Source organism: Pseudomonas sp. B21-017 (genome assembly GCF_024749245.1).
In the GTDB taxonomy this organism is placed as follows: Bacteria; Pseudomonadota; Gammaproteobacteria; order Pseudomonadales; family Pseudomonadaceae; genus Aquipseudomonas.
Map to the genome: position 1 here is coordinate 880,344 of NZ_CP087194.1, position 230,686 is coordinate 1,111,029.

Annotated in this window: 198 protein-coding genes, 2 tRNA genes, 1 other RNA gene, 7 pseudogenes and 1 riboswitch (2 of these 209 only partly in view); of the genes and pseudogenes, 111 read left to right on the plus strand and 97 right to left on the minus strand. The window is 59.6% G+C overall.

The window, feature by feature from the left end; genetic code table 11:
• A protein-coding gene (locus LOY28_RS03830; protein ID WP_018929491.1) for a DUF6388 family protein crosses the window boundary here: on the plus strand, positions 1-135 show its end. Its footprint begins 171 nt before the window's first position; only the last 135 of its 306 coding nucleotides appear in the window; its start codon lies beyond the left edge, outside the window; it ends in the stop codon at positions 133-135.
• Positions 136-186: 51 nt separating this feature from the next.
• Here LOY28_RS03830 and nadC read toward each other — a convergent pair whose 3' ends face one another.
• Positions 187-1,035: a carboxylating nicotinate-nucleotide diphosphorylase gene (gene nadC / locus LOY28_RS03835; RefSeq protein ID WP_019582448.1), complete on the minus strand. Its 849-nt coding sequence runs from the start codon at positions 1,033-1,035 to the stop codon at positions 187-189.
• Between the two features lie 360 nt (positions 1,036-1,395).
• On the opposite strand from nadC, the gene LOY28_RS03840 reads away from it, so the two are divergent.
• The 4 genes from LOY28_RS03840 to LOY28_RS30020 all read left to right on the plus strand — a co-directional run bounded on the left by LOY28_RS03840 (position 1,396) and on the right by LOY28_RS30020 (position 7,419).
• Positions 1,396-3,603 (plus strand): DUF1631 domain-containing protein, encoded by a 2,208-nt coding sequence (locus tag LOY28_RS03840; RefSeq protein ID WP_258613103.1) that lies wholly within the window; start codon positions 1,396-1,398, stop codon positions 3,601-3,603.
• A 64-nt stretch (positions 3,604-3,667) separates the two neighbouring features.
• Positions 3,668-4,243 carry a 1,6-anhydro-N-acetylmuramyl-L-alanine amidase AmpD gene (gene ampD, locus LOY28_RS03845; RefSeq protein WP_018929494.1) on the plus strand — a complete coding sequence of 192 codons (576 nt, stop codon included), beginning with the start codon at positions 3,668-3,670 and terminating at the stop codon, positions 4,241-4,243.
• Positions 4,240-5,076, plus strand: a complete 837-nt coding sequence (gene ampE / locus LOY28_RS03850; RefSeq protein ID WP_258613104.1) for a regulatory signaling modulator protein AmpE — start codon at positions 4,240-4,242, stop codon at positions 5,074-5,076. Before ampD ends, ampE begins: the two co-directional genes overlap by 4 nt.
• A gap of 1,638 nt (positions 5,077-6,714) precedes the next feature.
• Positions 6,715-7,419, plus strand: a complete 705-nt coding sequence (locus LOY28_RS30020) for a methyl-accepting chemotaxis protein (protein ID WP_408981045.1) — start codon at positions 6,715-6,717, stop codon at positions 7,417-7,419.
• A 35-nt stretch (positions 7,420-7,454) separates the two neighbouring features.
• On the opposite strand, the gene LOY28_RS03860 is transcribed toward LOY28_RS30020, so the two are convergent.
• Together LOY28_RS03860 and cra are read right to left on the minus strand one after the other, a co-directional pair.
• Complete coding sequence (locus tag LOY28_RS03860) at positions 7,455-8,231, minus strand: TatD family hydrolase (protein WP_258613106.1); 777 nt, start codon at positions 8,229-8,231, stop codon at positions 7,455-7,457.
• Between the two features lie 3 nt (positions 8,232-8,234).
• On the minus strand, positions 8,235-9,230 hold the full coding sequence (gene cra, locus LOY28_RS03865; protein WP_018929498.1) for a catabolite repressor/activator: 996 nt from the start codon (positions 9,228-9,230) through the stop codon (positions 8,235-8,237).
• Between the two features lie 301 nt (positions 9,231-9,531).
• Here cra and ptsP point away from each other — a divergent pair, with 301 nt between their 5' ends.
• From ptsP to LOY28_RS03890, 5 genes are all read left to right on the plus strand, one after another.
• Entirely contained in the window at positions 9,532-12,399 is a 2,868-nt protein-coding gene (ptsP, locus tag LOY28_RS03870) for a phosphoenolpyruvate--protein phosphotransferase (RefSeq protein WP_019582441.1), read from the plus strand.
• Positions 12,399-13,340, plus strand: a complete 942-nt coding sequence (pfkB, locus tag LOY28_RS03875) for a 1-phosphofructokinase (RefSeq protein WP_018929500.1) — start codon at positions 12,399-12,401, stop codon at positions 13,338-13,340. Before ptsP ends, pfkB begins: the two co-directional genes overlap by 1 nt.
• An 11-nt stretch (positions 13,341-13,351) precedes the next feature.
• Positions 13,352-15,091: a PTS fructose-like transporter subunit IIB gene (locus tag LOY28_RS03880; RefSeq protein WP_018929501.1), complete on the plus strand. Its 1,740-nt coding sequence runs from the start codon at positions 13,352-13,354 to the stop codon at positions 15,089-15,091.
• A gap of 162 nt (positions 15,092-15,253) precedes the next feature.
• Positions 15,254-16,804: an alkaline phosphatase gene (locus LOY28_RS03885; protein WP_258613107.1), complete on the plus strand. Its 1,551-nt coding sequence runs from the start codon at positions 15,254-15,256 to the stop codon at positions 16,802-16,804.
• A gap of 120 nt (positions 16,805-16,924) precedes the next feature.
• A complete protein-coding gene (locus tag LOY28_RS03890) occupies positions 16,925-17,341 on the plus strand; it encodes a hypothetical protein (RefSeq protein WP_258613108.1) in 417 nt (138 codons plus the stop codon).
• A gap of 75 nt (positions 17,342-17,416) precedes the next feature.
• On the opposite strand, the gene LOY28_RS03895 is transcribed toward LOY28_RS03890, so the two are convergent.
• Both LOY28_RS03895 and LOY28_RS03900 read right to left on the minus strand, forming a co-directional pair.
• Positions 17,417-19,945 (minus strand): sulfite reductase flavoprotein subunit alpha, encoded by a 2,529-nt coding sequence (locus LOY28_RS03895; protein ID WP_258613109.1) that lies wholly within the window; start codon positions 19,943-19,945, stop codon positions 17,417-17,419.
• Positions 19,946-20,094: 149 nt separating this feature from the next.
• A complete protein-coding gene (locus LOY28_RS03900) occupies positions 20,095-22,353 on the minus strand; it encodes a TonB-dependent siderophore receptor (RefSeq protein ID WP_258613110.1) in 2,259 nt (752 codons plus the stop codon).
• Positions 22,354-22,559: 206 nt separating this feature from the next.
• On the opposite strand from LOY28_RS03900, the gene LOY28_RS03905 reads away from it, so the two are divergent.
• Both LOY28_RS03905 and LOY28_RS03910 read left to right on the plus strand, forming a co-directional pair.
• Positions 22,560-23,240 (plus strand): Fe2+-dependent dioxygenase, encoded by a 681-nt coding sequence (locus tag LOY28_RS03905; RefSeq protein WP_018929505.1) that lies wholly within the window; start codon positions 22,560-22,562, stop codon positions 23,238-23,240.
• The gene (locus tag LOY28_RS03910) at positions 23,237-23,992 is read left to right on the plus strand and encodes a tetratricopeptide repeat protein (RefSeq protein WP_258613111.1); all 756 of its coding nucleotides are present in this window, start codon (positions 23,237-23,239) and stop codon (positions 23,990-23,992) included. Before LOY28_RS03905 ends, LOY28_RS03910 begins: the two co-directional genes overlap by 4 nt.
• 91 nt (positions 23,993-24,083) lie before the next feature.
• Here LOY28_RS03910 and LOY28_RS03915 read toward each other — a convergent pair whose 3' ends face one another.
• The 5 genes from LOY28_RS03915 to LOY28_RS03935 all read right to left on the minus strand — a co-directional run bounded on the left by LOY28_RS03915 (position 24,084) and on the right by LOY28_RS03935 (position 29,224).
• Positions 24,084-25,247, minus strand: coding sequence for a type III PLP-dependent enzyme (locus tag LOY28_RS03915; protein ID WP_018929507.1), 1,164 nt, complete (start codon positions 25,245-25,247; stop codon positions 24,084-24,086).
• Between the two features lie 511 nt (positions 25,248-25,758).
• The gene (locus LOY28_RS03920; protein ID WP_258613112.1) at positions 25,759-26,916 is read right to left on the minus strand and encodes a betaine/proline/choline family ABC transporter ATP-binding protein; all 1,158 of its coding nucleotides are present in this window, start codon (positions 26,914-26,916) and stop codon (positions 25,759-25,761) included.
• Entirely contained in the window at positions 26,913-27,566 is a 654-nt protein-coding gene (locus LOY28_RS03925; protein WP_018929509.1) for an ABC transporter permease, read from the minus strand. The genes LOY28_RS03920 and LOY28_RS03925 overlap by 4 nt, the downstream gene beginning before the upstream one ends.
• Before the next feature lie 18 nt (positions 27,567-27,584).
• On the minus strand, positions 27,585-28,487 hold the full coding sequence (locus LOY28_RS03930; protein ID WP_258613113.1) for a glycine betaine ABC transporter substrate-binding protein: 903 nt from the start codon (positions 28,485-28,487) through the stop codon (positions 27,585-27,587).
• Between the two features lie 20 nt (positions 28,488-28,507).
• Complete coding sequence (locus LOY28_RS03935) at positions 28,508-29,224, minus strand: ABC transporter permease (protein WP_018929511.1); 717 nt, start codon at positions 29,222-29,224, stop codon at positions 28,508-28,510.
• A 360-nt stretch (positions 29,225-29,584) separates the two neighbouring features.
• On the opposite strand from LOY28_RS03935, the gene LOY28_RS03940 reads away from it, so the two are divergent.
• Both LOY28_RS03940 and LOY28_RS03945 read left to right on the plus strand, forming a co-directional pair.
• Positions 29,585-31,168, plus strand: coding sequence for a peptide chain release factor 3 (locus LOY28_RS03940; RefSeq protein WP_064616153.1), 1,584 nt, complete (start codon positions 29,585-29,587; stop codon positions 31,166-31,168).
• A gap of 293 nt (positions 31,169-31,461) precedes the next feature.
• Complete coding sequence (locus tag LOY28_RS03945; RefSeq protein WP_018929513.1) at positions 31,462-31,677, plus strand: hypothetical protein; 216 nt, start codon at positions 31,462-31,464, stop codon at positions 31,675-31,677.
• Positions 31,678-31,789: 112 nt separating this feature from the next.
• Here LOY28_RS03945 and LOY28_RS03950 read toward each other — a convergent pair whose 3' ends face one another.
• From LOY28_RS03950 to LOY28_RS04005, 12 genes and pseudogenes are all read right to left on the minus strand, one after another.
• On the minus strand, positions 31,790-32,770 hold the full coding sequence (locus tag LOY28_RS03950; RefSeq protein ID WP_018929514.1) for a peptide ABC transporter ATP-binding protein: 981 nt from the start codon (positions 32,768-32,770) through the stop codon (positions 31,790-31,792).
• The gene (locus LOY28_RS03955; protein WP_064616156.1) at positions 32,770-33,738 is read right to left on the minus strand and encodes an ABC transporter ATP-binding protein; all 969 of its coding nucleotides are present in this window, start codon (positions 33,736-33,738) and stop codon (positions 32,770-32,772) included. Before LOY28_RS03955 ends, LOY28_RS03950 begins: the two co-directional genes overlap by 1 nt.
• A 10-nt stretch (positions 33,739-33,748) precedes the next feature.
• The gene (locus LOY28_RS03960; protein ID WP_028939886.1) at positions 33,749-34,660 is read right to left on the minus strand and encodes an ABC transporter permease subunit; all 912 of its coding nucleotides are present in this window, start codon (positions 34,658-34,660) and stop codon (positions 33,749-33,751) included.
• An 11-nt stretch (positions 34,661-34,671) separates the two neighbouring features.
• A complete protein-coding gene (locus LOY28_RS03965; RefSeq protein WP_018929516.1) occupies positions 34,672-35,682 on the minus strand; it encodes an ABC transporter permease subunit in 1,011 nt (336 codons plus the stop codon).
• A 73-nt stretch (positions 35,683-35,755) separates the two neighbouring features.
• Positions 35,756-37,351, minus strand: a complete 1,596-nt coding sequence (locus LOY28_RS03970; protein ID WP_018929517.1) for an ABC transporter substrate-binding protein — start codon at positions 37,349-37,351, stop codon at positions 35,756-35,758.
• A 77-nt stretch (positions 37,352-37,428) separates the two neighbouring features.
• On the minus strand, positions 37,429-38,862 hold the full coding sequence (locus LOY28_RS03975; protein ID WP_018929518.1) for an OprD family porin: 1,434 nt from the start codon (positions 38,860-38,862) through the stop codon (positions 37,429-37,431).
• Between the two features lie 172 nt (positions 38,863-39,034).
• Positions 39,035-40,636, minus strand: coding sequence for an ABC transporter substrate-binding protein (locus tag LOY28_RS03980; protein ID WP_258613114.1), 1,602 nt, complete (start codon positions 40,634-40,636; stop codon positions 39,035-39,037).
• A gap of 302 nt (positions 40,637-40,938) precedes the next feature.
• Positions 40,939-42,564 (minus strand): ABC transporter substrate-binding protein, encoded by a 1,626-nt coding sequence (locus LOY28_RS03985; RefSeq protein ID WP_018929520.1) that lies wholly within the window; start codon positions 42,562-42,564, stop codon positions 40,939-40,941.
• A gap of 257 nt (positions 42,565-42,821) precedes the next feature.
• Positions 42,822-44,432 (minus strand): annotated as a pseudogene (locus LOY28_RS03990) (ABC transporter substrate-binding protein).
• Between the two features lie 280 nt (positions 44,433-44,712).
• Positions 44,713-44,946, minus strand: coding sequence for a hypothetical protein (locus LOY28_RS03995; protein ID WP_018929522.1), 234 nt, complete (start codon positions 44,944-44,946; stop codon positions 44,713-44,715).
• 4 nt (positions 44,947-44,950) lie between these two features.
• Entirely contained in the window at positions 44,951-45,433 is a 483-nt protein-coding gene (locus LOY28_RS04000; RefSeq protein ID WP_019582420.1) for a hypothetical protein, read from the minus strand.
• 143 nt (positions 45,434-45,576) lie between these two features.
• A complete protein-coding gene (locus LOY28_RS04005) occupies positions 45,577-46,293 on the minus strand; it encodes an SIMPL domain-containing protein (protein WP_258613115.1) in 717 nt (238 codons plus the stop codon).
• Between the two features lie 392 nt (positions 46,294-46,685).
• Between LOY28_RS04005 and LOY28_RS04010 the strand changes: the two genes are divergently transcribed.
• The 4 genes from LOY28_RS04010 to LOY28_RS04025 all read left to right on the plus strand — a co-directional run bounded on the left by LOY28_RS04010 (position 46,686) and on the right by LOY28_RS04025 (position 51,237).
• Positions 46,686-47,948 (plus strand): ATP-binding protein, encoded by a 1,263-nt coding sequence (locus tag LOY28_RS04010; protein ID WP_018929525.1) that lies wholly within the window; start codon positions 46,686-46,688, stop codon positions 47,946-47,948.
• A complete protein-coding gene (locus LOY28_RS04015; RefSeq protein WP_018929526.1) occupies positions 47,941-48,501 on the plus strand; it encodes a response regulator transcription factor in 561 nt (186 codons plus the stop codon). Before LOY28_RS04010 ends, LOY28_RS04015 begins: the two co-directional genes overlap by 8 nt.
• A 96-nt stretch (positions 48,502-48,597) precedes the next feature.
• Positions 48,598-50,325, plus strand: a complete 1,728-nt coding sequence (locus LOY28_RS04020) for an ABC transporter ATP-binding protein/permease (RefSeq protein ID WP_258613116.1) — start codon at positions 48,598-48,600, stop codon at positions 50,323-50,325.
• A 165-nt stretch (positions 50,326-50,490) separates the two neighbouring features.
• Positions 50,491-51,237: a FadR/GntR family transcriptional regulator gene (locus tag LOY28_RS04025; RefSeq protein WP_018929528.1), complete on the plus strand. Its 747-nt coding sequence runs from the start codon at positions 50,491-50,493 to the stop codon at positions 51,235-51,237.
• A gap of 70 nt (positions 51,238-51,307) precedes the next feature.
• Here the strand turns inward: LOY28_RS04025 and LOY28_RS04030 are convergent, their stop codons facing one another.
• Positions 51,308-51,682 (minus strand): hypothetical protein, encoded by a 375-nt coding sequence (locus LOY28_RS04030; protein WP_018929529.1) that lies wholly within the window; start codon positions 51,680-51,682, stop codon positions 51,308-51,310.
• A 367-nt stretch (positions 51,683-52,049) separates the two neighbouring features.
• Between LOY28_RS04030 and kdgD the strand changes: the two genes are divergently transcribed.
• The 4 genes from kdgD to garD all read left to right on the plus strand — a co-directional run bounded on the left by kdgD (position 52,050) and on the right by garD (position 57,499).
• The gene (kdgD, locus tag LOY28_RS04035) at positions 52,050-52,961 is read left to right on the plus strand and encodes a 5-dehydro-4-deoxyglucarate dehydratase (protein WP_007939720.1); all 912 of its coding nucleotides are present in this window, start codon (positions 52,050-52,052) and stop codon (positions 52,959-52,961) included.
• Between the two features lie 59 nt (positions 52,962-53,020).
• Positions 53,021-54,466 (plus strand): aldehyde dehydrogenase family protein, encoded by a 1,446-nt coding sequence (locus LOY28_RS04040; RefSeq protein ID WP_018929530.1) that lies wholly within the window; start codon positions 53,021-53,023, stop codon positions 54,464-54,466.
• A gap of 100 nt (positions 54,467-54,566) precedes the next feature.
• A complete protein-coding gene (locus tag LOY28_RS04045; protein ID WP_018929531.1) occupies positions 54,567-55,934 on the plus strand; it encodes an MFS transporter in 1,368 nt (455 codons plus the stop codon).
• 11 nt (positions 55,935-55,945) lie between these two features.
• A complete protein-coding gene (garD, locus tag LOY28_RS04050) occupies positions 55,946-57,499 on the plus strand; it encodes a galactarate dehydratase (RefSeq protein ID WP_018929532.1) in 1,554 nt (517 codons plus the stop codon).
• Between the two features lie 137 nt (positions 57,500-57,636).
• Here garD and mksF read toward each other — a convergent pair whose 3' ends face one another.
• Genes mksF through mksB form a run of 3 tightly spaced genes read right to left on the minus strand, consistent with a single transcriptional unit; the run spans position 57,637 to position 62,442 of the window.
• Positions 57,637-60,477, minus strand: a complete 2,841-nt coding sequence (gene mksF, locus LOY28_RS04055; protein ID WP_018929533.1) for an Mks condensin complex protein MksF — start codon at positions 60,475-60,477, stop codon at positions 57,637-57,639.
• Positions 60,474-61,175: an Mks condensin complex protein MksE gene (mksE, locus tag LOY28_RS04060; protein ID WP_019651131.1), complete on the minus strand. Its 702-nt coding sequence runs from the start codon at positions 61,173-61,175 to the stop codon at positions 60,474-60,476. The genes mksF and mksE overlap by 4 nt, the downstream gene beginning before the upstream one ends.
• The gene (gene mksB / locus LOY28_RS04065; RefSeq protein ID WP_258613117.1) at positions 61,165-62,442 is read right to left on the minus strand and encodes an Mks condensin complex protein MksB; all 1,278 of its coding nucleotides are present in this window, start codon (positions 62,440-62,442) and stop codon (positions 61,165-61,167) included. The genes mksE and mksB overlap by 11 nt, the downstream gene beginning before the upstream one ends.
• A 220-nt stretch (positions 62,443-62,662) precedes the next feature.
• Here mksB and LOY28_RS04070 point away from each other — a divergent pair, with 220 nt between their 5' ends.
• Positions 62,663-63,409, plus strand: a complete 747-nt coding sequence (locus tag LOY28_RS04070) for an energy transducer TonB (protein ID WP_258614410.1) — start codon at positions 62,663-62,665, stop codon at positions 63,407-63,409.
• Entirely contained in the window at positions 63,402-63,854 is a 453-nt protein-coding gene (gene rimI / locus LOY28_RS04075) for a ribosomal protein S18-alanine N-acetyltransferase (protein WP_018929537.1), read from the plus strand. Before LOY28_RS04070 ends, rimI begins: the two co-directional genes overlap by 8 nt.
• A gap of 62 nt (positions 63,855-63,916) precedes the next feature.
• On the opposite strand, the gene LOY28_RS04080 is transcribed toward rimI, so the two are convergent.
• Entirely contained in the window at positions 63,917-64,318 is a 402-nt protein-coding gene (locus LOY28_RS04080; RefSeq protein ID WP_018929538.1) for a hypothetical protein, read from the minus strand.
• Between the two features lie 183 nt (positions 64,319-64,501).
• Here LOY28_RS04080 and can point away from each other — a divergent pair, with 183 nt between their 5' ends.
• Positions 64,502-65,146 carry a carbonate dehydratase gene (gene can / locus LOY28_RS04085; RefSeq protein WP_007939732.1) on the plus strand — a complete coding sequence of 215 codons (645 nt, stop codon included), beginning with the start codon at positions 64,502-64,504 and terminating at the stop codon, positions 65,144-65,146.
• 7 nt (positions 65,147-65,153) lie between these two features.
• Here the strand turns inward: can and LOY28_RS04090 are convergent, their stop codons facing one another.
• The 4 genes from LOY28_RS04090 to LOY28_RS04105 all read right to left on the minus strand — a co-directional run bounded on the left by LOY28_RS04090 (position 65,154) and on the right by LOY28_RS04105 (position 70,418).
• Positions 65,154-65,678 (minus strand): SET domain-containing protein-lysine N-methyltransferase, encoded by a 525-nt coding sequence (locus LOY28_RS04090; protein ID WP_026286676.1) that lies wholly within the window; start codon positions 65,676-65,678, stop codon positions 65,154-65,156.
• Between the two features lie 181 nt (positions 65,679-65,859).
• Positions 65,860-67,032 (minus strand): hypothetical protein, encoded by a 1,173-nt coding sequence (locus LOY28_RS04095; RefSeq protein ID WP_258613118.1) that lies wholly within the window; start codon positions 67,030-67,032, stop codon positions 65,860-65,862.
• 116 nt (positions 67,033-67,148) lie between these two features.
• Positions 67,149-68,846 carry an acid phosphatase gene (locus tag LOY28_RS04100; RefSeq protein ID WP_258613119.1) on the minus strand — a complete coding sequence of 566 codons (1,698 nt, stop codon included), beginning with the start codon at positions 68,844-68,846 and terminating at the stop codon, positions 67,149-67,151.
• A 153-nt stretch (positions 68,847-68,999) separates the two neighbouring features.
• Positions 69,000-70,418 carry a short-chain fatty acid transporter gene (locus LOY28_RS04105; RefSeq protein ID WP_018929542.1) on the minus strand — a complete coding sequence of 473 codons (1,419 nt, stop codon included), beginning with the start codon at positions 70,416-70,418 and terminating at the stop codon, positions 69,000-69,002.
• A 196-nt stretch (positions 70,419-70,614) separates the two neighbouring features.
• On the opposite strand from LOY28_RS04105, the pseudogene LOY28_RS04110 reads away from it, so the two are divergent.
• The 3 pseudogenes from LOY28_RS04110 to LOY28_RS30030 form a co-directional block, all read left to right on the plus strand.
• A pseudogene (locus LOY28_RS04110) lies at positions 70,615-71,530 on the plus strand (MFS transporter).
• Positions 71,531-71,738: 208 nt separating this feature from the next.
• A pseudogene (locus tag LOY28_RS30025) lies at positions 71,739-72,425 on the plus strand (PAS domain-containing protein); the annotation flags it as partial.
• A gap of 102 nt (positions 72,426-72,527) precedes the next feature.
• Positions 72,528-72,965: pseudogene (locus LOY28_RS30030) on the plus strand (methyl-accepting chemotaxis protein); the annotation flags it as partial.
• Positions 72,966-73,040: 75 nt separating this feature from the next.
• On the opposite strand, the gene ggt reads toward LOY28_RS30030, so the two are convergent.
• From ggt to LOY28_RS04130, 3 genes are all read right to left on the minus strand, one after another.
• Positions 73,041-74,885, minus strand: coding sequence for a gamma-glutamyltransferase (gene ggt, locus LOY28_RS04120; protein WP_258613120.1), 1,845 nt, complete (start codon positions 74,883-74,885; stop codon positions 73,041-73,043).
• 138 nt (positions 74,886-75,023) lie between these two features.
• Positions 75,024-75,100, minus strand: a tRNA-Met gene (locus LOY28_RS04125).
• A 116-nt stretch (positions 75,101-75,216) separates the two neighbouring features.
• The gene (locus LOY28_RS04130; protein WP_258613121.1) at positions 75,217-77,274 is read right to left on the minus strand and encodes a methyl-accepting chemotaxis protein; all 2,058 of its coding nucleotides are present in this window, start codon (positions 77,272-77,274) and stop codon (positions 75,217-75,219) included.
• Positions 77,275-77,594: 320 nt separating this feature from the next.
• On the opposite strand from LOY28_RS04130, the gene LOY28_RS04135 reads away from it, so the two are divergent.
• The gene (locus LOY28_RS04135) at positions 77,595-78,812 is read left to right on the plus strand and encodes an MFS transporter (protein ID WP_064616169.1); all 1,218 of its coding nucleotides are present in this window, start codon (positions 77,595-77,597) and stop codon (positions 78,810-78,812) included.
• A 98-nt stretch (positions 78,813-78,910) separates the two neighbouring features.
• Here LOY28_RS04135 and LOY28_RS04140 read toward each other — a convergent pair whose 3' ends face one another.
• From LOY28_RS04140 to LOY28_RS04150, 3 genes are all read right to left on the minus strand, one after another.
• Positions 78,911-80,248 (minus strand): OprD family outer membrane porin, encoded by a 1,338-nt coding sequence (locus LOY28_RS04140; RefSeq protein WP_408981046.1) that lies wholly within the window; start codon positions 80,246-80,248, stop codon positions 78,911-78,913.
• A 148-nt stretch (positions 80,249-80,396) separates the two neighbouring features.
• Positions 80,397-81,839: an amidase gene (locus tag LOY28_RS04145; RefSeq protein WP_086946014.1), complete on the minus strand. Its 1,443-nt coding sequence runs from the start codon at positions 81,837-81,839 to the stop codon at positions 80,397-80,399.
• 64 nt (positions 81,840-81,903) lie between these two features.
• On the minus strand, positions 81,904-83,217 hold the full coding sequence (locus LOY28_RS04150) for an MFS transporter (RefSeq protein ID WP_258613123.1): 1,314 nt from the start codon (positions 83,215-83,217) through the stop codon (positions 81,904-81,906).
• A 246-nt stretch (positions 83,218-83,463) separates the two neighbouring features.
• On the opposite strand from LOY28_RS04150, the gene LOY28_RS04155 reads away from it, so the two are divergent.
• The 9 genes from LOY28_RS04155 to panB all read left to right on the plus strand — a co-directional run bounded on the left by LOY28_RS04155 (position 83,464) and on the right by panB (position 93,320).
• Complete coding sequence (locus tag LOY28_RS04155; RefSeq protein WP_258613124.1) at positions 83,464-84,393, plus strand: asparagine synthetase A; 930 nt, start codon at positions 83,464-83,466, stop codon at positions 84,391-84,393.
• 64 nt (positions 84,394-84,457) lie between these two features.
• Positions 84,458-85,528, plus strand: coding sequence for an LLM class flavin-dependent oxidoreductase (locus LOY28_RS04160; RefSeq protein WP_018929551.1), 1,071 nt, complete (start codon positions 84,458-84,460; stop codon positions 85,526-85,528).
• Positions 85,521-86,744, plus strand: a complete 1,224-nt coding sequence (locus tag LOY28_RS04165; protein WP_064616173.1) for an MFS transporter — start codon at positions 85,521-85,523, stop codon at positions 86,742-86,744. The genes LOY28_RS04160 and LOY28_RS04165 overlap by 8 nt, the downstream gene beginning before the upstream one ends.
• On the plus strand, positions 86,741-87,196 hold the full coding sequence (locus tag LOY28_RS04170) for a cobalamin B12-binding domain-containing protein (RefSeq protein WP_018929553.1): 456 nt from the start codon (positions 86,741-86,743) through the stop codon (positions 87,194-87,196). Before LOY28_RS04165 ends, LOY28_RS04170 begins: the two co-directional genes overlap by 4 nt.
• A gap of 33 nt (positions 87,197-87,229) precedes the next feature.
• The gene (locus LOY28_RS04175) at positions 87,230-88,468 is read left to right on the plus strand and encodes an acetyl-CoA carboxylase biotin carboxylase subunit family protein (RefSeq protein WP_064616174.1); all 1,239 of its coding nucleotides are present in this window, start codon (positions 87,230-87,232) and stop codon (positions 88,466-88,468) included.
• Positions 88,465-89,961 carry a hypothetical protein gene (locus LOY28_RS04180; protein ID WP_064616175.1) on the plus strand — a complete coding sequence of 499 codons (1,497 nt, stop codon included), beginning with the start codon at positions 88,465-88,467 and terminating at the stop codon, positions 89,959-89,961. The genes LOY28_RS04175 and LOY28_RS04180 overlap by 4 nt, the downstream gene beginning before the upstream one ends.
• Before the next feature lie 3 nt (positions 89,962-89,964).
• Positions 89,965-91,221, plus strand: coding sequence for a hypothetical protein (locus LOY28_RS04185; protein ID WP_018929556.1), 1,257 nt, complete (start codon positions 89,965-89,967; stop codon positions 91,219-91,221).
• Positions 91,202-92,455, plus strand: coding sequence for an ATP-grasp domain-containing protein (locus LOY28_RS04190; protein ID WP_258613125.1), 1,254 nt, complete (start codon positions 91,202-91,204; stop codon positions 92,453-92,455). The genes LOY28_RS04185 and LOY28_RS04190 overlap by 20 nt, the downstream gene beginning before the upstream one ends.
• 49 nt (positions 92,456-92,504) lie before the next feature.
• Positions 92,505-93,320 (plus strand): 3-methyl-2-oxobutanoate hydroxymethyltransferase, encoded by an 816-nt coding sequence (gene panB / locus LOY28_RS04195; RefSeq protein WP_018929558.1) that lies wholly within the window; start codon positions 92,505-92,507, stop codon positions 93,318-93,320.
• Between the two features lie 6 nt (positions 93,321-93,326).
• Here panB and LOY28_RS04200 read toward each other — a convergent pair whose 3' ends face one another.
• Together LOY28_RS04200 and LOY28_RS04205 are read right to left on the minus strand one after the other, a co-directional pair.
• The gene (locus tag LOY28_RS04200) at positions 93,327-94,727 is read right to left on the minus strand and encodes a PLP-dependent aminotransferase family protein (protein ID WP_408981029.1); all 1,401 of its coding nucleotides are present in this window, start codon (positions 94,725-94,727) and stop codon (positions 93,327-93,329) included.
• Positions 94,724-94,885, minus strand: coding sequence for a hypothetical protein (locus LOY28_RS04205; RefSeq protein ID WP_018929560.1), 162 nt, complete (start codon positions 94,883-94,885; stop codon positions 94,724-94,726). The genes LOY28_RS04200 and LOY28_RS04205 overlap by 4 nt, the downstream gene beginning before the upstream one ends.
• Positions 94,886-95,426: 541 nt before the next feature.
• Between LOY28_RS04205 and LOY28_RS04210 the strand changes: the two genes are divergently transcribed.
• The 5 genes and pseudogenes from LOY28_RS04210 to LOY28_RS04230 all read left to right on the plus strand — a co-directional run bounded on the left by LOY28_RS04210 (position 95,427) and on the right by LOY28_RS04230 (position 98,430).
• A complete protein-coding gene (locus LOY28_RS04210; RefSeq protein WP_258613126.1) occupies positions 95,427-95,591 on the plus strand; it encodes a hypothetical protein in 165 nt (54 codons plus the stop codon).
• A gap of 103 nt (positions 95,592-95,694) precedes the next feature.
• On the plus strand, positions 95,695-95,982 hold the full coding sequence (locus tag LOY28_RS04215) for a putative quinol monooxygenase (protein WP_018929562.1): 288 nt from the start codon (positions 95,695-95,697) through the stop codon (positions 95,980-95,982).
• Positions 95,983-96,200: 218 nt separating this feature from the next.
• Entirely contained in the window at positions 96,201-97,088 is an 888-nt protein-coding gene (locus tag LOY28_RS04220; protein WP_258613127.1) for an AraC family transcriptional regulator, read from the plus strand.
• 258 nt (positions 97,089-97,346) lie between these two features.
• Positions 97,347-97,655 (plus strand): annotated as a pseudogene (locus LOY28_RS04225) (LysE family translocator); the annotation flags it as partial.
• A 151-nt stretch (positions 97,656-97,806) separates the two neighbouring features.
• Positions 97,807-98,430: a glutathione S-transferase family protein gene (locus tag LOY28_RS04230; RefSeq protein ID WP_086946018.1), complete on the plus strand. Its 624-nt coding sequence runs from the start codon at positions 97,807-97,809 to the stop codon at positions 98,428-98,430.
• A gap of 231 nt (positions 98,431-98,661) precedes the next feature.
• Here the strand turns inward: LOY28_RS04230 and LOY28_RS04235 are convergent.
• The 9 genes and pseudogenes from LOY28_RS04235 to LOY28_RS04275 all read right to left on the minus strand — a co-directional run bounded on the left by LOY28_RS04235 (position 98,662) and on the right by LOY28_RS04275 (position 106,906).
• A protein-coding gene (locus LOY28_RS04235) for an IS3 family transposase (protein ID WP_258612894.1) occupies positions 98,662-99,884 on the minus strand; the annotation gives its coding sequence in 2 pieces (ribosomal slippage) (positions 98,662-99,533 and positions 99,533-99,884; 1,224 coding nt in all).
• Positions 99,885-99,988: 104 nt separating this feature from the next.
• Positions 99,989-101,089 carry a redox-regulated ATPase YchF gene (gene ychF, locus LOY28_RS04240; RefSeq protein WP_018929566.1) on the minus strand — a complete coding sequence of 367 codons (1,101 nt, stop codon included), beginning with the start codon at positions 101,087-101,089 and terminating at the stop codon, positions 99,989-99,991.
• A 22-nt stretch (positions 101,090-101,111) separates the two neighbouring features.
• On the minus strand, positions 101,112-101,696 hold the full coding sequence (pth, locus tag LOY28_RS04245; protein WP_008074178.1) for an aminoacyl-tRNA hydrolase: 585 nt from the start codon (positions 101,694-101,696) through the stop codon (positions 101,112-101,114).
• A 169-nt stretch (positions 101,697-101,865) separates the two neighbouring features.
• Positions 101,866-102,465: a 50S ribosomal protein L25/general stress protein Ctc gene (locus tag LOY28_RS04250; protein WP_018929567.1), complete on the minus strand. Its 600-nt coding sequence runs from the start codon at positions 102,463-102,465 to the stop codon at positions 101,866-101,868.
• Between the two features lie 142 nt (positions 102,466-102,607).
• Positions 102,608-103,549 carry a ribose-phosphate pyrophosphokinase gene (locus LOY28_RS04255; protein WP_003171603.1) on the minus strand — a complete coding sequence of 314 codons (942 nt, stop codon included), beginning with the start codon at positions 103,547-103,549 and terminating at the stop codon, positions 102,608-102,610.
• 46 nt (positions 103,550-103,595) lie between these two features.
• Positions 103,596-103,670: transfer RNA gene (locus LOY28_RS04260), tRNA-Gln, on the minus strand.
• A gap of 37 nt (positions 103,671-103,707) precedes the next feature.
• The gene (ispE, locus tag LOY28_RS04265) at positions 103,708-104,559 is read right to left on the minus strand and encodes a 4-(cytidine 5'-diphospho)-2-C-methyl-D-erythritol kinase (protein WP_258613128.1); all 852 of its coding nucleotides are present in this window, start codon (positions 104,557-104,559) and stop codon (positions 103,708-103,710) included.
• Between the two features lie 2 nt (positions 104,560-104,561).
• Positions 104,562-105,179, minus strand: a complete 618-nt coding sequence (gene lolB / locus LOY28_RS04270; protein ID WP_018929569.1) for a lipoprotein insertase outer membrane protein LolB — start codon at positions 105,177-105,179, stop codon at positions 104,562-104,564.
• A 4-nt stretch (positions 105,180-105,183) separates the two neighbouring features.
• Positions 105,184-106,906: pseudogene (locus LOY28_RS04275) on the minus strand (tetratricopeptide repeat protein).
• Positions 106,907-107,140: 234 nt separating this feature from the next.
• Here LOY28_RS04275 and hemA point away from each other — a divergent pair.
• The 6 genes from hemA (at position 107,141) to LOY28_RS04305 (ending at position 112,508) form a co-directional block, all read left to right on the plus strand.
• On the plus strand, positions 107,141-108,430 hold the full coding sequence (gene hemA / locus LOY28_RS04280) for a glutamyl-tRNA reductase (protein WP_007939757.1): 1,290 nt from the start codon (positions 107,141-107,143) through the stop codon (positions 108,428-108,430).
• The gene (prfA, locus tag LOY28_RS04285; protein WP_007939759.1) at positions 108,427-109,509 is read left to right on the plus strand and encodes a peptide chain release factor 1; all 1,083 of its coding nucleotides are present in this window, start codon (positions 108,427-108,429) and stop codon (positions 109,507-109,509) included. Before hemA ends, prfA begins: the two co-directional genes overlap by 4 nt.
• Positions 109,510-110,340, plus strand: a complete 831-nt coding sequence (gene prmC, locus LOY28_RS04290; protein WP_018929573.1) for a peptide chain release factor N(5)-glutamine methyltransferase — start codon at positions 109,510-109,512, stop codon at positions 110,338-110,340. It begins immediately after the preceding gene.
• Positions 110,334-111,089 carry a molybdopterin-synthase adenylyltransferase MoeB gene (locus tag LOY28_RS04295; RefSeq protein WP_018929574.1) on the plus strand — a complete coding sequence of 252 codons (756 nt, stop codon included), beginning with the start codon at positions 110,334-110,336 and terminating at the stop codon, positions 111,087-111,089. Before prmC ends, LOY28_RS04295 begins: the two co-directional genes overlap by 7 nt.
• Positions 111,082-111,873, plus strand: coding sequence for a glutamate racemase (gene murI, locus LOY28_RS04300; protein ID WP_018929575.1), 792 nt, complete (start codon positions 111,082-111,084; stop codon positions 111,871-111,873). The genes LOY28_RS04295 and murI overlap by 8 nt, the downstream gene beginning before the upstream one ends.
• Positions 111,874-111,989: 116 nt before the next feature.
• On the plus strand, positions 111,990-112,508 hold the full coding sequence (locus tag LOY28_RS04305) for an acyloxyacyl hydrolase (RefSeq protein ID WP_018929576.1): 519 nt from the start codon (positions 111,990-111,992) through the stop codon (positions 112,506-112,508).
• Positions 112,509-112,578: 70 nt separating this feature from the next.
• Here LOY28_RS04305 and LOY28_RS04310 read toward each other — a convergent pair whose 3' ends face one another.
• The 6 genes from LOY28_RS04310 to LOY28_RS04335 form a co-directional block, all read right to left on the minus strand.
• The gene (locus tag LOY28_RS04310; protein WP_018929577.1) at positions 112,579-112,884 is read right to left on the minus strand and encodes a YkgJ family cysteine cluster protein; all 306 of its coding nucleotides are present in this window, start codon (positions 112,882-112,884) and stop codon (positions 112,579-112,581) included.
• A gap of 60 nt (positions 112,885-112,944) precedes the next feature.
• Positions 112,945-113,718: an SDR family oxidoreductase gene (locus LOY28_RS04315; RefSeq protein ID WP_026286680.1), complete on the minus strand. Its 774-nt coding sequence runs from the start codon at positions 113,716-113,718 to the stop codon at positions 112,945-112,947.
• 67 nt (positions 113,719-113,785) lie between these two features.
• Positions 113,786-115,234 (minus strand): deoxyribodipyrimidine photo-lyase, encoded by a 1,449-nt coding sequence (gene phrB / locus LOY28_RS04320; protein ID WP_064616182.1) that lies wholly within the window; start codon positions 115,232-115,234, stop codon positions 113,786-113,788.
• 34 nt (positions 115,235-115,268) lie between these two features.
• Complete coding sequence (locus LOY28_RS04325; protein ID WP_258613129.1) at positions 115,269-116,210, minus strand: MerR family transcriptional regulator; 942 nt, start codon at positions 116,208-116,210, stop codon at positions 115,269-115,271.
• Positions 116,210-117,172, minus strand: coding sequence for a DUF523 and DUF1722 domain-containing protein (locus tag LOY28_RS04330; protein WP_018929581.1), 963 nt, complete (start codon positions 117,170-117,172; stop codon positions 116,210-116,212). Before LOY28_RS04330 ends, LOY28_RS04325 begins: the two co-directional genes overlap by 1 nt.
• A gap of 154 nt (positions 117,173-117,326) precedes the next feature.
• Positions 117,327-118,313 (minus strand): NAD(P)/FAD-dependent oxidoreductase, encoded by a 987-nt coding sequence (locus LOY28_RS04335; RefSeq protein ID WP_018929582.1) that lies wholly within the window; start codon positions 118,311-118,313, stop codon positions 117,327-117,329.
• A 196-nt stretch (positions 118,314-118,509) separates the two neighbouring features.
• On the opposite strand from LOY28_RS04335, the gene LOY28_RS04340 reads away from it, so the two are divergent.
• Positions 118,510-119,412, plus strand: a complete 903-nt coding sequence (locus tag LOY28_RS04340; RefSeq protein ID WP_026286681.1) for a TIGR01777 family oxidoreductase — start codon at positions 118,510-118,512, stop codon at positions 119,410-119,412.
• A gap of 13 nt (positions 119,413-119,425) precedes the next feature.
• Positions 119,426-120,448, plus strand: coding sequence for a ferrochelatase (gene hemH / locus LOY28_RS04345; protein ID WP_258613130.1), 1,023 nt, complete (start codon positions 119,426-119,428; stop codon positions 120,446-120,448).
• Between the two features lie 177 nt (positions 120,449-120,625).
• On the opposite strand, the gene LOY28_RS04350 is transcribed toward hemH, so the two are convergent.
• Positions 120,626-121,900 (minus strand): uracil-xanthine permease family protein, encoded by a 1,275-nt coding sequence (locus LOY28_RS04350; protein ID WP_018929585.1) that lies wholly within the window; start codon positions 121,898-121,900, stop codon positions 120,626-120,628.
• A gap of 2 nt (positions 121,901-121,902) precedes the next feature.
• Positions 121,903-122,541, minus strand: coding sequence for a uracil phosphoribosyltransferase (gene upp, locus LOY28_RS04355; protein WP_007939777.1), 639 nt, complete (start codon positions 122,539-122,541; stop codon positions 121,903-121,905).
• A 176-nt stretch (positions 122,542-122,717) separates the two neighbouring features.
• Between upp and LOY28_RS04360 the strand changes: the two genes are divergently transcribed.
• Positions 122,718-123,275, plus strand: coding sequence for a hypoxanthine-guanine phosphoribosyltransferase (locus LOY28_RS04360; protein ID WP_007939779.1), 558 nt, complete (start codon positions 122,718-122,720; stop codon positions 123,273-123,275).
• A gap of 101 nt (positions 123,276-123,376) precedes the next feature.
• Here the strand turns inward: LOY28_RS04360 and dauA are convergent, their stop codons facing one another.
• Entirely contained in the window at positions 123,377-125,098 is a 1,722-nt protein-coding gene (gene dauA, locus LOY28_RS04365) for a C4-dicarboxylic acid transporter DauA (protein WP_018929586.1), read from the minus strand.
• A 151-nt stretch (positions 125,099-125,249) separates the two neighbouring features.
• Between dauA and LOY28_RS04370 the strand changes: the two genes are divergently transcribed.
• Together LOY28_RS04370 and LOY28_RS04375 are read left to right on the plus strand one after the other, a co-directional pair.
• Entirely contained in the window at positions 125,250-125,735 is a 486-nt protein-coding gene (locus LOY28_RS04370; RefSeq protein WP_019651163.1) for a hypothetical protein, read from the plus strand.
• Between the two features lie 63 nt (positions 125,736-125,798).
• Complete coding sequence (locus tag LOY28_RS04375) at positions 125,799-126,086, plus strand: PA4642 family protein (protein WP_018929588.1); 288 nt, start codon at positions 125,799-125,801, stop codon at positions 126,084-126,086.
• Between the two features lie 218 nt (positions 126,087-126,304).
• Here the strand turns inward: LOY28_RS04375 and mqo are convergent, their stop codons facing one another.
• On the minus strand, positions 126,305-127,813 hold the full coding sequence (mqo, locus tag LOY28_RS04380; protein WP_018929589.1) for a malate dehydrogenase (quinone): 1,509 nt from the start codon (positions 127,811-127,813) through the stop codon (positions 126,305-126,307).
• A gap of 741 nt (positions 127,814-128,554) precedes the next feature.
• Positions 128,555-128,788, minus strand: a complete 234-nt coding sequence (locus tag LOY28_RS04385) for a hypothetical protein (RefSeq protein ID WP_018929590.1) — start codon at positions 128,786-128,788, stop codon at positions 128,555-128,557.
• A gap of 186 nt (positions 128,789-128,974) precedes the next feature.
• Here LOY28_RS04385 and LOY28_RS04390 point away from each other — a divergent pair, with 186 nt between their 5' ends.
• Positions 128,975-129,559, plus strand: a complete 585-nt coding sequence (locus tag LOY28_RS04390; protein ID WP_018929591.1) for a YajG family lipoprotein — start codon at positions 128,975-128,977, stop codon at positions 129,557-129,559.
• A 79-nt stretch (positions 129,560-129,638) separates the two neighbouring features.
• On the opposite strand, the gene LOY28_RS04395 is transcribed toward LOY28_RS04390, so the two are convergent.
• Complete coding sequence (locus tag LOY28_RS04395) at positions 129,639-129,845, minus strand: hypothetical protein (protein ID WP_018929592.1); 207 nt, start codon at positions 129,843-129,845, stop codon at positions 129,639-129,641.
• Positions 129,846-130,039: 194 nt separating this feature from the next.
• On the opposite strand from LOY28_RS04395, the gene LOY28_RS04400 reads away from it, so the two are divergent.
• Entirely contained in the window at positions 130,040-130,318 is a 279-nt protein-coding gene (locus tag LOY28_RS04400; RefSeq protein ID WP_007939791.1) for a hypothetical protein, read from the plus strand.
• Positions 130,319-130,412: 94 nt separating this feature from the next.
• On the opposite strand, the gene LOY28_RS04405 is transcribed toward LOY28_RS04400, so the two are convergent.
• Positions 130,413-131,579: a 1-acyl-sn-glycerol-3-phosphate acyltransferase gene (locus LOY28_RS04405; RefSeq protein ID WP_258613131.1), complete on the minus strand. Its 1,167-nt coding sequence runs from the start codon at positions 131,577-131,579 to the stop codon at positions 130,413-130,415.
• A gap of 138 nt (positions 131,580-131,717) precedes the next feature.
• On the opposite strand from LOY28_RS04405, the gene LOY28_RS04410 reads away from it, so the two are divergent.
• From LOY28_RS04410 to LOY28_RS04420, 3 genes are read left to right on the plus strand one after another with little or no spacing between them, the layout of a single operon-like run.
• On the plus strand, positions 131,718-131,900 hold the full coding sequence (locus tag LOY28_RS04410) for a CPXCG motif-containing cysteine-rich protein (protein ID WP_018929594.1): 183 nt from the start codon (positions 131,718-131,720) through the stop codon (positions 131,898-131,900).
• 12 nt (positions 131,901-131,912) lie between these two features.
• Positions 131,913-132,173: a putative signal transducing protein gene (locus LOY28_RS04415; protein ID WP_007939795.1), complete on the plus strand. Its 261-nt coding sequence runs from the start codon at positions 131,913-131,915 to the stop codon at positions 132,171-132,173.
• Between the two features lie 35 nt (positions 132,174-132,208).
• Positions 132,209-132,832, plus strand: a complete 624-nt coding sequence (locus LOY28_RS04420; protein WP_007939796.1) for an SOS response-associated peptidase — start codon at positions 132,209-132,211, stop codon at positions 132,830-132,832.
• Positions 132,833-132,898: 66 nt separating this feature from the next.
• On the opposite strand, the gene LOY28_RS30035 is transcribed toward LOY28_RS04420, so the two are convergent.
• Entirely contained in the window at positions 132,899-133,741 is an 843-nt protein-coding gene (locus LOY28_RS30035; RefSeq protein WP_370695251.1) for a methyl-accepting chemotaxis protein, read from the minus strand.
• A 12-nt stretch (positions 133,742-133,753) separates the two neighbouring features.
• Positions 133,754-135,040: pseudogene (locus LOY28_RS30040) on the minus strand (HAMP domain-containing protein); the annotation flags it as partial.
• A 274-nt stretch (positions 135,041-135,314) separates the two neighbouring features.
• Here LOY28_RS30040 and LOY28_RS04430 point away from each other — a divergent pair.
• Positions 135,315-136,133 (plus strand): M48 family metallopeptidase, encoded by an 819-nt coding sequence (locus tag LOY28_RS04430; RefSeq protein ID WP_018929596.1) that lies wholly within the window; start codon positions 135,315-135,317, stop codon positions 136,131-136,133.
• Positions 136,134-136,213: 80 nt separating this feature from the next.
• On the opposite strand, the gene LOY28_RS04435 is transcribed toward LOY28_RS04430, so the two are convergent.
• The 3 genes from LOY28_RS04435 to LOY28_RS04445 form a co-directional block, all read right to left on the minus strand.
• On the minus strand, positions 136,214-136,798 hold the full coding sequence (locus LOY28_RS04435; protein ID WP_026286682.1) for a TMEM165/GDT1 family protein: 585 nt from the start codon (positions 136,796-136,798) through the stop codon (positions 136,214-136,216).
• A gap of 92 nt (positions 136,799-136,890) precedes the next feature.
• Positions 136,891-137,013, minus strand: a riboswitch (yybP-ykoY riboswitch).
• 52 nt (positions 137,014-137,065) lie between these two features.
• Positions 137,066-138,064: a class I SAM-dependent methyltransferase gene (locus tag LOY28_RS04440; RefSeq protein WP_064616188.1), complete on the minus strand. Its 999-nt coding sequence runs from the start codon at positions 138,062-138,064 to the stop codon at positions 137,066-137,068.
• Positions 138,065-138,097: 33 nt separating this feature from the next.
• The gene (locus tag LOY28_RS04445) at positions 138,098-139,063 is read right to left on the minus strand and encodes a 2-hydroxyacid dehydrogenase (protein WP_258613132.1); all 966 of its coding nucleotides are present in this window, start codon (positions 139,061-139,063) and stop codon (positions 138,098-138,100) included.
• Between the two features lie 91 nt (positions 139,064-139,154).
• Between LOY28_RS04445 and LOY28_RS04450 the strand changes: the two genes are divergently transcribed.
• Entirely contained in the window at positions 139,155-139,784 is a 630-nt protein-coding gene (locus LOY28_RS04450) for a LysE family translocator (protein ID WP_019582369.1), read from the plus strand.
• Positions 139,785-139,797: 13 nt separating this feature from the next.
• Here LOY28_RS04450 and LOY28_RS04455 read toward each other — a convergent pair whose 3' ends face one another.
• Positions 139,798-140,568 (minus strand): helix-turn-helix domain-containing protein, encoded by a 771-nt coding sequence (locus LOY28_RS04455; RefSeq protein WP_111454523.1) that lies wholly within the window; start codon positions 140,566-140,568, stop codon positions 139,798-139,800.
• 84 nt (positions 140,569-140,652) lie between these two features.
• Here LOY28_RS04455 and LOY28_RS04460 point away from each other — a divergent pair, with 84 nt between their 5' ends.
• The 5 genes from LOY28_RS04460 (at position 140,653) to LOY28_RS04480 (ending at position 150,251) form a co-directional block, all read left to right on the plus strand.
• A complete protein-coding gene (locus LOY28_RS04460) occupies positions 140,653-141,837 on the plus strand; it encodes an MFS transporter (RefSeq protein WP_064616191.1) in 1,185 nt (394 codons plus the stop codon).
• 147 nt (positions 141,838-141,984) lie between these two features.
• On the plus strand, positions 141,985-143,667 hold the full coding sequence (locus LOY28_RS04465) for a fatty acid--CoA ligase (protein WP_018929602.1): 1,683 nt from the start codon (positions 141,985-141,987) through the stop codon (positions 143,665-143,667).
• A 333-nt stretch (positions 143,668-144,000) separates the two neighbouring features.
• Positions 144,001-145,890, plus strand: coding sequence for a DUF1302 domain-containing protein (locus LOY28_RS04470; RefSeq protein WP_018929603.1), 1,890 nt, complete (start codon positions 144,001-144,003; stop codon positions 145,888-145,890).
• A gap of 28 nt (positions 145,891-145,918) precedes the next feature.
• Positions 145,919-147,283 carry a DUF1329 domain-containing protein gene (locus tag LOY28_RS04475; protein ID WP_018929604.1) on the plus strand — a complete coding sequence of 455 codons (1,365 nt, stop codon included), beginning with the start codon at positions 145,919-145,921 and terminating at the stop codon, positions 147,281-147,283.
• A gap of 229 nt (positions 147,284-147,512) precedes the next feature.
• On the plus strand, positions 147,513-150,251 hold the full coding sequence (locus LOY28_RS04480; protein WP_018929605.1) for a LuxR C-terminal-related transcriptional regulator: 2,739 nt from the start codon (positions 147,513-147,515) through the stop codon (positions 150,249-150,251).
• 113 nt (positions 150,252-150,364) lie between these two features.
• Here the strand turns inward: LOY28_RS04480 and LOY28_RS04485 are convergent, their stop codons facing one another.
• Positions 150,365-156,631, minus strand: a complete 6,267-nt coding sequence (locus tag LOY28_RS04485) for a M10 family metallopeptidase C-terminal domain-containing protein (protein ID WP_258613133.1) — start codon at positions 156,629-156,631, stop codon at positions 150,365-150,367.
• Between the two features lie 202 nt (positions 156,632-156,833).
• Between LOY28_RS04485 and LOY28_RS04490 the strand changes: the two genes are divergently transcribed.
• Both LOY28_RS04490 and LOY28_RS04495 read left to right on the plus strand, forming a co-directional pair.
• A complete protein-coding gene (locus LOY28_RS04490) occupies positions 156,834-157,478 on the plus strand; it encodes an MBL fold metallo-hydrolase (protein WP_258613134.1) in 645 nt (214 codons plus the stop codon).
• A gap of 104 nt (positions 157,479-157,582) precedes the next feature.
• Positions 157,583-158,314: an OmpA family lipoprotein gene (locus tag LOY28_RS04495; RefSeq protein ID WP_018930113.1), complete on the plus strand. Its 732-nt coding sequence runs from the start codon at positions 157,583-157,585 to the stop codon at positions 158,312-158,314.
• Positions 158,315-158,464: 150 nt separating this feature from the next.
• Here the strand turns inward: LOY28_RS04495 and LOY28_RS04500 are convergent, their stop codons facing one another.
• Positions 158,465-158,899 (minus strand): YhcB family protein, encoded by a 435-nt coding sequence (locus LOY28_RS04500; protein ID WP_018930114.1) that lies wholly within the window; start codon positions 158,897-158,899, stop codon positions 158,465-158,467.
• A 144-nt stretch (positions 158,900-159,043) separates the two neighbouring features.
• On the opposite strand from LOY28_RS04500, the gene LOY28_RS04505 reads away from it, so the two are divergent.
• The 3 genes from LOY28_RS04505 to zapE all read left to right on the plus strand — a co-directional run bounded on the left by LOY28_RS04505 (position 159,044) and on the right by zapE (position 162,253).
• A complete protein-coding gene (locus LOY28_RS04505) occupies positions 159,044-159,688 on the plus strand; it encodes an alpha/beta hydrolase (protein ID WP_019582363.1) in 645 nt (214 codons plus the stop codon).
• 24 nt (positions 159,689-159,712) lie between these two features.
• The gene (locus tag LOY28_RS04510; protein ID WP_111455294.1) at positions 159,713-161,068 is read left to right on the plus strand and encodes a tryptophan--tRNA ligase; all 1,356 of its coding nucleotides are present in this window, start codon (positions 159,713-159,715) and stop codon (positions 161,066-161,068) included.
• 90 nt (positions 161,069-161,158) lie between these two features.
• Positions 161,159-162,253 carry a cell division protein ZapE gene (zapE, locus tag LOY28_RS04515; protein WP_019582361.1) on the plus strand — a complete coding sequence of 365 codons (1,095 nt, stop codon included), beginning with the start codon at positions 161,159-161,161 and terminating at the stop codon, positions 162,251-162,253.
• Positions 162,254-162,338: 85 nt separating this feature from the next.
• Here the strand turns inward: zapE and LOY28_RS04520 are convergent, their stop codons facing one another.
• The gene (locus LOY28_RS04520) at positions 162,339-163,235 is read right to left on the minus strand and encodes a GlxA family transcriptional regulator (RefSeq protein ID WP_172901249.1); all 897 of its coding nucleotides are present in this window, start codon (positions 163,233-163,235) and stop codon (positions 162,339-162,341) included.
• A 244-nt stretch (positions 163,236-163,479) separates the two neighbouring features.
• Between LOY28_RS04520 and LOY28_RS04525 the strand changes: the two genes are divergently transcribed.
• A complete protein-coding gene (locus LOY28_RS04525; protein WP_018930117.1) occupies positions 163,480-164,616 on the plus strand; it encodes an acyl-CoA dehydrogenase family protein in 1,137 nt (378 codons plus the stop codon).
• A 129-nt stretch (positions 164,617-164,745) separates the two neighbouring features.
• Here LOY28_RS04525 and LOY28_RS04530 read toward each other — a convergent pair whose 3' ends face one another.
• Complete coding sequence (locus LOY28_RS04530; protein WP_258613135.1) at positions 164,746-165,786, minus strand: NADP(H)-dependent aldo-keto reductase; 1,041 nt, start codon at positions 165,784-165,786, stop codon at positions 164,746-164,748.
• A 245-nt stretch (positions 165,787-166,031) separates the two neighbouring features.
• On the opposite strand from LOY28_RS04530, the gene rplM reads away from it, so the two are divergent.
• The 7 genes from rplM (at position 166,032) to LOY28_RS04565 (ending at position 170,919) form a co-directional block, all read left to right on the plus strand.
• Positions 166,032-166,460 carry a 50S ribosomal protein L13 gene (gene rplM, locus LOY28_RS04535; RefSeq protein ID WP_007939824.1) on the plus strand — a complete coding sequence of 143 codons (429 nt, stop codon included), beginning with the start codon at positions 166,032-166,034 and terminating at the stop codon, positions 166,458-166,460.
• 14 nt (positions 166,461-166,474) lie between these two features.
• Positions 166,475-166,867, plus strand: a complete 393-nt coding sequence (gene rpsI / locus LOY28_RS04540; RefSeq protein WP_003228056.1) for a 30S ribosomal protein S9 — start codon at positions 166,475-166,477, stop codon at positions 166,865-166,867.
• A 267-nt stretch (positions 166,868-167,134) separates the two neighbouring features.
• Complete coding sequence (petA, locus tag LOY28_RS04545) at positions 167,135-167,728, plus strand: ubiquinol-cytochrome c reductase iron-sulfur subunit (RefSeq protein ID WP_007939825.1); 594 nt, start codon at positions 167,135-167,137, stop codon at positions 167,726-167,728.
• The gene (locus LOY28_RS04550) at positions 167,728-168,939 is read left to right on the plus strand and encodes a cytochrome bc complex cytochrome b subunit (protein WP_018930119.1); all 1,212 of its coding nucleotides are present in this window, start codon (positions 167,728-167,730) and stop codon (positions 168,937-168,939) included. The genes petA and LOY28_RS04550 overlap by 1 nt, the downstream gene beginning before the upstream one ends.
• Positions 168,939-169,721 carry a cytochrome c1 gene (locus tag LOY28_RS04555; RefSeq protein WP_018930120.1) on the plus strand — a complete coding sequence of 261 codons (783 nt, stop codon included), beginning with the start codon at positions 168,939-168,941 and terminating at the stop codon, positions 169,719-169,721. Before LOY28_RS04550 ends, LOY28_RS04555 begins: the two co-directional genes overlap by 1 nt.
• A gap of 150 nt (positions 169,722-169,871) precedes the next feature.
• On the plus strand, positions 169,872-170,489 hold the full coding sequence (locus LOY28_RS04560) for a glutathione S-transferase N-terminal domain-containing protein (RefSeq protein ID WP_007939828.1): 618 nt from the start codon (positions 169,872-169,874) through the stop codon (positions 170,487-170,489).
• Positions 170,490-170,505: 16 nt separating this feature from the next.
• A complete protein-coding gene (locus tag LOY28_RS04565; protein WP_064616201.1) occupies positions 170,506-170,919 on the plus strand; it encodes a ClpXP protease specificity-enhancing factor in 414 nt (137 codons plus the stop codon).
• Between the two features lie 97 nt (positions 170,920-171,016).
• Here LOY28_RS04565 and LOY28_RS04570 read toward each other — a convergent pair whose 3' ends face one another.
• The 4 genes from LOY28_RS04570 to LOY28_RS04585 form a co-directional block, all read right to left on the minus strand.
• Positions 171,017-171,595: a BON domain-containing protein gene (locus LOY28_RS04570; RefSeq protein WP_018930122.1), complete on the minus strand. Its 579-nt coding sequence runs from the start codon at positions 171,593-171,595 to the stop codon at positions 171,017-171,019.
• On the minus strand, positions 171,592-172,185 hold the full coding sequence (locus LOY28_RS04575; protein ID WP_008025961.1) for a phosphoheptose isomerase: 594 nt from the start codon (positions 172,183-172,185) through the stop codon (positions 171,592-171,594). Before LOY28_RS04575 ends, LOY28_RS04570 begins: the two co-directional genes overlap by 4 nt.
• A gap of 104 nt (positions 172,186-172,289) precedes the next feature.
• A complete protein-coding gene (locus LOY28_RS04580; protein ID WP_018930123.1) occupies positions 172,290-172,652 on the minus strand; it encodes a YraN family protein in 363 nt (120 codons plus the stop codon).
• Positions 172,652-174,463, minus strand: coding sequence for a penicillin-binding protein activator (locus LOY28_RS04585; protein ID WP_018930124.1), 1,812 nt, complete (start codon positions 174,461-174,463; stop codon positions 172,652-172,654). Before LOY28_RS04585 ends, LOY28_RS04580 begins: the two co-directional genes overlap by 1 nt.
• 177 nt (positions 174,464-174,640) lie before the next feature.
• Here LOY28_RS04585 and rsmI point away from each other — a divergent pair, with 177 nt between their 5' ends.
• The 18 genes from rsmI to lpxC all read left to right on the plus strand — a co-directional run bounded on the left by rsmI (position 174,641) and on the right by lpxC (position 194,129).
• Positions 174,641-175,546: a 16S rRNA (cytidine(1402)-2'-O)-methyltransferase gene (gene rsmI, locus LOY28_RS04590; protein ID WP_018930125.1), complete on the plus strand. Its 906-nt coding sequence runs from the start codon at positions 174,641-174,643 to the stop codon at positions 175,544-175,546.
• Between the two features lie 76 nt (positions 175,547-175,622).
• Positions 175,623-175,976, plus strand: an RNA gene (rnpB, locus tag LOY28_RS04595) — RNase P RNA component class A.
• 354 nt (positions 175,977-176,330) lie between these two features.
• On the plus strand, positions 176,331-176,786 hold the full coding sequence (mraZ, locus tag LOY28_RS04600; protein WP_003205355.1) for a division/cell wall cluster transcriptional repressor MraZ: 456 nt from the start codon (positions 176,331-176,333) through the stop codon (positions 176,784-176,786).
• The gene (gene rsmH / locus LOY28_RS04605) at positions 176,783-177,730 is read left to right on the plus strand and encodes a 16S rRNA (cytosine(1402)-N(4))-methyltransferase RsmH (RefSeq protein WP_370741162.1); all 948 of its coding nucleotides are present in this window, start codon (positions 176,783-176,785) and stop codon (positions 177,728-177,730) included. The genes mraZ and rsmH overlap by 4 nt, the downstream gene beginning before the upstream one ends.
• Positions 177,727-178,020, plus strand: a complete 294-nt coding sequence (ftsL, locus tag LOY28_RS04610; RefSeq protein ID WP_003205353.1) for a cell division protein FtsL — start codon at positions 177,727-177,729, stop codon at positions 178,018-178,020. The genes rsmH and ftsL overlap by 4 nt, the downstream gene beginning before the upstream one ends.
• Positions 178,020-179,759, plus strand: a complete 1,740-nt coding sequence (locus LOY28_RS04615) for a penicillin-binding protein 2 (RefSeq protein WP_018930129.1) — start codon at positions 178,020-178,022, stop codon at positions 179,757-179,759. The genes ftsL and LOY28_RS04615 overlap by 1 nt, the downstream gene beginning before the upstream one ends.
• A complete protein-coding gene (locus LOY28_RS04620; protein WP_018930130.1) occupies positions 179,759-181,222 on the plus strand; it encodes a UDP-N-acetylmuramoyl-L-alanyl-D-glutamate--2,6-diaminopimelate ligase in 1,464 nt (487 codons plus the stop codon). The genes LOY28_RS04615 and LOY28_RS04620 overlap by 1 nt, the downstream gene beginning before the upstream one ends.
• A complete protein-coding gene (gene murF, locus LOY28_RS04625; RefSeq protein ID WP_258613136.1) occupies positions 181,215-182,582 on the plus strand; it encodes a UDP-N-acetylmuramoyl-tripeptide--D-alanyl-D-alanine ligase in 1,368 nt (455 codons plus the stop codon). Before LOY28_RS04620 ends, murF begins: the two co-directional genes overlap by 8 nt.
• Complete coding sequence (gene mraY / locus LOY28_RS04630; protein WP_008016698.1) at positions 182,582-183,664, plus strand: phospho-N-acetylmuramoyl-pentapeptide-transferase; 1,083 nt, start codon at positions 182,582-182,584, stop codon at positions 183,662-183,664. Before murF ends, mraY begins: the two co-directional genes overlap by 1 nt.
• A gap of 5 nt (positions 183,665-183,669) precedes the next feature.
• Complete coding sequence (gene murD / locus LOY28_RS04635) at positions 183,670-185,016, plus strand: UDP-N-acetylmuramoyl-L-alanine--D-glutamate ligase (protein WP_064616203.1); 1,347 nt, start codon at positions 183,670-183,672, stop codon at positions 185,014-185,016.
• On the plus strand, positions 185,013-186,230 hold the full coding sequence (gene ftsW, locus LOY28_RS04640; RefSeq protein WP_408981030.1) for a putative lipid II flippase FtsW: 1,218 nt from the start codon (positions 185,013-185,015) through the stop codon (positions 186,228-186,230). Before murD ends, ftsW begins: the two co-directional genes overlap by 4 nt.
• Positions 186,220-187,290 carry an undecaprenyldiphospho-muramoylpentapeptide beta-N-acetylglucosaminyltransferase gene (murG, locus tag LOY28_RS04645; RefSeq protein ID WP_018930134.1) on the plus strand — a complete coding sequence of 357 codons (1,071 nt, stop codon included), beginning with the start codon at positions 186,220-186,222 and terminating at the stop codon, positions 187,288-187,290. The genes ftsW and murG overlap by 11 nt, the downstream gene beginning before the upstream one ends.
• Positions 187,283-188,743 carry a UDP-N-acetylmuramate--L-alanine ligase gene (gene murC / locus LOY28_RS04650; RefSeq protein ID WP_018930135.1) on the plus strand — a complete coding sequence of 487 codons (1,461 nt, stop codon included), beginning with the start codon at positions 187,283-187,285 and terminating at the stop codon, positions 188,741-188,743. The genes murG and murC overlap by 8 nt, the downstream gene beginning before the upstream one ends.
• The gene (locus tag LOY28_RS04655) at positions 188,740-189,696 is read left to right on the plus strand and encodes a D-alanine--D-alanine ligase (RefSeq protein WP_086946156.1); all 957 of its coding nucleotides are present in this window, start codon (positions 188,740-188,742) and stop codon (positions 189,694-189,696) included. Before murC ends, LOY28_RS04655 begins: the two co-directional genes overlap by 4 nt.
• Positions 189,697-189,700: 4 nt before the next feature.
• Positions 189,701-190,570 (plus strand): cell division protein FtsQ/DivIB, encoded by an 870-nt coding sequence (locus LOY28_RS04660; protein WP_007939848.1) that lies wholly within the window; start codon positions 189,701-189,703, stop codon positions 190,568-190,570.
• A gap of 15 nt (positions 190,571-190,585) precedes the next feature.
• The gene (gene ftsA / locus LOY28_RS04665; protein ID WP_007939849.1) at positions 190,586-191,845 is read left to right on the plus strand and encodes a cell division protein FtsA; all 1,260 of its coding nucleotides are present in this window, start codon (positions 190,586-190,588) and stop codon (positions 191,843-191,845) included.
• A gap of 66 nt (positions 191,846-191,911) precedes the next feature.
• Positions 191,912-193,105 (plus strand): cell division protein FtsZ, encoded by a 1,194-nt coding sequence (ftsZ, locus tag LOY28_RS04670; protein ID WP_007939850.1) that lies wholly within the window; start codon positions 191,912-191,914, stop codon positions 193,103-193,105.
• A 112-nt stretch (positions 193,106-193,217) separates the two neighbouring features.
• Positions 193,218-194,129, plus strand: a complete 912-nt coding sequence (lpxC, locus tag LOY28_RS04675) for a UDP-3-O-acyl-N-acetylglucosamine deacetylase (protein WP_007939852.1) — start codon at positions 193,218-193,220, stop codon at positions 194,127-194,129.
• A gap of 67 nt (positions 194,130-194,196) precedes the next feature.
• On the opposite strand, the gene LOY28_RS04680 is transcribed toward lpxC, so the two are convergent.
• The 7 genes from LOY28_RS04680 to LOY28_RS04710 all read right to left on the minus strand — a co-directional run bounded on the left by LOY28_RS04680 (position 194,197) and on the right by LOY28_RS04710 (position 204,166).
• The gene (locus LOY28_RS04680) at positions 194,197-195,693 is read right to left on the minus strand and encodes a sensor domain-containing diguanylate cyclase (protein ID WP_258613137.1); all 1,497 of its coding nucleotides are present in this window, start codon (positions 195,691-195,693) and stop codon (positions 194,197-194,199) included.
• A 148-nt stretch (positions 195,694-195,841) separates the two neighbouring features.
• Complete coding sequence (locus tag LOY28_RS04685; protein ID WP_018930138.1) at positions 195,842-197,161, minus strand: OprD family porin; 1,320 nt, start codon at positions 197,159-197,161, stop codon at positions 195,842-195,844.
• 194 nt (positions 197,162-197,355) lie between these two features.
• A complete protein-coding gene (locus tag LOY28_RS04690; protein WP_019020950.1) occupies positions 197,356-197,580 on the minus strand; it encodes a hypothetical protein in 225 nt (74 codons plus the stop codon).
• A gap of 286 nt (positions 197,581-197,866) precedes the next feature.
• Positions 197,867-199,231, minus strand: a complete 1,365-nt coding sequence (locus LOY28_RS04695; RefSeq protein ID WP_018930140.1) for a heavy metal sensor histidine kinase — start codon at positions 199,229-199,231, stop codon at positions 197,867-197,869.
• Complete coding sequence (locus LOY28_RS04700) at positions 199,221-199,898, minus strand: heavy metal response regulator transcription factor (RefSeq protein WP_018930141.1); 678 nt, start codon at positions 199,896-199,898, stop codon at positions 199,221-199,223. Before LOY28_RS04700 ends, LOY28_RS04695 begins: the two co-directional genes overlap by 11 nt.
• 9 nt (positions 199,899-199,907) lie before the next feature.
• Positions 199,908-203,009: a multidrug efflux RND transporter permease subunit gene (locus tag LOY28_RS04705; RefSeq protein ID WP_018930142.1), complete on the minus strand. Its 3,102-nt coding sequence runs from the start codon at positions 203,007-203,009 to the stop codon at positions 199,908-199,910.
• The gene (locus LOY28_RS04710) at positions 203,006-204,166 is read right to left on the minus strand and encodes an efflux RND transporter periplasmic adaptor subunit (protein ID WP_258613138.1); all 1,161 of its coding nucleotides are present in this window, start codon (positions 204,164-204,166) and stop codon (positions 203,006-203,008) included. Before LOY28_RS04710 ends, LOY28_RS04705 begins: the two co-directional genes overlap by 4 nt.
• A gap of 988 nt (positions 204,167-205,154) precedes the next feature.
• Between LOY28_RS04710 and LOY28_RS04715 the strand changes: the two genes are divergently transcribed.
• Entirely contained in the window at positions 205,155-205,529 is a 375-nt protein-coding gene (locus LOY28_RS04715) for a DUF6124 family protein (protein WP_258613139.1), read from the plus strand.
• A gap of 245 nt (positions 205,530-205,774) precedes the next feature.
• Positions 205,775-206,032 carry a hypothetical protein gene (locus tag LOY28_RS04720; protein ID WP_019582340.1) on the plus strand — a complete coding sequence of 86 codons (258 nt, stop codon included), beginning with the start codon at positions 205,775-205,777 and terminating at the stop codon, positions 206,030-206,032.
• A gap of 82 nt (positions 206,033-206,114) precedes the next feature.
• On the opposite strand, the gene LOY28_RS04725 is transcribed toward LOY28_RS04720, so the two are convergent.
• The 5 genes from LOY28_RS04725 to norR all read right to left on the minus strand — a co-directional run bounded on the left by LOY28_RS04725 (position 206,115) and on the right by norR (position 210,574).
• Positions 206,115-206,864, minus strand: coding sequence for a YkgJ family cysteine cluster protein (locus tag LOY28_RS04725; protein WP_258613140.1), 750 nt, complete (start codon positions 206,862-206,864; stop codon positions 206,115-206,117).
• An 83-nt stretch (positions 206,865-206,947) separates the two neighbouring features.
• On the minus strand, positions 206,948-207,274 hold the full coding sequence (locus LOY28_RS04730; protein WP_258613141.1) for a hypothetical protein: 327 nt from the start codon (positions 207,272-207,274) through the stop codon (positions 206,948-206,950).
• 71 nt (positions 207,275-207,345) lie between these two features.
• The gene (locus tag LOY28_RS04735; RefSeq protein WP_258613142.1) at positions 207,346-207,804 is read right to left on the minus strand and encodes a GNAT family N-acetyltransferase; all 459 of its coding nucleotides are present in this window, start codon (positions 207,802-207,804) and stop codon (positions 207,346-207,348) included.
• A 26-nt stretch (positions 207,805-207,830) separates the two neighbouring features.
• Positions 207,831-208,733, minus strand: coding sequence for a chemotaxis protein CheV (locus LOY28_RS04740; protein WP_018930150.1), 903 nt, complete (start codon positions 208,731-208,733; stop codon positions 207,831-207,833).
• Between the two features lie 287 nt (positions 208,734-209,020).
• Complete coding sequence (gene norR, locus LOY28_RS04745) at positions 209,021-210,574, minus strand: nitric oxide reductase transcriptional regulator NorR (RefSeq protein WP_086946442.1); 1,554 nt, start codon at positions 210,572-210,574, stop codon at positions 209,021-209,023.
• A 147-nt stretch (positions 210,575-210,721) separates the two neighbouring features.
• On the opposite strand from norR, the gene hmpA reads away from it, so the two are divergent.
• From hmpA to cyoE, 8 genes are all read left to right on the plus strand, one after another.
• Positions 210,722-211,903 carry an NO-inducible flavohemoprotein gene (hmpA, locus tag LOY28_RS04750; protein WP_018930152.1) on the plus strand — a complete coding sequence of 394 codons (1,182 nt, stop codon included), beginning with the start codon at positions 210,722-210,724 and terminating at the stop codon, positions 211,901-211,903.
• 168 nt (positions 211,904-212,071) lie between these two features.
• Positions 212,072-212,632, plus strand: coding sequence for an ester cyclase (locus LOY28_RS04755; RefSeq protein WP_018930153.1), 561 nt, complete (start codon positions 212,072-212,074; stop codon positions 212,630-212,632).
• A 25-nt stretch (positions 212,633-212,657) separates the two neighbouring features.
• Positions 212,658-213,167: a disulfide bond formation protein B gene (locus LOY28_RS04760; RefSeq protein ID WP_019582334.1), complete on the plus strand. Its 510-nt coding sequence runs from the start codon at positions 212,658-212,660 to the stop codon at positions 213,165-213,167.
• An 827-nt stretch (positions 213,168-213,994) separates the two neighbouring features.
• Entirely contained in the window at positions 213,995-214,939 is a 945-nt protein-coding gene (cyoA, locus tag LOY28_RS04765; RefSeq protein WP_026286728.1) for a ubiquinol oxidase subunit II, read from the plus strand.
• Between the two features lie 3 nt (positions 214,940-214,942).
• Positions 214,943-216,973: a cytochrome o ubiquinol oxidase subunit I gene (gene cyoB / locus LOY28_RS04770; protein WP_018930157.1), complete on the plus strand. Its 2,031-nt coding sequence runs from the start codon at positions 214,943-214,945 to the stop codon at positions 216,971-216,973.
• A 3-nt stretch (positions 216,974-216,976) separates the two neighbouring features.
• A complete protein-coding gene (locus tag LOY28_RS04775; protein ID WP_026286729.1) occupies positions 216,977-217,603 on the plus strand; it encodes a cytochrome o ubiquinol oxidase subunit III in 627 nt (208 codons plus the stop codon).
• Positions 217,604-217,933, plus strand: coding sequence for a cytochrome o ubiquinol oxidase subunit IV (gene cyoD / locus LOY28_RS04780; protein WP_007941629.1), 330 nt, complete (start codon positions 217,604-217,606; stop codon positions 217,931-217,933).
• An 11-nt stretch (positions 217,934-217,944) separates the two neighbouring features.
• Entirely contained in the window at positions 217,945-218,832 is an 888-nt protein-coding gene (cyoE, locus tag LOY28_RS04785) for a heme o synthase (RefSeq protein WP_018930159.1), read from the plus strand.
• Positions 218,833-218,963: 131 nt separating this feature from the next.
• Here cyoE and LOY28_RS04790 read toward each other — a convergent pair whose 3' ends face one another.
• From LOY28_RS04790 to LOY28_RS04805, 4 genes are all read right to left on the minus strand, one after another.
• A complete protein-coding gene (locus LOY28_RS04790; protein ID WP_018930160.1) occupies positions 218,964-219,668 on the minus strand; it encodes a hypothetical protein in 705 nt (234 codons plus the stop codon).
• A 136-nt stretch (positions 219,669-219,804) separates the two neighbouring features.
• The gene (locus tag LOY28_RS04795; RefSeq protein WP_258613143.1) at positions 219,805-220,320 is read right to left on the minus strand and encodes a hypothetical protein; all 516 of its coding nucleotides are present in this window, start codon (positions 220,318-220,320) and stop codon (positions 219,805-219,807) included.
• 66 nt (positions 220,321-220,386) lie between these two features.
• A complete protein-coding gene (locus tag LOY28_RS04800) occupies positions 220,387-221,910 on the minus strand; it encodes a HAMP domain-containing sensor histidine kinase (RefSeq protein ID WP_258613144.1) in 1,524 nt (507 codons plus the stop codon).
• The gene (locus tag LOY28_RS04805) at positions 221,907-222,623 is read right to left on the minus strand and encodes a response regulator transcription factor (protein WP_018930163.1); all 717 of its coding nucleotides are present in this window, start codon (positions 222,621-222,623) and stop codon (positions 221,907-221,909) included. Before LOY28_RS04805 ends, LOY28_RS04800 begins: the two co-directional genes overlap by 4 nt.
• 152 nt (positions 222,624-222,775) lie before the next feature.
• Here LOY28_RS04805 and msrB point away from each other — a divergent pair, with 152 nt between their 5' ends.
• From msrB to msrA, 3 genes are read left to right on the plus strand one after another with little or no spacing between them, the layout of a single operon-like run.
• Positions 222,776-223,291 (plus strand): peptide-methionine (R)-S-oxide reductase MsrB, encoded by a 516-nt coding sequence (msrB, locus tag LOY28_RS04810; RefSeq protein ID WP_258613145.1) that lies wholly within the window; start codon positions 222,776-222,778, stop codon positions 223,289-223,291.
• Between the two features lie 43 nt (positions 223,292-223,334).
• Positions 223,335-225,143 (plus strand): cytochrome c biogenesis protein DipZ, encoded by a 1,809-nt coding sequence (locus LOY28_RS04815; protein ID WP_258613146.1) that lies wholly within the window; start codon positions 223,335-223,337, stop codon positions 225,141-225,143.
• Between the two features lie 28 nt (positions 225,144-225,171).
• Positions 225,172-225,888, plus strand: a complete 717-nt coding sequence (gene msrA, locus LOY28_RS04820; RefSeq protein ID WP_064616221.1) for a peptide-methionine (S)-S-oxide reductase MsrA — start codon at positions 225,172-225,174, stop codon at positions 225,886-225,888.
• Positions 225,889-225,903: 15 nt separating this feature from the next.
• Here the strand turns inward: msrA and LOY28_RS04825 are convergent, their stop codons facing one another.
• Both LOY28_RS04825 and LOY28_RS04830 read right to left on the minus strand, forming a co-directional pair.
• Complete coding sequence (locus tag LOY28_RS04825) at positions 225,904-226,917, minus strand: sensor domain-containing diguanylate cyclase (protein WP_018930167.1); 1,014 nt, start codon at positions 226,915-226,917, stop codon at positions 225,904-225,906.
• Positions 226,918-226,992: 75 nt separating this feature from the next.
• A complete protein-coding gene (locus tag LOY28_RS04830) occupies positions 226,993-227,898 on the minus strand; it encodes a LysR family transcriptional regulator (RefSeq protein ID WP_258613147.1) in 906 nt (301 codons plus the stop codon).
• A 102-nt stretch (positions 227,899-228,000) separates the two neighbouring features.
• Between LOY28_RS04830 and LOY28_RS04835 the strand changes: the two genes are divergently transcribed.
• Positions 228,001-229,176, plus strand: a complete 1,176-nt coding sequence (locus tag LOY28_RS04835) for an aspartate aminotransferase family protein (protein WP_258613148.1) — start codon at positions 228,001-228,003, stop codon at positions 229,174-229,176.
• 6 nt (positions 229,177-229,182) lie between these two features.
• Here LOY28_RS04835 and LOY28_RS04840 read toward each other — a convergent pair whose 3' ends face one another.
• The 4 genes from LOY28_RS04840 to LOY28_RS04855 all read right to left on the minus strand — a co-directional run.
• A complete protein-coding gene (locus tag LOY28_RS04840; RefSeq protein WP_007940443.1) occupies positions 229,183-229,437 on the minus strand; it encodes a Txe/YoeB family addiction module toxin in 255 nt (84 codons plus the stop codon).
• Complete coding sequence (locus tag LOY28_RS04845) at positions 229,434-229,688, minus strand: type II toxin-antitoxin system prevent-host-death family antitoxin (RefSeq protein ID WP_007940444.1); 255 nt, start codon at positions 229,686-229,688, stop codon at positions 229,434-229,436. Before LOY28_RS04845 ends, LOY28_RS04840 begins: the two co-directional genes overlap by 4 nt.
• A 227-nt stretch (positions 229,689-229,915) precedes the next feature.
• On the minus strand, positions 229,916-230,443 hold the full coding sequence (locus LOY28_RS04850) for an adenylate kinase (protein ID WP_018930170.1): 528 nt from the start codon (positions 230,441-230,443) through the stop codon (positions 229,916-229,918).
• A 16-nt stretch (positions 230,444-230,459) separates the two neighbouring features.
• A protein-coding gene (locus LOY28_RS04855) for an alkaline phosphatase D family protein (RefSeq protein ID WP_258613149.1) crosses the window boundary here: on the minus strand, positions 230,460-230,686 show its final stretch. The gene runs 1,711 nt beyond the window's last position; the window shows 227 of its 1,938 coding nt (coding positions 1,712-1,938); the start codon falls outside the window, past its right edge — the gene reads right to left on this strand; the stop codon is at positions 230,460-230,462.

Genomic DNA, 230,686 nt, shown 5'->3' on the forward strand with positions numbered 1-230,686 from the left:
TGGGAGCTGACGCTCAAGTACACCTCAACCCCGGAAGAGTTCGAGGCTGCGCGCCTGGCGCTGCACAAGGAAGCGGCCGAGGTATTGGGTGTCGAGTGGGAAGAGTACTGCGAGATGAACAATCTGGTGGTCTGATACAAAAACGCCAGCCTCATCGGGGCTGGCGTTTTTCTTTATGCGAAGAACTCAGAGGCTCAGTCGCATCGACAGATCCACCGCCTTCACATCCTTGGTCATCGCACCAATCGAAATGTAATCCACCCCGGTTTGCGCAATCGGCAGCAACGTACTTTCGTTGATGCCGCCACTGGCCTCCAGTTTTGCCTTGCCGGCATTCAGGCGCACGGCTTCACGCATGTCATCCAGGCTCAGTTCATCGAGCATGATGATGTCGGCCCCCGCCGCCAGGGCTTCTTTGAGCTCCGTCAGGTTCTCCACTTCGATCTCCACCGGTTTGCCCGGAGCGATCTTGTGCGCGGCAGCAATAGCCTCAGGGATGCCACCGCAGGCGGCGATATGGTTTTCCTTGATCAGGAAGGCGTCATACAGGCCTATGCGGTGGTTGTAGCAACCGCCGCAGGTCACGGCGTATTTCTGGGCTAGACGCAGCCCCGGCAGGGTTTTGCGGGTATCGAGCAACTTCACTTGGGTCTGGGCGACGAAATCCGCCAGGTACTGCGCGCGCGTGGCCACGCCCGAAAGCAGCTGCAGGAAGTTCAGCGCGCTGCGTTCGCCGGTGAGCAGCGAGCGTGCCGGGCCTTCGAGGTGGAACAGCGCCTGATTGGGTTTCACCCGCTCGCCATCGCTCACCTGCCAGTGCACGGCGACCCGCGGATCCAGCTGCCGAAACACGGCATCGACCCATGCAGTGCCGCTGATGACGGCCGCGTCGCGGGTGATGATGGTGGCTTTGGCCAGACGTTCGGCCGGGATCAGTTGCGCGGTGATGTCGCCGCTGCCGATGTCCTCGAGCAACGCACGGCGCACGTTGGCTTCGATTTCGGCGGTCAAATCGGCGAGACGTAGATTCGGCATAACGGGCTCCACAAACAAAGTGGCCCGATTATAGGGCCATGGCGCGAGGCAACCCAAGGCATCAACAACCATCCCGTCGTTCGCAAACCTGCATTTGGTCGATTCGCGTGAGCAATTGACTCTAAGCAAGGGTCTTTCATAAACGTCTGTTTCTTTGGGAGCGCAGAGTCTGCTGGCACAAGAGAGGTCTTTTGCAGATAATTCTGCCTTGCATTTGACGTCATAGCTTTGACGTACCTTTGGATTCCCGATTATTGAATGACAGCGGGTGTGCAATGTTCTCCGCTGAACGCCGGCTGTGTGGCCGGCGTGCTCGATCTTTCTTACCGAACCGAAGAATCACCGTTTCAGGAGGCTTGGATGCACAACGACGGGAATGTAGTGCCTTTGCACAAGGCGACTACCGATCAGGCGACTCATTCGCTGCTCGCCCGCCTGCCTGTGATTCTGCTTCAGGTTCGCGACAAAGCTGCCCAACAGCTCAAGCAGGGTTTGCAGGAGCTGTTCGATAACGCCGACGACACCTTGTTCGAAATGGCCGACCGGGCCCGAAACGATGTCGAGCAAAACATTTTCTTCGAAGCCATGCGCGATTTGCGCCTCAAGCGCAAAAGTATCGAGCGCGGTTTTCTCGAGCAGTTCCTCGAGGCTTTCCTCAGACTCACGCAGTGCGACACCTCACAGGCTGCCTTGCCCCGGGCATTGGCTTTCGATACCTCGGCGTCGCTATCCCATGACGACATGGAGCGTAATGTGGCGGTGGAGATCATGGTCGGCAAAGTGCTGAACCGCGATGGCTTCGCCCTCGACCAACTCACCGCCCGACTGAGCACCCTGTTGGGCAAGAAACTGGTCGAACAGCACAACCCTCTGGGGCCGACGCTGCTCTGCGAGTATTTCCTGCAGGCGGGTCGCAACCTGGGGATGGAGATCAAGGTCAAGCTGATCATCCTCAAGCTGTTTGAGCGCTATGTGCTCAGCAACGCCGATCAGCTCTACGCCGAAGCCAATCAATTGCTGATCGCCACCGGTGTGCTGCCGGACCTCAAGCCCGCCCCGGCGCGGCGTGCCACTGATCGAGCGGCTGCCAGTGCTCACGCCGACCCTGTCGAGGCAGGGAGTCGCAGCAGCAATCCACAGATTGACGAGGGGGTGCAGGAAGTTTTCGCCGCCTTGCAGGAGTTGCTGCTCCATGTGCGCGGCAGCGTTGCGCCGACCCTGGAGGTCAGTGCCCAGACCCAGCCCATTTCCACCCGCGACCTGCTGCGACTGCTCTCGCACTTGCAGCAATATGTGCCGGCGCTGGCGGTTCAGGACGACTTCGACCTGCGTAACCAGCTCGAACTGCTGCTGACCCGGGTCAGCGTCAAAAGTGGCAGGTCGCGGGTGGTCGGGGTGGCTGATGAAGACGTGATCAACCTGATCGCCATGCTCTTCGAATGCATTCTCGATGACCGCAACCTGCCGGACTCCCTCAAGGCGCTGATTGGCCGCTTGCAGATTCCGATGCTGAAAGTCGCAGTGCTCGACAAGAGTTTTTTCAGCCGCAGCAGCCATCCCGCCCGGCGCTTGCTCAACGAAATCGCCGCGGCGGCCATGGGCTGGGGCGAGTGCGATGACCATCAGCGCGACAGTCTGTACCTGCGCATTGAGCAGGTGGTGCAGCGCTTGTTGAACGACTTTGTCGATGACCCGGCGATCTTTTCCGAACTGCTGGCGGATTTCCTCGCCTTCACCCATGACGAGCGTCGTCGCAGTGAATTGCTGGAGCAGCGCACCCGAGACGCCGAAGAAGGCCGCGCCAGGACCGAACTGGCCCGTCAGCGCGTCGAGCAGGCGTTGAATCAGGTGTTGGTGGGCAAGGTTTTGCCGCACAGCGTGGTGGTGTTTGTTCAGGAGGCCTGGAGCAAAGTGCTGTTGCTGACCGGCCTCAAGCACGGTGATCAGTCCGCCGAATGGCACGCCGATGTGCAGACCATGGAGCAGTTGATCTGGAGCGTGCAGCGCCATGACGAACCCGATGCGAGCCTGCGCTTGTTGGCGCTGGTGCCAGGGTTGCTCAAGTCATTGCGCGATGGGCTGAACAGCTCGGCATTCGACCCGTTCGCTACCAGCGAGTTTTTCAGCGAGCTGGAAGCCCTGCACGTTCAACTGTTTGAACGTCCGAGCCAGAACAGCACGCCTGTCGAGGGGCCGATAATGGTCGAAGTGCAGGAGGAAATCGTGCTTCGCACTGCTGACGAAGGCCCGGTCGAAATGGCCTCAATGCGTTTGCCGGAGGATGATGCCGCGCTACTGCAAGTCGATCAACTGCGCCCGGGGGGCTGGGTCGAGTTTCAGGAAGACGAGGAAAACACCCTGCGTTGTAAATTGACGGCAATCATTGAATCCACCGGCAAGTACATCTTTGTCGACCGTACCGGAATGAAAGTGCTGGAGCGCAACCGTACCGGCCTGGCCCTGGAGTTTCGGCGTGGCGCGGTGCGCACGCTGGACGACACCTTGCTGTTCGATCGGGCGCTGGAATCGGTGCTGGGCAACCTGCGGCGTCTCAATCGCGGCAAGTGATCGCGCGCCGAGGGTCTATCGCGGCATACTGGGCGCCAACACAGTCGTCGTTGAAGGAGCCTGTATGCAGTTGGACCCCGCGAGTGGTTGGTGTCAGGGTGTGCGTTTATGCCCTTCGCCCAACTTCAATGCGCGCCCCGAGGGCGAGATTTCCCTGCTGGTGATCCACAACATCAGTCTGCCGCCCGCGCAGTTTCTGACCGGCAAGGTGCAGGAATTTTTCCAGAATCGTCTGGATGTCACGGAACATCCCTACTTTGCAGGGATCGCCGACCTGCGGGTGTCTGCGCACTTTCTGATTGAACGTGACGGCACCGTCACTCAGTTTGTCTCTTGTCTTGAGCGCGCCTGGCACGCCGGCGTTTCGTGTTTTGAGGGACGGGAAACCTGTAATGATTTTTCCGTGGGCATCGAGCTTGAAGGCACGGATGATCTACCGTTTACCGATGCGCAGTATCAGGCGTTGACGACTCTGACCCGACAGCTGCAAAGCGCCTTCACGGGCATCACCGCGCAACGTATCTGTGGGCATAGCGACATTGCACCCGGGCGCAAGACTGATCCGGGACCGGCGTTTGACTGGGCGCGCTATCGTGCGGACCTGGCAAAAGCCGCTCAGGAAGAAGAGGAGCAACAATGAGTTTTCTGGTGCTGCTGTTAGCGGTCTGGATCGAGAAATTCTCGGCCCTGCGCCATCGGGTTCAACGTGATGCGGGTTGGGTGCGTGAGCTGAACAAGCTTGAAGTGAGCCCACGCATGACCAACCGTCCGTGGCTGATACTGGTGGTGCTGGTGTTGTTGCCGGTGGCGCTGCTGGGGTTGCTGTTGGTGGTGCTGGACCCGGTGGCCTATGGCTTGCTGGCGTTGCCCGTGCACCTGTTGGTGGTGATTTACAGTCTGGGGCGTGGCGATCTGCTGGCCGGCCTGGGGCCGTTTCGCGATGCCTGGCGCCGGGAAGACCTGCAGGCTGCCGCCCATGTGGCCAAACGCGACCTGGATATCTGCGCCGACAGTGGCGAGCAACTGCTGGAACGGGTGCAGGGGCATCTGTTGTGGGAGGCCTATCAGAGCTTTTTCGCGGTGATCTTCTGGTACTTCCTGTTGGGCCCGGTCGCGGCCCTGAGCTATCGGCTGCTGGCGCTGGTCGAAGAGCATGGGCAGAACCCGGCCGTGGTCGAGCGCGCGACACAACTGCGCCACGCGTTCGATTGGGTGCCGGTGCGGTTGCTGGCGGCGAGCTTCGCGCTGGTCGGCAACTTTGTCGCGGTCAGCCGGGTGATGCTGCATGAGCTGCTGAACTGGAACATCAGCGCCGCCCAACTGATCGAGAAGGTCGGACTGGTTGCCGGTGAAATTCCGGCGCCGGTGGTCGGCCCGGACGGCATCAACAGCCTGGACCGGATCTGGGAACTGCTGCTGCGCGCGGCAGTGCTTTGGTATGCCGGTTTTGCGTTGTGGACTGTTTTGTCGTAATCCAAACACATCTGAAGCGAACTTCATTGTGGCGAGGGAGCTTGCTCCCGTTGGGTCGCGAAGCGGCCCCTGGCCCCCCGGCGCCCGTCCAGACAGACCGACTTGTCTGGATTTACGACTGCTTCGCAGCCGAACGGGAGCAAGCTCCCTCGCCACAGGGGCTCATCCGCTCCAACAACGGCGACCTGTCGTTAACCTTAAGTTACAAAACCTCCCTCCGATTTAGGCTATACAGAGGCAGCGCCAATAGTGGCTATCTGCTGTCTCTGCGCGCCTGCCAATAAAAATAAGAAATTAAAGGGAGACTTCACAGTGAAGAGCTTGCTCTATCCCGCCGTCGCGCTGATGAACCGCCTGAGCTTCGGCATGAAGTTCAGCCTGATCAGCGTGCTGTTCCTCGTACCGATGCTGGTGACCAACTTCTATCTGGTGCGCGACTCCTATCGCGAATTCCAGGGCACCCGGATCGAGTTGCAGAGCCTCGACCTGTTGGGCAGCGGCCTGAGCCTGCGTCGGGACCTGGAGACCCTGAACAACCTGGTACAGATCAACGTCACTCTGGGCCAGTCCGGCAAGGCCAATCATGTCGAATCGACGATAAGTGCCCTGGAGCAAAGCGTCCTGAGCCGTTTGCAGGGGCTGGCGGCGATGACCACTGACCCGGAGCAAATCACGTTTTTCGATGGTAAACGCGATGAAATGATCGCCGCGTTCAAGGCCCAGCAAGCGGAAAACTCCCTGCAAAGCAAAAGTGCGCTGATCGGCAAGTTGCTCGGCAGCGCGCAGATTTTCAGCCAGATCATCGCCAGTCAGGCCGGCCTGAGCCGCGACAGCCAGAGCGACATGCGTCAGCTGAGCGAACTCATTACCAACGTCACGCCGGCCGTCACCCAGACACTCGGCGAGGGCCGGGCGATGGGGGCCTACTCGCTGGGGCAGGGTTTTCTCAATTCGGCCTCGAGTACCCGATTTGATGAGTTGCTGGCGCAGATCGAGAAACTTCAGGCCGAATACGGCCTGAAGTTGAAGGACGCTCTGGGCTCCAGTAAAGCCGCGCACGAAACCCTGGCGGCTCAGGCAGAAAGCAGCAAGGCCTCCCTGAAAAAGGCCAGTGAACTGTTCGAAGAACAGGTGGTGATGGCCGACACCCTCGATGCGCCGTGGCAGGCCTTTTTCGATCAGATCACGGGCCTGATGGACCAGACCTATCAACTCAACGAAGCCACCCTGAAGTTTCTCGGCACCCAGTTGCAGCAGCGGCTGGAGCAGCACCGTACCCACATGGTGTTGCAGGCGGTGGCGCTGGCGCTGGTGTTTGTGTTGATTTTTTACCTCTATGGCGGGTTCTACGCTTCGACTCGCACCACCCTCAAGCGTCTGGGCGCGGTGATGGACAAGGTGGCGGCCGGTGACATGACCGTGACCTTCAGCGCCAACAGCCGCGACGAGCTGGGCGAGTTGGGTGAGGTGTTCACCGGTACCGTGAAGAAAATCCATGACCTGATCGAGCGAGTGGGGCAGACCGTCAGCGAGGTCGAGCGCCAGGCCGGGCAGGTCGAAAGCGTGTCCGCCCAGAGCAACCAGGCGGTAGCGGGGCAGCGTACGCAGATCGAACAGGTCGCCACCGCGATGAACCAGATGTCGGCCACTTCCCAGGAGGTGGCGCGCAGTGCCTCTGCGGCCGTCAGCAGTGCCCACAGCGTCAATGACGAGACCATCAGCGGTCGCGGATTGGTGGAGTCCCAGCAGGGCAGCATCGCTGCACTGGCCAGCGAAATCGATCAGTCGGTGCGGGTGATCAATCAACTGGCCAGCGACAGTCAGTCCATCAGTCGTGTGCTGGAGGTGATCAAAAGCATTGCCGAACAGACCAACCTGCTGGCCCTCAACGCCGCCATTGAAGCCGCCCGCGCGGGCGAGCAGGGCCGGGGTTTTGCGGTGGTGGCGGATGAGGTGCGGACCCTGGCCAAGCGCACCCAGCAATCGACCGAAGAAATCGAGCAGATGATCGCCAAGTTGCACAGTGGTGTCGGTGCGGCGGTCAAGGCAATGGGCACCAGCCATCAGATGGCCAATGGCACCGTCGGGCAGTCGGAAAAGGTCCAGCAGGCGCTGGAAAACATCCTCGGCGCCGTCGGCATGATCGTCGACCAGAACCAGCAGATTGCCGCTGCGGTAGAGCAGCAGACCGCTGTGGCTCACGACATCGACCAGAACATCGTCGAGATCAACCGCGCCGGCGAGCGCACCGCCGAAGGCGCGCACCAGACCGAGAATGCGAGCCGAGCGCTGTCGGCGCAGGTGGTGGAGCTCAAGCAGTTGATCAGTGCGTTCCGGGTTTGATGCTACGAAGCAGATCAAATGTGGGAATCAACGGATTACCAGTTGAACAGCTCACAGGCGTTGGCCGTGCTGGCAGCGGCCAGTTGTTCGGGGCTGATCGTCATGAGGGTGGCCAGTGCCTCGCAGATCGCCGGCAAATGGGCCGGGCTGTTGCGTTGGCCGGGGAACATGGCGGGGGTCATGTCCGGTGAGTCGGTTTCCAGTACCACCGATTCAAGGGGCAAACCGGCAATCACCCGGTGCATGCGCAAGGCTTGTGGCCAGGTCGCGGCGCCGCCGAGGCCGAGTTTGAAACCGAGCTTGATGTATTCGCGAGCCTCTTCCTGGCTGCCGGCGAAGGCATGAATGATCCCCGCCCGTTTCAAGCGAAACCGTTTGAGTGTGGCGATCACCGCTGCGTGGCTGCGTCGCACATGAATCAATGCTGGAAGATTGAAGTCCGCCGCCAGTTGCAGTTGGGCGTCGAACAGCGTTTGCTGACGTTCACGATCCAGAGTTTCGATGAAGTAATCCAGACCGATCTCGCCCACCGCGCATAGCTGGCGATGGCCTGCTAACCGCGTCAGCCAGTCACCGAGTTCGGTCAAATCTTCAGGGCGATGGTCATCCAGATACACCGGGTGCAAACCAAACGCCGCGTGCAGATCGGGATCGCTTTGCACCAGCTCCCAGACCCGCTGCCAATTGGCCTGATACACCCCCAGCACCACCATCCGCCGCACGCCGAGGGCGCGGCTCTCGGCCAGCAGCGCCTGACGATCCGGGTCGAAGTCCGGAAAGTCCAGGTGAGTGTGGGTGTCGATCAGTTCCACGGTTCAGTCCTGAAGAATACGCTGCTTGAACGTCCGCGCGATTGCCTGCACGCCGGGCTGGTAATCGGCCTGTTCGATGGCGGTCACTGCCAGTTCCAAGGCTTTGTCGGCGATCAGTTGATGCTGCTGGGCCATGGCGTTGACCGGCAGCGGCAGGAAGTCCAGCAACTGCGTATCACCAAAGGTGCCCAGGCGCAGCGGGCGGCTTTTCAGCGGGAAATCGTGCAAGGCATCGAACACGCCCTGAAGCAGCACGTAGGAGGTGGTCACCAGCGCATCCGGCAAATGGCCCAGGCGTTGGATCAATTCTTCCATCAGTTGTTTGCCGCACTCACGGCTGAACGACTCGCCGTGCTCGATCAGCGCCTCGCCTTTGAAACCGTTCAGCGCTTCCTTGAAGCCCGCTGCCCGCTCCTGGCTGATACTCAATTCAGGGCGTGCGCCGAGCAGCGCGATCTGTTTTGGCAGCGGGGTCAGCAGGCTGCGGGTCAGGTGCAGGCTGGCTTCGCGATCATCGCTGATCACCGAGCAGAAATGCTCGGGCTCCATCACCCGGTCGATGGCGATGATCGGAATGCCTTTGGCCTGCAACTGGCGATAACTGTCGTCACCGGCCGGCAGGCAACTGGCGACGATCAGCGCATCGCAGCGGCGGGCGCGGAACAGTTGCAGCAATTGCCGTTCGCTGTCCGGCGCATCGTCGGAGCTGGCGATCAGCAGCTGATAGCCGCGCGCCCGGGCGCCTTGTTCCAGCAGTTTGGCGATTCGCGCGTAACTGGGGTTTTCCAGGTCCGGCAGAATGAAGCCCAGGGTGCGGGTGTGCCGACTGCGCAGCCCGGCGGCCTGCGGGTTGGGCGTGAAGCCATGTTGTTCGACCACTGCCCGCACGCGCTCGACAGTGGCGCTGCTGATGCGTTGCTGTTCGGCCTTGCCATTGATGACGTAACTGGCGGTGGTCACGGAGACACCAGCCAATTGTGCAATATCACTGAGTTTCAACCCGGTATTCCTTGTTTTTAGAGCGTGCCCCGACATTTTCGCCAATCCTACCCGATTGAGGCAGGCGACCATTGTCGCAGCACATCCGATAATTGGACTTCAAGGATGAGACATTATCGAGTAACGTGCCTAAGATTCTAGATTAAACGTTTCAGCAGGCGTATTTTCTACGTTATAGGTCGCTTTGGCCGGTTCTGCCGCGAAACCGCCAAAACTGCGTCTGAAAAGGTGTTCTCAAAACGCCTAAGCTGAATCAATCAAAACAATACCTGGCGTCACACGGCGCCAAAAAGGAGAAAGCATGCTCGAGCTCACCATAGAGCAGATATCCATGGGCCAGTCGGCTGTGGATAAAGCCACCGCCTTGCAATTGCTCGCTGACCGACTCGTGACCGATGGCCTGGTGGCCGACGGTTACCTCGCAGGCTTGCAGGCCCGGGAAGCCCAGGGCTCGACCTTTCTCGGCCAAGGTATTGCCATCCCCCATGGCACTCCCGAAACCCGCGATCAGGTATTCGCCACTGGCGTGCGGCTGATGCAGTTTCCTGACGGAGTGGACTGGGGCAATGGCCAGATCGTTTATCTGGCCATCGGTATCGCCGCCAAATCCGATGAACACCTGCGCCTGCTGCAACTGCTGACCCGTGCCCTCGGTGAAACCGACCTCGGCCAGGCCCTGCGCCGCGCCAGTTCCGCCGAAGCCTTGCTGAAGCTGCTGCAAGGCGCGCCACAAGAGCTGGCACTGGACGCACAGATGATCGGCCTCGGTGTGTCCGCCGATGACTTCGAAGAGCTGGTTTGGCGCGGTGCCCGTTTGCTGCGTCAGGCCGATTGCGTGAGCAACGGTTTTGCCGGCGTCTTGCAGCAGGTCGAAGCGCTGCCGCTGGGCGATGGCCTGTGGTGGCTGCACAGCGAACAAACGGTGAAACGTCCCGGCCTGGCGTTCGTTACCCCGGACAAACCCATCCGCTACCTCGGTCAGCCGCTGAGCGGGCTGTTCTGCCTGGCCAGCCTCGGTGAAGCCCATCAGGCGCTGCTCGAACGTCTTTGCGCGTTGCTGATTGAAGGTCGCGGCCATGAATTGGGCCGTGCCACCAGTAGCCGCGCGGTGCTGGAGGTCCTTGGCGGTGAAGTGCCGGCGGACTGGCCGAGCGCACGCATTGCCCTGGCCAACGCCCACGGTTTGCATGCGCGCCCGGCGAAGATCCTCGCGCAACTGGCGAAAAGTTTTGAAGGCGAGATCCGTATACGCATCGTCGATGGTCACGACAGCGCGGTGTCGGTGAAGAGTTTGAGCAAACTGCTCAGCCTTGGCGCCCGTCGCGGTCAGGTGCTGGAACTCATCGCCGAACCGGTCATCGCCGCCGACGCCTTGCCGGCCTTGCTGGCGGCCATCGAAGAAGGCCTCGGTGAAGAAGTCGAGCCGCTGCCCGTGGTAAGCCAGCAGCGCGAAGTGCTCGTGGAGGTGGAGGTCGCCGAAACACTGCTCGCGCCAGCGTCCGGCAGCCTGATTCAGGCGATTGCCGCGGCACCGGGGATCGCCATCGGCCCGGCGCATATTCAAGTGCTGCAAGTCATCGATTACCCGCTGCGCGGTGAGTCCGCGGCCATCGAGCGCGAGCGTCTCAAGCAAGCGCTGGCCGATGTGCGTCGTGACATCGAAGGCCTGATCGAGCGCAGCAAGGCCAAAGCGATTCGCGAGATTTTCATCACCCATCAGGAAATGCTCGACGACCCGGAATTGACCGACGAAGTCGAAACCCGCCTCAAGCAAGGTGAAAGCGCCGAAGCGGCGTGGATGACGGTGATCGAAGCCGCCGCCAAACAACAGGAAGCGCTGCAGGACGCGTTGCTCGCCGAACGTGCCGCCGACTTGCGCGACATTGGCCGTCGGGTGCTGGCGCATTTGTGTGGCGTCGAAACGCCTGCGGAGCCTGCGCAACCGTACATTCTGGTGATGGACGAAGTCGGTCCGTCGGATGTGGCGCGTCTTGATCCGACGCGCGTCGCCGGCATTCTCACCGCTCGCGGTGGTGCCACGGCCCACAGTGCGATTGTCGCCCGGGCCCTGGGTATTCCAGCACTGGTGGGCGCCGGCGCCGCCGTGTTGCTGCTGAAACCGGGCACGCCGCTGTTGATCGATGGCCAACGCGGTCGCCTGCACGTGGACGCCGATGCCGCGACCTTGCAGCGCGCCACCGAAGAGCGCGACACCCGCGAACTGCGCCTCAAAGCCGCCGCCGAACAACGTCATCAACCGGCGCTGACCACCGACGGCCACCCCGTGGAAGTGTTCGCCAATATCGGTGAAAGCGCTGGCGTCACCAGCGCGGTGGAGCAGGGCGCCGAAGGCATTGGCCTGTTGCGCACCGAACTGATTTTCATGGCTCATTCACAAGCACCGGACGAGGCCACCCAGGAAGTCGAATACCGTCGCGTACTCGATGGCCTGGCCGGGCGACCGCTGGTGGTGCGCACGCTCGACGTCGGTGGCGACAAACCGCTGCCGTACTGGCCGATCGCCAAAGAAGAGAACCCGTTCCTCGGTGTGCGTGGCATTCGCCTGACCCTGCAACGTCCGCAGGTCATGGAAGCGCAATTGCGCGCCTTGCTGCGTGCGGCGGATAACCGTCCCTTGCGGATCATGTTCCCGATGGTCGGCAGCGTCGATGAGTGGCGCCAGGCTCGGGACATGACCGAACGTCTGCGTCTGGAAATCCCGGTCGCCGATCTGCAACTGGGGATCATGATCGAAGTGCCGTCGGCCGCCTTGCTGGCGCCGGTATTGGCCAAGGAAGTGGACTTCTTCAGCGTCGGCACCAACGACCTGACCCAGTACACCCTGGCCATCGACCGTGGTCATCCCACTTTGTCGGCCCAGGCTGACGGCTTGCACCCGGCGGTGCTGCAACTGATCGACATCACCGTGCGTGCGGCTCATGCTCATGGCAAGTGGGTCGGCGTGTGCGGTGAACTGGCGGCCGATCCGCTGGCGGTGCCGGTGCTGGTGGGCCTGGGTGTGGATGAGTTGAGCGTGTCGGGCCGCAGCATTGCCGAGGTCAAGGCGCGCATTCGCGAACTCAGCCTGACCCAGACTCAAACCCTTGCCCAACAGGCCCTGGCCGTAGGCAGCGCGAACGAAGTCCGCGCATTAGTGGAGGCGCTGTAATGGCCAAGATCTTAACCCTGACCCTCAACCCGGCGCTGGACCTTACCGTTCAATTGCCGATGCTTGTGCCCGGTCAGGTCAATCGCAGCGACGAAATGCACACCCATGCCGCCGGCAAAGGGGTGAACGTGGCGCAGGTGCTGGCCGACCTCGGGCATCAGCTGACTGTCAGCGGGTTTCTCGGGGAAGACAACCTTCAGGCGTTCGAAACCCTGTTCGCCAAACGCGGCTTCACCGACGCGTTTATCCGCGTCCCCGGCGAGACCCGCAGCAATATCAAACTGGCGGAAAACGATGGGCGCATCACCGATATCAACGGCCCGGGGCCGCGGGTCAGTGAAGCGGCGCAGCAGGCTTTGCTCGATCGGCTCGACCAGATTGCACCAGGGCATGACGCCGTCGTGGTGGCCGGCAGTTTGCCCCGTGGCGTGAGTGCTCAATGGTTGCGGGAGTTGATCCTGCGCTTGAAAAAACGCGGCTTGAACGTTGCGCTCGACACCAGCGGTGAAGCCTTGCGCGCCGGCCTGTCGGCTGGCCCGTGGCTGATCAAGCCCAACACTGAAGAGCTGGCTGAAGCACTGGATTGCGAAGTGGTTTCCGTGGGCGCCCAAGCCGAGGCCGCGAGCCGTTTGCACGCTCATGGCATCGAGCACGTGGTGATTTCCCACGGTGCCGACGGGGTGAACTGGTTCAGTGTCGGCTCGGCGATGCATGCCACACCGCCCAAGGTCAGCGTGGTCAGCACCGTCGGTGCGGGGGATTCGTTGCTGGCGGGCATGTTGCACGGCTTGCTCAGTGCCGATACGCCTGAACAGACCTTGCGCACCGCCACTGCGATTGCAGCCATGGCCGTCACCCAGATCGGTTTTGGCATCGGCGACGCCGCGCAACTGGCGCAGCTCGAACAGGGCGTGCGCGTGCGCCCCCTGACAGAACAATAAGAGGGTTTGCAATGAAATTAGCCATTGTTACGGCCTGCCCGAACGGCATGGTCACCAGTGTGCTGTGTGCTCGTCTGCTCGATGCAGCGGCCCAGCGTCAGGGCTGGAGCACCAGTGTCGAAGTCGTGGATGCAGCCCATCCGGAACGTCAATTGTCGGCGGCGATCATCGAGGCCGCCGAGTGGGTGTTGCTGGTCACCAGCGCACCGGTGGATATGTCACGGTTTATCGGCAAACGGGTGTTCCAGAGCACCCCGGCCCAGGCTCTGCAAGATGTCGAAGCGGTGCTGCGCCGTGGGGTAGAGGAAGCCGAGGTTTACGTCGCGCCCGCAGCCACCGCTGAACCTGCCGCGGTTGCTAAACAGGCGCCACGCCTGGTGGCCGTCACCGCGTGCCCGACCGGTGTCGCCCACACCTTCATGGCCGCCGAAGCCTTGCAGCAAGCGGCCAAGCGTCTGGGTTACGACCTGCAAGTGGAAACCCAGGGCTCGGTCGGCGCACGCAATCCGCTTAGTGCAGAGGCGATTGCCAATGCCGACGTGGTGCTGCTGGCGGCAGACATCGAAGTTGCCACCGAGCGTTTCGCCGGCAAGAAAATCTACCGCTGCGGCACAGGCATCGCCCTGAAACAGGCCGAAGCGACGCTGAACAAAGCCCTGGCCGAAGGCAAGCAGGAAAGCGCTGCGACCGGCGCCAAAGGCCCGGCCAAGCAAGAGAAGACCGGTATCTACAAACACCTGCTGACCGGTGTCTCGTACATGTTGCCGATGGTGGTGGCGGGCGGTCTGATGATTGCCTTGTCCTTCGTGTTCGGCATCACCGCGTTCAAGGAGCAAGGCACGCTCGCGGCGGCGCTGATGCAGATCGGCGGCGAGAGCGCGTTCAAACTGATGGTGCCGCTGCTGGCGGGTTATATCGCCTACTCGATCGCTGACCGTCCGGGCCTGGCGCCGGGGATGATCGGTGGTTTGCTGGCGAGCACGCTCGGTGCCGGTTTCATCGGTGGGATCATTGCCGGTTTCATTGCTGGCTATGCGGCTCAGGCGATCAATCGCTATGCGCGCTTGCCGCAAAGTCTTGAGGCGCTGAAACCGATCCTGATCATTCCGTTGCTGGCGAGCCTGTTTACCGGTCTGGTGATGATCTACGTGGTTGGCAAACCGGTGGCCGGGATGCTTGCGGGGCTTACCCATTTCCTCGACAGCATGGGCACCACCAACGCAATTCTGCTCGGTGTGCTGCTGGGCGGCATGATGTGCGTCGACCTTGGTGGGCCGATCAACAAGGCGGCTTACGCGTTTTCGGTGGGGCTGCTGGCATCGCAGAGTTATGCACCGATGGCCGCGACCATGGCCGCCGGCATGGTGCCGCCGATTGGCCTGGGCATCGCCACGTTGATTGCCCGGCGTAAGTTCGCCCAGACGGAACGCGAGGCCGGTAAAGCGGCGCTGGTGCTGGGGCTGTGCTTTATCTCCGAAGGGGCGATTCCGTTCGCGGCCAAAGACCCGCTGCGGGTGATTCCGGCGAGCATCGCCGGCGGTGCGCTGACCGGCGCGTTGTCGATGTACTTCGGCTGCAAACTCATGGCGCCGCACGGTGGATTGTTTGTGATGCTGATTCCGAATGCGATCAACCATGCGCTGTTGTATCTGCTGGCGATCGTGGCCGGGAGTCTGCTGACGGCGGTGGTGTATTCGGTGCTCAAGCGACCGGAAACAGTGGAACTGGCGCTGGAGCCGGCTAACGCTTAACAGCCAAAGATCGCAGCCTTTGGCAGCTCCCGGCCAGAACAGTGTTCGACCGCGATATGGCGGCGTACATCGAGCCTGGAGCTGCTGGAGGGTGCGATCTTTTTTGTGTCATACCTGATTCATGCGGCCATGCTTTAGTTTTCCTTTTTCAGGGAGAGCACCATGAGCGAATTCGACCTCGGCCGCCGTCGTGTCATACAAGCTGTCGGAGCCGGGCTGTTGCTGCCCGGCCTGGCGCCGGCGGTGATTGCATCGGTCAAGGATCGGCCGCAACTCACCGATGGTGTGCAGTCCGGCGACCTGTTGGGCGACCGGGCGATGATCTGGAGCCGTAGCGATCGTGCGGCGCGGATGGTGGTGGAATGGGACACGCGCAGCCTGTTCAGCAACCCTCGTCGATTCGTCTCGCCATTGGCCGATGCCGGCACCGATTTCACCGCTCGGGTCGAACTCACCGGCCTGCCTGCCGATCAGGCAATTTTCTACCGCGTGACGTTCGAAGACGCCCAGAGCGGTGTCGCCAGCGAACCGTGGTTCGGCCATCTGCGCAGTGTGCCCAGCGCTCGGCGGAATATTCGCTTCGTCTGGAGTGGCGACACGGTTGGCCAAGGCTTCGGCATCAACCCGGACATCGGCGGTATGCGCATCTACGAAGCCATGCGTCTGCGCCTGCCGGACTTTTTTATCCACAGCGGTGACACCATCTACGCCGACGGCCCTGTGCCGGCGCAACTGACCACCGAAAGCGGCCGGGTGTGGCGCAACGTCACCAGCGAAGCCAAGAGCAAAGTCGCCGAAACCCTCGACGAGTATCGCGGCAATTACCGCTATAACCTGATGGACGAAAACGTCCGTCGCTTCAACGCCGAAGTGCCGCAGATCTGGCAGTGGGACGACCACGAAGTGGTGAACAACTGGTCGCCGGGCAAGCAACTGGATGATCGCTACAAGAGCAAAGATATCCACAGCCTGGTGGGCCGCGCACGGCAGGCCTGGCTGGAATATGCGCCGATGCGTTTGCAGAGCGCCGACGGTGGCGGGCGGATTTATCGCAAGCTGAGTTACGGGCCGATGCTCGATGTGTTCGTGCTCGACATGCGCAGCTACCGAGGTGCCAACGACGACAACCTCGGTGCCGCCAAGCCGTTTCTCGGTCGCGAACAATTGGACTGGCTCAAACGTGAATTGAAAGGCTCCCAGGCTCAATGGAAAGTCATCGCCGCCGACATGCCCATCGGCCTCGGCGTCCCGGACGGCGAAGTCAGCCCCGGTGTGGCGCGTTGGGAAGCGGTGGCCAACGGTGATCCAGGCCCGGCTCAGGGCCGTGAACTGGAGATCGCTGAATTACTGGGCTTTCTGCGAGCGCAGCAGGTGCGCAATTTCGTTTGGCTGACGGCGGATGTGCATTATTGCGCGGCGCACCATTACCATCCTGATCGCGCGGCGTTCCAGGACTTCGAGCCGTTCTGGGAATTTGTCGCGGGGCCGCTGAATGCGGGGAGCTTCGGGCCGAATGCGCTGGATAAAACCTTCGGCCCCGAGGTGGTGTTCCAGAAGGCGCCAGCGGCGCAGAACACCTCGCCGTTTGCCGGGTTTCAGTTTTTTGGCGAGGTGAATATTGACGGGCAGACCGGGGACATGAGTGTGGTGTTGCGGGATTTGGATGGGGTGTCGGTATTCGAGCAGAAGTTGCAACCGGTCCAAGCGGGGTGAGAGTTGCAGGCTAAGAACCCTGTCGGATTATAGCCAATGAATATAATTTACTGTTATTTCTAACAGGTGTTATTTGGTTGGTTTTATTTAGACTGAAATCTAAAACCAACCGAGGCGCTAATGATGAGGCTGTTTAATGGGCAACAAAGATTGTCATGGAAGATCGTTGTATCCTTGATCTTTTGTACGATTTTTCTTACTGCATGCAAAAATACTAATGAAACCAATGCAGGTATATGTAATGGAGAATGGGCATTAGTCGGTGGTTATCTCTGCTGGGGCGGTATGCCAGGTGATGCTTATTGCATTTTGTTCGGGAGAGATAATGATCGTGACGGTGCTTTTCGGAGTGGAACCAGCGACACCTGCATTATTGATGAGCTGGGAAATGTAAAGTCTTATGATTGTGACAAGATGTGCCGCGAGTTCGACTGTTCTAAAGCTCAATGCCCTGCTCCACGTGAAATTAAAAATCTCGATCTATATTTGAACACTAAAAAACGAGTGATAAACAACGATCCTTTAAAGGCTCCTTGAGTTTTGTTTTTAGTGATTCGGCTAATCCTGACGCTATGTTCTTAACGTAACGTCAGGATTAATTTCTTCATGCTCTCAGTAAACGTCGCGGCGGTAGCGGCCCTGTTCGATCAGGCGCTCGACTTCATCCGCACCCAGCACGTCGTTAAGCACTTGGTCCACCCCTGACGCCATCCCCTGCAAACTGCCGCAGATGTAAATCACGGCGCCATCGGCCAGCCATTTCTTCAGCTCGCCGGCAGACTCGCGCAGGCGATCCTGCACATAGATTTTCTCGGCCTGATCGCGGGAAAACGCCAGGTCCAGACGTGCCAAATCACCGTTGATCAACCACTCTTCCAGCTCCGCACGGCACAGAAAATCGTGCTCGCGATTACGCTCGCCAAACAGCAACCAGTGACGCTGTTGCCCGTCGGCAATCCGTGCCTTGAGCAAACTGCGCAACCCGGCCAGGCCGGTGCCGTTGCCCAGCAGGATCATCGGTACCGGTTCGTTCGGCAGATGGAAACCACTGTTGCGCCGCACCCGCAGGCTGATGTGGTTACCCACAGGGACATGTTCGGTCAACCAACCGGAGCCGATGCCCAGGCTGCCGTCTGGGTGCCGCTCCTGACGCACGATCAATTCCAGCACGCCGTCGGCGGCGATCGAGGCGATGGAGTATTCACGCAGGGCCAGTGGCACCAACGCATTCACCAGCGCTTGCGCGTGCAGGCCGACCAGATGAGCGCGGTTCTCGGGCAGTTGGCGGCTGGCCAGGGCTTGTTCCAGAGGCTGCGACAGGCCATCGAGTTCAACCGTGGCTCGACCGTCAATTCCCAGGCCTTCGAGGAAATGCTCGATCGCCCACGCACCATTGCGCGGCTGCACTTCCACCAGATCACCGGCCAGCCAACTGCTGGTGCTGGGAGCGGTGAGGCCGAGCAAGTACACGGGAGCACCGCTGCTGTCCGGGTTCATCAGCTCACGGCGGGTCAGGGTCCAATTGTCGTAGCTGGGCGCTTGCCAGGTGTCGACCGGTGCCTGACCCGTCAGCAGACCGAGTTGCTGTTGCCAGTGACGCAGGGCGTAAGGGTCGCCACCGTCGACTTCAACCGGGGCGAACAAGGTCTTGCCGCCGTGCTCGCCCAGCCAGGTGTGCAAGCGACGGGCGAAGCCGCAGAAGTGTTGATACTGGCGGTCACCGAGGCCGAGCACGGCATAGTTCAGGCGTTTAAGACTCGGTGCACGCCCCAGCACTTTACGTTCGAAACCGCGGGCGCTGTCCGGCGCTTCGCCGTCGCCGAAGGTGCTGACCACAAACAGCGCGTTGCTGGAATCTCGCAGGTCCTGTTCGCTGACATCGGCCAACGGTTGAACTTTCACCGGTAATCCGGCGGCCTGCAATTGCCCGGCAGTCTGCCAGGCGAGCTGCTCGGCAAACCCGCTCTGGCTGGCGAAGCCGATCAGCCATGCCGGTGCGTCGCTACCCGGTTGCTCAAGGCCTTTACGGGCATCCTTGATCTGACGTTTCTTGCGTCGGCGGTCCAGGTACAGCAACCAGCCCGTGACGAAAAACAGCGGCATGCTCAGCGCGGTGATGGTCAGGATGATCCGCCCGACCAGCCCGAAATAACTGCCGACGTGCAGTGCATAAATACTGGTCAGCAACTGCGCCTTGAGGCTCTTGTCGCTGTAGCGGTCATGACGGCTGACGGCGCCGGTCACCGGATCGAGGGTGATCTGGTTCCGTGCCTGGTCGTGGGGTGAATCCTTCAGCAGGTAGAACACGGTTGCCGGTTGCCCGGCCACTGGCGGCATCCGAACGTTGTAGGACGAAAGACCAGGGCCGGCGGCGCTGTAGATGCTGCTCCACATGGCGGCGTAATCGGCGGTGGGGGCCGGGCCGCTTGGCGCAGGGCCGCGACCACTGCGAACCCGCTCGTTTTGCGGCGAGTCGGACAGCAGCCTGGTCAGACCTTTGTTGTACCACTCGTACGACCAGGACAACCCGGTCAGTGCCGCCAAAAGGTAGAACACTAGGCACCAGGTACCGGCCACCGAGTGCAGGTCCCAATTGAAGCTGCGACCCTTTTTCTTCCAGTCCAGCGTCAGCCAGGCGCGCCAGCTTTTCCACTGGCGCGGCCAGCGCAGGTACAGGCCGGACAGGCAGAAGAACACCAGAATCAGCGTGCAGGCGCCGGTGATCTGCCGGCCGGTATCACCCATGGCGAGGAAGCGGTGCAACTGCAGCATCAGGCCGAAGAAGTCCTGGCCGGTGACGTCGCCCATGAACTCGGCGGTGTACGGGTCGAAATAACGCATCTGCCCGCGACGTTCGCCGGGCGGCGCCGTGAAGATCACCCGCGCAGCATTGCCGCTGTCGGTCTCGACCCAGAGCATAGAGACGATCTTGCCCGAAGCGCTTTCGATTTTCTCCACCAGTTCGGCCGGTGGCAGCACGCCGGCGATCTGCTTCTCGACGTGCAGCACGGAGGGGTTCAGCGTTCGCAGGATTTCATCCTGAAACGATACTGCCGCCCCGGTAATGCCCATCAGGGCCAGGACCAGTCCGGCGCTGATGCCGAAAAACCAGTGCAACTGGAACAGGGATTTCTTCAACACGTCGCTCGCCTTGTTCGTTCAAAAGTCATCATCACGGCGCGCATTATGCCGTGAGTTGTCGAGAAGCATTCTTTTTTACACGCAAAAGCCCCGTTCACTTTGATGAACGGGGCTTTTGCCTGAGCGCTTTGGTCTTCACGCTTCTGTTATCAGAAGTGGAAGTTGGCACTCAGCAGAGCAGTGCGGCCCGGCGCCACGTGGGCGTAGTGCGTCTGGAATACCTGGTCGAAGTAACGCTTGTCGGCCAGGTTTTGTACATTGAGTTGCAGGTCGACGTTCTTGGTCAGGCGGTAGCTGGCCATCGCGTCGTAACGCCAGTAGGACGGGATCTCCACCGAGTTGGCGACGTTGCCGAACTGGGAATCGACGAAGGTCGCACCGGCACCGACGGTCAACTTGTCCGGCACCAGGTCGTAGGTCGACCAGAACGTGAAGTTGTTTCGTGGGGTGCTTGGCATGTGGTTGCCTTCATCGGCGGCGAGGGTGGTTTTGACCACTTCGCTGTCCATGTAGGTGTAGCCGCCGAAGACTCGCCAGTTACGGGTCAGCTTGCCGGTGTAGGTCAGTTCCAGGCCATTGACCTGCTGTTCGCCGTCCAGCACTTGGGTGGTGCCGCCGTCCGGATCGTTGATACGCGCGTTGGTTTTCTCGGTGCGGAACAGTGCGGCGGTCAGCGACAGGTCATCACCGAAGAAGTCCCACTTGGTGCCGACCTCGTAGTTGCGGTTCTTTTCCGGGTCCAGACTGCTGTTGTTCGCCGCCAGTTCCAGGCCACCGTTGCCGCTGGTTTCGCCGGCCGGGTTGCTGGACGTCGAGTAGGCGGCATAGATGCTGCCGTTTGGCAGTGGGTTGTAGACCACGCCGATCTGGTAGTTCACCAGGTCGCTGGTGTTCTGACGGGAGAAACTGCCCGCTGGAGCCGTGCTGCTGGCGTTGGCGAAACCGCTGGATTCGACCTGGTAGTTGTCATAACGCAGGCCCAGGTTCAGGGACCATTGCTCGTTGAACTTCAGGGTGTCGAACACGTAGGCCGCGGCGGTCTTGGTGTCGGTGTCGGTGAAGGCGTTGCTGTCGGTGATCGTGCCGTTCCAGTTATCCCCAGGTGTCGGGTTGTACAGGCTGGTGCAGTCGCCGGAGTTGAACAGGGCACGGTTGCACCGGGTGCCGTTGGCGCTGGAGGTCAGGAGGTACGGGCGGTTGTGGGTGTCCTGATAGGAAAACTCCAGACCGGTCACCAGGCTGTGCTCGATGGCGCCGGTGTTGAATTTGGCACTCAGGTCGGTCTGGTTGATCCAGCCGCTGGACGTCGAGTTACGGCTCTTCGCGCCACGGTAGACACTGCCGTTGGCCACGTTGCCCTTGCTGTCGTCAGGGTTGGTGACGATGTAGTCCAGGGTTGAACGGGACATGCGAAAGCTGTTCGACACGGTCAGGCTATCGTTCAGATCGTGCTCGAGCTTGATCGTGCCGCTGTCGTTGCTGGTCTGGCGATAGTCGCGGCCGGTGAGGCCGTAGAAGTTGTCGCGGTTGACGTTGGCCGGCTTGTCGACGTTGTACTTGCTGCGGTTGGGGCTCAGGGTCAACGGGATGCCGTAGTCGGGCATGTCGTCGGTTTCGACGTGGTAGTAGCCGACGGTCAAGCGGGTGTCGGTGCCCAGGCCGAAGGCGAAGGACGGTGCCACGCCCCAGCGACTGACGTCCACGGCATCACGCCCGGCGACGTTGGCTTCGTGCTTCATCAGGTTCAACCGGAACGCCGAGGTGTCGGTCATTTGCTGGTTCAGATCGAGGGTGGTGCGCTTGGTCTGGTCCGAACCCCAGGTGAAGCCGCCGTTGTAGGCATTGCCCAGCTTGGCGGTCTTGCTCACCAGGTTCAGGCTGCCACCGGTGGAACCGGCGCCGGTGAAGGCTGATCCCGGGCCCTTGCTGACTTCGATCGATTCAACGTTGAAGATCTCGCGGCTCTGGGACGCCACGTCGCGCATGCCGTCGATGAACACGTCGCTTTCGGCGTTGAAACCACGAATGATCGGACGATCACCGGCCGGGTTGCCACCCTCGCCGGCACCAAAAGTGATGCCCGGCGTAGTGCGCAGGGCGTCGACTAGGCTGGTGGCGCCGGTGTCGCGAATCACTTGTTGCGGGATCACGGTGACGCTTTTCGGCGTCTCGCGCAGTGGCGCGGTGTACTTCTTGGAGGCCGAGGTATCGGTCTTGTAGGAGGTGTCATCCTGCTCGCCTACAACGCTGGTGGCGTCCAGGGATATGGCATTGCCGGGTGCTTTTTCGTCGGTCTTCTCGGCCGCGAAAACCATGTGGCCCGCAGAGCCGGCGGTGATCGCCACGCCAATTGCAGACGCGAGCAAACGCGGTGAACTGACCGTTGATTGTGGTTGTTGGCGTGACATGTGAATTCCCCTCCCCAAGGATTTGAGGTCGCGGAATGTAGAGTAAATACGTATCTGTATCAATTGCGAAACGTTGCTATTCGCAGCGAATTTACATTCTTTACAATTTGCCTTTACGGTTTTTGCGGTTTCATTCGTCTCTTGGGTTTTACATAAGTAATAAGAATCAATACCATTAACATCCCTTTGCTTTCAGGTGTCTTTCCATGTTGTTGCACATTCCCGGCGTGTTCGCGAAAGAAGAAGTGCAGCGCATTCGCGAGGCCCTGGCGCAGGCGGATTGGGCCGATGGCAAAATTACCGCCGGTTATCAGTCGGCGAAGGCCAAGCACAATCTGCAATTGCCTGAAGGACATCCGTTGACCAAGGAAATCGGTGCGGCGATGCTCGAGCGGTTGTGGAAAAATCCGCAGTTCATGTCAGCGGCATTACCGCACAAGGTCTTCCCTCCGTTGTTGAACTGTTACACCGCCGGTGGCAGTTTCGACTTCCATATCGACAATGCCGTGCGTCAGCCCAAGGGCAGCATCGAGCGGGTGCGCACCGACCTGTCGGCGACGCTGTTCTTCAGTGACCCGGAGGATTACGACGGTGGCGAACTGGAAATCCAGGACACCTTCGGTACTCAGCGCGTGAAATTGCCGGCCGGCGATATGGTCCTGTATCCCGGCACCAGCCTGCACAAGGTCAACGCCGTCACGCGTGGAACCCGCTACGCATCGTTTTTCTGGACGCAAAGCCTGGTGCGTGAAGACAACCAGCGCGCTTTGCTGTTCGAGATGGACGGGGCGATTCAGCAATTGACCCAGGACATGCCCGACCATCCTTCATTGATCCGCCTGACCGGTACTTACCACAACCTGTTGCGTCGCTGGGTCGAGGTATGAGTTATCAATTGCGCCGCGAGGAAGTCCTCGACGGTGATCGCCTCAAGGCCATGCTGGAGGAAAGCCCGGCGCGCGCAGCCCAGGCGATTCTGATCGCCGCCCGTGAAGGTGTGCTGGATGCCCAGGCCTTGCTGGGACAGATTTTGCTGGACGGGCGGGGTATCGAGCGGGATCAGCCGCTGGCGCTGCGCTGGTTCGAGATTGCGGCTCAGCGCGGGCACTTGATGGCGCGCAACATGCTTGGTCGTTGCCATGAACATGGCTGGGGGTGCACCGCCAACGCCACGAGCGCCGCGGGGCATTATCGCCTCGCCGCCGAGGCAGGACTGGATTGGGCGATGTACAACTACGCCAATCTGCTGGCTACCGGGCGCGGGGTGGTCGAGGATCAGGCGCAAGCGCTGAATCTCTATCGGCATGCCGCTGAATTGGGCCACGCAAAGTCGATGAACCTGCTGGGGCGATATCTGGAAGAGGGGCGCTATTGCCCGGCGGATCCGCAAGCTGCCCGTGACTGGTATCGACGCTCGGCTGAAGGAGGGGATTTTCGCGGTCAGTTCAGTTATGCGGCGGTGTTGGCGGATGAAGGTAAGGTCGACGAGGCGTTGGGCTGGTTACGCAAGGCCTTGGATGGCGGGAATTTGAATTTCTTGCGGGTGGCGAGCAAGGCGCTATTGACGTCGACCGATCCAAGAATTCATGGGCTGGCTACCGAGTATCAACAGCGTGCTCGGGAGCTGACGCCAGGATAGATCGTTCCCACGCCCCCGTGTGGGAGCGATCAGCGCAGGCACAAAAAAGCCCATGACACGTCATGGGCTTTTTGATTTCTGCGTGCAGTGCTTACACGTAGAACGATTTCAGCGGCGGGAAGCCATTGAACTCGACGGCGCTGTAGCTGGTGGTGTACGCACCGGTCGACAGCCAGTACAAACGATCACCGATCGCCAGGTTCAGCGGCAAACCGTACTTGTAGTTTTCGTACATGATGTCAGCGCTGTCGCAGGTCGGGCCGGCGATGACCACTTCTTCCATCTCGCCTTTCTTCTCGGTCCAGATCGGGAACTTGATGGCTTCGTCCATGGTTTCGATCAGGCCGGAGAACTTGCCCACATCCGTGTACACCCAACGCTCTACAGCGGTACGGGATTTACGCGCCACCAGCACCACTTCGCTGACCAGAATGCCGGCGTTGGCGATCAGCGAACGGCCCGGCTCCAGGATGATTTCCGGCAGGTCGTCGCCGAAGTCTTCCTTCAGGAAGCGGATGATTTCTTCAGCGTAGGTTTCCAGGCTGTTGGTGCGGGTGATGTAGTTGGCCGGGAAGCCGCCACCCATGTTGATCAGCTTCAGGTGGATGCCGTCTTCTTCTTTCAGGCGTTCGAAGATCACTTTGACCTTGGCGATTGCCGCGTCCCAGACGCTGATGTCGCGCTGCTGCGAACCGACGTGGAACGAGATGCCGTATGGCACCAGGCCCAGGTCACGAGCCAGGATCAGCAGGTCCATGGCCATGTCGGTCTGGCAGCCGAATTTGCGCGACAAAGGCCAGTCGGCAGTGGTCGAGCCTTCAGTCAGGATACGCACGTAGACTTTCGAGCCCGGAGCGGCCTTGGCGATGTTGCGCAGGTCGGCTTCGGAGTCGGTGGCGTACAGGCGCACGCCCTTGTCGTAGAAGTAGCGAATGTCTTTGGATTTCTTGATGGTGTTGCCGTAGCTGATCTGGTCGGCGCTGACGCCACGGCTCAGCACTTTGTCCAGCTCATAGATCGAGGCGATGTCGAAGCTCGAGCCTTTCTCTTTGAGCAGGTCGATGATTTCCACGGCCGGGTTGGCCTTGACCGCGTAGTAGACCTTGGCGAATTCGAAACCTGCACGCAGGTCGTCATAGGCCTGGGCGATCATCGCGGTGTCGATCACCACGAACGGGGTTTCTTGTTTGTCGGCGAAGGCCTTCATTTTCTGGAAGGTTTCGCGCGCGAAATAGTCTTCGACGTTGATCGACATGCTGGGAACTCCTACTGGCAAACTGAAATTATCAATGGGTGCAAATGAACGCCCTCCGTATCCCCACTTTGGTTCGCCTACTTCCCAAGGCATGTCGCCGAAAGCAAAAAGGCCATGGGAGGCGGTGCTTCCCTTGGCCTTGCTGTCTCGTCGTCAGTACTTGAGCCGGATGGATCGTTTCCAGCATGGACGTTCGGCGCGAACTTTAGGGCGTGAGGGGCTTGAGATCAACAAAAAATGTCGCGTTTTTGCACGCTTCCGTCGTGCGGTCCCTGACAGCTACTGATGTAACCGACCTGCGTGACAGTGTGATGTTCCCAAGACAAGGATTTTAGAAGGGAGCTTGGTTGGCTTTTGTGGCGAGGGAGCTTGCTCCCGCTGGGGCGCGTAGCGCCCCCAAAATCAGGCAATGCGGTTCTTCAGAAGGATCGCATCGGCTGACTTCACGACTGCTTCGCGGCCGGACGGGAGCAAGCTCCCTCGCCACAAAAGCACTAGAGCCTCATACAAGTCAGGTCAACGCAGTTTCCGCTGGCGAAACAATGCTGGTCTTGCCCCCACGGGACTTACCGGAGCTCAGGTATTCGGCAATCGATTCCTGAGTCACCTCACCGAGAAACACCCGCTCGGCGTCCATCACCGGCAGCCACGAGCGGTTGAACTCGTACATACGCGACAGCAGGATGCGCAAATGTTCGTCATACGCCGCGGTGGCGTTGAACTCGCGCCGGTATTGCGCGCAGGTGCCTGTCTGGCGGTGCAGGTCGCGACGGCGCACGTAGCCCTGCGCCTTGTTCTCGGCACAGGTCACCACCACGTAGCGCCGGTCCAGTTCGTCCATCAATTCCAGCGCTTCGGCCACCGGGGTTTCCGGGCTCACCGACGGCGCGTTGTCCGCCGCATCTTCAGCCTTCACCAGCAGCAAGCGTTTGAGCGTGCTGTCCTGGCCGACGAAGTTGCTGACAAAATCGTCCGCCGGATGCGCGAGCAAGGTGTCCGGGTGGTCGATCTGCAACAGCTTACCGGCGCGGAAAATCGCGATTTTGTCACCGAGCTTGATGGCTTCGTCGATGTCATGGCTGACCATGATCACGGTCTTGTTCAGCGCCCGTTGCATTTCGAAGAACTCGTTCTGGATCATTTCGCGGTTGATCGGGTCGACCGCGCCGAACGGTTCGTCCATCAACAACAGCGGCGCATCCGCCGCCAGCGCTCGAATCACACCGATCCGCTGTTGTTGGCCGCCGGACAATTCACGGGGGTAGCGAGTCAGGTATTGCTTGGGTTCAAGCTTGATCATGCTCATCAACTCGCGGGCGCGGTCGTGGCATTTCTGTTTGTCCCAGCCGAGCAGGCGCGGAACGATGGTGATGTTTTCCTCGATGGTCATGTTCGGGAACAGACCGATCTGCTGGATCACATAACCGATGTTGCGGCGCAGGGTCACTTCGTCGAGGTCGGTGGTGTCTTCGCCGTTGATCAGGATCTTGCCCGAAGTCGGTTTGATCAACCGGTTGATCATTTTCAGCGTGGTGCTCTTGCCGCAGCCCGATGGCCCGAGGAACACACAGATCTCGCCTTCGTTGACGGTCAGGCTCACCGAGTCCACGGCTTTCACATCTTTGCCGTTGCTTTGGAAGGTCTTGCTGAGGTTTTGAAGTTCGATCATTTGAGCAGTCCTTTTGGAGTCAGCGTGCGTTGCAGCCATTGCAGAAGCAGGTCGGCGAAGATGGCCAGGAGACTGACCAGCACCGCGCCGACGATCAGCATCGACATGTCGCTGCGGCTGATGGAAGCGAGGATGAGTACACCGAGGCCACCGGCGCCGATGGTGGCGGCGATGGTCATCACGCCGATGTTCATCACTACGGCGGTGCGTACACCGGCGAGGATCACCGGCACGGCAATCGGCAGTTCGACCATGCGCAGGCGCTGACCGAAGGTCATGCCGATACCCCGGGCGGCTTCGCGAATGCCGGGTTCCACGCCGGTCAGCGCCAGGTAGGTGTTACGCATGATCGGCAGCAGCGAATAGAGAAACACGGCGGTGATTGCCGGCATCGGGCCCAGGCCCTGGCCGAACCTGGAATAGAACGGCAACAGCAGGCCGAATAGCGCAATCGACGGCACGGTCAGCAAAACCGTGGCGCTGGCTTGCAACGGGCCGGCCAATGTCGGGAAGCGGGTCATCAGGATGCCCAGCGGCACGCCGACCAGAATCGCCAGCGTTACCGCGATGCCAACCAGGGTGATGTGCTGCCAGGTCAGGTGCAGCACTAGCGGCCAATCGAGATGGGAAAAGGCGTTGAGAAATTCCATGTCTTTTTCTCCTCTGCCTTATTGAACAGACAGCAGTGGATGCTGGCGCAGGAAATCGGCGGCAACGGATGAAGGGCTTTCGTGATCGACATCGACCCGTGCGTTGAGCTGGCGCATGGTGGTGTCGTCGAACAGTTCGGCCAGTGGCTTGAGCTCTTCGGCGAGTTTCGGGTGGGCTTCGAGGTAGGCCTGGCGCACCACCGGCGCGGCGGTGTAGTCGGGGAAGTAATGCTTGTCGTCTTCGAGCAGCTTGAGTTTGAAGGCGTTCAAGCGACCGTCGGTGGTGTAGACCAGGCCGGCGAACACCTGGCCATTGCGCAAGGCGGTGTAGACCAGCCCGGCATCCATCTGGCGAATGTTGTTGCGGGTCAGGTTCATGCCGTAGAGATCAACCATGCCGCCCAGGCCGTCGGAACGGTTGGCGAATTCAGTGTCCAGTGCGACGAGGTGATTAGTCTTCGCCTCGGCTTGCAACACCTCGTTCAACTGGCTGATGGTGTTGATCTGCGGGTAAGCCTTCGCGGTTTTTTCCGGCAGGGCCAGGGCGTAGGTGTTGCTGAATTTCGACGGAGTGAGCCAGATCAGGCCTTTTTTCTCGTCGAGTTCTTTCACCCGGGCGTAGGACTGCGCGCTGTCGAGTTTTTCAGTGACATGGTTGTAAGCCACCAGCGAGACGCCGGTGTATTCCCAGAGCATGTCCAGTTGGCCGCTTTCGTGAGCACTGCGGGCCAGATTGCTGCCCAGGCCGCCGGTTACCTGGGTGTCGTAACCCTTGGTGCGCAGGTATTGGGAGGTGATTTCCGCCAGCAGGGTTTGTTCGGTGAACACCCGGGCGCCAATGCGGATCACGGGTTTTTCAGCGGCTTGGGCGATTCCTGCGAACAGCAGAACGCAGCCTAGTAAAAAGCTTGATGTCTTCATGAGAATTCCTTTGCCGAGGCTTAAGACGGGCGCAGGCCGCGTTCGAGCCAGAGGCGGCTGGCGAGTGTCACCAGACCGTCGAGCAGCAAGGCCAGCAGGGCGGTACAGGCCGCGCCGAGCAGCAGTTGCGGCTGATTGTTCAGGGCGATGCCGGGGAAAATCAGGCTGCCCAGACTGTTGGCGCCTATCAGGAACGCCAGCGGTGCGGTCCCGACGTTGATCGCCAGCGCCACACGCACGCCACCGATGATGATCGGCACGGCGTTCGGCAGTTCGACCCGGCATAGCACCTGAGTCGGGGTCATGCCGATGCCGACGGCGGCTTCCTTGAGCGAACCCTGAACGTTTTTCAGCCCTTCATAGGTGTTGCGCACGATCGGCAACAGCGAAGCCAGGAACAGAGCGAAGATTGCCGGACCGCTGCCGATGCCGAGGATGCCCAGGGCGATGGCCAGTACGGCGAGCGGCGGCACGGTATTGCCGATGTTGAAGATCTGCATGAAGCGTTCGGCGCGTCCAACCATGGTCGGGCGACTGAGGAAGATACCGGCGGGTATGCCCACAACAAGGGCGGCCAGCATGGAAGCGAGGACAAGAATCAGATGAGCTTGCAGGTAAAACAACAAATCGTCGCGGTACTGTTCGATCGTGTTGATGCCAATCCAGTGGACCAGCAGGGCCAGAAGAGCGACGACAACCGCACCTCCTGTCAGCCCTTTGCCATAGCGAATAGCCACAGGCAGACTCCTTTTTTCAGTCGGCGAACGCAGTCCCGTGTGGCATGCCATTCCTGGCTGCCGGGAAAACAACGTTCGCGAGAAGCAGCTCTACATGCTGATAAAACCGCATGAAATCGAGCCATAAGCGCAGCCTCGTCAGGCTAACTTGCTGATTTTTCAGCCCCTGACGATGGGTCGTAACAGGGGAGTGGACGTCTCCAGCTTTTAAAAGGTTCCATAATCAGCAGCATTTAGCCACCAAGAAGGAGCTGCCCGCGCTGATTACGGCCATCGGCAGCTCCTGTGTGTGGTGGTCCGTAGATCACTTTTTAAGCTATACTCGCCGCCCTTTTTTGAATCACCGCCAGGCGATTTCCCATGACCAAACAGGCCGCCGAAGTCGCGAAACGCCGCACTTTCGCCATTATTTCCCACCCCGATGCCGGTAAGACCACCATCACCGAGAAGCTCTTGCTGATGGGCAAGGCGATTGCGGTTGCCGGCACGGTGAAATCTCGCAAGTCCGACCGCCATGCCACCTCCGACTGGATGGAAATGGAAAAACAACGGGGTATTTCCATTACCACGTCGGTCATGCAGTTCCCGTATCGCGACCACATGATCAACCTGCTCGACACCCCGGGCCACGAAGACTTCTCCGAAGATACTTACCGCACCCTGACTGCGGTGGACTCGGCATTGATGGTCCTCGACGGCGGTAAGGGTGTAGAACCACGGACCATCGCCCTGATGGACGTCTGCCGTCTGCGTGACACGCCGATCGTCAGCTTCATCAACAAACTCGACCGTGATATCCGCGACCCTATCGAACTGCTCGACGAAATCGAAGCGGTCCTGAAGATCAAGGCCGCGCCGATCACCTGGCCGATCGGTTGCTACCGCGACTTCAAGGGTGTTTATCACCTCGCCGACGACTACATCATCGTCTACACCGCCGGCCACGGTCATGAGCGCACCGAAACCAAAATCATCGAGAAGCTCGATTCCGATGAAGCGCGCGCGCACTTGGGTGACGAGTACGAGCGTTTCATCGAGCAGCTGGAACTGGTGCAGGGCGCCTGCCACGAATTCAATCAACAGGAATTCCTCGACGGCCAACTGACCCCGGTGTTCTTTGGTACCGCGCTGGGCAACTTCGGTGTCGATCACGTGCTCGACGCTGTGGTCGACTGGGCACCGCAACCACTGGCCCGTGTCGCCAACGAGCGCACCGTCGAGCCGGTGGAAGAGAAGTTCAGTGGTTTCGTGTTCAAGATCCAGGCGAACATGGACCCCAAACACCGCGACCGCATCGCCTTCATGCGCATTTGCTCCGGCAAGTACGAAAAAGGCATGAAGATGCGCCATGTGCGCACCGGCAAGGACGTGCGGATCGGCGACGCGCTGACCTTCTTCTCGTCCGAGCGTGAGCAACTGGAAGAAGCGTTCGCCGGCGACATCATCGGCCTGCACAACCACGGCACCATCCAGATCGGCGATACCTTCACCGAAGGCGAAACCCTGGGTTTCACCGGCATCCCGCACTTCGCCCCGGAACTGTTCCGTCGCGTACGCCTGCGCGATCCACTGAAATCCAAGCAACTGCGTCAAGGCTTGCAGCAACTGGCCGAAGAAGGCGCCACCCAGGTGTTCTTCCCCGAGCGCAGCAACGACATCATTCTCGGCGCCGTCGGTGTGCTGCAGTTCGATGTGGTCGCCAGCCGTTTGAAAGAGGAATACAAGGTCGAGTGCTCCTACGAGCCGATCACCGTGTATTCCGCGCGCTGGATCGAGTCCGGCGACAAGAAGAAGCTTGAGGAATTCACCAACAAGGCCGTGGAAAACCTCGCCCTCGACGGCGGCGGTCACCTGACCTACCTGGCCCCGACCCGGGTCAACCTGGCACTGATGGAAGAACGCTGGCCGGACGTGAAATTCCGTGCGACGCGTGAGCATCACTAAGCGCTGAGTTGCAAACCCCAAAGCCCCGATGCGCGAGTCTCGGGGCTTTTTATTGTCTGGGCTGTGTACCGCACCGAAGCGACTCGGTTGTCCGGGCGCAACAGGGTTCTTCCTTCCGTGCTCGGCGAGCCCGCATCACTTAGTTGATCTGGTTATAGGCATTATTCGAAACCAATCTCCCTTCTCACGGCATTTCCCGACCTTCGTTAGCGTCCTATCTGGAGAATCGCGCTAAATTTCTCTCTGCGCCATTCCGGCACCCATGCTTCACCCAAGAAAGGATGGAATCGGCTATGAGCATTATTCAACGCATAGTGTTGCTGCTGAAGGTTTTGGTGATGCTATCCCTCGGCACGTCAGCGGCGTGGGCGGAGTGCACGAACCATGATGAACAGGCCTGGAGCGGGCAAGGCGTGCACAGCGAGCTGATGCTCGCCGCATCGGAATCGGGTAGCTCGAACGATGATGACTCGACCGACGACCCGGACAGCAACGAAGACGACACTTGAGCCTGAATGACAGGCAAAAGAAAACCCCGTCTGCCTGACTGATGCGCAGTCGGGGCAGAAGGGGTTTGGTTAACTCAGCAAAAGCGCGCCCCGGCATCCGGGGCGCGTTTTTTTATGCCGCGCCGTCGAGGAATTGCTCGGCGTAGTGGCAAGCTACCTGGCGGGTGTCGAGCAGGCGCAGGAGCGGTTCTTCGATGGCACAGCGCTCGGTCGCGTACGGGCAACGCTTGTGGAAGGCGCAGCCGGACGGCGGGTTCAACGGGTTTGGCAGTTCGCCGACGATCTTGATTTTCGGCTTGTCCGGATCCGGGTGAATGGTCGGCGTCGCCGACAACAACGCCTGGGTGTACGGGTGCAGGGGACGGGTGTAGATGTCCTCTTTCGGCCCCATTTCCACCGGACGGCCGAGGTACATCACCATCACGTGATCGGCAACGTGGCGTACCACCGCCAGGTTGTGGGAGATGAACACGTAGGCGGTGTTGAACTCTTGCTGCAAATCCATGAACAGGTTGAGTACCTGCGCCTGAATCGACACGTCCAGCGCCGAGGTCGGTTCGTCCGCCACCAGCACTTTCGGCTGCAACATCATCGCGCGGGCCAGGGCGATCCGCTGGCGCTGACCGCCGGAGAACATGTGCGGATAGCGCTGGTAGTGCTCGGGACGCAAGCCCACCTGCTTCATCATCGCCTGGACTTTCTCGCGACGTTCGGCGGCGGAAAGGTTGGTGTTGATCAATAGCGGTTCAGCCAGTTGATCACCGATTTTCTGCCGTGGATTCAACGACGCGTACGGGCTCTGGAACACCATCTGCACATCTTTGCGCAGTTGCTTGCGCTGAGCCTTGTCGGCGCCGGCGACTTCCTGCCCGGCGATTTTCAACGAGCCGGAGGATGGCTCTTCGATCAACGTCAGGGCACGGGCCAGGGTGGATTTGCCGCAACCGGACTCACCCACGACAGCGAGGGTCTTGCCGGCTTCCAGTTCGAACGACACACCGTTGAGGGCGCGTACGGTCGCATGGCCCTTGAACAGGCCACGGGACACTTCGTAGTGACGGGTCAGGTTGCGGGCGGTAAGTACGACGGCCATTACGCCACCTCCTGGTTCAACGGGTAGAAGCAGCGGGCGAGGCTGTTGCTTTTCTGGTCAAGGGCTGGACGCTGGGTGCGGCAATTGTCTTGCACATACGGGCAGCGCGGCGACAGCAGGCAACCTTGCGGACGGTCGTAACGCCCCGGAACGATGCCCGGTAGCGTCGACAGGCGCGCAGCACCCAGGCTGTGTTCTGGAATAGCCTTGAGCAGCGCTTCGCTGTACGGGTGTGCCGGAATGTCGAACAGTTGTGGCACCTGACCGACTTCAACCGCTTGGCCGGCGTACATCACGCACACGCGCTGGGCGGTTTCGGCCACGACCGCGAGGTCGTGGGTAATCAGCACCAGGCCCATGTTCTGCTCTTTCTGCAGGGCCAGCAGCAGGTCCATGATCTGCGCCTGAATCGTTACGTCGAGCGCGGTGGTCGGTTCGTCGGCGATCAGCAGTTTTGGTTCGCCGGCAATCGCCATGGCGATTGCAACACGCTGGCTCATGCCGCCGGAGAGTTGATGCGGGTAGGCATCCATACGGCTGGCGGCGCCGGGGATTTCCACTTTCTCCAGCAGTTCGATGGCGCGCTTGCGAGCGTCCTTCCTGGACATTTTCAGGTGCAGGCGCAGCACTTCTTCGATCTGGAAGCCCACGGTGTAGCTCGGGTTCAGCGCGGTCATCGGGTCCTGGAAGACCATGGCCAGGTCTTTGCCGACGATCTGTCGACGCTGACGGTTGCTGAGCGCGAGCATGTTCTTGCCGTCGAAATTCAGGGCGTCGGCGGTGACGATCCCCGGACGCTCGATCAGGCCCATCAGCGCCATCATGGTCACGGACTTGCCGGAACCCGACTCGCCAACGATGGCCAGCACTTCGCCCTTTTCCACGGATATGTCGAGACCATCGACCACCGGAACGGCGTTGGCGTCGCCGAAGCGAACGTTGAGATTCTTGATTTCTAACAGTGACATTTGAATCTCCTCAGGCGGCGTTCTTGAGTTTCGGGTCCAGCGCATCGCGCAGGCCGTCGCCCATCAAGTTGATTGCCAGCACGCTGAGCAAAATGGTCAAACCAGGCAAGCTCACCACCCACCAGGCGCGTTCGATGTAGTCGCGAGCCGAAGCCAGCATGGTGCCCCACTCAGGGGTTGGCGGTTGTACGCCAAGGCCGAGGAAGCCCAGTGCCGCGGCATCGAGAATCGCCGAGGAGAAACTCAAGGTGGCCTGAACAATCAGCGGCGCCATGCAGTTGGGCAGCACGGTGACGAACATCAGGCGAGGCAGACCGGCACCGGCCAGGCGCGCGGCGGTCACGTAGTCGCGGTTCAATTCGCCCATCACCGCGGCGCGGGTCAGACGAACATAGGACGGCAACGAAACCACGGCGATGGCAATAATGGTGTTGATCAGGCCAGGGCCGAGGATGGCGACAATTGCCACCGCCAGCAGCAGGGACGGCAGGGCCAGCATGATGTCCATCAGACGCATGATGGTCGGGCCGAGCACGCGCGGGAAGAACCCGGCGAACAGTCCCATCAGGATGCCTGGAATCAGCGACATCACCACCGATGACAAGCCGATCAGCAGGGACAGGCGCGAGCCGTGAATCAAACGGGACAGCAGGTCACGACCGAGTTCATCGGTACCCAGCAGGAACTGGATATGCCCGCTTTCCAGCCAGGACGGCGGGGTCAGCAGGAAGTCGCGGTACTGTTCGCTCGGGTTATGCGGTGCGACCCACGGGGCGAAGATCGCGCAGAAAATCACCAGCAGCATGAACAACAGGCCGGCGACGGCCCCTTTGTTCCTGGAAAACGCATGCCAGAATTCTTTGTAGGGCGACGGATACAGCAGGCTTTGATCGACTGCTACCGGTGTAGTGAGAGTGGTCATGGTCATTGATCTCAGCGCTGATGACGGATGCGTGGGTTGGCAAAGCCGTAGAGGATGTCCACTACGAAGTTGACCAGAATCACCAGGCAGGCGATTAACAGGATGCCGTTCTGCACCACGGGATAGTCCCGTGCGCCAATGGCTTCGATCAGCCATTTGCCGATGCCGGGCCAGGAGAAGATGGTTTCGGTCAGGACCGCGCCGGCCAGCAGCGTGCCGACTTGCAGGCCGACCACCGTCAGTACTGGAATCAGCGCATTGCGCAGACCGTGCACGAATACCACGCGCGATGGCGACAGGCCTTTGGCGCGGGCGGTGCGGATGTAGTCTTCACGCAGCACTTCGAGCATCGACGAACGGGTCATCCGCGCAATCACCGCCAGCGGGATGGTGCCGAGCACGATGGCTGGCAGGATCAGGTGATGCAGGGCATCGAAGAACGCTCCGACGTCATCGGCCAGCAACGTATCGATGAGCATGAAGCCGGTGCGTGGCTCGATGTCGTAGAGCAGGTCGATCCGCCCGGATACCGGGGTCCAGCCCAGGCTCACCGAGAAGAACATGATCAGGATCAGGCCCCACCAGAAGATCGGCATCGAGTATCCCGCCAGGGAGACACCCATTACCCCATGGTCGAACAGGGACCCTCGCTTGAGTGCCGCGATCACCCCGGCCAGAAGGCCCAGGATGCCGGCGAACAACATGGCGGCCGAGGCCAGTTCCAGGGTCGCGGGGAATAGAGAGCTGAACTCGGTCCAGACGCTTTCACGGGTACGCAGGGATTCGCCGAGATCGCCGTGGGCCAGTTTGCCAATGTAATCCAGGTATTGGGCATACAGCGGTTTGTTCAGACCTAGGCGTTCCATTGCCTGAGCATGCATTTCGGGGTCGACCCGACGTTCGCCCATCATCACTTCCACGGGGTCGCCAGGAATCATGCGGATCAACGCGAAAGTCAACAAGGTGATGCCGAAGAACGTGGGGATCAGTAACCCCAATCGGCGGGCAATAAAACTAAACATCTTGTGTGGTACCTCATCAGCCGGTTAGGCATGCCCGGCATCGCTGGGGTCAGCGATGCCGGGCGTTTCTTATCTACTTCACCTGGGTGGTGGCGAAGTTGTTAGTGGTGAGGGGGCTAATGTGATAACCCTCTACGTTGGTGCGCATTGCAGTGAACATGCGGGTGTGCGCCATGCTGATCCATGGCTGGTCCTGATTGAAAACGTCCTGGGCCTGTTCGTAGAGCGCCGTGCGTTCAGCCGGGTTCACTTTGGCCCGTGCTTCGTCGATCAGCGCCTGGAACTTTTCATTGCACCAGCGAGCGTAGTTTTCGCCGTTCTTGGCGGCCTCACAACTGAGCATAGGCGTCAGGAAGTTATCCGGGTCGCCGTTATCGCCTGCCCAACCGGCGGACACCATATCGTGTTCGCCGTTCTTCGCGCGCTTGAGCATCTCGCCCCATTCCATGACACGAATATCGACCTTGATGCCGACCTTGGCCAGATCTGCCTGCATCATTTGTGCGCCGAGCATCGGATTAGGGTTGGTCGGGCCGCCGCCGTTACGGGTGAACAGGGTGAACACGGTGCCCTCCGGTACCCCGGCTTCCTTGAGCAGGGCACGAGCCTTGTCGAGGTCGCGAGGCGGGTTGGTCAGTTTATGGTTGTAGCCCAGCAGGGTGTCCGGGTACGGGTTGACCGCCACCGTCGCATTGCCCTTGCCGAACAGCGCGTTGACATAGGCCTCTTTGTCGAACGCGATGTCGATGGCTTTGCGCACCCGCACGTCGCTCATGTACTTGCGGGAGGTATTCATGGCGACATAGGAGACGGTCATCGCGTTCAGCTCATCAACCTTCAGGTTGGTGTCTTTCTTGATGCTCGGGATGTCATCCGGTTTCGGATACAGCGCGATCTGGCACTCGTTGGCCTTGAGCTTTTGCAGGCGCACGTTGTTGTCGGTGGCAATCGCCAGGACCAGCGCATCAGCCGGTGGCTTGCCACGGAAATAGTCCGGGTTGGCCTTGAAGCGTACCTGGGCGTCCTTGGCGTAACGCTGGAAGATGAACGGGCCGGTACCGACCGGTTTGTTGTTCAGGTCGCCGGTCTTGTTGGCCTTGAGCAGTTGATCGGCGTACTCGGCGGAGTAGATCGAAGAGAAGGCCATGGCGATGTCGGCCAGGAACGGCGCTTCGCGGCGGGTCAGGGTGAACTTGACCGTGTTGTCGTCGACTTTCTCTACGCTTTTGAGCAGTTCCTTGAAGCCCATGCTCTCAAAGTACGGGAAGCCCACGCTCGACAGCTTGTGCCATGGGTGATTCGGGTCCAGCTGACGCTGGAAGCTCCAGACCACGTCGTCGGCGTTCATGTCGCGGGTCGGCTTGAAGTAATCGGTGGTGTGAAACTTGACGCCTTTGCGCAGGTGGAACGTGTAGGTCAGGCCGTCTTCGCTGATGTCCCAGGATTCGGCCAGCGCCGGAATCACTTCAGTGGTGCCGGGCTTGAAGTCCGCCAGGCGATTGAAGATGGTTTCGGCCACTGCGTCGGCTGTGACTGCAGTCGTGTACTGGGCCATATCGAAGCCTTCCGGGCTGGCTTCGGTACAGACCACCAAGGGTTTGGCCGAGACGCCAACAGCGACACTCAGCAATGCGGCAGCGATGGCCGCTCGTAGGGGAAGCATTTTCATCAAGAACCCTCTGCAATCGGTTGAACAGGAAAAAACCGAACGGCCGACTCGTCATGAGTCAGCCGCCGGCGTGCGTTTTACAAAATGTTGAACGGGATGGTGGTCACGAGACGGAACTCGTTGATGCTGCCATCCGCCTGGTTTTCGCTGGCACGGTGCGCGGTGTAGGTTGCGCGAACAGTGGTGGCCTTCAGCGGGCCGCTCTGCAGGGCGTAGGTCGCACCGATACCGTATTCGTAATGGGTTTCGCCATCCTGGGCCTGGATACCGTCGTAACCCTTGCCTGCTACGCCTTCATTGCCGGTGTAGTGAGTACCGTCGATGCCCCAGCCACGTGCCTGGTAGATGTTGAACTTCAGACCTGGCACGCCGTATTCGGCCATGTTCAGACCGTAGGCAATCTGGAAGGACTTCTCGTTCGGGCCGTTGAAGTCCGACAGCAGGGAGTTGGCCAGGTAGATGCCGTTGGTTTCGTGCAGGTAGTCGAAGTACTCGTTACCGTTCACTTCCTGGTAGGAGAAGGTCAGGCTGTGGGCCTGGTGGGTCAGGCCGAACGACAGGGAGTAGGTGTCGTTGTCGATTTTGCCTATGAGGGCTTTACCTTCTTCCTGGGTTTTGTAGTAGTTCAGGCCGGTGGTCAGGCTCAGGACCTGGCTGTCGCCCAGCACATGACTGGCGCCGAAGTAGTACTGGTTCCAGATGTCTTCGGCTTGGGTCGCCCAGAGGCTGGTGGTCAGGCTGGCGAATGGGGTGTAGGTGATACCGCCGGTGTAGATGTGATCGGTTTCAACGATGCCGTTGGCGTATTCGGTGCGGAATTTACGCTGGCTTTCTTCGGTACGCGGAGAGTTGCGATCGAAGGTGGCCAGGTCGAAAGCCAGGTTGTTCAGCTCTTCGCTGTGGATGGCCACACCTTCGAAGCTCGAAGGCAGCGCACGGTTACCGATGACATCGACCATCGGGCTGCTGAAGTTCATGCGGCCAGCGGTCAGGGTAGTGTTGGAGACACGGGCCTTGACGTTGGCCAGGCCCAGTTTGCTCCACTGGCCGACGGCGTCGCCACCTTCTTCGGTCAGGGTACGGTTGTTGCCCGCGCCAGGACGGGTTCCCGGTGCGCCGCCGTTGTTGGACGCCAGATCCTTGCGATCACGATCCAGAGCGATGGCGTTGTAGGCCGCCACTTCGGTGCTGAAACCTACGGTGCCTTGAGTGAAGCCGGAGTTGTACTTGAGGATGGTGCCCTGAACCCAGTTGATACGACGATCAGTCGGGGTTGATACACCGTCTTTCTTGTAGCTGAACGTGCCGCCACGTTTCAGTTGCTCGTTGGCATACCAGTTACGCGTGCTACCGGTGATTGACTGCCCTTCGACGAAGCCAGTGGCTTCACTCTGAGCACTTTTCTCATTCACGGTAACCGGGGTGAACGCCTGGCTCTGGGATTCTGCGTAAGCCGTGGCGGTCACGCTGCTGATGGCCAAGGCCAATAACGCGGTGCTGCTCAGTTTCATGTGTGAAGCTCCTTTCTTTCTTTTTTTAATGCCGGTCTTTTTTGGTGATCCGGCTATTTGGTTTAGAACTCATTCTGGCTTCGCAAACGTTTGCTGTAGGCCGATTTGACGAATTACGGCAATACGCTTGCGTGAGGGCGGAATCCGCCCCCCAGCGTTTCTGGCTAATTGGTTATTGGTCGATACTGACGCCCGAGAACACGTTGCGACCGAAGGGGCTGACCTTGAATCCTTCGACTTTGGCGCTCAACGGCTGGTTGACCGTCGAGTGGGCGACCGGCGTGATCGGCACCTGCTGCTTGAGGTACTGCTGCGCCTGTTTGTAGAGCACGGTGCGCTGGTCGCGATCGGTGACGACCTTGGCCTGCTTGATCAGCTTGTCGTAGGTCGGATCACACCACATGGAGTAGTTATTGCCGCCAATGGCGTCGCAGCTGTACAGCGTACCGAGCCAGTTGTCCGGGTCGCCGTTGTCACCGGTCCAGCCGATCAGGCTGATATCGTGCTCGCCGTTCTTGGTGCGCTTGATGTACTCGCCCCATTCGTAGCTGACGATCTTGACCTTGAGGCCGATCTTCGCCCAGTCCGCCTGGAGCATTTCGGCCATCAGCTTGGCGTTGGGGTTGTACGGACGCTGGACCGGCATGGCCCAGAGGGTGATTTCGGTGCCTTCCTTCACGCCGGCGGCCTTGAGCAGTTCCTTGGCTCTTTCCGGGTTGTAGGTGGCGTCTTTTATGGTGTCGTCATAGGACCACTGGGTCGGTGGCATGGCATTGACCGCCAGTTGACCGGCGCCTTGATAGACGGCGTTGAGAATGCCTTGCTTGTTCACCGCCATGTCCAGCGCCTGGCGCACTTCGAGCTGGTCGAAAGGTTTGTGCCGGACGTTATAGGCGATGTAACCAAGGTTGAAGCCGGGTTTCTCGATCAGCTGCAGTTTCGGATCATTCTTCAGTGCGGTTACGTCGGCGGGGCGCGGGTGCAGGGTGATCTGGCATTCATTGGCCTTGAGCTTTTGCACGCGCACCGAGGCGTCGGTATTGATGGCGAAAATCAGGTTGTCGAGCTTGACCCGGCTCGGGTCCCAGTACTGTTTGTTGCCGCTGTAACGGATGTTGGAGTCTTTCTGGTAGCTCTTGAACACGAACGGCCCGGTGCCGATCGGCTTCTGGTTGATCTCGCTCGGCTTGCCGGCCGCCAGCAACTGGTCGGCGTATTCGGCCGAAAGGATGGCGGCGAAGCTCATGGCGATGTTCTGGATGAACGCGGCGTCGACGTTGTTGAGCGTCATCACCACGGTCAGCGGCCCGGTCTTTTCGACCTTGGCAATATTCTTGTTCAGGCTCATCCCGTTGAAATACGGGAACTCGGTCGGATAAGCCTTACGGAACGGGTGCTGCGGATCGAGCATGCGATTAAACGTGAACAGCACGTCGTCGGCGTTGAAATCGCGAGTCGGCGTGAAGTATTTGGTCGTGTGAAACTTCACCCCTTCACGCAGATGAAACGTGTATTTGAGTCCGTCCTCGGAAATATCCCAGCGGGTTGCCAGGCCTGGCACGACATTGGTGGCGCCTTTTTCAAACTCTGCCAAACGGTTGTACAGCGGCTCGGCGGCGTCGTTATCGGTCGCAGTGGTGTACTGCGCGGTGTCGAAACCGGCGGGGCTGCCTTCGGAGCAGAACACCAGGCTGTTATTGGCGGCCTGGCTGATGGAAGTGGCGGCCAGCAGGCCGGTGCCCAGCAATGCGGATAAAACCAAGGAATGGCGCATGACGCTCCCTCTTTTTTTAGTGTTATTCAATGCGCCGCGATCCCGTCCGTGGACGTTGTGGCGGCATTGAGCTCAAACCAATACGGGCAGCAAACCGATAGCCCACACAGTCACTGGTCAGAACCCGACGGTAGGTGCCGTGGGTCTGGCAGTAAATGCGCTGAGTCCTAAAGACTCGTAGGAAAAGGCAACGCGTCCTAACCCCTGGCTGCGTCAGACAGCGGATTTGGATGTAGGCAAATTCCTAACTTCTCGGCAGAAAAAAGCAGCGGCGACACTGAAAACGTCGCCGCTGCCTTTTCTTATTTGCTGACGCTGACGCCGTAGAAGGAGTTCAAGCCAAATGGGCTGATCTTGAAGTCCTGCACGTTGGCGCGCATGGGTTGGAACACCGTCGAGTGAGCGATAGGTGTCATTGGAACAGCATCTTTGAGGACGTGTTGCGCCTGTTTGTACAGTTCGGTGCGCTTGGCCTGATCGGTGGTGCGTTTGGCTTCCTTGACGAGGCCGTCGAATTTCTTGTCGCACCATTTGGAGAAGTTGTTGCCACTCAGCGAGTCGCAGCCGAACAGCACGTTGAGCCAGTTGTCCGGATCACCATTGTCGCCGCTCCAGCCGATGATCATCGCCTGGTTCTCGCCGCCTTTGGAGCGCTTGATGTACTCGCCCCATTCGTAGCTGGTGATCTTCACGTTCAGGCCGATCTTCTTCCAGTCGGACTGCAGCATTTCAGCCATCAGCTTGGCGTTCGGGTTGTACGGACGCTGTACCGGCATCGCCCACAGAACGATTTCGGTGCCTTCCTTGACGCCGGCTTCCTTGAGCAGCTGCTTGGCTTTCTCAGGATCGTACTTGGCATCCTTGATGGTGGTGTCGTAGGACCATTGGGTCGGCGGCATGGCGTTGACGGCCAGTTGGCCTGCGCCCTGATAAACCGAGTCGATGATCTGCGGCTTGTTGACGGCCATGTCCAGCGCCTGCCGAACTCGCAGGTCGGCCAGCGGGTTCGGCTCGTTGCTGCCCTTGACCTTGTCCATCACGTTATAGGCGATGTAGCCCAGGTTGAAACCAGCCTGCTCAGGCATCTTCAAAGTTTTATCTTCTTTGAGCGCCTTCAGGTCGGCTGGACGCGGGAACAGAGTGATCTGGCACTCGTTCTTCTTCAGCTTCTGGATGCGTACCGACGGGTCGGTGGTGATGGCGAAGATCAGGTTGTCGATCTTCACGTCATCAGGCTTCCAGTAGTCCTTGTTCCCGGTGTAGCGGATGTTGGAGTCTTTCTGGTAGCTCTTGAACACGAACGGGCCGGTGCCGATCGGTTTCTGGTTGATGTCGGCAGCCTTGCCTTCCTTGAGCAGCTGGGCAGCGTACTCGGCGGACTGGATCGAGGCGAAGCTCATGGCCATGTTCTGGATGAACGCGGCGTCTACGTCTTTGAGGGTGAACTTGACGGTGTGGTCGTCGACTTTATCGATCTTGGTGATGTTGGTATCCATCCCCATGTCGGTGAAGTACGGGAATTCGGTCGGGTACGCCTTACGGAACGGGTCATCCTTGTTAATCATGCGATTGAAGGTGAACAGCACGTCGTCGGCGTTGAACTCACGCGTCGGCTTGAAATACGGGGTGGTGTGGAACTTGACGCCTTCACGCAGGTGGAAAGTGTAAGTCAGGCCGTCACTGGAAATGTCCCACTTGGTCGCCAGGCCAGGAATCACGGCGGTGCCGCCGCGCTCGAACTGGGTCAGGCGGTTGAACATGGTTTCTGCAGAGGCGTCGAAGTCGGTTCCGGTGGTGTACTGACCTGGGTCGAAACCGGCCGGGCTTCCTTCGGAGCAGAACACCAGGTTAGACGCCGCTTGGGCGAAAGGTGCACTGGCTAACAGGCTTGCGCCGACTAAAAACGGAATGACCGCGTGTTTAAGCATGGTGGCCTCATGATTTGTTGTCATTTTTGGATTAGAGGACGACCTCGTGAGTCGACCTGCGGATACTTATGCAGGGGCCGTACCCAATGCAAGATCCGGAATGGCCACAAGTCCTAAAGAGTGGCACGAACGTACCTTAATGTCGCATATGTGTAAAAACTGATGTATTTGACCGTTTGCGCAGGTTTTTTACGGTGCAAGTCGTGCACCGATAAGGGGCGACCGGGGCGGTTGACGCACCCGGTTGGAGCCTGGTGTTACTTATTTATACCCACGCCATAGAACGGTGTGAGGCCAAACGGACTGATCTTGAAGTCGGTGACTTCCTTGCGCAGTGGCTGGAACACCGTCGAGTTGGCAATGGGTGTGATAGGTACTTGTTGTTTAAGGATTTGCTGGGCCTGTTAGTACAGTTTGACCCGCTGTTGTTTGTCCGTGGACACCTTGGCTTGCTGCACCAGTTTGTCGTAGACCGGGTCACACCATTTGGCGTAGTTGCTACCTTTCACCGCAGCGCAGCTGTAGAGCACGCCGAGCCAGTTATCCGGGTCACCGTTGTCGCCGGTCCAGCCGTAGATCATTGCGTCATGCTCACCGTTCTTGGCGCGCTTGATGTACTCGCCCCATTCATAGCTGACGATGTTGGCCTTGATCCCGACTTTCTCCCAATCCTGCTGGATCATCTGTGCCGACATCCGCGCATTGGGGTTGGAGGCGCGCTGCACGGTCATGGCCCACAGATTAATTGTAGTGCCGGGTGCAACCCCCGCTTCTTTCAGTAGCGCGCGGGCTTTGGTCGGGTCGTGCGGGGCGTCCTTGATGCTCGGGTCATACGACCATTGCGCCGGTGGCAAGGCGTTTTGCGCCAGTTGCCCGGCACTCTGGTAGACAGCCTTGATGATCGCCGGCTTGTCGATGGCCATGTCCAGCGCCTGACGCACCTTGAGCTGGTCCAGCGGTGGGTGGGTCACGTTGTAGGCAAGGAAGCCGAGGTTGAAACCGGCTTGCTTGAGCACCCTCAGATTCGGGTCTTGCTCCATCACTTCGATGTCTGCCGGGCGTGGGTAGCCGCTGACCTGGCACTCGCCGGCCTTGAGTTTTTGCAAGCGCACGGCGGCGTCCGGGGTGATCGAGAAAATCAGGTTGTCGAGTTTCACGTCCTCGGGTTTCCAGTAGGCCTTGTTGGCGGCGTAGCGGATTTGCGAGTCCTTTTGGTAGCGCTTGAACACGAACGGGCCGGTGCCGACGGGTTTCTGATTGAGGTCGGCGGCTTTGCCTTCCTTTAATAGTTGGGCGGCATATTCGGCGGATTGCACCGAGGCGAAGCTCATGGCGAGGTTTTGCACGAATGCGGCGTCGACGTTGTTCAGGCTGAAGCGCACGGTGTGGTCGTCGATCTTGTCGATGCTTTTGATCGTGGTGTTCAGGCCCATGTCGGTGAAGTACGGCGACTCGGCGGGGTAGGCCTTGCGGAAGGCGTTGTCCGGGTCGAGCAGGCGCTGGAAGGTGAACAGCACGTCGTCGGCGTTGAAGTCGCGGGTGGGGGTGAAGTAGTCGGTGGTGTGGAATTTCACGCTGTCGCGCAGGTGGAAGGTGTAGGTGAGGCCGTCCTCGGATACGTCCCATTTTGTTGCCAGGCCGGGTTCGATTTCGGTACCGCCGCGTTTGAATTGGGTGAGGCGGTTGAAGACGGTTTCGGCGGAGGCATCGAAGTCGGTGCCGCTGGTGTATTGGCTGGGGTCGAAGCCGGCGGGGCTGGCTTCGGAGCAGTAGACCAGGGTGGTGGCGGCTTGGGCGGTTTGTGCGAGTGATGCGGTTGTGGCGAGGGCGAGTGCGAGCAGGAGTGGTTTGACGGTGGTTCTTTCCATGGAGTCCCCGGGATTTGAGCAGCGATATTTTCCTGAGAGTAGCGTTGTTGGCGGGGAGGGCGGAAATATCGTTTTTTGAGGGGGACCCCTCTATCCGGGCATAGTCTGCCGGTCTTTGCGTTGATGGCGGACTGTAGGAGCTGCCGAAGGCTGTGATCTTTTGATCTTGAAAATCAACGTCAAAAGATCGCAGCCTTCGGCAGCTCCTACGCAAAGCGGTGTCAGGCGGGCGTTGTGGGTGAAGTTAATCCGTTTCACGTTGCTTGAATGAGCGCGTGGCTCACGCCGTATACCGGGCCCGACTAAAAAACAGCGCAGCCCCGAGGGCGATAGCATTGGTTGAAACGATGCCCAGATCGAAGCCGGCGATGAAAGGCGGCAGCATAAAAATACTCGAAAACCCCAGAGCGAACAGGGTGATGCCCAGCCATTTTCTGAGGCCATAGGATTTCAGATAGAAGAACAACAGCAGGAATACTGCATAAGCCACGGCGTACAGGCCATATTCGTTCATGATCTCACCCGCCTTGAGTCTTGATGATCATGGACGATCCTGAGTGCTGAGGGCCTATGCCACCGCTGACCTGTGCATCCAGGCTGACGATGACATCGCCGGCGTGATAAGTCGGCAATTTGCTCAGCGTGAACTCGCGGACTGCCCATCCCACCGGGATGGCCGCACCGGGCATGAATTTACCTGCCGCTGCCCCGAAAACACCACTGGTGAGGTTGGCGATACTTGTTCGTTGAGCATTGAGTAAATCCCCCTGTTGCCGGGTCAGGGGTTTGGAGATCCCGACCATCATTTGGCAAGGCAAATCCTTGGCGAGCATTTTGTCATAGAGCTCTACCACCAGATTGCTCACTTCATAGTGGGCGGCTTTCGCTTCACCAAAATGCAGTGTTCTGAGGCTACCCCGTTCACCGGCTGACAGGGTGAAGCGCGATACGTTGAAGACAATTCCATGGTTGCCGGAAAACTGATCCCTTTCAAACTTCAATGCTCGCGTCCTTATCGAGTCTGGAAAGGCAGGGAGTTTCTCTTAGCTCCTGGGCTTTCGCAAATGCAAAATCAAAAGCAGCTGAGGCGGCCTGTTTACTCGCGTGTACACCGCCCTGCCGTTTTCGTGTCCGGGTTATCGCATCAAGGCATCAACACTTCAATCGCCCCATCCGCTGTCATGCTGACCTGGCTGGTGCCGGCTTCAACTTCTGGCGTCACCGGTGCCGAATCCATGCCGGCGGCTTTCATCATCATCGGCCCGCGCATGTATGGTTGTGGATAGCCGTTGCTGTTGAGGTTCAGGTTGACGATTTTGTAGCTCTTGCCGCCCAGGGCGTCGGTGGCCAGTTGGGCGCGGGCCTTGAAGGCGGTCACGGCTTCTTTGAGCAGGGCGTCTTCGCTGGCTTTGCGGGTTGGCGTTGCGATGGCGAAGTCCATGCCGCCCATTTTCAGGTCGGTGAGCAATTCGCCGGTGAGTTTGGACAGGGCGGCGAAGTCCGAGCTTTCCAGGCGCAGTTCGGCGCGTTCGCGCCAGCCGGTGATTTTCTGGCCTTTGGTGTCGTAGATCGGGTAGCTGTTGCGGCTGCCCTGGCGCAGGGTGATGTCCTTGACCTGTTTGGCCTGGGTCAGCGCCTTGTTCATGGTAGTGCTGATGTCGGCGGCGAGTTTGGCCGGGTCGGTGTTTTGTTCTTCGGTGTAGAGGGTCACGATCATCAGGTCGCGGGCCACTTCCTGGCTGACTTCGGCGCGCAGGGAGATCTGGTTGTAATGCAACTCGTCGACGGCCAGGGCCGGGAGGCTGGCGGCGGTGCCAACGCTTAGGGCAAGAAGGGCGGCGCTGCGGCGCAATGTGTGCATGAAAAGCTCCTTGGACGATGCGCAGGGGTTAGGGTCCGAACCTGCGTGAAACCATCAGACTCTAGCTTCAATGGTCCGTTTCGCACAGTTACAACTTCTATACAGTCTCAACCGGTGCCGGGCTTTTGTGGCGAGGGAGCTTGCTCCCGCTCGGCTGCGAAGCAGTCGCAAAGTCGGTATGCGTGGTTTGCCAGTTTCACCCGGTTGAATGGTTGGGGTCCGCTTCGCAGGCCGACGTGAGCAAGCTCCCTCGCCACAGGGGCTCATCGGCGAAGCATTCACTTATAAATCCATGAGCCGCAACTGTGGTCGTTTGCCGCACTTTCGCCTCTCAGGCCCGCGGCTTGGTTATACTCCGTGCGATCCGCCTGGAGCGCTCATCAGGAGAGCTCATGCTCGCCCCCGTACAATTGACTTCCGCCACTCGCCAGAACCTCTGGCGGCTGACTTTCATCCGGATTCTGGTGCTCGCCGCCCAGGCCGGCTCCGTAGGCCTGGCCTACTGGCTCCAGCTGCTGCCGTTGCCGTGGGTGCCGCTGGCGATGACCCTGGGCTGTTCGACGCTGTTGTGTGTGTTCACCGCCGTGCGCCTGCGCACTTCGTGGCCGGTTACCGAGCTTGAATACGCCCTGCAACTGGCCTGCGACCTGTTTATCCACAGCGCCTTGTTGTATTTCTCCGGTGGTTCGACCAACCCGTTCGTCTCTTATTACCTGGTGCCGCTGACCATCGCCGCCGTGACGCTGCCGTGGCGCTATTCGGTGATTCTGTCGGGTATCGCCCTGGCGCTGTATACGTTGCTGCTGGCGCGGTTCTACCCGCTGGAAACCTTCCCCATCGCCCGGGAAAACCTGCAGATCTACGGCATGTGGTTGAGTTTTGCCTTGGCCGCCGCCGTCATCACCTTCTTTGCTGCACGCATGGCTGAAGAGCTGCGTCGGCAGGAAGAGCTGCGTGCGATCCGTCGCGAGGAAGGCCTGCGCGATCAGCAATTGCTGGCCGTCGCGACTCAGGCTGCCGGTGCCGCCCATGAACTGGGCACGCCGCTGGCGACCATGAGCGTGTTGCTCAAAGAGATGCAGCAGGATCACCCCGACCCGATGTTGCAGGACGATTTGAAGGTTTTGCAGGATCAGGTCAAGTTGTGCAAGGAAACCTTGCAGCAACTGGTGCGCGCCGCCGAGGCCAACCGTCGTATGGCGGTGGAGATGCAGGATGTCACCGACTGGCTCGACGAAGCGCTCAACCGCTGGCACCTGATGCGTCCTGAGGCCAGTTATCGCTTCCAGCGTCTGGGCCAGGGCACGGTGCCGCGCATGGCGCCGCCGCCGGATTTGACTCAAGCGCTGTTGAACCTGCTGAACAACGCCGCCGATGCCTGCCCTGAAGGCTTGCAAGTGACCCTGGACTGGACCGTCGAAGACTTGACCATCAGCATTCGCGACCATGGTGCCGGTGTACCGCTGGCTATCGCCGAGCAGATCGGCAAACCGTTTTTTACCACCAAGGGCAAAGGTTTCGGCCTGGGCCTGTTTTTGAGCAAGGCCAGCGTGACACGCGCCGGCGGCTCAGTGAAACTCTACAGTCATGAGGAAGGCGGCACGCTCACCGAGCTGCGCCTGCCCCGTGTCGCCCGAGGAGACGAACATGAGTGACGAGATCCAAGTTGAAGGCGAAGAACTGCCGCATTTGCTGCTGGTAGACGACGATGCAACCTTCACCCGCGTGATGGCCCGCGCCATGGCCCGCCGTGGTTTTCGCGTCAGCACTGCAGGTTCCGCCGAAGAGGGCCTGACCATCGCCCAGGCCGATATCCCTGATTACGCCGCGCTGGACCTGAAAATGGACGGCGATTCAGGCCTGGTGTTGCTGCCAAAGCTGCTCGAACTCGACCCGGAGATGCGCGTGGTGATCCTCACCGGTTACTCGAGCATTGCCACCGCCGTCGAGGCAATCAAGCGCGGCGCCTGCAATTACCTGTGCAAACCTGCGGATGCCGATGACGTGCTGGCCGCGCTGCTCTCCGAGCACGCCGACCTCGACAGCCTGGTGCCGGAAAACCCGATGTCCGTGGACCGTCTCCAGTGGGAGCACATCCAGCGCGTCCTGACCGAGCACGAAGGCAACATCTCCGCCACCGCCCGTGCCCTGGGCATGCACCGCCGCACGCTGCAGCGCAAACTGCAGAAGCGTCCGGTCCGTCGCTGAACGAGCGCTGAACGGTTATCGCCAGCTCTCGCGATCACACGAGCCGATCATCTATGATCGGTTCTTGTGTGTTCTTTTCTTTATCGAGCCTTATCCATGAATCAGAACGCTGAATATTCCGCGGTCAACGATGCTGTGCGCGGGCAGTTTTTTCGCAAAGTGTGGGCGATGACCACGCCTTACTGGCGCAGCGAAGAGAAGGGCAAGGCCTGGACGCTGTTGATCGCTGTGATTGCGCTGTCATTGTTCAGCGTGGCGATTTCGGTGTGGATCAACAGTTGGTACAAAGACTTCTATAACGCCCTGCAAAAGAAGGACGAAGCAGCCTTCTGGCAGCTGATTCTGTATTTCTGCGGCATCGCCGCCGTGGCAATTCTTGGTGCGGTGTATCGGCTTTATCTGACTCAGATGCTGACCATTCGCTGGCGAGCCTGGCTCACCGAAAAGCACTTCGCCCGCTGGCTAGGCAGCAAGAATTACTATCAGCTGGAGCAGGGCGGTTACACCGATAACCCGGACCAGCGGATTTCCGAAGACCTCAATAAGTTCACCACCAACACCTTGGGCCTGGGCCTTGGGCTGATACGGAACATCGTCAGCCTGGTGTCGTTTTCGATCATTTTGTGGGGCGTGTCGGGCAGCATCGAAGTGTTTGGCTTCACGATCCCCGGCTACATGTTCTGGTGCGCACTGGTTTACGCCGCCGTCGGCAGCTGGCTGACGCATGTGATCGGTCGTCGCTTGATCAGCCTCAACAACAACCAGCAACGTTTCGAAGCCGACTTGCGTTTCTCCATGGTGCGGGTCCGCGAAAATGCGGAGAGCATTGCGCTGTACAACGGCGAACCCAACGAGAACCGTCGTCTGAGCAGTCGCTTCGGCCTGGTTTGGCACAACTTCTGGGACATCATGAAAGTGTCCAAGCGCCTGACTTTCTTCACCGCCGGTTATGCCCAGATTGCAATCATCTTTCCATTCATGGTCGCTGCGCCGCGTTACTTCGCCGGCAAGATCGAACTTGGTGAGCTGATGCAAATCAACTCCGCGTTCGGCAATGTGCAGGAGAACTTCAGCTGGTTCATCAGCGCGTACCAGGACCTTGCCGAGTGGCGCGCCACCTGTGATCGTCTGCTGAGTTTCCGTCAGGCCATGACCGACAACGAAGAGCGCGCGCCGGCCATCGACGTGCAGAGTCAGGGTTCGGCACTACGGGTGCATAACCTTGGTCTTGACCTCGCTGACGGTCGTCATTTGCTGACCAATGCCGACATGACCGTGGAGGAGGGCGAGCGCGTCATGCTCAGCGGTCGTTCTGGCAGCGGCAAGTCGACCTTGCTGCGAGCGATGGGGCACCTTTGGCCAGCCGGCCACGGCAGCATTCGCCTGCCGACGGCGCGTTATCTGTTCCTGCCGCAAAAACCCTATCTGCCGATTGGCAGCCTGCGTGAGGCGTTGAGTTATCCACAACCGGGCGACACCTACCCGCACGAGCGCTACGTCCACGTGCTGGAAACCAGCCGCTTGCCGCACCTGGTTTCACGTCTGGATGAAGCCAATCACTGGCAGCGCATGCTTTCGCCGGGTGAGCAGCAACGTCTGGCCTTCGCCCGTGCGCTGCTGTATGCGCCGCAATGGCTGTACATGGACGAAGCCACCTCGGCGATGGACGAAGAGGATGAAGCGTCGTTGTATCAGGCGTTGATCGATGAATTGCCGGGGCTGAGCATTGTCAGCGTCGGCCATCGCAGCAGCCTGAAACGTTTCCATCCACGGCATGTGCGCATCGAGAATGGTCACCTGGTGGACCAGGCCGTGACCGCCTGAACCTGTGGGAGTGTGGCATGCCCGCGATGAACGATAACGCGGTTCGTCAGGAAACCGCGTCAAGGCCATCGCGGGCATGCCACGCTCCCACAGGTCAACGGTGATCGTACAACCCGCATGCGCTATGATGCGGTTTCAGCCGTTTTTTCGAGACAGACGTTCACCATGGAAAACCCGATCGACGCACCTCGCCTCCCTCGCAAGCGCCGCAGCCTCGCACAGGAATTGGTGACGGTGTTGTCCGAGCAGATCCGCGACGGTCAGCTCAAGCGTGGCGACAAATTGCCCACCGAGTCGGCGATCATGAATGCCCATGGCGTCAGCCGCACCGTGGTGCGTGAAGCGATCTCCCGTTTGCAGGCCGCAGGGCAAGTGGAAACCCGTCACGGCATCGGCACCTTCGTGCTCGACACCCCGAGCCCGAGCGGTTTTCGCATCGACCCGGCGACCGTGGTGACCTTGCGCGACGTATTGGCGATTCTGGAACTGCGCATCAGCCTGGAAGTGGAGTCCGCCGGCCTTGCCGCGCAACGTCGCAGCCCGGAGCAGTTAGCGGCGATGCGTGAGGCGCTGGACGCCCTCAACGAAAGTGCCGCCCACGCCGGCGATGCCGTGGCGTCGGACTTCCAGTTCCACCTGCAAATCGCCCTGGCCACCGGCAACCGCTACTTCACTGACATCATGACCCACCTTGGCACCAGCATCATTCCGCGCACACGCCTCAACTCCGCGCGCCTGGCCCATGACGACCAGCAGCACTACATGAGTCGCCTGAGCCGTGAACACGAAGAGATTTACGATGCGATTGCCCGGCAGGATTCCGATGCGGCGCGGGCGGCGATGCGCTTGCACCTGACCAATAGCCGTGAGCGGCTGCGCCAGGCGCATGAAGAGGCGCAGGCGCAAGGTTGAACGGTGCGTGGCAGGAATTCGTTCTACTCAAAAAAGCGCCTGACCGGTAAACGATCAGGCACGATGAGGGTCAGGCTTCGATAAACAGTATCAGGGGCTCAGAACACGGCTCCAGACTCGACTCGTCCGCGAGTTTGTAGCGCAATTCCACTTCTGTGTTCAGGTACTTTTCCAGTTCTGTTTTGGGGATTCGCAGTTCAATTCCCGTCAGTTTTACCATGTCGTCGCAGGCGTCGTCCCAGACGCCGGTAGGCTCTGCGAGGCCCTCCCAGTCAGGCTCTTCCGTATTTGTGCCGAGGATCGGGTAGACATCCCAGTTCGGCGGAATATCGTTCGGGTCCGGCACGCGGACGATCAAGTCTTCACTTAGGGGCGATAGCTGGATGGTTGCCCGATCGGCTGAGTGCTCCGGGAACTGCGGAAGGTGTGCAATAGCAAAAGTCATGTTGAATCGCTCTCCTTGAAAGATCTGCCGCGATCCTTCGCGGCAGTCGTCGCACTTTACCGGGCGCATCGGTGATCTGCCGAACCCGATCATGACCAGGCATTTCAAGGTTCAACACTGCGCGCAGGCAATGATCCTGGGGCGTTGAGTGAAAAATCCCCGAGGGTACTCTTCCGACAACGTATCTCCCTCCTAAGCTTGAAAGGCGCCGCTTTCACCCCTTTAAACAACAATGTTGTCTGACAAAAATACCCACCCAGCGATGAAATGCAGTTGACGGTTGTATTTTAAGTTGTACGATGACCTACAACTTCGGCGAAGGCTGAACGGTTTTCTCACACAACGTTGCTACCAGGGTGTTCGAATAATGAATCCACAAGAACTGAAGTCCATCCTCTCTTCCGGCTTGCTGTCGTTCCCGGTCACCGACTTCAATGCCCAGGGCGATTTCCATCGCGCGGGCTACATCAAGCGTCTCGAGTGGCTGGCCCCATACGGCGCCTCGGCGTTGTTCGCCGCAGGCGGTACCGGTGAGTTCTTCTCTCTGGCGGCCAGCGAATATTCGGAAATCATCAAGACTGCGGTCGACACCTGCGCCAGCAGCGTGCCAATCCTCGCCGGTGTCGGTGGTTCGACCCGCCAGGCTATCGAGTACGCTCAGGAAGCCGAGCGCCTGGGCGCCAAAGGCCTGTTGCTGCTGCCGCACTACCTGACCGAAGCCAGCCAGGACGGCGTTGCCGCGCACGTTGAAGCCGTGTGCAAATCGGTAAAAATCGGTGTGGTGGTCTACAACCGCAACGTCTGCCGCCTGACCGCGCCGCTGCTGGAACGACTGGCCGAGCGCTGCCCGAACCTGATCGGCTACAAGGATGGCCTGGGCGATATCGAGCTGATGGTGTCGATCCGTCGCCGCCTCGGCGATCGTTTCAGCTACTTGGGCGGCTTGCCGACTGCTGAAGTCTACGCCGCGGCCTACAAGGCTTTGGGCGTACCGGTTTATTCCTCGGCGGTGTTCAACTTCATCCCGAAAACCGCGATGGATTTCTACCACGCCATTGCTCGCGAAGATCACGCCACCGTCGGCAAGATCATTGATGACTTCTTCCTGCCGTACCTGGATATCCGCAACCGCAAGGCCGGTTACGCGGTGAGCATCGTCAAGGCCGGGGCAAAAATCGCCGGCTATGACGCAGGCCCGGTGCGTGCACCGCTGACCGATCTGACGGGCGAAGAGTACGAAATGCTCGCCGCGCTGATCGACAAGCAGGGCGCGCAGTAACACTCGATAAAACCAGGGCCGCTGAGCAATCAGCGGCTTTTTGCGTGAGGAGATTTGTTGTGGCAGATGCAAAGCGTTTTGATAACTACATCAACGGTGAATGGGTGACGGGCAGTGATTACTGCGCCAACATCAACCCGTCCGAGCTGAGCGATACCCTCGGCGACTATGCCAAGGCTGATCTGGCGCAGGTCCACGCCGCCATCGACGCCGCCCGCGCCGCGTTCCCGGCGTGGTCCACTTCCGGTATTCAGGCTCGGCACGATGCGCTGGATAAAGTCGGCAGCGAGATCCTCGCCCGTCGCGAAGAACTCGGCACGTTGCTGGCCCGGGAAGAGGGCAAGACCCTACCCGAAGCCATCGGCGAAGTGACCCGCGCCGGCAACATCTTCAAGTTCTTCGCCGGTGAATGCCTGCGTCTGTCCGGTGACTACGTGCCGTCGGTGCGTCCGGGCGTCAATGTCGAAGTCACTCGCGAAGCGCTGGGCGTGGTCGGCCTGATCACGCCATGGAACTTTCCGATCGCGATCCCGGCGTGGAAAATCGCTCCGGCTTTGGCTTACGGCAACTGCGTGGTGCTGAAACCTGCCGATCTGGTGCCGGGCTGTGCCTGGGCTCTGGCGGAAATCATCTCCCGCGCCGGTTTCCCGGCCGGCGTGTTCAACCTGGTGATGGGCAGCGGGCGAGTAGTCGGCGAGGCGCTGGTCAACAGCCCGAAAGTCGATGGCATCAGCTTCACCGGTTCGGTCGGCGTGGGCCGGCAGATCGCGGTCAATTGCGTGTCGCGCCAGGCCAAGGTGCAGCTGGAGATGGGCGGCAAGAACCCGCAGATCATTCTCGACGATGCCGACCTCAAGCAAGCGGTCGAACTGTCGGTGCAGAGCGCGTTCTACTCCACCGGCCAGCGTTGCACCGCGTCGAGCCGTCTCATCGTCACCGCCGGGATTCACGACAAATTCGTCGAAGCCATGGCTGAGCGCATGAAGTCGATCAAGGTCGGTCATGCGTTGAAGTCCGGCACCGACATCGGCCCTGTGGTCTCGCAAGCGCAGTTGGAACAGGACCTGAAGTACATCGACATCGGCCAGTCCGAAGGTGCGCGTCTGGTCAGCGGCGGTGGTCTGGTAACGTGCGACACCGAGGGTTACTTCCTCGCCCCGACGCTGTTTGCCGACAGCGAAGCTGCGATGCGCATCAGCCGCGAAGAGATCTTCGGCCCGGTGGCCAACATCGTTCGCGTAGCGGATTACGACGCTGCACTGGAAATGGCCAACGACACCGAGTTCGGCCTGTCGGCGGGTATCGCCACTACGTCGCTGAAGTACGCCAACCACTTCAAGCGCCATTCCCAGGCTGGGATGGTGATGGTCAACCTGCCGACCGCCGGTGTGGATTACCACGTTCCGTTCGGTGGGCGTAAAGGTTCATCCTATGGTTCACGTGAGCAAGGTCGCTATGCGCAAGAGTTCTACACGGTCGTAAAAACTGCCTACATCGGTTCCTGATACACCGCAATACCTGTAGGCGCCGGCTCCCATAAAAGCCGGCGCCTACAAATAAATCGTTATTACCCGCATAAAAATAATCAGTGGGAGTACATCTACAATGCAATCGACCAAGCCGACTCACGTCCGCTATTTGATTTTGCTCATGCTGTTTCTGGTGACCACGATCAACTACGCCGACCGGGCGACCATCGCGATCGCCGGCTCCAGCCTGCAAAAAGACCTCGGCATCGACGCGGTCACTCTCGGTTATATCTTCTCCGCATTCGGTTGGGCCTACGTGGCCGGGCAAATTCCCGGTGGCTGGTTGCTGGACCGGTTCGGTTCGAAAAAAGTCTATGCCCTGAGCATCTTTACCTGGTCGCTGTTCACCGTACTGCAAGGCTATGTCGGTGAGTTCGGGCTTTCCACCGCCGTCGTCGCGCTGTTCATGCTGCGCTTTCTGGTGGGCCTGGCCGAAGCGCCATCCTTCCCCGGCAACGCACGCATCGTAGCGGCGTGGTTCCCGACCGCAGAACGCGGCACCGCCTCGGCGATCTTCAACTCGGCGCAATACTTCGCCACCGTACTGTTTGCGCCGCTGATGGGCTGGATCGTCTACAGCTTCGGCTGGCAGCACGTGTTCATCGTCATGGGCGTGATCGGCATCATCTTCTCGGGGATCTGGCTGAAAGTTATCCACAGTCCGCGCCAGCACCCGATGATCAACGACGCCGAGTTCAAGCACATCGCCGACAACGGCGGCATGGTCGACATGGACCAGGACAAAGGTAAAGGCAAAAAGGTCGACGGTCCGAAGTGGGACTACATCCGCCAGTTGCTGACCAACCGCATGATGCTCGGCGTGTACCTGGGCCAGTACTGCATCAACGGCATCACCTACTTCTTCCTGACCTGGTTCCCGGTGTACCTGGTGCAAGAACGCGGCATGACCATCCTCAAGGCCGGTTTCATTGCCTCGTTGCCGGCAATCTGCGGGTTTATCGGTGGCGTGCTCGGCGGAGTGATTTCTGACTATCTGCTGCGCAAGGGCCACTCGCTGACCTTCGCCCGCAAGGCGCCGATCATCGCCGGTCTGCTGGTTTCCAGCAGCATCGTGGCTTGCAACTATGTCGATATTGAATGGATGGTGGTCGGCTTCATGGCCCTGGCCTTCTTCGGCAAAGGCGTGGGCGCATTGGGCTGGGCGGTAGTGTCCGATACCTCGCCGAAACAGATCGCCGGTTTGAGTGGTGGCCTGTTCAACATGTTCGGCAACATTGCGTCGATCACCACGCCGATTGTCATCGGTTACATCATCAGCTCCACCGGCTCCTTCAAATGGGCGCTGGTGTTCGTCGGTTGCAATGCGCTGGTCGCGGTATTCAGCTACCTGGTGATCGTTGGCCCGATCAAACGTGTGGTACTCAAAGAGCCGCCAGTCAGCGGTCCTGAAACGAACAACAAGTTATCTGAAGCGCATTCCTGAGGAGCGGCGTCATGCAGTTGATTGAACATTCCGACTCGCCGCGCTACATCCGCCTGCACGAGCGGGACAATGTGGTGATCGTGGTCAACGATCAGGGCGTACCGGCCGGCACCGAATTCCCCGATGGCCTGGTCACCGTGGATTTCGTGCCGCAGAGCCACAAGGTCACCCTTGAGGACATTCCCGAGGGCGGCCAGGTGATTCGGTACGGCCAGACGATCGGCTACGCGTTGCAGCCGATTCCTCGCGGCAGTTGGGTCAAGGAAGATCAACTGCGCATGCCCACCGCGCCACCGCTGGACAGCTTGCCGCTATCCACCGAAGTGCCGGCCGCGCAGGCACCGCTGGAAGGCTTCACCTTCGAGGGCTATCGCAACGCCGACGGCACCGTCGGCACGCGCAACATTCTCGGCATCACCACCACCGTGCAGTGCGTCACCGGCGTGCTGGATCACGCGGTAAAACGCATCAAGGACGAGTTGCTGCCCAAGTACCCGAACGTCGATGACGTGGTGGCGCTGACCCACAGTTACGGCTGCGGCGTGGCGATCACCGCCACCGACGCGTACATCCCGATCCGCACCGTGCGCAATCTGGCGCGCAACCCGAACCTGGGGGGCGAGGCGCTGGTAATCAGCCTGGGCTGCGAGAAATTGCAGGCCGGGCAGGTGATGCATGAGAACGATAGCTCGGTAGATTTGAGCGAGCCGTGGTTGTATCGCTTGCAGGATTCCAGTCACGGTTTCACCGAGATGATCGAGCAGATCATGGCGCTGGCCGAAACCCGTTTGAAGAAGCTCGATCAACGCCGCCGGGAAACCGTGCCGGCGTCCGAGCTGATCCTCGGCATGCAGTGCGGCGGCAGCGATGCGTTCTCCGGGATCACCGCCAACCCGGCCCTGGGCTATGCCTCGGACCTGTTGCTGCGGGCTGGTGCGACGGTGATGTTTTCCGAAGTCACCGAAGTACGCGATGCGATTTACCTGCTGACGTCCCGGGCGGAAACCGAAGAAGTCGCTCAGGAGCTGGTGCGGGAAATGGACTGGTACGACCGTTACCTGGCCAAGGGCGAAGCGGATCGCAGCGCCAACACCACGCCGGGGAACAAGAAGGGCGGGTTGTCGAACATTGTCGAGAAGTCCTTGGGCTCGATCGTCAAGTCCGGCAGCAGTGCGATCAACGGGGTGCTTGGCCCTGGGGAACGGTTCAAGCGCAAAGGGCTGATTTTCTGCGCGACCCCGGCCAGTGATTTTGTCTGCGGGACGTTGCAGTTGGCGGCGGGGATGAACCTGCATGTGTTCACCACCGGGCGTGGTACGCCTTATGGATTGGCGATGGCGCCAGTGGTGAAGGTCTCGACTCGCACAGAACTGGCGCAGCGCTGGCCGGACCTGATCGACATCGATGCCGGGCGGATTGCCACCGGGCGGGCGTCGATCGAAGACCTCGGCTGGGAGTTGTTCCACTACTACCTGGACGTGGCCAGCGGCAAGAAACAGACGTGGGCGGAGCAGCACAAGCTGCATAACGACATCACCTTGTTCAACCCGGCGCCGATCACGTAAGACAGCGTTATCGTTCATTGCGGGCTTGTCCGCGAAGGGGCCTTGGAACTGACTGAAGGTTTCAAGAATGTACCCATAAATAAAAAGGCCGCGATCCATATTGGATCGCGGCCTTTTCATTGGCTTCGATTCAGGCGTCAGACCGCATCCAGCTCCGGTTCGTCCGCCTGGATGTTAACGGTTGCTTTCACTTCATCGTGACGACGGATGAACTTCCAGTCCGCCTCGTCGATGTAGATACCGTTCGGGCCGCTGCCGCCTTCCAGGTCGATGGCGACGCTGGCGCAGACTTGCGGCTTCACACTCGCCAGGATCGGCACGAAGCCCAGTTGCAGGCTGGTTTCCAACAGCGCTGCCTGGTTCTTCTCGTCGATGTCCGCTGCCTCGTCGAGGTAGTACGGCAGGCGCACGCGACCAGCCTGGTCGCGGTCCATCAAGTGCAGCAACAAGTACATGTTGGTCAGCGCCTTGATGGTCATGGTGGTGCCGTTGGACGCCGCGCCGTCGATGTCGGTGTGGATCACCGGTTGGCCATTGACCTTGGTGATCTCGAACGCCAGCTCGAACAGATCCTTGAGACCGAGCTGGTTGTGGTTGGCCGCCACCAGCCGTGCCAGGTATTCCTTGGCTTCTTCGTTCTTGTTGTCCTGCTCGGCGCTTTGGCTCAAGTCGAAGACGGAGAGGGTTTCGCCTTCTTCGTACTGACCGGCGCTGTGGATGATCTGGTCAATGTGCTTGAGCGCTTCCTTGTTCGGCGCGAGCACGATACGGAAACTCTGCAGGTTGGAGACCTGACGTTTGTTGATCTCACGGTTGAACAGCGCCAGTTGATGTTCGAGGCTGTCGTAGTCGCTGCGGATGTTGCGCAGGGTCCGGGCGATGTCGGTAACCGCCGCGCGACGCGCCTTGCCGAGGGTCAGGGCTTCATCGGTACGGTGTGCGTACGCGTTGATCAGCAGTTGCAGGCGACGTTCCATATCGTCTTCGCTGTCGAACTTGGCCACGCCCTTGAGGCGAACCTGCGCGTAGAGCGCGTCGATCTGCCCGTCGGCCCGCAGCAGGCCTTGCCAGCTGTCCTGATAGTCATTGAGCAATGGCAGCAGGTTGTCCATGGAATCGTCGACCGGGTCCATGAACGGTGTGCCGAACGGCAGGTCCGCCGGCAACAGCTGACGGCGGCGCAGGGCATCGTCGAGGGTGCGTTGCTTGGCTTCCATGTCACCGATCTGCCGGCCAACCAGTTGCAGCTTGGCCGACAGTTGCTGGACGCGTTCGGTGAAGGCATCGCTGGAGCGTTTCAACTCGTCCTGGGCGGCTTCCATCTGCGCCAATTGCTCAAGCTTGTCGCCTTCTTCGGCGCTCAGGGTTTGCGCGCGGCGGAAGTCTTCCAGGGCTTTCTGCGCATCCAGCACTTGCTGGTACAGCGCTTCGGTCTGGGTCTTGCTGGCCGCACGGTCGGCTGCTACGGCTTGCTGGGTTTTCAGTTGCTTGAGTTCTTTGTCCAGACGCTCTTTCTGATCGCGCAGTGCCGCACGGTCGGCCAAGGCTTGCAGGGCCGGCGGCTCGATGTGCGACAGGTCGATGGACAGGCCCGGCACTTCGAAGCGCTCGCCTTTGAAGCCATCGAGGATCAGCTCCATGGATTTGACCCATTCACCGTCCTCATCCAGCGCAATGCCGTGTTCGCCCAACGGCAGGCTGAACAGCGCGCTGTTGAACAGCCGCATCAGGCGCTCGACGTCCTGCTGCGAGAACTCTTCGCGCAGACGGGCATAGCTGTTGTTGTCGGCGTGATCGAGTTGTTGCTTCACCGATTTCAGGCGTTTTTCCAGATCCCGCAGACGCTCTTCCAGGTCTTCGGCCGAAAACTGCCGCGACTGGGCCAGCGCACCGGCCAGTTCATCGTGCGCGTCCTTGGCGGCGAGCAATTGCTGTTCGAGGACTTTGACGTCATCGACCAGGGCGAAGCGATGCTTGAGCACCGACAGTTCGCCGAGCCAGCGCTGGATGCCGGTGATTTCCCGCTCCAGGCGCATCAGCTCTTGAGTGCCGCCACGCTGATCGTTTTGCAGAGCATCCTGCTCGTTGCGGTAGTGCTCGGCCTGAATCGTCAGTTCTTCCTTGCGAGCACTGGCGTAGTCCGACCAGGTGCCGAGCAGGGAATCGAGCAGCGGCGACAGGCGATGCAGTTTGCCGCGCAGGATATCCCGCTGTTTCACGCCGTTGGCCAAGGCTTCGACCAAGGGACCGGCCGCGACCAGCGAGTTGTAGTCCTGCTCCATGCGGCGGACATCGCGGAACGCTTCTTCGCACGCGGCGATGTAATCGACACTGCCGGAACGCAGGCTGTGTTCGAAGGCATCGAGGAACAGCTGCTTGAGCTTGGCCGCGGTGATTTCACGCATGTGCAGCAGGTTGATGAACAGGGCGCGGAAGGTCTTCAGGCTCTGCTCACTGGTGGAGCGCAGCGGGATCAGCGTCAGGTCGAGCGGAATCGAGGTGTGGCCGCCCACCAGCAAACGACGCAGTTCATCCGGCTTGAGTTCGTAGGCTTTCAGGCCTTCGCGCTCAAGATTGGTGAACAGCTCTTTCTGCCGCAGGCAGGTGTCGTCTTTCTGATAATGAGCCAGGTCGAGTTTGCCGGCGTAGGCAAAGAACTGGTGACCGAAACCACCACCCGGGCCGCGACCGACCACGCCAATCACGTGCGGGCCGTGGGGCAGGGAGACTTCGACGAGGATGTAACTGGTGTCCGAGGCGAAGTAGAAACGCCGCGATTGTTCCAGGCTGTACTTGCCGAAACTCATGTCCGACATGCGCGCCAGGATCGGGAACTGCAAGGCGTTGATCGAGGCGGACTTACCAAGGTTGTTCGCGCCGTAGACCGACAGCGGCTCTTCCAGCGGGAACAGGCCGAGGCTGTAACCGGCGGTGTTCAAAAGGGCAAAGCGGCGAATGCCGTAGCGTTCCTTGCTCATGCGTCGGTCTCCTGTTCTTCGGCAATGGCGCGGGCCAGGGCGTCTTCTTCGCTCTCTTCTTCAAACTCGGTGAGATCGAGCGGGTCGTCGGTCTGCAGCAGTTTTTCATCGCTGTCTTCGTCGATCAGCACCGGCGCCGGCAACGGCAGCACGCTGTGCAGGCTGGCGGCCAGGTCGCGGTCTTGCTGGACCGACAGGCAGACATCGAGGAAGCGGTGCATCGGCGGCAGGAAACGGTAGACACCGTTTTCTTCGCCGGCGAATCCGAGCTGGGTCATGCGGCGCATGATTTTTTCTTCGAGTTCTTCGACGGTCTGCACTTCGGCCTGGATAAACAGGTCGCGGTACTTTTCCAGCAACGATGGCAATTCATCGCGACCGAGGCTGCCACCGTCGAGCACGGCGATCGGGTCGCGGCCCTGGTCGGCCAGGTGTTCGACGAGGATGAAGGTGAACAGCGCCAGACGTTGCGCCGTTTTGTTTACCGCCGCCGCAGCCAGGTCCGGCACGAAGTAGTAGAAACCACGGGTGTCGCACACCAGTTCAAAACCCAACGCCTTGAACAGGGTGCGGTACTGGTCCTGGAAGTTCGACAGTTGGGCGTACAGCTCCGGGTCGCGGCGGCTGACGTGGTAGCCCTTGAACAGCTCGCGAAAGATCGGCGCCAGCTGGGACAGTTCGGATAGATCAAGATGCATTTGGGATGCTCGCAGAATCCTCGGCGGCGGTGTCGCGGGCCGAGAGCAGGGCGAAGGAGCGCAGGCTGACCTGATGCTCGTGAGTATGGTAATCGCGGCGTTCCAGACGCTCGCGCTTGAAGCGTTTTTCCCGCGACAGGCGCGAGAACCAATAGAGCAATTCGTCGGTGGCGCCGTCCGGCTCCTGCTCCAGCAGCCAGCTCATCAGGTCCGGCATCGGCAGGGCATCTTCACAACGTTCGAGCATTTCCCGAACCGTGCGTGGCGCGCGCGGGGCTTCGCCTTTCTGGGTCTTGTGGGCCTTGGGGAAACGCGCCGGTTTCGGCTCGAAACGGGCCAGGGCGTAGACATAGGCTTCGACTTGGCTGGCACTGCCGAGGAAGGTGCTTTGCGGGCGGGTGAACAGCGGCATCGCGGCTTGCGGCACCGCATCGATGCCTTTACGACGAATGGCCGACAACGCCAGGGCTGCGCCACGGGTCACGGCGTTGTGCCGGCGGGCTTCTTCGCGCAGCGGCAGCAGCAGCTCGCGGGCGCGACGCAGGGTCAACTGGGCGCTGGTCTGCATTTCGAGGATGCGCGCGTGGGTGCGCAGCAGCATGTCGTCGTCGACCAGATGGCCGAGGCGCTGCTGTTCGGTGAGCATGCGCAACAACACGTTCTCAACCTTGCGCACGCCTTGTTCGAAGGCGCCGTCGGCATTCACCAGCTGAATCATCGGTTCGACGTATTCGTCCCAGGTCGCCAGCACTTCAGCATAACGCTGACGCAGCGGAATCTGCCGGTCGCTGGTCTTGGCCCGTTCGGCGACGGCCACCAAGGCCTGTTCGTCGTTGGCGAGTTTCTTCAGCACGTCCCGCACGCGCATGTCGAGCAGGCGCAACTGGCGCGCCAGATCGTTGCCGTCGCGAATGTCGAAGGCGTCCTGGATGTAACCGGCCAGGCGTTCGAGGTGGCGCAGATAGGCTTCGATTTCCAGGCACAGGCCCAGACGGTGCTCACGGCGCAGGTAAGCGAGGAAGTCATGGATCTGCGCGTTGAGCTCGAAACGGTTCGGGCTTTTCGCCACGGGAACCAGAATGTCGAGGCGAATCCACACGTCCAGCAGGCTGGTGATGTCCTGCGGTGTGCTGTCCAGTTGCTGGGCGGCCAACTGTGAACGCAGTTCGTTGAGGCTCAGGGTGCCTTGGTCGAAGTGCTCGCACAGTGGCTCCAGAAGTGCCCAGTGTTCAGCGAGGGCGCGCAAGACGCGCTTGGGTTCGATCATCGGAATGGCCGGCTGGTTGGCAATTAAAAGCCGCGATTGTACTTCATCGCAGCCGTGTCGATTCACTCTGGGGATGGGCTGTCGCTTCTTCTATCGGTGAAGTCTATCGATCAAGCGTGGGCGATCTTGAGCGAAGGGCGGTAGAATCACCGCACTTTAGTTATCCACAAGTGGCCGACCTTTGCTTATCGAGTCCCGTCGCCGCGCTTATTTGACCGCCATGCAGGTGGTCAACTGGCTGCCGCGCACCGAATTGCCCTTTGCTGCGCCATCGCGGCCCGAACTGCTGGAGATGCCCGAGCCAGCGGTCGTCGCCCCGGTTGCACCTGCTCCGGTGGCGCAGACGCCCGTGGAACCCGCGGCCAAACCGGCCGAGCGGGTGAAAATCGAGGTGCCACGGCCGACGCCATCGGCTGGAAAACCAGCAAGCAAAGCGACGCAAGAGAGCGAAGAGGTACCGCTCGTCGCCAAGCCTGCGCCAGTGCCGCCGCCGCGTTTCGCTCTGCAATTGCTGCGAGCCGGTCGCTGCCTGTTGCTGGTGGAGTTACCCACAGGCGAAACTTTCCAGACCCGCGACCCCGCTTATCTGTTGCTCAAAGACATGCTGCGCGCCGCCGGCCTGCCGGACAGCCCGCAGATCGTCGGCGAGCCGGTGCGCTGGCCGCTGCTGGCTCGCGGCACAATGGACCAAGGGCCGGAAGCGGCTCGGGATTTCGTACAAGGTTTTCTGTCGGCCCGCCTGGAAGACGCACCGTGCGTCTGTCTGTGGCTGATCGGCCTGCCGGCGGTGCGTTTTGCCGGTGAGGCCAGCGCCGAATCCTTCAACCGTGAACTTCAGGTCGAAGGCCTGGGGTCGGTCTGGGCCTTGCCGGGCCTGGAGTTATTAATGGAAGAGCCACAGCGTAAGGCTGATGTCTGGCAAGCCATGCGTCGGCTGATGGCGCGTTGGAAAGAATCGAATGAGTGACGCTGTATCGTTCCGCCCGATGACCGAGGCGGACCTGGACGCTGTACTGAAAATCGAATACGCAGCCTACAGCCATCCCTGGACCCGCGGGATTTTTCTCGATGGCCTGGGCAAGTACCAGATCTGGCTGATGTTCGAAGGGCAGCAGCAGGTCGGTCATGGCGTAGTGCAGATCATCCTTGATGAGGCGCATCTGCTGAACATCACCGTCAAACCGGAAAATCAGGGCCGCGGCCTGGGCTTGACGCTGCTGGAGCATTTGATGTCGATTGCCTACAAGGCTGAGGCGCGGGAATGTTTTCTGGAAGTGCGTGACAGCAACCGGGCGGCATTTCGGTTGTATGAGCGGTATGGGTTTAACGAGATCGGACGTCGGCGGGATTACTACCCGGCGGTTGGCGGGCGAGAAGATGCCGTGGTGATGGCCTGCACCTTGGTTGATTGATCGTTTCTAAAGGCTTCGCGGGCAAGCTTCGCCCGCGAAGGCGTCTGCACGGACGTCAACGATCAAGGCTTGCCGTCCAATGGATCCTGCCGGGCCAGTTCCGCTTCATCCAGCCCATCGCCCCCGCCGATGTCGTCCCCGTCGACAATGCTCAGATCCCAATCCGCCTGGCCGTCTTCACCCGCTTCGTGGGCATCCCGTGCGCCGTCTTCACGGATCAGGGTTTCCGGGCTCAAATCATCGTCGGTGACGTCATTGTCATTGGTCGCGCCGGTCATACCGGCTTTACGGGCGTGCTGGTCGGGAATCTTCTGCGCAAGTTCGCGTTCGGGGATCAGGTCACCGATTCTGGTGCCGGGCTCTTCCTCGTCGAAATCCAGCTCATGCACCGAGCCCATGCGGTCTTCATCGTCGTCGATGGGCTCGGGTGGCTCCTTATCGAACGGACGTCGTGAATCAGTCATGGCTATTCCTCATACTGTAGGCCCTACTACAATTGACCCACTGGACTGCCGAGAATTCCCGCGGGCAGGGAGCGCCGGCTAGCCGCTACATACATCAGGACATCAGGGGGATCTGCATCTCGTGCGTGACCCCGACGGGCGGTTGTCTGTCAAAGCAGTGCATCATTCTCGAGGCTTCATTGCATGAACGACTTACAAGATCTGATTGATAACAACGAACGCTGGGCTGATGCGATCACCCGCGAAGATCCTGATTTTTTTGCCAAGCTAGCCCGTCAGCAAACCCCAGAATACCTGTGGATCGGCTGTTCAGACGCACGCGTGCCAGCCAACGAAATCGTCGGCATGCTGCCGGGTGATCTGTTCGTGCACCGCAACGTGGCCAACGTGGTGCTGCACACCGACCTCAACTGCCTGTCGGTGATTCAGTATGCGGTGGATGTACTCAAGGTCAAACACATCCTGGTGACCGGCCACTACGGCTGCGGCGGTGTACGCGCCTCGATGCAGGATCGTCAGTTGGGCCTGATCGACGGCTGGTTGCGCTCGATTCGTGATCTCTACTATGAAAAACGCGACGAACTGGCCAAGTTGCCCACCGAAGAAGAGCGGGTCGACCGCCTCTGTGAGCTCAATGTGATCCAGCAGGTGGCCAACGTCGGTCACACCAGCATTGTGCAAAATGCCTGGCACCGCGGGCAGAGCCTGTCGATCCACGGCTGCATCTATGGCATCAAGGACGGTCGCTGGAAGAGCCTGAACGCCACCATCAGTGGTTTCGAGCAGTTGCCGCCGCAGTACCGTTTGCGCCCGGTCGAGGCGTTGTAAAAGCCTTTCAGCCGAGACTTCGCCGACGCCAGTGTTGAAAGAACTGTTCACCATTGGCATTCGGTGACTCGTCGTAGCCGATGATCCAGCCACGGCAGCAAGGACAACCGCAGCGGCAGGCGAACTGCCGCAGCAGCTTGTCTTCTGTCGCGGCGAAATCCATCGTCAGTCGGTCACCCTTTTTGATGTCTTTGAGCGCCCATAACCACAGCTCGCTCATATCGAGAAAGACGTTGGGGTCGCAGGAGTGACTCAGCAGACCACTGAAGCACGGATCGTAGACATGGATTCCCGGCGCCAACTGCCGGGTGTGTCGGCAGCGATAGGGCAATAGATGTCCGGAAACACGGCAGATTCGGCTGATGCGGGGGAACTCGCGCAGTGCCGCGACCGCCATTGCCGAGCCCTGAGCGTTATGGATGATTTCAAAGTCGTCTTTGGAGGGGAATCCAAGGCGAAGGGGCAACTCTACAAACGGATAGATGCCATTTGATGACGGCGGTGGTAGTCCTTGTTCGGCATGGCGTCTCATAACAATCCTTGTCAGTTGGGTGCTACGACCTCCGTCTGCTGACATCCTGTCAGCTCTGCAGCACGTGGATACGACACAAGCCTCTCGCAAATGAGATAACCGGTCTACTGTCAGATATGACAGTCGAGAAAAGCTCTTTCCCGCGTCAGCCATGGCTCACGCGGGAAAGACTTCCTTCGTTTTACAAGTGTGGGGCAGATGCGGAGGTCACAAGGGCCGGGGTCTGCAGCTGTTTCAGCTCGGATTTGACCGGCGCTGTCGAGCATTTGGCCACCGCTTGCTCAGGCGTCAGGTTGCGAATCGAGGTGTAGAACAGTTCGCAGGTTTTTTCTTTCTGGGTCACTTGCCAGGTCTGAGTGCAGCTTTTCAGCTGAGCGGTAGGGTCAGTGCCCGGTTTGCTGCCCATTCCGGCTTGCCAGCACGCGGCACTCAAATCCTGCCCCATGACTTTCAGCCCCGCGGCGTCGGCCTTGGCCTGAGCATCGTCGCCGCTATAGGCTTCGGGGTCGGCGGCGTACCAGATGTAGCTCGGGTGGTTGGAACCCAGTACGGGTACCGTCACCCCCTTGCTCGGGCTGATGGTTGCCAGGCCCAATATTTCTACGGTCTGCCCGTATTGTTGCTTGATCCAGTTACGCACCGGTGAACCAAAGGCGACCATTGGCAATGCTGCACCTTTGGCATTCTGGCTGACTTCCTTGACCATGGTGGTCTGGTAGTCCGTGAAGTAGTTGTAGACGCCTTCCAGATCCTTGCCGGCGGTGGACGGCGCGGCAATCGGCGCGATGTCGATGATGGTCTGATAGGCCGGCGTCTGGTCGGCGGGAATGTTGTTGGCGGTCAGCAGCGCGGCCCAGCGGTCGGTGGTCTTGGACTCCAGATAGTCCTGGGCCTGGGTCAGGGAATAATCTGGCGGGAAGTGCAGCAGTTCGACGCTTTTGCGGTTTTCCAGCGCCATGCCCAGCGGCAGGAACAGGTACCAGTTATAGGTCCATTTGCCATCGGCACTCAGCTTGTTGGCACCGTTGTAGGCCAAATCCCCAGCATTGAGCAGTGCGGTCAGTGGCTTGTCATAGCCTTTGGGCACACCGCTGATATGGGCGTGAAGCTGCTTGTTTTCGGTTTTGACCAGCACTTTTGCGGTCTTGTAGCCATCGCGCTGTACGCTTTGGGTCAGGTAATGCTCGACGGTCTGCTCCAGTGTCCAGTTGCGGAAGCAGATGACATTACAGTTGTTGGGGTAGGCGAACAGCCGGGTAACGCGCTCGGTACTGCCCAGATTCAGATCGACATCGGCGTGAGCGGCGGCGCTCAGGGTGAGCGCGGCGAGGGTGAATCCTGCGAGTTTGAACATGCTCAGATCCTTTTCAGCGTGAGCCCTCGGAGGTGGGGCGGGTACATACTGGAACTAGTTGTGTCGAACGGTCTAGTACACAAGTGAAAAGAGCGCCAGTCAGAGCCCCTTTTTCATCAGGCAAAGTGCAGTGTATTGCTCAAATCGCCCATGGGTTTCTGGCCACGGGCAATCATTGCATCGTCCCGCTGCCTGAGGCCATCGAGCTTTTCAAGCTGAAACACCCGGGTGATCAACCGCAGAATCGAGCCAGTGTCATAGACCGTGTGATCCACCATGCCCTTGCGCGCAAACGGCGAAACTACCAGCGTCGGTACCCGCGAGCCCGGCCCCCAGCGGTCGCCCTTGGGCGGTGCGACGTGATCCCACCAACCGCCGTTCTCATCGACCGTGACCACGACCACCATGTTTTTCCACTGCGGGCTTTCCCGCAGCACTTTCAGGGCGCGGACGATGTGCCGGTCGCCGGACGCTACATCGGCGTAACCGGCGTGCATGTTCAGGTTGCCCTGGGGTTTATAGAAACTCACCGCCGGCAGCTTGCCCGCCTCGGCATCGGCAAAGAACTTGTTGGTATTCGATTCATCGCCCAGCCCCGCATCCCGTAGACGTTTACCGCGCTCCAGCGGGTTTTCCGGCCCCTGCCGCTTGAAGTAGTTGAACGGTTGGTGGTGGTACTGGAAGTTCGGGATTTTCGGGATACCGCCAGAGTCCTTGTACTGATCCAGCGTCGCCTGCCAACCTCCGGCATACCAGGCCCAGTCGATGTTTTTCTTCGAGAGCTTGTCGCCTATGTGCTCGTGGGTCTGGGGGACCATGACGTTCGGCAGGTCTGGTTTGGCGTACGCAGGACGCTCCGGGTCGCGAATCCAGGTCGGCCAGTACGGCGGAGCGAGCGTGTTGACCCCATAGCCGTCCGGCGTCAGCGCGCTGGGGCCGAATTGGGGTGGGCCGGTCATGGCGCTGGCTGGGGATTGTTCCAGGGGCTTGAGGCGTGGATCGGCCGGATCATCGCTTTGCAGCGTGGCGATTTGTGTCTTGGCCACCGAGTTGACGGCGTCCGGATAGAACGGCGCGGTGGCGCTGATCAGGTATTGATGGTTGAGAAACGAGCCGCCGAAAGCCCCCTGGAAAAAGTTATCGCAGAGCACAAATTCTTGGGCAACGTCCCACAACCGCAGGGAATATCGACTCTGGGCGTAATGCCCCATGGGCAGGCCACCGGAGTCGCCCCAGGCGACAAAGCCGTCATTTTTGCCACCGTTGATCTGCATCTGGTTCTGATAGAACGCATGCCACAGGTCGCGCGTCACCAGACCGAACGGCAAGTCTTCTGCGTTCGGACCTTTGAGGGCAAAGGGCGCGTTAGGCAGGTGTTCCTGGAACTGGGTTGCGCTGGGGTAAGTCACGCCATCGAGGGTTTGCGGGCCGATCTGCAGCACGCCGCCCCAGACTGGCGGCAGGGTCTGCAACAGGCTGCCATCGCGATCGCGCTGCTGATATTCGACGGGCTTGAGGCCCGAGAGCGGTTTCTCGACGCCAGGGAAGTCGCCGAACAGGTTATTGAAACTACGGTTCTCGGCGTAGATCACCACTACGGTTTTCACCTGGTCGCGTAGGGCTTTGTCCAATTCGACAGGTGAAAGCAGGCGTTCGAGCGGTTTATCCGACTCATCGCCATGACTGCCACAAGCGCTGAGGGTCGCGCCGACACCGAGTACCGCCACGCCACCCAGGAAGCGGCGGCGACTGGTGTCGGTGGGCGTATCTGTTTGCGGGGAAGAGGCGTCGTTGCGGTTTTCTTCATCGTTCATGGCGAGTTCCGTCTTGCTAAGTTATTTCAATATGTTTCGGCGGGACGCTAGCAGCGAGGTGTGACAGAGGGGTTACGTTTGTGAAAACAATAAGTCGCCAGTGTGGAAGCAGCCCGCTTCCACACTGGATTGGTGGTGGATTGAAGGTCGGCGTCAAGGCATCACCGGCGCCATATACGTAAGCGTCGTCCCTAGCGCCCACAGCAGAAACAGCACCAGTGGCGTGTGCACCAGCAACTGCACGAACGAAAACCCGATCAGATCCCGGGCCTTTAACCCGAGCACGCCCAGTAGCGGCAGCATGTAGAACGGGTTGATCAGGTTCGGCAGGGCTTCGGCGGCGTTGTAGATCTGCACGGCCCAGCCCAGGTGATAGTTCAGGTCGTTGGCCACTTGCATGACATACGGCGCTTCAATGATCCATTTGCCACCACCGGACGGGATGAAGAAACCGAGGATAGCCGAGTACACGCCCATCAACAGGGCGTAGGTGTCGTGGGACGCAATTTGTACGAAAAAGGTCGAGATGTGGTGGGCCAATGATTGTCCGTCGGTGCCCTTGACCACCGTCATCAGGGCGGCGATCGAGCCGTACAGCGGGAACTGGATCAGCACACCGGTGGTGGTCGGCACCGCACGGGCCACCGCATCGAGGAAGCTGCGCGGGCGCCAGTGCAGCAGCGCGCCGAGCATCAGGAACAGGAAGTTGTAGGTGTTCAGTCCGGAAATCGCGCTGATCGCCGGTTTGGTCGCAAACTCATGGAACAGCCATCCGGCCGCCAGCAATGCCAGCAGAATCGTCAGCAGCGGGCTGTATTCCAGCCATTCACCAGGGCGGGTACGCGGTGCTGGCGCCGGCAGACTGAAACCCGGATCGATACCGCAGGCTTTGGCGTCACGGGCTGTCGCGGGGCCGGGCGCGGTGGCGTAGGCAACGATTAGTGAGACCACGGTCAGTGCCAGCAACAGCACACCCGACTGCCAGAGAAAGATCGTTTGAGTGAAGGGAATGACGCCCGTGATCGACAGAATCGATGGCGGCAAACTGGCGGGGTTGGCTTGCAATTGTGCCGCGGACGACGACAGACCCAAGGCCCAGACCGCGCCCAGACCAAGATAGGCGGCGGCACCGGCGGCTCGGTAATCCATTTTCAGATCGGTACGGCGGGCGAGGGCACGTACCAGCAGCCCGCCGAATACCAGTGACAGCCCCCAGTTCAGCAACGACGCGACCATGGAAATCAGCGCCACCCAGGCCACGGCGGAACGGCCGTTTTTCGGGACCCGTGCCAGGCGATCGATCAGTTTCACCGCCGGTGGCGAACTGGCGACCACGTAACCGCCGATCACCACGAATGCCATCTGCATGGTGAACGGAATCAGGCTCCAGAAACCGTCACCGAAGGCCATGGCGGCGTCGGTGGGTTTGGCGCCCATGGCTATGGTCGCCACAGCGACGATGATCACTGCCAGCGCGGCGAATACCCAGGAGTCGGGAAACCAGCGTTCGGCAAAGTTTGAACAATGCAGGGCAAAGCGCGCATAGCGGCTATCTTCGATATCAGCGGCCACGGGAGTACCTCGTTTTTATGTTTATTGTGGGGTTCAGGGCGCAATGGCCCATCCGGTCGGTGCCAACAGTAAATCAATCGGCCCGTTGCGGGGACGCTGTTTGGGGCGTTTGGGACTATGGTCTAACGGGTTGTCCACAAGCGCATTTGCGTAGACCGTGGGCGCCTTGGTTTTTTGCCTGCCAGAGTTCTTTTACATGACTGCCAACATCAATGCGCGCCCGGCGCCCTTCACTTGCTCGGACTACAAGACCCTGGGGCTTGCAGCCTTGGGCGGTGCGCTGGAAATCTACGACTTCATTATTTTCGTATTCTTCGCGCTGACCCTCAGCCAGCTGTTCTTCCCGCCGGAAATGCCCGAGTGGCTGCGTCTGCTGCAAAGCTTCGGGATCTTCGTCACGGGCTACCTCGCGCGTCCGTTGGGCGGGATCCTGATGGCGCATTTCGCTGACCGGTTGGGACGCAAGAAGGTGTTCAGCCTGAGCATTCTGATGATGGCGTTGCCGTGCTTGCTGATCGGGATCATGCCGACCTACGCCCAGATCGGCTATTTCGCACCACTGTTGCTGTTGGCCCTGAAGGTCCTGCAAGGCGCGGCGGTGGGTGGTGAGGTGCCGAGTGCCTGGGTGTTCGTCGCTGAGCACGCGCCGGTCGGACATCGCGGTTATGCCCTCGGTTTCCTGCAAGCGGGGCTGACCTTCGGTTACCTGATCGGCGCCTTGACGGCGACTTTTCTGGCTCAGGCGTTCACCTCGGCGCAAATCCTCGATTACGCCTGGCGTTACCCGTTTCTGCTGGGCGGTGTGTTTGGCGTGATCGGTGTCTGGCTGCGCCGCTGGCTCAGCGAAACCCCGGTGTTCATGGCGATGCAGGCCCAGCGCGAGGCCGCTGTCGAACTGCCGCTGCGCACGGTGGATTTCCTTCACCTACAACATTGCCTACGCCGCCTGGGCGAGTGTCACACCGCTGCTGTTGATCGGTCTGATGCCATGGAGTCCGTGGATTTGTGTGATCTTCTGCGCGGTGATGGGGGCCGTGGGCATCAGCAGCGCGGTGTATTTCGGTGCGCGAATGCCGCGAGTCGGGGGCTGTTCGGTGGCTGGCGCGGCATGAGGCTGTTTGTGCCGCGACTATTTTTGTAGGACAACCCTGCAACACTCTTCAGAAAATACCTGCAAAGCCGATGGCTAGGCTGTAAGCCGCTTTTTATCTCTGTCCATCGGTGCTTCCCATGTTCAATAAACGCTTGAAGCAGGAGCTGTCGGCTCTTCGCGAAGAACTCTCCAGCCTTCTGCAAGTCAAGGAGAGTCTGGAAAGCGAGATGCTGGTCCTGACTCTTGACTCCGATGGGCGAATTCAATCGGTCAACCAAAACTTCGTCAGTGAGATGCTCTACAAAAGCAATGATCTGATCGGCCGGCACATCGAAGACCTTGTTCCGGTCCATGTGAAATCGGATGAATTCCATAACCGTTTCAAGGCCGCGCTGACCCGTGGCGAGCACTTTGCCGGCGCGGTCCGTTTGCTACGCGGCAACGGTGCCGAAGCCTGGTTGCGTTCGATCATGCAGCCGGTGCGCTCCTCGGACGGCCGTATCAAGAACTTCTCGATTTACTCCAGCGACCTGACCCGTACCATCGAGGCGTCCCGTGAGCATGAAAACCTGATTGGCGCGCTGGTGCGTTCGACGGCAGTGATCGAGTTCGACCTCAATGGCAACGTGCTGATGGCCAACGAGCGTTTCCTCAGTGGCATGGGTTACAGTCTGGCGCAGATCCAGGGTAAACATCACCGCATCTTCTGTGAGCCAGAGGAATACAACAGCGCTGAGTATCAGAACTTCTGGCGCCGTCTGAACGCTGGCGAGTTCGTCGCTGATCGTTTCAAGCGTGTCGATAGCCACGGTCGCGTGGTCTGGCTGGAGGCTTCCTACAACCCGGTGCTCGATGCCAACAACAAACTCTACAAAGTGGTGAAGTTCGCCACGGTGATTACCGATCAGGTCAATCAGGAGCAGGCTGTCGCCGAGGCGGCCAACATTGCCTACAGCACTTCTCAGCAAACCGACCAGAGTGCACAGCGCGGAACTGCCGTGGTGACCCAAGCTGTAGACGTGATGCGTGACCTGGCCAAACACATGCAAACCGCTGGCGAAGGTATCGAAGCACTGAACGAGCAATCGCTGGTGATCGGCACCATCGTCAAAACCATCAGCGGCATCGCCGAGCAGACCAACCTGCTGGCGCTCAACGCGGCCATCGAAGCGGCTCGTGCCGGTGAACAGGGACGTGGGTTTGCCGTGGTGGCGGACGAAGTCCGGCAATTAGCCTCGCGCACCAGTCAGGCGACCGATGAAATTGTCGGCGTCGTGCGTCAGAACCAGGACATGGCGCGCAACGCCGTGGCGCTCATGACTGACGGCAAACTGCAGGCTGAACAAGGTCTGGCGCTGGCGGCGGAGGCGGGCACGGTGATCGTCGAGATCCAGGACGGTGCGCAGAAAGTGGTGAACGCAGTCGGGCAGTTTGCCAACCAATTATCGACTTGATGCTATCTATCCGGCGCGGGTATTCCTCAAAAAGGCCTACCTCCCGGTAAGCCTTTCCTCATTCCTGCGTAAGACTCAATCCCCCAACGCTTCCCCCTCACGCCGTGGATCGGCCCCGCCGGCCAACGCGGCTTTCCCCTGCGCATCCTTGACCCGAACAATCGCCTGCGTCCCGCTGGTCATGTCGATCTCGCCCACGCTGTGCCCTTTGTCCTTCAGTGCCTGAATCAGTGCCGGGCTGAACTGATTCTGTTCCAGTTCGGTCGGGCCGTTGCGGCTGCCGAAATTGGGCAGGTTAATGGCGGCCTGTGGGTCGAGGTTCCAGTCGAGCAGGCCAATGGTGGATTTGGCCACGTACTCGATGATCTGCGAGCCGCCAGGGGAGCCGACGGTGGCCAGGAACTCGCCGCTCTGGCGGTCGAAGATCAGCGTTGGTGCCATGGACGAGCGCGGGCGTTTGCCGGGTTCGACGCGGTTGGCGACTTTTTGCCCTTGCTCTTCGGGGATGAACGAAAAGTCGGTCATCTGGTTGTTGAGCAGAAAACCCTGGACCATCAAGTGTGAGCCGAATGCCGCTTCCACGGTGGTGGTCATGGACACGGCATCGCCCTCGTCATCGACTGCCACCACCTGCGAGGTGGAGATGCGCAGCGGCGAGCGGTCCGGCGCGTAGGCGACCTGAATGCCCGGCGGGGTGCCGGGTTTGGCCTGGCCCATGCTGCGATCACCTATCAAGGCGGCGCGGCTGGCCAGGTAAGTCGGGTCGACCAGCCCTTTGACCGGTACGGGTACGAAGTCGGTGTCGGCAACGTACTGCGCACGATCGGCATAAGCCAGGCGTTCGGCTTCGGCGATCAGGTGCACGGCTTCAGGGGCTGGCTCTATGCCCGCTGGTTTGCTGGTCTTGACCGGTTTGAGTGGTGCCAGGGCAAAGCGTGGGTCGCGGGTTTCCAGGGCCTGCAAGGTGCCGAGGATTTGCGCCACGGCGATTCCGCCCGATGACGGCGGCGGCATGCCGCACACTTTCCAGCGTTTGTAGTCGGTGCACAGCGGCGCGCGTTCCTTGGCCTTGTAGCCCTGGAGATCGCTCAGCGACAGGCTGCCGGGGTTGGTATGGCCCTGAACCTTGGCGACGATCTCTTTTGCGATCGGCCCTGTGTACAGCGCGTCGGGACCTTCCTTGGCGATGCGCTTGAACACTGCGGCGAGTGCCGGGTTTTTCAGCTGTGTACCGACGGCTTTCGGGTGACCATCGGCAGTCAGAAAGTAGGCGGCCATGTCCGGTGAGCGCTGGATAAACGCGTCGGCCGCGATCAACTGATGCAGTCGTGGCGAGATGGCGAAACCTTGCTCGGCGAGTTTGATGGCGGGCTCGAACAGCCTCGCCCACGGCAGGCGACCGTGCTTTTGATGGGCCAGCTCCAGCGCCCGCAACACGCCCGGTGTACCCACCGAGCGCCCGCCGATCTGCGCCTGAGTGAAAGGCATCGGTTTGCCGTCGGCTTGCAGGAACAGTTTCTCGGTGGCGCCAGCCGGTGCGGTTTCGCGACCGTCGTAGGTGCGTACGGCCTTGCCATCCCACAGCACAATCAACGCACCACCGCCGATACCCGACGATTGCGGCTCGACCAGCGTCAACACCGCCTGCATGGCAATGGCCGCATCAATCGCCGAGCCACCCTCGCGTAGCATCTCCCGTCCGGCTTCGGCCGCCAACGGGTTGGCGGCCGCGGCCATGTGCCTGGAGGCGTGCCGCGTCTGCAGGTCGGTGCGATAACCAGAGGTGATTTCCGGCGCGGCCGGCAAGGTCGAGATCGAAGGCGAAGAGGGCGGGGCGTTACACGCGGCGAGGGTTAAAGCGGTGGCGATCAGCGAAAAGGCTGACAGGCGATAGCGGTTCAAGTGGAAGGCTGAGAACACGCGAGGCACTCCGTCCATGGGATAAAAGGTCCAGGGACTTTATCGGTCGAAGGAGTGCTACGCAAATCAGGGGGCGCCCGCCACTTTTCTCGAGGCATAAAAAAACGGCCTACCTTTCGGTAAGCCGTTTTTAGTACTTGGTGGCTACACAGGGACTTGAACCCCGGACCCCAGCATTATGAATGCTATGCTCTAACCAACTGAGCTATGTAGCCAAGTGGCGCGCATTATTCACCTGGAACGACGATGCGTCAAGCGTAAATCTAAAATATTTCTCCACACTTTCAACCGCTTATCCCGCTGACCCGAAAAAACGGGTCAGGGGAGGGCATCAACCGAGCTGAAATCTCCCGGTATTCGCACTCAAGGCCTTGCTGCCCTGACTCAAGGTGTCCGCGGCGAGGTTCACCGCCCGCGCACCTTCGAGCAAGCGTACCGCCGCCTGATCGACTTGCTGGATGTTGCCGCTGACTTCATCGGCGGTGCTCGCTTGCTCTTCGACGGCGGTGGCGATTTGCGCCAGGGTGTCGGTGACGCTTTGCACCGCGCTGGCGATTTCCCCCAGGCGTTCGCCGAGACCGGTGACGGCTTGCGCATCCGATTGCGCCTGGTCGCAGGCGGCTTCCATCAGGCTTACCGCTTCGTTCACGGTGCTGCGCAGGCTGTCGACGGTGCCGGCGATCTGCGCGGTGGAGGACTGGGTGCGTTGCGACAGGCTGCGCACTTCATCGGCCACCACGGCAAAGCCGCGACCTTGCTCGCCAGCCCGTGCGGCCTCGATGGCGGCGTTGAGGGCCAGCAGGTTGGTCTGCTCGGCCACGCCGCGAATGGTATCGACCACCAATTGAATCTGCTGCCCTTGCTCGCTGACCCGACCCAGTGCCGCCGCCGTGTCATTCAACCGCTGATTGAGTTGCTGAATACTCGCTGTCGTACGCTGGCTGTCACGGCTGCTATCGGCGGCGATGCGCTGGGTATGCTGAGCGCTGCCAGACGCCTGTTCGCAACTCTGGGCGACCCCTTGGGAGGTCGCGGCCAATTGCGTGGCCGCTGCGGCGATCTGGCTGATCTGCAACTGCTGGGCTTCGACTTCGCCAAGGGCACCCCTGGAGTGATCGTTGAGGGTGCGCACCGCGTTGCTTAACTGCAGGGTTTCGTGATCGACCCCCAGCAAACTGTTGCGCAGTTGTACCACCGCGACGTTAAGCGAGGTGCTGATCGCCGCCAGTTCGTCGCGGCCATGTACCGGCACTTGCAGGCTCAGGTTTCCGTCGCGCAGTGCTTCGGCCAGCAGTGTGATGCCGCTGGCGCTGCGACGGATCGAGGCCTGTAGACAGATGAACAGGTACAGCGCGGCCAGCAGCAGGCAGCCAAAAATTGTCGCCACCAGGATGAACTGGCGGATGGCCGAGCCGTGGTAATAATCCAGCCGTTGATCCAGAGAAACCAACGATTGCTGGCGCAGCGAGGCAAGGTTACCGAGGAGGGCGTCGAGACTGCGTTCGAAGTCTTCGGGCTTGAGGTTGATGCTGCCACCGAAGACGCCGTCGTCCAGCACTTTCAAGCCGGCATCCAGCTGCTTGAGGCTGTCATGGTACTGCCCGGCCCAGGTTTGCAGGGCGCTGGGCAAGCGGGCTTCCAGCAGGCTACCAGTTTTCACCAGCTGTTCCCGAGCATCGCCGATGCGGCTGCGCAAGTCGCGCAATTGCAGGCGGCTTTGCAGAGTGAACTGCCCGGACACCACCGAAGCTTGACCAACCGCGGCGAGGCGACCGACCCGTTCGATCAGGTCCGGTGCGTGTTGAGTGGAGATCTGCGTCAGCAGATAAGTTTCCAGCCATGGCGCGAGGGTCAGGCGATTGTCCATGGCGATTTGTTCGCGCAAGGCTTGCAGGGCGCTCAAGGCATTGGTGAAGCGATCATAGCCGTCCGGCCACCATCCAACGCTGCTCAGGCTTTTCGAATCCAGGCCGGTGAGGGCGCTTTGCAAGGCTTGATAGCGGGTGAGGGTCTCGCCCTCGGCGCCTTCGGTGTTCAGGGCATTGCCCAAGTCTGTGATCGCTTGGGCCACGGCCGGCTGAACCGTGTCGAACGCTGCCATCGCCGCGATAGTTGCAGGTGTCGGCTGGCGATTGGTTTCGGTGGCGCGCCAGCGCGCGGCGCGGTCACGCTGGGCGGCGAGCAAGTTGTCGAGCGCATCCAGGGCAATCAATTGCCGGACCCCGGCGCGTTCGCCGGCGATCAGGCTCAACTTGTCACGATAGTCCTGGCCGATCATCCACAAGCTGCCTGCCAGCGGCAGGATAAACAGCAGAAACAGCAGCTGAAATTTGCGCGCGAAGCCGAAACGCCCCAGCAGCCCGATCCCCGGTGATAAAAAAGCCTGCATGCCCCATGACTCCTCTGGACACCACGCACCATTGGCGTGCGTCGAGGCCATGGCGACCGCGACTGATGTCCTTCTAAAAGGCCTCGAAAGTTCACCTTGGTCCGCTCTGTAGGCCGACTCTGTAGCGAAACTTCCCATTCTCGGTCCCCTTTGTAAGGGGCCGCGTTGAAGCGGATAAGCAAGGCAAGATTCAGACCATGGCTTTGCGCTATCACCTTTTTTGAGGTCGTTAGCAAGCTAAGGGGATGGCGCGACTGCACCGAAAAATGGCACATTGACCGACCTGCCTGTGCGCACCCATCCGCAGTACGGAAACTCTCATGGCCATCAGCAACGCTCAGTCCGCCGCGACATCGACGCCCGCTCCTTCACAAAGCAGTCCGCTGGTCATGCGCATCATCGGCGCGGTGGCGCTGGCGCACTTGATCAACGACCTGATTCAGGCGGTGCTGCCGTCGATCTATCCGATGCTCAAGGCCAACTATGGCCTGACCTTCACCCAAGTCGGCCTGATTACCCTGACCTTTCAATTGACGGCCTCGTTGTTGCAGCCGTGGGTGGGTTACCACACGGATCGCCATCCCAAGCCCTGGCTGTTGCCGGCCGGCACTGTCTGCACATTGATCGGCATTCTGATGATGTCGGTGGTCGGTAGCTTTCCGATGATTTTGCTGGCAGCAGGGTTGATCGGCATCGGCTCGTCGACTTTTCACCCGGAAGCTTCACGCGTCGCGCGACTGGCCTCGGGCGGGCGCTTCGGCCTGGCGCAATCGACGTTTCAGGTCGGCGGTAATGCGGGCTCGGCCTTCGGGCCGTTGTTGGCGGCGGCGATCATCATTCCCTATGGTCAGGGCAATGTGGCCTGGTTCGGCGTGTTCGCACTGTTTGCGTTGTTCGTGCTGTACCGGATCAGCCGCTGGTACGCCAATCACTTGAACCTGTTCAAACTCAAACAAGGTCAGGCAGCGACGCACGGTTTATCAAAAGGCCGGGTGATCAGTGCGTTGGTGGTACTGGGGTTGCTGGTGTTCTCCAAGTATTTCTACATGGCCAGTCTCACCAGTTACTTCACGTTCTACCTGATCGAGAAATTTGACCTGTCGGTGGCCAGCTCGCAGCTGCATCTGTTCCTGTTTCTCGGTGCGGTAGCGGCAGGGACCTTCTTCGGCGGGCCGATCGGCGACAGGATCGGGCGCAAGGCAGTGATCTGGTTCTCGATCCTCGGTGTGGCGCCGTTCACGCTGCTGCTGCCCCATGTGGACCTGTTCTGGACCAGTGTGTTGAGTGTGGTGATCGGTTTCATTCTGGCCTCGGCGTTCTCGGCCATCGTGGTGTATGCGCAAGAACTGGTGCCGGGAAATGTCGGGATGATTGCCGGAGTGTTCTTCGGCCTCATGTTCGGTTTCGGTGGGATTGGTGCGGCGTTGCTCGGGCATTTGGCGGATATTCGCGGCATCGAGTATGTGTACTTCCTGTGTTCGTTCTTGCCGCTGTTTGGGGTGTTGGCGATCTTTCTGCCAAGAACCAAAAAAGTCTGAACCAACATCCCTCCACTGTGGGGACCGGCGAGCTCGCTAAGCTTCCACAATGTTTCGCAAGTGGGGCCGATGATTCTGTTCGGCCCAAAAAGCCCGCCTCAAAAAATCCACATCGGCAGATTCGCCACCAGGCGGACCTCGTCGTAGCTACCGTCGATCTGCCCGCCCGTGGCCCGATGGTTGTAGACAATGGTGCGAAACACCGCGTTTTTCAGTGCTCCGGATTGCACCACGTACGCCACCATTAAACCGTTTTCGTCGTGTTTGGCATTGTCCAGACCCCGCACGTTGTAACCGGTATTGCGCCCGTTACGGTCGCCGTTGTAATGGGTGCCGTCGATGTCCCAGCCTTTTGCGTGCCACAGACTGGTCGTCAGGCCCGGTACCCCTAAAGACGCCAGATCCAGGTCGTAGCGCAGTTGCCAGGACTTCTCGTTCGGGCCGTTGTAGTCCGAGTACAACGAGTTGGCCATGTAATTGCCCGTGGACTCCCAGACGTAATCGAAATACTCGTCGCCAAACACCTGCTGCCAGGCCAGAGTCAGGCTGTGGGCCCGGTGCGATGCGGTGAACGCCAGGCTGAAGGCGTCATTGTCGATGTAGCCCAGGCGCTGCTCGCCCTGATCCTCGGTGTGGTAGTAATTCAGTGCAGTCTTGAGCGCAATCTCGCGCCGATCCCCGCTCAACTGGGTCAATCCCAGATAGGTCTGCTGCCACATGTCCTCGAAGCGTGAGGTGTAGAGGCTGACGTCCAGACCGTAAGGGGTTTTGGCCATTCCTCCGAGGTAGGAAATACGCGACCCCGAATACGCCCGGTTACCGAAGGTGGTGGTGAGTTTTTCGCTGCCGGTACCGGTACGTGGAATCGCCCGTTCGAAGCTGCCGGCCTGCAATGACAGCCAATCGAGTTCGTTGCTGAACAGGCCTACGCCCTGAAAGCTCGAGGGCAGGGCGCGATTGTCCTTGTAACGCAGAATCGGGTTGTCGGTGAGCAAGCGACCGGCCTTGATTTCTGTGCTGGAAAAACGCAGCCGCAGATCACCGACACCCAAACGACTCCAGGTCGGTAGCGCATCGCCATCGCTGTCCACCAGCACCCGATCGCCACCATTGGCGACACGCCCATGTCCGCGCTCCAGGTTGATGGCGCTGAACAATGAAGCGTCCAGCCCGAAGCCGACCGCCCCTTGGGTATATCCGGAGCTGTAGTTGAGCATCGCGGTTTGCACCCAGGTTTCACGGATGCGGGTCCGCTCCAGGCCATCTTCTTTCTTGATCCCCAGGTAGGTAGAACGTCGGGTGTGTTGGTTGGCATAGTAATGGCGCAAGTTCAGCCCCAAATGGCTGCCGTCGACAAAACCCGGGGCCTGGGCTTGAGTGGTCGGCGTTTCATCCGCAGTTACAATCAAAGGGCTGCCGACGGCAATGCTGGCCATCAGAAGTACACGAAAATCCATTTCGATAAGTCTCTAGAGGAACAAATCAGGCGCACGTCGCTAATGCTGTCAGTGAAGAAATTTGAGCGACAAAAATCCTGTGGGAGCGAGGCTTGCCCGCGAAGAATGCACCGCGGTGTTTCAGCGATTACGCGTTATCGTTCTTCGCGGGCAAGCCACGCTCCCACAGGCGAGACGGCGGGCTGGGCCAGTGGCGAATCGTGCCGCGCCAGTTTTCATAGGTCTTGCCGAGCCGAAGCAACCACTGGTCTGCGAAGCGCGGAGCGATCATCTGCAGGCCGATCGGCATGCCTTGGTCGGTAAAGCCGCAGTTGATTGACAGGGCTGGCTGCTCGCCCATGTTCCACGGCACAGTGAAGACGATGTGCTCGAACGGCAGGCGCGGGTCATTGGTGGGCGAGGCCCATTCAGCCGCAAAGGCGCTGACCTGGTTGGTCGGCGACAACACCAGGTCGACATTATGAAAGACCTCGGCTGCCCGGCGCCGGATTTCGAACGTCTGGTTGAACCCCTCAACCGCCTGCACGGCGCTCAGGTTCTCGGCCGCTGCCGCCCAGTCGCGAATGTAGGGCAAGACCTGATCGAACCGTTCGGGGCTCAGGGCCTGCAACTGACTCCACTGTCGCGCCTGCCAGAATTGATCCAGGCCCTGGAGCACGGCGCGGTCCATCAGTGGCTTGATCTGACGTACCTGGGCGCCCCTGCTTTCGAATAGGCGAGCCGCTTCCCGAACCGCCGAGCACACCTGTTCGTCTGGTTGAATGCCACAGCCGGGATCGAGCATCAGACCGATTTTCAGCCCTTGGACCGACAACTGTCCCAGGGCCCAATCGCCTTGTTCCGGTAGCAGGCTGGTAGCATCCCGCGCATCGGGGCGGGACAGGTAGCGCATCATCAGCGCACAGTCATCCATGCTGCGGGTCATGGGGCCGGCACAACGGCCGGTGTAATAGGGGTCGATGGGGATGCGCCCGAGTGTCGGCTTGAATCCCACCAGGGCGCACCAGGCTGCGGGCAAACGGACCGACCCGCCGATGTCGGTGCCGACATGCAGCGGCCCATAGCCGGCCGCTGCTGCCGCCGCCGCGCCGGCACTGGAGCCTCCGGGATTGTTCGCCAGGTTCCAGGGATTGCGTGTTACGCCGTGGAAACTCGACAGCCCCGACGACAACATCCCGTAGTCCGGAACCGTTGTCTTGCCCAGGACTATCGCTCCGGCCTCACGCATCCGCGCCGCCGGTGGTGCGTCGGCTGTGGCCGGGATCAGCTCGGTCGCGGCGCAGCCCAGGGGAATGCAGTCGCCTTGCGTCGCTATCAACTCCTTGAGTGTCACGGGTAAACCATCGAGCAGACCACGGGGTTGGCCCCGGCTCCAGCGCTCGCTGGCGGCAGCCGCCTGTTCCCGGACCCGTTGCGGGTCAAAGGCGTACAAGGCATTAAGATGGGGTTCCCAGCGCTCGATGTGGGCCAGCAAATGGTCGTAGTATTCCAGCGGTGACAGTTCCTTGCTGGCGAACAACACCAACAGTTGCACCGCCGATAGATCATGCAAATCGTTGACGCAGCTCATGCCAATTGCCGTCCTTTGGTATTCAGGGGCAAGCGCCGCGACCGGCGGCGCGAAAAGGTCAGGCTCAGGCGCCTGGAACCACCGAAACGTCAGCCACCGACGAGGAGCGAAAGCCGAAGAACAACGCCATGAGTGCCCCGACGGCCCCCATGACCACGCAATAGCCTACGCAGACCCAAGGGCTCCACGGCATCAGTCCGATCAGCAGAAGCGGTGTGGTACTGGCCCAGAGTGCGTAGGCAATATTGTAGGTAAAGGAGATACCGGACACCCGGATCCGGGTCGGAAACAACCCCACCATTACCGAGGGCACCGCACCCACTACGCCGCAGGTCAGGCCGGCCAGCGCATAGGCCACGCTGATCCAGTAGCCGCCACTGATCAGGCTGGCGTAAAGCACCGCGGTCCCCACCGGCAGCAGCAGGCTATAAACCAGCACCGCGCGCCAGGCGCCGATCCGGTCCACCAGTAATCCAGCCAGTACACAGCCAATATTCAGGAACACAATGCCCAGGCTGCTCAGCGCGAACGTATGGCTGGCGCTCATGCCGAAGCTTTTCTGCATGACAGTCGGGGTGATCACCACCAGCACCACCACCGCCGATGTCAACACACAGGTCAAAAGCATCGCCGGCAGGATGGATTTGCGGTGATCGCGCAATACTGTCCGTAATGGAAACTCCGCATCCAACTCACGTCGCGCCTGCAAGGCCATGAACACCGGGGTTTCACTCAGCCAGCGCCGCAGCCAGACCCCGATCACCCCGAATACACCACCCAGCAGGAAGGGGAGGCGCCAGGCGAAGTCGAGTATCTCGGCGGGGCTATAGAGCCGCGCCAGGAGGGTTGCGGTCAGTGCCCCCAGCAGATAGCCAAATGTTAATCCGGCCTGCAGCACACCCAGGGCATAGCCACGATGCCTGACCGGGGCATGCTCGGCCACGAACACCCAGGCGCTAGGCACTTCGCCGCCCACAGCGGCGCCTTGCAGCACCCGCAACAGAAGCAGCGTCAAGGGCGCCCAGTAACCGATCTGTTCGTAGGTCGGCATGATTCCGATCAACAGGCAGGGCAAAGCCATCATCAGGATGCTCAGGCTGAACACCCGCTTGCGCCCCACCCGGTCTGCGAAATGCGCCATCAGGATGCCGCCCAGCGGACGGGCCAGATAGCCGGTGACGAAAATTCCGAAACTTTGCAGCAAGCGCAGCCACTCAGGCATCTCTGGCGGAAAGAACAACTGGCTGAGGGTCAGGGCGAAGAACACAAAGATGATGAAGTCGTAGATTTCCAGCGCACCACCCAGCGCCGCCAGGCCCAGGGTCTTGTAGTCAGACCGGGAAAAGCGACCGGGTTGTGGATCAATGTGGGCCGTCATAAAGGGACTCTAAACAGGAACTCATGAAAACTCGCGACTGAAACAGCATTCGAAACCACGCCCTTGAACAGGCAGTGTCGTTCGAATGAAGCCATCAGGTACATAGCCGGTAATGGTCCATCCAATTACCGGGCGGGACAACCAGACAATGCATCTGGGTTGCTTTTTAGGGCAAATCTGTACATTGAGTTTTTGCGTGTTTAACCAATAATCGGGCACTTCCTAACCCTGGATATTGAGCGCAACATGGAAGAAATTCAGCGTAATTTCGACGATTTTAATCACCCGGACGTTGAAGCGATCGCGATTATCCGCGGTCGCGTGTTGCAGGCATTGCAACAATATTTGCTGGAGCGCGACTTCAAGCAGCTGATGCCCATTCTCATGTCGCCCATCACTGACCCCTTGAACCATGCGGTCTACCCCGCTGAACTCCAATACGAAACGCGGCGCCTGAAACTGACCGCCAGCATGATCTTCCATAAACAGCTGGCATTGACCGCCAGAGGTCATGACAAGATCTTTATCGTGGCGCCGAACATTCGTCTGGAAAAAGCCGAGATCAAGGATTCGGAGAACCACTTGCTGGAATTCTCCCAGTTCGACTTCGAAATACGTGGCGGCAACATGCACCAGGTCATGGTGCTGATCGAAGGCTTGATCAAGCACACCTTCGCCGAGGTCAGGCAACACTGCTCGGCCCAGCTGGCCCACCTCAATCGCCAGCTGCCGCACTACGAGACGCACTTTCCGATATACAGCTCGGACGAGTTGCGCGCCGAGTATGGCGACGACTTCGAGAAGATCATGTCGGCCAAGGCCCACACGCCGTTCTTCGTCACCAACTACCGCCGGGAATTCTATGATCGCGAAACACCCGGCAAGCGCGGCCAGTACAACAACTACGACCTGATCTATCCCGACAGCTATGGCGAAGCCCTGTCGGGTGCCGAACGAGAGTTCGAGTACGAACAGATCATCTACCGCATGGAAGAGTTGTCGATGGACCTTGCGCCCTTCGCCAATTACCTCCAAGTCGCCAAGCGCGGCCTGCTTCATCCGAGCGCCGGCGGCGGGCTGGGGATCGAGCGACTGCTGAAGTTTATCTGCGGCAAACGTCGCATCCGCGATGTTGCGCTGTTCGACCGCACCGTCGGTACCAGCTTCCTGTTCTGACCCACCGTCACTTTTGCGCTGCCCCGCTTTCAGGCGGCGGCAGGCGCTGCTCTGGAGAAAAACCATGCCCGCGTTGCGTATCCACTGGTGCTCACCGCTCGACAGCGGTCAACAAAAGGCTTCCGAGAAATACAACACTGGTGCCCTGGACTTTGCCGGTATTGTCGACTTCGCTCAGGAAGCCGATGAGTTGGGGATCGACTCGTTGCTGATGGGTATCAGCTACCACATGCCTGACCCGCTGCCAATGATCGGCGCCCTGGTCCGAGAGACCAGCCGAGTCAAATTCATCCTGGCGTATCGCCCCGGCCTGCTGCCGCCGACGTTGTTCACGCAGATCGTCAATACCGTGTCGTGGATGTCCGACAAGCGTATTGCATTGAACCTGGTCGCCGGTATTTCCCCCGATGAACAAGCCTTTTATGGCGACTTCGTGGCCCACGATGGACGTTATGAACGCACCAGCGAATTCCTCGAGATTTTGCATCGTTTCTGGAAAGGCGAAACGCCCCTGACCCATCACGGCGCTCATTACCGTATCGAGCAAGCGCAATTGGGACTGCCTTTCAAGGACAACGAACGTCCACACATCTATTTGAGTGGCGCTTCGGAAATCGCCCAGCAGATCGCCGTGAAACACAGCGATTGCTGGTTACGCTACGGCGACACGCCGCAGGGTATCGCCGAGGCCAGCCGGGCAGTGCTCGAGGCGGGTTGTTCGGTGGGGATTCGCATGCATGTGCTGGCTCGGGAAACCCGTGCGCAAGCCCTGTCGGCCGTTGAAAGCATGATGGAAAACCCGGATGAGCAGCATCGCGAATGGGTTCGTCAGTTCGTCGGGCGTTGCGACTCCGAAGCCGTCAAGACTTCGTTCCGTCTGGCCGACAAGGCTGAACATGACTGGCTCTCGCCAATGCTCTGGTCCGGTGCCGTGGCCTACCGTGGCGGCCCGGCGCTGTGCGTGGTCGGCAGCTATCAGGAAGTGGCCGAATATCTGCTGGAATACAAGAAAGTAGGGGTCAGCGAGTTCATCTTTTCCGGCTGGCCGACTCGTGACGAAATGCGCGGTTTCTGTCGCCATGTGTTGCCACGCCTGCGCAAGCTCGAGGCCGAACTGGAAAGCCAGCATGCATGACACAGCCCGGCTGCGGCGTTTCGGTGCCGGCCTGCTGTTCGCGCTGTTGGCGGAACAAACGGTGCTGTTCGCAGTACCGTTGATGATCTTCCAGCTCACCGGCAATGTCCGTTACTCCGGAGTGGCGTTCGCTCTGGAGTGGCTACCGGCACTGCTGGCCTATCCGTTTGCCGGACTGCTGGCGGACCGCTTCGGCGGGCGTCTGCTGTTTCGCCACGCCAATACCGCGCGAGCGGTGAGCCTGGGGTTGACTGCCGGGGTCTGCTGGTATGCGCCAATGCTTACGGTCTGGGCCTTGATCGGCAACGGCATCGTGCTCTCGCTGCTGATGGCGCCGGTGCGTATGGCGGTGGAAAAGAGCGTACCGCTGATCGCTGGCCCCGAACGCCTGGCCCACTGCCAGTCCCTGGTGCAGAACATGGAGCTGCTGGCCATGGCGCTGGGCCCGGCGCTGGCGGCACTGCTGGCGATGTACGCCGACAAGCGCCTGCTTCTGGGGCTGGCGGCGCTGGCATTCGCCGCGGCGGGTGTGTGTTGGAAAGGCCTGCCCAATACCCAGTCGGCCAGCCCGCCGAAGAGCATCCGCAAGGACCTGGTCCTGGGCTGGAGTCTGTTATTGAACAATCCGCCGGTCTTATCCCTGGCGCTGCTCAATTTCACCATCAACCTGGCCTTTGCCTGCGTTCTGAGTGCCAATGCCTTTGTCATCAGTGGCGTGTTCGGTGCCGCCGACGGGGTGTTCGGCCTGATGAACGCCGGGGCCGGTGCACTGGGCTTGCTCAATTTCATTCTGGTGCCGCGGCTGTTGGCGCGGATGTCGATCTACCGCCTCGGTACATGGGGTTTTGCCTTGCTCTGCCTGGGCCTGATCTGTATGGGCGCGGCCAGCGGTGTAGCGCTCTATGCCATCAGTTTTCTCCTGGCGATGGCCGGCTGTGCCTTGTTCAACGTGTTCAATCGGACTCAGCGTATCAAGGCGATTGCCGCCGACCACTTGGGCAAGGTGATGGGCCCGTTCTACCTGGTCAACCTGCTGTCCTACCCATTGGGCGGCCTGCTGACCGCCAGTATCGGCCATGAGTACGGAGTCCAGACATTGATCCTGGCCCTCGCGCTGCTGCTCGCCATCCCCGGCGCCTTGCTGTTCAACCTGACCACCCGGCGCTTTCGCACCGCCCTGGACTTTCCCCCCTCAGCCATGGAGGCAACGCAATGAAAGGATCGCAAGACTGCCTGATTGCAACCGTCGAATCGGATTCGCACATGTGGAATCTGGTTTATCTGCAGCTGTGGTTGGCGGAGCACGGTTTCAACGTCAAGAACCTCGGCAGTTGCACCCCGGTGGAGGTGGTTCTCGCCACCCTTGAGCTGCGGCGCACGCAATTGTTGGTGGTCAGCAGCGTCAACGGCCATGGACATTTCCAGGGGCTGGAGCTGATTCGTCAGGTGCGTCAACAGCACCCGGATCTGCATTGTGTCATCGGTGGCAAGTTGACCACCTCGGAAGACCACACGCGGGCGGTTCGCCAGGAGCTGCTGGCCGCCGGTTTCAACGAGGTGTTCATCGGCCCCGACGCCATCGAGAACTTCGAAAACTACCTGAACACCCTTGAGCGCTCGAAACCTGCGCTCGTCCTGGGTACCGGCACGGCACCGTGCTGGACCTGAGTCCAGCCCTCTTTTTTTCACAGGATCGAATCGATGCATATCGTTATCGTCAATCGCTGGCCGCGTTTCCAGGACCCAAGTCGCTGGGACAATGAACTGACCCGCTACGAAGAGTTCTTCGATCATCAGCGACATCGGATCAGCTATGTGGTCGACGGCCTTGGCGCCGAGGGCGTACTGGCCCCCCGGGAGCACATCGCCCATCTGGTACAGGTCGATGACGTCAATCAGTACCCTCAGTTGTTGGCAGGCGTTCAGGAAATCATCGATCGCGTCGGTCCCGTGGACCAATTGATCGCGCTGTCGGAGTTCACTCTGGAGATCGCGGCGTGGGTACGACAGACCCTGAACATTCCTGGTCACGGCCTGGAGCAGGTGGCGGTTTACCGCGACAAGGCACGAATGAAAGAAGTCCTCCAGGAACACGGCCTGGCGGTGCCACCGTTCATTCGCTGCAATGACGTGAAACAGGCGCTGGAGTTCGCCGATGTTGTCGGCTATCCAGTGATCGTCAAACCGGTGGATGGCGCCGCCAGCATCGGCGTCGCCAAGGTCGAGGACGCCCAGGCCCTGCGCGTGATACTCAGCGAAGTGGACCTGGGGCGCTATGAAGTCGAGGCCTTCATCCAGGGCCAGACTTATCACATCGACGGTTTCACCGATGACAGCGCCGGGGTGCCTTTCCAGGTGGTGTCGCGCTATATCAACAGCTGCCTGGATTTCGCCAACGCCAAACCGCTGGGTTCAGTGATCCTCCAGTCTTCGGAGTTGCGCACCCGGATCGAAGTCTTCAGCGAGTCCTGCCTGCGGGCATTGGACCTGCGCAACAGCGCCTTTCACCTGGAGATATTCGTCGAGGCGGATGGCTCGCTAGTGTTCCTTGAAGTGGGAGCCCGGGTGGGCGGCGCCGAAGTGCCACATCTGATCAACAAAGTCTTCGGTGTGAACCTCTATGAGCATTGGCTCAAAGGCCTGGCCGGTGAGCGCGTGCCCTTGCCGACGATCCAGGCGGATCCCAGCGGTGGCTGGCTGGTCGTCCCCAAACCGGCACAACTGCCATGCCGGGTAATCGAGGCGCAAACGCTGCGCCCGCACCTGAACTCGCTCTGGCGAGAACTGCTGCCCCGGCCCGGACAGATCCTTGAAGCCGGCGGCAGCTACGACGCCCTGCACAGCGGTCGCTTCATTTTCACCGACGCGAGCGAAATGGATATCGAGAGCGACATCCAGCACGCGATCAAGAACTTTCACTTCCAGGCCGAACCGATATGAACATTGCCATTACCTCTGAAATGGCCGACGCCCCCTTGCTCGGCGAGTTGAATCGCTACCTCAGTGCGGTGGACCGACGTGCCGTCGCCACCCTGGGGGAACGGTTGGTCGATGCCGCTGGCGGTGTTGACGGGCTCGCGGACTACAAGCTGATGGTGGCCTATGGCGGCGGCAAGGACAGTTCCTACACCGTATCGCTGATCCGCGCCGTGCAACTGCACCTGAACGTACTGCATGGCCGCACCTTCTTCTTGCGCATTGCCAATATGCGTCACGCCGGGGTCCCGGATGCGGTCATGGCGAACATCGACCGGGTCTATCGGGCCCTGCACCTGTATGACGATCCTCGGGTCGAGATGCTGGTGGTCGATCACCAGCAGATTCGCCCGTTCGAACGTCACTTGCCATTCCCCGAGCAGGTGCGCGCGATGAACCGCTTCGATGTGCTGATGAACGGCCATCGTACCGCTGGCGACGGCCGCCCGACGTTCTGTAACAGTTGCAACCTGGCGGTCGCCGACTTCTACGGGCGTGCGGCCTGGTGGCAAGGCGGTGTCGACGCGGTGGTCACGGGTGATTCGCGCAAGGAACAGAAGCATTACTTCACTTGGATCATGCGCCTGGCCCAACGTTTGGGGCTGAACGTCGACGAGTGTCGGCGCCAGGGATTTCGCGGCCTGCTCCAGGCCCTTGATGGTGTGGCCCAGGTGTATTTCGTCGAACTGTTCGGTGAAGGCTTCGACGAACAGCGGGCTGAACGTCGGGTGGCCAGCGGCAGCGAAAGCGCCGACCCGGACTTCATCAGCATCTACGACCTGGTGAGCTACCGGGTGGAAGACCACTGGGAGTTGATTACCGAGTTTCTCGATTTCCGCTTCGAAGAACTGGCGTTCAGTTTCACCGAATCAGACTGCGCCAACCCCATGCTGATGGCGCACTTTCGCGGGCTCAAGGCGCAGTACGTACAGGGTCGTCACTACCATGACGGTATCAGCGAATACCTGGAGCTGGCCCAGGGCTTGATGCGCAAAAAGGAAATGCCCCAGCGCCTGATCGACCTGGCACTGTCGGCCTACGCCGGGGCCGAAGGCAAGGACGCTCGTCGGGCGCTGGCGAACCGTTTCGCCAGCGAGGCGTTCGGGCTCGACGAGATACAACTGACTTGTCTGCAGTTCGCGCCCTTCGTCGAGCGTGGCCGCGAGCTGTCGAGCTTCATCACGACCTGTCACCCTGAGCGCCTGGCAGATCTGGAGGACCTTCACGGCGTCCTGGCCGGTAGTCGCCAGGACAGCGCTCTGAGCCTGTGGCTGAACCAGGTCAGCGGCTTGCCGTTGCCGGCGCTACGTAGTCTGTACGCCCATCAACAGATCGATTTCGATAGCGACAGCAGCCTGATTGCCCGGGTTCGCGCCGGTGATCCGCATAAGGGCCGGATAACCCGTTTCGACCCGGCCACGGGTGAAAACGTGGTTGAACTGGTGTCGGGGCGCTAAGTGATGGACATGACAGGAGGTCATTTCCAGCGCTTCATCGAGCAGGCCCGGGAACGGCGCGAACTGGTGGTGCAACCACGCATGGGCTTCGGCGGACTGGCGCCGATGCGCGCCGGGTTGGCCGCAGTGGCCGGGTTGCCCTGCGCCACCATCGGAACCATCACCCTGGACAGCTACACCCGGGTCGGTGATTACCAGAGCGCGCTGCAGTGCCTGAACAGCGACAGCCCACTGAACGGTTTCCCGATCATCAGCCATCCGCTGGAAGCGGTGCGTGGCATGCTCGATGGGCTCTACGGCCCGTCGTTCCCGATCCAGGTCCGCCATGGCACCGCCCAACCGCAGCATGTTTTCAAGCGGTTGGCGGCCCTCGGACTCGACGCCACCGAAGGCGGCCCGGTGTCCTACTGCATGCCTTACAGCCGTTTGCCGCTGGCGCGGGCAGTCGAGGCTTGGGCGCAAAGTTGTCAGTTGCTGGCCGATGCCACTGCCCATGGTCATATCGAGAGCTTCGGCGGTTGTTTGCTGGGTCAGCTGTGCCCGCCGTCAATGCTGATCGCGATGACCTTGCTCGAGGCTTTGTTCTTTCGCCAGCAGGGCATTCGCAGCGTCTCGTTAAGCTACGCCCAAGGCACGTCCATGGCCCAGGATTTCGGAGCTTTGCAGGCCCTGCGCGAACTGGCTGCCGACTATCTGGACGGCGTCCATTGGCATGTCGTGGTGTATTCCTACATGGGGGTCTTTCCCTCCACCGGTCATGGTGCTCGCCGCCTGATCTATGACAGTGCGCGCCTGACCCAGGCTGCCGGCTGCGAGCGATTGATCGTCAAGACCGTTGCCGAATCCCGGCAGATTCCATCGGTCGAGGACAACCTCGAAGCCCTGGCAATGGCGGCCGAAGCCGCCGCGGGCGACGCACTGGAGATCGACCCGGTCAGTGAAGGCTATCGCCAGGAAGTGTTGTTCGAGGCACGGCAACTGGTGGAAAGCACGCTGGACCTGCACACCGATATTGGCGTCGCGTTACTCCAGGCTTTCGCCCGTGGGCGGCTCGACATTCCCTACTGCCTGCACCCCGACAACCCTGGCCGCGCCACGACCCGCATTGACGACCACGGTGCCTTGCGTTGGGGCAATGTCGGTGGCCTGCCGCTGCCCCAGAGCTGCGGTCTTTCTTCGATCGGACCGGGTATTACCTCGTCCGAATTGTTCCAGATGTTGCATTACACGGTGAACCGTTATGACCAACCCTTGCACTGACTCCACTTTGGCGCCGCTGATTCTGGTCGACGCCTATTCCACAGGCGCTCTGCTGGCCCAGGCTTTGGCGGAGCATCGCCCACTGCTGCATGTGCGTTCACGCAACGACATGCCACCGGCCTTTGCCGCGAGTTGCCCGCAGACACTGTTCCGCGTGCACTACGGCGTACACGAGGAAGGCCTTGAACCGTTGCTGGAAAAGCTCGCGGCCCAGGCGCCAGCGGCGGTGTTGACCGGCAGCGAATTCGGTGTCGAATTGGCGGATTTGCTGGCCGCCCGTCTCGGCCTGCCCGGTAATGATCCCGAATACTCTGCCGTCCGTCGTGACAAATCACTGATGGCCGAACAGGTCGCTGCTGCCGGATTGCCGGTGGCTGCGCAACTGCGTACCGCCTCCAGCGCAGAGGCTCTGGCCTGGTTCCAGGCTCGTGGCGAATCGACGGTGGTGGTCAAGCCACTGGACAGTGCGGGCTCCGATAATGTGTTCATCTGTCACGATGCCGCTCAACTGCATGCGGCCATCGACTGCATTCTCGGCGCTACTAACCTGATGATGCGCAGCAACCGGGCGCTGTTGTTGCAGGAATACCTGGAGGGCGACGAGTACGTTATCAACAGTGTCAGTCATCAGGGCGAGCACTGGATCACTGATGTCTGGAAATGCACCAAGACGTTGAGCGCCGACGGTCGCAAGATCTATGACCGTGAAGACCTGCTGCCCGCCGATGCGCCGGAGCTTGATGGGCTGATCGATTACGTCGAAGGCGTGCTCGATGCCTTGGCCATCACCCACGGTCCGGCCCATACCGAAGTGATCCTCACGGCTTGCGGCCCGCGCCTGCTGGAAACCGGTGCCCGTCTTTCCGGGCTGGCCAACCCACCGGCGCTGCAAGCGGCTACCGGCAACGACCAGGTCGCGCTGACCTGCACCAGCTATCTGGAGCCGGCCCGACTGGCATCGTTTCCCAAGCGCTATCGCTTGCAGCAGCACGCCCGCGGACTAAACCTGATCGCCCGCCATAGCGGCGTCTTCGCCCAACTCGATGTACGCAAGCGCCTGGAGGCTCTGCCGAGCTTTTACAACGCGCGCTTTCGTTTTACCGAAGGTCGCCCAAAAACGCCGACCATCGACCTCAACAGCTCGCCGGGTGCCGTATTCCTGGTGCACCCGAGCGCCGACAGAATCCGCCAGGACCATGAAACCTGGCGTGAATGGGAGAAAGACTGGTTGTAGTGACAGACGCCCCATCCCCGGGGTTTTCAATCATCACAGGAAGACACTTATGAGCGCTCATACCCGTACTAAACGATTGACGGTTCCGCAACTGGTCGCGATGAAGGGCCAACAGAAAATCGTATCCCTTACGGCGTACTCCAGCTCTATTGCCAGGTTGATAGACCCAATCGTCGATTTCATTCTGGTCGGTGACTCTACTGCTATGGTCGGCTATGGTCGGGCCTCGACGCTGAGTATGCAGCTCGAAGAAATCATCGGACACACCCGGGCCGTGGTCGACAGCACGCGCCTGTCTTGCGTCATCGCCGACATGCCTTTCGGCAGCTATCAGGAATCTAACGAACAGGCCTTTCGCAATTGCGCGCAGGTCCTGGCGCGCACCGGTTGCGATGCCGTCAAGCTGGAAGCCAACAAGGCCTTGGCGGGTACCGTCGAGTTTCTGGTGGCACGCGGTATTCCGGTCATGGCCCACGTCGGGCTGATGCCGCAGTTCGTCAATGTCATGGGAGGGTTCAAGGCCCAGGGCCTGACCGCCGAAGCCGGTGCGATGATTGCCGAGGACGCTCGGGCCAACCTCGAAGCCGGTGCCTTCAGTCTGCTGCTCGAGGGGGTGGCCGAAGGCGTGGCCCGGCAAATTACCCTGGATTCGAAAATGCCCACCATCGGCATTGGCGCCTCACCGGCCTGTGACGGCCAGGTGCTGGTGACCGAGGACGTGCTGGGTCTGGGCGGTGAACAGGTGCCGCGCTTCGTCAAGCAGTACGCTGATGTCGGCGCGGTGATTCGCGGCGCTTGTGAGCGTTTTGCCGAAGAGGTGCGCGATGGCCGCTTCCCTGAATCGCGGCATTGCTATGGGCTCTAGGCATAGCTATGGTTCTTCGCTGATAGCCTGGGCCAGTTTCTTCAGGGCCAGGGGAATATCCTTGCTCCAGTCGAGGGTGTAGCTCAGGCGCACGTGATGCCGCCAGGCCCCCTGCTGGCTGAATATTTCCCCGGGGGCGATAACGATGCGCTGGGCCAGCAAGCGCTCGAACACCCGCCGCATGTCCACCGAGTGTCTGGCCTCGAGCCAGAAGGTCGCTCCGCCTTGCGGGGCGACAACCCGTAACTGGCCATCGCCGTGCGCCTCCAGCAAGGCCTCCATCCGTTTCATCCGGTCCAGCAGCATGGCCCGCAGCACCATTAGATGCTGGTCGATGCGCTTGGAGCTGAAGAGTTTGGCGATCGCTTTCTGACGGATCGGCGACAGACGAAATGCCCGTTCCAGAAATAGCCGATGCAACTGAGGCCCGTGTCGGCGACACAGTACATAACCATAGGGCGCTTCCGAGCCGATGATCTTGTCGAAGGTTGAGAACACCAGCAGCTTTTCCGGATCGGCAAAATCGCGATAGCGCGCGGGTTTGGGAGAGAAATAGAACTCGCCATAGCTGTCGTTTTCGAACAGCCAGACATCCCGCTCCGCCAGCCAGCGACAGATTTGCTGTTTATCCTGCGCCGGCATCAGCTTGCCTTGGGGAATATTCACGGTCGACGACAGCACCGCCAGCCGAATGGGCTCACGCCTGAGCAACTCACTGAGCGTGGACAGATCGAAGCGTCCATCCTCGCCGAGCGGGACTTCGATCACGCGAATCTTTGCTGCCTGCAGCTGACGCAGGATCGCCCATGAGCAAGGCGACTCCACCAGCGCCACAGTGCCCCCCAGATTCAAGGCGCTGAGGGACAACTCCAGCACACTGCGCAGGTCCGAGCCGATAAACACGTGCTCGGCCTGCCAGTAGCTGTGAGTGGAACGGGTGTAGCGGTCGGCCAGGGCGCCGCGTAACTCGGGCTCGCCGAACGGCTGATAGAGTGGCGCATGGGAGCGCGGGTATTGCCGGGCCAGTTCGCGCTCCATCATCAACAACGGGTTTTCCAGCGACAACAACATCGCCGGCGCGTCGCTGCTCAGGGCCAGCATCCCCGGCTGGCGCGCGTTGGAGAATACGCTGTCCAGCAGATTGGGCGAGCCCTCGTTCAATAAGGGGGCCGGCATCGCCTTGGTGAAATAACCGAACTTGGGTTTGGCATAGATCCGTCCCTCGTCTTCGAGAAGCGAATAGGCGTACTTGGTCGTCGACACCGACACATTCAGGCGCCGGGCCAGTTGCCGCAAGGACGGCAATTTCTGTTCACGTTCCGAATTGGCGGTTTCGATCAGCTCGACCAGATAGCGGTACACCGCCTGATAGGCGAAAGAGGCGTCTTTGGTTATAACCAGGCTCACTTGTTGAAATTCCTGTGTGCCCACTGCACGAAAACGCTGGCGACCTGAAGCGGCAAGCCTGAGGTATGTTTTTCCAGGTGTTCAAGTCCGGCGATGATCTGGGACCTGATGGCAATGCCATCAAGCAAAACCAGGAGACACTCGAAAGGAAATGGCATGCTCTTCATCCCTGTAGTGATTGCCAATAAAACTATTCTTGCATAACTGGGCAGCGTTCCCGCGTTACCGGACAGGCTACGGATGGAGGAGGGGGGGTGTCCCAATATGCAAAATCCCCGTATCAGCGAGTGATTACGGGGATTTTGTGTCTATCGAGGTCCGTGGAAAACCACGGTTCCTCTTTACACGTTAAACCGGAAGTCGAGGCTGCAGGGGCCGTGGCTGAAGGGATGTTTGCGCTGGAATCAGAAATATAGTCACCCCCGTATACACTTTAATGTTGGCTACTCTTTTTTCAGGTCTTGATGCGCGGTTTGTCCCGCTTCCTGTAGATAAGTCATCCAGAGAGTGAATCACGGACCCGTTCCCGCAGGCGGCGCATGCCATCGGCCGTCGCGCAAGAAAAACGCAAGAGTGACTGGAATCGTGCATTTTTAATCATTTTTAATCATTTTCATTTTTTAACTATATATATAGTAGTTGCTTCCATAGCGAATTCTTTGCGCCATGTCGAATCTGCACCAAAAAGGAATTTACATAATGATCTCTAACGAAAGAGGGTTTTGGGCTAGCGCTGTGCGTCATGTGAAAGGAAAAGATTTTATTGATGCAGTCGAGGTCAAGCAATGGATCAAGAACTTAGTGGTTTCGCTGGTCGGCTTGGCCATGTTAGATACGGGAACGGAACAGCAAATGAAAGCCTGAACATTCTTTTCGTATCCTGCGCATTTTGTTTGGCCGCCTCGTCAATCTACGGTTCCTGTAATCGACGATGTATTTTGTATTCAAATCCAACTGGAGAAGTAATATGTCCGTCAATCTCGTCATCAGCTTTAATGTAAAAGAAGAAAAGCTGCAATCGTTCAAGGACATCATGAACGACGTGAAGATCAATCTGCCGAAGGTGGACGGTTGCCAAACGGTCAAGATCCTCAACCACTTGGAGGATCCACTCGCGTTCACGCTAGTGGAAGCCTGGGATTCGCGTGAAATGCACGGCACCCACGTCGACCAGATGATCTCGAGCGGTCAGTGGAGCGTCATCGTCGAGCATCTGAGCAGTGCGCCGGTCAGCGGCTACTTCAGCGAAGTTTGATGCCGTAACGTCAGCGGCAGGGCGCGTGCGGCGAGTCCGGCTGCGCCTCCGGCGCCATCTCGGGCATACACGCGCTATTTGCTGTTATGTATTTTCTGCTATTTTCCTGGATATCCTCTTCCGTCCCGAACGTCCTACACGCTTGGGCAGCAGCATGTCGCGCTGCTGGATACCGTCCTGTCCAAATGGGGCGGCCAATTTGTTGAGAAGCCATAGCAATGACACTCGAAGTAGTACCGACGGCGCTTTATTCGATGCGCAACGTAAAGCCAATCCTCGCTGACGGTAGCTCGTCCATCCTCCATAAAACGCTTGAAACGAACCTGGAAAACAAGGCGATCTATATCGCCACGCCGTTGATCGTCTACATCAAGCAGGGCAAGCAGATTATTCGCGACTATGACGCCATGGCCAATGTCGTCGACGAGAATCATTTGATTTTCCTCTCCAAAGGCATTTACACGGTATCGGACTACGTCACTGGCAACGATATCTTCGAGGCGGTGCTGCTGTTTTTCGACGACAAGCTGATCGCCAAATACCTGTCGCGTGCGGCCGGCACAGGTAATTCGCATACGGACGTCCTGCAGAAAAACGTGCACGGCACTTATACCCTGCACGCCAATGAACAGATTCAGCGCTATATCGATTCGCTGAATTATGTCTACAAGGGCGCGGAGGGCTCCGACGCGCTGCTGGAATTGAAACTGCTCGAACTACTGCACCTGATCGCCATCCAGGACAAGTCCTTCCGTTTCCTGCGCGAGCTGTCCTGCGGCGGCAGCCGCAAACGCCGCCTCATCACCGACTTCATGGAGCAGTACTATTCGCACAAGCTGAAGATTGAAGATTATGCCCTGCTGACGGGACGCAGCGTGTCGACCTTTATCCGCGACTTCAGGCGCAGCTACAACACCACCCCGAACCGCTGGATCATCGAAAAAAAAGTCGACATCGCGCATCAGCTGTTGACGGCTAAAAATTATTCCGTCACCGACGCGGCTGCGGAGGTGGGATATGAAAATACCTCCCACTTCATCAAGGTCTACAAGCAACGGTACGGTGTCACGCCGAAGAAAGCCAAGACCTTCGCAGCAGAACTGTAGCGCGACAAGGCCCAAGCCCCCCGCTGCCGCGACAGGGTGTTGTTTGGCCTGTCACAACAGGCGGTTCCTGACCGAAAGCCCTCATCCATAATGCACGCGGCTGACTGCGTCAGAGTGTTTGGATGCGCTATTGGGGCAAGCCATTGCTCACGTTGAAGTCGAACGTATTCCCAGGGAGCGGATACCCAGTGCTGCGACCGCTGTATGACGTTTTGTCAGTCAATCTGTATCTAACGTTCCCCCTTTGACCACCCTACTATCGCAGCCTTGGTCTTGGCGGTTCCCTATGCGTATGACGCGCTGCGACTCGGCTGCGCGCGCTATCTGCTCTACCTTGCCTGGCAAGCGGTCAAGTCCAACACGCCGACCACGGCAGTATGCTGGTGCAATCCATCGTGCTTGGTTTTACACAGATCGTCATTAGCGTGAGCGTCAACGCGCTGATTGCCGTCATGGCTGGCGCCATCGTAGCAGGCCCGTGTGGCAGATCGTGCAACGCTGGCTGATGGGGACGGGGACGGTCCTCGCGAGCTGGCCGTGCGCATGGCCGTAGAAGGGCGGCGCTGAACCGGGCTGTTTGCGGTTGGCGCGGCGCGGTAAACCTGCGTCACCCGGATTTGAGAGCGGCCCCTGTGCATCGCGCCAGGCGCACTAGAAAAAGATCCGAGCGGGTTATCGAAAGCCCCTGACCAACCACCCTGAACGATAAGGACATGAAATGTTGCGCATATTGGGTAAGGCATCGTCGATCAATGTACGAAAGGTGCTTTGGGCATGCGCCGAGATCGAAATCCCCTTTGAGCGAGAGGATTGGGGGGCTGGTTTCAAGTCGACGCGCACGCCCAAATTCATTTCGCTGAACCCCAACGCAACGGTGCCGGTGATCCTGGACGACGACTTCGTGCTCTGGGAGTCAAACTCGATCATTCGGTATTTGGCGTCTCGCTATAACGGAGGTCATTTTTACCCGGTCCAACCGAGAGCAAGAGCGCGGGTGGACCAATGGATAGACTGGCAAGCGTCGGACCTCAACAGATCGTGGACGTATGCCTTCATGTCGTTGGTCAGGCATTCGCCTGACCATCAGGACAGCAGAGCCTTGGCAGCCGCTTGCAGCCTGTGGTCAAGGCACATGGAGATCCTGAATCGACAACTCGAATCAACAGGAGCCTACATCAGTGAAGACGGTTTTTCTCTCGCAGACATACCGATAGGCCTGTCGGTTAACCGATGGTTTGAAACACCGCTCGATCATCCAGACTTTCCTGCTGTAAGTGCCTATTACGAACGGTTGAGTCGTCGACCTGGCTACCTCCTGCATGGAAGAAACGGGACTCCGTAATAGTTCAGCATGGTGTCAGGCGGCGCCAGGGACATTTGTTCCCATTGCCTCCTCCACGGTCAACCGGCAGTTGCTGCAGTCGGCCAAGAGGGCGGTGGTCATGGCCGGCATGAACGCTGGTGTGCAGGCCGGTGGAGGCGCCGCGATCTACATGGGCTATCTGTTCTAGTCGCGCATAGCAGGTCGATATAACGTGTCTAGTCCTGAAATAGGTTTACACCTGTTTCACCCTCAAAACGCCCGATGCACCGCATCGGGCGTTTTGCATTTCAACGATAGGTGCGGACGTTTGCTGTTGTAGATGCTTATCGACTCGTCGACCATTCGAATCGCCTCGGCCAGATCTCTAGGTCGGTGAAGCAGAAACTCTGTCTTCAAGATCCCGTTTACACGCTCCGCCAAAGCGTTCTGATAACAGTCGTACCCGTCGGTCATGGAGCACCTGACTCCATGTTTGGCATGCAACTTCTGGTAGAGATCAGAGCAGTATTGCGAGCCGCGATCTGAGTGGTGCACCAGCGCCTGATCCGTTCTTCTGTTCCTTAGAGCCTTGTTCATTGCCTGTATGACCGATTCGGTGTGCAGGGTTTCATGCACGTGATGGCCGACGATTTTGCGAGAGTAGGCATCGGTCACCAAGCTCACATAGGCAACGCTTTGTTGGGTCGGCAAATAGGTGATGTCCGCCACCCAGACCTGCTCGGGGCCCGTAGCAGTCACTTGATCAGGGCCAGGTTTTAACCGATTCGGATGTCGGCGGAAGCGATGATGGCTGTCAGTGGTCTTGTGATAGGCGCGCTTGCGAGGAACCAGTTGCCGATTGTCTCGCAAGATATCGAATAGCCGATCTCGACCTACCGTTTGCGTCAGCTCAGGCTCCGCCTGCATAAGGCCATGCAGCTTACGAGTGCCCAACCGGGGCATCTGAAGACGTGTTTCCAGGACAAAACCCAGCACTTTCTGAGCATGATTGGCTTGCGCGTCATGAGCCCGGTTTCGTTTGTAGTACGCCTGCCGGGATATACCCAGAAACTGGCAAGCCCTCTGAATGCTCAGGCCTTGGACTTGCCCTTGGGTGAGGACTTGCCGGATCGCTTTTTTACGATAGAAACCCCGTAATCGTTCTTCAACACGTCAACCACCGCTTCGAAGAATTGGGCTTTCTGATTGGCAAGGGCTAGCTTTTCCTCCAGCTCCTTGATTCGCTGCTCAGGCGTCAGAGGCAAACTTTGTTCGTCCATCGGTCGGCTCCTCTGGGTGCGAATAGAGGCGCCTTGGCTCCAGTCCTGCCGCCCATGCTTGCGTAACCACACCAGCACAGTCGACCGCCCCTGAATCCCATAGCGCCGTTGAGCCTCTTTATAACTCAACTCGCCTTTTTCGACCTGATCGACGACTGCCAATTTAAAGCCCAGCGTGTAATCACGTTGGCTGCGCCTTTTTCCCGTATCCATTGGTTCCTCCTGAAGATAAGTCAGAAGGTGTAAACCTTATTCAGGACGAGACAACGCCCAAAAAAAAGCCGCGAATCAACGCGGCTTCTTCGATTCCAACAACGCTACACGTTGAAACGGAAGTGCATTACGTCGCCGTCTTTAACGATGTAGTCCTTGCCTTCCAGGCGCCATTTACCGGCTTCTTTGGTGCCGGCTTCGCCCTTGTACTGGATGAAGTCGTCGTAGGCGATGACTTCGGCGCGGATGAAGCCTTTTTCGAAGTCGGTGTGGATCACGCCGGCGGCTTGCGGTGCGGTAGCACCGACGCGGACGGTCCAGGCACGGACTTCTTCGACACCGGCGGTGAAGTAGGTCTGCAGGTGCAGCATTTCGTAGCCGGCGCGGATTACGCGGTTCAGGCCAGGCTCTTCGAGGCCGAGGGCTTCGAGGAACATGTCTTTCTCTTCGCCGTCTTCCAGTTCGGCGATCTCGGCTTCGATCTTGTTGCAGACAGGAACCACCACGGCGCCTTCTTCTTCGGCGATGGCCTTGACCACGTCCAGCAGCGGGTTGTTTTCGAAACCGTCTTCAGCGACGTTGGCGATGTACATGACTGGCTTGGTGGTCAGCAGGTGGAAACCGCGAATCACCTGCTTCTCATCGGTGCTCATGTTTTTCATCAGGCTGCGCGCAGGCTTGCCCAGGGTGAAGTGGGCGATCAGCTGCTCCAGCAGGCCTTTCTGGACCACTGCGTCCTTGTCACCGCCCTTGGCGTTACGAGCGACTTTCTGCAGTTGCTTCTCGCAGCTGTCGAGGTCGGCGAAGATCAGTTCCAGGTCGATGATTTCGATGTCGCGTTTCGGGTCGACGCTGTTGGAGACGTGAATCACGTTCTCGTCTTCGAAGCAGCGGACCACGTGGGCAATGGCATCGGTCTCGCGGATGTTGGCGAGGAACTTGTTGCCCAGGCCTTCACCTTTCGAGGCGCCGGCCACCAGGCCTGCGATGTCGACGAATTCCATGGTGGTCGGCAGGATGCGCTTGGGCTTGACGATGGCCGCCAAGGCTTCCAGGCGCGGATCCGGCATCGGCACGATACCGCTGTTGGGCTCGATGGTGCAGAAGGGGAAGTTCTCGGCCGCGATCCCGGACTTGGTCAGGGCGTTGAACAGGGTGGACTTGCCGACGTTAGGCAGGCCGACGATGCCGCAATTGAATCCCATGGTGTTTCCCCTCGGGTAAGAGTCAGGCCTTCTGGCTGTGCAGGTTTTTCATCGCGCGGTTCCATTCCCCGGCGAGGATATCCGGCAGCACGCCGAGGGCAAAGTCGATGCTGGCATCGAGTTTTTCCTGTTCGGCGCGTGGCGCACGACCCAGGACGAAGTTTGAAACCATACTGGCAACGCCCGGGTGGCCAATGCCAAGCCGCAGGCGGTGAAAGGTATTCTGATTGCCCAGTTGCGCAATGATGTCGCGCAACCCGTTATGACCGCCATGGCCGCCGCCCTGTTTGAGCTTGGCAACGCCCGGAGGCAGGTCGAGTTCGTCATGCGCCACCAGAATTTCTTCCGGCTTTATGCGAAAGAAGCCGGCAAGTGCCGCTACGGCCTGGCCGCTGCGGTTCATGTAGGTGGTGGGAATCAGTAGACGAACATCCTGACCCTGATGCGAATAGCGCCCGGTCAGGCCGAAATATTTGCGATCGGCCACAAGGTTGACACCCTGTGCCTGCGCGATGCGCTCAACAAAAAGGGCCCCTGCGTTATGCCGGGTCTGTTCGTATTCAGCGCCTGGATTTCCCAGGCCAACGATCAGTTTGATGGCAGTCACGATAGGGGCCCTTCCTTGAAGTGGTGGATAACATCGCCGCCATCAGGGAGTGCGGCGAAAGTGGACGACAAGTGCTCATTTACCATTATGTAAACTCCGCGTTCTCGCCCGCTTTCTCGCTACGCTCTAGTCCGCGATGTTTCCGGTCACTCCGGCGTACAGAGTGAAATTACTCTGCAGCGCCTTCTGCAGCTTCTGGAGCAACACGTGGAGCGTGAACGTTGGCAACAGCCAGGTCGTTACCGTGAGCCAGAGCAACAAATTCAACGCCTTTAGGAGCGCTGATGTCGGACAGGTGAATGATCGAGCCGACTTCGGCGTTAGCCAGGTCAACTTCGATGAATTCAGGCAGGTCTTTCGGCAGGCAGGACACTTCGATTTCAGCAACAACGTGCGAAATCTCGCCGCCTTTCTTCACCGGAGCAGCTTCGTTGATGAAGTGCACTGGAACGATAGCGGTCAGCTTTTGGCCAGCAACTACGCGTACGAAGTCAGCGTGCATCACGTGGCCTTTGGCCGGGTGACGCTGCAGAGCCTTGATGATTACGTTTTGCTTGGTGCCGCCAACGTTCAGCTCGATGATGTGGCTGTAAGCCGCTTCGTTTTCGAGCAGTTTGGCAACTTCTTTAGCCAGCATGCTGATGGATTCAGGGGCTTTTTCGCCACCGTAAACTACAGCTGGAACCAGGCTTGCGAGACGACGCAGGCGGCGGCTCGCACCTTTCCCCAGGTCGGAACGCACTTCAGCATTCAGAGTAAAATCGTTCATGTTGTATCTCCAAAATAACCACATTCGCCCCAGCGTTTGCGACCAGCGCTAAAGGCGATATGGGCAAAAAAGCCCCGCCCCGACATGAATGCCGGGGCGGGGCGCTTTTCGTCAACAGGATGTAATGAAAAGGGCAGGGCCCTTAACGGAACATCGCGCTGATCGATTCTTCATTGCTGATGCGGCGGACCGCCTCGGCAACTACCGGTGCGATATCCAGTTGGCGGATACGCGCACAGGCTTGTGCTGCAGCGGACAGCGGGATGGTGTTCGTCACCACCAGCTCGTCCAGCACGGAATTTTCAATGTTTTCGATCGCCCGACCCGACAGCACAGGGTGCGTGCAGTAGGCGAAAACCTTGGCAGCGCCATGCTCTTTCAAGGCCTTGGCCGCGTGACACAGAGTGCCGGCGGTATCGACCATGTCATCGACCAGAATACAGGTACGCCCTTCGACATCACCGATGATATGCATCACTTCAGAGTGATTGGCTTTCTCACGGCGTTTGTCGATGATCCCGAGATCCACGCCCAGGGATTTGGCAACAGCCCGTGCACGCACGACGCCGCCAATGTCCGGGGACACGATCATCAGGTTTTCGAAGCGCTGATCTTCAATGTCATCCACCAGTACCGGGGAGCCGTAGATGTTATCTACCGGAATATCGAAGAAACCCTGGATTTGGTCAGCATGCAGATCAACCGTGAGAACACGGTCGATGCCGACTACGGTAAGCATGTCAGCAACGACTTTCGCGCTGATAGCCACACGTGCGGAACGCGGACGGCGATCCTGACGGGCATAACCAAAGTAAGGAATAACAGCAGTGATACGAGTAGCCGAGGAGCGGCGGAAGGCATCAGCCATCACTACCAGTTCCATCAGGTTATCGTTGGTCGGAGCGCAAGTCGGCTGAATAATGAAGACATCCTTACCGCGGACGTTTTCATTGATCTCGGCTGTAATTTCGCCGTCGGAAAACTTACCGACAGAGATGTCACCGAGAGGGATATGCAGCTGACGTACGACACGCCGAGCCAGATCGGGGTTAGCGTTCCCCGTAAAGACCATCATCTTGGACACGCGCAGTACCTGAAGGCTGAGGGTAACCTGGATGAGTATAGGAAAATGGCAGGGGCGGCTGGATTCGAACCAACGCATGGCAGGATCAAAACCTGCTGCCTTACCGCTTGGCGACGCCCCTGTATCTGTTGCTACGAGTACCCAGTACCCGATTCCTTTTAGAGCAGACTTTGCAGCTTGCGATGCAACATCGAAACGTTGCTTCCTTTTGCTACAAACCCTGTAAGGGTCTCTGTAAGAAGGGCCGAGACTTTATCAGCTTCAGCTTTGCTTGGGAAGCCCCCAAACACACAACTTCCAGTTCCGGTGAGTTTTGCTTCGGTAAATTTACCTAGCAAATTCAAGGCGTTACGTACCTCTGGATAACGTCTTGCTACCACCGGTAAGCAGTCATTTCGACTGTTTCCCTTGGGAACGGGGCGCACTTTAATGGGAGGAGTGTTACGTGTCAACAGCGGATCTGAAAAAATTTCTGCTGTACTTACAGATACTTGCGGCACAAGCACCAGATACCACGGTTCCTCGGGTTCTACAGGCGTGAGTTTCTCCCCCACGCCCTCGGCGAAAGCCGCGTGGCCACGCACGAAAACCGGGACGTCGGCGCCAAGTGTCAGACCCAGCGCGGCCAGCCTGTCGTCATCCCAGCGCAGTTGCCAAAGATGATTGAGGCCCAGCAACGTGGTCGCCGCATTCGAACTGCCGCCACCGATTCCACCGCCCATGGGCAGGATTTTTTCGATCCAGATGTCGATGCCCAGCGAACAACCGGATTGCTCCTGGAGTTTTTTCGCGGCTTTGACAATCAGGTTGCTGTCGTGAGGGACGTCGGCGAATTCGGTGTGCAACCGAATCACGCCATCGTCGCGAACGGCGAAGGTGATTTCATCGCCGTAATCGAGAAACTGAAAAATCGTCTGCAACTCGTGGTAACCGTCTTCACGGCGGCCGAGGATATGCAGCATCAAGTTGAGTTTGGCGGGCGAGGGCAGAGTCAGGCGTGGGGCAGTCATCTTCACTGCCCCAGTTTGCGCGGTTGCCAGTCCTTGATCACCAGCGTGACATCAAGGTCGGTGCCGTGCAGTTTGATCCGCTCGGGCAGCCAATAGCCGTTTTGCTCGGCATAACTGAGGTACTCGACCTGCCAGCCATCCTGTTCGAGATTGGCCAGGCGGCTGTCGACGTCCAGGGTCAGACGACTTTTGCTGTCCGGGGCCGGGAGACCGCGAACCCACCACGCCAGATGGGACACCGGTAATTTCCAGCCCAGTTGCTCTTCGACCAGGGCTTCCGGAGTCGACGCGTCATAACGGCCCTGATTGGCCACTTCCAGCGAGACTTTGCCGGGGCGCCCGGTCAAGCGGGCCGCGCCGCGACCCAGCGGGCCGGAGAGGCGGATGTCGTAGTAATCCTGGCGTTGCAGCCAGAACAGGGTGCCGCTGCCCGAATCTTTTGGCGCGCGGATACCGATCTTGCCGTTGATCTGCCAGCCGTCGAGGCTGCTCAGTTGTTGTTTGTGCTCGCGCCATTGGGCCGGGTTACCGTGTCCCCCGACCGATTCACGGGCGCTGAAGCCCGCGCAACCGGCGAGCAGGGCGATGAAGCTGAAAACGATAATGTGGCGCAAAAACATAATTTTAAAGAGTCTCTGATCCGGTCAGGCGCTTGATGGTACTGCGCAGGGTAGGACTGTCGGGCTGCTCCTTGAGGAACTTGCTCCAGACTTGTTTGGCTTCGCGTTGTTTGCCATTGGCCCACAGGACTTCGCCCAGATGAGCGGCAACTTCCTGATCAGGGAAGCGCTCCAGTGCCTGGCGCAAATAGCGCTCGGCCTCATCGAGGTTGCCCAGGCGGAAATTCACCCAGCCGAGGCTGTCGAGAACGGCCGGGTCTTCCGGGTTCAACTGGTGCGCCTGTTCGATCAGGGCCTTGGCTTCGGCGTAACGCGTGGTGCGGTCGGACAGGGTGTAGCCGAGGGCATTCAACGCCATCGCATTGTCCGGGTCACGTTTGATGATCAGTCGCAGGTCTTTTTCCATCTGCGCCAGGTCATTACGTTTTTCCGCCTGCATGGCTCGGGTATACAGCAGATTCAAATCATCCGGGAATTTCTGCAGGGCTTGCTGCAAGACGTTCCAGGCCTTGTCGCCCTGTCTGTTGGCCGACAAGGTTTCGACTTCGATCAGGTACAACTGGATCGCATAATCGGGTTGCTCGTCGCGCTGGGCCGCCAGACGGCTTTGGGCTTCGGCGGTCCTGCCGTTGTTCATCAGAATATCGGCCTGACGCAATTGCGCTGGCAGGTAATCGTTGCCCGGCCTGACCTGGGCGTACTCGATCAGCGCGCCCTGGGGGTCGTTACGCTCTTCCGCGATACGCCCAAGGTTCAGATGCGCCGAGTCGACGTGGCTTTCCCTGGCGATCAAGTCTTCCAGATAACCTTTTGCCTCGTTCCAGGCCTTGGCTTCCAGGCAGACCAGAGCCAACGAATAACGCAGTTCGTCGTCTTCCGGGTATTGCTGCACCAGGCTCGAGAACTCGACCTTGGCGTCGTCCATGCGGTCCTGTTCGACCAGCGTGCGCGCGTAGGTCAGGCGCAGGCGTTTGTCGTCCGGGTATTTCTTGATGCTTTTTTGCAGTAACGGCAAGGCTTCACCGCCACGGTTGAGCCCTTGCAGCAGGCGCGCGCGCAGCAGAATCGGCGCTATTTCGCCTTCTTCCGGCGGGTTGTCTTCGAGCAGGGTCAGCGCGCCTTTGGCGTCGCCATCCTGTTGCAACAGCAAGGCCTTGCCGAAAATCAGCTGGTTGTTGTGCGGGTGGCGCTGCAACAAACGGTCAAAACCTTTCATCAGGCCGTTGCGGGTTTCCTGGTCGGTATCGGCCGCAGACAGGGCGAGGAAGTCGAAATGAGTGTCGCCTTTGCCTTGCAGGACTTTTTCCATATAAGCCATGGAGTCGTCGTAACGCCGCACGGGCGAGTTGCACGGCCGCCGCCCGTTGCGCCTCGAGATCGTTCGGGGCGTTTTTTGCCCAGATCAGCGAAGTGTCGAGGGCCGCTTGATCGGCGCCCAGGTATTCGGCAATGCGAAATGCCCGCTCGGAGATGCCCGGATCCTGGGTATTGATAGCCTGGGTCACGTAGTTGTCCAGGGCAATGTCGTAACGATTGCGCTGGCCAGCCAGTTCGGCGCTCAACAGGCTGAAGACAGTTTCTTCGCTGAACGAGCTGTAAACCTTGGGCTTTTCAGGCGCCGGAGTGCTGTCTTCGACCGGCGGCGTACCGTCCGACGAAACGGGTGCCAAGGCCTGGCAGCCGCTGAGGAAGACAAAAGCGAGGAGCAACGCGGAAGATCTATTCATATAGGAAGAGGACGACTAACCTGCGGTCGGATCATCATGACACAAGCCTTCGGCCAAACATAACCGCCCGGCCAATTTACCCGCATACGCAATCCCGGCAGGCCCGGTGCCGGTGTAAACGAGAACGGATCGCAGCTTCGGCAGCGTCAACCGGGACGATAGATATCGAGTGGTTGTTCTGGCTCTGTCGAAGTAGGACAATTGTCGGCTTCACGTCACCATCAGCGACCTTGAATGGCCTTCCTTGCACTCGGTATTAACCACAAGACTGCTTCAGTAGACGTCCGCGAGCGCGTGGCCTTTACCCCTGAGCAGCTGGTTGAGGCCTTGCAGCAGCTCTGCCGACTCACCGACAGCCGCGAAGCTGCGATCCTCTCCACCTGCAATCGCAGTGAACTGTATATAGAACAGGATCACCTTTCGGCTGACATCGTGCTGCGCTGGCTGGCCGATTATCATCATTTGAGCCTCGATGAGCTGCGTGCGAGCGCTTATGTGCATGAAGATGATGCGGCAGTTCGCCACATGATGCGGGTCGCCTCCGGGCTCGATTCGCTGGTGTTGGGTGAACCACAGATTCTCGGCCAGATGAAATCGGCCTACGCCGTGGCTCGCGAGGCGGGCACCATTGGTCCGCTACTCGGGCGTTTGTTCCAGGCCACGTTCAATGCGGCCAAACAGGTGCGAACCGACACCGCCATCGGTGAAAACCCGGTGTCCGTGGCGTTTGCCGCGGTCAGCCTGGCGAAACAGATTTTCAGTGATTTGCAACGCAGCCAGGCCTTGTTGATCGGCGCCGGCGAGACCATCACCCTGGTCGCCCGCCATCTGCATGAGCTGGGCGTGAAGCGAATCGTGGTCGCCAACCGCACCCTGGAGCGCGCAAGCACCCTGGCCGAGCAGTTTGGCGCCCATGCGGTGTTGCTCTCGGACATCCCGACAGAACTGGTGCGCAGCGACATCGTCATCAGCTCCACCGCCAGCCAGTTGCCTATTCTCGGTAAAGGCGCGGTGGAAAGCGCCTTGAAATTGCGTAAGCACAAGCCGATTTTCATGGTGGATATCGCAGTCCCTCGGGATATCGAGCCGGAAGTCGGCGAGTTGGATGACGTTTATCTGTATAGCGTCGACGATCTCCACGAAGTGGTCGCCGAAAACCTCAAGAGCCGTCAGGGCGCCGCTCAGGCGGCCGAAGAGATGGTGTCGGTCGGTGCCGAAGATTTCATGGTTCGCCTGCGCGAACTGGCGGCGGTGGATGTGCTCAAGGCTTATCGTCAACAAAGCGAGCGCCTGCGCGACGAAGAATTGCAGAAGGCCCAGCGTATGCTCGCCAACGGCAGCAGTGCCGAGGACGTGCTGGTGCAACTGGCCCGTGGGCTGACCAACAAACTCTTGCATGCCCCGAGCGTGCAATTGAAAAAGCTCTCTGCCGAAGGCCGCCTCGATGCGCTGGCCATGGCCCAGGAACTCTTTGCCCTCGGTGAGGGCTCATCGGATAGCTTTTCGGATAAGAAACCGCAATGAAAGCGTCACTGCTCAATAAGCTGGACATCCTCCAGGACCGTTTCGAGGAATTGACCGCCCTGCTTGGCGATGGCGAAGTCATTTCCGATCAGAACAAATTCCGCACCTATTCCAAGGAATACGCGGAGGTCGAGCCGATCGTCGACACCTATAAACAGCTGCTTAAAGTGCAGGGCGACCTCGAAGGCGCACAGGCACTGCTCAAGGACAGCGACCCGGACATGCGTGAAATGGCCGTGGAAGAAGTCCGCGAAGCCAAGGAACGATTGATCGAGCTCGAAGCCAGCCTGCAACGCATGCTGCTGCCCAAGGATCCGAACGACGGTCGTAACGTGTTCCTGGAAATCCGCGCGGGCACCGGTGGTGACGAGGCGGCGATTTTCTCCGGCGACCTGTTCCGCATGTATTCGCGTTACGCCGAGCGGCGTGGCTGGCGGGTAGAGATTCTCTCGGAGAACGAAGGCGAACACGGTGGCTATAAAGAAGTTATCGCCCGTGTCGAAGGCGAGAACGTCTACGGCAAACTGAAGTTCGAATCCGGTGCGCACCGTGTGCAGCGGGTTCCGGCCACTGAATCCCAAGGTCGTATCCACACCTCGGCCTGCACCGTGGCGGTATTGCCCGAGCCGGATGAGCAGGAAGCCATTGAGATCAACCCGGCGGATCTGCGGGTCGACACCTATCGCTCCTCCGGTGCCGGTGGTCAGCACGTCAACAAGACCGACTCGGCGATTCGTATCACGCACTTGCCGTCCGGTATTGTCGTCGAGTGCCAGGAAGAACGTTCCCAGCACAAGAACCGCGCCCGGGCGATGTCCTGGCTGTCGGCCAAGCTCAACGACCAGCAGACCAGTGCCGCGGCCAATGCCATCGCCAGCGAGCGTAAATTGCTGGTCGGTTCCGGTGACCGCTCCGAGCGGATCCGTACCTACAACTTCGCCCAGGGCCGGGTCACCGACCATCGGGTCAACCTGACGCTGTATTCGCTCGACGAAATTCTTGCGGGCGGCGTGGATGCGGTGATCGAACCGTTGCTGGCCGAGTACCAGGCCGATCAATTGGCAGCGATAGGTGAGTAAATGACGATCATTGCCAGCTTGCTGCGCGCCGCCGATTTGCCTGATTCGCCCACCGCGCGTCTGGATGCCGAATTGCTGTTGGCGGCGGCCTTGGGCAAGTCCCGCAGCTTTCTGCACACCTGGCCTGAGCGTATCGTCCCGAGCGAAGCGGCACTGAAGTTTGCCGAGTATTTGCAGCGCCGCCGCAGCGGTGAGCCAGTGGCCTATATTCTGGGTCAGCAAGGCTTCTGGAAGCTCGACCTGGAAGTCGCGCCCCACACGCTGATTCCGCGTCCCGACACTGAATTGCTGGTGGAAGCGGCGTTGGAACTGTTGCCGGCCACCCCAGCCAAGGTGCTCGATCTGGGCACCGGCAGTGGTGCCATCGCCTTGGCGCTGGCCAGCGAGCGTCCGGCCTGGAAGGTCACCGCCGTGGATCGCGTGCTGGAAGCCGTGGCCCTGGCCGAGCGCAATCGTCAGCGCTTGAACCTGAGCAATGCCACGGTGTTGAGCAGTCATTGGTTCAGTGCCCTGGAAGGCCAGCGTTTTCAACTGATCATCAGCAATCCGCCCTACATCGCTTCGACCGATCCGCATCTGGTAGAGGGCGACGTACGCTTTGAGCCGGCCAGTGCCTTGGTGGCGGGTGTCGATGGGCTCGACGATTTGCGTCTGATCGTCGCCCAGGCACCGGATTATCTTGAAGCGGGTGGCTGGTTGATGCTCGAACACGGTTACGATCAAGCCTGCGCAGTGTGCGATTTGCTGCTGACCCGCGGCTTTGAAGAAGTCCATAGCCGCACCGATCTGGGCGGTCACCAACGCATCAGTCTGGGGCGCTTGCCGTGCTGAATGATCAGGAGTTGCTGCGATACAGCCGGCAGATTCTGCTGCAACACGTCGACATCGACGGCCAGTTACGGCTCAAGGAAAGCCGTGTGCTGATTATCGGTCTCGGTGGCCTAGGTTCGCCGGTTGCGCTGTACCTGGCCGCGGCCGGTGTCGGTGAGTTGCATCTGGCGGACTTCGACACGGTCGACCTGACCAATCTGCAACGCCAGATCGTTCATGACACCGACAGCGTCGGCCTGAGCAAGGTCGATTCGGCGATCCGTCGCCTGACCGCGATCAATCCAGAGATTCAGCTGATCGCCCATCGCACTGCATTGGACGAGGATTCGCTGGCCGCCGCTGTTGCTGCGGTGGATCTGGTGCTGGACTGTTCCGACAATTTTTCCACCCGCGAGGCGGTCAACGCTGCGTGTGTGGCCGCGCGCAAGCCGCTGGTCAGCGGTGCGGCGATTCGTCTGGAAGGGCAATTGTCGGTGTTCGACCCGCGTCGTCCAGAGAGCCCGTGCTACCACTGTTTATACGGGCACGGCAGCGAGGCCGAGTTGACCTGCAGCGAGGCGGGCGTCGTCGGTCCTTTGGTCGGGTTGGTCGGCAGCCTCCAGGCACTGGAAGCGCTGAAACTGCTGGTGGGGTTCGGCGAGCCGCTGGTGGGGCGCCTGTTATTGATCGATGCCTTGGGCTCACGCTTCCGTGAATTGCGGGTCAAGCGTGATCCGGGCTGCAGCGTCTGCGGGTCGCGCCATGCGTGAAGCGCCGATTGCTGTGTTCGATTCCGGCGTCGGTGGACTCTCCGTGCTGGCCGAGATCCAGCAGTTGCTGCCCAACGAGTCTCTGTTGTACTTCGGCGATTGCGGGAATATTCCCTACGGCGAGAAAACCCCGGCATTCATCCGCCAGCGTTGCAGTGTCATGGCGCAGTTCTTTCAGCAGCAAGGCGCCAAGGCGCTGGTGCTGGCTTGCAACACCGCGACGGTGGCCGGCGTTGCGGACTTGCGGCGCGATTACCCCGAGTGGCCTATCGTCGGCATGGAGCCTGCGGTCAAACCGGCCGCTGCGGCGACGCGCAGCGGTGTGGTCGGCGTGCTCGCCACCACCGGTACTTTGCAGAGTGCCAAGTTTGCTGCCTTGCTCGATCGTTTCGCCACCGATGTACGGGTGATTACTCAGCCGTGCCCCGGGCTGGTGGAGCTGATTGAAAATGGCGATCTGCACAGCGAGACATTGCGTCAGTTGCTGCAAGGGTATGTCGAGCCGCTGCTGGCTGCAGGTGCAGATACGATCATTCTGGGCTGTACCCATTATCCCTTTTTAAAGCCACTGCTAAGGCAGATGCTCCCGCAAAGCATCAGCTTGATCGATACGGGTGCCGCTGTGGCGCGGCAGCTCCAGCGTCTGCTGGCCGAGCGTGAATTGCTGGCCGAGGGGCCTGCTCGCCCCGCACAGTTCTGGTCGAGTGCGGACCCAGAACATTTCAGAAATATCTTGCCGATCCTGTGGAATATGTCTGGGGTTGTGCGAAGCTTCGAAAAGTAGAGACGCGTAGCAAACGAATAATTGGGGTGAGCTTCTGATTAAACGGTGACTTCTATAGCTTTGTTTGTTTTGCAGCATAAAAATCATACTAAATTGTTCGGAAAAGGATGTTTCTAATGAAGCGACTATTCTGTTTGGCCGCGATTGCGACCGCATTGATGGGGCACAGTTTTACCGCGCAGGCGGCAGGGGTGGAGTTCGGGGTCGGCCAGACCAGCGATTCGACCATGACCTACCGACTGGGCATGCAGTTCGATTGGGACAAGAGCTGGTTGCAGAGTGATGTTGGCCGCTTGACCGGCTACTGGAGCGGCGCTTACACCTACTGGGAAGGCGACAAAACGGCGAGCAATCACAGTTTGTCGTTCTCGCCGGTACTGGTGTACGAGTTTGCCGGTCAGACCATCAAGCCCTACGTCGAAGCGGGTATCGGTATCGCGGTGTTTGCCAACACCGAATACGAAGATAACAAGCTCGGCAGTGCCTTTCAGTTCGAAGACCGTTTCGGGTTTGGTCTGCGCTTTGCCGGCGGACATGAAGTCGGGATTCGCGCCACCCACTACTCCAATGCCGGGATCAGTAATCCGAACGACGGTGTAGAAAGCTACGCATTGCATTACACGATGCCGTTGTAAGCCTGCAGTGTTTTAGATGTGGGAGCTACCTGTGGCGGGGGCTCTCACATGGCATCGGGTGACTGCGATCTCACCGATACGCCGTCGCAATCCCCTGGCGTTCGGTGATGCATTCCGGTGCGCCCATTTCGAACTCCCGGCAGATCAGCGGACGCTTTTCATAGATGGTGCACATCATGCTGTTGCGATCCAGTGCGGCGCACCAGCCGTCATCCAGTCGCAGCATGACTTCACCACCCCAATCATCGGTATCGATAAAACGTTCGGGCACGCCGGTGTCAGTGATCAGCATCACTTCAAGCTGGCAGCAGCAGGCTGCGCAGGTCGAGCAGGTGACCGCAGGCTCGGCGACTTGCGTGTGGGGAATGGTTTTCATGGCGCGCAGTGTAAGGCAGTGGGCCCATGCTGTGTAAAAGGCCTGACAGACGCTCAGGCTTCACGGCAGATCCTCGATCGGCGGCTTGTTTCGCGCTTGTTCGTCGATTGCCAGTCCCGCCCGGTCGGGTTGTTGCGGCAGGGGCCAAAGAACAGGCATGAGCAGCTCCGGCAAGGAGCATTCCAGTGGACGATTCTTGATCATGTCGAGGAGGTATCGCGCGGCTTGGCCTGCCGACCAGTCGAGATGTATCGGGGCGCCGTCGTTCAGAGGCGTATCGATAAGCCCTGGGCTGACCACGGTCATTTCGATGTTTTCCGGCGTCATGTCGATGCGCAATGATTCGAATAGATGACGCAACCCGGCCTTTGAATCGCCATAGGATTCGGCCCACGGCAGGGGTAACCAGGTCACCGAACTGGCAATGCCCACCAGATGCGGCGCAGTGCCCGCCTGCAGCAAAGGCCGGGCGGCTGCGATGCAATAACTGCTGGCAAGCAAGTTGGTACGCATGATGTGCTCGATGATTGACGAATCGAGCTGATTGGCGTCGACGTATTCGCAGGTGCCTGCGTTAAGGATCATGGTGTCCAGAGAGCCCCATTCCTGCGCAATCTGCTCACCGATTTCGCGCACCCTTTGGCTGTTGGTCAAATCGCCCGCGACCACCAGCACTTGACCGGGATAGCGCTCAGACAGGGATATCAGTGATGCCACCGAGCGGGAGCTGGCCGCCAGATGAGCCCCGGTTTTCAGTATTTCTTCAGCCAGCACAGCACCAATACCGTTGCTGGCGCCGGTCAACCAGTATCGCCTTGGAGGTGTACGACTCATCCCAATCCCCTTATTTACCCAATATTTCCCTGGCTCAATTCCGTGTTCATGACGCAACGCTGCAGCATCAATTTAATGACGGTGGCGATAAACCCTGTCGTGATGGCAGGTTTTTGAACGCGGCCAGGGCCCGTTCACGGGAAGTGCTCAGATTGACGATAGGTGACGGATAGCCCCTCACGCCGAACAATCCGCCGAGATTGGCCAGATTGTGCAGGTCTTTATTGTTCATTTCGTTGAGCTCCGGCAACCAGTGCTTGATGAACACCCCTTGTGCATCGAACTTTTCCGACTGGCTCAGCGGGTTGAAAATCCGGAAGTAGGGCGCCGAATCAGTGCCGGTGGACGAACTCCACTGCCAGCCACCATTGTTCGCCGCCAGGTCGCCATCAATCAGGTGCCGCATGAAGAAGCGCTCGCCCTCACGCCAGTCGATCAACAGGTTCTTGGTCAGGAACATCGCCACCACCATGCGCAGACGGTTGTGCATCCAGCCGGTTTCCAGCAATTGGCGCATGGCGGCATCGATGATCGGCAGGCCAGTGCGGCCTTGCTGCCAGGCCTTGAGTTCTTGCGGGGCGTCACGCCAGACCAGGGCTTCGGTTTCCGGCCGGAAGGCGCGGTGCCGGGATACACGGGGGTAGCCCACCAATATGTGTTTGTAGAACTCGCGCCACAGCAGCTCGTTGATCCAGGTGATGGCGCCGACCTTGCCGCTTTCGAACTCGCCCTGATTGCTTCGCAACGCGGCGTGCAGGCACTGACGAGGGGAAATCACCCCGGCGGTGAGATAGGCCGAGAGCTGGCTGGTGCCGGGCTTTGCCGGGAAGTCGCGTTCGCTGTGGTAATAGTCGATCTGGGCGTCGACAAAGGTGTCGAGGCGGCGCCGGGCTTCGGTTTCACCGGCTGGCCAGAGGGCACGCAAGCTGTCGTTGGGAGAATCGAAACCCTCGACACGGGAGGGCGGTTCGTCGCTGCTGATATCCAATGGAGCCTGAAGGGCGGGTGCAGCGACCAATCCGGGCAATGAAGCGTGCAGGCGTTCGTAGCAGACCTTGCGAAACTGGCTGAAGACCTGGAAGTAGGTTCCGGTTCTGGTGAGCACGGTGCCTGGCTTGAACAGCAGCTGATCGAGGTGGCTGTAAAAGTCGATGCCCCGGGCTTTCAGCGCTTGGGCCACCGCCGCATCACGGCGGGTCTCATGAATGCCGTATTCCTCGTTGACGTGCACCGCGTCGATCTTCAGCTGCTGGCACAGTTCGAGCAGAACCTTGGGCGCTTCATCCCAGCGGGACGCCTGGCGAATCAGTAGCGGGATGTTCAGGGCGTCCAGCGCGCGTCGTAATTCGGCGAGGTTGCGCAACCAGAAGTCCACTTTGCACGGCGCGTCGTCGTGCGCAAGCCACTGCTGCGGGCTCGGCAAATACACCGCCACACACGGGCCACGGGCTGCGGCGGCCGAGAGGGCGGTGTTGTCGTGTAGACGCAGGTCGCTGCGCAGCCAGATCAATTGCATGGTCGTATCCGTACGATTCATCAAAAAAGCGCCATTAAATGAGCCCGCGCTGTATCAGGTCCAGATGGGCCGATAACGGGTTATCGGCCAGGATCAAATCAGCAATGGCGGTGTTTTTTGCGGACAAATCGGCGTGGTGGATGCACACCGTTGGTCCGGCGATCATTTTTGGGCAACTGACGCCATTCAAAAGTTTCGACAATTTTGCAAGATTCATGGCTTTGCTGGAATACAGCAGGACGCCGCGGGCTTGCAGGTGATCGACCGCCAGCGTCAGTTCGCCGGCCGGGAGTGGCCAGTCGAAAACTTCCACCGGGCAATCGGTGCTGCTGATCAGCCAGGCGGTGAGCCATAGATGAGGTTCCAGAGGCAGGTCCGATTGATTGATCAGCAACAGCGGCGCGGTACGTAACTGGCGGTTGTTGTGGTAAATCCTCGCGCCGAATTTGCTGCGCAACCAGGAATAGACAAACACCCGCTCCATCTGCGCGCCGAACTGGCCTTGCCAGCGTTGTTCCAGTTCCGCCAGCCACGGCATCAACAGGTGTTCACACAAGGTGCGTGGCGGATACAGCGCCATCGCCTGGTTCACGGTGTCATCGAGGGTGCGTTCGGCCAGTTGGGTAACGGCTTGTAGCAGTGTCTGGCGCAACACCAGCCAATCGTTTCCGACGGGCTCGGCAAGTACCTGAGGCGTGTCGAGCAGTTGCTTGACCTGACCGACCGCCACGCCGCGATTGAGCCAGGTGAGGATCGTCAGGATGCGTTGAACGTGTTCGGCACAGAACAGCCGATGCCCCTTGGGAGTACGCTGAGGCACGATCAGCCCATAGCGCCGTTCCCAGGCGCGCAAGGTGACAGCGTTGACCCCGGTCTGCCGGGCCACTTCACGGATGGGCAGCCAGCCTGCGTCCAGGGCCTTTTTGAAGTCGGTGCCGAGGTCTTCGCTGGCGCTGGTGTCCGGTGGGGTTTTCATTAGATTGCGTTTCGCAGGCTGAGGTTTTCCGGGTGCGGTTGCAGGTAAACCTGTTGCGCAATGTATGGATCCGGGTGCTGGCGAAAGTAGTGTTTGAGCAACGTCAGCGGTACCACCAGCGGCACGATGCCGTGACGATACTGGCTGATCACATGCTGCACTTCCTGTTTGTCTTCAGTGCTGATGGCCTGTTTGAGATAGCCGCTGAGGTGTTGCAGGACGTTGGTGTGGGTGCGGCGCGTGGCGCATTTTTTCAAGGCCGCCATCAGCTCGCTGAAATAGCGCGGGCCGATGACTTCAGGGGCGGTCCGGCCCATGTTGCCGAGCAGGTTTCCCAGGGTTTTGTATTGCACCGGGTTGTGGGCCATTAACAGGTATTTGTAGCGCGAGTGAAAATCCGTTAGGCCGCGCCGGGTCAGGCCGGTTTGCAGCAACTGCTGCCAGGCGCTGTAGGCGAATACGCGGGTAAGGAAGTTTTCCCGCAGCACCGGATCGTTGAGCCGGCCTTCTTCCTCCACCGGCAAATCGGGATGCAGCGCGCAGAAGGTCCGGGCGTAAATGCCACGGCTACCGCCGTCCACCGGCGCGCCGTTGGCGTGGTAGACCTTGACCCGCTCCAGACCGCACGAAGGGGATTTCTGCATGAAGATATAGCCGCAGATGTCGCCCAGTTCCAAAGCCATTTTCCGAGCATATTCGGCCAGCGGCCGGGTGACGTTGTTTTCAGGGTTGACCGTGCCGACCGCCTGCGGATGTTCAGGGTTGCCGACCAGGCGGATCGGTTCGCGAGGGATACCCAGGCCGATGGCAACTTCCGGGCACACCGGGACGAAATCGAAATAATCGGAAAGGATGTGGCTGCACAGCCGTGACGTCTTGTGCCCGCCGTTGTAGCGCACCTCGGCCCCCATCAGGCAGGCGCTGATGGCGATTTTGGGTGGGGTCGTTGATTGTGCAGGCATCGGGGCACCTCGAATCCAGACCTGTACGGATTGTTAAATCTGTACAACATTCGTTCAGCATAGATTCAAAGGTGTACAAGTCAATTTTTTTGTATAGGTTTTTTCAGGGCTGCTGTCCGTGTCGACAGCAGCAATGTGCTCGAATCGAGGCGGTTCACTGCAGGTGTTCGTGCAGACGGCGGGCCGCTTCCTGGCCACTGAGCCAAGCGCCTTCGACACGGCCGGACAGGCACCAGTCACCGCATACATACAAGCCCAGATCAGCATCAGCCAGGGCACCCCACTCATGGCTGCTGGCCGGACGGGCGTAAAGCCAGCGGTGAGCGAGGCTGAAAGTCGGTGCAGGCATGGCGTCGTGCAGCAGTTCGGCAAAGGCACCATGCAATTGCTCGATCACCGCTTCCTTGGACAGATCGATATGCTGCCGGCTCCAGGCGCTGGTGGCGTGCAGCACCCACGTGTCGAGGGTGTTGTCGCGTCCCGGTTTGCTACGGTTGCGCGCCAGCCAGTCGAGGGGGCTGTCCTGCACGAAGCAGCCTTCGATCGGGGTATCCAATGGTGTGTCGAAAGCCAGGGCGACCGCCCAGGTCGGCTCCATTTTTACCCCGGCGGCGGCCCCGGCGAGTTTCGGCGCGGAGGGCAGCAGCGCGGTCGCCTGAGGGGCTGGCGTGGCAATCACCACATGACTGAACGGCCCGTGGGTGAAGCCTTCGGCGTCTTGCAGATGCCAGTGCTCTTCACCGCGATAGACCTCGGTGATCCGGCAGCTGAACTGCACTTCCAGGTCACCGAGCAGGGCACGGGTGATGGCGCTCATGCGCGGCGTGCCGACCCAGCGTGTCTGTTCGTCCGGCGAGGGGCTGAGTTGGCCGCCGTGGTAGGTATAGAGCTGCGGTGTCCACACGGCGACCCAACCGTTGGCTTGCCAGCGCTGGACTTCGGTAACGAAGCGACGGTCGCGGGCAGTGAAATATTGCGCGCCCATGTCCAGAGCACCCGCATCGCTGCGCTTGCTTGACATGCGTCCGCCACTGCCGCGGCTTTTATCGAACAGATGAACGACATGCCCGGCCTCCGTAAGGGCCTGGGCGGCTGAGAGTCCGGCGATGCCGGTGCCGATGATTGCGATAGGTACAGTCATAGGGGCCTCGTTTGCCTTTCTGTACAGACTACGCCGTGGTTCAAACCTGTACAATATTGTTTTTTGGTATAACTTTTAGCGTTCTCGTTCTGAGAGCTTGGCCTATTGTTAAACACAGAACCTGCCCGATACCAAAGATCCCTGCTTATAAAAATAGACTAGTGATCCGGGTAAAACGCCACGCGAGGAAGATGTCATGCACATATTGCTGACCGGCGGTACTGGTTTGATAGGACGTCAGCTCTGCCGACACTGGTTGAGTCAGGGACATCACCTCACGGTCTGGAGTCGCACGCCCGCTAAAGTCGCCAAAATCTGCGGCACTCAGGTACGGGGAATCGCACGGCTTGAGGATTTTGGGCCAGAACCGGTGGATGCAATTGTCAACCTTGCGGGGGCGCCGATCGCCGATCGGCTCTGGACCCACAAACGCAAAGCGCTGTTGTGGAGCAGCCGGATCACCCTGACCGAAACCCTGTTGGCCTGGCTCGAAAGTCGTGAGCAGAAACCGCAGGTGCTGATCTCCGGCTCAGCGATTGGTTGGTACGGCGACGGCGGCGAGCGGGAGTTGACCGAGCAATCGCCACCGGTCATCGATGATTTCGCCAGCCAGTTGTGCATCGCCTGGGAAGAAACCGCGCAACGTGCCGACGCCTTGGGCATCCGCGTGGTTCTCATCCGCACCGGGTTGGTGTTGTCCGCCGAGGGCGGCTTTTTGTCGCGGCTGTTGTTGCCGTTCAAACTGGGGCTGGGCGGGCCGATCGGCAGCGGTCGGCAGTGGATGTCGTGGATTCATATCGAAGATCAAATCGCCCTGATTGATTTTCTTCTGCATCGCAATGGGGCCAGCGGTCCCTATAATGCCTGCGCGCCCAAGCCGGTGCGCAATCGCGAATTCGCTAAAACGTTGGGTGACGTGTTGCATCGTCCCGCGTTCATGCCGATGCCGACTCTCGTCTTGAAGGTCGGACTGGGCGAGTTGTCATTGTTGTTGCTGGGGGGGCAGAAGGCGATGCCGGCTCGCTTGCTGGAAGCGGGTTTCACTTTCCGGTTCACTGATTTGCGCGCGGCATTGGACGATCTGTCCGGCCGCCTCTGAAATAGGACGTTGCATGACCGATCACGCATTGCTTCTGGTCAACCTGGGTTCACCTGCCTCCACCTCGGTGGCGGATGTGCGCAGTTACCTCAATCAATTTCTGATGGACCCGTATGTGATCGACCTGCCTTGGCCGGTGCGGCGTTTGCTGGTGTCGCTGATTCTGATCAAGCGCCCGGAACAATCGGCTCACGCTTACGCGTCGATCTGGTGGGAGGAGGGCTCGCCGCTGGTGGTGCTCAGCCGTCGCCTGCAACAGGCCATGACTCGGCAGTGGACTCACGGGCCTGTTGAGCTGGCGATGCGGTACGGCGAGCCGTCCATTGAGTCCGCGCTGCTGCGGCTGGCTGCCCAGGGGCATAAGAAAGTGACCCTGGCACCTCTCTATCCGCAATTCGCCGACAGCACTGTGACCACGGTGATCGAAGAAGCCAAGCGCGTGGTGCGCGATAAAAAACTCGACGTGCAGTTCTCGGTTCTTCAGCCGTTTTACGATCAGCCGGAATACCTCGATGCGTTGGTGGCCAGTGTCAGGCCTTATCTGCAACAGGATTTCGATCATCTGCTGCTGAGCTTCCACGGTTTGCCGGAACGTCACCTGAAAAAGCTTAATCCGGGGCACAGCTTCGAGGGTGGCGGCGATTGCTGCGCCGGTGCGCCACCGGAAGTGGTCGCGACCTGTTACCGCGGTCAGTGCCTGCGCACGGCCGCAGAGTTTGCCAAACGTGTGGGCATACCGGACGGCAAGTGGTCGGTATCGTTTCAGTCGCGTCTGGGCCGGGCCAAGTGGATAGAACCCTACACTGAAGCTCGCCTCGACGAGTTGGCCAAAAGCGGCGTGAAGAAAGTCCTGGTGATGTGCCCGGCGTTCGTTGCCGATTGCATCGAGACGCTGGAAGAGATCGGTGATCGCGGGAAGGAGCAATTCCGCGAGGCGGGAGGGGAGGAGTTGGTGCTGGTGCCTTGCCTCAACGATGAGCCACAGTGGGCGCGGGCGCTGAGCGCCTTGTGCGAAAGGGCGCCATTGGCTTTGTAGGAACATACATTGAAGTGAAGGCGGGCTGGTTGTGGCGAGGGAGCTTGCGCCCGCTGGGTCGCGAAGCGGCCCCAAAATCTTTGTAGTCAATGAAGATTTTGTGAGTGCTGCGCACTGGTGCGCCAGCCCGGTCAAGCGGGAGCAAGCTCCCTCGCCACAGGGGATTGAGTCGCCTGCTTACAACAGCGGCTCATCCGCCTTCTTGTGCTTCCAGCTGTCATTGCCCGGCAGCAACAGGTTCAGTGCAATCGCCACCACCGCGCACAGCGCGATGCCTTTGAGGCCGAAATCGTTCTGGCCGGTACCGGTGCCGACCAGCATGCCGCCAATTCCGAACACCAGCGTCACCGAGACAATCACCAGGTTGCGTGCTTCGCCCAGGTCGATCTTGTGGCGGATCATGGTGTTCATGCCCACCGCGGCAATCGAACCGAACAACAGGCAGAGAATCCCGCCCATCACTGGCACCGGGATGCTTTGCAGCAGCGCGCCGAATTTGCCGATGAACGCCAGGCTGATTGCGAAGATCGCCGCCCAGGTCATGATTTTCGGGTTGTAGTTCTTGGTCAGCATCACCGCGCCAGTCACTTCGGCGTAAGTGGTATTGGGTGGGCCGCCGAACAGACCGGCCGCGGTGGTGGCGATGCCGTCACCGAGCAGGGTGCGGTGCAGGCCGGGCTTTTTCAGGTAGTCGCGACCGGTCACGCTACCCACGGCAATCACGCCACCGATGTGCTCGATGGCCGGGGCCAGGGCCACCGGAACGATGAACAGAATCGCCTGCCAGTTGAATTCCGGCGCGGTGAAATGTGGAATCGCGAACCACGGTGCCACGGCAATCTTCGCGGTATCGACCACGCCGAAATAAAACGCCATGGCAAACCCCACCAGCACACCGGAGATAATCGGCACCAGGCGGAAAATACCTCTGCCGAACACTGCGACGATCAGGGTGGTCAGCAGCGCTGGCATCGAAATCATCATCGCCGTCTGGTAATGAATCAGCTCAGTGCCGTCGCCCGCCTTGCCCATCGCCATGTTGGCGGCAATCGGCGCCATGGCCAGGCCGATGGAGATGATCACCGGGCCAATCACCACCGGAGGCAGCAAACGGTCGATAAACCCGGTGCCTTTGATCTTCACCGCAAGGCCGAGGAAGGTGTAGACGAACCCGGCCGCCATCACACCGCCCATGGTCGCCGCCAGGCCGAACTGGCCCTTGGCGAGAATGATCGGGGTGATGAAGGCGAAGCTCGACGCCAGGAATACCGGCACCTGACGCCCGGTGACGATCTGGAACAGGATCGTCCCTAAACCTGCGGTGAACAGCGCCACGTTAGGGTCGAGGCCGGTAATCAGCGGCATCAACACCAGGGCGCCGAAGGCCACGAACAGCATCTGCGCGCCGGACAGAACCGTGCGCCAGAGCGGATCGTTGAACTCTTGCTGCATGGTCACGCGTCCTTCTGCTTGGTGCCGAAGATCTTGTCACCGGCATCGCCCAAGCCTGGGATGATGTAACCGTGTTCGTTCAGTTTCTGGTCAATGGAAGCGGTGTAGATGGTCACGTCCGGGTGAGCCTTCTCCACAGCGGCGATACCTTCGGGAGCGGCCACCAGGACCATCGCGCGAATGTCCTTGCAGCCGGCCTTCTTCAGCAAATCGATGGTGGCGACCATCGAGCCGCCAGTGGCCAGCATCGGGTCGATGATCATCGCCAGGCGTTCGTCGATTTCCGGTACCAGTTTTTCCAGGTAGGTGTGGGCTTCGAGGGTTTCCTCGTTACGGGCCACGCCCACGGCGCTGACTTTGGCGCCCGGGATCAGGCTCAGCACGCCTTCGAGCATGCCGATACCGGCACGCAGGATCGGCACCACGGTAATTTTCTTGCCGGCGATTTTCTCCACCGACACCGTGCCGCACCAGCCTTCGATGTCGTAGCTTTCCAGCGGCAGGTCTTTGGTGGCTTCATAGGTCAGCAGGGCGCCGACTTCTTGAGCGAGCTCACGGAAATTCTTCGTGCTGATGTCGGCGCGGCGCATAAGGCCAAGTTTATGACGGATCAGCGGATGGCGGATCTCACGGATGGGCATGGGGAAAGGCTCCGGCGGCGGGCAAAAAAACCGGCCTAGATTAATCTATCCGAGGGTGTTGTCCTATAGACATACAGTACGTTAGTCCACAAACGCTTGATCTGGCCGTGCGGGATGCGTACCTTTGCCCGCTTTTCCGAATCCGTCCCTCCCCCTCAAACCCCTTGGAGAGCGCCATGTCCGCTGATCTCGAGCATATCCGTCAAATCATGCGAGAGGCTGACTGCCTGTACACCGAAGCTGAAGTCGAGGCGGCCATCGCCCGCGTCGGTGCACATATCAACGAACAACTGGCTGAAAGCAATCCGGTGGTGTTCTGTGTGATGAACGGCGGCCTGATTTTCGCCGGCAAGCTGCTCACCCATCTGCAATTCCCGCTGGAAGCGTCCTACCTGCACGCTACCCGCTATCGCAACGAAACCAGCGGCGGCGAGCTGTTCTGGAAAGCCAAGCCGGAAGTTTCGTTCATCGACCGTGACGTGCTGATCATCGACGACATCCTCGATGAAGGTCACACCCTGGGCGCGATCATCGATTTCTGCAAACACGCCGGCGCCCGCAAAGTGCACACCGCCGTGCTGATCGACAAGGACCACGACCGCAAGGCTCGCCCGGACCTGAAAGCCGATTTCGTCGGCCTGCCGTGCATTGACCGTTACATCTTCGGTTATGGCATGGACTACAAAGGCTACTGGCGTAACGCGAACGGAATTTTTGCCGTTAAAGGCCTGTAAGCAGGTTGACTGTCTGGGGGTGGTTTTAGCCGCCAGACACGTTGATGCTTGAAGGCAGATCTCCCATCCGAATGCGTGCGCAGTTCGCTTGAACCGCGCGCTCAGTCCTGCCCGACGAGCCAGCGTTCGCTTTTGCGTCGAGCCTGTTCCAGGTTGTTCACGTAAGCCAATTGACGCTGTTCCCGATGGATGCCCGCGCGCCTGAGTTTCAGGCGCACGCGCGCAGCCGTCCCGACCAGAATCAGGCCGATGCCGTCGGTGCGATAATCCCTGAGGATATTGTCGAAGGCTGCCAACGCCGTCATGTCCAGCATGGACACGGCACTCATCTCGACAATCACCACTTTGACCTCCGGGCTGAATTTGCGCAGCACGCCCAGGGCCTTTTCCGCTGCACCGAAAAACAACGGTCCGCGTATCGCATAGCAACGAACATGCTCCGGCAAATCCTGTAAGGCTTGATGGAACTCTCGAGGCAGTTCGGCGGTGTCCGTGAGGTCGCTCATGCGCTTGACGAACAACCCGGCGGCCAGCAACAGCCCAACGGCAACGGCCAGCACCATGTCGAACAGCACTGTCAGGCTCAGGCAGGTCAGCAAGACCAATACATCGCTGCGTGGTGCAATGCGCAAGGTGTGCACGACATGCCGGGCCTCGCTCATGTTCCACGCCACCATCACGAGCAGCGCCGCCAGCGCGGCCATCGGCAAGTAGCTGAACAGCGGGGCGAGGACGAGTATCGCCAGCAGCACCACCGCGCTGTGGATAATTGCCGCCAATGGCGAAAACGCCCCGCTGCGCACGTTGGTGGCGCTGCGGGCGATCGCCGCGGTGGCGGTAATGCCGCCGAACAACGGTGCGACCAGGTTACCAATGCCTTGACCCAGGAGTTCGGCGTTGGGGTCATGTTTGCTGCCCGTCATGCCATCGGCCACCACCGCACACAACAACGATTCGATGGCGCCGAGCATGGCAATGGCGAACGCTGGTGCCATTAATTGGCGGATCAGGTCGTAAGACAGATGCAGCGGCTGACCATTGGGTCCTGGCAGATTCCACGGCCAGTCGAAGCTCGGCAGAAACGGCGGAATGCCGGGGTGGCTGACGCCATCGACGATATAGCTGAAGCGCTCGCCCAGCGTCGCAATCGGTAACCCGCCGCTTTCCAGCGCCAGCCCCAACATTGCGCCGACGGCCAGCGCCACCAGATGCCCCGGAACCCTCGGCACAAACCGCGGCCAGACGATCAGAACCGCCAGGCACATGACACCGATGATTCCGTCCCCCAGGCGGGCGCTGGGCAATGCCTGGAGCAGCGCACCTAATTGCTCGATGTAATGTTCGGCATGCCCGGTGGTACTCAGGCCCAGCAAATCCTTTAGTTGGAGTGTGGCGATGACAATGCCTATCCCGGCGGTAAAGCCCAGGGTCACCGGATAAGGAATGTACTGAATCAGCCGACCGGCCCGAATCAGCCCCAAGGCAATCAGGATGGCCCCGGCAAGCATGGTGCAAAGCAGCAGGCCACCCAGGCCATATTGTTGGGTGATCGGCAGCAGTATCACCACGAACGCGGCTGTCGGCCCGCTGACATTGAAGCGCGAGCCTCCCGTCAGGGCGATCAGGGGGGCCGCGATCAGCACCGTATATAAACCTTGCTGGGGCGCTACTCCCACCGCAATCGCCAGGGCCATGGCCAGGGGAATGGCGATAATCCCTACTGTCACCCCGGCGCTGATGTCGCCGCGCAAGCGTCTGAGGCTATAACCTGCACGCAGAGTTTGACGCCAGGCGGCGAATAACGGGGGGATGGAGAATGGCATAGGGACTCCACAGTAGACGGCACGCCGTCGAAATAGGGCTGAAAGCTCTTTCAGTATGCCCAGCCTTGTCTTCGAGAGTATTGATCTGGATCGGTTATTCGCCCGATTGATCATCATGCTAGAGTGCTCGGCCTCGTCCCAGGAGCCTGTCATGAGTCTTTTGATCCGCAGCTGCGCCGCCCTGATGTTGGTCTTCAGCCTACCCCTGGCCGCCGCTCCGGCACCGATGCATGTGCAGTTTTTGCCCCCGGACGACTTGACTCTGCGTGAAGCGGAACCCGAGCAGCAACAACTGTTGCAGGTCACCGAGTATTCGGTGGTCCTCGGCAGCCAACGTCAGTCCAACCAACAACCGATCCCGGTCACCTCACCCTTGCTGATCCGCCTCAAGGGCAAACCCTTGAACAAGGGTGCGACCATCAGCCAGGTGCTGGTCAACTTCGATGGCGAAAGCAAAAGCCTGAAAAAGCCGATCTACGACAACAAAAGCAAAACGCTAACGCTCTATTACCCGTTGGCCCAGTACCGGGTGGTGATCGACTTGCTGCGCAACGACACGGTGTATTGCCAGTTTTTGAGTTACGCCAACGGCCATATCTGGGCCGATCTGCACACCGGCAGCGTTCGTCCGCGTTGAGCCCGGCATCAAGGCAGGGGTAAACTGCCCGCCCTGTGAAATGTCTGCGAGCTGGAGTCGGCAATGCGTAAAGATAAGAAGCAAGTGATTGGTGACGAGATCGGCGATGCGCAGATCAAACTGTTCCTCGATTTTGAGCCGGTCGACGCCACTTCACCGTCGCTGCACAAACTGATCAAGGCCTACCGCGGTCTGCGCATCGATGACTTCGAGCGTTTTCTGACGTTCTTTGTCGAAGCCGGCTACGATCTGGACGGCAAGGATGAGCACGGCAATGACTTCGTGGCCCTGATTCAGGATCAACGTAACGCGGCCGAGTACATCGAGTTGATCGACAAGGCTCGCGGTTAACGTCAGGCACACTGGAATTTTGTGGCGAGGGAGCTTGCTCCCGTTGGGCTGCGAAGCGGCCCCAAAATGCTGCGAATGGCGGAGATTTTGTGAGCGCTGCGCACTGGTGCGCCAGCCCGGTCAAGCGGGGGCAAGCTCCCTCGCCACAAAGATTGTTTCACCGCACATAAAAAACGCCCCGCCCTCAATGAGGACGGGGCGTTTTTTATGCGGCTGAATCAAGCGTAGCTTTGGGTTTCGCTGCTTGCTTCAACCAGTTCCAGTGCGACGTTGTTCTGCGCATTGATCTTGCGATACAGCGCAGCGTCGGTTTCCAGGACTTTCTCCCGAGCCGGGAAGATTTCCGCCAGTTTGGCAGCCCACTCGCCCTTGGCCTTGTTCGGGAAGCATTTCTCGATCAATTCCAGCATGATCGACACGGTCACCGAGGCGCCTGGCGAGGCGCCGAGCAGAGCGGCAAGGGAACCGTCCTTGGCCGCGACCAGCTCGGTACCGAACTGCAGAACGCCGCCTTTCTTCGGGTCTTTCTTGATGATCTGCACCCGTTGGCCGGCCACTTCCAGGCGCCAGTCTTCGGCTTTCGCTTCAGGGTAGAAGCGACGCAGGGATTCCAGGCGCTGCTCCATCGACTGCATCACTTCGCTGACCAGATACTTGGTCAGGTCCATGTTGTTTTTGGCCACGGCCAGCATTGGACCGATGTTGCCGGCGCGAACCGACATCGGCAGGTCCATGAACGAACCGTGCTTGAGGAACTTGGTGGTGAAGCCGGCATAAGGTCCGAACAGCAGGGACTTTTTGCCATCGACCACACGGGTGTCCAGGTGCGGCACGGACATTGGTGGCGAACCGACCGCGGCCTGGCTGTAGACCTTGGCCTGATGGTGCTTGACCACTTCCGGGTTGTCGCAACGCAGCCACTGGCCGCTGATCGGGAAGCCGCCGAAGCCTTTGCTTTCTTCGATGCCCGACGCTTGCAGCAGCGGCAGTGCCGCGCCGCCGGCGCCAAGGAAGACGAATTTGGCGTCGACTTCGCGGGTATTGCCGCTGTTGACGTCCTTGATGCTGACGGTCCAGCCGCCGTTGTTACGCTTCAGGCCGGTGACGCGCTTGCAGTACTTGACCTGGGCATCGGGCGCGCTGGTCAGGTGCTTGAGCAGTTGGTTGGTCAGGGCGCCGAAGTTGACGTCGGTGCCGTTCATCACGCGGGTGGCGGCGAGGACTTCGTCAGCCGGACGGCCCGGCATCATCAGCGGCATCCACTCGGCCATCTTGGCTTTGTCTTCGGTGTATTCCATGTCCGAGAAGGCATGGTGCTTGCTCAGGGTCTTGAAGCGTTCCTTGAGGAAGGACACGCCATTCTCACCCTGCACGAAGCTCAGGTGCGGCACCGGGCTGATGAACGATTTGCACGAACCGAAGGTGCCTTTCTTGGTCAGGTAGGACCAGAACTGCTTCGACACCTCGAACTGGGTGTTGATGTGCACGGCTTTCTTGATGTCGACGGTGCCGTCAGCGGCCTGCGGCGTGTAGTTCAGCTCACACAGCCCGGCGTGACCGGTACCGGCGTTGTTCCACGGATTGGAACTCTCCGCGGCACCGGAATCCATCAGCTCGACGACTTCCAGCTTGATCGCGGGGTCGAGCTCTTTAAGCAGTACAGCGAGGGTGGCACTCATGATGCCGGCCCCAACCAGTACTACGTCGACTGCTTCGTTATGCGCCATTTAACGCGTCTCCAAAATCTGCAGCACCAAATTGTCGGCATAGCTGCCAGGCGTTCCGGGGCGTGTCAGTGATGCCCCAGGTACCCATGGCCAGGATCGCCATGTCCGAATCTTCGCAATTTTTCGCAACTTCGACGGATGCATGCGGCCTGGCTTCAAGAGTCACATGAACTCATTTCGGCACGCGGCTGGCAATTCGACTTATGGTCGAGACATCCGTTTGTGCAACCAAATCCGTAGCGGACAGGCTTCAGGCTCCGGTGTTCGAGGAGTACTCGGTCCTGTGTCGTTGGGCTGTTGTAGACGCTAATGGTGCATTTTCAGACGCAAAACTATTCATTTGCTCGCCACACTCTTGTGAAGTTGTGAAAACCCGTTTTTTTCACGCTCTTTTGAAGACGTGAACCTCAAAAAAGGGCTGTCCCAGCCTGGCACCGTGCCCGGATGGATTGCCGCCATGGGGTGCATGGGCAGCAAAAACGGGCAAACAGCTCAGTGACCGAGCGTAATGACAGCTCTGCAGATTCGCGAAAAGTGGGGTTTTTGCTTGAGAAACAGCAAGCGCGCCAGCTTCACTCGATCTGTGTGGGCGGCTCTCTGTGGGCGGTGCGGGGTGTCAATACCGAGGCATTGAACGATGCTGCGAGGCCCGATCAGGAGACGTCCTTATAATCGGGGGGAGATTGTATCTAAGAAACGCAGGGAAATGGTCGTGTTTAATGACTTTTATTAGGCGTCGGGTCAGGTGGTCAGCAGTTGCTGCGCGCGTGCACGTGGCTGGTGCTGGCTGACACGGGCACTGGCGGGCAGAGGCTGGTGCAGCCAGTTGAGGCGAATTTCTTCGATTTCGATCCAACCATCGCCCATGGGCTGGAGGCTGCACTGCTTGAAGGCCTGGCAGTGGCCATTGTGATCGAGCAGGGCGAAACTGCGGTGCAGCGGGCGTGGCGCGAACAGGGAGACAAGAAAACGCATGGCAACGTACCTTTTGGGGGTGACTGCCATAAAGGTTGCCAGCGGGCGGTGACAAAGGTGTGACAGGAACCGCGCTGCGCCGGGTTTGTCAGAGATTTCAGTAATCGTTGCGCGAAGCTAGTTCGCCGCAGTGGCGCACCGCTATACTGCGGGCATCGTTAGTTGCCTGATTCTGGAGAGAAGAGCATGTTGCAACGCCTGTTGTTCGGTTTGATCACTGTGACCAGTTTGACCCTCGTCGGCTGCGCCCACAGCCCGCAACAACTGAGCCCGGAACCCAAGCTGACGGCTCAGCTGGCGCCGGTCGGCCATGGTCAGCCGGTGGTGGTGCGTGTGGTGGACGGTCGTCCATCGCCAACCCTTGGGACCCGTGGCGGTTTGTACCCGGAGACCAGTGCGATCACGGTGCAGGGCGCGCAGATTCTGCCGAAGCTGCAGGCTCAAGCTGAGGCGGCCGTGCGGTTGCTGGGCTTCACGCCGACGGCCAATGCGCTGAATGCGCCGCAATTGACGGTGACCCTGGCCGAGCTGAAGTATCAGTCGCCCAAAGAAGGTTTGTATGTGACTGAAGCTACAATTGGCGCGACGTTCCGTTCCGATGTGCAGAATGCCAACCGTCGTTACAGCGGTCGCTACGGCGCGTCGCTGGATCAGCGTTTTGGCATGGCGCCGAATCAGGAAACCAATACCAAGCTGGTCAGTGATGTGCTGAGTGATGCGTTGACCCGCTTGTTCAAGGACCCGACGATTGGTCAGGTGCTTGGCGAGTAACGGTTTGCAGTTTGTTTAAAGAACCCGGTGCCAGCGATGGCGCCGGGTTTTTTTGTGCCTGCCGCTCCAGCAAGGGAAATCAAGCCGCTTGCGAATAGAAGTCCAGAACACTCACCCCGGTCAGCAAATCCGTCTCCGGCAAATCCGCATGTTGATGCCCGCCCAACGCGCAATACACCAGCCAATGCCGGTCCTGTACATTGAAGGCGAGGCTGCCGACTAAGGTTTGTTGTTCGTCGCTTTGGGCAATGAGGTAAAGACGATCCTGGTTTTCGGCGTGGAGCATGACGCGGTCCGTGTCGGTTTCGAAGGGCGACAGACTGGCGGATTCAGATGACGGCGCCGTGACACAGGACAATAATCGGCTAAATGGTTTCGTTATTTGTCGGAAAGGGGGGGCAGGCCGGAGCGCTTTCGGTAGAATCCGCGCCGTGGTCGTCGGTCCCGGCGTCTGTTACACCGGTTTGCCTGAGGTTTGTGATGTCGCTGCAATTGATTTCGCTCTTTACCGCTCATCCCGCCAAACTGATCAACCTGCTGGCCTTGCTGTTCGCCTGCCCGGGCGGCTGGTTGCTGCACGCCACCCGTCGTCGTGAACAGCGCGCGATGGCCAGTATCGAAGCCCAGCGCCAGAGCAGGCCCAGCGAAGAGCCAACCCTCGATTGGGCGACCTTGCGCATGAACCGGTTTTTCTATCGCTTCGGTTTTGCCTGCCTTGGGATGGCGCTGCTGGTGTCGTGGGTCAGTACTCGCGTCTGAAGTTCTGACACAGTTACAGTGTCTGACTGACCTACTGCACCAAGACAAACAAAAACGGCGCCTGAAGGCGCCGTTGTCGTATCCAGTCATTACCCTACAACGGTAACCCGGCCTTGACCCGATACTGATTACGCACCGGCATCGCATATTGCAGCACCAGGAACGGACGATGTTCCTCGGGGCAAGCTTCCAGTCGACGCTGCCATTCTTCCTGAGCCTTGGCCAGTTCATCTGCCGCAAACAGCTCGGCCGCTTTCGGCACCTGCAATTGCGGGTCGGCGTCTTTCCACTGCGCATACGCCAGGTAATGCACCGGGAATAACCGGTAACCGCCCAGAATCTGCTTGTCCATTTCGATCGCCAATTGCTTGGTGTCTTCGAACAGTTCGGTGATCGGCGCGGCGAAGTTCACGTGGACCCGGCCTTTGTAACCGGTGATGCCCTTGGCGATGCTCACGTCATCCTCGCCCGGCGCCTTGGTGTAGGTGCCGGTGGTGGCGCGGATGTACAGCTCGCGGGCCTTGGCCTGGTCGCAGGGGTCGTATTCGTAGCTGATCGACACCGGGGTGAGGTTCAGCGAGCGGATGACTTCGCCGAACGGCTCGTCCTTGCGGCTCATGTGGAACATCTTGAGGATCGCCGACTCGGTGCGGTCGTCGCCGTCCTTGGCCCGGCCTTCAGCCTGAGCAATCCAGATCGAGGCGCAATCGTTGCGGATCGAGTGATTGATGTAGGCCGACAACAATTGATACGCCGCCATTTTCTCGCGTCGACCGGTGATTGAACGGTGCACGATGAAGCTCTTGTTCAGGCGCATCAGGTCGCTGACAAAAGGCTTCTGCAGCAGGTTGTCGCCAATGGCGATGCGTGGGGTCGGCAGGCCGGCGTGGTACACGGCGTAGTTGACGAAGGCCGGGTCCATCACGATGTCGCGGTGGTTGGCGATGAACAGGTAGGCGCTGCCGGATTTGAATTGCTCCACGCCGGTGTAGGTCACCCCGTCCGTGGCGCGCTCGATGGTGTGGTCGACGTAAAACTCGACTTTGTCCTGCAACGTGGCCACCGACGTGACGCCGGCGAACTCACGGCGTAGCCGATGCGCTATAAGAGGTTTGAGCATCCAGCCGAAGGCACCGGCAAAGCGCGGGAAGCGGAAGTGGGTGAGGATATCTAGAAACGCCTTGTCGCCGAGCAGCCGTGCCAGCACCGCTGGGACTTCGCTGTCGTCGTAAGGTCGGATGGCATCGAATTCGCCCATCATGCTCTCTTGTTAGAAACGGCTAGGGTAAGTAAAGGTATTGATCGAAAACCAACGGGGCACGGTCTGAAAGGTAGTCAGACAAAAATAGCCCTGCAAATAGACCGGCGATTATACGCACAAGTCACCTGGGAGACCGCGATGCTGGAAACTGCGCAGTATGAATGTCCGTATTGCGGTGAAGAAGTCGAGGCTGTTCTGGATTTGTCTGGCGGTGATCAGACCTATATCGAGGATTGTCCGGTGTGTTGTCGTCCCATTACCTTTGTCTTGCAGGTTCACGGCGAGGAGTGGCACCTCGACGTCTACAGCGAAAACGAATGAAGGGGTTCACCCATGCAGCGTATCTACGAGCCGGAAAACCTGATGGAAGGCGAATTGCTGCTAAGCATGCTGGCCAGTGAAGGCATCGAGGCGCATCTGGTGGGCCGGGATTTGATCGGTGGTACCGGGGAATTGCCGATATTCGGTCTGCTGGGTGTATCGGTCGATAACGACCAGGCGCAATACGCGCGGGAACTGATCGCCGCGTACAATGCCGCGCTGCCGCTGTCCGGCGATGAACCGGACAGCTTTCCCGGCACGCTGGTCTGTTAGGCTGACGTTCGTTTGATCAAGAGTCGTATTGCCCCATGTGTGGACGTTATGCCCTGTTTCGCTGGAACCCCGCCTTCGCAGCCCTGCCCGGATTTCCCGCCGATCAGCAGGCCCAGTGGAATATTTCTCCCAACGATTCGGTGTTGATGCTGCGTGCCGGTGCAGACGGGCAGCGTGAGTTGGCCCGCGCCCGCTGGGGCCTGACGCCACCGTGGCTGACCGACCTGTCCCGCACGCCGGCCCATGCCCGTGCCGAAACCGTTGCCGAACAGCCGATGTTTCGCGAAGCTTTGCGCCTGCGCCGTTGTCTGCTGCCGGCCAATGGTTTTTACGAGTGGCGCGGTACTACGCGCAAACGTCCATACTGGCTGACGCCGGGGGAGGGCTCGACGCTTTACTTCGCGGCGATCTGGGAAGCGTATCCAGTGCAGGAGCAGGTATGGCTGAGTACGGCGGTAATCACCCAACCTGCTTCGAGTCAGCGTCGGCCGTTGATTCTCGATGCGGCGGGGCAGGAAGCCTGGCTCAATCCTGAAACCCCGCTACATGCCTTGCAGGCGCTGCTGGCCAGCGAACCCGCGGCGCTACGCGAGCGGGTGCTGGCGAACATGGTGAATGATCCGAAGCTCAATGGGCCGGAGTGTTTGACCCCGGGCTGAGCGCGTAATGATCGTTCCCACGTTCCGCGTGGGAATGCAGCCATGGACGCTCCGCGTCATTGAACCCTAAACCTTGAACTGATTGATCAACCGGCGCTGCTGTTCCGCCAACTTGGTCAAATCCGCACTCGCTGCGCTCGATTCATCCGCGCCACCAGCCACTTCATTGGCTACTTGCCCGATGTTGATCACGTTGCGGTTGATGTCGTCGGCCACCGCGCTCTGTTCCTCGGCGGCGCTGGCGATCTGGGTGTTCATGTCGTTGATCACCGACACCGCTTGGGTAATGGTTTCCAGCGCTTCGGCCGCTTTCGCCGCGTGCTGCACGCTTTCGTCGGTGCGGTTCTGACTGTCTTCCATGACCCGCACCACATCGCGGGTGCCTTGTTGCAGTTGCTGGATCATGGTCTGGATTTCTTCCGTGGCCTTCTGGGTTTTCTGCGCCAGGTTGCGTACTTCATCGGCCACCACCGCAAAACCCCGGCCCTGCTCACCGGCTCGCGCCGCTTCGATGGCCGCATTCAAGGCCAGCAGGTTGGTCTGCTCGGCGATGCCGCGAATGGCCGTCAGGATCGCATTGATGTTTTCGCTGTCCTTGGCCAGGGTCTGCACCACGCCGACGGCTTTGCCGATTTCGATGGCCAAAACACCAATCGAATTCGACGTGTCCCGGACGATTTGCATGCCTTGCGCCGCCGCCTGATCTGCATGACTGGCAGCTTGCGCGGCCTGGGTGGCGTTGCGCGCCACGTCCTGGGCGGTGGCGGTCATTTCGTGTACGGCGGTGGCGACCTGATCGATCTCGGCCATTTGTTTGTGCACACCGATGTTGGTGCGAATGGCGATGTCGGCGGTGTGTTCCGACGAGTCGCTGACGCTCTGCACCGAAGTCACCACTTGAGTAATCATCGCCTGCAACTTGGCCAGGAAGGTGTTGAAGCCCTTCGCGATCGAGCCCAGTTCGTCGCTGCGGTCGCTGGTCAGGCGGCGGGTCAGGTCGCCTTCGCCCTGGGCGATGTCATCGAGCATGGTCACCATCTGCTTCAGCGGCCGGGCAATGCCGTGGCCCACCAGCCAGATCACCAACAAACCAATGCCGGCGATCAGCAGGCCGACCATGGCCATGCCAAAGGTGTCGGACTTGCGCTGTGCGTCCAGGTCACTCTGAAGTTTTTGCAGGTCGGCCATCACCGCGTTCAGCGGCAGTTGCAGCATCAAGGTCCAGCGGGCGTCGGTCTGGCCGATGCCGAAGGGCAGGTACAACTCGATCCGGCCCTGGGCCTTGTCGACGGTGTAAGTCACTTCGCCACGCTTGAGATTGGCCATGTTGGCAATCTGCTTGCTGTCGAGGATGTCGCTGACCTTTTCGCCGAATTTGCTCGGGTCTTTGGTGTAGGCGACGATCCGGCCGTTACCGCCGATCAGGGCCATTTCTCCGGCGCCGCTGTACAGTTTCTGATTCGCCCCCAGGAGCATTTCCTGGATGAAGTTCACCGACAGGTCGGCGCCGACGATGCCCTGGAACGCGCCGTTGAGCATGATCGGTTCAATGAAGGAGGCGAGCATGACGATCTTGTCGCCAACCTTGTAGGGCGCCGGATCGATCACGCAGGATTTTTTGGTTTCCTTGGAGCACAGGTAGTACTCGCTGGCGCGCACACCGGTGGACAAGGTTTTCTGGTCGTCGACGTCGACCAGTTTGTCCAGGCCCAGGCTGCCGTCTTCGTTACGGAACCACCATGGCAGGAAGCGCCCGTTACTGGCGTCGATGCCGACTACTTTGGTGTCGACGTAGGCCGCATCGTTGTGGTCGAGGGCGTTTTTTTCCCACCCAATGTAGGTGCCGAGAATTTTCGGGTTCCGGGCGACGTTTTCCTTGATCAGGCTGATCAGTTGCTCGCGGCTAAGGCTCAGTTGCGGCTGGCCGTCGGCGCCTGGTGTGCCGATCAATGCGTTGACCCGCACCAGACCGCCGGCAATCAGCAGCGGTGCTTCGAGTTCGCGCTGGATCTGGCTGACCTGGGTTTGTGCCAGCGACGTCAGGCGCTGTTCGATGACTTGCTCAAACTGCGCCTGAGTCCGTTGCTGGACCATGTCTTGGGTCCGGGCGCCGGAAAACAGCGCGTACAGCACCAGGGCTGCGACAACGCTGAGCACAATGGCGCCGGCCAGGGCGGCAACGGAAAACTGGATCGACTTGAATTTCATGGGTGCTCCGCACGCAAGAGGACGTCTGCAGAGCTGTATCGGCACTGGGGCGGTGGGGCATGAGCCAGGTGTAACGAATTGGCTGTTTTAGAGTGCTGGATGTCGTAAATGAATCATTGCTGGCCGTGATCAGCCGCGGTGGACGCTGTTGTGTGAATTTTTTCCTACGGTAATCCGGGCTTTGTCTGAAATGTACGTGCTACACGTCCGTTGTATCTGGCGCCGATACAAATCCCCACCTAGGATACGCGGCATGTTTCCAGGGAGCTTCTTGATGAGTAAGACATTGGTTTTGTGTGCACTGAGTGCAAGTCTGCTGCTTGCCGGTTGTCAGTCGGTCAACACCACCAGCGGTGGCGCCGTGGGCGTTGAGCGCACGCAATACATGTTCAGTATGTTGTCGACCTCCGAGGTCAACCAGATGTACGCCCAGTCTTATCAACAGACCATCGGGGAGGCGAGCACCAAAGGCGTGCTGGATAAATCCAGTAACAATGCGAAGCGCGTCCAGGCCATCTCCAATCGCCTGATTGCCCAGGCACCGGTGTTTCGTCCGGATTCGGCCCAGTGGCAATGGGAAGTGAACCTGATCAAGAGCGATGAGCTGAATGCCTCCTGCGGGCCTGGTGGCAAGATCATTTTCTACAGCGGGCTGATCGACACCCTGCAACTCACTGACGACGAAATCGCCGCCATCATTGGCCATGAAATCGCTCACGCCTTGCGCGAGCACAGTCGTGAAGCGATGTCCAGGGCTTATGGTCTCGAAATGGCCAAGCAGGGCGCCGGTGCGTTGCTCGGTCTGGGGCAGGACAGCCTGGCCCTGGCGGACACCGTGGCCAAATACGGCATGACCTTGCCCAACAGTCGCGAGAACGAAAACGAAGCCGACTTGATCGGCCTCGAACTGGCCGCCCGCGCTGGTTACAACCCGAACTCTGCGATCACCCTGTGGAACAAAATGAGCAAAGCCTCGGAAGGCGCGCCGCCAGAGTTCTTGAGCACTCACCCGGCGTCGGCCAGTCGGATTGCGTCGTTGCAGGCGGCGATTCCGAAAGTCATGCCGTTGTACGAGAAAGCCAGGAAATCCTGATCATCAAGTGCTGAGGCTTGTGGCGAGGAGGCTTGTCGGAACGCCCCCTCGCCACAATCTGTTACTCACCAGATCCAGGGTCAAACCCAGCCACTGCTCTGCATCGCCTTGTACACCGCGACAATCGCCAGGATGAAGAACGCCGACGCCGCCAGGCGACGGATCAAAGTCAGAGGCAGTTTTTCCGCCGCAAAGTTGCCCGCCAGTACCACCGGCACGTTGGCAATCAACATCCCGGCGGTGGTGCCGAGGATCACCAGCCACAGATCCGGGTATTGCGCGGCGAGCATCACGGTCGCGACCTGGGTCTTGTCGCCCATCTCCGCGAGGAAGAACGCAATCAGCGTGGTCAGGAACGGTCCGAACTTGCGGGCGGTGCTGGCTTCGTCTTCGTCCATCTTGTCCGGCACCAGTGTCCACAGCGCCGTGGCGGCGAAGCTGGCGGCGAGGATCCAGTGAAGCGTCGCATTCGAGAAGAAACTGCCGAACCAGGCGCCTACCGCACCGGCCGCCGCGTGGTTGGCCAGGGTCGCGGCGACGATGCCGGCGATGATCGGCCAGGGTTTGCGAAAGCGAGCGGCGAGAATGAGTGCGAGCAGTTGCGTCTTGTCGCCGATTTCGGCCAAGGCAACGATTGCGGTGGGAACGAGTAGAGAGTCCAGCATCATCAGGGTTTTCCTAAGGGGCGGGTCGACACGGCTATGACACGTACAGCCTTCCCGCCCCGGGTAAGGTGTTCGTGTCATAGGTCTTGTCAAACCCTGCGATCCGTCTGATGCGGACGCGTGGGTCGCATACGCCATGGTCTGAGGACCAAGTATGTTGACGTATGCCGGACGAGCATGGCGCTCGTGGGAGACTACTCCCCTAGGACGGAGCGGATTCTGCCTAGGCAAATCCGATTGGGCAAGCCTTCTTTTACAAAAGCGTTTTCAGCCACGCTTGGCCCGGTAGATTCTAAAACCCTGTCCTTCAGCCTTGATCGCACACGCGCCCAAGTGCTCTTCGATCAGCGGCTGATACTTCAGGAAACTGTTGGCAACCAACCGCAGTTCGCCGCCATTTTTCAGATGTTTAGCTGCTTTTCGCAGCAAGTTCTCTGTGGCGAAGTAGTCGGTGTGTACGCCGACATGGAACGGTGGATTACTCAGAATCGCGCTCAAGCCCATGGGCGCTGCGTCGATGCCGTCACCGGTCAGCACTTCCGCTTCCAGACCGTTGGCGGCCAGGGTCAGGCGACTGCTGGCGGCGGCAAATGCGTCGACATCGAGCAAGGTGACCTGGTTGTGCGGATAACGCCGCTTGACCGCGGCCCCCAGCACGCCTGCACCGCAACCGAAGTCCAGCAGGTGGCCGCTGGGCAGTTTGTCCAGATGTTCCAGCAGCAGGGCGCTGCCGCGATCCAGTCGACCGTGGCTGAACACGCCCGGCAGGCTGATGACTTTCAACGGCCCTTCGGCCAATGGCAGTTCATAGGTCTGGGCCAGGCTTTCCAGCGATTTGGCTTCTGGCGCATTGGCCACGGTGACCTGCCAGAGCTGGCAATGCCGTGCGCTGTCGAGCTTGCGTGGTTTGCCGAAGGGGTTCAACTGCTTGGCCGCGCCTTCGATGCCGCTGCGTTTTTCGCCGACCAGATACAACTCACGACCGGCCAGACGAGAGGCGAGGGCGTTGAGGATATAGTCGGTCAGGTCCTTGGACTTGGGCAGAAACACCACGGCGCTGTCGAATTCGCGCTCGGGCGCATTCACGCCAAAATGGCTGCGCCCGGCGAAACGGGCGTCCAGTGCTGCTTGATCGCCGGCGTGCCAGCACCAGCCGTGGGCATCGGGCAAGCGACCCAGCAAGTCATCGGCGGGCAAACCGGCCAGCAGCACCGAACCCTGGAACAACTCGGCCTGACGAAGCAGTACTTCACTGCGCGGATCCATACTCTGCTCCTTGAAAAAAAGTGCCGCAGTTTATCAACTGACGACCCGCAGCGCTTTACCGCTGAAATAAGCCTGAGCGTTTTCCGTCAACTGGCCAACGATTCGCTGCCGCGCCTCGCGGCTGCCCCAGGCGTTGTGCGGGGTGACGATCAGCCGTGGAATGTCCTGGGCCAGCAGCGGATTGCCCGCAGTCGGTGGTTCGACACTCAACACGTCGGTGGCCGCGCCGCCCAAGTGGCCGTTGCGCAGGGCGTCGGCCAATGCGTGTTCGTCGATCAAGCCGCCGCGCGCGGTGTTGACCACGAAAGCACCGGGCTTCATCGAGGCCAGTTCACGGGCACCGATGAAGTGTCGGGTGTGTTCGTTGAGCGGGCAATGCAGGGTCAGGGCGTCGATTTGCGGCAGCAGCTCGTCCAGCGGCAAGCGGTCCGGGCGGGCAGGGCGGCCCGGAATCAGCCCCAACAAGACGCGCATGCCGAACGCTTCGGCCAGCCGCGCGACGGCACCGCCCAGTTCACCGTGGCCGAGCAAGCCGAGGGTTTTGCCTTCGAGTTCGACGATCGGGTAATCCAGCAGGCAGAACTGTTTCGCCTGTTGCCAGCGACCTTCGGCGACGGCTTTTTGATAGTCGCCCAGGCGCGTCGCCAGGTTCAGTAACAACATAATCGTGTGCTGAGCCACCGACGGCGTGCCGTAACCCTGGCAATTGCAAACAGTGATTCCGTGGGCGCGGGCTGCAGCAAGGTCGACATTGTTGGTGCCGGTGGCGGTGATCAGGATCAACTTCAACTCGGGGCTGGCCGCCATGGCCGCCGCATCAATCAGGATTTTATTGGTGATGGCGACAGTGGCGCCTTTGAGGCGTTCGATCACCTGCGCAGGCGTGGTCTGGGCGAACAGCTGCAAGTCGCTGAAGCACTCGCGTAGTGGGTTGAGGTCGAGATCGCCGAGGTCCAGGGACGGATGGTCGAGGAAAACGGCGCGGCGAGAGATCATCATCAACTGTACCTTTTGTGCGTTGAACTGAAGGCGTAATCTGCCGAGCCTACCAGATGAAACAAGCAGTTACGCTTGCCCAAAAGGAGCCCCCATGTACTGGACAGAATTCTTGACCGTTGCCCTGATTCACCTGCTGGCTGTTGCAAGCCCCGGCCCGGATTTCGCCGTGGTGGTGCGAGAGAGCGTGACTCACGGTCGCCGCGCCGGGACCTGGACGGCGCTGGGCGTTGGTTCGGCGATTTTCCTGCACGTTGGTTATTCGCTGCTGGGGATCGGGCTGATCGTGTCTCAGTCGATCGTGCTGTTCAACGCCTTGAAATGGGCCGCTGCCGCGTACCTGCTGTACATCGGCTACAAGGCCCTGCGCGCGCAACCGGCCAAACCTGCGGCTGACGATCTGCACCAGGAAGCGGGTGAGCGCACCGCGCGGGGCGCCTTCACTGCGGGGTTCGTGACCAATGGCTTGAACCCGAAAGCCACGCTGTTTTTCCTGTCGCTGTTCACCGTGGTGATCAACCCGCACACGCCGCTGGCGGTACAGGCCGGTTACGGGATCTATCTGGCAGCGGCAACGGCGCTCTGGTTTTGCCTGGTGGCGATGTTGTTCAGTCAACAACGCGTGCGCGCCGGTTTCGCCCGCATGGGCCACTGGTTCGACCGGACCATGGGCGCGGTGCTGATCGCCATCGGCGTGAAACTCGCGTTCACCGAGATGCATTGATCGCGCTGAGTGTCTACGGGGGATTGAGTTCGCTCAATTTGTTCAGCGCGTTCAGGTATTCCCGAGGGTTTTCCCCGAGCAAACGGCGAAACATTGCGCTGAACGCCCGAGCACTGCCGTAGCCCAGGTCGCGCGCCACGCTCTGCACGCTTTCCCCGGCGAGCAGACGCGGCAGGGCTTCCATCAGGCGCAGTTGCTGGCGCCAGGCATTGAAATTCATCTTCAGTTGCTGCTGGAACAGCCGCGCCAAGGTTCGAGAGCTGGCGCCGACCTGTTGTGCCCAGTCTTCCAGGGTGTTGGAGTGATTCGGTGCGCGCAGCAGCGCCATGCAGATGCCCTGCAGGCGTCGGTCCTCGGGCATTGGAATGTGTAGCGGAAGGTTTTCCAGGCTGGCGATCTCTTCCAGCATCAGCTTCTGAATCAATGAGTTTTCCGCGTGTCGCGGACCTTGCACCGCGCGCAGGATCAGCTCGCGCAGCAGCGGTGTGACGGCCAGCACACAGCACTGTTGCAGCGTTGGCGGCGACAGTTCGGGGGCAATGAACAGCGAACGCATGCGCACCTCGCCCGACATGAAAATTTCATGCGCCACCAATGGTGGAATCCACACGGCTCGGGTTGGTGGAATGACCCAGGCACCTTGCGCAGTGACCACTCGCATGGTGCCGCAAACGGCGTACAGCAACTGAGCTTCGCGGTGTTGATGCAGTTCCTGGTGAGCACCGTCCACGTAATCTCGCGGATAGGCGCTGACCGGCCCGTGCAGGAAATGGCTGATTAACATGTCAGATCCAATGACTTTGTTGTCAGGATTACTCTTTTTCGCCAACTTAGCATAAGCCGCTCACTACAACGTAAGCGTGCCGCGATGAACCAGTCCAGAAATGTCCTCCGCTATATCAACGCAGCCCATGTGATCGATCACATGTTCATGCTGATTTTTCCCGCCGCCGTTCTCGGTATGACCCAGGCCTTCGCACTGGACTACGCCGCGATGATCGGCCTGTCTCTCGGCGGCTTTATTGCCTTTGGCGCCTGTTCGCTGCCGGCCGGCTGGCTGGGGGATCGCTGGAGCCGACGGAAAATGATGCTGGTGTTTTTTTTCGGCATTGGCGCTTCGGCGATCTTTACCGGCGTGAGCAGCAGCGCACCGATGCTGGTACTCGGCCTGACGCTGATCGGTATTTTCGCCGCGATCTATCACCCGGTGGGCACCGCGATGCTGGTGGCTTACGCGCAGAACCGGGGCCGTGAAATCGGTATCAACGGCATGTGGGGCAACCTTGGCGTGGCGTTTTCGGCGCTGATCACCGGGTTGCTGGTGGCGCAACTCGGCTGGCGTTCGGCGTTCGTTTTGCCTGGCGTGGTGGCGATTGGGCTGGGCATCGGTTTCGCATTTCAGGTGCGCGAAGAACCGATCCCCAAGCGTGCGCACACACCGCTCAAAGATGCGGCTGGCCAGCGGATTTCCATGGTCATGGTGTTCGGCGTACTGGCCTTGGCCACCGCGACCGGCGGTGTGGTGTTCAACGCCACGACCATGACCTATCCGAAATTGTTTCAGGAACGCCTGCACGATTTGTTTACTTCACCGCAAATCCTTGGCGTCGTAGTCAGCCTGGCGTATGCCTTCGGCGCCGTGGCGCAGTTGAGCATCGGCCGGGTTTTGCATCGTTTCAGTCTGAAATGGCCGTTCATAGTGTTGACGCTGTGCCAGGCGCCACTGTTGTTCGGGTTGGCCTATGTCGACGGCTGGGCCGTGATCGTGCTGGGTGCGGCGTTCATGTTCGTGGTGTTTGGCCAGGTCACGGTGAATGATGCGATGGTCGCCAACTTTGTCGCGCCGCAATGGCAATCCCGAGTCTTCGCGCTGCGTTACTGTTTATCGTTCGGTGCCAGTGCTACCGCGATTCCGCTGATTTCGTTCGTCGAACCGCGCCAAGGCTTCGTAGGCCTTTACCTGATATTGGCGAGTATTGCGGCGTTGACCTTCGTGGCTGCAATGGTTTTCCCCCGGACACCAGCCGAGGCTGCCGTAGGAAAAATGGCGTAACGGCTGACGAACTCTCGCAAATGCTGGCGCAAAGCTAGCATTTGTGCGGCTCTGCAAATCATACCTTTGGCTGATTTGGCTGGCGTTCAAGGCCTCTAGAGTGCTTAGCTTTAGCAGCCAAGACTGTGCAGTCAAAAAGGGACTCTTATGTTGCAGACTCGCGTTATTCCTCCAGCCGAGGGCGCTTACCAGTATCCGTTGTTGATTAAACGGCTGCTGATGTCCGGCGCCCGTTACGAAAAAACTCGGGAGATCATCTATCGCGATCAGTTGCGCTACAGCTATCCGACCCTGATCGAGCGGGTCGCACGGCTCGCCAATGTGTTGACAGAAGCCGGCGTGAAGGCCGGGGATACCGTGGCGGTAATGGACTGGGACAGCCATCGCTACCTGGAGTGCATGTTCGCCATCCCGATGATCGGCGCGGTGATCCACACCATTAACGTGCGGCTGTCGCCAGAACAGATTCTCTACACCATGAACCACGCCGAGGACCGCTTTGTGCTGGTCAACAGCGAGTTCGTCGGTTTGTACAAGGCGATTGCCGGGCACCTGACCACGGTGGAGAAAACCCTGCTGCTGACCGACTTGCCGGAAAAAACTGCCGAGTTGCCGAACCTTGTCGGCGAGTACGAGCAACTGCTGGCCGCGGCGAGCCCGCAGTACGACTTCCAGGACTTCGACGAAAACTCGGTGGCCACCACGTTCTACACCACCGGCACCACCGGTAACCCCAAAGGCGTGTATTTCACCCATCGGCAACTGGTGCTGCATACCATGGGCGTGGCGACCATCATGGGCGCCATCGACAGCGTGCGGCTGTTAGGCACCAACGACGTGTACATGCCGATCACCCCGATGTTCCATGTGCATGCCTGGGGCTTGCCGTATGTGGCGACCATGCTCGGGCTCAAGCAGGTTTATCCGGGTCGTTACGACCCCGAGTATCTGGTGGAGCTGTGGCGCAAGGAGAAGGTGAGCTTTTCCCACTGCGTGCCGACCATTCTGCAAATGGTCCTCAATGCCAAGGCGGCGCAAAACGTCGATTTCGGTGGCTGGAAAATCGTCATCGGCGGCAGTGCGCTCAACCATGCCCTATACGACGCCGCCAAGGCCAAGGGCATCCAATTGACCGCCGCTTATGGCATGTCGGAAACCGGGCCATTGGTATCATGTGCCCACCTCAACGATGAGCTGATGGCCGGCACCGAAGACGAACGCACCACCTACCGGATCAAGGCGGGTGTGCCGGGGCCGTTGGTTGAGGCGGCAATCGTCGACACCGAGGGCAACTTCCTGCCAGCCGATGGCGAAACCCAGGGCGAACTGGTGCTGCGTGCGCCGTGGCTCACCGAGGGTTACTTCAACGAGCCGCAAAAAGGCGCCGAGCTCTGGGCCGGGGGCTGGCTGCACACCGGCGACGTGGCAACCCTGGACAGCATGGGCGTGATCGACATCCGTGACCGGATCAAGGATGTAATCAAGACCGGTGGCGAGTGGATCTCTTCCCTGGACCTGGAAGACCTGATCAGTCGCCACCCTGCGGTACGCGAGGTAGCAGTGGTGGGCATCGCCGATCCACAGTGGGGCGAGCGCCCATTTGCGCTGCTGGTGGTTCGCGAAGGGCATCAGATCGGGGCCAGGGAACTCAAGGAGCACCTCAAGCCGTACGTTGAACAGGGGCACCTGAGCAAGTGGGCTATCCCGAGTCAGATCGCCGTTGTTACTGAAATTCCCAAGACCAGCGTCGGCAAGCTCGACAAGAAGCGTATCCGCGTCGACATCACCGAATGGCAGGCCAACAACAGTACCTTCCTCTCGACGCTTTAAGCGTCATCTGGCGTGCCCAAAAGGGCACGCCAGAGCCACCAAGCAAGCGCTTGGCTTGTGAAATCCGAATTTTCAGCCATCCTTGCCGTGCCGACATGTGTCGGACTGGCGAAAGGACTGTTCCAGAGTGGCCGGCAGCGCAAATCACACTTTAGAGGGATCAAGCACTACTACCTGCTGGCTATAGTCCGCTCAAGGATTTTTAAGAACGGAGCTCACGCAATAAACGGGGCGATGCAACTTTGGAGTGACTTCGGACCGCTTGGCTTCCGGTTACCCACAGCGTTTTTAAAAGTACTAAGCCATAACAATAATGCACATGGAGTAGCGTCGATGACATCAGTAAACCAGTTCTGGCGCCGGGCGAAACTGCCCCTGGCGGTCAGTCTCGCCTCTTCGCTCGCCGGGCCCGCATTCGGCGTCAGTTTCAACGTTGGTGAAATCGAAGGTCAATTCGACTCATCCCTGTCGATCGGAGCCAGTTGGTCTACTCAGAGTCCCAACAAAAACTTGATCGGCGTCAATAACGGGGGCCATGGCCTGTCCCAGACGTCCGATGACGGTCACGCCAACTTCAAGAGTGGCGAAACTTTCTCGAAGATCTTCAAGGGTATTCATGACCTTGAATTGAAATACGGCGACACCGGTGTCTTCGTCCGAGGCAAATACTGGTACGACTTCGAACTCAAGGATGAAAGCCGCGAATTCAAGGACATCAGCGACAGCAACCGCAAGGAAGGCGCCAAATCCTCCGGCGGCGAGATCCTCGACGCCTTCGTCTACCACAACTACTCCATTGCCGATCAGCCGGGTTCCGTGCGTCTGGGCAAGCAGGTTGTGAGTTGGGGTGAAAGTACTTTCATCGGCGGCGGCATCAACTCGATCAACCCGATCGACGTCTCCGCGTTCCGTCGTCCCGGCGCCGAGGTCAAGGAAGGTCTGATCCCGGTCAACATGTTCTACGTGTCCCAGAGCCTCACCGACACCCTGTCGGCCGAAGCCTTCTATCAGCTGGAATGGGACCAGACCGTCGTCGACAACTGCGGCACCTTTTTCTCCCAGCCCGACATCATTGCCGACGGTTGCGACAACAACCTGCGCGTGCTGAACAAGCGTTCGACCATTCCGGCCGCCGCTCTGCCGACATTGACCAGGCTGGGCGTGGACGTCAACGAAGAAGGTGTGCTGGTGCGCCGTGGCGCGGATCGCGATGCGCGGGACAGCGGTCAGTGGGGCGCGTCCCTCAAATACATGTTTGAGCCGCTGGATACCGAGTTCGGCGCCTACTTCATGAACTATCACAGCCGTGCGCCGATTTTCAGCGCCACGGGTGCTCCAGCATCGGCCTATGCACGGGCAGCGGCCTTGCCGGGGGCGCTTCGGGCTCTGGCACCATTGGTGGTCGCGGGTAACTCGAACTACTTCGTCGAGTACCCGGAAGACATCCGCCTCTACGGCTTGAGCTTCTCCACTACCTTGCCTACCGGCACGGCGTGGAGCGGTGAGCTCAGCTATCGTCCGAACGCGCCGGTGCAGCTCAACTCCACCGACATTCTGTTCGCCGGCGTGCGTCCATTGGGCGGCGCCCTGACCAATGCTTCGCTGCTTAATGGTGTGCCGGGTCAGGACTTGCACGGCTATCGCCGCAAGGAAATCACCCAGTTCCAGACCACCCTGACGCACTTCTTCGATCAGGTCATGGGCGCCAGCCGTCTGACCCTGGTGGGCGAACTGGGCGTGACCCACGTCGGTGGCCTGGAAAGCACCTCTGACGTCCGTTATGGCCGTGACCCGGTCTACGGGCCTGGCGAACTGCCGTCCACCGGTGGCCTCGATACCTGCTCGGCGATCCTCAACACCAGCACCATCAATGGTGCCGGCGCGGGTGCCGCTACCAACAACCGCAGCCGCAATTGCAACAACGACGGCTTCACTACGGCCACTTCGTGGGGTTATCGCGCCCGGGCCATTTGGGAATACCCCGACGTATTCGCCGGTGTGAACCTCAAGCCGAACGTGGCCTGGTCCCACGACGTGAGCGGTTACTCGCCAGGCCCTGGCGGCAACTTCGAGGAAGGTCGTAAAGCGGTAAGCCTGGGGCTCGATGCCGAATACCAGAACACCTACACCGCGAGCCTGGCGTACACCAACTTCTTCGACGGCAAGTACACCACCGTAGATGACCGCGACTTCGTTGCGCTCAGCTTCGGCGTGAACTTCTAAGCACAGTATTTTCAGGACGAACACATTTATGAAAATAACAAAGAGTCTGTTCCATGTTGGTGTTCTGGGGCTTTCGCTGCTGGCGACCGCTGTCATGGCGGCGGTCCCTGCGGCCGAAGCGGACAAGCTGGGCAAGAGCCTGACCCCGATGGGGGCCGAGATGGCAGGCAACGCCGACGGCTCGATCCCGGCCTGGAAACCGATGCCAAAAAACGCCGGTAGCGTGGACAGCAAGGGTTTTCTGTCTGATCCGTTTGCGAGTGAAAAACCGCTGTTCACCATCACCGCGCAGAACGTCGACCAGTACAAGGACAAACTCGCGCCGGGCCAGTACGCGATGTTCAAGCGTTACCCGGAAACCTTCAAGATGCCGGTCTACCCGTCCCATCGCGGCGCCACTGTGCCGGATGAGGTGTTTGCCTCCATCAAGAAGAACGCTACCAACACTAACCTGGTGTCCGGCGGTAACGGTCTGGAGAATTTCGAAACCGCGATCCCGTTCCCGATTCCGAAAAGTGGCGTTGAAGTCATCTGGAACCATATCACCCGTTATCGCGGCGGCAGTGTGACCCGTCTGATAACCCAGGCCACGCCGCAGGCGAACGGCTCGTTCAGCCTGGTGTACTTCGAGGACCAGTTCGTGTTCCGCGACAGGATGAAGGATTACGATCCGAAGAACCCGGGCAACATTCTGTTCTACTTCAAGCAGAAAGTGACCGCGCCGGCTCGTCTGGCCGGTGGCGTGCTGCTGGTGCACGAAACCCTCGACCAGGTTAAAGAGCCGCGTTCGGCGTGGGTCTACAACGCCGGGCAGCGCCGAGTGCGTCGTGCGCCGCAAGTGTCCTATGACGGGCCGGGTACCGCTGCCGATGGCCTGCGTACCTCCGACAACCTGGACATGTACAACGGTGCGCCGGATCGCTATGACTGGAAGCTCGAAGGCAAGAAAGAGATGTACATCGCCTCCGACAGCTACAAGCTCGATTCGCCACAGCTGAAGTACGCCGACATCATCAAGGCTGGTCACATCAACCAGGACCTGGCTCGCTATGAACTGCGCCGGGTCTGGCATGTGGTCGCGACGCTTAAGGAAGGTCAGCGTCACATCTACGCCAAACGTGACTTCTACATTGACGAAGACACCTGGCAGGCGGCAGTGGTCGACCACTACGACGGTCGCGGGCAACTGTGGCGCGTCGCCGAGGCTCACTCCGAGAACTACTACGACAAGCAAGTGCCGTGGTATGCCCTCGAAACCTTGTACGACCTGCAATCGGGCCGCTACCTGGCACTGGGCATGAAGAACGAAGAGAAGTCGGCCTATAACTTCGGCTTCACCGCCAGCACCGCCGACTTCACTCCGGCCGCGTTGCGTCAGGAAGGCGTTCGCTAAAACGTTGTAACCCGAGGCCGCATCCTCGAAAAAACGCCCCGACTGGTTCGGGGCGTTTTTTTGGCAGTTCATAAAGATCGTTGTCCGGTGTGGCTGTCCGGTTTACCGACATTTTTGCTCGTAGTCTTTTTGTAGCCATTTGTAGCAATAACCTTCAATAGCTCTTCGTTTACCGCTAGGCTGCGGACATCTGTAACGCCGCCATCAGTATTTCAAACAAGAGCCGGCCATGACTGATCTGTCCCCACTTCCGGGCCCTGCAAGCGTTGCCGTCGCGGCACTGGACGGGCGTTTTTTCCGGCCTCCGCTGCCCGCCGGCCATGTGCTGCGGCCGCGTCTGTGCGAGCGCCTGAGTGCAGGTCTCGGTGGCAGGCTGTTGCTGGTCAGCGCGCCGGCAGGGTTCGGCAAGAGTTCATTGGCGGTGGAGTTTTGTCAGGGGTTGCCGGATCACTGGCAAAGCCTGTGGCTGGGCTTGAGTCTGCGGGACAGTGATCCCGGCCGTTTTCTTGAGCGCCTGCTCGAAGGTCTTCAGGACTACTTTCCACAACTGGGCAGCCAGGCGTTGGGGCTGCTGAAAATGCGCCAACGTCATCAACCGTTCGCCTTTGAAGAATGGCTGGACGGTTTGCTCGATGAACTGGCCGTGCACCTTTCACCCAACACGCCGCTGCTGTTGGTACTTGATGACTATCATCTGGCCCAGGGGCCGGTGCTCGATCGTTGTCTGCAGTTTTTCCTCAATCATTTACCCGATGGCCTGTTGGTCATGGTCACCAGTCGGCAGCGTCCGGACTGGCATCTGGCACGCCTGCGGCTGTCGCGGCAACTGCTCGAGTTGCATGAGCAGGATCTTCGGTTGACCCATGATGAAGCCCTGAGCCTGCTTGATCGACACAGCATTTCATTGCGTGGCGAGGCGCTGGAGAATTTGATCCAGCGCAGCGAAGGCTGGGTGGCAGGGCTGCGCTTTTGGCTATTGGCGGCCTCCGAGGTGGGCAGCGAGGGTGCATTGCCCCAGTCGCTGTACGGCGGGGAAGGGCTGATTCGCGACTACCTGCTCGAAGAAGTCATCGATTGCCTGCCCGCCGAGGTGCAGTCATTCCTGTACGACACCGCGCCCCAGGAGCGCTTTTGCAGTGAGCTGTGCGACGCTGTGCGCGAGGCCCATGACAGCGCCGAGATCCTGCGTTTCCTGCTGGCGCATCAGGTGTTTCTGGTGCCGCTGGACGAACACGGTCACTGGTTCCGCTATCACCACCTGTTTTCCGACCTGTTGCGCAGCCGGCCCACCGCCCAGGCGATGGTGCCGACGGCCAGCTTGCACCTGCGCGCCTGCCGCTGGTTCAACGCCCAAGGGCTACTCGATGAGGCGGTGGAGCAGGCGTTGCGCGCCGGGCATCTGGATGTCGCGGCGAATCTGGTGCAAAACCTTTCTGAAGAGCAACTGCTGGCCGAGCAGAACGTCGGCATGTTGCTGCGCTGGAAAATGGACTTGCCCGATAGCCTGTTAATCAGCACGCCACGGCTGATCGTGCTCTACAGCTGGGCATTGGGGCTGGCCTGTCAACTGGACGCCGCCGAAGAGCTGGCCAGTCACCTGAGCCGCTTCCTGCCGGCACCGTCGGCTACTGCGCAAAAATCCATGCTGGCGCAATGGCTGGCCCTGAGCGGGATCATTGCCCGGGGGCGAGGCGATCGCGAGCTGACCATGCTCTATTGCACCGAAGCGCTGGAAAGCCTGCCGGCCAAACGGTATGGACAGCGACTGATGTGCCTGTCGACCTTGTCCAATCTGGCGATTGCCGATGGCGACTTGTGGCGCGCCCGGGGGTTGAATCGTGATTCGCTGGAGTTAGCACAGCGCGTTGGCAATCCGTTGTTCGAGGCCTTGGCTCATTACGACCGCGCCCGGGTATTGCAGGCGCGAGGGGAGATCCTGCGTTCGCTGGATGAAGTCCGTCAGGGGCTGCAACGCCTGCAAGGTTTATCCCCACAACGGCTTTATGCGGTGCGCGCACGCCTGACCTTGTACGAGGGTTTTTTGCTGGCGCTGCGCTTGCAACCCCAGGCCGCGCGGGCACGTTTACTCGCGGGGTTGGGTGAAGCCAGGGCCTGTCGTGACATCAGCGTACTGATCGGCCACTGTGTTATTGCCCGGCTGGAGGGCAACAGCGGCGAATTCGCGAAGGCCTTCGCCGAACTCGCTGAGGCCGAGCGGCTGATGCACATCTGGGACGTTCCGCCGATTTACTATCTGGCGATGATTACCCTGGTCAAATGCGAGCTGTGGCTAGCCCAGGGGCGCATCGATCTGGCCGAAGCCTGGCTCGCGCGATTGGGCCAGACTTACAACGGCGAGCACCCGGCGGCTCCTCCGGAATTTCATCCACAACTGCCGCTGCACATTGAGTTGCAACAGGCGGTGCTGGACATGATGAAGGGCCAGCCCATGCTCGCGGAGGGGCGCCTAAATGCGCTGCATGAACACGGTCAGCGCAGCGGTAGGCAGATGCTCAGCGTGATGGCGCTGAGTCAGAAAGTCATGCTGTTGCTGGTGAGCGGGCGCGAACCCGAGGCCCGTAAGGCGTTGGCCCAGGCGCTGGAAGCGGCTTCCAGTGGTGTCTTGCAACCCTTTGACCGATTGCTGGCCGAGCACCCGGACTGGCTGCGCGGGCAACTTCAACTCTGTGCGCCGACGGCCGTTGCGCAGAACCTCTTGGAAAAGCTTCCAGTCATGGCTTCCCGTTCGGCAGTGGAGTCATCGCCAGCCGCCGAACAACTCAGTACACGTGAGTTGGCCGTTCTGCGACTGATCGCACTGGGGTGTTCGAATCAGGAAATCAGTGAGCAGTTGTTCATTTCGCTGCATACCGTTAAAACCCATGCCAGCCATATCAACAGCAAGCTGGGGGTCGAGCGGCGTACACAGGCGGTGGCGCGGGCGAAGGAGTTGGGGGTGTTGGTTTAGCATCGCAAGAACAGTCCTCCACAAAAACGAAAACGCCCCGGACGAGTCGGGGCGTTTTCATTTGTACATTCCGGCCTGCATGGCAGGCTGGAATTTACTTACGTGACGAATCGTCAGGCTACCAAATCGTTAGCACCGAAGGTATTGACACCCACCAACTGGATTTCGAAGTCCGAGCCCAGGTCGCCATTGACGTTGCCATAGAGCACGTGGTCGACGAAGCGCAGTTGTCCTGCACCGGTGAAGTCATTCGCGCCGATAAAGCTGAAGCCGTTGAAACCAGCACTCAGCAAATTGGCGTCGAACTTCGTCAGATCGATTTTATCGCCTTGCAGGCTATTGAAGTCGGTGATGACATCGCGATTGGCGCCTGTGCCCATTTCGTTCACAGCACTGAACACAAACTTGTCCGCACCCGCGCCGCCGGTGAGGATGTCGGCACCGAGGCCACCGTCCAGGACGTTATTACTGGCATTGCCGGTGAGGGTGTTGTTCAGGTCGTTGCCCAGCGCGGTAAAGGCTCCGGTGCCGAGCAATAGCACGTTCTCTACGTTGTGCAGGTTGCTCAGGTTCAGGTCGACGGTGTTGGTCTGGGCCGTGGCGTTGTAGAGAACGTAGAGCGTATCGGTGCCTTCATTGGCGTTTTCCTGGACCAGGGCCAGCTCGCCAGCCTGATCGAGACCATAGTCGTCGTTGCCCTTACCGCCGATCAGGGTATCAAGACCCGCGCCGCCAACGAGCTGGTTATTGCCATCGTTACCGGTGATCACGTTGTCCAAAGCGTTGCCGATGCCATCGATGTTGGCCGCGCCGGTCAGTGCGAGGTTTTCCAGGTTGGCGCCCAGGGTGAAGGTCACCGAAGAACGCACAGTATCGATCTCGCTGGCCAGGGTGCTGGTCTCGACTACCACGTCGCGGATGTTGTCGACGATGTAGGTGTCGTTACCGGTACCGCCAGCCATGTAGTCGGCACCGATGCCGCCGTCCAGGATGTTGTCGCCGATGTAACCGTTGATCACGTTATTCAGGGCATTGCCGGTGCCATTAAGGTTGGTACTGCCCACCAGGTTCAGGTTCTCGACGTTATTGCCCAGGGTGTAATCGATCAAGGAATAGACAGTGTCGATTTCGCTGGCCAGGGTGCTGGTCTCGACGACCACATCACCGAGGTTGTCGACGCTGTAGCTGTCGTTGCCGGCGCCGCCGATCATCAGGTCGGCACCGAGGCTGCCATCGAGGACGTTGTCAGCACTGTTGCCGGTCAGGGTGTTGTTCAGATCATTGCCGAGTACGGTAAAAGCGCCGGCGCCGAGCAACAGCACGTTCTCGACGTTGTGCAGGTTGCTCAGGTTCAGGTCGACCGTGCTGGGCAGGCCCGTGGCTTGGACAGTGGCGGCGTAGGTGATGTAAAGGGTATCGGTGCCTTCGTTGGCATTTTCCTGGACCAGGGCCAGTTCGCCGGCCTGATCGAGGCCGTAGTCGTCGTTGCCCTTGCCACCGATCAGGGTGTCAAGACCGGCGCCGCCAACGAGCTGGTTGTTGCCATCGTTACCGGTGATCACGTTGTTTTGGGCGTTGCCGATGCCATCGATGTTGGCCGAACCGGTCAGCGTGAGGTTTTCCAGGTTGGCACCCAGGGTGAAGGTCACCGCAGAACGCACGGTGTCGATTTCGCTGGCCAGGGTGCTGGTCTCGCTGATTACGTCGCCGAGGTTGTCGACGACGTAGGTGTCGTTGCCGGCGCCGCCGATCATCAGGTCGGCACCGAGGCCGCCATTGAGGACGTTGTCAGCACTGTTGCCGGTCAGGGTGTTGTTCAGGTCGTTGCCCAGCGCGGTAAAAGCGCCGGTGCCGAGCAACAGCACGTTCTCGACGTTGTGCAGGTTGCTCAGGTTCAGGTCGACGACATCAGTCTGTGCCGTGGCGTTGTAGATAACGTAGAGCGTATCGGTGCCTTCGTTGGCATTTTCCTGGACGAGGGCCAGTTCACCGGCCTGATCGAGGCCGTAGTCGTCGTTGCCCTTGCCGCCGATCAGAGTGTCGAGACCGGCGCCGCCAACGAGTTGGTTGTTGCCATCGTTGCCGGTGATCACGTTGTCCAAAGCGTTGCCGATGCCATCGATGTTGGCCGCACCGGTCAGTGTGAGGTTTTCCAGGTTGGCGCCCAGGGTGTAGCTCACCGAAGAGCGCACAGTATCGATCTCGCTGGCCAGGGTGCTGGACTCGACGACCACGTCGCGGATGTTGTCGACGATGTAGGTGTCGTTACCGGTACCGCCAGCCAGGTAGTCGGCACCGATGCCGCCGTCCAGGATGTTGTTGCCGGTATTGCCGATGATCACGTTGTTCAGGGCGTTACCGGTGCCGTTGAGGTTTGCTGCGCCCAACAGTGTCAGGTTCTCCAGGTTACTGCCCAGGGTGTAATCGAGGGAGGATGAAACCGTGTCGATTTCGCTGGCCAGCGTGCTGGTCTCGATGATTACGTCACCGAGGTTGTCGACGACGTAGGTGTCGTTGCCGGCGCCGCCGATCATCAGGTCGGCACCGAGGCCGCCATTGAGGACGTTATCAGCACTGTTGCCGGTCAGGGTGTTGTTCAGGTTGTTGCCCAGCGCGGTAAAAGCGCTGGTGCCGAGCAACAGCACGTTCTCGACGTTCTGCAGGTTGCTCAGGTTCAGGTCGACGACATCAGTCTGTGCCGTGGCGTTGTAGAGAACGTAGAGCGTATCGGTGCCTTCGTTGGCATTTTCCTGGACGAGGGCCAGTTCGCCGGCCTGATCGAGGCCGTAGTCGTCGTTGCCCTTGCCGCCGATCAGAGTGTCGAGACCGGCGCCGCCAACGAGTTGGTTGTTGCCATCGTTGCCGGTGATCACGTTGTCCAAAGCGTTGCCGATGCCATCGATGTTGGCCGCACCGGTCAGTGTGAGGTTTTCCAGGTTGGCGCCCAGGGTGTAGCTCACCGAAGAGCGCACAGTATCGATCTCGCTGGCCAGGGTGCTGGACTCGACGACCACGTCGCGGATGTTGTCGACGATGTAGGTGTCGTTACCGGTACCGCCAGCCAGGTAGTCGGCACCGATGCCGCCGTCCAGGATGTTGTTGCCGGTATTGCCGATGATCACGTTGTTCAGGGCGTTACCGGTGCCGTTGAGGTTTGCTGCGCCCAACAGTGTCAGGTTCTCCAGGTTACTGCCCAGGGTGTAATCGAGGGAGGATGAAACCGTGTCGATTTCGCTGGCCAGCGTGCTGGTCTCGATGATTACGTCACCGAGGTTGTCGACGACGTAGGTGTCGTTGCCGGCGCCGCCGATCATCAGGTCGGCACCGAGGCCGCCATTGAGGACGTTATCAGCACTGTTGCCGGTCAGGGTGTTGTTCAGGTTGTTGCCCAGCGCGGTAAAAGCGCTGGTGCCGAGCAACAGCACGTTCTCGACGTTCTGCAGGTTGCTCAGGTTCAGGTCGACCGTACTGGTCTGTGCAGTGGCGGCGTAGGTGATGTAAAGGGTATCGGTGCCTTCGTTGGCATTTTCCTGGACCAGGGCCAGTTCGCCGGCCTGATCGAGGCCGTAGTCATCGTTGCCCTTGCCACCGATCAGGGTGTCGAGACCGGCGCCGCCAACGAGCTGGTTGTTGCCATCGTTACCGGTGATCACGTTGTTTTGGGCGTTGCCGATGCCATCGATGTTGGCCGAACCGGTCAGCGTGAGGTTTTCCAGGTTGGCACCCAGGGTGAAGGTCACCGCAGAACGCACGGTGTCGATTTCGCTGGCCAGGGTGCTGGTCTCGCTGATTACGTCGCCGAGGTTGTCGACGACGTAGGTGTCGTTGCCGGCGCCGCCGATCATCAGGTCGGCACCGAGGCCGCCATTGAGGACGTTGTCAGCACTGTTGCCGGTCAGGGTGTTGTTCAGGTCGTTGCCCAGCGCGGTAAAAGCGCCGGTGCCGAGCAACAGCACGTTCTCGACGTTGTGCAGGTTGCTCAGGTTCAGGTCGACGACATTAGCCTGTGCCGTGGCGTTGTAGAGAACGTAGAGCGTATCGGTGCCTTCGTTGATGTTTTCCTGGACCAGAGCCAGCTCGCCGGCCTGATCGAGGCCGTAGTCGTCGTTGCCCTTGCCACCGATCAGGGTGTCGAGACCGGCGCCGCCAATGAGCTGGTTGTTGCCATCGTTGCCGGTGATCACGTTGTCCGAAGCGTTGCCGATGCCATCGATGTTGGCCGCGCCGGTCAGTGTGAGGTTTTCCAGGTTGGCGCTCAGGGTGAAGGTCGCCGAAGAGCGCACGGTGTCGATCTCGCCGACGAGGGTGCTGGTTTCAACAATCACGTCGCGGGTGTCGTCGACGATGTAGGTGTCGTTACCGGTACCGCCGGCCAGGGTGTCGGCACCGATGCCGCCGTCCAGGATGTTGTTGCCGGTATTACCGATGATCACGTTGTTCAGGGCGTTGCCGGTGCCGTTGAGGTTGGCTGCGCCCAACAGTGTCAGGTTCTCCAGGTTACTGCCCAGGGTGTAATCGAGAGAGGACGAAACCGTATCGATGCCGCTGGCCAGGGCGCTGGTCTCGATGATCACGTCGCCGAGGTTGTCGACGACGTAGGTGTCGTTGCCGGCGCCGCCGATCATCAGGTCGGCACCGAGGCCGCCATTGAGAACGTTGTCAGCACTGTTGCCGGTCAGGGTGTTGTTCAGGTCGTTGCCGAGTACGGTAAAAGCGCCGGGGCCGAGCAACAGCACGTTTTCGACGTTCTGCAGGTTGCTCAGGTTCAGGTCGACCGTGCTGGTCTGTGCCGTGGCAGCGTAGGTGATGTAAAGGGTATCGGTGCCTTCGTTGGCATTTTCCTGGACCAGGGCCAACTCGCCGGCCTGATCGAGGCCGTAGTCGTCGTTGCCCTTGCCGCCGATCAGGGTGTCGAGACCGGCGCCACCAACGAGCTGGTTGTTGCCATCGTTGCCGGTGATCACGTTGTTTTGGGCGTTGCCGATGCCATCGATGTTGGCCGAACCGGTCAGTGTGAGGTTTTCCAGGTTGGCGCTCAGGGTGAAGGTCGCCGAAGAGCGCACAATGTCGATTTCGCTGGCCAGGGTGCTGGTTTCAACAATCACGTCGCGGATGTTGTCGACGATGTAAGTGTCATTACCGGTACCGCCAGCCAGGTAGTCGGCACCGATGCCGCCGTCCAGAATGTTGTTGCCGTTATTGCCGGTGATCACGTTGTTCAGGGCGTTGCCGGTGCCGTTGAGGTTGGCGCCGTCCAGCAGTGTCAGGTTCTCGAGGTTACTGCCCAGGGTGTAATCGATGAAGGAGTAGACCGTGTCGATCTCCGAGATCGACGTGCTCCGCTCAATGACCACATCGCCGGTGTTGTCGACGACATAGTTGTCATTACCTGCACCGCCATCCATGGTATCCGCGCCGGCCATGCCGTTGAGTAAATTACCCAGCGAGTTGCCAATCAGCGAGTCATCAAAAGCCGAGCCATAGGCGTTTTCAATCTTCGCGCCATAAGCAATCGCCAGCCCTTCATTGAAAGCATCGCCATTCGGGTCGGTGAACGCTTTGCCGATCTGGCTGAACTGACCTTCATTGAGGTTGATGCGCACTGCCGCCAACTGGTTGCTGGCGTCGATTGTGTCGTTCCCGCCGGCATCCCAGATGGTTTCGAACACCGACTGCGTGGGGGCCCACGAGTAAACGGTGTTCCCGGCCTGCCATTGGGTGTTGGCGCCATAAAGGCTTTGAATGGCGAGGATATCCAGCAGCATTGGGGTGGTGGGTTGGTACGAATAGGAGTCGTTGTAGCTCATGACCGTGAACCGCACGTCATCAAGCGATGGGTCCAGCACCAGCTTGTTGTCGGGGGTTGTGTCGAATGGATGCTTGAGACCCAGCGCATGACCGATTTCATGCACAAAGGTCAGGTAATCGAACGAGCCTTTGACGGGAGAAGGGTCATTGGTCGATGGGCCGATCCAGACGTCGCCACCCGCAGGGGTCGTGTCAGGGAAATAGGCCCAGGCGGCATACTTGCTGTCCATCCCGTAATAGCCGCCGAAGCGTAAGTCACCCACATTGACGACAGTTTCCTGAACGAGAGAGAACTGCACGTTGGCCACAGCGCTCCACCCCCCCAAGGCACTGGTGACAGCGCTTTGTTGTGCTCCAGTCAATGAGTAGCCGTTTTCATACTCATTCGATGGACTGTAGTCTCGGGCGAATAAGGAGCCCGTGCCAGCGAAGCTATAGGTCAGCATTGTTGGCGTGCCTTGCTCGTGCCAGCGCGGACCATACCAATGATCATCCGCGAGTAAGCTGTCGACGAACTTATTGCCGGTCATACTGGTAAACGAGGTAAACGAGTAGCTGAGAGGGCGTGGCATGGGACATTCCTAGATGAGGTCTGCGGCCCTTCCTGAGTGCGGCCGCTACAAAAAATACGATTTTGCATGAGAATCTATGAGTTTGATATCAAAAGGCCGCTACTTTTTATTTGGTGGCGTCAAATTGCTGACCTTGCGATCTGTATCGGCGAGTGACGTAGAATCGTGAAGCCGGAACTCCAGTGTTTGCTCAGGATTGCCCATGACCGTCATCGCTCCAACGCTCATTCGCGAAACCTTCCCCGTCGGCCCTTTGCAGTGCAACTGCACAATCATCGGCGACCCGATCACCAAAAAGGCCATCGTGGTCGATCCGGGAGGTAATCACGAACTGATCCTCGCCCGTCTCGACGCCCTGGGCCTGAAGGTGGTCAGCATCATTCACACCCACGCACACCTCGATCACTTCCTCGCCTCCGGTCAGTTGAAGGAGAAAACCGGCGCGACCCTGCACCTGCATAAGGACGATCAGTTCCTCTGGGACAACCTGGAGATGCAGTGCCAGATGTTCGGTGTGCCTTACACCCCGGTGCCATCGCCGGATCGCTGGTTGGCCGACGAAGAAGAGCTGGCCTGCGGTTGTGGTGTTGCGTTGCACACGCCGGGTCATACGCCAGGTTCCATGAGCTTTTGGTTTTCAGAGGCTAAGCTGCTGATTGCCGGTGACACGCTGTTCAAGCGGGGGGTAGGGCGCACGGATTTGTGGGGCGGCGATCAGGCGACGCTCGTGCGGTCGATCAAGCAGCGGTTGTATACCCTCGACGAAGAGGCCACCGTAGTGGCCGGGCATGGTCCGGACACCTGTCTGGGCGATGAAATGCGCGGTAACCCCTTTGTGCGAGCTTGAATGGCACTGACGGAATTTTTGTTGTTGCCAGTGATCCAAAGCCCGCAAAGGTTCATTGCTTAAGTCCGTTGCACCACAGAATGCAAAAAAGTAGGAGCTCCTCCATGTTCACCTCGCGTCGTTTGATTGTTGTCGCTACTGCGGTGGCTCTGTTGTCCGGTTGCGCATCGCCGAACCCTTATGACAACCAGGGTCAGGCCGATGGCAGCTCCACGGGCATGAGCAAAACCGCCAAATACGGTGGCCTCGGCGCCTTGGCCGGTGCGCTGGCCGGTGCTGCCATCAGCCACGATAACCGTGGCAAGGGCGCGCTGATTGGCGCCGCTGTGGTGGGTGCTTCTGCCGCCGGTTACGGTTACTACGCCGACCAGCAAGAGAAAAAGCTGCGCGCCAGCATGGCCAACACCGGGGTTGAGGTGCAGCGCCAGGGCGATCAGATCAAGCTGATCATGCCGGGTAACATCACGTTCGCCACCGATTCGGCGAACATTGCCTCAAGCTTCTACCAGCCGCTGAACAACCTGGCGGGCTCGCTCAAGGAGTTCAACCAGAACCAGATCGAGATCGTCGGCTACACCGACAGCACCGGCAGCCGCCAGCACAACATGGACCTGTCCCAGCGTCGCGCCCAGAGCGTAGCGACTTACCTGACCTCACAGGGTGTCAGCGGCGCCAACCTGTCGGCACGTGGTGCCGGGCCGGATAACCCGATTGCCAGCAACGGTGATGCCAATGGCCGGGCACAGAACCGCCGCGTCGAGGTCAACCTGAAGGCGATTCCGGGCCAGCAATACGGCGGTCAGCAACAGCCAGGCACTGTTCAGCAGTACCCATAAGAGGCTGACCTCTTCCTGAAATGAAAATGCCCGATCCTTAAAGGATCGGGCATTTTTTTGTGTCGCTTGTTCAGGCGATGAAAACTTCAGAATAAAAAAGCCCTCGGACAATCACTCGTCCGAGGGCTTTTTGTGTCGCGCGAAACCTGATTACTTCTTCAGGCCGTAATGCTCATCGAGCATGCCCGGCGCGTTCGGGGCTTTGGGAGCGTAATCGCGAGGCGGTTCCTGATCGCGCGGTGGCGTCAGGCGTTCCCGTGGAGCCTGCACCGCGTCAGCGTGCAGGGCAGCCAGCAAGCGTTGGCGAGTCTGCTCGTCCAGGGCCAGGCGGTTGGCACCCTCGGCGAGATGATCCTGCACTTCCTGATAGCTCTGAGTCAGTTTCTTGACCAGGGATGCAGTGCTGTTGAAGTGGGTGACCACTTCGTTCTGATACTTGTCAAAACGTTCCTGAATATCATCCAGCTGACGTTGCGTGCTGCTCGGAGCGGCATTCGGCACCAGGCGAGCGATCAGGAATCCAATGGCGACACCCACAACCAGGGCAAGAGTCGGCAACAACCAAACTAAGAGCGAGTGTTCCACGAGTCCTTCCTCTATAAACGGCTTTGCTTTACGTTAACGGCTCGAACCTGCGCTGTATACCGCGATTCACTCGCAATAGATTGGCACAGACAATTTGCTAGACGAGTCGACCCGATTCGAGGTCACGGAGTTCCTTCCTTGCTTATGCGCGAAACCCCTGTAGTGATTGATGGCCCGGTGGGTCAGTTGGAAGCCCTGTATCTGGAAAACATGAGCCCGGACAATGAGCAGCCCCGCGGCCTGGCGCTGATCTGCCATCCGAACCCGGTGCAGGGCGGCACGATGCTCAACAAAGTCGTCTCGACCCTGCAGCGCACCGCGCGGGACGCCGGTTTGATTACCTTGCGTTTCAACTACCGTGGCGTCGGTGCCAGTGAAGGCTCGCACGACATGGGCTCCGGCGAAGTCGACGATGCCCAGGCAGCGGCCGAGTGGCTGCGGGCCAAACATCCTGAATTACCTTTGACCCTGTTCGGTTTCTCCTTCGGCGGTTTTGTTGCAGCCAGTCTCGGCGGACGGCTGGAGGCCAAGGGTGAGCAGATCAAGCATCTGTTCATGGTCGCGCCTGCTGTCATGCGTCTGGGCGATCAGGATCAACTGCCGCACCAAGGTACATTGACCCTGATCCAGCCGGAAACCGACGAAGTGATCGATCCGCAGCTCGTTTACGATTGGTCCGACGCACTCGATCGCCCCCATGAGCTGCTGAAAGTGGCAGAATGCGGACACTTTTTTCATGGCAAGCTGACCGATCTCAAGGATCTGATCCTGCCGCGTCTTTCGAATTGATTGCAGTCTGACAAGCGATTACCCATGACGACTCGTACCCGTATCCTCACCGGCATCACCACCACCGGCACGCCGCACCTGGGCAATTACGCGGGGGCTATCCGCCCGGCGATTCTTGCCAGCCGCGATAGCAATGCCGATTCGTTCTACTTCCTGGCCGACTACCACGCCCTGATCAAATGCGATGACCCGCTGCGCATCCAGCGCTCGCGTCTGGAAATCGCCGCGACCTGGCTGGCCGGTGGCCTGGACGTGGACCGGGTGACGTTCTATCGCCAGTCCGACATCCCGGAAATCCCGGAGCTGACCTGGCTGCTGACCTGCGTGGCCGCCAAGGGCTTGCTCAACCGTGCCCACGCCTACAAGGCGTCGGTGGACAAGAACGTCGAGAATGGCGAAGACCCGGATGCGGGCATCACCATGGGCCTGTACAGCTACCCGGTGCTGATGGCCGCGGACATCCTGATGTTCAACGCCCACAAGGTGCCGGTCGGTCGTGACCAGATCCAGCACGTGGAAATGGCCCGTGACATCGGCCAGCGCTTCAACCACTTGTTCGGCCAGGGCAAGGAGTTCTTCACCATGCCCGAAGCGCTGATCGAGGAAAGCGTCGCCACGCTGCCAGGCCTCGACGGTCGCAAGATGTCGAAGAGCTACGACAACACCATTCCGTTGTTCAGCAGCGCCAAAGAGATGAAAGACGCGATTTCGCGGATCGTGACCGACTCCCGTGCCCCGGGCGAAGCCAAAGATCCGGACAACTCGCACCTGTTCACCTTGTTCCAGGCTTTCGCTACACCGGCACAAGCCGACGAGTTCCGCAGCGAATTGCTCCAGGGCCTGGGTTGGGGCGAGGCGAAGAATCGCCTGTTCCAGTTGCTGGACAACGAGTTGGGCGAGTCCCGCGAGCGTTATCACCAACTGATCGAGCGTCCGGCGGATCTGGAAGACATCCTGCAACACGGCGCGAAAAAGGCCCGTGCAGTGGCCACGCCGTTCCTCAACGAGTTGCGTGAAGCGGTCGGCCTGCGTTCTTTCGTCGCCCAGACTCAAGTCGCTGCCACCACCAAGAAGAAAGCCGCGAAAGCCGCGCGTTTTGTCAGCTTCCGTGAAGACGATGGCAGTTTCCGCTTCCGTCTGCTGGCGGCCGATGGTGAGCAGCTGCTGCTGTCGCGGCACTTCGCCGATGGCAAAACCGCAGGTCAGGTGACCAAACAACTGCAATCCGGCCAGCCATTGGACGTGCGCAGTGAAGACCTGAACTTCAGCGTCTGGCTGGAAGGCGAGTGCGTGGCCGACAGCCCGGCCTTCGCCGACAGTGCTGCTCGCGATGCTGCCATCGGCGCATTGCGGGTTGCACTGACACCGGTTCAGGAATAAACAACGGTTCGGTCCGACCAAGGGCCGATTGCCATTCCCACGGGCCGTCGCTACAGTGACGGCCCGTTTTTGTTGCCTTGCTAACGAATTATGACGCCCCTAGAACGATACCAAGCTGATCTGAAACGCCCGGAATTCTTCCACGATGCTGCGCAGGAAACGGCAGTGCGTCATTTGCAGCGCCTGTACGACGATCTGGTCGCGGCCTCGCAGAACAAACCGGGCCTGCTCGGCAAACTGTTTGGCAAGAAGGACCAGGCGCCGGTCAAAGGCCTGTATTTCTGGGGCGGCGTGGGTCGCGGCAAGACTTACCTGGTCGACACCTTCTTCGAAGCGCTGCCGTTCAAGGAAAAGACCCGCACTCACTTCCACCGCTTCATGAAGCGCGTGCACGAAGAGATGAAGACTCTGGGCGGCGAGAAAAACCCGCTGACGATCATCGCCAAGCGCTTTTCCGACGAGACGCGAGTGATCTGTTTCGATGAATTCTTCGTCTCCGACATCACCGACGCCATGATCCTTGGCACGCTGATGGAAGAACTGTTCAAGAACGGCGTGACCCTGGTCGCGACCTCGAACATCGTGCCGGACGGTCTGTACAAGGACGGCCTGCAACGTGCGCGCTTCTTGCCGGCCATTGCGCTGATCAAGCAGAACACCGAGATCGTCAACGTCGACAGCGGCGTCGATTACCGTCTGCGTCACCTTGAGCAAGCGGAGCTGTTCCACTTCCCGCTGGATGAAGCCGCCCAGGAAAGCCTGCGCAAGAGTTTCCGGGCCCTGACGCCGGAATGCACGGCTGCCGTCGAGAACGACGTGCTGATGATCGAGAACCGTGAAATCCGCGCCGTGCGCACCTGCGATGACGTGGCTTGGTTCGACTTCCGCGAACTGTGCGACGGCCCGCGCAGCCAGAACGACTACATCGAACTGGGCAAGATCTTCCATGCCGTGTTACTCAGCGGCGTCGAGCAGATGAGCGTCACCACCGACGACATCGCCCGACGTTTTATCAACATGGTCGACGAGTTCTACGACCGCAACGTGAAGCTGATCATCTCCGCCGAAGTCGAGCTTAAAGACCTCTACACCGGCGGTCGCCTGACCTTCGAGTTCCAGCGCACGCTTAGCCGCTTGCTGGAAATGCAGTCTCACGAATTCCTGTCCCGGGCGCACAAGCCGTAGGACATTTCGGAAAATAAAAAAGGGCCTGCATTGCAGGCCCTTTTTTATGCGCGCTGAAGAGCCAATCTGGATTGGTGTCTAGCTCTTAAGCTGCTTGTTGAAACTGCTGCCGATACTGATTCGGCGACAACTCCGTATGCTGGCGGAACAGTCGGGCGAAGAAGCTCGCATCGTCGTATCCGACTTCATAGCTGATGGTCTTGATGCTCTTGCGGCTGCCGGACAACAAGCCCTTGGCGGTCTCGATGCGCAGGCGTTGCAGGTAATGCAGCGGTTTATCGCCGGTGGCGGTCTGGAAGCGTCGCATGAAGTTGCGGATGCTCATGCCGTGTTCGCGGGCCACGTCTTCGAAGCGGAATTTATCGGCGAAGTGTTCTTCGAGCCAATGCTGGATCTGCAGGATGATCACATCCTGGTGCAGTTTCTGCCCGCCGAAACCGATCCGCCCCGGCGCATAGCTGCGTTGTACTTCGTAGAGAATGTCGCGGGCCACGGCCTGGGCCACGTTGGCACCGCAAAAGCGCTCGATCAGGTAAATGTAGAGGTCGCAGGCAGAGGTGGTGCCGCCGGCGCAATACAGGTTGTCGGCGTCGGTCAGGTGTTTGTCCTGATTGAGGTGAACCTGCGGGAAGCGCTCAGCGAAAGCATTGAAGAAGCGCCAGTACGTGGTCGCTTCCTTGCCGTTGAGCAGTCCGGCTTCGGCGAGCCAGAACACCCCCGTGGCCTCGCCACACAGCACTGCCCCGCGGGCGTGTTGTTCGCGCAGCCACGGCAGGACCTGTGGATAACGTTTGCAGAGCGTGTCGAAATCGTCCCAGAAGGCGGGGAGGATGATGACGTCGGCATTTTCCAGGCCGCCGTCCACCGGCATGATCACGTCGCTGAAGCTGTTCACCGGTTTGCCGTCGGGGCTGACCAGCCGGGTTTCGAACGCCGGTGTCAGGCCGTGGCCCAGTTGTTTGCCATAGCGCAGGCTGGCCAGATGGAAGAAATCCTTGGCTTGCATGAGGGTGGAAGCGAAAACCCGGTCGATAGCCAGGATGCTGACGCGCCGCAAGGGCTTGGAGGCTTGGTTAGACATAATTCAACTTTATTCTTATAGGGGAAAGTGGTCACCAGACGGCTGGATCGTCTTATTTTTTGTCGGATGTGTCCAGTGTCCTGTATCGGAAGCGAGGCTTAGTCTCTGAAGATCAATTCCGTCTGACAATAACGACAGGTGACGCATGATCCCCAGAACCTTGTTCAGCCCCGAGCACGAACTTTTTCGCGACAGCGTGCGAACGTTCCTCGAAAAAGAGGCCGTGCCGTTCCATGGGCAATGGGAAAAACAAGGCTATATCGACCGCAATCTCTGGAACAAGGCGGGGGAGGCGGGGATGCTCTGTTCGCATCTGCCGGAAGAATACGGTGGGCTGGGGGCCGACTTTCTCTATAGCGCAGTGGTGATCGAGGAGGTCGGTCGTCTGGGGCTGACCGGGATCGGATTTTCTCTTCATTCGGACATTGTTGCGCCTTATATCCTGCATTACGGCAGTGAGGCGCTGAAACACAAATACCTGCCCAAGCTGGTGTCTGGCGAGATGGTCACTGCGATCGCCATGACCGAGCCGGGTGCTGGCTCCGACCTGCAGGGGGTGAAGACTACTGCGGTGCTGGAGGGCGACGAATACGTGATCAACGGTTCGAAGACTTTCATCACCAACGGCTTTCTGGCTGACCTGGTGATCGTCGTGGCCAAGACTGATCCGAAGGCGGGGGCGAAGGGCACCAGTCTGTTTCTGGTGGAGGCCAACACGCCGGGTTTCGCCAAGGGCAAGCGCCTGGAAAAGGTCGGCATGAAGGCTCAAGACACCTCGGAGCTGTTCTTCCAGGACGTTCGGGTGCCCAAGGAAAACCTGTTGGGCCAAGCGGGGATGGGCTTCGCTTACCTGATGCAGGAATTACCGCAGGAGCGCTTGACGGTCGCGGTGGGAGGCTTGGCGTCAGCCGAAGCGGCGTTGCAGTGGACGCTGGATTACACCCGTGAACGCAAGGCTTTCGGCAAGGCCATCGCCGACTTCCAGAACACCCGCTTCAAGCTCGCTGAAATGGCGACCGAGATCCAGATCGGCCGGGTTTTCGTCGATCGCTGCCTGGAACTGCATCTGCAAGGCAAGCTCGACGTGCCGACGGCGGCGATGGCCAAGTACTGGGGCACCGACCTGCAATGCAAGGTGCTCGACGAATGCGTGCAGTTGCATGGCGGTTACGGATTCATGTGGGAATACCCGATCGCCCGGGCATGGGCGGATGCGCGGGTGCAGCGGATTTATGCCGGGACCAATGAAATCATGAAGGAGATTATTGCGCGGTCGCTGTAATGCAGCGTGATCGTTCCCATGCTCTGCGTGGGAATGCCGCCATGGACGCTCTGCGTCCGCTTCGGAAGTGACGCGGAGCGTCACGGGATGCATTCCCACGCAGAGCGTGGGAACGATCGTCGACGTAAGTTACGGTGCCGGATTCGGCTGATCCTGGTGTATCGCCTCAATGCCTGCCAGCACTTCATCCGACAGCTTCAAATCGACGCTGGCAATGTTGCTGTCCAGTTGCTCAAGCGTGGTGGCGCCAATGATGTTGCTGGTTACGAACGGTTGCTGCGTGACGAACGCCAGTGCCATCTGCGCCGGGTCCAGGCCGTGTTCACGAGCCAGTGCCACGTAACGGCTGCACGCTGCTTCCGACTGCGGGTTGAAATAGCGGCTGAAGCGGCTGTAGAGGCTCAGGCGACCTTTTGGCGGACGCGCGCCACCTTCGTACTTGCCCGACAGAAAGCCGAACGCCAGTGGCGAGTAGGCCAGCAAGCCACATTGTTCGCGGATGGCAATTTCCGCCAGGCCGACTTCGAAGCTGCGATTGAGCAGGTTGTAGGGGTTCTGGATGGATACCGCGCGAGGCCAGCCACGGGCTTCGGCGAGGGCAAGGAAGCGCATGGTGCCCCACGGGGTTTCGTTGGACAGGCCGATGTGGCGGATCTTGCCAGCCTTGACCTGTTCGTCCAGCGCTTCGAGGGTATCCTCCAGTGGCGTCAGATTGGCTTCGATCTTGTGTTTGTAACCGAGCTGGCCAAAGAAATTGGTACTGCGTTCCGGCCAGTGCAGTTGATAGAGGTCGATGTAATCGGTCTGCAAGCGCTTGAGGCTGGCGTCCACGGCTTCGCGGATGTGTTGGCGGTTGTGCCGCAGGTTTTTGTCGCGAATGTAGTCGATGGTATTGCCGGGGCCGGCGATCTTGCTCGCCAGGATCCAGTCGGCGCGATCGCCGCGACTTTTGAAGTAGTTGCCGATGTAGCGCTCGGTGGTGGCGTAGGTGTCGGCCTTGGGCGGCACCGGGTACATCTCGGCGGTGTCGATGAAATTGATCCCGGCGCCCTTGGCGCGTTCGATCTGGGCGAAGGCTTCAGCCTCACTGTTTTGCTCGCCCCAGGTCATGGTGCCGAGGCAGATGGCGCTCACGTTCAGATCGGTACGGCCTAGCTGGCGATAGTCCATCGGGTGCTCCTTGGGCAAAACAATCATAAAAGCAGGTTGAAATATTTTTCGCAATCTGCATAATTGCGCACCTCTTTCTGCAGTGGAAGTGATGCGCCGCCGCCGAAGAATCTTGCCGTTGAACGGACGCGCCGACCCGAGCCCCCGAAAGCGTCTGTATCCGGCTGCCTTTGACTTGTCAAAGTACGCACTATTCAGTAAGATCCGCCGTCTAATTTACAGGGCGGCCCCTGAGGCTATAAAGAATGAAAACTTTTACTGCTAAACCGGAAACAGTAAAGCGCGACTGGTTTGTCGTCGACGCTGCTGGTCAGACCCTGGGTCGTCTGGCCACTGAAATCGCGAGCCGTCTGCGTGGCAAGCACAAGGCTGAGTACACTCCTCACGTTGACACCGGCGACTACATCGTCGTAATCAATGCTGAGCAAGTACGTGTTACTGGCGCTAAAACCACTGACAAAATGTACTACTCCCACTCCGGTTTCCCGGGCGGCATCAAGTCGATCAACTTCGAAAAGCTGATCGCTAAAGCCCCTGAGCGCGTGATCGAGACCGCGGTCAAAGGCATGCTGCCTAAGAACCCGCTGGGTCGCGACATGTATCGTAAGCTGAAAGTCTATGCGGGCGCTGCTCACCCTCATACTGCTCAGCAGCCCCAAGAACTGAAGTTTTAACGGAATAGTTCATTATGTCGGCGACTCAAAATTACGGCACTGGCCGTCGCAAGACTGCAACCGCACGCGTTTTCCTGCGTCCGGGCACTGGTAACATCTCCATCAACAACCGTTCGCTGGATAATTTCTTCGGCCGCGAAACTGCCCGCATGGTAGTTCGTCAGCCGCTGGAATTGACTGAGACTGTCGAGAAGTTCGACATCTACGTCACCGTGATCGGCGGTGGTGTAAGTGGTCAAGCTGGCGCAATCCGCCACGGTATCACTCGCGCTCTGATGGACTACGACGAAACTCTGCGCTCTGCTCTGCGCAAAGCTGGCTTCGTAACCCGCGATGCACGTGAAGTTGAACGTAAGAAAGTCGGTCTGCGTAAAGCGCGTAAGCGTCCGCAGTACTCGAAGCGTTAATTCGCTTTCACGTTCAAAAAGAACGCCCAGTTTCCTTGCGAAGCTGGGCGTTTTTTTATGGGCGCTATTTATCAACGAATTGCGCTGTGACAACTTGCCACATCCGCAGAGGCCCTATACTACAAGGCTTGGCAGTGGAGCCCTTCGGTAATTACCTTGTCAGAATTGGGGCTTTTCATTACCATTCGGCAAAATTTTTATAAGTTCAGATTTTTACTTAGTAGACGCCTGATTTAACAGGCCACAAAGCTGATGGGAGAGGACTGAATGAGCAATGACGGCGTGAATGCAGGCCGGCGTCGCTTCTTGGTAGCAGCCACATCCGTGGTGGGTGCTGCAGGAGCGGTGGGGGCTGCGGTCCCGTTCGTGGGGTCATGGTTTCCCAGTGCCAAGGCGAAAGCCGCAGGTGCACCGGTGAAAGTGAATGTCAGCAAAATCGAGCCAGGCCAGCAAATGATTGCTGAGTGGCGCGGCCAGCCGGTGTTCATCGTCCGCCGTACCGAGGAAATCCTGGGGAATCTGAAAAAGATTGAGGGCCAGCTGTCTGACCCCGCCTCCAAGAACTCGACGCAACCGACCTATGTCGACCCGCAGACGCGTTCGATCAAGCCAGAAGTCCTGCTGCTGATCGGTATCTGCACTCACCTGGGGTGCTCGCCGACCTTCCGTCCAGAAGTGGCACCTGCCGATCTGGGCAAGGATTGGGTCGGGGGCTACTTCTGCCCTTGCCACGGTTCCCACTACGATTTGGCTGGCCGCGTCTACAAGTCGCAACCCGCGCCTTTGAACCTGCCAGTTCCCCCGCATTCCTATGAGACCGATGACATCATTGTCGTTGGCGTCGATACGGAGAAAGCGTGATGAGCAAGTTCATGGATTGGGTTGATGCGCGCTTCCCCGCGACCAAAATGTGGGAAGACCATCTCAGCAAGTATTACGCCCCGAAGAACTTCAATTTCTTCTATTTCTTTGGCTCCCTGGCGCTGCTCGTTCTGGTCAACCAGATCGTTACCGGTGTCTGGCTGACCATGAGCTATACCCCGTCGGCGGAAGAAGCATTCGCTTCCGTCGAATACATCATGCGCGACGTCGAGTACGGCTCGATCCTGCGTCTGCTGCACTCCACTGGCGCTTCGGCGTTCTTCATCGTGGTTTATCTGCACATGTTCCGTGGCCTGCTCTACGGTTCGTACCAGAAGCCGCGTGAGCTGGTGTGGGTGTTCGGCATGCTGATCTACCTGGCGCTGATGGCTGAAGCCTTCATGGGTTACCTGCTGCCGTGGGGCCAGATGTCCTACTGGGGCGCCCAGGTGATCATCTCGCTGTTCGGTGCGATCCCGGTCATCGGAAACGACCTGACCCAGTGGATCCGTGGTGACTACCTGATTTCCGGTATTACCCTGAACCGTTTCTTCGCCTTGCATGTGGTTGCCTTGCCGATCGTGATCCTTGGCCTGGTGGTGCTGCACATTCTGGCGTTGCACGAAGTGGGTTCGAACAACCCGGACGGCGTGGACATCAAGAAACACAAAGACGAAAACGGCGTACCGCTGGACGGCATTGCTTTCCATCCGTACTACACCGTGAAAGATATCGTCGGCGTGGTGGTGTTCCTGTTCATCTTCTGCGCGATCGTGTTCTTCTTCCCGGAAATGGGCGGCTACTTCCTCGAGAAGCCGAACTTTGAAGTGGCGAACGCCTTCAAGACCCCTGAGCACATCGCTCCGGTCTGGTACTTCACGCCGTTCTACGCGATTCTGCGGGCAGTTCCGGACAAGCTCCTGGGTGTTGTTGCCATGGGTGCTTCGATTGCCTTGCTGTTCGTCCTGCCCTGGCTTGACCGTAGCCCGGTCAAGTCCATGCGCTACAAGGGCTGGCTGAGCAAGATCTGGCTCTGGGTATTCTGCATCTCCTTCGTGATTCTTGGCTGGCTGGGCGTAATGGCGCCTACCCCGGAACGTACGTTGCTGTCGCAGGTTTGTACCTTCCTGTACTTCGCCTACTTCATTCTGATGCCGTTCTACACCAGGCTCGAGAAGACCAAACCGGTTCCGGAAAGGGTGACTGGCTGATGAAAAAACTATTTGCTGTACTGATTCTTGCTGCTCTGCCAGCACTGTCCTTCGCGGCCGAACACGGCGGCCCAGAGCTGGAAAAAGTCGACATCGACGTTTCCGACAAGGCTGCCATGCAGGATGGCGCACGTACGTTCGCCAACTATTGCATGGGCTGCCACAGTGCCAAGTTCCAGCGCTACGAGCGTGTCGCCGATGACCTGGGCATTCCTCACGAGCTGATGCTCGAGAAGCTGGTGTTCACTGGCGCCAAGATCGGCGACCACATGAGCATCGGCATGCAGCCGGCTGACGCCAAGACCTGGTTTGGTGCGGCGCCACCCGACCTGACACTGGTGGCTCGCGTTCGTGGCACGGATTGGCTCTATGGCTACCTGCGTTCGTTCTATGAAGACCCGTCGCGTCCATGGGGCGTGAACAACAAGGTGTTCCCGAACGTCGGCATGCCTAACGTTCTGGTCGGCTTGCAGGGTCGCCAGGTGGTAGGCTGTAAACAGGTTCAAGTCGTCGATGACGGCAAGAAGCAGTTCGATCCGCTGACCGGCACCGCTTTGACTCATGAAGCCTGCGATCAACTGACCGTATTGCCGAAAACCGGCACGCTGACCGAAGAGCAGTTCAACGAGAAGGTCAAGAATCTGGTGACCTTCCTGGCCTACTCGGCCAACCCGGTGAAGCTGCAGCATCAGCGCATCGGTACCTATGTGTTGCTGTACCTGGCGTTCTTCTTCGTATTCGCTTACTTGCTCAAGCGTGAATACTGGAAAGACGTCCATTGATAACGTTGTAAGCCATTGCTGTTAATCGCACGCGCCCAGGGGCGTCTCTGAAGGTGTAACGAGTCTGGTGATCCAGGCGTTACGGGAGGCGCCCTCTGGGCGCGCGTGTTTTTCCGTTTTCGATAATTTCAACAAGCGAGGAGGACCGCCATGGGCGTGACCAATCGGTTGGCCTGTTACTCCGACCCCGCCGACCACTATTCCCACCGAGTGCGCATCGTACTTGCAGAGAAGGGTGTCAGCGCCGAGATCATTTACGTGGAGGCTGGTCGTCAGCCGCCTAAACTGATTGAAGTGAACCCTTACGGAAGCCTGCCCACCCTGGTCGATCGTGACCTGGCGTTGTGGGAGTCGACCGTGGTGATGGAATATCTGGATGAGCGTTACCCGCATCCGCCACTACTGCCGGTTTATCCTGTGGCGCGTGCCAACAGCCGCCTGCTGATTCATCGCATTCAGCGTGACTGGTGTGGCCTGGTGGATCTGATTCTGGATTCGCGGACCAAGGAAGCAGCTCGCGTGGTGGCTCGTAAAGAGCTGCGCGAAAGCCTGACAGGCGTGTCGCCGCTATTCGCCGACAAGCCGTTTTTCCTCAGTGAGGAACAAAGTCTGGTGGATTGCTGCCTACTACCAATACTCTGGCGATTGCCGATTTTGGGTATAGAACTGCCGCGGCCTGCCAAGCCGCTGCTTGATTACATGGAGCGCCAGTTTGCGCGTGAGGCTTTCCAGGCGAGTCTGTCTGGTGTCGAACGCGACATGCGCTAAGGCTTAAGGAGCCGCTATGAACTCCAGTCGACCTTATCTGGTCCGCGCGCTCTACGAGTGGATTGTGGACAACGATTGCACCCCGCACATGCTGGTCAATTCCGAGTATCCGTCGGTACAGGTGCCTCAGGGTTTTGCCAGTGACGGGCAGATTGTCCTGAACGTATCCCCGGCAGCCGTGCGTCATTTGCACATGGATAACGAGGCGGTCAGTTTCGAAGGGCGCTTCGGTGGCGTGCCGCACACCCTGTACGTGCCTATCGCGTCGATCCTGGGTATTTACGCTCGGGAGAACGGCCAGGGCATGGTGTTCGATATGGAATCGCCGCTAGAGGACGAGGAAGACATCGAGCCGGATGATGATATCCCGCCACCCGACAGCGAGCCGCCGCGTCCCAGCGGTCGACCCAGTTTGAAGGTGGTGAAGTAATAAAAAAGGCGATCCGCAAGGATCGCCTTTTTTATTACTGTAGGAGCCAGGCTTGCCGGCGAAGGCGATCTCAAGGATGCCATCGCGTAAGCAAGTATCAGTCGATGTACTCAAACAGCTTCACAATCTTCTGCACGCCAGAAACGCCTTGCACCAGATTGGTCGCCTGCGCCGCTTCCTGCTTGGTCAGCAGGCCGAGCAGATAAACGATGCCGTTCTCGGTCACAACCTTGATGCGCGAGCCCGGGATGGAGGGGTCGGTGAGCATCTGAGTCTTGATCTTGGTGGTCAGCCAAGTGTCGTTCTGGCGTGCCAGCAGCGAGGAGGGCTGCAGCACTTGCAGTTCGTTGTGCACCTTCTTCACGCGCTGAACGGAGGCGGCGACCTGTTCGGCCTTGGCCTTGAGGTCGGCGCGCGGGGTTTGCCCGGCGAGCAACACAACACCGTTGAAGCTGGTTACGACGATGTGCGAATCGTTGTCCAGGGCCGGATCGGCCTTGGCGATGTTCACGCCGACCTTGGTGTCGATCAGAGAGTCGTCGATCTTGCTGCCGAAGGTGCGCGTACCGCGGTCATCTTCGATCGGCGCTTCACGGCTGGCGTTAACCACTGATGTGCAGCCGCTGATGCCGAGGCACAGGGTCAAGGCCAGAAGGCTTAGGCGATTAGGGGTCATTCTTCACTCCCGAACAGTTGGCTGTCGATCAGATCGCAAAGGCAATGGATCGCCAGCAGGTGGACTTCCTGAATACGTGCAGTGACATTGGCCGGTACGCGAATCTCGACGTCTTCAGGCAATAGCAGCGATGCCATGCCGCCGCCATCGCGACCCGTCAATGCTACGACAATCATTTCACGATCATGTGCGGCCTGGATCGCTTGAATAATGTTCGCCGAGTTGCCGCTGGTGGAAATCGCCAGCAATACGTCGCCCGGCTGGCCGAGGGCGCGGATCTGTTTGGAGAAGATTTCGTTGTAGCTGTAATCGTTGGCAATCGAGGTGATCGTCGAGCTGTCGGTGGTCAGCGCAATGGCTGGCAGGCTCGGACGTTCACGCTCGAAGCGATTGAGCAGCTCGGACGAAAAGTGCTGTGCATCGCCGGCGGAGCCACCGTTGCCGCACGAAAGCATTTTGCCCTCGTTGAGCAGGGCGTTGACCATCACCTGGCTGGCTTGCTCGATGTGCGGTGCAAGTACGTCCATCGCCATTTGCTTGGTGTCGATACTGGCCTGAAAAAGCTGGCGAATTCGGGATTGCATGTCCATCTGTGTGACCTTAATTAGCGCGGCTACTTGGCACATGAATGTGCAGCCCGCAAAGCAAAGAGCAAAAGTGTTGGGTGTAGGTGTCCGGTTCGGGGCGCAAGCGATCAGCAGTCGAAGGCATTTTGCATCCAGTTCAACTGATCGAGGCTGCTGTCGATGGCAACCACGTCGAAGCGGCAGGGGGAATCGGCCCAACGCGACTCGCGCTGAAGAAAATACTGCGCGGCGAAAATCAGTTTCTGCCGTTTGCGCCCATCGATGCTATCGAGCGCGCCACCCCATTGGGTGTTTTTTCTGTAGCGGACTTCGACGAATACTACTGTATCGCCATCAAGCATGACCAGATCAAGCTCGCCGCGTTTGCATAACCAGTTCTGCGCCAGCAGGCGCAGACCTTGTTGCTGAAGATGCTCGAGCGCATGGCGCTCGGCATCCTTACCGCTTTGCTGGCGTGACCTGTCGGGCATCAGTGCGAGGTGTCCGGCAGGCGTTGAACCTGACCGTTGACGAACTCTGCCCATGGCAACTGACGCACGACCCGTTGATTCTGAGTCATGCCCAGGCTGCCCGATTGACCTTCGATGCGGCTGTCCGGCAAGGCCTTGAGTTGCCCCAGGCGTGGTGCCAGGCGATAGGCGTCAACGCCCATCGCGTATAGACGGCCCAGGCTGCCAGCGGCTTGTGGCCATTGTGCGGTGACCTGTTTGCGCAGCGGGTCGTTGGCATCCAGCAGCCATGGGGTTTCGCAGAAGCGAATACCGTTCATGTCGTTGTACTGGTTCTGGTCGCCGCTGGCGCTGAACACGTGGGAGGTGGCGTAAACCGGCACGTCACCCGCGTACTGGAAGTTCAGGGTCGGTTTGATCTGTTGAGCCTGTTGCGGCGTCGCGGCCAGGAAGATGAACTCGATGTCCTGACGACGCGAAGGCTGGGCAGCTACCTGCGAGCCAACGGTGTTTTGCAGGCTCTTGGCGCGGCCTTCGCTCTGACGCAGCTGGAACATGTCGGCAATTTGCTGGGCCAGTTGCACCGGTTGGTCGACGCGCTCGGTCGCGACAATGCTGCCGCCGTTGGCTTGCCAATCCTGGCTGAATGCTCTGAGTACGCGGTCACCCCATTCGCCTTTCGGCACCATGATGGCGGCGCGATGCAAGCCATCGGCGCGCGCACGACGGGATACTTCGCGGGCTTCGTCTTCAGCGGCAAGGCCGAATTGGAACAGCTGGGCCGGACCTTGTTCGCCTTCGCTGTAGTTCAGCGCCAGGGTGGTGATTGGCAGTTGCGGGCGAGCGCTGAGCTGTTTGACCAGCGGTTTTTCCAGCGGCCCGACCACCAATTGCACGCCGTCGGCCTGGGCCTTGCGATAAAACTCGTCGAGGGAGGTCAGGCGCGAGCTGTCATAGAACTCGATGGCTGGCGGCTTCTGCCCGGCTTGTTGCGCCTGGTAGTGTGCGGCCATGAAACCTTCGCGCAATGCTTTGCCGACTGAGGCCAGCGGGCCGTCTTGCGGCAGCAGCAGGGCAATCTTGCTCAGGGGCTGGCTGGCCAGATCCTTGAGTTTGGTCAATGGCAGCGGCAGCTGGATGGCGGCCGGGTGCTTTGGATTGTTCGCGCGCCAGTTGTCGATCGCGGCTTGCTGCTGTTCCAGGGTGCCAGCTGTTTTCACTGCCCGGGCCAGGCTCAACCAGCCGCCGAGGTCGTCGTCGGTGGTCGGCTGCAATTGATCGGTCGGCAGTGAAGCGATCAGGGTCCAGATCGCTTCGTGGTTTTTGCTCGCAGCTTGATCGCTCAGCATGGGGGCGATGAAAATGCGCTCCCGTGCGGCGGCCAGGGTCTGGCCGTCGGCCTCAAGGGCGCGGGCATGGACGGTGCCGGTGCGAACCTGTTGTTCGGCTGGCAGTTCGCTCAGGCGTTGCAGGCTCGGATGGCTTAGGGCCGTCAGCGCCGCTTTGGGCTGATTGCGCACCATGGCCAATTCAGCCGCCAGGGTGCTGGCGAAGACCTGTTGGCCAGGCTTGAGTTGTTCCATCGGTACTTGTTGCAGAATTTGCGCGGATTGGCCGGCATTGCCCTGACGATAAGCCAGGTCTGCCGCGCTCAAGCGCAGCAAGGCTGCCTTGTCCGGCGTTTTACTTTGAGTGGCCTGTTCGAGCAGTTGCTCGACACTGGCATCCGGGGTCCGTGGAAGTTCGCCAAGGCTGGAGGAGGGCGAGCTGGCGCAAGCCGCCAGCAAGGCAGCGAGGCAGAGGGCAGAGAACAGCCGCAGGCAAGCGATCATGTAAGTGTTCCTGATACTCGATCAAATAAGCGTGGAATTGTACCCAAGCGCTGGCCGGGGCGCGATGTTACTGGCGTGAATCGATCAATTTAGCTCATGCAAATGTTGCGACACTGCACAAAAGGCTGGAAAACCGAGGGTTGCTTGCAGGTATCGCGAATGTCGCTACGCGCTACAATGGCGGCTTTTACCGATCATGAGGTGTGCGCTTTGACTGCTCCAGGTGCTTTGAATTCCGCTGCTGGCTCGCTTTATGTGGTGGCGACGCCCATCGGCAACCTGGACGACATCAGTGCGCGTGCGCTGAAGATCCTGCGCGAGGTTTCGTTGATTGCTGCCGAAGACACTCGCCATTCCCAGCGATTGATGCAGCACTTCGGTATCCCCACGCCGCTGGCGGCCTGCCATGAACACAACGAGAGGGATGAAGGCAGTCGCTTTATCACTCGCTTGCTCGCTGGCGACGATGTGGCATTGATCTCCGATGCCGGGACACCGCTGATTTCCGATCCGGGTTATCACCTGGTGCGTCAGGCCCGTGCCGCAGGGATCAATGTGGTGCCGGTTCCGGGGGCCTGTGCATTGATTGCGGCGCTCTCGGCGGCGGGGTTGCCATCGGACCGTTTCATCTTCGAAGGGTTTCTACCGGCCAAGGCTGTCGGCCGACGCGCTCGCCTGGAACTGATAAAAGAAGAGCCGCGCACGCTGATCTTTTATGAAGCTCCACACCGCATCCTTGAATGCCTGCAAGACATGGAGCTGGTATTCGGCGCCGATCGTCCGGCATTGCTGGCGCGCGAGTTGACCAAGACCTTCGAAACCCTTAAAGGCTTGCCGCTGGCCGAGCTGCGCGAGTTCGTCGAATCGGACAGCAACCAGCAGCGCGGCGAGTGCGTAGTGCTGGTCGCTGGCTGGTCTGCTCCCGAGACTGAGGACGCTGTCAGCAGCGAAGCCATGCGTATTCTCAATCTGCTGCTTGAAGAAATGCCGCTCAAGCGTGCGGCGGCATTGGCGGCGCAAATTACTGGCGAGCGCAAGAATGTGCTCTATCAGGTTGCGCTGGATAAGCAGAAGGGCGAGTAAAAAAGCGACGCGCAGCGCCGGCCAGAGGCTTTTAGAGCTTGTTCTTCGACCGCTCTGCCGTTAATCTTCGCGGCGGAGAGTCGATCGGACAGTCGCTGCCCTCTATGAAAATTAGGGGGGGGAGGAAAGTCCGGGCTCCATAGGGCGAAGTGCCAGGTAATGCCTGGGAGGCGTGAGCCTACGGAAAGTGCCACAGAAAATAACCGCCTAAGCGCTTCGGCGCCGGTAAGGGTGAAAAGGTGCGGTAAGAGCGCACCGCACGTCTGGCAACAGTTCGTGGCTAGGTAAACCCCACTTGGAGCAAGACCAAATAGGGTCCCAAGGCGTGGCCCGCGCTGGGACCGGGTAGGTTGCTAAAGATGTCCAGTGATGGCCATCGTAGACGAATGACTGTTCAAGACAGAACCCGGCTTACAGATCGACTCTCCACCTTTTTTTCTCTCTGCTTCAATCATTGGCAGCGATATGCGTAATGGCAGTTTCCCTCCCTGCTGAATCAATAGCAGAAGCGCTTTTGTAATACCGAAAAAATCTTACTCTTAACAAACTACTTTAACTTCTGAACGCAGCCTTCTGTGCTGATTCAAGTTATTGAACGAATTCATCCGCCAGATTCTCGTTTCCCCTCCTTTTACACTCCTAAATCTCCGTTCTGTAAGGCTTTTCCTTCTATCCGCGCCTTGACGGTGTGGTGGGCGCATTCCTATAGTGTGCGCAAGTGGCGGAAAGTGGCATGAAGTGGGTTTTTTGAGCGCAAAACGCTAATATTTGGAGAAACGCTGACGTGTTTCGCGGAGCTAACGCTATCAGTCTCGATGCAAAGGGCCGTCTCGCCATGCCGAGCCGGTACCGTGACGAGCTCGTTTCGCGTAGTTCCGGTCAATTAATCGTCACCATCGATGCCGTTGATCCGTGTTTGTGTGTTTATCCCCTCGATGAGTGGGAAATTATCGAAACCAAATTGCGTGCACTGCCTTCGCTTCGCGAAGAAAACCGCCGCCTGCAACGTTTACTGATTGGTAATGCCGTCGACCTCGAGCTCGATGGCAGTGGTCGTTTTCTGGTCCCGCCGCGTCTTCGCGAATATGCCAAGTTGGATAAGCGCGCAATGTTGGTAGGCCAACTGAACAAGTTCCAATTGTGGGACGAGGATGCCTGGAATGCGGTTTCTGCCGCTGACCTGGCTGCTATTCAACAACCGGGCGCCATGCCTGATGAACTGCGTGATTTGATCCTGTGACTATTGATAGCGGCTTTAACCACATCACCGTACTGCTTGACGAAGCCGTCGAGGCTCTCGCCGTACGTCCTGATGGCTGCTATCTGGACGGCACGTTCGGACGCGGCGGACATAGCCGGTTGATCCTCAGCAAGCTCGGGCCCGATGGTCGGTTACTCGGGTTCGACAAAGATCCTCAAGCGATTGCCACCGGGCAAACGCTAGCGGCCGAAGACGGCCGCTTTGTCGTTGTACAGCGCAGCTTTGCCGAGCTCGGTTCGGAAGTCGCCGAACGCGGTCTGACCGGCAAGGTCAGCGGTGTTCTGCTTGACCTGGGCGTGTCTTCGCCTCAGCTCGACGACCCTGAGCGCGGCTTCAGTTTTCTCAACGACGGCCCGTTGGACATGCGAATGGACCCGTCCCGCGGGATCAGCGCCGCCGAGTTCGTCAATACCGCGCCGGTGGAGGAAATCGCCCGGGTGTTCAAGGAATACGGCGAAGAACGTTTCTCCGGCCGCATGGCGCGTGCCGTGGCCGAACGTCGCGACATCAAGCCGTTCGAGCGCACTGCCGATCTGGCAGAAGTGCTGAAAGTCGCCAACCCTGCATGGGAAAAGGGCAAGAACCCGGCCACCCGTGCATTCCAGGGGCTGCGTATTCACGTCAACAACGAGCTGGGCGATCTGGAAGCCGGTCTCGAAGCCGCTCTGGAGTGCCTGGAAGTCGGCGGTCGCCTGGTGGTGATCAGCTTCCACTCGCTGGAAGACCGCATCGTCAAACTGTTCATGCGTAAACTGGTGAAAGGCGAAGCCGACAACCTGCCGCGCAACTTGCCGGTCCGTCACGTCGCCTTCGAACCGAAAATCAAAGTCCATGGCAAAGCGCAGTCCGCCTCCGAGGCCGAACTCAAAGCCAACCCACGTTCCCGTAGCGCCATCATGCGCGTCGCGGAGAAACTGCGGTGAGCAAGCTTTTCGCCAAACCACTTCCCGGCGGAAGCTTTTTCATGCTGCTGCTGTTTATCGGTGTGCTCGTGTCGGCCATCGGCGTGTCCTATAGCGCGCACTGGAACCGTCAGCTGTTGAATTCGCTGTACAACGAATTGAGCGTGCGCGACAAGGCGCAGGCGGAGTGGGGCCGGTTGATTCTCGAACAAAGCACCTGGACCGCCCACAGCCGTATCGAAGTGTTGGCGACCGAACAACTGAAGATGCGCATTCCTGGCGCTGCTGAAGTGCAGATGGTGGCGCCATGATGAAACTCGAAGGTGCACTCTTCCCGTGGCGATTCCGTCTGGTGCTGGGCTTGCTCGGCATCATGGTGGTGGCGATTTCCTGGCGCATCATTGATCTGCAAGTGGTCGACCGTGACTTCCTTAAAGGTCAGGGCGACGCGCGCAGTGTTCGTCATATTCCAATCCCGGCTCACCGTGGTCTGATCACCGACCGTAACGGCGAGCCGTTGGCCGTGAGTACCCCGGTCACCACCCTGTGGGCCAACGCCAAGGAAATGCAGCTGGCCAAAGAGAAATGGCCGGCACTGGCGGCTGCCTTGGGGCAGGATCCCAAAGCCCTGGCCGAACGTCTCGAAGCCCAGGCCAACAAAGAATTCATCTACCTGGTGCGCGGGCTGACCCCTGAGCAGGGCCAGGCTGTGCTCGATCTGAAAGTGCCGGGCGTTTATGGCATCGAAGAATTCCGGCGTTTCTACCCGGCCGGTGAAGTCACCGCCCACATGGTCGGCTTTACCGACATCGACGATCACGGACGCGAAGGCGTCGAGCTGGCCTACGACGAATGGCTGGCCGGGGTGCCCGGCAAGCGACAGGTCATCAAGGACCGGCGCGGCCGGCTGATCAAAGATGTCCAGGTCACCAAAAACGCCAAGGCCGGCAAGCCCTTGGCGTTGTCCATTGACCTGCGCCTGCAATACCTGGCCAACCGCGAACTGCGCAACGCGATCATCGAGAACGGCGCCAAGGCCGGTAGCCTGGTGATCATGGACGTGAAGACCGGCGAGATTCTCGCCATGGTCAACCAGCCGACTTACAACCCGAACAACCGTCGCAACCTGCAACCGGCGATGATGCGCAACCGCGCGATGATCGACGTGTTCGAGCCGGGTTCGACCATGAAAGCGATCTCCATGAGCGCCGCGATCGAAACCGGGCGCTGGAAACCGAGCGACACCGTCGAGGTGTACCCGGGCAGTTTGCAGATTGGTAAATACACCATCAAGGACGTATCCAAGACCGAAGGTCCGGTGCTCGACCTGACCGGTATCCTGATCAATTCCAGTAACGTCGGCATGAGTAAGGTCGCGTTCGATATCGGCGGCGAAACGATTTTCCGTCTGGCACAGAAAGTTGGCCTCGGCCAGGACACCGGCTTGGGTTTCCCGGGTGAGCGCGTCGGCAACCTGCCGAACTACCGCGAATGGCGCAAGGCTGAAACCGCCACGCTGTCCTACGGCTACGGTATTTCCGTGACCGCGATCCAGTTGGTCCACGCCTTCTCGGCCCTGGCTAACAATGGTCGCCTCGCGCCGTTGACCCTGATCAAAACCGACAAGGCGCCGCAAACCACTCAGGTGCTGCCGGAAGCCGTCGCGAAAACCATGCAAGGCATGCTGCAACAAGTGATCGAAGCCCCGCGCGGCGTATTCCGTGCGCAGGTGCCGGCGTATCACGTGGGCGGCAAGTCGGGTACTGCGCGTAAGACGTCGGTCGGAACCAAAGGCTACGCCGAGAACTCCTACCGCTCGCTGTTCGCCGGTTTCGGCCCGATGAGCGACCCGCGTTACGCGATCGTGGTGGTGATCGACGAACCGACCAAGGCCGGTTACTTCGGTGGTCTGGTATCGGCGCCGGTGTTCAGCAAAGTGATGTCCGGGACCTTGCGCCTGATGAACATCACCCCGGACAACCTGCCAGCCACTCAACAAGCGAACGCCGCACCGGTCGTTCCGCTGAAAGCTAATGGAGGGCGCGGCTGATGTCGCTGAGCCTGAACAAGATTTTCGCCCACGCCGGCCATGATCTATTGATCCGCGAATTGGCGCTGGACAGCCGTAACGTACGGGCAGGTGATTTGTTCCTTGCGGTCCCTGGTGGCAAGTTCGACGGTCGTGCGCACATCGCCGACGCCTTGCAGCGCGGTGCTGCCGCCGTGGCTTATGAAGTCGAAGGCGCGACCGTGCTGCCGATTACCGACGTGCCGCTGATTCCGGTCAAAGGCCTGGCGGCGCAGCTGTCGGATATCGCCGGGCGCTTTTACGGCGACCCGAGCCGTCACATGAACCTGATCGGCGTGACCGGCACCAACGGTAAAACCAGCGTGACCCAGTTGGTCGCGCAAGCCTTGGATTTGCTCGGTCAACACTGCGGTATCGTTGGCACTTTGGGCTCCGGTTTCCATGGCGCGCTGGAAAGCGGCTTGCACACCACGCCGAACCCGATTGCGCTGCAAGCAACCCTCGCCGACCTGAAAAAGGCCGGTGCCAAAGCCGTGGCCATGGAAGTCTCTTCCCATGGGCTGGATCAGGGCCGCGTAACCGCGCTGGCCTTCGATGTGGCGGTGATGACCAACCTGTCGCGCGATCATCTGGATTACCACGGCACCATGCAGGCCTATGGCGAAACCAAGGCCAAGTTGTTTGCCTGGAATGATCTGAAGTGCCGGGTGGTCAACCTCGACGACGATTTTGGCCGGCAACTGGCGGCTGATGAGGGTGAGTCGCGGCTGATCACTTACAGCCTGGAAGACTCCCGCGCTTACCTGTATTGCCGCGAAGCGCAGTTCAGTGACGAAGGCGTGCGCGCCACGCTGGTTACCCCGCAGGGCGAACACCATTTGCGCAGCACCTTGCTCGGCCGTTTCAACCTGAGCAACGTGTTGGCCGCGGTCGGTGCCTTGCTCGGTCTGGACTACGCGCTGGACGAAATCCTCAACGTGCTGCCGAAACTCGAAGGCCCGGCCGGTCGCATGCAGCGTCTGGGCGGCGGCACTCAGCCGTTGGTGGTGGTCGATTACGCCCACACGCCGGATGCGCTGGAAAAAGTCTTGATGGCCCTGCGTCCTCACGCCAAAGGCCGGTTGCTGTGCCTGTTCGGTTGCGGCGGTGATCGCGATCGCGGCAAGCGTCCGCTGATGGCTGAAGTGGTCGAGCGTCTGGCCGATGGTGTGCTGGTCACCGACGACAACCCGCGCACCGAAGACCCCGCTGCGATTTTCGACGACATCCGCGCCGGTTTCACCGCTGTGGATAAAGTCACCTTCGTCGCCGGTCGTGGCCAGGCGATTGCCCAGTTGATCGCCAGCGCTTCGGCGGATGACGTGATTGTCCTGGCTGGTAAAGGTCATGAGGACTATCAGGAAATCAATGGCGAACGCCTCGCTTTCTCCGATCTGGTCGAGGCCGATCATGCCCTGACCGCGTGGGAGGTGGCCCATGCTTAAAGCCTTGAAACTGAGCGAACTGACCGGCGCACTGAATGCCCGTCTGATCTCCGTCGATGCCAGCTTCGATGGTGTCAGCATCGACAGCCGCGCGATCAAGCCCGGCCAGCTGTTTATTGCTCTGGCCGGTCCACGTTTCGATGGCCATGACTACCTGAATGACGTCGCCGCCAAAGGCGCCGTGGGTGCACTGGTCGAGCGCGAAGTGGCCGACAGCTCGCTGCCGCAACTGCTGGTCAAGGACACCCGCCAGGCCCTCGGCCAGTTGGGCGCGATCAACCGTGCCGCGTTCACTCAGCCGGTCGCGGCCGTTACCGGCTCCAGCGGCAAGACCACGGTCAAGGAAATGCTGGCGAGTATCCTGCGCACGCGCGGTCCGGTGCTGGCGACCCGTGGCAACCTGAACAATGACCTCGGTGCTCCGCTGACCCTGCTCGAACTGGCTCCGGAACACACCGCCGCCGTGATCGAACTCGGCGCTTCGCGCATTGGCGAGATTGCCTACACCGTCGCCATGACCAAACCCCACGTGGCCATCATCAACAACGCCGGGACCGCCCACGTTGGTGAGTTCGGCGGGCCGGAAAAAATCGTCGAAGCCAAGGGCGAGATTCTCGAAGGGCTGGATGCCGATGGCATCGCCGTGCTGAATCTCGACGACAAGGCCTTCGACATCTGGAAGACCCGTGCCGCCGGTCGAAAAGTGCTGACTTTTGCCCTGAGCAACGTCAACGCCGATTTCCATGCCAGCGACCTGGATCGCGATGCCCGCGGTTGCCCGGCGTTCAACCTGCACAGCCCTGAAGGTGTGGAGCGGGTTCAGCTGAATCTGCTCGGCACCCATAACGTCGCCAATGCCATGGCCGCTGCCGCTGCCGCGCATGCCTTGGGTGTGTCGCTGTTCGGCATCGCCACCGGCCTTGGCGCGGTGCAACCGGTCAAGGGCCGCACCGTCGCGCAACTGGCGCCTAACGGCATGCGCGTAATCGATGACACATACAACGCGAACCCCACCTCTATGTGCGCCGCCGTTGATATACTCGCCGGCTTTTCCGGTCGCACCGTTTTGGTGCTCGGGGATATCGGCGAGTTGGGCGCGTGGGCAGAGCAGGGGCACCGCGATGTGGGCGATTACGCCCGCGGCAAGGTTTCCGCGCTTTACGCCGTCGGGCCAATGATGGCTCACGCCGTGAACGCTTTCGGCGAGCAGGCCTTTCACTTCAGCACACAGGCTGAACTGATCAAGGCCCTGGATGCCGAGCAGGACACAAACACCACCTTTTTGATCAAGGGCTCGCGCAGCGCTGCGATGGAAAACATCGTTGCCGCTTTGTGCGGGACCAGTCTGGAGAAACATTAATGCTGCTGCTGCTAGCGGAGTATCTGCAACAGTTCTACAAAGGCTTCGCGGTCTTTCAGTACCTGACCCTGCGCGGGATTCTCGGTGTACTGACCGCGCTGGTCTTGTCGCTGTGCTATGGCCCGTGGATGATCCGTACTCTGCAGAACCGTCAGATCGGTCAATCCGTTCGCAACGACGGCCCGCAATCGCACCTGTCGAAGTCGGGCACCCCGACCATGGGCGGCGCGCTGATTCTTTCCTCCATCGGCGTCAGCACCTTGCTTTGGGCTGACCTGACCAACCGTTACGTTTGGGTCGTGTTGTTGGTGACCCTGCTGTTCGGCGCCATCGGCTGGGTTGACGACTATCGCAAAGTCATCGAGAAAAACTCCCGCGGTCTTCCGAGCCGCTGGAAGTATTTCTGGCAGTCGGTGTTCGGCCTGGGCGCGGCGATCTTCCTTTATATGACTGCCGCGACGCCGGTGGAAACCACCCTGATCCTGCCGATGCTCAAGGACTACAGCATTCCGCTGGGCGCAGGCTTCATCGTCCTGACCTATTTCGTGATTGTCGGCTCGAGCAACGCGGTCAACCTGACCGACGGCCTCGACGGTCTGGCGATCATGCCCACCGTCATGGTCGGCGGTGGCCTGGGGATCTTCTGCTACCTGTCGGGTAACGTGAAGTTCGCCGAATACCTGCTGATTCCTTACGTACCGGGCGCGGGTGAGCTGATTGTGTTCTGCGGCGCCTTGATCGGTGCGGGCCTGGGCTTCCTCTGGTTCAACACCTATCCGGCACAAGTCTTCATGGGCGACGTTGGCGCGCTGGCGCTGGGTGCGGCCCTGGGCACCATCGCAGTGATCGTCCGTCAGGAAATCGTCCTGTTCATCATGGGCGGTGTGTTCGTGATGGAGACCCTGTCAGTCGTCATTCAGGTCGCCTCTTTTAAACTGACCGGTCGCCGTGTGTTCCGCATGGCACCGATTCACCACCACTTTGAACTCAAGGGCTGGCCCGAGCCGCGCGTGATCGTCCGTTTCTGGATCATCACCGTGATTCTCGTGTTGATCGGCCTTGCCACCCTGAAGCTGAGGTAGAACGAGTGTCTCTGATCGCTTCTGACCACTTCCGCATCGTTGTCGGCCTCGGCAAGAGCGGCATGTCCCTGGTTCGCTTCCTGGCGAACCGGGGCGTGTCGTTTGCTGTCGCCGATACGCGGGAAAATCCACCGGAACTGGCCACGCTCAAGCGTGACTATCCGCACGTGGAAGTGCGTTGTGGCGAGCTGGACGTCGAATTCCTGTGCCGTGCCGACGAGCTCTACGTGAGCCCCGGCCTGGCGCTGGCGACCCCGGCCCTGCAGGCTGCCGCCGCCCGTGGCGTGAAAATGTCCGGAGACATCGAGCTGTTCGCGCGTAACGCGAAAGCGCCGATTGTCGCCATTACCGGTTCCAACGCCAAAAGTACCGTCACCACCCTGGTCGGCGAGATGGCGGCTGCGGCCGGCAAGCGTGTTGCCGTTGGTGGCAACCTCGGCACGCCGGCGCTGGATTTGCTCAGCGACGACATCGAGCTGTACGTGATGGAACTGTCGAGCTTCCAGCTCGAAACCACCGATCAGCTCAACGCCGAAGTGGCGACCGTGCTCAACATCAGTGAAGACCACATGGACCGCTATAGCGGTCTGCCGGCCTATCACTTGGCCAAGCACCGGATCTTCCGGGGCGCCAGGCAGTTTGTGGTCAACCGTCAGGACGCCCTGAGCCGTCCGCTGATGGGTGAAGGTCAGCCGTGCTGGACCTTCGGTTTGAACAAACCCGACTTCAAGGCCTTCGGCATTCGAGAGGAGAGCGGCGAGAAATACCTGGCCTTCGAATTCCAGAACCTGATGCCGGTACGCGAGCTGAAAGTTCGTGGTGCGCATAACCAGTCCAACGCCCTCGCGGCATTGGCGCTCGGTCACGCCGTCGGCCTGCCGTTCGACGCCATGCTTTCAGCCCTGCGCAATTTCGCCGGGCTCGAGCACCGCTGCCAGTGGGTCCGCGACCTTGATGGCGTGAGCTACTACAACGATTCCAAAGCCACCAACGTCGGCGCCGCATTGGCGGCCATCGAAGGCCTGGGGGCGGACATCGACGGCAAGCTTGTGCTGATCGCCGGTGGCGATGGCAAGGGCGCCGAATTCAAGGATTTGCGTGATCCGGTGGCGGCCAACTGCCGCGCCGTCATTTTGATGGGCCGTGATTCCGACAAGATCGGTGAGGCCATCGGCGATGCCGTGCCACTGATTCGCGTCGGCTCGCTGATCGAAGCGGTCGAGCAATGCCGCGCCATCGCCGAAAAGGGCGACGCGGTGCTGCTGTCGCCGGCCTGCGCCAGCTTCGACATGTTCAAGAACTATGAAGACCGTGGTCACCAGTTCGTCCGCGCCGTGGAGGATCTGGCATGAGCTTGAGAAACATCATCAAGCCGTATCCATCGCCGCTGATCACCGGGCGCGGTATCGACCTCGATTTCCCGATGCTCGCCGGTTGCCTGGCACTGCTCGGCCTGGGGCTGATCATGATTGCCTCGGCATCGACCGAGGTGGGGGCGGTGCAGTCGGGCAGCGCCCTGTACTACATGATTCGCCACCTTGTTTACGTTGTGCTGGGCCTGGGTGCCTGCATCGTCACCATGATGATTCCGATTGCCACCTGGCAACGCCTGGGCTGGCTGATGCTGATTGGTGCGTTCGGCTTGCTGGTGATGGTGATCGTCCCGGGGATCGGTCGGGAAGTGAACGGTTCGATGCGCTGGATCGGCTTCAGTTTCTTCAACGTTCAGCCTTCCGAGATCGCCAAGGTGTTCGTGGTGATCTACCTCGCCGGTTATCTGGTGCGTCGCCAGAAAGAAGTGCGTGAAAGCTGGATGGGCTTCTTCAAACCGTTCATCGTGCTGTTGCCAATGGCGGGTCTGTTGCTGATGGAGCCGGACTTTGGTGCCACCGTCGTGATGATGGGGGCAGCTGCGGCGATGCTGTTCCTCGGCGGGGTCGGGCTGTTCCGGTTTTCCCTGATGGTGGTCCTGGCCGTCGCGGCAGTGGTGTTGTTGATTCAGATGCAGCCGTATCGAATGGCGCGTCTGACCAACTTTGCCGATCCGTGGGCCGACCAGTTCGGTGCCGGCTATCAGCTCTCCCAGGCCTTGATCGCTTTCGGTCGCGGCGAATGGCTGGGCGTCGGCCTGGGCAACAGCGTGCAGAAACAGTTCTACCTGCCGGAAGCCCACACCGACTTCGTGTTTTCGGTGCTGGCTGAAGAGCTGGGGGCCGTGGGTTCCTTGTGCACGGTGGCGCTGTTCGTCTTCGTGTGTATTCGGGGCATGTACATTGGCCTGTGGGCCGAGAAAGCCAAACAGTTTTTTGCCGCCTACGTTGCTTACGGCTTGTCGTTCCTGTGGATCGGCCAGTTCCTGATCAACATCGGCGTGAACGTCGGCCTGCTGCCGACCAAAGGTCTGACCCTGCCATTCCTCAGTTATGGCGGCAGTTCGTTGGTGATCTGCTGTGCCTGTCTTGGCTTGTTGCTGCGCATCGAGTGGGAGAGTCGAACCCATTTGGGCAGCGAAGAAATGGAATTCCATGAGAGCGACTTCGCCGAGGAGCCGAACCATGGGCGCTAACGTACTGATCATGGCTGGCGGCACCGGGGGCCATGTGTTCCCGGCACTTTCCTGTGCGCGTGAGTTCCAGGCCCGCGGCTACACCGTGCACTGGCTCGGCACGCCCCGCGGGATCGAAAACGATCTGGTGCCGGCGGCCGGTATTGAATTGCATCGGATCCACGCCAGCGGTTTGCGCGGCAAGGGCAAATTGTCCCTGCTCAAGGCGCCGGTCATGTTGCTCAAGTCGATCTGGCAGGCGCGGGCGATCATTCGTCAGCTGCGGCCAGTCTGTGTGGTCGGCTTTGGTGGTTTTGTGACTGGTCCTGGCGGCGTTGCAGCCAGACTGGCCGGCGTGCCGGTCATCGTTCACGAGCAGAACGCCGTGGCCGGTACCGCCAATCGGTTGCTGGTGCCGTTGGCCGCCCGAGTCTGTGAAGCGTTCCCCGACACCTTTACCCTGTCGGACAGCCGTCGGACCACCGGTAACCCGGTGCGCACCGAGCTGTTCCTCGAAACACCGCGACCTGCCCTGGCCGGTCGCAAGGCGCGTTTGCTGATCCTGGGCGGAAGCCTGGGCGCAGAGCCGTTGAACAAGTTGCTGCCTGAAGCCCTGTCGCAAGTCGCCCCCGACCTGCGCCCGGACGTGTTCCATCAGGCCGGCAAAAACCACGATGAAGTGACTGCAGAGCGCTATCGCGCGGCTGGCGTCGAGGCGCAAGTGCAGCCTTTCATCAAAGACATGGCCCAAGCCTATGGCTGGGCCGACCTGGTGGTGTGCCGCGCAGGAGCGCTGACCATCAGTGAACTGGCGGCCGCCGGTCTGCCCTCGATGCTGGTGCCTTTGCCCCACGCGATCGACGATCACCAGACCCGCAACGCCGATTATTTGGCCCGTGAAGGCGCTGCCTTCCTGATGCCGCAAAGAACGACTGGCGCAGCGGACCTTGCCGCTCGCCTGACAGAGGTCTTGATGCAACCGCAACGACTCAACGACATGGCCAGCGCGGCACGCCGCCTGGCCAAACCCGATGCCACTCGTAACGTGGTCGATACTTGCCTTGAGGTGGCCCATGGTTGAGAACAAGAAAGCCATGCCACAACCGGAAATGCGCCGTATCCGTCGTATCCACTTCGTCGGGATTGGCGGCGTGGGTATGTGCGGTATCGCCGAAGTGTTGCTGAACCTGGGCTATCAAGTGTCCGGTTCCGACCTGAAAGCTTCGCCGGTGACCGAGCGCCTGGAATCTTTTGGTGCGCATATTTTCATCGGCCACCGTGCCGAGAACGCCGCAGCCGCCGACGTGCTGGTGGTGTCGAGCGCCGTCAACACGTCCAACCCGGAAGTCGCGACCGCGCTGGAACGCCGGATTCCGGTGGTGCCGCGTGCCGAGATGCTCGCCGAGCTGATGCGCTACCGCCACGGCATCGCCGTCGCCGGTACTCACGGCAAAACCACCACCACCAGCCTGATCGCTTCGGTGTTCGCCGCCGGTGGCCTGGACCCGACGTTCGTCATCGGTGGCCGTCTGAATGCCGCGGGCACCAATGCCCAGCTCGGCACCAGCCGCTACCTGATCGCCGAAGCCGACGAAAGCGATGCCAGCTTCCTGCACTTGCAGCCGCTGGTGGCCGTGGTCACCAACATCGACGCCGACCACATGGCGACCTACGACGGTGACTTCAACAAGCTGAAGAAAACCTTCGTCGAGTTCCTGCACAACCTGCCGTTCTACGGTTTGGCGGTGGTGTGCCTGGACGATCCGGTGGTGCGTGAAATCCTCCCGCTGGTGAAGCGTCCGACGGTCACTTACGGCTTCGGCGATGACGCCGACGTTCGTGCCATCAACGTACGCCAACAAGGCATGCAGACTTTCTTCACCGTGCTGCGCCCTGATCGCGAGCCGCTGGATGTCTCGGTGAACATGCCGGGCAACCACAACGTGCTGAACGCGCTGGCGACTATTTGCATCGCCACCGACGAAGGCGTCAGCGATGAAGCCATCGTCCAGGGCCTGTCCGGCTTCCAGGGTGTTGGCCGTCGCTTCCAGGTGTACGGCGAACTGCCGGTCGAAGGCGGCAACGTGATGCTGGTGGACGACTACGGTCACCACCCGACCGAAGTCGCGGCCGTGATCAAAGCCGTGCGCGGTGGCTGGCCGGAGCGCCGTCTGGTGATGGTCTACCAGCCGCACCGTTACAGCCGCACCCGCGACCTGTACGACGACTTCGTCAATGTGCTGGCCGACGCCAACGTGCTGCTGCTGATGGAAGTCTATCCGGCCGGCGAAGAGCCGATTCCGGGCGCCGACAGCCGCAAACTGTGCAACAGCATTCGTCAGCGCGGTCAGCTCGACCCGATCTACATCGAGCGCGGCATCGATCTCGCGCCGATCGTCAAGCCGCTGCTGCGTGCCGGCGACATTCTGCTGTGCCAGGGCGCCGGTGATATCGGCGGTCTCGCACCCAAACTGTTGAACAGTCCGTTGTTCGCCGGGGCCGTTGCCGCACCGGTAGAGGGGAAGTTGAAATGACTGCTGCTTACGCCAACCTCGTCTCCACTGTAGCGCCGAAGGATTTCGGTCGCGTTGCCGTGCTGTTCGGCGGCAAGAGTGCCGAGCGTGAAGTGTCCCTGAAGTCGGGTAACGCGGTGCTCGAAGCACTGCAAAGCGCCGGCGTGGACGCGTTCGGTATTGATGTAGGCGATGACCTGCTGCAACGCTTGCTGAACGAAAAAATCGACCGCGCCTTCATCATCCTCCACGGTCGTGGCGGTGAAGACGGCAGCATGCAGGGCCTGCTCGAATGCGCAGGAATTCCGTACACCGGCAGCGGCATTCTGGCCTCGGCACTGGCCATGGACAAACTGCGTACCAAGCAGGTCTGGCACAGTCTCGGCATTCCAACGCCACGCCACGCGGTACTGCGCTCCGAGGCCGATTGTATTTCGGCGGCCACGGAACTGGGCTTCCCGTTGATCGTCAAACCGGCCCATGAAGGTTCCAGTATCGGGATGGCCAAAGTGACTACCGCGCCCGAGTTGATCGAGGCATGGAAAGCGGCCAGTACCTACGATTCGCAAGTGTTGGTCGAGCAATGGATTCATGGTCCGGAGTTCACCATCGCCACCCTGCGTGACCAGGTGTTGCCACCGATTGCCTTGGGCACGACGCACAGTTTCTACGACTACGACGCCAAGTACATCGCCAACGATACCCAGTACCGCATTCCGTGCGGCCTGGACAGCGACAAAGAAAAGGAACTCATGGACCTCACGGCCAAAGCCTGTGAGGCGCTGGGTATCGCCGGTTGGGGCAGGGCGGACGTGATGCAGGACGCCGACGGGCAGTTCTGGTTCTTGGAAGTCAACACCGCACCGGGCATGACCGATCACAGTCTGGTGCCAATGGCGGCCCGTGCCGCTGGCCTGGATTTCCAGCAACTGGTTCTGGCGATTCTGGCCGCAAGCATTGAGCCACGAGGGTAAGACCATGCAAGGCGCACAGCTGAGACATCAGCCCTCCGCACCACCCGGCCGCAAGCCGGTGCCGCGGGGTGCCAGCCGAATGGTGGCCAAAGAGCCGATGTCCGTGCGCCTGCCGAAAGCCAACTTCGGTTTTCTGAAAAGCCTGTTCTGGCCCGTGTTGCTGGTGGCGTTGGGGTTCGGTACTTACGAAGGCGCACAGCGTTTGCTGCCGTACGCCGACCGGCCGATCACCAAAATCGCCGTGCAGGGCGACTTGAGTTACATCAGCCAGCAAGCGGTGCAGCAGCGGATCGCCCCGTACGTGGCGTCGAGCTTCTTCACCATCGACCTGGCGAGCATGCGCACCGAGCTTGAACAGATGCCATGGATTGCCCACGCCGAAGTGCGTCGGGTGTGGCCGGATCAGGTAGTGATTCGCCTGGAAGAACAACTGCCGGTGGCCCGTTGGGGCGATGAGTCGCTGTTGAACAACCAGGGACAGGCGTTCACCCCGCGCGAGCTGGCGAACTACGAACACTTGCCACAGCTGTTCGGCCCGCAGCGGGCTCAGCAACAAGTGATGCAGCAATACCAGGTGCTGAGCCAGATGCTCAGGCCATTGGGCTTCTCGATTGCACGCCTGGAGTTGCGTGAACGAGGCAGCTGGTTCCTGACCACCGGCGCAGGCAGCGCCGGTCCCGGAATCGAACTGCTGCTGGGACGCGGCAACCTGGTGGAAAAGATGCGCCGCTTCATTGCCATCTATGACAAGACGCTCAAAGAGCAGATTACGAACATTGCGCGCATCGATCTGCGCTACGCCAACGGCCTTGCCGTTGGCTGGCGGGAACCTGTAGCGCCGACGACAGCCCAACCCGCTGTCGCAAAGAATTAAGAAGAGGCAGGACCCATGGCAAACGTGCAAAGCGGCAAAATGATCGTCGGTCTCGATATCGGCACCTCCAAGGTGGTGGCGCTGGTCGGCGAGGTTGCGGACGACGGCACGCTCGAAATCGTCGGGATCGGTACACATCCGTCCCGCGGCCTGAAAAAAGGCGTAGTGGTGAACATCGAGTCCACCGTCCAGTCGATCCAGCGCGCTATCGAAGAAGCGCAGCTGATGGCCGGTTGCCGGATCCACTCGGCGTTCGTCGGCGTGGCCGGCAATCACATCCGCAGCCTGAACTCCCACGGTATCGTGGCGATTCGTGATCGCGAAGTCAGCTCCGCCGACCTTGAACGCGTCCTCGACGCCGCCCAGGCTGTGGCAATCCCGGCTGACCAGCGCGTGCTGCACACCCTGCCGCAGGATTATGTGATCGATAACCAGGAAGGCGTGCGCGAGCCGCTGGGCATGTCCGGCGTGCGTCTGGAAGCCAAGGTTCACGTGGTCACCTGCGCCGTCAACGCCGCACAGAACATTGAAAAGTGCGTGCGTCGCTGCGGCCTGGAAATCGACGACATCATTCTCGAGCAACTGGCTTCGGCGTATTCGGTGCTGACCGACGACGAGAAAGAACTGGGCGTGTGCCTGGTGGACATCGGCGGCGGTACCACCGACATCGCGATCTTCACCGAAGGCGCGATCCGCCACACCGCAGTGATCCCGATTGCGGGCGACCAGGTGACCAACGACATCGCGATGGCGTTGCGCACCCCGACCCAGTACGCCGAAGAAATCAAGATTCGCTATGCCTGCGCCCTGGCCAAACTGGCCGGTGCCGGCGAAACCATCAAGGTACCGAGTGTCGGCGACCGTCCACCGCGCGAACTGTCCCGCCAGGCCCTGGCCGAAGTGGTCGAGCCGCGCTACGACGAGCTGTTCACCCTGATCCAGGCCGAACTGCGTCGCAGCGGCTATGAAGACCTGATCCCGGCCGGCATCGTGCTGACCGGCGGTACGTCGAAGATGGAAGGCGCGGTCGAACTGGCCGAAGAGATCTTCCACATGCCGGTTCGCCTGGGCGTGCCCCATGGCGTCAAGGGTCTGGACGACGTGGTCCGCAACCCGATCTATTCCACCGGCGTTGGCCTGTTGATGTACGGCCTGCAGAAGCAGTCCGACGGGATTTCGTTCTCGGGCATCGGCAGCCGCGACAGCTACAGCAATGACGAACCGAAAGCCGCTCTGCTCGATCGCATCAAGAGCTGGGTACAAGGCAATTTCTAAAGCTTTACCGCAACACCGCTTCAAAAGCAGTAGGCGAAAAAACTAGAGAATGTAAGGAGAGGGAAAATGTTCGAACTCGTAGACAACATCCCCGCAAGCCCGGTTATTAAAGTTATCGGTGTTGGCGGAGGCGGCGGCAACGCTGTCAATCACATGGTCAAGAGCAACATTGAAGGCGTTGAATTCATCTGCGCCAACACTGATGCCCAGGCGCTGAAAAGCATCAGCGCGCGCACCATTCTGCAACTGGGCACCAGCGTGACCAAAGGTCTGGGCGCTGGCGCCAACCCTGAAGTAGGTCGTCAGGCCGCTCTCGAAGACCGTGAGCGCATTGCCGAAGTCCTGCAGGGCACCAACATGGTGTTCATCACGACCGGCATGGGCGGCGGTACCGGTACCGGTGCAGCGCCAATCATTGCTGAAGTGGCCAAGGAAATGGGGATCCTCACCGTTGCGGTGGTGACCCGTCCGTTCCCGTTCGAAGGCCGCAAGCGCATGCAGCTCGCCGACGAAGGTATCCGTCTGCTGTCTGAAAGCGTCGACTCGTTGATCACCATTCCCAACGAGAAGCTGCTGACCATCCTCGGTAAAGACGCAAGCCTCTTGTCGGCTTTCGCCAAGGCCGACGATGTACTGGCCGGTGCCGTTCGCGGTATCTCCGACATCATCAAGCGTCCGGGCATGATCAACGTCGACTTCGCCGACGTACGTACCGTGATGAGCGAAATGGGCATGGCGATGATGGGCACTGGCTGCGCCAGCGGTCCGAACCGTGCACGTGAAGCGACCGAAGCGGCCATTCGCAACCCGCTGCTCGAAGACGTGAACCTGCAAGGTGCACGCGGCATCCTGGTGAACATCACCGCCGGTCCTGACCTGTCTCTGGGTGAGTACTCCGACGTGGGTAGCATCATCGAAGCCTTCGCATCCGAGCACGCAATGGTCAAGGTCGGTACCGTTATCGATCCGGACATGCGCGACGAGCTGCACGTGACTGTGGTTGCCACAGGTCTGGGCGCTAAAATCGAGAAGCCTGTGAAGGTCATCGACAACACCGTTCACACCTCGATGGCCTCCCAGCCACAACAACAAGCCCCTGTTCGTCAGGAACAGCCTGCGGTGAACTACCGTGACCTGGACCGTCCGACCGTCATGCGCAACCAGGCTCAGGCCGGTGCTGCGACTGCCGCGAAGATGAACCCGCAAGATGATCTGGACTACCTGGACATCCCGGCTTTCCTGCGTCGTCAGGCCGATTGATGAAATGTATCAGGGGTATTAGGGTGATTGGTGTTCAGCAAAGGTCTGGTCTGCTATCATCGCCAGCCTTTGTTGATACCAGTTCGCAATTTGCGCTGAAGCGGCCCATGCCATGATTAAACAACGCACCCTGAAGAATATTATCCGTGCCACAGGTGTCGGCCTGCACTCCGGGGAGAAGGTCTACCTGACCCTCAAGCCAGCGCCTGTCGACACCGGCATTGTGTTTTGTCGTGCTGACCTCGACCCTGTGGTGCAGATTCCTGCCCGCGCGGAAAACGTTGGCGAAACCACTATGTCGACCACGCTTGTTAACGGTGACGTCAAAGTGGACACGGTGGAGCACCTGCTCTCGGCCATGGCTGGCCTGGGCATCGATAACGCCTACGTCGAGCTCTCCGCGTCCGAAGTCCCGATCATGGATGGTAGCGCTGGACCCTTCGTATTCCTGATTCAATCGGCCGGCCTGGAAGAGCAGGACGCCGCCAAGAAGTTCATCCGGATCCTGCGGGAAGTGACAGTGGAAGACGGCGACAAGCGCGCCACTTTCGTCCCTTTCGAAGGTTTCAAAGTGAGCTTCGAGATCGATTTCGATCACCCGGTTTTCCGTGACCGCACACAAAGTGCAAGCGTGGATTTTTCCAGCACTTCGTTCGTAAAAGAAGTCAGCCGCGCGCGTACCTTTGGTTTCATGAGTGATATCGAGTACCTGCGCAAGCACAACCTCGCACTCGGCGGCAGCGTTGAAAACGCAATTGTGGTCGACGCGGATGGTGTACTGAACGAAGACGGCCTTCGCTATGAAGACGAATTCGTGAAGCACAAAATCCTCGATGCGATTGGTGACCTCTACCTGCTGGGCAATAGCCTGATTGGTGAGTTCAAGGGCTTCAAGTCCGGACACGCATTGAACAACCAGCTGCTGCGCAAGTTGATTGAGCAGACAGATGCTTGGGAAGTCGTGACGTTCGAAGACGCCAGCACCGCACCGATCTCTTACATGCGTCCTGTTGCGGCCGTGTAAGCAAAAAACCTCTCTAGTTTTTTAAAGGCTACCTTCGGGTGGCCTTTTTTTATGCCAGCGGGAACGATCAATCCGCAGCGACCACCCGGTTCCGCCCGTTTTCCTTGGCCTGATACAGCGCCTTGTCCGCTGCAAACAGCAACTGTTCCAGGCTGATGTCGGTTGCTGTCGTCCAGGTACTGATACCAATACTGACAGTAATCGGTGACACATCACCTCCCACCAACGGCAATTGCTCCACCGCCATACGGATTTTTTCGGCAATCTGTTGGGCTCCGGCGCTGTCGGTTTCAGCCAGGATCACTGAAAACTCCTCGCCACCATACCGGGCGACCAGGTCCGCCGGCCGTCGAACATGGGTGTCGATCACCTTGGCCACCGAGCGCAAGGCATCGTCGCCCCCTCGGTGGCCGTGGCGATCATTGAACGCCTTGAAGTGATCGATATCGATCATCAACAGCGACAACGGCTGACCGGAACGCTGGGTACGAAACCATTCATGGTGCAGAGCCTGATCCAGGCTTCGGCGATTGGCCAGACCGGTCAAGGGGTCGGTGGCGGCCAGTTGTGCCAGTTCCTGCTCGGCGCTTTGGCGTCGACGCAGCTCCCGGCAGAGCAACCAGGTCAGCCATAGCAGGCTCACGCACAGGGCAACGGTCGCAGAAGTGACTACCACCGCGGTGCGCTTCCAGGCCGCAAAGACTTCATCGCTGGACAGCGCAACGATGACGATCAACGGCAAATTCCCGACCTTGGAGAAGGTGTACAAGCGCTCATCGTTGTATCGACTGGACATGCCGGTGAAGCTGCCGTTGCCTTCTTTGACGATGCGCTGGAAATTGGGGCGGTTGCTGAAATCCTTGCCGATCAGCTCTTCGGCCAGGTGGGGTTGGTGGGCCAGGAGAATCCCGTCCTTGCTGATCAGGCTGACCGTACTGTCGCGGCCGATGCTCAAGCTGTTGAACAACTGATCGAAGTAGCTCAAATGCATGGCGGCCTCGGCCACGCCGAGGAACTCACCCTGGGTGCCGTTCACCCGGCGGCTGAAACTGATCCGCCAATCCTGTTCCGGCGGCCGGGCCTTGAAAGGGCGACTGATGAACATGCCCGGGTCCGGATTGTTGATGTGGGCCTGGAAGTATTCGCGATCGGCAAAGTTGCCCTTTCTGGGCTCCACCGAGGCCGAGTCGGCGATCACATAGCCCTTGTTGTCGAGCAACAAGATGTTGCCCTTGTACGGCGCGGCAGTGGCGCGGTCGAAATAGGCCAGGTGACGAATGGCCGGGGAAACGCTCTTGAGGTCTTCCCGCTGGGAGGCAGCGATCAAACCCAGCAGGGACACGTCATAGAGTTCGACATTGCGCAGCACGTCGGCGTCGATCAATTGCACGATATTGTTGGCGGCGCGAGCGGCGGACAATTTGGCATTGGCGTGTTCGCGGATCAGCAGGAACGCGACGATGCTCAGTATTGCAATCACCAACAACACACTACTGAGAACCAGAAGCCGCTCCGAGCGTGTCGAACGGATCGGATCACCGGATTTCGCACTGTTCACACTCATGGTTCTGACTTCTGCAAATAAGGCGTTATGAAAGTGCTTTTACAAGAATCGGGCAGAGTCCCAGAAACCGGTTGCGTCCTGCGCGCCTATATAAATCCCGGATAAAAAAAAGGCCAGCAAAACATGCTGGCCTTTTGCTAATTGAAGCTTAGAAGACATTCACCGGGTAGTCGACAATTACCCGGTATTCATCCGTGTCCTGATCCAGCGCACCGTAACCGTTGCCGCCACGGTTAGACGCCCATTGCAGACGCATCGCCAGGTCTTTGGCCTTGCCACCCTGGACCACGTACTTGAGCTCGATGTCTCGTTCCCGATGCCTGGCGTTTCTGCCGTCGGCGCTGTACCACGAGGCGTAACCGCGGCTGTCCGGATCGACCTTGGTCAGGTCCAGTTCACCCCGTGAGTAGGACACCGCCGAGGTCAGGCCGGGCATGTCGAGGCCAGCAAAGTCGTAGGCGTACTTGAGTTTCCACGAGCGCTCATTCGGACCGTTGAAGTCCGAATACTGCTGGGAGTTGTCGAGATAAATGCTGTCGCCCTGGCTGATGTAATCGAACGGCGTGTTGCCGTTGACCCGCTGGTAGGCGGCGGTGACGCTGTGATGGCCCACGTCGACGGTGAAATGCAGGCTGTAGGTGTTGTTGTCGATGTTGCCCAGCAGTGCATCGCCGGTGTCTTGCGTGTGATAGAAGTGCAGGCCCGGGTTGAGGCTGACCAAGTCATTCAGCGAATAGGTGTAGTCCAGGTCGTAGTAGTACTGGTTCCAGATGTCCTTGAGTTCGGCCGCATACAGGCTGCTGGTCAGGCCCGGCAGGCCGCTCCAGGCCACGCCGGCCCAATTCAAATGCCGGCTTTCATCGCCATCGGCCAGGCTGCCATAGGACGTGCCGATGCGGGTGTGGCCGCTCTGGTTGTAGAGTTTGGTGAAGCTGGCCTGACCGCCCTCGATCATCAACCCGTCGACACTGTGGTTGGTCAGGCTGACGCCGCGAAAGGTCTGCGGCAGCATGCGGGTTTCGCCACCGGCGATCACCGGGTTGGCAAGGAACAGGTCGCCGGCCTTCAATTCGGTATCGAAGGCCCGCATTTTCAGGGTGCCGCCAGCGGTGGAAAACGAGCCCGGTGCCTTGCCGTTGCCATCGCTGATCGGCAGGATGCTCGACCCGTCGGTGCCACCACCGCCGTCGAGCTTGAGCCCGAGCATCGCATGGGCATCAACGCCGAAACCGATGGTGCCCTGGCTGAATCCCGATTCGAAGCGACCGAGAAAGCCCTGACCCCACTCGATGTTGTCATCGGCCTTTTGCAGGCGATTGCGGTTCATGTAGTAGTTGCGGGCATTGAGGTTGAGGCTCGCCCCATCGACAAAGCCTTCGCGGCTGGATTCGTCGTCGGCCTGCGCGTTGTTGGCCATCGTTGCAGTGATTGCAATGAACAGCGGACTGAATCTGAGAGGGAAACGCACGTGCAGTAAAGCTCCTTGGGTCAACTAAGTACTTCATTGTTTTGAAGTGCGGATGTTTGTTGTCAGGGAAGATGAACTGAAGGGGTTGAAAACCACCACGAAAAAAAGCCGCTGATAGCAGCGGCTTTGAAGACAACTTTTCAAAGGGAAGAGCCGATGAAAAGTGTCGAGGGAAACAGAGCGATACGTATGGATCAGCTGTCTTTCTCAACCCGTGGCAGGGCTTGAGTGCTCGACGCTTGAGGGGTTTGCGCAGCCTCTTGGGCCTTGGCTGTCAGTTCGTTTTGATACTGTTCGTAGGCCTTGGCGCGTTCGGCATTTTGTGCGACGAATGTCTGCGACTCTTCAGCCATGGCGAACGGAGACAGGAACAGGGACGACAAAACGAAAGCGCTGGCAATACCCATACTGTTGGACATCTTTTGAACCTTCTTGCTTGGCAAGTGCTGTTTGATGGGGCAACGATAAGGGGCTTGGGCGAGGGGAAAAAGAGTGGATTGCATAAAGGACTGTTGCGCTAAAAGTAACAGTCCGCAGTTGCAAGTGGTTTGGCTTTTTTTGTGGCGAGGGAGCTTGCTCCCGCTCGGCTGCGCAGCAGTCGTAATCGGAGTATGTGGCCTGTCTGATTGAATGTAGTCGTATTTTTGGGGCCGCTTCGCAGCCCAGCGCGAGCAAGCTCGCTCGCTCGCCACAGGGAGTGGGGGGTCAGACTGGAAGGTGAATCCCGAAGGTATTCATCCCATGATCACTGCGCACAAACACATCCCCGCCATGCATCAGCGCAATCGCCTTGACGATCGCCAACCCCAGGCCATGGTTGTTGCCACTGTTACTGCGTGACGCATCAACCCGGTAGAAACGTTCGAACAGGCGCGGCAGATGCTCATTGGCAATCGGCGACCCCGGGTTGGCGACGCCGATGCTTACTTGGTGCTCCTCGACTTCGATCCGCACCTGAATCACTTGCCCAGGCGCGGTGTGCTGCACCGCGTTGCTCAGCAAGTTGATCAACGCCCGGCGCAGATGTGCGATCTCGATTCGCACCTGCGCATCGCCACTGACCTCGACCTGAACCTGCGCATCCTCAAGAATGAAATCCAGATATTCCAGCGTCGTCGCCACTTCGTCGGCCAGTGAGGTGGACGTCAGTTGGGTGGCCTTGCTGCCTTGGTCGGCGCTGGCGAGGAACAGCATGTCATTGATGATTGAGCGCAGCCGCTCCAGCTCTTCGAGGTTCGATTGCAGCACTTCGAAATAGTGTTCGGCGGAGCGCCCGCGTGTCAGTGCAACCTGGGTCTGGCCGATCAGGTTGGTCAGCGGCGAGCGCAGTTCATGGGCCACGTCGGCATTGAACGATTCCAGCCGCGAGTAGGCCTGTTCCACCCGTTCCAGCGTGGCGTTGAACGAACTGACGAACTGATCGAGCTCCGGGGGCAATGGCGATAATTGCAGGCGCCCGGACAGCCTCGGTGGTGCCAGGCGCTGGGCTTCCTGCGACAACTTGATCAGTGGTTTGAGGCCGATCCGCGCCACCCAATAACCGAGTAGCGAGGCCAGCAATACCCCAATGATCGCCAGGCTGATCAGGGCGATCAGCAAGTGGTGCTGCGTTTCGTAAAAGGTTTCGGTGTCGATGCCGATCATGAAGCGCAGCGGTGGGCGCTGGTCCTTGGCTGGCAACTCGGTTAGCAGCACTTTCAGCGGGTACGGATGGTCGGGTAATTCCATGTCGCGCATGCCCAATGGGCCTTGGGCGAACGCGCGGATCGACGCGTCGGGTTGGCCGTATTCATAACCGGGATTACCGCTGACCACCCAAAAGCGAATGCGCTTGTCTTCTTCGCTCAGCAGCTTGAGCTTGGCGTTGATCTTCACCCAATGCTCGGGCGTGCCGTAACGGTTGAGCGCCGATTCGAGCACGCTGTAGCGGGCATCGAGCTCGGCTTCGGGCAGCAGGCCCAAGCCCTTGTCGACCTGTTGATACAGCGCACCGCCGATCAACAGAAACACCAGCAGCGCCACCAGCGTAAACATCCCGCTCAGGCGCAGCGCGATGGAGTTACTGGACACCACGGCTCTCCAGCACATAACCCATGCCCCGAATGGTGTGCAGCAATTTCTCGTCGAACGGCCCGTCGAGCTTGGCCCGCAGGCGTTTGATCGCGACTTCGACCACGTTGGCGTCGCTGTCGAAATTAATGTCCCAGACCATCTCGGCGATGGCGGTTTTCGAGAGGATTTCCCCTTGTCGCCGCGCCAGTACGCTGAGCAGCGAGAACTCCTTGGCGGTCAGGTCCAGGCGGGTGCCGGCGCGGGTGGCTTTGCGGCTGATCAAATCTATCCACAGGTCGGCGATGCTCACCTGCACCGGCTCGTGGCCACCGCTGCGACGGGTCAGCGCTTGCAGGCGCGCCACCAGTTCGAGGAAGGAAAACGGTTTGCCGAGGTAATCGTCGGCGCCATCGCGCAGACCTTTGATGCGGTCTTCCACCCGCTCGCGGGCGGTGAGCATGATCACCGGGGTTTGCTTGCGCGCACGCAATGCGCGCAGCACGCCGAAACCGTCGAGGCCCGGCAGCATGACGTCGAGGACAATCACCGCGTAGTCATTTTCCAGCGCCAGGTGCAGGCCTTCGACGCCATCGCGGGCCACGTCCACGGTGTAACCCTGTTCCGTCAGACCGCGGTGCAGATAATCCGCGGTTTTTTCCTCGTCTTCGATAATCAGAACGCGCATGACCCCGCCTCAGTCTGTGGTCGCCAGCACCGGCTGCTGTGCTGGTGTGGGTCTATGGAATATCCGCTCAAGCCACAAGTATATGACCGGCGTAGTGAACAGCGTCAGCGCCTGACTCACCAGCAAACCGCCGACCACCGCGATGCCCAATGGCTGGCGCAGTTCGGCGCCGGTGCCGTAGCCGATCATCAACGGCAAGGCGCCGAGCAGGGCGGCAAGCGTGGTCATGATGATCGGCCGGAACCGTGTGAGGCAGGCCTCATGGATTGCCTCCAGCGGTGGCAGGCCACGGTTGCGCTGGGCATCCAGCGCGAAGTCGATCATCAGGATACCGTTCTTCTTGACGATACCGATCAGCAGCACCAGCCCGATCAGCGCCATGATCGAAAAGTCCTGGCCGCAGATCCACAGCATGATCACCGCCCCGAGCCCCGCCGAAGGCAGGGTCGAAATGATCGTCAGTGGATGCACGAAGCTTTCGTACAGCACGCCGAGAATGATGTACACCGCCACCAACGCCGCCAGAATCAACCACGGCTGGCTGGCCAGCGAACTCTGGAACGCCTGGGCCGCGCCCTGGAAGTTACCGCTGATGGCGGCCGGCATACCGATGTCAGCCTTGGCCTGGTTGAGCATGATCACCGCATCACCCAGCGCCACGCCGGAAGCCAGGTTGAATGACAGGTTGGCCGCCGGGAACATTCCGTCGTGAGCGATGGACAACGGGCCGATGGTCGGTGCATCGAATTTCGCCAGGGCCGACAGCGGCACCATTTCCCCACTCAGCGGCGAGCGCAGGTAGAAATAGTTGAGGCTTTCGGCCTTGCCGCGCTGTTTGGTGTCCAGTTCCAGAATCACGTTGTACTGGTTGGTCTGGGTCTGGAATTCATTGATCTGCCGCTGGCCGAAGGCGTCGTACAGCGCTTCGTCGACGTCGCTGGCGGTCAGGCCGAAACGCGCCGCCGCGCTGCGGTCGATGCTGATGTGGGTGATGCTGCCGCCCAGTTGCAAGTCGTTGGAAATGTCACGGAACGCCGGGTTGCTGCGCAGTTTTTCCGTCAGGCGCTGGGTCCAGGTACTCAGGAGGGCACCGTCGTTGCTCTTGAGCACATATTGGTACTGGGCGCGGCTCGGGCCGGAACTGAGGTTGATGTCTTGCCCGGCGCGCAGGTACAGCACGATGCCCGGGACTTTCATCAGTTGCGGGCGAATCCGGTCGATGAACTGGCTGGCGGACACATCGCGGTCGCCACGCTTTTTCAGCGAAATCCAGAAGCGGCCGTTGGCGATGGTCTGGTTGCTGCCCGAAACACCGACCGAGTGCGAGAACGTCTCGACGGCGGGGTCGGCGGCGACGATTTCGGCCATCGCCAAGTGTTTTTTCACCATGTCGCCGTAGGAAATATCTGCAGCTGCTTCGGTGGTGCCGAGGACGAATCCGGTGTCCTGTACCGGGAAGAAGCCTTTGGGGATGAAAATGTAACCGGCAATGGCCAGCCCCAGCGACAGGCCGAACACACCGATCATCAATGTCTGATGGGCGAGGGCGCGGCGCAGGCCTTTGTCGTACAGCGCCAGCAAGCGCTCGCCGAAACCTGGTTTGCTGTGGGCATGATGCGCCGGTGCGCGCATGAACAGCGCGGCCAGCGTCGGTGCCAGGGTCAGGGACACCACTACCGAAATCAGGATGGTCGAGGTCGCGGTCAAGGCGAACTCCTTGAACAGCCGCCCGACCACGCCGCCCATGAACAGCAGCGGAATGAACGCCGCCACCAGCGAGAAACTGATCGAGACCACGGTAAAACCGATCTCGCCGGCGCCTTTGATCGCCGCCTCGCGCATGCCGTCGCCGGCCTCCAGGTGCCGGTGAATGTTTTCCACCACCACAATCGCATCGTCGACCACAAACCCGACGGACACCACGATCGCCACCAGCGTCAGGTTATTCAGGCTGAAGCCCATGATGTACATCAGGGCGAAACTGGCAGTCAGCGACACACCGAGCACCGCTGTCACGATCAGGGTCGCCGACAGTTGCCGCAGGAACAGCGCCATCACCGCCACCACCAGCAGGATCGCGATCAGCAGGGTGACTTCCACTTCATGCAGCGAGGCGCGGATGGTCTGGGTGCGGTCGATCAACACCTTGACCTGCACCGAAGCCGGCAACATGGCATTCAGTGTCGGCAGGGCCGCTTGAATTCGATCAACGGTCTCGACGATGTTGGCGCTCGGTTGCCGGAAAATCACCAGGTTCACCCCCGGCTGGCCGTCAGCCCAGGCCTGGATGTAGGCATCTTCTGAACCGTTGACCACTTTGGCCACGTCCTTGAGATGAACTGGGGCACCGTTCTTGTAGGAAACGATGAGTTGGCTGTAATCCTCGGGGTGGAACAACTGGTCGTTGGTGGACAGGGTCGAGATGCTCGACTCGCCGTACAACGCACCTTTGGCCTGGTTGAGGCTGGTTTTCTGGATCGCCAGGCGAATGTCCGCCAGGGTCAGGCCAATGGCGGCGAGTTTGTCCGCCGAGGCCTGCACGCGAATCGCCGGACGTTGCTGACCGGTGATGTTCACTTGGCCTACACCGTCGATCTGACTGATCTGACGGGCGAGCAGGGTTTCTACCAGATCGCTGAGTTCGGTGCCGGGCATTTGCGGTGAATTGATGCTGAGAATCAGCACCGGACTGTCAGCCGGGTTGACCTTGCGCCAGGTTGGCAGGTTGGGCATATCTTTGGGCAGTTTGCCGGCGGCGGTGTTGATCGCGGCCTGGACCTCCTGGGCGGCGGTGTCGATGCTTTTGTCGAGGGTGAATTGCAGGGTCAGGATGGTCGAGCCCAGGGCGCTGCTCGAGGTCATCTGGGTCACGCCGGGGATGGCGCTGAATTGCACTTCAAGCGGCGTGGCCACCGATGAGGCCATGGTCTCCGGGTTGGCGCCGGGCAGTTGCGCGGCCACCTGAATGGTCGGGAATTCCGCTTCCGGCAGTGGCGCAATCGACAGTCGCGGGAAGGCGATGACGCCGAGCAATATAAGGGCAAAGGTCAGCAGGACCGTCGCCACCGGATGATCGATGCACCACGCGGAAATGGAACCGTGGCCCTTCATGGTTTTGGCTCCGATTGGACCACTTGCGGTGGCTCGCTCAGTACCTGAACCGTCGAGCCGGGCTTGAGCCTCGATTGGCCGTCGCTGACCAGCACGTCGCCCGGTTTAACGCCTTTGATAATGTCCTGGCCGCTGCCTTGATAAACCATCTGTACCTGCACGGCTTCGACCTTGTCGCCGTTGACCCTGTACACGAAATGTTGATCGAGCCCGCGTTGTACGACCGTGGGCGGCACCACCAGCGCATTTTTATCCAGCGCTGTCTGAATCTTTACCGTCACCAGCAGGCCCGGCCAGAGTTTCTGTGCGGGGTTGGCGAATTCGGCTTTGGCTCGGATGGTGCCGGTGTTGGTGTTGATCTGGTTGTCGATCAGGGTCAGGTGACCTTCGCCCAGCAGGTTGCCGGTTTCACCGTCAGTGTCAGCGCCGATGTAAGCCTTGACCGGTGCTTGCTGTGGATCGTTGATCAGGCCTTGCAGGGTCGGCAGCATTTGCTGCGGCAGGGAAAACTCCACGGCGATCGGGTCGATCTGGGTCACCGTGAACAGACCTTGGGTGTCGGTCATGCGCAGGAAGTTGCCTTCATCGACTGTGCGAATACCAACGCGACCGGTGACTGGCGAGCGAATCTGTGTGTAGGAAAGCTGCACCAGAGCGGCGTCGATGGATGCCTGATTGCCTTGGGCGGTGGCTTTGAGTTGGTTGACCAGGGCTTGTTGCTGGTCGTAGGTCTGCTTGGACACGCCGTCGTCGACCCTCAGCAATTTGTAGCGCTTGAGGTTGACCTGGGCCACTTGCAGTTGCGCCTGGCTTTCGCCCAGTTGCGCCCGGGCCTGGTCGAGGCTGGCGCGGATCGAGCGGTCATCGAGGGTGGCCAGCAGGTCGCCCTGGTTCACCAGTTGGCCTTCCTTGACCAGCAGTTTGGTGAGGATGCCGTCGATTTGCGGGCGCACGACCACGCTGTGCAAGGACAACACCGAGCCGATGCCGCTGACGTAGCGGGGCACATCTTTTTCGACGACGCTGACCACCCGCACGGGAATGGCGGTGGGGGCGGCCAGTTTGGTGGTGGCGGGTTTGATGGCGTACCAAACGCCCGTCGCTGCCAGGGCGATCAGAAGGGCGGCGAGCAGGGCGGTTTTTTTCTGAATTCGCATGCGAGTGGGGCGCCGGGCTGAGTGGTCTGGTTTTGTCAGGTTTATACCTTCCTTTATAAACCTGTTCGCCGGTCAGGAGCGTGACTGGTAACTGACGGCTCTGTCAGTTTGGACCGGGATCTTGTTTTGATCTTGGCGGCCTTATAGCCGACCAGGTTCTTGCTGACTGAGTACATATCCATTTCTGCGGTAACGGCCACTTATGGTTCCGCTCTTACAGCGGGTCACTTTTGGCAAACGCCCGGAATGCCGGCCCAGCCAAAAGTAACCAAAAGGTCTCGCCCCGAACGTACGGCCCCTCGCTAAGGCTCGGCGTTCCTTCGCTCCGGTATCCATCTGGGGGCATCGCCCTACGGTCTGCTTCGCTACGACCTACATGCGATGGGTTCGACTGCGTCGAACGGCGCTGCGCGCCAATCCCCAGATGAACACCTCCACTCAGCCTCCCGAAGGGGCGGGTGGATCAAGATCAAAAGCGGCAGGCGAGCTAACGCTCGGCCTGTTGAGTGGTGAGGGGCGGGTGTGCACCGTTCAGTGGTGGGGGGGCTTGTTCGTGAAGGCGGCCTGACAGCCGACCAATCTCTTTCGTCTGTACCCGAATGATCGTTCCCACGCTCCTGCGTGGGAACGCCTCCAGGGACGCTCCGAGTTCCGCTTTTGAATGTTTAATCGATGTGCCTGAACGCAGACCTTTCCCACGTATCTTTCAGGTTGTTCGTCGGAAGCGGGCTCTCTAGTCTTTGGCTGTCGCTGACAATTCAGCGATCGGGTGTGAGAGCCCGGAAGAGGTTTTAATCCATCGCCAGTACCACCATAATCGCCGCCAGCTTATCCGCTGCCTGCAATGCTCTATGGCGGCTGTGTGCGGGCGGACTTCGGTCCGGCCGGGTTTGATCCTCTACCGGTTTCTCACTCCGCACATAGCTGCCACCACTCCGTCGCGTGAGAAACGATGAGTGATGGCTCCAATTGATTAGAGGATGTTTCAATGAGCAACAAGTTAATTCCCGATCCACCCTTCAACACCACCACCCCCAATGCCGAAGCCTCGCGCGCCGAAGAATTACTCAAAGACCGCGAAGCCATAAAACGCGCGCTCGACTACTACCTCGATCCCCCAACGCCCTACACCGAAAAAAAACGCCGCCCCAGCACCATGTTCATGGTCGCCCCGAATATGGATACCGATAGCCTCTTGGCCCACGCCTACGAATCGTTAGCCACGGCGAGTGTCCTGGCCAGCGATTTCGCCAACGACCTGACCGGCCCGCAGCGCTACATGGCGCTGGCGATTCAACAGAGCATCATGCTGGCGGAGCTGGCGGTGAACCGGGCGCTGGATAACGTCGATCCGCAGACGTAGGCAGGCGTTCAGTCAGATTGACCGCGTTATCGTTCTTCGCGGGCAAGCCTCGCTCCTACAGAATTCGATGTGATCGACACATGACCTGTAGGAGCGAGGCTTGCCCGCGAAGGCGGCAGGTCCGTCAGCACAAAACCCGACGGACTCGCTCGCGGCTTGAAGCTTGCGGCCTCCGACACAGGTATACTGCCGCCTTTCGCGGCTCGCCTACCGGGCCCGACTCTTTAGCATCACCCGGAGCTTTCATGACTTCCCCGACACAACCGCCGGTTGCCGACGCTTTGCGCGACGACCAGGCAGACCTGCCCGACAGCGTCGACTCCAGCGCCGACAGCGAAACCAAAGCGGCGATCCCGGCGTTCAAGTTTCCGTTCAAGCCGGGGGAACTGGCCGGCGCGAAGAGCGCCAGCCAGCCTTGGTACAAGAATGGCGCCAAGAACGGCCACACCAAGACCCCGGGCGCAGCGCCTCCCGGCACTCGTCGTTCGATGGGCAAGCGCTGAGTTTTTACCTGCGCGGTGCGTGATCTGCCGTCATCGCGAGCCTGCTCGCGATGAGGCCATTAAATGCAATACGCCCTCGGGCTCAGGCCGCCCGCAACGAAATAAACGCATAGTTCAGCGGCGCTTCAGTCACCACCTGCGCCCCGGCTGCCAGCACTTGCCCGGCGATATCATCGCCAGACACATGAAACAGCCATTCACTATCTGCCTCGGCCTGCGATTGCTGCGCCACCTGATCGATCACCATGGCAAACGCGGTCATGTCCGGCAGATATGCGGTAAACCCATCGCCTTTCAGCGCTGTCGTCCGAATCCCCAATCGCGCGCAAATCGCATCCTTGGCCTGAATCTCATCGCGATCCGCTTGGCGGGAGCGCTGGATCAATCCTGCCAATTCCTGATCGACCAATTCACCGCCAACAATCAGATCCGGGCCTTTTTCCCATGACTCGGGCGGGCAATCCTTTGTTGCCGGGTTGAGCGGGATGTGCGGGTTGATTTCCATCGGATAGATGCGGCACACCAGCGGGCGGCGTTCGTAGATGCGGCAGAGGGTGTCTTCGTCAAGATTCCGGCAGGGGCCGACGTTGTAGGCGGCGAAGGTGATTGCCACGTGCGCTTCGCAGGTGCCGCTGCGAACCAGCGCCGAACGGCGTTCGGCGTGTTCGCGCTGTTGTGCTGGCAGGCCCAGGCCATTGGCGAGAAAGGCTTCCACCAGCACGATCACCTGGCCGCCATCGGCCGCCCACATGCGGGCTTCGGCCAGTGTCAGGGGAACATGGTGGTCGGTGCAGCATTTGCCACAACCGACGCAGGAGAACGGTGTATTCATTGAACGGCCAGTGACCTGTGAGAGCATGAAACGGCGACAAAAAGCCACCGCAAAGGCCTGTGCCAAAGCAAGTTATGCGCCATTCACTGCGCTTTTATGGTAGGACGGATGGAGTCCCATTCGGTGACGTAGGCGGTTTTGCTCTTCTTGTTGTAGAGGCACAGCTCGGTGCCTTGCTGGCCTTTCATGTGTTTTTGCGGGTACTGGCCTTGCAGCAGGAGTGCGGTATAACCGACCCGGTCATCGAACTGCGCGGTGTTTCCAACGGGTTGGGGGTTTTTCAGGCTGCTGGCCTTGGTGCAACTGGCGAGCACGGCTCTGTCGAAGGCGGCCCAGGCATCGGGGCTGGAGGCGTGGGCATGGGCGGCGAGGGTGGTGAGACAGAGGAAGGTCAGGGTGGTGGCTTTCATGATCAGGCATCCTTGGCGTGTTGTGGTCAAGGTCGGAGTATGCCTGATGGCTTGCTCGCGAAAGCGGTCTGTCAGACAGGCACAGGCTCCCGGCGGACCACATACATCCCGGCACTTTCATACAAACCCCGCGCCCGAAGGTTGTCTTCCCGCACCTTCAAATCCACAAAACCTTCGCGGCGCTGCGCAAACACCTTGAAAGCATGGAGCAGCAGCGCACGGCCAAGTCCGAGGCCTCGAGCACGCGGGTGCACCACCAAGTCCTTGATGTAGGCACTGGTCCAGCACTGGGCGACGCCGACGATGCCTTCGGCATCCAGAGCGATGAAGCACAGGGTAGGATCGTATTCAGGATCGGTTTCGAAACGCTGTTGCCAGACTTCCAGCGCCGGCACGCGACCGCCGCCTTCCCGATAACCCAGTTCCATCAAGTGATGAACGGCTTCGGCGAGTTCGGGACGGTACTCGGTCAACTCAATGTCGTTTGGCCAAGTGAAAGGCGGCACACCCTCGGCGAGGTTGCGCCGCATCAGAAAACAAAAGTCCTCGGCCACACTCAGTGACCTTGTTCGGCGACGACCCTGGCCGCCTCGATCAGGCACTTGGTCAGTTCTGGCGAGGAGAACTTGGTCAGCACCCCGTTGGCCCCGGCCAGTCGAGCCTTCTCGCTGTTCATCGCGCTGTCCAGCGAGGTGTGCAGCAACACGTAGAGGTGCGAGAAGTCCGGGGTTTCGCGCAAGGTGCGGGTGAAGGCATAGCCGTCCATCTCCGACATTTCGATGTCCGAGACGATCAGGTTGATCTGCTGGGCGGTGCCTTGCAGGTCCAGCAGGCAGTCGATGGCTTCCTTGGCGCTGCGGGCGGTGTGGCATTGCAGGCCGAGGTTGCGCAGGGTGTGCACCGATTGTTGCAGTGCGACCTGGCTGTCATCGACCACCAGAATTCGCGCATTGCCCAGTACTTCAGCCTCTTCCATGCTCAGTTCGGTCGGGGCCATTTCGATCTGCGCCGGCGCAATGCCGTGGATGACCTTTTCGATGTCCAGCACCTGCACCAGCGTACCGTCGACCGACGTCACGCCGGTGATGTACGAGCGCACGCCGCCAGAGCCGAAGGGGGGTGGACGGATGTCGGTGGTCAGGCAGTGGACGATCTTGCTCACCGCCTGAACGTGCAGGCCCTGCTTGGAGCGGCTGACGTCGGTGACGATCAGACAGCCACCGTTCGGGTCTTCCAGCGGTCGTTCGCCGATGGCGCGGCTCAGGTCGATCACCGACAACGACGCGCCGCGCAGGGTGGCGATGCCTTTGACGTGGGGATGCGACTCCGGCAGCTTGGTCAGCGGCGGGCAGGGGATGATTTCGCTGACTTTCAGCAGGTTGATCGCCATCAGCTTGCCGCTGCGCAAGGTAAACAGCAGAAGCGAAAGTGAATCTGCGCGGGCTTTGTTGGAAGACATAAAAACCTTCTGTGGAAAAGGTGAGGCGATTATGAGCATCGCCAACAGCTATCGATGCCGGGTTATCGACTTGTTGGGGGCTGGCTTTAGGGGAAATGCCTATTGCCAGCCAAACGGTGACCCCTGTGGGAGGGCGCTTACCTGTGGCGAGGGGGTTTGCCCCCGTTGGAGCGCGAAGCGGTCCCTGATTTTTCCAGATAGAACTCCATCGCTGAATTCACGACCGCTTCGCGGCCGAACGGGAGCAAGCTCCCTCGCCACAAGGGTATTACTTCATTCTGGTGAAACTATTTCATGCCCAACCGCTTGGCCATTCGCCCCAGGTTCGCCCGATCCAGGCCCAACTCCCGCGCCGCGCTGGCCCAGTTGTGGTGGTGCCGTTCCAGGCAAGCGCTGATCAGTTGGCGCTGATAGTGCTCAGTGGCTTCACGCAAATCCCCTGGAATCAACTCAGCTACCGGCGCAGCGACCACGGGTTCCGCTGCCTGTTCTACGCCGCTATTGGGCAAATCCAGATCCGCCGCGCTCAAGCTGAGAATCTTCGGCCGTTGCGTGCAATTACCCAGCGCCTTCAACGCGCTGCGGCCAATCAAGTGCTCCAGTTCCCGCACGTTCCCCGGCCAACCATACCCCAACAACGCCGCTTGGGCATCGCTGGTCAGACGCAGGCTGTTGAGGCCCATGCGTGAGCGGTTTTGTTCCAGGAAGTAGCCGCTGAGCAACAGCACATCCCGACCGCGATCCCGCAATGCGGGCACCAGCAACGGGTAAACGCTCAGGCGATGATAGAAGTCGGCGCGGTAGCGGCCGCTGCGTACTTCCTCGGCCAGGTCGCGGTTGGTCGCTGCGATCAGCCGCACGTCGACCTGATGCTCCTTGTCCGACCCCAGCCGCTGCAATTGCCCGCTCTGCAGCACCCTCAGTAATTTGGCCTGCACCGCCAGCGACAGTTCGCCCACTTCATCGAGGAACAACGTGCCGCCGTTGGCCAGTTCGAACTTGCCGCGACGATCGTTCGTCGCCCCGGTGAAAGCACCGCGCACGTGGCCGAACAGTTCGCTCTCCACCAAGGTGTCCGGCAGGGCGGCGCAGTTGAGGCTGATGATAGGTTTGTCGGCCCGGGGCGACGCGGCGTGGATAGCCTGGGCCACCAGCTCTTTACCGACCCCGGTTTCCCCGGTGATCAACACAGTGAGATCGCTGCCGCCCACAAGGTTGATTTCTTCAACCAGGCGTTTGTAGGTCTTGCTCTGGCCGATCATTTCGCGGTTCTGCTGGCCGCTGGCCTGACGGTAAACCTCGGCGCGCTGATGTTCGTCTTCGGCGCGATTGGCCAGCCGTTCGATGCGCTCGGCGGCGTTTACGGTGGCGGCGGCGAGGCTGGCGAAGGCTTGCAGGGCATCCAGTTCGATCGGCTCGAAGCGCTCAGGGTCGAGGGCGTCGAGGGTCAGCAGGCCCCACGGGCGCTCGTCGATAAACAGCGGGCAGCCCATGCAGTCGTGGACTTCCAAATGCTCGTGCAGGCCATCGACCAGGCCGTCATAAGGATCGGGCAAGTCGCTGTCGGCGGCGAAGCGGGTCGGGCCGGGGCTGCTGAGCAGCGCTTCGAAGCGCGGGTGTTCGCTGACCTTGAAGCGGCGGCCGAGGGTGTCGGTGCTCAACCCGTCCACAGCCAGCGGCACCAGCCATTCGCCGTCGAGTCGCAGCAGGGCGGCGGCATCGCAAGGGAGCAGGGCGCGCATGGCTTCGAGCAGGCGCCGATAGCGCTCGCCTTCGGGCAGCTCGCGGGACAGGTCGGAGACCAGGGGCAGCAGGGTCGTGAGCAGTAATTTTGCAGTCATAATGACTCCGTGTAGTCGCTATGACTATAAAACGATGAGTGTCGATATGACTACATTGTTTTTAATTGTTTGATTTATAAGGTTTTAATTGTTGGCATGGAAACTGATAAGCAAAGGGTATTCATATAAAGCCCAGGAGTTGCTCTTATGCTTAGCGTTCAAGACCGTGCCATCGTCAAGTCCACCGTACCGCTGCTGGAAAGCGGTGGCGAGGCATTGATCACTCACTTCTACCGCATGATGCTCTCCGAATACCCGGAAGTCCGCCCGCTGTTCAACCAGGCCCACCAGGCCAGCGGCGATCAGCCTCGCGCCTTGGCCAACGGTGTATTGATGTACGCGCGGCACATCGACCAGCTCGATCAGTTGGGCGACCTGGTGGCCAAGATCATCAACAAGCACGTGGCCCTGCAAATCCTCCCGGAACATTACCCGATCGTGGGCAGCTGCCTATTGCGAGCCATCTCTGAAGTGTTGGGCGATGAGATCGCCACCCCTGAAGTGATGAGCGCCTGGGGTGCGGCCTACAACCAATTGGCCGAGATCCTGATTGGCGCCGAAGCCAGTATCTACGACCAGAAAGCCCAGGCACCGGGCGGCTGGCGCGGCGCGCGGGAATTCATCGTGGCGGCCAAGGTCGAGGAAAGCTCGGAAATCACTTCGTTCTACTTCGAACCGGCGGATAAAGGGCCGATTCTCGCGGCCGAGCCCGGCCAGTACATCGGCATGAAACTGATCCTCGACGGCGAAGAAATCCGGCGTAATTATTCGCTGTCGGCGCTGGCCAACAAGGGCCAGTACCGCATCAGCGTCAAGCGCGAAACCGGTGGCCGCGCCTCCAACCATTTGCACGATCAACTGCACGTCGGCGCGAGCATCATGCTGTTCCCGCCAGCGGGCGACTTCACCCTGACCGCCAGCGACAAACCGTTGGTGCTGATCAGTGGCGGTGTCGGCATCACCCCGACGCTGGCAATGCTCGAAGCGGCGCTGGCGACCGAGCGGCCGGTGCATTTTATTCACTGTGCGCGCAACGGCAGCGTGCATGCCTTCCGCGACTGGATCGACGGGCTGGCCGAGCGTCATCCGCAGCTCAAGCGTTTCTATTGCTACGCCGAAGACGATGGCGTCAGCCCGGCGGCGGACAAGGTTGGCCTGCTGAGCCAGGAGCAACTCGGCGAGTGGTTGCCGCAGCAACGCGATGTGGATGCTTACTTCCTGGGGCCTAAAGGCTTCATGGCGGCGATCAAGCGTCACCTCAAGGCCTTGGGTGTGCCGGAGAAGCAAAGCCGTTACGAGTTCTTCGGGCCGGCTGCGGCGTTGGAGTAAGCGGTTGCGGCGACTCGGGAGACCGAGTCGCCTTCATCGCGGGCAAGCTTCACCTCGGTCCCGATTCGTAAAAAACGCTTAAAGGTTAATCCGTTCTTAACCGGTTTATCGTTTATTCCCCGATGCTGATGATAGGCGCTCGTTCGTTTACATGATCAGGATCGCCCCATGACTCACATCACTATCTCCCGCCGTTTAACCCTGGCCGGCTTCAGCCTGACCGCTGCGCTGCTGGCGAGTCCGTTTGCCTCTGCCGAACCGACCTTGCTCCAGCCCAAGAGCCTGATTGTCGATCAGAGCCTGCCCAAGGCGCAGCGCGATTCCATGGAATTGGCCGCCCGGCGTTATGGCAGCTTCTGGAACACCGGGGAGGAGGCGTTGGCCAAGGCTGCATTGTCAGAGCAGTTCGTCGACAAGACCCCGCCCGAAGGCCGGGTTCAGGGGCCGACCGGGCCGCTGCTGGCGTCGAAGTTCTTTCGCACGGCGGTGCCGGACCTGAGCTGCGAGATCGAACAAATGATCATTGCCGGTGATCGGGTGGTGGTGCATTTGCACTTTCGCGGGCACTTCACCGGCCCGTTCAAGGCTCTCAAAGGTCAGGGCCAGCGTGTAGACTTCCGGGCAACCGATATCTATCAGATCGACAACGGTCGCATCGCGGCCAATTGGCATATCGAAGACAACATCAGCCTGATGCAGCAGCTGCAAGCGCAGCCGCCGGCGAGCTGATCCACGGACACAGAAGGGAAACGCGATGAGCGAGGAAACAATGCGGTTGGGACGTGAACGGCGCTATCTGGTGTTGCTGGGCATCATCTGCCTGGCGCTGATCGGTGGCGCGCTGTACATGCAAGTGGTGCTGGGCGAGGCGCCGTGCCCGCTGTGCATCTTGCAGCGCTACGCATTGTTGCTGATCGCGCTCTTCGCGTTTATCGGCGCGGCGATGCGCACCCGCCGCAGCATCACGCTGTTCGAGGCGTTGGTGGTGATCAGCGCCATCGCAGGCGTCGGGGTGGCCGGGCATCACGTCTATACCCAGCTGTACCCGGAAGTCAGCTGTGGCATCGATGTGCTGCAACCGATCGTCGACGGCCTGCCGCTGGCGAAGATCTTCCCGCTGGGCTTCCAGGTCGACGGTTTCTGCTCCACGCCGTACCCGCCGATCCTTGGTTTGTCCCTGGCACAGTGGGCGCTGACGGCGTTCGTGCTGGTCGTGGTGCTGGTGCCGCTGCTCACTTGGCGTAACCGCAAAGCCCTGCGCTGAGACCGTCCGCCACACCGTTGCAGGAAACAAAAAACGCCCCGGTCCTCGTTCAGAGGCCAGGGCGTTTTGCATGTTCAAAGCTCAAATGAAAAGACCTTGATGCGCGACAATTATGGATGCGGCATGTGTGCGACATGTTGTCACAGCTCGAGTGTCGCAAGTCATTTCAAGACATGGAATCGGGACACCTCAAGGTACCCAAAACAGGCCCCGCAAGCCACTGCCGCTTTCAGTGCCAATCAGCTGAAACAGGCAGTTTTAACAGGGGCTGGCGAATGGCCAAAGCCCTTGTCACATAGGGGGTAGAGCAGGGTCTGAGGCGAGCGCAGAGCCCAGGAAGCTGTCTGAACTTCGCGCGGTACACCTACATTTTTTGGTGTTTTTGTTGAGAATTAATTTCGATACCATGGCCCACTTTTGCAAAAACCGTGAATGATTGTTGCTGGAACGGATAAAAATTATTTCGGGATGAGACATGGTTTATGAATCGCTACATATCTACAATCGCCCGCACTGAATTCCCGGCACTGCTCATCCTGACTCAGGCTTATGAGTAGAACAGGGCGTCGAGAAGCCTGATGGCTTCATGCGACCCCCCATTGTCGGTGCCTTCCGACGATCCGCACCAAATGGAATTGGTCTGTAACAAGGCCCTTGACCACGAATTCGAATAAGAACACACCGCAGGCCCAGCAATTGTCGAACCGCGTCTGACGCGCGACGGGCAGGCCCTTATTCAATCCAAGAAAAATGCCAACCCTTGGCAGGGTGAAGTGTTGGCGATCAAAACCCAACTGCATTGCGCAAGCTGCTTTAGAGGTCGTGAGATGAGTAAAAACAGGTACCCCAGACTACTAGGCTTATTGCCGCTGCTCGGCACGTTGTTGCTGGGAGGCTGCAACATGACCTTGCTCGATCCCAAGGGCCAGGTCGGCCTGGATGAGCGAAACCTGATCATCACCGCAACGCTGCTGATGCTGTTGGTCGTCGTGCCGGTCATCGTCATGACGTTCCTGTTCGCCTGGAAATACCGCGCTTCCAACCAGGACGCCGTCTACACGCCAAAATGGTCCCACTCCACCAAGATCGAAATCGCGGTGTGGACTATTCCGGTACTGATCATCATTGCCCTGGGTTACGTCACCTACAAGTCGACCCACGCACTGGATCCTTACAAGCCGCTGGAATCCGACGTCAAGCCGGTCACCATTGAAGTGGTCGCGCTGGACTGGAAGTGGCTGTTCATCTACCCGGAACAAGGCATCGCCACGGTCAACAAGATCGTGTTCCCGGCGCACACCCCGATCAACTTCAAGATCACTTCCGACGCCGTGATGAACTCGTTCTTCATCCCTGCTCTGGGCGGTCAGATCTACGCGATGGCGGGCATGCAGACCAAACTGCACCTGATCGCCAACCAGAACGCTGAAATGGACGGTATCTCCGCCAACTACAGCGGCGCGGGTTTCACCGGCATGAAATTCAAAGCTATCGCCACTTCTCAGGAAGATTTCGACGCCTGGGTAAGCGAAGTCAAAAAGGCACCTAAACAGCTTGAACAAGCTGAATACGCAGCCCTGTCCAAACAAAGCCAGAACAACCCAGTCGAGCTTTACTCCTCGGTCACGCCGAACCTGTTCCAGATCATCGTCGACAAGTACGAAGGCATGAAACCGGGCAAGCCAGTGCACCACGAGAAGAAAGAGCACGAAGTGGCCGCCATGGAAGGAATGGACATGAGTTCGCATTCAGCTGCCGGGGCAGAGGAGTAAACGATGTTTGGTAAATTAAGTTGGGAAGCGGTCCCGTTCCACGAACCGATCGTAATGGTGACCATCGCCATGATCGCGCTCGGTGGTCTGGCACTGTTCGCTGCAATCACCTACTTCAAGAAGTGGACCTATTTGTGGACCGAGTGGTTGACCTCGGTCGACCACAAGAAAATCGGCGTGATGTACATCGTCGTCGCCATGGTCATGCTGCTGCGTGGTTTTGCCGACGCCATCATGATGCGTACCCAATTGGCCATGGCCACCGAGGGTTCGCCTGGCTACCTGCCACCTGAACACTATGACCAGATCTTCACCGCCCACGGTGTGATCATGATCATTTTCATGGCGATGCCATTCTTCACCGGCCTGATGAACCTTGCAGTGCCGTTGCAGATCGGCGCGCGTGACGTTGCCTTCCCGTTCCTGAACTCCCTGAGCTTCTGGCTGCTGGTTTCCGGCGTGGTGCTGATCAACCTGTCCCTGGGCGTTGGCGAATTCGCCAAGACTGGTTGGGTTGCCTATCCGCCGCTGTCGGGTCTGCAATACAGCCCGGGCGTGGGGATGGATTACTACATCTGGGCGCTGCAGCTATCCGGGCTAGGTACGACGCTGACGGGGGTCAACTTCCTGGCCACCGTGCTGAAAATGCGTACCCCTGGCATGAAGCTGATGGACATGCCGATCTTCACCTGGACCTGCACCTGGGCCAACGTCCTGATCGTGGCTTCGTTCCCGATCCTGACCGCTACCCTGGCTTTGCTGACGCTTGACCGTTACATGGATTTCCACATTTTCACCAATGAACTTGGTGGTAATCCGATGATGTACGTCAACCTGTTCTGGGCTTGGGGTCACCCTGAGGTTTACATCCTGATCCTGCCGGCGTTCGGTATCTTCTCCGAAGTCATCTCGACCTTCACCGGCAAGAAGCTGTTCGGCCACCATTCGATGATCTACGCTTCGGGCGCGATCTCGATCCTGGGCTTCATGGTTTGGCTGCACCACTTCTTCACCATGGGTTCAGGTGCCAGCGTCAACGCCTTCTTCGGTCTGGCGACGATGCTGATTTCCATCCCGACGGGTGTGAAGCTGTTCAACTGGCTGTTCACCATCTACCAGGGCCGTCTGCGCTTCACCAGCCAGGTGATGTGGACCCTGGGCTTCATGGTGACCTTCGCCATCGGCGGCATGACCGGCGTACTGCTGGCCATCCCGGGTGCTGACTTCGTACTGCACAACAGCCTGTTTGTGATCGCGCACTTCCACAACGTGATCATCGGCGGCGCGGTATTCGGTTACATCGCAGGCTTCGCCTTCTACTTCCCGAAAGCGTTCGGCTTCAAGCTGCACGAAGGCTGGGGCAAGGCAGCATTCTGGTTCTGGATCTCCGGCTTCTTCGTCGCGTTCATGCCGCTCTATGTACTGGGCTTCATGGGTATGACCCGTCGTCTGAACGCCACCACCAACCCTGAGTGGGTGCCGTACCTGTACGTTGCCATGTTCGGTGCGGTGATGATCGCTGCGGGTATCGCCTGCCAGCTGATCCAGCTGTACGTGAGTATCCGTGACCGCAAGCTGCCGCAGAACATGTGCGAGCACGGCGACCCATGGAATGCCCACACCCTGGAATGGTCGACCTCCTCGCCACCTCCGTTCTACAACTTCGCCGTGCTGCCAAAAGCCGACGTTGTCGACCCGTTCACCGAAGCCAAGGAAAACGGCACCGCATACAAGGCTCCGACCAAGTACGAGCCGATCCACATGCCAAACAACACCGCGACCGGTGTGGTCATGGGCGCACTGTTGACCGTATTCGGTTTCGCGATGATCTGGCACATCTGGTGGTTGGCAATCGCCAGCCTGGCAGGCACCGTGATCTACTTCGCGATCCACGCGGCCCGTGATGATCAAGGCTACTACGTGCCGGTCGACGTGATCGAGCGCATCGAAGCCGAGCAGCACAAGCGTCTGGTAGCAGCCGGGAAAGTCCCAGCCACCACCACCCGTGTTGAAACCTCGTTGGAACAGGCTTAAACCATGTCGAACTTAGTGACCAATGCTGGACACACCCATGTCGATGGACATGGGCATGATGACCATCACCACGACTCGGGCGAGATGACCGTATTCGGTTTCTGGCTCTACCTGATGACCGACTGCATTCTGTTTGCGTCGATCTTCGCAGCGTACGCGGTACTGGTTAACAACGTAGCGGGTGGCCCGTCGGGCCACGACATCTTCGAACTGCCATACGTACTGGGCGAAACCGCTCTGCTGCTGTTCAGTTCGATCACCTACGGCTTCGCCATGCTGGCGTTCTTCCGTGGCAACAAGAAGCAGGTCTTGGGCTGGCTGGCCCTGACCTTCCTGTTCGGTGCCGGCTTCATCGGCATGGAGATCAACGAGTTCCACATGTTGATCTCCGAGGGCTACGGCCCTAACCGTTCGGGCTTCCTGTCCGGGTTCTTCACCCTGGTCGGCACCCACGGTCTGCACGTGACCAGCGGTCTGATCTGGATGGCGATCATGATGTACCAGGTGCAGAAAAACGGCCTGACGGCGACCAACAAGACCCGTCTGAGCTGCCTGAGCCTGTTCTGGCACTTCCTGGACGTGGTGTGGATCTGCGTATTCACCGTTGTTTATCTGATGGGGACTATGTAAATGGCTAACGCGCACTCTCATGACGACGCCGGTCACGGCAGCGTCAAGTCCTACGTCATTGGCTTCGTCCTGTCGGTAATCCTGACCCTGATCCCGTTCGGTCTGGTGATGTACCCGTCGCTGCCGAAGTCGCTGACCCTGTGGATCGTACTGGCTTTCGCCGTTATCCAGGTGCTGGTGCACCTGGTGTACTTCCTCCACCTGGACCGTTCCGCCGCGCAGCGTAACAACGTGATTGCGTTTGTTTTCGCCGCGATCGTGATTGTCCTGCTGGTTGGCCTGTCGCTGTGGATCATGTTCAGCATCCACACCAACATGATGGCGAAGTGAGGTAAGTCCGGATGTCCTTTAAGCACTTTATCCAAATCACCAAACCGGGGATCATTTTCGGTAACGTGCTTTCTGTGGCAGGCGGATTTTTCCTGGCCTCCAAAGGGCATGTCGATCTGGCCATTTTCCTGGCCGCGATGATCGGCACGTCCCTGGTCGTGGCTTCCGGTTGCGTGTTCAACAACTGCATCGACCGCGACATCGACCTGAAGATGGAACGCACCAAGAACCGGGTGCTGGTCCAGGGCTTGATCTCCCTGAAACTGGCCCTGGCTTATGCGACCGTCCTGGGTGTCGCCGGCGTTGCGTTGTTGTACAAGGTGGCCAACCCGTTGGCCGCGTTGTTCGCGGTGATCGGTTTTGTCATCTACGTCGGCTTCTACAGCCTGTACCTCAAGCGCAAGTCGGTTCACGGCACGCTGGTGGGCAGTCTGTCGGGGGCGATGCCGCCGGTGATCGGTTACGTCGCAGTCAGCAATAACTTCGACATGGCCGCACTGACGTTGCTGGTGATGTTCAGCCTGTGGCAGATGCCGCATTCCTACGCCATCGCAATCTTCCGCTTCAACGATTACCTGGCCGCATCGATTCCGGTGCTGCCAGTGAAGCGCGGCATTGAAGTGGCCAAGAAACACATCCTGCTCTACATCCTGGCCTTCCTCGTGGCGACCTTGATGCTGACCTTCAGCGGCTACGCCGGCATGAGCTACCTCGCCGTCGCCGCGGCCATGGGCATGTACTGGCTGTACATGGCCTGGACCGGCTACAAGGCAGTGGATGACACGGTCTGGGCACGCAAGCTGTTCGTGTTCTCGATCTTCACCATTACTGCGTTGAGCGTGATGATGTCGCTGGACTTCAAAGTGCCGGGCGAGCTGTTGCTGACGTACGCGCCTTAAGCGTCGGATGCTGTAAAGAAAAGCCCCGCCCTTCGAGAGAAGGGCGGGGCTTTTTCGTTTAATCACGATTGGTGTACAGGCAATAAAAATCCCCGCTCGATGGCGGGGATTTTTGTGTGCAGCGTTTAGCGTTACTGCGCGGCGATGCTGTAACCGTCGAACGCGGTCTGCTGCTGCAGCGCGGTGATGATGTTTTTTCGGTTGACCGGTTGTTCGGCCCCGGCATTGTCCAGGAACGTCTCGCTTTCCAGCTCCGCTTCTTCACCTTCGCCGACGAAAGTGAAGCCCAGGAATTCCAGCGCTTCACGGTCAACGTTCAGGCGCGAGCGCGGGGTGCGCAGGGGCAGGGTGACGCTGATGCCGTCCTTGCTGATGGTGAACACTTCGACTTCTTTTTTGGCGCGAGCCGCTTTGCTCTTGCCGCTGCTCGGGTTGCTGATGGCTTGGTGAGTCTGGTTCAGCACTTTCAGCGCCAAGCCATAAACGATTTCCTGGAACGCCGGGTCGTCCTTGAAGCTGGACAGAATGCGGCTGATCGGGAATTTGCTGCTCAGGTCTTCCAGGGCGGCAATATCGGCCGCTTCGGCGTCTTTCAATTGCTTGAGTTCGCCCATCAATTCGTAGGCTTTATCGTCATCGAAGCTGTCGTGAGCCTGGCGAATCGCGGCGCGCAGTTCGCGGATCTGGTCGCTTTCCCGGGTGGATTGAAAAGCGTCCAGAACCATCTCGCTGATGGTCTTGGCCTGAGGCACGTGTTGTGAAAGATTGATGGAGTTTTCGTATTCCGCTTTGGACGACAAGGTGACTACGGATTCAGCGGTATTGGAATCGGACATTGAAATTTCACTACTTCTTTAACTTGGATAGAGGCGAGAAAGCACGGGGCTTTTTCAGGCCGCCTAATCTATTGGACCAGCGCTGCGTTGTCACGGATGAACCGGTGGCTGGTCTGCATTTTTGGTGAGAGCGCTTTTAGCCGGCTGACATCTGCGGGCGTTTTGCCTGGAGTGTCAGCAGCACCCGATAAAGTTTCAGCGCCCGCCCGCTGATCAATCCGCAGACAAAACCTGACGCCGTGGCCTTGAGCAGCAACATCTCAACCGTGACGGCGAACTCCGGATGCACCTCATCCTGATAGCCAAAGTAATAGTTCACGGCAAAAAACAGCAGGTAGAGCACCGGTGTTTTAACCGTGCCCGGCACGATCAGCCCGGTTTCCGGATCATCCAGCTCAATACCCTTGTGCGCAAATACAACCAGTGCCGTGAGGCTGCCCAGAATGACGGCGGCCAACCAGCAGCCTATCGATAGTTGAGGGTTCAGCGTCAGGTTCAGCGAGTACAACGACCAGCCGAGCAAAAGCGGTGGAGTGACAAGCAACGACGTTTTGCTTTCATGGGTTGGGGATAAGGCTTTGACGCCGTAGTAACAGAGCAGCAGAAAGATCGCATAAACCCATAGAGGGGTGTTTTGCAGGGTGTTGAGCATTATGTAGCGTCCGTGCCGGGAATGAAGAGTCCGGATAATAGCTGCTGCCATGGCCGAGGCTATCGACTATTTCCCCGTCGAATTCATATTCATCGAACGAGTCATCCATTGCTCCGCCGTTTGCTCATCCACCGGCAAGGAGAAGCGAAAAGTCGCGCCGCGTCCCGGCACATCAATCAGCTCGATCTCGCGACCGTGCAATTGCAGGATCCGGTGCACGATCCGCAGCCCCAGCCCGCCATCGCGCCGTGCGCCGCCAATGTTGAATGGCCGCAGGAACAGACCTTCACGCAGTTGGGGGGCGATGCCAGGACCGGTGTCGCTGACGGTCACTTCGATAAAAGCCCCTTGGGGGCGGAGGCTGAGTTCGATTTCTCCCCCTTGGGGCGTGTGGCGCAGGGCGTTATCGAACAAATTGGTCAGCACCCGCTCGATCAGCCCCAGGTCGGCGCAGGCCACGGCGACGTTGGGGGCGAAGGTGGCCTTGAGTTCAATCTGGCGCGCTTCGGCGCTGAGTTCGAACTTCTGAAAAATGTCCTGCACCAGATCAGTCAGGGAGAAACGCTCCAGCACCGGTTGCACGAAACCGTGTTCCAGCCGCACCAGTTCCAGCAACGATTGCGCCAGGCCGCCGACCTTGCGGCTTTGATCCAGGGCGATTCCCAGATAGCGACGGCGATCGGCGGGGGACAAGGTGGCGTCCTTGAGCGAAAGGGTTTCCAGGTAACCGTGCAGCGAGGCCAGCGGTGTGCGCAGGTCGTGGGAGATGTTGGCCACCAGTTCGCGACGCTCCTGATCCTGACGGGTCAGCGAGCGCCATTGTTCACCGAGGCGCGCTTGCATCTGTCGGAAGGCTGCGTCGAGTACGGCTATTTCATCGTGGCTGGCGGCCTTTTCCATGGGCTCCGGCTCAGGTTCGGGCGAAGCGGTCGGAACGCCGTTGATATCGAACTGACTGACTTTCTCGGTCAAGCGACGCAATGGCCGGGTGATCAGGGCGAATGCCGTGAGGCCGGCAATCAGGCACAGCAACGCCACCAGTCCGATGGACAACAACGCGGTATTGAGTGCGGCGCTGGTGGCTCCGCGCTCGGCGAAGCGGTCATGCGCTTCGCTGAGCAACACCACATACAAATAACCGGCCGGCTGACCGTTGACCCGTAAAGGCGCGGCGCTGAACACCTTGCGGCCATCGACGCTGCGCGGATCGTCGCCGAGAATCGGCAATGCCTCGCCCTTGAGCAAGCGCTGGATTGGCAGCAGATCGACCTGCTCCCTGTGTATTCGGCCTTCGGGCGCGGCGCTGCCGACAATCCGGCCACCGGTGTCCAGCAGATAGACCTCGACACTGGGATTGACCAGCATCAGCTGGCTGAACAGTTCATGCACGGCATTGGGCATCGGGCCATTGCGGTCCATCAGCACGGTGTCGTGGGCGATGTGTTGCGCCAGATCCCGCGACAAGCCTTGCACCACTTCCAGCTCATGCATCTGGTTGGAGCGCACCTGCATCCATACCGAGGTGCCGCTGCACACCAGCAACAGCACGGCGAACACCAGGGACAGGCGTTGAGTCAGGGTCAGCCTCATGGCTGCTCTCCGCTTGCTGCGAATTTGTAGCCACGGCCCCACACCGTGAGGATGCGCGCCGGTTGCGCCGGATCGGCCTCGATCTTTGCCCGCAGGCGGTTGATATGAGTGTTGACTGTGTGTTCATAGCCTTCGTGGCTGTAGCCCCACACAGCATTGAGCAGGTCCATGCGCGAGAAGACTTTGCCAGGCTGACGGACAAAGAAGTACAGCAGGTCGAATTCCCGTGGCGTGAGGTCAAGACGCCGGCCGTCGAGGGAGACTTCACGGGTGATCGGGTCGATGGACAGGCCATCGCTGATCAGACTGCCAGCATCCATTTTCAGATTGCGGGCCATGGCGTCGACCCGTCGCAGCAGTGCCTTGACCCGTGCCACCAGCTCGAGCATGGAAAAGGGTTTGGCCAGGTAATCGTCGGCGCCCAGCTCCAGTCCCAGAATCCGATGCACTTCGCTGGAGCGCGCACTGGTGATGATGATCGGTGTGTAACGGGCCATGGCCCGGGCGCGGCGGCAGATTTCCAGGCCATCGACGCCGGGCAGCATCAGGTCGAGGATCAGTGCGTCCCAGCTTCCTTGCTGCAACAGACGCATGCCCTCGTCGCCGTCGGCGCAGTGCACCACCTCAAACTGCTCATCGCGCAGATGCAGGCAGATAAGGTCGGCGATGTGCAGGTCGTCCTCGACCACCAGGACGCGTTTGGTCTGTTCCATGGAGCTCGATCCTTTGTGACGCAATGAACACATTGTGCGGGTTTTCCTGAGGTTGAGTTATCACGAATTATTTAACTCCTCGTGAGGATTTGGCGATCAACTCAAGCCTAGGCTGTGTTCCATGCAAGGCACCTGGAATTTTGGAGAAGGCCATGTTTTCACGGCGACAGTTTCTTGTAGCGAGCGTCGGGCTGGGGGCTGCAGCCCTGGTGATCGGTGTATTGCCAAAATTTTCCACAAGCGTTGCGCTGGTCGATGAAGCCCGCGCGCAGGAGGTTTTCGAGGTGACCCACAGCGACAGCGAATGGCATGCCCGGCTCAGCGCCGAGCAGTACGAAATACTGCGCGAAGAGGGCACCGAACGGGCCTACAGCAGCCCGCTGAACAACGAGCACCGCAAAGGCGTTTTTGCCTGCGCCGGTTGTGATCTGTCGTTGTTTTCTTCCGACACCAAGTTCGACAGTCGTACTGGCTGGCCGAGTTTCTGGGCGCCCCTGGACAACGCGGTGGCCACCCGACAGGACCGCTCCTTCGGTGTATTGCGCGAAGAGGTGCACTGTCGTCGTTGCGGCGGTCATCTGGGGCATGTCTTCGAGGATGGGCCAAAGCCCACCGGTCTGCGCTACTGCATGAACGGCCTGGCGCTGACCTTCAAGCCACGGGCGTGATCCATGGGCACTTCCTTTCACTCACTTCATGTAGGTCGACGTTATGTGGCTTCTGGTCCTCGCTTATCTCGGTGGTGTGCTGACGATTGTCAGCCCGTGCATTCTGCCGGTATTGCCCTTTGTCTTCGCTCGCACCGGGCAGCCATTTATGAAAAGTGGCTTGCCGCTGCTGGCGGGGATGGCGCTGACCTTCGCGCTCGTCGCCTCGTTGGCGGCGGTGGGCGGCGGTTGGGTGGTGCAAGTCAATCAATACGGTCGCTGGCTCGCGTTGCTGTTCGTGGCACTGTTCGGGTTGACGCTGTTGCTGCCGCGGTTGGCCGAACGCCTGACGCGTCCACTGGTGGCAGCCGGCGGTCGGCTGTCAGAAGCCGCGGGCGTAGATTCCCGGCCGCGTCCCGGCGCTTCATTCCTGATCGGCGTCGCCACGGGCCTGCTCTGGGCACCCTGCGCCGGGCCGATTCTGGGGTTGCTGCTGACCGGTGCGGCGCTACAAGGGGCAAGCATCGCAACCACTCTGTTGCTGCTGGCTTACGCGGCCGGTGCCGCCACTTCTCTCGCTGCGGCACTGCTGCTGGGCGGTAAAGTCTTCGCCGCAATGAAGCGCTCGATAGGCGCGGGCGAGTGGCTGCGTCGAGGCCTGGGCGCTGCGATGCTGGTTGGTGTGGTGGCGATAGCCCTGGGACTGGACACCGGGATTCTGGCGCGGGTTTCAACGGCGTCCACCGGCGGTATCGAACAGGCGCTGGTCAACCGGTTTGCCAGTAAGACTCCGGCCAACAGCGGGGCGATGATGGCGCAGATTCCACGGGCCGGCGATCAACCCGCTGGCAGCATGATGGCCGCTGGCGATGCGATGAAAGTGACCGCGAAGACGCCAAGCGCACTGCCGATTGAGGGCAACCTTCCATCCCTGGACGGCGCCGTGCAATGGCTCAACTCGCCCCCACTCACCGTCCAGGCGTTGAAGGGCAAGGTCGTGCTGGTGGATTTCTGGACTTACTCCTGCATCAACTGCCTGCGCACCCTGCCGTATGTGAAGGCCTGGGCTGAGAAGTATCGCGATCAGGGCTTGGTGGTGATCGGTGTCCATGCGCCCGAGTTTGCCTTCGAACGGGATGTGGGCAATGTCACCAAAGCCATGAAGGATCTGGGCATCACCTACCCGGTGGCCATTGATAATGACTACAAGATCTGGCGTGCTTTCAACAACGAATACTGGCCGGCCCATTACTTTGTCGATGCTCAGGGACGCATTCGTTATCACCATTTTGGTGAAGGCAAGTACGCCGAATCCGAGCAAGTGATTCAGCAACTGTTGCGTGAGGCGGGAGCGGCGAAAGTCGCGCAGGGGCTGATCAATGCCAACGCCCAGGGTGTTCAACTCGCCCCGGACATGAATGAAGTGCAATCGCCCGAAACCTATGTCGGCTACCGGCGGATGGAGCATTTCGCCTCTGAAACCAGCCTGGTGCCGGACAAGGCGACTGCCTATAAGCCACCGTCACAACTGGCCCTCAATGACTGGAGCCTGGACGGTCAATGGGCTGTCGGTCCGGAGCGGGCCGTTTCAAACGCTGCGGCCAGTCGTATCGTCTATCGGTTTCACGCTCGTGACTTGCACTTGGTGTTGGGCCCCGGTGCTGACGGCAAACCGGTGCGTTTCAAAGTGTTGATCGACGGCAAGCCCCCAGGTGATGCCCACGGTATCGACGTCGCGCCTGATGGCCGCGGCAGCGTCACCGAGCAGCGGTTGTATCAACTGGTACGCCAGACCACAGGCGTAAAGGACCGGACTTTCAGCATCGAGTTTCTCGATCCGGGTGTGTCGGCGTATGCGTTTACCTTTGGTTGATAGCCCCCATTCATTCAGGAGACAGCCCATGAAAACTCCATTCAACTGGCGTCGCACATTTCTGGGTTTGGCCGCCGCCAGCGTAATTGGTCAGTGCTCTGCATTCTCGTTCGCAGGCGCCGAAGAGGCGGTCATCATCCCGGCGCCGACGCTTGACGAAACCACCCAGGCGCACAGCGAAACGGCGGTTTTTGCCGGCGGTTGCTTCTGGGGCGTCCAAGGCGTGTTCCAGCATGTCAAAGGGGTGAAAAATGCGGTTTCCGGTTATGCCGGTGGCGCAGCCAATACCGCTCAATACGAGCGGGTCAGCGAGGGTGACACCGGCCATGCGGAGGCCGTCGAAGTGACCTTCGATCCCGCTCAGGTCAGTTACGGAAGCCTGCTGCAGATCTATTTCTCGGTGGCCCACAACCCCACCGAACTCAACCGCCAGGGCCCGGACCGAGGCACTCAGTATCGGTCGGCGCTATTCCCGAAAAGCACCGAGCAGCAACGCGTCGCCCAGGCTTACATCACCCAGCTCGACGCTGCCCATTCGTTCAATAAACCGATTGTCACCAAGCTGGAAAGCTACAACGGTTTCTACCCGGCGGAAGAGGAGCATCAGGACTTCCTGACCGAGCATCCGACCTACCCCTACATCGTGATCAATGACCTGCCGAAAGTGGCGCAGTTGAAGCAACTGTTTCCGAATCGGTATCAGGAAAAACCAGTATTGGTGAAAGCGGGCATGCAGGGCGGCTGACAGGACGGAGTCGCCTCACCCAGAAATCAGGTTCTTGCCCGCGATTTTCGACCGATACAACGCCTGATCGGCCCTGGCCAGCAACCCGGTCTGTTGTTCTTCTTCAAAGCGCTGCACCACGCCAAAACTCATGGTCACTTGATAGTCCCCGACCGGCAGCAGGCTCGCCAGGCCATGACGGATTCTTTCAGCGAGTGACCTGGCGTCGGCCAACAAGGTATTGGGCAAAATCAGGATGAATTCGTCACCGCCCCAGCGCGCCAACAGATCGCCTTTGCGCACGCAGTGCTTCACACTCTCGATCACTTGCACCAACGCTGCATCTCCCAAGGCGTGACCGTAGTGATCGTTGATGTTTTTGAAGTCATCGAGGTCCATGGCGATCAGCGACAGGGGTTCGCGGAAGCGTTGGGCGCGGTCGCATTCCTTGGGCAGGGTTTTCTCCAGTCGATAGCGATTGGCGATGCCGGTCAGCACATCGGTTTCTGCCAATTTGCGATTTTCTTCGAGTTGAATCTGTAACTGCTGATTGACCCGGGACAACTCCCGAGTGCGTTCCTTGACGATGGCTTCCAGGGATTGATTACGCCGCTCCATTTCTTCGATCAGGCGTTTCTTGTCTTCGATGCTGCGGTGCGCGCCGATCATTCGCGCCACCGAGCCGTCGGCATTACGTGCCAGCACGTAGCCGCGATCCTCGATCCAGGTGTAAGTGCCATCGCGCATGCGGCAGCGATACTCGGCCTGATAAGCGGGAGCGCGCTGATCCAGGTAGTCATCAAACAACGCCATGACCCGCGAATAATCGTCGGGGTGGATCACGTTTTCCCAGGTCAACACATTGTTGTCCAGGGAATGAGGCGTATAGCCGAGCATCTCGTACCACCCGGGGTTGCGATAGACGAACCCGGTGTTGGCGTTCCAGTCCCAGATACCATCGCTGACCAGTTCCAGAATGGTGTGCAACATGTCTTCGTTAAAATCTGACAGATCGAACTTCAACGGCTCGATTTTCGATGCCTCACCCATCATCGGTCTCCCTGCCGTCCTGATATTAACGTGACTCGTCAGTCGAGGAGATTAGTTCATGGCGTATTGCCCCGGCTAGTGCTTGCCCCACCACTGCAGTGCAAAGTCAACGAAGCTGCGCAATTTCGGCAAACGGTAGCGGTCCTGGGCATACACCAGGTTCATCGGCCGACTTGGCAGTTGGTAGTCCTGCATCAAGGCCACCAGTTTTCCGTCCCGAAGGTCTTGTTCCACCAGCGCATCGGGAACCATCACGATGCCCATGCCGGTTCGCGCCGCTTGATGCAACCCCGCCGAGCTGTTGATCAACATCGGCCCGCTGACCGCCACCATGACTTCACCTTCGGGCCCCTTCAGGCGCCATTGTTTGGCTACCGAGTGCCAGTCATCTCCGGCCGGGTAGGCGAAGGCCAAACAGTCATGGTGTTGCAGGTCGGCGGGTTTCTGCGGTGTGCCTCGACGCTCCAGATAATCCTTCGATGCGCACAGGGTCATCGTGTAGTCGATGAGCGGGCGAGAAATCATGTTGGACAGCTCGGTCGTGCCCAGACGAATCGTCACGTCGAAACCGTTGTCGAGCAAGTCCAGGCGCTGGTTGGTCAAAACGACATCGAGTTTGACTTGCGGGCAGCGCAGGGTGAACTCGCTCAGGGCCGGTGCGAGCCGTTCGGTGCCGAAGGTCAGCGGTGCGGTGATGCGCAGAGTGCCGCTCGGCTCGTCGAGAGTTTGTTCGGCCAGGCGTTCGGAATCAGCCACCAACCCCAGCACTTCGAGACACCGCTGATAGTACGCCGTGCCGAATTCCGTCAAACGCTGACGCCGTGTCGTACGGTTGAGCAAGCGCACACCCAGGCGTTGCTCCAGAGCCCGCAGGTGATTACCGACCATGGTCGTGGACATTTCGCACTGCAAAGCGGCGGCGGTCATGCTGCCGGCTTCCACCACTCTTACGTAAACGGTCATTGCCTGGAATAAATCCATTATCAAGCCCAGCTTTAAAATGATTGAAGTGTTGCGGTATTTATCCAGCTCAGGTGGCTAACCATACTGCAAAAACACCGACTATTGATGGAGCTTGATGTCATGACCGCCACCTGCCTGATGAGCACTTACCAACCTCTGGCCCTGAGTTTCAGCAAAGGCCTGGGCACGCGCCTGTGGGATCAGGCCGGTCGTGAATACCTGGACGCGGTGGCGGGCGTGGCGGTGACCAACGTCGGTCATTCCCACCCGCGAATCGTGTCGGCCATCAGCGAACAGGCCGGGTTGCTGTTGCACACATCCAACCTGTACAGCATCGACTGGCAACAGCGGCTGGCGCAGAAACTGGTTCGGCTGTCGGGCATGGAGCGGGCGTTCTTCAATAACTCCGGTGCCGAAGCCAACGAAACTGCGCTGAAACTTGCGCGGCTTTACGGCTGGCACAAAGGCATCGAGCAGCCGCTGGTAGTGGTCATGGAGAACGCTTTCCACGGACGGACCCTCGGCACCTTGTCGGCCAGTGACGGCCCGGCGGTGCGCCTGGGGTATAACAAGTTGCCGGGGGACTTCATTAAAGTGCCATTCGGCGACCTCGCTGCCCTGGAGAAGGCGCAGAAAGCCAACGGCCCACGCATTGTGGCGATTCTGATGGAGCCGATTCAGGGCGAAAGTGGTGTGCAAGTGGCGCCGCCTGGTTATCTCAAAGCGGTGCGCGAGCTCTGTGACCGGCGCGCCTGGTTAATGATGCTCGACGAAATCCAGACCGGCATCGGCCGTACCGGCCAGTGGTTTGCGTTTCAGCACGAAGGCATCATCCCGGACGTCATGACCTTGGCCAAAGGCCTGGGTAATGGAGTGCCCGTCGGTGCCTGCCTGGCTCGGGGCAGGGCTGCGGATTTATTCACACCTGGCAGCCACGGCAGTACATTCGGCGGCAATCCGCTGGCGTGTCGGGTGGGTTGCACCGTGCTGGAGATCATCGAGGAACAAGGCCTGCTGGAAAACGCCAGACTTCAGGGCGAACGCCTGCTTGCCAGATTGCGCGTCGAACTGGCCGACGATCCGAACGTCCTGGTGATCCGTGGCCAGGGATTGATAATCGGCATCGAACTCGCCCAACCAATCCGCGACCTGACCTTGATTGCCGCGCGGGATCACGGTTTGCTGATCAACGTGACACGGGGCAAGACCATTCGCCTGCTGCCACCGCTGACGATCGATGAGCGGGAAGTGGAGATGATTGTCAGAGGAGTGGGGCGGGCGGTGAAAGCGGCCTGAATGTGCTCAGTAGTGATACCTGCAAAGCACGATGCGCACCTCACCATTCTCGATTGCATAAACCAGGCGATGCTCGGAGGTGATTCGGCGTGACCAGAGGCCGCTCAGATTGTGTTTGAGCGGTTCAGGTTTGCCCAATCCTTCGAAGGGCTCACGCAGGATCGCCTTGATCAGCAGGTTGATTCGTTTGAGCCCGGCCTTATCGTTTTGCTGAAACCACAAATAGTCGTCCCAGCCTTCAGGAGTGAACTCGATATTCATTCTTCGATGAGTTGCCTGACTTTGGTTTTCCCTGCTCGTAGGTTGCCGATTGATTTGATCAGTCGCTCGGCATTGGCTGGAGAACGGAGCAGATAGGCTGTCTCTTCGAGAGCGTTGTACTCCGCCAGAGACATCATCACCACAGGTTCGCCTTTCTGGCGGGTAACCAGCAATGGGGCACGGTCTTCGTTGACCCGATCCATGGTTTCGGCCAGATGTGCACGTGCGGTGGTGTAGTTGATGGTTTGCATGTTGTAGTCCTCGCTCAATGCAAAGAACGTACAGAAATGAGTACATGATGACAAGGCGACACCTACGAGTGGTCATTACGCAGACGACATATCCACGCTGGGTTAAAGTATCGCTGAAGCTTCTTCAAGACGTTTCTGCGAACGATGTAATCCCATTCTGACAATCTCGCCAGCTAGTCGTGTCCAATGTAGGAGTCCGATTCGCACGCAGAAAACGGCAGGGACGATCAGTCGGTTGGTTGCACCGCACTGACGAAAGCCGAGACTTCAGCCTGATTCATCAGTTGGCGTTTCGACCCGCTAAACCGGTCAAACAAACGCTGATGGGCGGCAAATCCACTGGACCCTTGGCGAGTACGGTAGCTGCCGGCCCAATCGAGTAACGCAATCAGCAACTCTTCCTTCTCGTCCCGCCTCGCTTCTCGCTGGCGTATGTTGTTCACGCAATCTTCGTCCTCCAGACACAGCCAGATCAGCGCAGTGGCCTGCTCCACAAGTTCGCTGACCATCCAGCCGTAAACACCCTCGATAACCCAACGCTCTTCACTCGCCGCCACCCGCGCCATTCCCAGTGCTTCGTTGCGGGGACGGGCGATGCTGTGTTCATCGGATACCCAGTGAATCAGGTCGAGATCGGTACAAGGCACTTGCAGATGCTCGGCCAGTCGTTTGGCCAGCCAGCTCTTGCCCGAGCCGGAATTGCCGATGATCAGGGTTCGAGTGAGGTTTAGGGTGGCCGGGTAATGATTACTCATGGTCATTCGTGCGAAGTCAGTCGGCTGTTTCGGACATTTCTGGCGCGATCATTCGCGTCTTCGGCGATCCATCCGCATTGAATTGATAAATATCCTGTGGCTGGCCCTTTTCATTGAAGAACACTTGGCCAATTCCTGCCGAGTTCCACAACCGTTCCCCTGCTTCGGCGTGTTCGGGGATGTGCGGAACAATGCGCATGCGTCGGCGTTTGGTCAGCCAGTTAAGGGGCGAGCGGGGCGAGT

Excerpts from the sequence above, each read along its gene's own strand:
- nadC (WP_019582448.1), bottom strand. The coding sequence starts at position 1,035 with ATGCCGAATCTACGTCTCGCCGATTTGACCGCCGAAATCGAAGCCAAC.
- LOY28_RS03840 (WP_258613103.1), top strand. The coding sequence starts at position 1,396 with ATGCACAACGACGGGAATGTAGTGCCTTTGCACAAGGCGACTACCGAT.
- ampD (WP_018929494.1), top strand. The coding sequence starts at position 3,668 with ATGCAGTTGGACCCCGCGAGTGGTTGGTGTCAGGGTGTGCGTTTATGC.
- ampE (WP_258613104.1), top strand. The coding sequence starts at position 4,240 with ATGAGTTTTCTGGTGCTGCTGTTAGCGGTCTGGATCGAGAAATTCTCG.
- LOY28_RS30020 (WP_408981045.1), top strand. The coding sequence starts at position 6,715 with ATGTCGGCCACTTCCCAGGAGGTGGCGCGCAGTGCCTCTGCGGCCGTC.
- ptsP (WP_019582441.1), top strand. The coding sequence starts at position 9,532 with ATGCTCGAGCTCACCATAGAGCAGATATCCATGGGCCAGTCGGCTGTG.
- pfkB (WP_018929500.1), top strand. The coding sequence starts at position 12,399 with ATGGCCAAGATCTTAACCCTGACCCTCAACCCGGCGCTGGACCTTACC.
- LOY28_RS03880 (WP_018929501.1), top strand. The coding sequence starts at position 13,352 with ATGAAATTAGCCATTGTTACGGCCTGCCCGAACGGCATGGTCACCAGT.
- LOY28_RS03885 (WP_258613107.1), top strand. The coding sequence starts at position 15,254 with ATGAGCGAATTCGACCTCGGCCGCCGTCGTGTCATACAAGCTGTCGGA.
- LOY28_RS03890 (WP_258613108.1), top strand. The coding sequence starts at position 16,925 with ATGATGAGGCTGTTTAATGGGCAACAAAGATTGTCATGGAAGATCGTT.
- LOY28_RS03900 (WP_258613110.1), bottom strand. The coding sequence starts at position 22,353 with ATGTCACGCCAACAACCACAATCAACGGTCAGTTCACCGCGTTTGCTC.
- LOY28_RS03905 (WP_018929505.1), top strand. The coding sequence starts at position 22,560 with ATGTTGTTGCACATTCCCGGCGTGTTCGCGAAAGAAGAAGTGCAGCGC.
- LOY28_RS03910 (WP_258613111.1), top strand. The coding sequence starts at position 23,237 with ATGAGTTATCAATTGCGCCGCGAGGAAGTCCTCGACGGTGATCGCCTC.
- LOY28_RS03915 (WP_018929507.1), bottom strand. The coding sequence starts at position 25,247 with ATGTCGATCAACGTCGAAGACTATTTCGCGCGCGAAACCTTCCAGAAA.
- LOY28_RS03920 (WP_258613112.1), bottom strand. The coding sequence starts at position 26,916 with ATGATCGAACTTCAAAACCTCAGCAAGACCTTCCAAAGCAACGGCAAA.
- LOY28_RS03925 (WP_018929509.1), bottom strand. The coding sequence starts at position 27,566 with ATGGAATTTCTCAACGCCTTTTCCCATCTCGATTGGCCGCTAGTGCTG.
- LOY28_RS03930 (WP_258613113.1), bottom strand. The coding sequence starts at position 28,487 with ATGAAGACATCAAGCTTTTTACTAGGCTGCGTTCTGCTGTTCGCAGGA.
- LOY28_RS03940 (WP_064616153.1), top strand. The coding sequence starts at position 29,585 with ATGACCAAACAGGCCGCCGAAGTCGCGAAACGCCGCACTTTCGCCATT.
- LOY28_RS03945 (WP_018929513.1), top strand. The coding sequence starts at position 31,462 with ATGAGCATTATTCAACGCATAGTGTTGCTGCTGAAGGTTTTGGTGATG.
- LOY28_RS03950 (WP_018929514.1), bottom strand. The coding sequence starts at position 32,770 with ATGGCCGTCGTACTTACCGCCCGCAACCTGACCCGTCACTACGAAGTG.
- LOY28_RS03955 (WP_064616156.1), bottom strand. The coding sequence starts at position 33,738 with ATGTCACTGTTAGAAATCAAGAATCTCAACGTTCGCTTCGGCGACGCC.
- LOY28_RS03960 (WP_028939886.1), bottom strand. The coding sequence starts at position 34,660 with ATGACCACTCTCACTACACCGGTAGCAGTCGATCAAAGCCTGCTGTAT.
- LOY28_RS03965 (WP_018929516.1), bottom strand. The coding sequence starts at position 35,682 with ATGTTTAGTTTTATTGCCCGCCGATTGGGGTTACTGATCCCCACGTTC.
- LOY28_RS03970 (WP_018929517.1), bottom strand. The coding sequence starts at position 37,351 with ATGAAAATGCTTCCCCTACGAGCGGCCATCGCTGCCGCATTGCTGAGT.
- LOY28_RS03975 (WP_018929518.1), bottom strand. The coding sequence starts at position 38,862 with ATGAAACTGAGCAGCACCGCGTTATTGGCCTTGGCCATCAGCAGCGTG.
- LOY28_RS03980 (WP_258613114.1), bottom strand. The coding sequence starts at position 40,636 with ATGCGCCATTCCTTGGTTTTATCCGCATTGCTGGGCACCGGCCTGCTG.
- LOY28_RS03985 (WP_018929520.1), bottom strand. The coding sequence starts at position 42,564 with ATGCTTAAACACGCGGTCATTCCGTTTTTAGTCGGCGCAAGCCTGTTA.
- LOY28_RS03995 (WP_018929522.1), bottom strand. The coding sequence starts at position 44,946 with ATGAACGAATATGGCCTGTACGCCGTGGCTTATGCAGTATTCCTGCTG.
- LOY28_RS04005 (WP_258613115.1), bottom strand. The coding sequence starts at position 46,293 with ATGCACACATTGCGCCGCAGCGCCGCCCTTCTTGCCCTAAGCGTTGGC.
- LOY28_RS04010 (WP_018929525.1), top strand. The coding sequence starts at position 46,686 with ATGCTCGCCCCCGTACAATTGACTTCCGCCACTCGCCAGAACCTCTGG.
- LOY28_RS04015 (WP_018929526.1), top strand. The coding sequence starts at position 47,941 with ATGAGTGACGAGATCCAAGTTGAAGGCGAAGAACTGCCGCATTTGCTG.
- LOY28_RS04020 (WP_258613116.1), top strand. The coding sequence starts at position 48,598 with ATGAATCAGAACGCTGAATATTCCGCGGTCAACGATGCTGTGCGCGGG.
- LOY28_RS04025 (WP_018929528.1), top strand. The coding sequence starts at position 50,491 with ATGGAAAACCCGATCGACGCACCTCGCCTCCCTCGCAAGCGCCGCAGC.
- LOY28_RS04030 (WP_018929529.1), bottom strand. The coding sequence starts at position 51,682 with ATGACTTTTGCTATTGCACACCTTCCGCAGTTCCCGGAGCACTCAGCC.
- kdgD (WP_007939720.1), top strand. The coding sequence starts at position 52,050 with ATGAATCCACAAGAACTGAAGTCCATCCTCTCTTCCGGCTTGCTGTCG.
- LOY28_RS04045 (WP_018929531.1), top strand. The coding sequence starts at position 54,567 with ATGCAATCGACCAAGCCGACTCACGTCCGCTATTTGATTTTGCTCATG.
- garD (WP_018929532.1), top strand. The coding sequence starts at position 55,946 with ATGCAGTTGATTGAACATTCCGACTCGCCGCGCTACATCCGCCTGCAC.
- mksF (WP_018929533.1), bottom strand. The coding sequence starts at position 60,477 with ATGAGCAAGGAACGCTACGGCATTCGCCGCTTTGCCCTTTTGAACACC.
- mksE (WP_019651131.1), bottom strand. The coding sequence starts at position 61,175 with ATGCATCTTGATCTATCCGAACTGTCCCAGCTGGCGCCGATCTTTCGC.
- mksB (WP_258613117.1), bottom strand. The coding sequence starts at position 62,442 with ATGATCGAACCCAAGCGCGTCTTGCGCGCCCTCGCTGAACACTGGGCA.
- LOY28_RS04070 (WP_258614410.1), top strand. The coding sequence starts at position 62,663 with ATGCAGGTGGTCAACTGGCTGCCGCGCACCGAATTGCCCTTTGCTGCG.
- rimI (WP_018929537.1), top strand. The coding sequence starts at position 63,402 with ATGAGTGACGCTGTATCGTTCCGCCCGATGACCGAGGCGGACCTGGAC.
- LOY28_RS04080 (WP_018929538.1), bottom strand. The coding sequence starts at position 64,318 with ATGACTGATTCACGACGTCCGTTCGATAAGGAGCCACCCGAGCCCATC.
- can (WP_007939732.1), top strand. The coding sequence starts at position 64,502 with ATGAACGACTTACAAGATCTGATTGATAACAACGAACGCTGGGCTGAT.
- LOY28_RS04090 (WP_026286676.1), bottom strand. The coding sequence starts at position 65,678 with ATGAGACGCCATGCCGAACAAGGACTACCACCGCCGTCATCAAATGGC.
- LOY28_RS04095 (WP_258613118.1), bottom strand. The coding sequence starts at position 67,032 with ATGTTCAAACTCGCAGGATTCACCCTCGCCGCGCTCACCCTGAGCGCC.
- LOY28_RS04100 (WP_258613119.1), bottom strand. The coding sequence starts at position 68,846 with ATGAACGATGAAGAAAACCGCAACGACGCCTCTTCCCCGCAAACAGAT.
- LOY28_RS04130 (WP_258613121.1), bottom strand. The coding sequence starts at position 77,274 with ATGCAGGCTTTTTTATCACCGGGGATCGGGCTGCTGGGGCGTTTCGGC.
- LOY28_RS04135 (WP_064616169.1), top strand. The coding sequence starts at position 77,595 with ATGGCCATCAGCAACGCTCAGTCCGCCGCGACATCGACGCCCGCTCCT.
- LOY28_RS04140 (WP_408981046.1), bottom strand. The coding sequence starts at position 80,248 with ATGGCCAGCATTGCCGTCGGCAGCCCTTTGATTGTAACTGCGGATGAA.
- LOY28_RS04145 (WP_086946014.1), bottom strand. The coding sequence starts at position 81,839 with ATGAGCTGCGTCAACGATTTGCATGATCTATCGGCGGTGCAACTGTTG.
- LOY28_RS04150 (WP_258613123.1), bottom strand. The coding sequence starts at position 83,217 with ATGACGGCCCACATTGATCCACAACCCGGTCGCTTTTCCCGGTCTGAC.
- LOY28_RS04155 (WP_258613124.1), top strand. The coding sequence starts at position 83,464 with ATGGAAGAAATTCAGCGTAATTTCGACGATTTTAATCACCCGGACGTT.
- LOY28_RS04160 (WP_018929551.1), top strand. The coding sequence starts at position 84,458 with ATGCCCGCGTTGCGTATCCACTGGTGCTCACCGCTCGACAGCGGTCAA.
- LOY28_RS04165 (WP_064616173.1), top strand. The coding sequence starts at position 85,521 with ATGCATGACACAGCCCGGCTGCGGCGTTTCGGTGCCGGCCTGCTGTTC.
- LOY28_RS04170 (WP_018929553.1), top strand. The coding sequence starts at position 86,741 with ATGAAAGGATCGCAAGACTGCCTGATTGCAACCGTCGAATCGGATTCG.
- LOY28_RS04175 (WP_064616174.1), top strand. The coding sequence starts at position 87,230 with ATGCATATCGTTATCGTCAATCGCTGGCCGCGTTTCCAGGACCCAAGT.
- LOY28_RS04180 (WP_064616175.1), top strand. The coding sequence starts at position 88,465 with ATGAACATTGCCATTACCTCTGAAATGGCCGACGCCCCCTTGCTCGGC.
- LOY28_RS04185 (WP_018929556.1), top strand. The coding sequence starts at position 89,965 with ATGGACATGACAGGAGGTCATTTCCAGCGCTTCATCGAGCAGGCCCGG.
- LOY28_RS04190 (WP_258613125.1), top strand. The coding sequence starts at position 91,202 with ATGACCAACCCTTGCACTGACTCCACTTTGGCGCCGCTGATTCTGGTC.
- panB (WP_018929558.1), top strand. The coding sequence starts at position 92,505 with ATGAGCGCTCATACCCGTACTAAACGATTGACGGTTCCGCAACTGGTC.
- LOY28_RS04205 (WP_018929560.1), bottom strand. The coding sequence starts at position 94,885 with ATGCCATTTCCTTTCGAGTGTCTCCTGGTTTTGCTTGATGGCATTGCC.
- LOY28_RS04210 (WP_258613126.1), top strand. The coding sequence starts at position 95,427 with ATGATCTCTAACGAAAGAGGGTTTTGGGCTAGCGCTGTGCGTCATGTG.
- LOY28_RS04215 (WP_018929562.1), top strand. The coding sequence starts at position 95,695 with ATGTCCGTCAATCTCGTCATCAGCTTTAATGTAAAAGAAGAAAAGCTG.
- LOY28_RS04220 (WP_258613127.1), top strand. The coding sequence starts at position 96,201 with ATGACACTCGAAGTAGTACCGACGGCGCTTTATTCGATGCGCAACGTA.
- LOY28_RS04230 (WP_086946018.1), top strand. The coding sequence starts at position 97,807 with ATGTTGCGCATATTGGGTAAGGCATCGTCGATCAATGTACGAAAGGTG.
- ychF (WP_018929566.1), bottom strand. The coding sequence starts at position 101,089 with ATGGGATTCAATTGCGGCATCGTCGGCCTGCCTAACGTCGGCAAGTCC.
- LOY28_RS04250 (WP_018929567.1), bottom strand. The coding sequence starts at position 102,465 with ATGAACGATTTTACTCTGAATGCTGAAGTGCGTTCCGACCTGGGGAAA.
- ispE (WP_258613128.1), bottom strand. The coding sequence starts at position 104,559 with ATGACTGCCCCACGCCTGACTCTGCCCTCGCCCGCCAAACTCAACTTG.
- lolB (WP_018929569.1), bottom strand. The coding sequence starts at position 105,179 with ATGTTTTTGCGCCACATTATCGTTTTCAGCTTCATCGCCCTGCTCGCC.
- hemA (WP_007939757.1), top strand. The coding sequence starts at position 107,141 with ATGGCCTTCCTTGCACTCGGTATTAACCACAAGACTGCTTCAGTAGAC.
- prfA (WP_007939759.1), top strand. The coding sequence starts at position 108,427 with ATGAAAGCGTCACTGCTCAATAAGCTGGACATCCTCCAGGACCGTTTC.
- prmC (WP_018929573.1), top strand. The coding sequence starts at position 109,510 with ATGACGATCATTGCCAGCTTGCTGCGCGCCGCCGATTTGCCTGATTCG.
- murI (WP_018929575.1), top strand. The coding sequence starts at position 111,082 with ATGCGTGAAGCGCCGATTGCTGTGTTCGATTCCGGCGTCGGTGGACTC.
- LOY28_RS04305 (WP_018929576.1), top strand. The coding sequence starts at position 111,990 with ATGAAGCGACTATTCTGTTTGGCCGCGATTGCGACCGCATTGATGGGG.
- LOY28_RS04310 (WP_018929577.1), bottom strand. The coding sequence starts at position 112,884 with ATGAAAACCATTCCCCACACGCAAGTCGCCGAGCCTGCGGTCACCTGC.
- LOY28_RS04315 (WP_026286680.1), bottom strand. The coding sequence starts at position 113,718 with ATGAGTCGTACACCTCCAAGGCGATACTGGTTGACCGGCGCCAGCAAC.
- phrB (WP_064616182.1), bottom strand. The coding sequence starts at position 115,234 with ATGCAATTGATCTGGCTGCGCAGCGACCTGCGTCTACACGACAACACC.
- LOY28_RS04325 (WP_258613129.1), bottom strand. The coding sequence starts at position 116,210 with ATGAAAACCCCACCGGACACCAGCGCCAGCGAAGACCTCGGCACCGAC.
- LOY28_RS04330 (WP_018929581.1), bottom strand. The coding sequence starts at position 117,172 with ATGCCTGCACAATCAACGACCCCACCCAAAATCGCCATCAGCGCCTGC.
- LOY28_RS04335 (WP_018929582.1), bottom strand. The coding sequence starts at position 118,313 with ATGACTGTACCTATCGCAATCATCGGCACCGGCATCGCCGGACTCTCA.
- LOY28_RS04340 (WP_026286681.1), top strand. The coding sequence starts at position 118,510 with ATGCACATATTGCTGACCGGCGGTACTGGTTTGATAGGACGTCAGCTC.
- hemH (WP_258613130.1), top strand. The coding sequence starts at position 119,426 with ATGACCGATCACGCATTGCTTCTGGTCAACCTGGGTTCACCTGCCTCC.
- LOY28_RS04350 (WP_018929585.1), bottom strand. The coding sequence starts at position 121,900 with ATGCAGCAAGAGTTCAACGATCCGCTCTGGCGCACGGTTCTGTCCGGC.
- upp (WP_007939777.1), bottom strand. The coding sequence starts at position 122,541 with ATGCCCATCCGTGAGATCCGCCATCCGCTGATCCGTCATAAACTTGGC.
- LOY28_RS04360 (WP_007939779.1), top strand. The coding sequence starts at position 122,718 with ATGTCCGCTGATCTCGAGCATATCCGTCAAATCATGCGAGAGGCTGAC.
- dauA (WP_018929586.1), bottom strand. The coding sequence starts at position 125,098 with ATGCCATTCTCCATCCCCCCGTTATTCGCCGCCTGGCGTCAAACTCTG.
- LOY28_RS04370 (WP_019651163.1), top strand. The coding sequence starts at position 125,250 with ATGAGTCTTTTGATCCGCAGCTGCGCCGCCCTGATGTTGGTCTTCAGC.
- LOY28_RS04375 (WP_018929588.1), top strand. The coding sequence starts at position 125,799 with ATGCGTAAAGATAAGAAGCAAGTGATTGGTGACGAGATCGGCGATGCG.
- mqo (WP_018929589.1), bottom strand. The coding sequence starts at position 127,813 with ATGGCGCATAACGAAGCAGTCGACGTAGTACTGGTTGGGGCCGGCATC.
- LOY28_RS04385 (WP_018929590.1), bottom strand. The coding sequence starts at position 128,788 with ATGCGTTTTCTTGTCTCCCTGTTCGCGCCACGCCCGCTGCACCGCAGT.
- LOY28_RS04390 (WP_018929591.1), top strand. The coding sequence starts at position 128,975 with ATGTTGCAACGCCTGTTGTTCGGTTTGATCACTGTGACCAGTTTGACC.
- LOY28_RS04395 (WP_018929592.1), bottom strand. The coding sequence starts at position 129,845 with ATGCTCCACGCCGAAAACCAGGATCGTCTTTACCTCATTGCCCAAAGC.
- LOY28_RS04400 (WP_007939791.1), top strand. The coding sequence starts at position 130,040 with ATGTCGCTGCAATTGATTTCGCTCTTTACCGCTCATCCCGCCAAACTG.
- LOY28_RS04405 (WP_258613131.1), bottom strand. The coding sequence starts at position 131,579 with ATGATGGGCGAATTCGATGCCATCCGACCTTACGACGACAGCGAAGTC.
- LOY28_RS04410 (WP_018929594.1), top strand. The coding sequence starts at position 131,718 with ATGCTGGAAACTGCGCAGTATGAATGTCCGTATTGCGGTGAAGAAGTC.
- LOY28_RS04415 (WP_007939795.1), top strand. The coding sequence starts at position 131,913 with ATGCAGCGTATCTACGAGCCGGAAAACCTGATGGAAGGCGAATTGCTG.
- LOY28_RS04420 (WP_007939796.1), top strand. The coding sequence starts at position 132,209 with ATGTGTGGACGTTATGCCCTGTTTCGCTGGAACCCCGCCTTCGCAGCC.
- LOY28_RS30035 (WP_370695251.1), bottom strand. The coding sequence starts at position 133,741 with ATGATTACTCAAGTGGTGACTTCGGTGCAGAGCGTCAGCGACTCGTCG.
- LOY28_RS04430 (WP_018929596.1), top strand. The coding sequence starts at position 135,315 with ATGAGTAAGACATTGGTTTTGTGTGCACTGAGTGCAAGTCTGCTGCTT.
- LOY28_RS04435 (WP_026286682.1), bottom strand. The coding sequence starts at position 136,798 with ATGCTGGACTCTCTACTCGTTCCCACCGCAATCGTTGCCTTGGCCGAA.
- LOY28_RS04440 (WP_064616188.1), bottom strand. The coding sequence starts at position 138,064 with ATGGATCCGCGCAGTGAAGTACTGCTTCGTCAGGCCGAGTTGTTCCAG.
- LOY28_RS04445 (WP_258613132.1), bottom strand. The coding sequence starts at position 139,063 with ATGATGATCTCTCGCCGCGCCGTTTTCCTCGACCATCCGTCCCTGGAC.
- LOY28_RS04450 (WP_019582369.1), top strand. The coding sequence starts at position 139,155 with ATGTACTGGACAGAATTCTTGACCGTTGCCCTGATTCACCTGCTGGCT.
- LOY28_RS04455 (WP_111454523.1), bottom strand. The coding sequence starts at position 140,568 with ATGTTAATCAGCCATTTCCTGCACGGGCCGGTCAGCGCCTATCCGCGA.
- LOY28_RS04460 (WP_064616191.1), top strand. The coding sequence starts at position 140,653 with ATGAACCAGTCCAGAAATGTCCTCCGCTATATCAACGCAGCCCATGTG.
- LOY28_RS04465 (WP_018929602.1), top strand. The coding sequence starts at position 141,985 with ATGTTGCAGACTCGCGTTATTCCTCCAGCCGAGGGCGCTTACCAGTAT.
- LOY28_RS04470 (WP_018929603.1), top strand. The coding sequence starts at position 144,001 with ATGACATCAGTAAACCAGTTCTGGCGCCGGGCGAAACTGCCCCTGGCG.
- LOY28_RS04475 (WP_018929604.1), top strand. The coding sequence starts at position 145,919 with ATGAAAATAACAAAGAGTCTGTTCCATGTTGGTGTTCTGGGGCTTTCG.
- LOY28_RS04480 (WP_018929605.1), top strand. The coding sequence starts at position 147,513 with ATGACTGATCTGTCCCCACTTCCGGGCCCTGCAAGCGTTGCCGTCGCG.
- LOY28_RS04485 (WP_258613133.1), bottom strand. The coding sequence starts at position 156,631 with ATGCCACGCCCTCTCAGCTACTCGTTTACCTCGTTTACCAGTATGACC.
- LOY28_RS04490 (WP_258613134.1), top strand. The coding sequence starts at position 156,834 with ATGACCGTCATCGCTCCAACGCTCATTCGCGAAACCTTCCCCGTCGGC.
- LOY28_RS04495 (WP_018930113.1), top strand. The coding sequence starts at position 157,583 with ATGTTCACCTCGCGTCGTTTGATTGTTGTCGCTACTGCGGTGGCTCTG.
- LOY28_RS04505 (WP_019582363.1), top strand. The coding sequence starts at position 159,044 with ATGCGCGAAACCCCTGTAGTGATTGATGGCCCGGTGGGTCAGTTGGAA.
- LOY28_RS04510 (WP_111455294.1), top strand. The coding sequence starts at position 159,713 with ATGACGACTCGTACCCGTATCCTCACCGGCATCACCACCACCGGCACG.
- zapE (WP_019582361.1), top strand. The coding sequence starts at position 161,159 with ATGACGCCCCTAGAACGATACCAAGCTGATCTGAAACGCCCGGAATTC.
- LOY28_RS04525 (WP_018930117.1), top strand. The coding sequence starts at position 163,480 with ATGATCCCCAGAACCTTGTTCAGCCCCGAGCACGAACTTTTTCGCGAC.
- LOY28_RS04530 (WP_258613135.1), bottom strand. The coding sequence starts at position 165,786 with ATGGACTATCGCCAGCTAGGCCGTACCGATCTGAACGTGAGCGCCATC.
- rplM (WP_007939824.1), top strand. The coding sequence starts at position 166,032 with ATGAAAACTTTTACTGCTAAACCGGAAACAGTAAAGCGCGACTGGTTT.
- rpsI (WP_003228056.1), top strand. The coding sequence starts at position 166,475 with ATGTCGGCGACTCAAAATTACGGCACTGGCCGTCGCAAGACTGCAACC.
- petA (WP_007939825.1), top strand. The coding sequence starts at position 167,135 with ATGAGCAATGACGGCGTGAATGCAGGCCGGCGTCGCTTCTTGGTAGCA.
- LOY28_RS04550 (WP_018930119.1), top strand. The coding sequence starts at position 167,728 with ATGAGCAAGTTCATGGATTGGGTTGATGCGCGCTTCCCCGCGACCAAA.
- LOY28_RS04555 (WP_018930120.1), top strand. The coding sequence starts at position 168,939 with ATGAAAAAACTATTTGCTGTACTGATTCTTGCTGCTCTGCCAGCACTG.
- LOY28_RS04560 (WP_007939828.1), top strand. The coding sequence starts at position 169,872 with ATGGGCGTGACCAATCGGTTGGCCTGTTACTCCGACCCCGCCGACCAC.
- LOY28_RS04565 (WP_064616201.1), top strand. The coding sequence starts at position 170,506 with ATGAACTCCAGTCGACCTTATCTGGTCCGCGCGCTCTACGAGTGGATT.
- LOY28_RS04570 (WP_018930122.1), bottom strand. The coding sequence starts at position 171,595 with ATGACCCCTAATCGCCTAAGCCTTCTGGCCTTGACCCTGTGCCTCGGC.
- LOY28_RS04575 (WP_008025961.1), bottom strand. The coding sequence starts at position 172,185 with ATGGACATGCAATCCCGAATTCGCCAGCTTTTTCAGGCCAGTATCGAC.
- LOY28_RS04580 (WP_018930123.1), bottom strand. The coding sequence starts at position 172,652 with ATGCCCGACAGGTCACGCCAGCAAAGCGGTAAGGATGCCGAGCGCCAT.
- LOY28_RS04585 (WP_018930124.1), bottom strand. The coding sequence starts at position 174,463 with ATGATCGCTTGCCTGCGGCTGTTCTCTGCCCTCTGCCTCGCTGCCTTG.
- rsmI (WP_018930125.1), top strand. The coding sequence starts at position 174,641 with ATGGCGGCTTTTACCGATCATGAGGTGTGCGCTTTGACTGCTCCAGGT.
- LOY28_RS04615 (WP_018930129.1), top strand. The coding sequence starts at position 178,020 with ATGAAACTCGAAGGTGCACTCTTCCCGTGGCGATTCCGTCTGGTGCTG.
- LOY28_RS04620 (WP_018930130.1), top strand. The coding sequence starts at position 179,759 with ATGTCGCTGAGCCTGAACAAGATTTTCGCCCACGCCGGCCATGATCTA.
- murF (WP_258613136.1), top strand. The coding sequence starts at position 181,215 with ATGCTTAAAGCCTTGAAACTGAGCGAACTGACCGGCGCACTGAATGCC.
- mraY (WP_008016698.1), top strand. The coding sequence starts at position 182,582 with ATGCTGCTGCTGCTAGCGGAGTATCTGCAACAGTTCTACAAAGGCTTC.
- ftsW (WP_408981030.1), top strand. The coding sequence starts at position 185,013 with ATGAGCTTGAGAAACATCATCAAGCCGTATCCATCGCCGCTGATCACC.
- murG (WP_018930134.1), top strand. The coding sequence starts at position 186,220 with ATGGGCGCTAACGTACTGATCATGGCTGGCGGCACCGGGGGCCATGTG.
- murC (WP_018930135.1), top strand. The coding sequence starts at position 187,283 with ATGGTTGAGAACAAGAAAGCCATGCCACAACCGGAAATGCGCCGTATC.
- LOY28_RS04655 (WP_086946156.1), top strand. The coding sequence starts at position 188,740 with ATGACTGCTGCTTACGCCAACCTCGTCTCCACTGTAGCGCCGAAGGAT.
- LOY28_RS04660 (WP_007939848.1), top strand. The coding sequence starts at position 189,701 with ATGCAAGGCGCACAGCTGAGACATCAGCCCTCCGCACCACCCGGCCGC.
- ftsA (WP_007939849.1), top strand. The coding sequence starts at position 190,586 with ATGGCAAACGTGCAAAGCGGCAAAATGATCGTCGGTCTCGATATCGGC.
- ftsZ (WP_007939850.1), top strand. The coding sequence starts at position 191,912 with ATGTTCGAACTCGTAGACAACATCCCCGCAAGCCCGGTTATTAAAGTT.
- lpxC (WP_007939852.1), top strand. The coding sequence starts at position 193,218 with ATGATTAAACAACGCACCCTGAAGAATATTATCCGTGCCACAGGTGTC.
- LOY28_RS04680 (WP_258613137.1), bottom strand. The coding sequence starts at position 195,693 with ATGAGTGTGAACAGTGCGAAATCCGGTGATCCGATCCGTTCGACACGC.
- LOY28_RS04690 (WP_019020950.1), bottom strand. The coding sequence starts at position 197,580 with ATGTCCAACAGTATGGGTATTGCCAGCGCTTTCGTTTTGTCGTCCCTG.
- LOY28_RS04700 (WP_018930141.1), bottom strand. The coding sequence starts at position 199,898 with ATGCGCGTTCTGATTATCGAAGACGAGGAAAAAACCGCGGATTATCTG.
- LOY28_RS04705 (WP_018930142.1), bottom strand. The coding sequence starts at position 203,009 with ATGAAGGGCCACGGTTCCATTTCCGCGTGGTGCATCGATCATCCGGTG.
- LOY28_RS04710 (WP_258613138.1), bottom strand. The coding sequence starts at position 204,166 with ATGCGAATTCAGAAAAAAACCGCCCTGCTCGCCGCCCTTCTGATCGCC.
- LOY28_RS04715 (WP_258613139.1), top strand. The coding sequence starts at position 205,155 with ATGAGCAACAAGTTAATTCCCGATCCACCCTTCAACACCACCACCCCC.
- LOY28_RS04720 (WP_019582340.1), top strand. The coding sequence starts at position 205,775 with ATGACTTCCCCGACACAACCGCCGGTTGCCGACGCTTTGCGCGACGAC.
- LOY28_RS04725 (WP_258613140.1), bottom strand. The coding sequence starts at position 206,864 with ATGAATACACCGTTCTCCTGCGTCGGTTGTGGCAAATGCTGCACCGAC.
- LOY28_RS04730 (WP_258613141.1), bottom strand. The coding sequence starts at position 207,274 with ATGAAAGCCACCACCCTGACCTTCCTCTGTCTCACCACCCTCGCCGCC.
- LOY28_RS04735 (WP_258613142.1), bottom strand. The coding sequence starts at position 207,804 with ATGCGGCGCAACCTCGCCGAGGGTGTGCCGCCTTTCACTTGGCCAAAC.
- LOY28_RS04740 (WP_018930150.1), bottom strand. The coding sequence starts at position 208,733 with ATGTCTTCCAACAAAGCCCGCGCAGATTCACTTTCGCTTCTGCTGTTT.
- norR (WP_086946442.1), bottom strand. The coding sequence starts at position 210,574 with ATGACTGCAAAATTACTGCTCACGACCCTGCTGCCCCTGGTCTCCGAC.
- hmpA (WP_018930152.1), top strand. The coding sequence starts at position 210,722 with ATGCTTAGCGTTCAAGACCGTGCCATCGTCAAGTCCACCGTACCGCTG.
- LOY28_RS04755 (WP_018930153.1), top strand. The coding sequence starts at position 212,072 with ATGACTCACATCACTATCTCCCGCCGTTTAACCCTGGCCGGCTTCAGC.
- LOY28_RS04760 (WP_019582334.1), top strand. The coding sequence starts at position 212,658 with ATGAGCGAGGAAACAATGCGGTTGGGACGTGAACGGCGCTATCTGGTG.
- cyoA (WP_026286728.1), top strand. The coding sequence starts at position 213,995 with ATGAGTAAAAACAGGTACCCCAGACTACTAGGCTTATTGCCGCTGCTC.
- cyoB (WP_018930157.1), top strand. The coding sequence starts at position 214,943 with ATGTTTGGTAAATTAAGTTGGGAAGCGGTCCCGTTCCACGAACCGATC.
- LOY28_RS04775 (WP_026286729.1), top strand. The coding sequence starts at position 216,977 with ATGTCGAACTTAGTGACCAATGCTGGACACACCCATGTCGATGGACAT.
- cyoD (WP_007941629.1), top strand. The coding sequence starts at position 217,604 with ATGGCTAACGCGCACTCTCATGACGACGCCGGTCACGGCAGCGTCAAG.
- cyoE (WP_018930159.1), top strand. The coding sequence starts at position 217,945 with ATGTCCTTTAAGCACTTTATCCAAATCACCAAACCGGGGATCATTTTC.
- LOY28_RS04790 (WP_018930160.1), bottom strand. The coding sequence starts at position 219,668 with ATGTCCGATTCCAATACCGCTGAATCCGTAGTCACCTTGTCGTCCAAA.
- LOY28_RS04795 (WP_258613143.1), bottom strand. The coding sequence starts at position 220,320 with ATGCTCAACACCCTGCAAAACACCCCTCTATGGGTTTATGCGATCTTT.
- LOY28_RS04800 (WP_258613144.1), bottom strand. The coding sequence starts at position 221,910 with ATGAGGCTGACCCTGACTCAACGCCTGTCCCTGGTGTTCGCCGTGCTG.
- LOY28_RS04805 (WP_018930163.1), bottom strand. The coding sequence starts at position 222,623 with ATGGAACAGACCAAACGCGTCCTGGTGGTCGAGGACGACCTGCACATC.
- msrB (WP_258613145.1), top strand. The coding sequence starts at position 222,776 with ATGTTTTCACGGCGACAGTTTCTTGTAGCGAGCGTCGGGCTGGGGGCT.
- LOY28_RS04815 (WP_258613146.1), top strand. The coding sequence starts at position 223,335 with ATGTGGCTTCTGGTCCTCGCTTATCTCGGTGGTGTGCTGACGATTGTC.
- msrA (WP_064616221.1), top strand. The coding sequence starts at position 225,172 with ATGAAAACTCCATTCAACTGGCGTCGCACATTTCTGGGTTTGGCCGCC.
- LOY28_RS04825 (WP_018930167.1), bottom strand. The coding sequence starts at position 226,917 with ATGGGTGAGGCATCGAAAATCGAGCCGTTGAAGTTCGATCTGTCAGAT.
- LOY28_RS04830 (WP_258613147.1), bottom strand. The coding sequence starts at position 227,898 with ATGGATTTATTCCAGGCAATGACCGTTTACGTAAGAGTGGTGGAAGCC.
- LOY28_RS04835 (WP_258613148.1), top strand. The coding sequence starts at position 228,001 with ATGACCGCCACCTGCCTGATGAGCACTTACCAACCTCTGGCCCTGAGT.
- LOY28_RS04840 (WP_007940443.1), bottom strand. The coding sequence starts at position 229,437 with ATGAATATCGAGTTCACTCCTGAAGGCTGGGACGACTATTTGTGGTTT.
- LOY28_RS04845 (WP_007940444.1), bottom strand. The coding sequence starts at position 229,688 with ATGCAAACCATCAACTACACCACCGCACGTGCACATCTGGCCGAAACC.
- LOY28_RS04850 (WP_018930170.1), bottom strand. The coding sequence starts at position 230,443 with ATGAGTAATCATTACCCGGCCACCCTAAACCTCACTCGAACCCTGATC.